This is a genomic window from Niastella sp. sgz303648, from assembly GCF_059587045.1.
Genome location: NZ_JCAPSW010000010.1, coordinates 1 through 230,686, shown reverse-complemented (window position 1 = coordinate 230,686; position 230,686 = coordinate 1). Strand labels below are relative to the sequence as shown.

The following is a 230,686-nucleotide window of genomic DNA, read 5'->3' as shown; positions in this document are numbered from 1 at the left end:
CGGTTCTCCTGTTGGCGCCGAAGTGCTATTCATAAGGCGGCCACTGTCCGTCAATAACAAATTGAATGAAGGGAGTGGTTGGCCTTCCAGCCCGGTCTTAAGGGGTTTGCGGTCATAACATCCACACAAACCCATCAGTAATAGTACTGAAAACACTCTCATATTAATCAACTTTAAATCAGTGAAAATTATGCTTGTTATCAACCCGGCTATTCACTCTTACCTGATCCTTTTTGTATGCGGATAGCCGCCAGCAACAGGAATATAAAGATGCCGTTCAATATAAGGTGTTGCTTCCAGGAAAGTAGCTGAATTACGCCACCACAACTGCAGGGCAATTTATCATCGGAGGCAAGTATAATAATAATATAACCTGTGAACATTGCCATCAGGACAAGAGCTGCATAGAGTCCGAGTAACCTGGATCGAGAGAAAAACAACGCAATGGATACTATAATTTCAGTGATGGGTAATCCCCATGCTATCACTAGTGAATAGGACTTAAGAACAGGTGATAAAGATAGTTGCTCTTTAAAGATAGGGAGATCTATGAGTTTGTTTATACCAGTATAAAGAAACAAAATTACCGTTGAAAGCGTAATTATTTCAACTATGGTGGTCTTTTTCAATAAAGAATATGGAATGAGCTTTAATAAAATATTTTGCCTGGGCATACTTTCAGATAAGGTTGTTCTTTTCATAATAACAAGGATTTAAAACCCGGGAGCATGCTACGTGTATGTTCCCGGTACTAATAAATATAAATATGAAATATTTTTGAGGGCATGGAAAAGTTGGTTAAAAAGCTTACTGTAAACTGCCTCCGCTTGGAAAAGTAAGGCAGACAGCAAGCCACTGTTAAAAACCTTCTATAATAGATCAAGAAAGGCCATTTATAAACTCAATTCTTTTCTTTCAGTGTTGCTACTATGAGCTTCTCCTGGAAAGGAGAGGCCGGCGTAGCTAAACCTTGTCCATTAGCGAAGCGCTAACAGAAAAAAGTTAGTATGACGTTGTCAAACTTTATAATTTGTCCCACTTGCCAAGTTTTATCCTAATAATCCGGGAACCGGCGTGCACGATTATCCGACACTGCTGGCCAACCACCCGAGCGAGAATGTGGCCTTATCAACACGGGTTGCGACCCTCACTATTCAATAAATTTGTCCCGTACTATTATACCTGTTACCGGTTCCGGATTATAAAGTTGTGCCTGTTGGGTTGGGAATAGAGAACTATCTTGTATTTACAGGGTAAGATTGTGCGTTTCGTTGTTTGTATATGCAAGATATAACAGTAAAGTTTTCCAATTGGCAGCAATTGTTTTCCATTTGGCAGTATTATTTATCGTATTTGCACAGATTTCGAAAGTACATTGCCGTACTTGTTAGAGTTTCCCATATATGTGCAACCGAAGTAAACCTGAATGCCCCGTCCTGATATTCAAAAATGAAACAGATAATTGTATCACTACTTCATTGGTTATCCGTGTAATTAATTACAAGCATGGCCAAGAATGAAGTTAATGTGTTCTATAACGTCAGGAAACACCCTTGTCATTTACATTAAGATTTCTCCATTTTAATGGAGACAGCCCGTGCTTTTTTTTGAACGCCTTAGTGAAACTGCTTTTTCTCTTGTAACCTGTGAGCAGAGCAATCAGTTTAATGTCCTTGTCCTTTTCGAGCAAGAGGGATTTTGCTTTTTCCATATTTAGCTGTAACCGGTATTCGTAAACGCCTTGGCCAAAAAGCTGTTTGAATCCATATTTTAGTTTTGTTCTATCAATGCATGCGTCAGCGGCCAGGCTGGCAATTGTGAAATGTTTAGCAGAATCATTAGTGATAAGTTGGTGAATCTCAAGCAGGCTGTTTCGATCTGCTTCCCTTAGCGGTATCAACTTTGCCATAGAAATAAGGTTTAATTATGAAATAAAGTTACCTATTACAGGAGGTATAGTTCCGCAATATTAGTTTTCACAGAGTAGCTACCAGTAAGTTTTATTGGGGAGAGTTGCTTAGATGTAACGAAATTCTGAAATAAAAACAAAGTTTCAAAAAAAAATCGGATTAGAATAAAGGTGGTGGATAGGTGATTTCATGTATTGCTTAATACAAAGTATCTGATAGCATAACACATAAACAAAGTTATTATTTATAACATTAAGAAATATCCCAACTTAAATAACGGTATTTTCGGGGCCACGGAGCTATCTTTTTTTGGAAAACAGGAGTTGATGAGTTTACCAGCTATAAAGGGCAAGGATAAACAAAATGGGTTTAGCAATTATAGCTTTCAAAATATCTTCACCAGTTTGAACAGTTAATAATCATCCATCCTTTTTGGGGATCAATTGTGCATTGTGTTTATTGAAAATTTCTTTTATGGTAGCGTAATAAATTTTATAGGAATATAGCTTATCCATTTGCATGGCCAGTAATCTAAGTGACCATTTTTTATATCCGGAAGGCGGCTTGCTAAAGAAAAGGGTAATCAAACTGGCTTCTACAGACATTTCAGAAAGCTGTTTTAATAAAGGAATTGGATATTTTAGGTCGAAATAGGCTTTGTGAGTGGCCTGTAAACTGCTGTAATTTTTTCCAAAATCGATGAGTTTTTCCGGTAGTACCCCAGAGGTCAAGTGTCGAAACATTTCATTGCATAGTATTTCGGCGTTTATGATTCTTTTTTCAAGATCACCAATCGAGTTAATTATTTGAAGTGGCGCTTTAAACGGAACCAATAAGGCATTTCTTGAGTAAGTAAAATATATATATAGGATGTTCCTGCCTTTTTTGTTGTCATACTCCGTTCGGACCTCTGGTTTGGTAAATTGGATGTTTTCATTTTCCGTATAATAAATCTTGCCATCACTTTTGCACCGCCGGCGCTGTCTTAGTTTTCTTTCTGTTTGATTTTTTACCGGTGATGGAAGGTTCCCTATTTGTGAAGTTGCTTGAGGAACTTTGAGACGTAACGTTTTTTTTATTATTGTTGGTTCTGGCACTGAACTCTGCTTCCTGTCGTTATGTGAGATCATGGGAAGATCGGCCAGGAAACTGATTATGTGCAAAACATCCTCTTTCCCAATACCCAGGTCATTTAATTGACTTACCGGCAGAGAGTATAGCTTGCCAAGACGATAGGTTTTTGACTTGACATTTGATGGGAATTCAACTTCTCTTAAAAATGGGTTGTAATAAAAGAGTTTACGGCGGTAAGTAATCTCGTATTCGTGTTCATTGTTTTTTACAGCGGCCTGAAATGTTATTGTTTTCCGGATCATTGAGAAGAATGGGTGTAATACTGGTTTTCAAGATTGGAGGACATTAGTTTAAAGTTGAATTGATACTCTAGCCGGGAGTGATTAAGCGTAAATTTTATTTAAGCGTATAATGCGCATAGTTTCTAAGACCTTTTTTCAACAATGTTAATTCAAGTTTTTTGGCCTTTGGCCCAATTTCTTTATTTCGATATTGCAGGAAGTAGTTAAATAAATGTTTTTGAAGTTCAGTAAGATCATTATGCAAATTGTTTTCTGCATTATAACGAATTTCACAAAGGCTTATCTCGTTCAGATTCAATTTTTTTGCTACCTCCTGAAAAGTGAAAGGCGAATGAAAGAAGAAGATAATCATTTGTTGCTCTAACGGTAAACCTTCAATCATTTCATTCAAAGAGATATAGGCTTCAAGAATTTTTTCACAAAATTCTTTATTACTCTTATTCATTGTTTCAATCACATATTTCAATTGGTTTATAAATTCCAGCCTGATTTGCCTGAAGTCGGTCAACTCCGAACAGTTTTTTTCTAACCTGTTTTCAATCTCCACAAAAAACGCATCCACTTTTTTTTGTAATTCCTCAGAGGGGTAGGTGCTGACGACCTGATAAAACAAATGCACAATGAATTTTACCGGTATTTTATATAGTTGGATAATTTCTGCTCTTGCTTCTGGCGATCCGGCTTTATAGTTAAGCAATAATTTTTTCTGGTATTGATTTATGTCGTTCATTTAATTAAAAAATTTTGAAAAGATTATTTTGTTGTTGCTGTTAAGACTAAAAAGGAACAATCTTAAAATTTTGTAATGGACGCACCTATTACTAAAATTGATTTTTAGGTACTTTGCAAAACCTTCTTTGCATATTGATCCAATTCTATTAAAAAAGGATCTAACTGCAAGAGTTTCTCTTCTGCTATTTCGACAATTACTCTGTGCTTCAGGAATAAATTGAAAGCGTTTTTAAGGCTCTTTGAGGAGATGTTGTTTCTCAGTTTATGTGTTGCCTTAATCTCCGTACCCACAAATTGTGGATCATCCATAGCCAGTTTTTTTGCAGCTTCTCTAACTGAAAAGGTTGACAGTCTGAAGCGAACACAGACCCGTTCTTCCGACGGCAACAATTCAATTATGGAATATATTGAATTGAATGATTCGATTAAATGCCTGGCTACATTTAGAATACCTTCTTTCGAAACTGTGTTTAGAAAGAAATTTAAATTATAAGAGTATTGGCAGCGGATTTCAGAAAGATTTTGGTAAGAATCAAAATAAATTTTTAGCCGATTCTCTATTTCACTAAAAAAAGACAGACTTATTTCGTTCCACTCGGCCTCCGATTTAGATTTGTCTCTGTGACGGATATAAGAAACAATCAAATCAGCTGGGACTTTGAACAACCTACAAATTTCCTGGTGTGCTTCATCCGATCCTTTTTGATATTCCTCCATTAAATTCTTTTCGTAAGGGTGTATGTTGTTCATGATTAGTGGCCTTTTAAAATATTGCTTACTGAGAATATTGTTTCCATTGCACAACCATAGTTTTTTTTAGTAAGGTTGTTAAAAATTCATATGATTTTCTTCATGCAGCTTAATAATTATGCCAATTAAAATAAGAATAATTAAAATGTAAATAGAACATTTTACTACGATCTGTAATATTATAATTGCTTTATACCCAAATACAATCAGGTTAATGATTTTAAGTCCATATTGGGTTAAACCATGTAAATAACACCTGCCTCAGAATGAAAAGACTAAGATGTTCTGGTGTATTCACAAACTTTTCCGGAAAATTATTTTTCATAGAATCCCAGATTCGAAGCAAATCTGCATCTTCGGAGGGCCGTTCTCTTTTTCGCTTAATTCCACTCGCCGGTTGTATTTTTTAAAGTATCTCGAATATCTCTTGTTTGCTGGTCTTTGCTTTTCCTGGGAATCTCAATAGTGCCATTAAGTATAGGTTTCAGGTGTAATACTATGTTCTTAATTGTAATACCTGTTAGTTTCAGGATATGGTTGAATATATCTTCATAGCTTAAGTACCTGTTATCATGCTGCCAAATACATGTGATCGCTGGAATTTATCTGATTAATTTTAAACACCAGAGGATGGATATTAATTTTTAATGCCTGTAAGAATGGATACTAATCCAGCTTTATTACCTGATGCCATATTTTTAATACCTGATGCCATAACGCCAATAAAGCGATTAGATAAGTATTTTAAATACCTGTTGTCTTATCATATTTTAATGCCTGATTAGCTCCTTTTTTAATAATTATTACATCCATTTGATACTGGTAACGCCTGAATTTTTAATACCTATAGGTTTTATCTGATGGCGGAATTTACCTGCAATAATCAGTGTTTTTTAATACCTGTTTGAAATCCATAATTAATCGTTTTCCATTTTGATACCTGAAAAGACTCAAAACCTTTTAATGCCTGATGAGCTTCCTTTTTAATAGCGTAGCATGCGTTTTAAGCCCGTTGCCCCTCCCAGGTGCTGAAATAGTTTTAATGCCTGTTAGTTGATATTCTACATGCCATTTTTATTTTCTTAAATACCGATTAAAATTTAAATGCCTGTAAAACCATTTTTTTTAATTTCTTTCGGAAAATCTGTCAATAAGGTGTTGATCCCATTTTTAATGCCTATACTTACAGGACGACCAACTACCTGTTGGCTCTATTATCTGATAAGGAGAGAGGACGGAATCTTTTAATGCCTGTTTGCTTCCCAATAATCCTTTCCTACTCTGTAAACGTAAACACAACGCCGTTATATTAACATGTTTTAAATTTAAACACTTTATCGAGCGTTGGCTTTAAACTTTACGACCCTTTATGTTTTTTTAAATTCCTGTTTTGCCTTATCCAGCGAATAGACTAAATTTTGAATACCTGTTTTCTTTTGCCGGATACCTGACTAAAGTATCGGGTCAGCTCCCAAAGCCAATCTTGTATATCACTTTTAATACCTGAATGCATGTACTGCTGTAAACAAATGTTGATGAGAAGTTGCGATGGCGCCCAATTTTAATGCCTGATTAGTTCATTTTAATAATTATTACATCCATTTGATACTGGTAACGTCAGAATTTTTAATGCCTGGTAGATTCAAAAATATTCACTGTTCCCAACGCAGTTCACATGTCTATTTTCAATACCTGATTAGCTTCCTGAAATCATTCCAACATTCAATATTCTTTAAATGCCTGTAATAAGCGAACAATTTTGCCGTCTTCCTGTATTAGTTTTAATACAGACTAAAATTTAATAGCATAACTACAATGCCTTTTTAATACCTACGGATTCTTATATTTTTCGGTAAGACGCCGTCCTCTTTTTAATATGTGGTGAGTTCATCCGATCTTTTTAGCTTTCGTTAGCTACATAACAAAAAGCGTTCGTATTAATACGTGCTCCTTATTGAACATATTATCGGCCTAATCGGTCTTTAAATGCCTAATAATTTCAGATAATCCTTCACAATTTTCCATTTAAATTTCAATGCCTAATGATTTTGAGATAATCGTTGACAAATTCCCACTGCAATTTTAATACCTGATGTTTCCCTAATTACTTACCTAAAAAAGACTTTAACCTACAATTATTTTAACTGCCTATTGGCTTTTTTAAAAGAATGGTGGAAATAATTTCGGTCATTCGATCATGTAGTATTTATCCATTTTTTTAATACCTAATTGATAGAAATGTAGCAGTAACAAAAGTCATTTTAAATATCTGAGTTTTCTTCTTTTACTGTTCATCCTGCACGCCACCTTTTTTAATAGCTATTGCTTTTAAAACCTTCCAATGACCCCCTGAGGATTTTTAATACCTGGTGGATGTTTTCAATTTAGATTCCTGCAACGGGATTGATTGAATTTTAATACATGAACCTATTATCTCAAAATTCATCTTTTAATGCCTGCAGTGCCTTCCTTTACCAGTGGGTTCTTATTACTGGATTCATGTTTTAATGCCTGTTAGTGTTCTGTAAGATTACTACGCATCTGCTTGGGTTGGGTAGTTTTATTTCCTTTCTTGCAACGTTTTCAATACCAGATGGTAGTAATGTTAAATAGTTTCAGCAAGTTCTTTAAATACCTGAAGTTTAAGCATCATCATCATTTTGTTGGCTAAATGGTATTAATTTAAAATGCCTATTAGCATTGTTTCCATTTTTGATAGCGCTATTTGCGGGATTTCTTCTTTAAAAACCAATAGATGACTATTCAAGTCATTTTAATACCTGTAAAAAGTTTTTTGTTTACTTAATATTAATGCCTATAAGCAATCATTTTACGATGTGTTCAAATTATTCCTTGTGTAAATGTGAAAAGCCTGTAGCCTGTATGAATTACTTCAACCTTTGAATGTCTGTTGAACTTTGTAGTATATGCTTATTAAACACTTTTACCTTTTAGTTTTTAATGCATGATATACTTAGATTTAAAAAACTATGTGTCACAAAGTCTTTTTTTAATACATGGGGAGTGTTAAGCTACTTCAACTCGAAAGAATTAAAAAAAAATTTAATTCCTATTAGCTTCCTGCATTGTCATTTACTACTGGTGATGACTTTAAAATACCAGGCACCTTTGTTTACTTTTTTTTGAATTTTTTTTTGCTATACTAAGGTGTCAGATAACAATGTGTTAATATTTCAGCAAGTTCTTTAAATACCAGGAATGTTTCAAATGTCCAATTAGTGCCTTTTGGAGAGAGGATTTTTAATATAAAGCGATTCACCTTTTAATGTCTGCGAAGTCACCTGTCGGTCAAAGAACTATTACACCTATGTCCGTTTTTAATGCCTGTTGGCTTTCTTTATAAGATTCGCCAATATTCGTTGTTATCTTTTTAACGCTTGCTGGACTTTTCTAAAGATCTATCCGAAATGGTGCTGTAAAAATTATTTTAATACCTATTAATAATCAGATACAGACAGATCGTCTGACTACCTCTCCGTGATTACCTTTTAAATACCTAATGTGGTCAAACTTCTCAGTCATTTGGATTTTTAAATACTTATCGGTACCTCCAAAAACTTTGCGAAATTATTTAATACCTATTTCTCTGCAACTAAGAACCACAACATAGCGAAAATTTAATTACCTAAGGCTCAGTGGTGGTGCGGACTGGACACTTTTAATACCTATCGGCTAAATCGTCGAACCTAAATATTTTATTCCAATTAACTTCATGTAAATATATGTCAGTATCGCGATTTCCTATTTTGTCACGATAACAAACAATATTTCCGGGTACTTCATTTTCGTGATTTATAAAACTATAAGGTGATGCTCCCAGATACTCTTTTGGAATTGTATTGGTAAAGTATTGATGTGCCGCATAAACAACCCCAGGTAAGTTGTTATTAGAAAAAGGTATAACCTGCCCTCTTATCTTTTCAGCCTTTTCAATTCTGGGTAATACTTTTTTCTGAATCTTTCCAACCGTTACCAAATCGCCACTACGACCTAATAATAATGGAAATACAGGATCTTCAAAATAAGCAGCCAGTTTTTCATCTACTAAATATAAACGTAAAAAGATATCAAACAATATCTCTCTATCCTGTACATTCATTTTAGTATTATTTGTTAGCTTTCCCGATTTAAACTCCCGCATGTATATCTGTTCCAAATCAGTACCTCTGCCAGCATATTCAAAATAATACCCCAATGTTATTTTATCGAATTCAATATATTTTCCAGCTGCAGCATTTATCAATCCCATTATTGTACTGATAGGAGGTACTTCAAGTGTTAGATGAAGTCCGCTTATAATACGTGAGTAGCGGAAGCTGGCCGTCCAACTGGTAATGTCAATAGAATACACTTCTATATCTGTCATTCAATGATCTTTTCAATATGAGTACAAAATTTATTAATAGCGTCACCGATTGATCCAACAACGACAGGGGGGATGGCAGCATCAGTGTTTTGGAGGTTTGTCAATTCGGTTTTATAATTATCAAAATAACCTTGGCGAACACCAATATAAACGGTCCCTATAAATTGATCTTTATAATCTTGCAACACTTCTATTAAAGCAGGTACATTTAGTTGCAATTTATATTTAGGAAAATTATTTTCGATTTTTTCATTAGCCGCCCCTTTGGGGTCAGTCTCTTCATTTTGGGAATATGAATTACTTTCCGTCATAATATTTCCAAAAGGATGATTGCCGGATTTTGTTATTGCCAGTATAATAAATTTAGGTGTGACATCCGCCATATTATTAGTCTGCATTGCTCCCCCATTTAAGACCTGCAAAGCCCTAATAGTATCGGTAATTCTTTTTACTCTGACTTCTTTTGATAAAGAAGCTAACTTTTGCTGGTTTCCCTTACTGTCGAATACAAATGGGTCAAGAATTTCAGTACATCCATTTTTAATGTAAAGTTCATACTGGCTTTGTGTTATATTTTTATACCCACTTCTATTATATGATGAAAATCTACCAACCCAAAAAGTGTCTAGTGAAAATTGTCCTTTAAATATACCACTGTACTCTTCTTTTACATAAGGCATCGGATCGCCATCATGTCGAGCCATAACGGAAAAGTTTCTCGCAGTAGTTGTCGGTATCACAGAAATTAAGACAGATTTTTTTAAAGGCGCAACGCGGGTAACTGTAGCATTTTGCGTCTTTTCATTCCCTTTACTGTCAGTCTTTACTTCGCCTTCACTGTCAAATACCTTTTCTTTACTTGCTTTCATGTACCCAAAAACATCGTCATCCGGATACTTAAATGGATTTGCATTTGTAAATGAAATTTTTTCATCGGTTAATATTGGTGATAATTCCCAAGCAAAATCAGATTGCAATGTCTTTCTCCACCAGTTTCCAAATGCCTGACCTGAAATATAAATATAGCGCTGGCGCCCTTTATATATACTTTTTGTGGCAGTAGCATTTTCATTATTTGATCGTTGATCCTTTCCGGCATTATTTAAAGCCGCTGCATCAACGTCAACTAAGAACAGACCCTGAATTTTCATTGTTTTTTTATTTGAGTGATTAGGATTGTTTTTCATTGTAAATGCCTAAAACAAGGAAATCTCTAACCTCTTTCCAATAACCAGGCGTAGGATTGTGTGGGAAAAAATGCTCTGCGACATCATATACTGACACCGGGGATTTACCATTTTCATCATTATACCTACTTACCTTTAAAATATATTGCCTTAGCTCGTTTGAGTTAACAGCAGCATTCAAATCATGCAATGCTTTTTGCACATAGTTTTCACCTTTTGATACAATAAAGGATGATAGTTGGATGATCTTTTCTACTGATTCCTTTCGCATTAATTTTAATTTAGTCGCGTACGTTTTTGCAATATCAAGTGGGAAAGTATGTTCTGAACAATAGTTAATAAAAAATGACATTATTGATTTATTATGCAACAAGGAATGTAGTATCAAGTTCCTGAATCTTGCATACTCTTCAAAGGTTATCTCTTCACGGTTTTTTACATATTTCCATTTGTTATCGGTTTCATCAAAAAAATACTTTTTTAGATTGCCAGGATCTACATTGGCGATAATAAACCTTTGCCACTCTTCGGAATAATTCTTTTGACAGTAATTATAAAATGAGAAAACATCATTACCTATTGAATAGCGCATTATTGATGGACTTTGGCCCATATTAGTCCAATGATATAAATGTAGCTCTGTTCTATCAGACATAATTTCCCGGAGGTTATCTATAAATCCGAAAAGAGCGGTAGCCGGATTATTAAAAACGGATTTTAATGTTCCTTTCGCTTCATTATTATTGACTAACTGTATGTTTTTAAAGCAATTTTGTTCAACAAATTGCTTTAAAAGCAAAATGTTGTTTGAATAGAGTATGCAAATTTTATCAGCAAGCCTGTGTACGCCAAACGGTACGAAGAACATGCGAATCAATATTTCTTTACTGAAAAAAAGGCCATTCTGTAACGAGGAATGAAAATTTGCAAACGTACTTGATCCAGTTAAAATGGTGTTATATCTCCCAGCATAGAAAACCTTAGTTTTTCTGCCTGTCAAACAACAAAAACCAACCTTATGAGGTGCGTTGCCTTCTACTAAGGATGTAAAATACTTGATAGTTTCCTCCATTTTTCTCTTGTCATCGAATTGGCCCTGAGTTATAGTTGAGTTTAAAAAGAACTGATGCAGCTTGCCCCCCCACTGATTTATATATATTTCTGCGAGCCATTCGATAATTTCAATAATCATTCTGTTTTTAAATTGTGGTTGCTCGTATAGATAATTGATCACAAAACCACCAACATCTGCGAATGGATCACCAACGAAATGCGTTAAAAGTTCTCTGTCTATATTATCTTTGATCATATTCTTTACAAATTTTTACGCACCCAAAGCCCATTGTTGTTTTCATGCCAACTCCTGACTTTAACGCCAGTTCTACTATTCCCTTTGGAGCTGATATATCTATTAATATATTTTTGTAACCCACATGGGTAGCTTCATTTGATTTGATATATTTTGGTACTGGAGGACCTGACGGCCAATATACTCTTAATAAAGTTTCATTCTCTATATGAAGCATCAGGTAGTCGTCAATTCCATGGTAATGCTTAAACCTATTCAATAACGAAAACAATAACCAATCATGGTAATCTTTGTCATAAGGATTACTGACAATAAATTTTCCGTTAATCTTTCTAATAGCGGCTATTGGTGAAAGAGGCTCCAATGTAACAGAAATGATTTCTTTTTTGGAGTAAAGTATTGGATGCTGCACATTGTTGATTTGTACTACCTGGAAAGTAACCCCATAATTATCACCAGCAATGTCAATCGATTCTTTTGAAATTAGGCCACCTACAAATTTTTCTCCTGTGCCTGGTATTAGAAAGCAAATTCTTAACCGGCCCTCCTTTGATAAAAGCTTTAATGAGTTAGACTCCCTAACATGAAGAATGTCAATTTCAGAAAAGGTAAAATATTTATATCCTTTAGTTTGATTATGCAACTGCTTGGAAAAATCGCTATCATTTCTTTGTATAACGCGGTAGATCATCGATAAGATGGCATAATGATAATTAAGTGGCAAATGTGTACCACTTACAAGGCGAAGAGTTAAATCTAAAACCATTGATGTATTAATTTTGACCAGCCTTAGATTCTATAATTATTTTCTTAAATACTGTTCTGTAATCTCTTAAACAAGACCTTCGATTGCTTGAAAAAGATCTTCAGGGCGGCAGTCTTTCGAAAGAAAGGCATCTTCTCCCTGCTGAGGAAATCAGTTGAAAAACTAATTATCTTAATTGTCCCCCAGAGTTTCTTCAAAGCCGTTGCAGTATCAAACCCATTCATTCCAGGCATATTCACGTCAAGGATACAGACATGAGGTATTATCTTAGAATCATTTAACTGGTCAAGCAAGTTTTGTCCATTACCAGCTTGAATTATGACTTTAAACCCATTTGTTTCTAAAAGATCCTTTAATGATTTGCGCACACCTTCGTGATCGTCAGCTAGTGCAATCTTTATTCTTTTCACCATAACGTCGGTTATATTTATCAAATCAATCCCAACACAACAATTAAACGTTGAACAGCATAATTTGATTTATTGTATATTATACTTATTTCCTAAAACCCAATTTCCAGCCCCTTAAAAACGAGCACAGCAGTTGCGTGTACTGGGGCCAGAAATTTGGGGCTTGTAACTCAAAAAAACATTATGCGCAATAACTATTATTCTAATAATTTTATTTTTCTGAAACCCATACAGAATCACCCTTGCGTCTGCATTTGATGCCATTTGCATCTAATAATTCAAAAATACCGTCTATTGGCAATTTATATGAAGTCGCTCCTTCAAATGAAAATGAGGGTTTAGGTCCGTCATAGAAAACAGAAATCTTATACCACCGTTTGAGTGTACCAAAGACCGTATTTATATCTGCATTGCAAAAACGAAAGTGATCTGAGTTATTCCAACTGGGTAGATTATGAACATTCTCATTTATTTTTCTTACGCCCAGACTTCTTCTGTCAATCTGTAACTGGTCGCCTGGCTTACCTAACGCTTCTTTTATAAGGTGTCCTTTATAATAATTGCTTATCCTTGCTGCCCCACTAATAAGCGATATGACGATAAACTGCTCATCTAAATAATCGCGAACGTGCACTTCAGTTCCAGCTTTTCCTGCAATCCGCAAACTGTCAGCAGTCAACCTTACGAATAAAGAATCTTTGGTTGCAGAGAAAGAACCTTCTCCATAAAAATCAAAACGTTGAAGTTTATGCTGTTTGTAAATTAAGCTGAGTGAAGAGACCGAGTTAACCCAAATTAATTTGTCCTGAATTGGAATTTTATATTGCTCCCCCACATCTGCATTTAAGATATAAGCCGTTTCTTTCGAACTGTTATCCGCTGAATATTCTATCGGGTCTGCCACACTAGAGTCGGCAGTGGGAGGAGCTCCCCAAATTAATTTGCTCGCCTTAACATATAAGTTCTCTGTCTTTAACCAAAATACGTTTGGAGTTTGATAAAAACTGTCTGTTGAAACTTTTGATTTTGGAACCATAGTATTTCCGTTGCCCTGGTCGGAATTAATACAAGCAGTGAATAGAGATAAAGTAGAAAAAAAAATTGCTGGAATAGGTTTTCTTTTCATATCGCTCATTACATTGTTCTTTGGTTATGGAATTTAGATTGTTCTGTCGTTTTAAAATTCTTCGTCCAATAATATGGCCGTAGTTCGACTATGTGACATGTTGCCAGACGTATTCAATTCATACCATTAAGCCTAAATACCAGGTAGATATAAAACCTGCCGTATGCCGTCCATTGTATTTATATAGTGCTCCATCACTACTTTGATCGCTATGAGTAAAAAGCCAGCCATATTGCTATGGCTGGATGGGGACAGGAGATCATTGTAGCAGATAAACAGTAACGTAAGGACTGGTTCAGCGCACCAGTCCTATATATCTATGGGCGGCGTTCTTTCATTAAGTACCAAAAGGCGTTAACCCTTTACTTATTTAACTCTTACTCGGTTATTGCCTGGATTATTGAAAAAGGCAAGCAAGCTAAACGCTTGCCTGCCGGTATGTTGTTCAAGGGTTGATATAAAGAAAAATTTATCATAGGTGATATTTTTAATTGCCTGATCCCCGGAAAGATGAAAGGCCGGGCCAAAAGACTAAAGTCCAAGGTTTGCGGTGCGTACATTCGGGCACACGAATCCATAATACTATCAGCTATAAAAGCTTCACAGAAATTTATTTGACCAACTCAATACAAGCAACGTTCATGTTCCAGGAACATTTTGGGCATCATATTTTACTATTAAAGAGTCAATTTTGGCGAAAAGGTTCTATGGGAAGGAAATATTTTTATAGAGTTGGAGATTGGGGCCGATTCAAGACAGGCTAATACTTTTACGCATACGATTTACTGCGTAGAATTTTTGGCTTTTAACTGTACCAACCGGGATTTTGAGCTGTCCGGCTATTTCTGATAAACCTAAATTTTCAAAATAATACAGTCTGACAATTTTTTTATAACCGGGAGGGAGATTGTCAACTTCCTGAGAAATTTTATTTTGGTTGCAAGAATTTATTTCTTTGATTTCTGGGGTGTTGGTATCCATAGCTATATATAGGTATTCCTCCTGCTCTTTTATCAAACGCTTATTCCTTTCTAAAAATCGGACAGATTCGTTCCGGGTTGTAATAAAAAGGTAGGATTTAAAATCCTTTATTTCTGAAAAATCATATTTGTAACGATCCCACAGGTTCAAGAAGATATCCATTACAATATCTTCAGCGGATTGAGAATCATCTATAATACATTTACTCACAAATACAAGGTTACGATAATAGGTATCGAACAATTGTTCAAAAGTTTTCATGTCACCATTTTCCATGTTCAACAGGTTTAAATAATTAGTGCTAAAAAACGCTAGCCAGATATGTGTATTATCTACATAAAATATTCGCAGGCATATGCTGCCTGGAGCCGTAAATGTAAAAGGGGATCATGCGATTGGTTGGAATCTGCAATGTAATATTAATTTAGCTAATTCATTAATGGTCAAAATGAATGTTGGCGCATGTACATTGGGACACAGATACGGGAAGCAGTAAGAGAAAATGCTTAATACAAATCCAACTTACATTAACTGATTATTTTCGTTTATGTAGTTGGGTAATTTTCAGCTTTTTCGAATTTAACATGTTCACTGACCCATAAATCTGTAATTTATACACGCTTACTGAAAACAAATATTTAAATTTGAGATGTCCTCAGTATTTCATTAGTACCCTACTAATAAAACCTCTTTTGGTATTTAAAACTTTATTCTATGACCAATTCCAATATTGATTATAACACACTAAAAGTAAAGTTTGAACAATTGCTTCGTCTAAGAAAGGATAAGTTACCCTTTGACTTTACGTGTTTATTTCCTCAGATAAACTATGTTGACATCTTCAATGATTTATTAATTAATCTTAAAGGTCATAAAGATGAAAATATAACTCATCTCATCACTCAACAATTGGAAGCGCCCCTCGAATATTGTATCAAAAACATATGCCGAATACTTGATCAATATGCGGTCGTTGACGGGTCAGCCATTTGGAATATTGTCAGTGAAAAACGTTTTATACTGAAAGCTGATCAACGCGCCTATAATAAACAAATTCCTGGCAAAGTTCCAAAAGGAATCACCCTTTCATTTTGGATGGACTATAATAACTGGATACTTGCGTCCATTTTCTGGAAAGGCTTTTTAAAATCAATGAGGCCCGGATACAAAGTCGACTTACCTCCCCATGCAAATGGTCCTATCGAAGTTTTATTAGAAGAAACCTATAAACCTCTATGGAGCATGTGGGCAAGCTACAACTCTGCGGGAAGGCCCTGTCTTGCATTAGCCCAGGAGCGTGATGGCGATTGCATCTATGTAGAACCCTTGAAATCATGGGACCGATACAAAAATTACCTTCAAAAAATTGCTGCCCTCCCTGGTAAGGAATAGCGATTTTCAAGCCTATCCAATTAAATCCCTTAAGGGCTATTTCCTTATGTAATTTCAAAAATTGCAATTGAAAAAACGTTTACTGTGTTTCAGGCTAACGTTTTCATTCTTTCTTTAAGACTCCTCCGTCATCCATCATTAAATTGGCTGAGTTCTTCTATGTATAGAAACAGGCGAGGATTTTCAATTGTCCCGAAATGTTCAAAAAAAATAATACAATCTTAATATGGCGATAAACAGAAAACATAGTAGTATAAATCAGCTACTGACAATAATTTGACAAAAAAATGGCAATAAAGCTGATTTGCATATTCTTATCAATGAATATAGTTTTTAATGATTTGAGGGCGAGCGATTTGAGGTTACGTACAGTTTTTTCGCTCATGCCAAGCATGGTAGCTATTTCCTGGTTGGCGTAGCCATCGTAATACGACAGCTTGAGGATCTTTTTATGCTGTTCGGGTAGTTTTTCTACTTCTTCCCGTATGCGGGTAATAATATCAGCTTCTATTTCAGCATTTCTAATAAATATTTCTTCATTGGCAAGCTCACTGATCTCGTTTTCTTTTTGCGATCTTACTTTAATATGGTTCAGGTAGTTCAGGCAATTGTTACGGGCGGTTATAAAAAGAAAGGCCTGTATATTTCCCCTTGTATTGAATTGTGTATGCATTAACCACAATTTCGAAAAGCAGTTGGCGGTAATGTCAATAGCCTCGTCGGCGCCTACCAAATTTTTGCTAAAGAAGTAAATACGTTGATGCATTTTTTTGTACACCTCGTTAAAAGCGTGTACGTCACCCGCCGAAAATCGGGACATAAAATCATGTTCCTGGTTAACAGATGTTTGTTTTCCCATTTTACAAGTTTAATAAATGTTGCAACAGAGAAAGAAGTTAATCTTCCCTGTTATGGGGACATTACATCTATATCACACCTTATTTGCTTTCAGAATGAAAGCGAATGAATATAAAGACTTTACAAGTTAGCTTTTTATAACCTATTATCAAAATTCAACGATTTTATTAGCAGCAGTCTTAAATGTTAAAAAAACCTCTCCCAATTGCTACCAGGAGAGGCCGCACTAATCAAATACCAATAACCATTAAACCTTATCCTATGATAACAAAACTACAATATAATCTAACACATATGAACATATCTTTCATTAATATGTAATATTTATACTTTTTCAAGCAGATGAATTACTTTTTTAAGGAATTTTCAAACAGGAACAAGTTTCTTTGCTCCATGGCTTCGGAAAAGGACAAGAATAATGTAAAACGTCTAATTGAGAGCGGGCATATAACCACTATAAGAGAAATATTGGATTATTACCCGATCACAGATTTAATTGCTTTCCGTAAGACAAATCACAGCCGATTAAGCAAATACTTTAATAACACCACACTTTTCACTTTTAGTGAAATTCTTGAGTTTGCCAAATACTTTCAAGTAGATGAGAAAACGATGATTACGTTGAACTTCAATCAAATCGTAGAGGACAGGAAGCTAAAAAAGAAAAAGTAAACTATCTGAAATTGCTACCTTGCGCCGGTGGAGAAACACGAATATAAGGACCCTCGGTATACTACTGTTAAACTCCTTTTAAAGGAGAACGCCTTAAAAAACTTCTCAGAAATTTTCATATACCTTCCCTACACCATTATTGCTCGGGATTTACATATCAACAATAACAGGATGAAAAGTATAAAAGGCAGCGAAATATTTAGCCAGGATATTATTAACAGGATGGCTGAGCATATTGGATGCCCCCAAAAGCAGTTGAAAATATTGGCTGAAATAGCATATATAAGAAAGCACGGCAAGAAACCTTAATCATTTCGTTTGCCTTCGAACACCTGCCCGCACTGGTACTTTTACCCAATCCTTTGACCTGGCCCCGGGCACATACAATGAATAAACATCTTTACAAACTATCCCTGCCGCCCCTCGCTCAGTCGCATGGCGAAGTGTCGCGGAACCGAACAATGGAAATTCGTTATGGTATAGAACGATCGATGACGGATGCAGAACGCCTCGTAGAACACTTTTTCTGACATATAGGGGCTTCTTCATGTAGTCGGCGCCATTGCGCCACAACAGATCAAATGCGGCAAACAAAATACAATGGCGTGTCCGACTCAGGCCGCCACCGGCGCAGCCCTCAAATCGCTTATGCCTTCATCGTTCAGGGAAACGATTTCGCCATCGAGCACAACCTCAGATCGCAGCCGCTGAAAGGCCGAAACTATTTGCGGGAATAGACCTGTGTAATCTTTAAGGCTGCGGTTTTTTAAATGGACGTGGTGGCCATTCTTATAAGCGATGAATCTGTAACCTTGTAGCATGAGTTCAAATACCCAGCCCGGTTTGTGTTCGGCTGCTTCGCTGGCAAACATGGGATGTATGTTTTTCGGCATTCTCATTCGATACTTCCTTTGTCGCTTTTCGGATCGAATTCCTTCATCTGCCAAAACATTCCTGTGTGCTGATCAACAAAATCTTTTTCATCTGTAGCGTAATTGTTTTTATTGGTATCGTAGAAGTGTAGCAGGTGAAGATAGGTTTGGCAGAATTCGTCAAAGTCAGATTGCGGCAGCTGCAGATAGTTGATAATAGATCTCTTTTCAAAGTGAATGCCCTGCCGGGATTCTTGTATAACTTGCCACACTTCCATATTGCATTCCCCCCATTCATAATTTAATCAAAATTGCCTGAATAAAAAAATCCCGGATGAATTGCCGGGATCAGGCGCTGACAACTTATACTTTTAAAAAATCAATTTTATCTGTTTCAATTCCTTATAGTTACAATTAAAAATAAAGTTCAGTTTATGCAATTACGCAATACTTTGTTTCCATATCAGTCTGGTTTATTTGAAAATCAGGTCAGGACTGAATTGGGAATACCTCTTCGCATTCGGCATGCAGAAAATTGCTATGCAGTTTTTCTTCTTCTTCTTTTCTATCGGGAGTATGTTTTTACCGGTATAATTCTTCACTTGAATTTCAATTATATGAAATAAGTTTCCAGGAATTAATTGCGATGTAAACCGCTAGGGTAAGAATAATTGGCCCACCATAAATGTTTTTGCCTTTCCGCTAATCTCGACCCTACTGCCAAGGTCTTTGCATGCCAGAAAGCCTTTCCTGGGTGATAATTGGAGGGCCACCAATTCCTTCTTTTCTAATATTGCGGACCAGTATGGTGTCAGACTTGTATGGGCTGATCCTGTTACGTGGTCTTCAAGAATGCCGGATTGAGGGGCGAAAAAACGTGAAACAAAATCGGCTGATTCTCCCTTTGCAGTGACAATTACACCTCTTACTTCTTTATGTTTTTCAATCGCAGATAAGTTGGCATTGATGTTTATGATATCTGCTTCACTAGAGAAAACCAACAGGTAGTCTGTTTTACCCCGGTAAGCCTCTAATGGTGAAGAAGAGAACCACGAATGCATTTCTTCAGTGATCTTGACCGTGGTCAATACATCAACTGGAAAATCGAGGGTTAGATGATCTTTGTTTTTTTTCACTCTTAATTCGCCACTTCGCGAGATAAACTTAATTGTGTCATTTTCAAAACCTTTGTGCTGAAATAAGACGTGAGCTGCGGCTAAAGTTGCGTGACCACAGAGTTCGACTTCCACAGATGGAGTAAACCATCGAATATTATAATGACCATTTTCTGGGACAAAAAAAGCCGTTTCGGCAAGATTCTTTTCGGTCGCAATTTGTTGCATTAGTGCATCATCCGGCCACGTTTCCATAGGGCAGACAGCCGCTGGGTTTCCTGAAAATAGGTTTTTACAAAAAGCGTTTACCTGGAAAATTTCAATTTCCATAATTTTGTTTCTGTTTATTTATGCTAAAGTAGAAAAAGATGCATCATTCTAAATCGAGTATTGAAGTAAACCATCCAAAAAAGCAGGATTTGACAACTGATTTTAATTAATCTATGGGCGCCGGGATCTGATCAAAGGAAAATTGTATCCATATAAATTATCAATTGCCAATGAATTTATACACTCATTTGCCAAAAAGAAAAGATGGCGTTATAAATCTTTCTATCGACAAATCATGTGCTTTGACCTGTGTACTTTCAAACGCCCAAATCAACAACCCATTTCAATATTATAGCCTGAAGGCTGTTGTGAATGGTCAGGCTTTATATAGGTTCAATAAAAAAACCTACCAGGTAAAGGAAAATTATTATCTTTTGAGCAACCCAGAGCAGGATGGTGTCGGCGTTGTAGATTCAAAGAATGATGTTATACAATTTTGCATTCATCTTGCTCCTGGCACTATCTCTGACATTTATGCGACATTAACAAGTAAACCTGATCCGGAAAAGGATGTGACAAATGGAAAAAACTTTCTTCTATTTGAGAATACATATTCAATAAAGGCCAATACATGCCTTTCGAGAAAAATAAATCTTTTAATAGAAAAAATTAGAAGGGGATGTACAATTAATTTAGATGAAGAAGGAATGCTTCAGATAGCCGAAGCAATTGTACTTCAGGAAATAGAAATTCGTTCTGCGTTAAATGGGCTGCACACAGTCAAATATTCCACACGAATTGAAATCATGAAAAGATTGTTGTTAGCAAAAGAATATATGGATAGCTATTTCCTGTCCGATCTGAAGATAGCAGAAATTGCAAGATTTTCGATGATGTCTGAATATTTCTTCTTCCGTAATTTTAAACAAGCTTTTCAAACTACACCATACCAATATATTTTAGATCGAAAAATTCAACTGGCAAAAGAGTTATTGCCCAACCGGAACATGAACCTTGCTGAAATTGCTGTATCCTGTGGATTTCCCGACATTTCTACTTTCAGCAAAGCATTTAAAAGAAAATGTGGTATATCTCCTTCTATGGCCAAATAATAAATTGACCGTCCAAATCAACATTAGTTTTAAAATAACATGCGTCAACTAGTTGTATGTTCTTTCCTTAGCATTGGTTTACTTACCAAAGTAGATGTTTACCCGAGTATTTCAATAAGTGGTTCAAATAGCAAAGAAATTTATTTCAAGATTTATTTAAAGAAATATAATAATTATATTTACATTAAGTTTGTTATGGCTGTATAATTTGGGATACATTTTGTAGTTATAACGTTTGTATTACCTAAATAATTAAATGTTGATTTCGATCAACATTGTTTATATAATTTAACATTCTTTTTGTTTGTGGCATGAAAATGCCACACCTCGGAGGGATAGTCTTATCCCTCCTTTTTTATTTTTTCAAAATCAAATTGCGTAATAACCAGTATTGTAACTTGGTTTTTAATTAAAAATACTTTGTTGAGTGAGCCAAAAGACGCAGCCATCTTGATATATAGAATATTCAAACGAAAAAAATTAGCTCACAATTGATTTCTGTCAACAAATAAATCACCCACTTGCATATAGAAATTATTGTATATACTTTTACCCCAGCTTACTTCTGATAATCCTTCGAAAATCTCCACACCATTTTTCATAACTACTATTATAAAAATATTTCCTTTTTCATTCATCCTTTTGAAGACCGCGTTGATTAGCCTTTTCTAAAAGCATTTAACGAAAAGCAAATCCGTCCAAATCCTCTGCGGGCCAACCCCTTTATTTTTCATCCCAAAAACGAAAAGAAAATGAAAAAGATTTACGCTTTCTTCATGGTGTCTGCTATTGCCCTCACCTCACAAGCACAATTAGTAATCAATGAAAATTTTACCGGTTATGCTACCGGTAACCTCGGTACCAAAGGAGGATGGGTGCAAAGCGGTTCGGGTACCGATGTACAGGTAAGCAATACTAGTCCGCTTCTCATATACAGTCCTACCTACAACAGCGGCGCTGAATATATTTCGGTTGCCCAAACCAATGGAAAAGATCCCTTTAAGCCTTTTTCAACCGTTGCGGGTATTACTACAGGTTCAAACGCTTCTATTTATGTATCGTTTGTTGTAAGAGTGTCTGGTGCTGCAAAAAAGAGCAGTGCCGTATATAGTCTTTCATTGCTCGATACCACTACAGGCACTACCCCGCTGAGATTTTATATTGGAGAAAAAAATGGTAGTTCTACCAAACTGGCTTTTGGAGTTTCGGTAGGGGCTACCAATACTCCAGCTTATACAACTGATTTTTTCGACCCTAATAACACCTACCTTATTGTAATAAGATATGATATAGCAACCGGTGGCACCAGTAACGACGATGCTTACTTATGGGTAAACCCCAGTACTACATCTGAACCATCAACTTCTGCTGCCACTGGCAACTCAGGCGCCCAGGATTTGAATGGAACTGAAGAGGCCTATGGTTCATCGATTGATGCATTGCAGATCTCACAAAGCGGATCAGGATCGCCCATTGCAAGCTATGATGCATTTCGTGTAGCCTGGGGCGCTAATTCAGCCACAGCCTGGAGCAACCTGGCCCCTTCGCAAACAACACTTCCAGTTCAGATCACCAGCTTTAATGCTGCACAGGATGGATTGAATATTAAACTGGTTTGGAATACTGCAGAAGAAAGCGGTATAACAAACTATGTAGTAGAAAAAAGCGCTGATGGAAGAACCTTCAATGCAATTGGTTCAGTAACGGCCGCTAATCAAAAAACCTATAGCTTCACAGATGTTCAATCGGGTTCAGATTACTCATATTACAGATTGAAAATGATGGAATCTGATGGGTCATTCAAATACAGCTACATCGTAAGCCTGAAGAGCAAATTGAGCCTGAATATTTCGCTGTCGCCCAACCCGGTTAAAAACAGACTGCTGATTCAGCATCCGAAAGTAATTAACGAAGGCCATATACAAATCGTAAATGCCAGTGGCCAGTATATAAAAGAAGTTCGAGTGCCTGCCAGCACTGTTATTTCTACGATCGACATGAGCGGATTAGCTAATGGAATGTATCATGTAATTTTCAGAAACGGCTCGGATATGTTCACTAAAACGGTATTAAAACAATAAGCCGTAGCAGCATTTTGAAGTGAATGAAAAAGGGCTGTCTCATTAAACTGAGGCAGCCTTTTACTTTGTACAAGATCAAAAGTACTCTTACATAATATTCAGGCTAAGTGCTTTTCTGTAGGTAACATTGATCAATACTTGACTTGAATCAAAATAGTAACCACATTTTGACTGTTTAAATAAAACGGTATAGATTTACATACATAACAGTTTTTACACTATAAAATTGTTAATCGAAAACTTCTGTTTAGGTTTATTGTTAGATTGGATTTACATCTTTATTTGCATTCTACTAATTCATTTATTAAGAACCAAAACCCTGTGCTATGAGTAGCAAATTTGTACCGACTCGCTTTGGAATTTCTCCTTTTACAGCTTTTTATTATTCAGGTCTATTGTGTAAAGTAACTAACTGTTCTTCCTGATACTTCATTAATATATCTACAGTTGATTATGTAACGCGTTTTCTTCAATTGAATTTGCGATGTGTAATTAGGTTGTCAATATTTGACAATTGACTTAGTTTGTCATAAATGTGCTAATTAGTTGAATGAAATTAACTGATTCTATTTCCTGTTTACAAATGCTTTAAAAATGTTAGTCAAGCACATTTATTCATTCCACTGATCTATGTCTTCAAAAAATAATTGGTTGCAAACACTTTAACAGTTAAGCAAGTGGTGTATCGATTAATTATAATGATTTTGTCCTTAGTTTTTACCAGCTTCCGGGGATTTTCGCAAAATCTTTTGAGTGCCAAGCATGGTAATATCGATACTACTGTTGCTAACAGTATTTTCCCAATTCATCCTGATAGCATTCCAAAGAGGTATATTAAAGATTTTAAAAGAAACTTAGCTAATAAGATTAATTACAATAAAGTTTATGGATTAGATACTTTTTTAAATGTTTTGCCAGCTTCCTTTATTCAACTTAAGGATAAAGTTAAGTCAGATCTCCAGGCACAACAGCGCAAACTCACCGACATGACTAAGGTAAATAACCTGTTGCCTTTGTCGGCCATAAATAAGAATCCTATCGCATTACACCATACCGCCGCTGAATATAACAGAACCGATAATGAAGGCTCGTATATTAATCCTTCAGGCCGCACCTGGTACGGCGACTTTTTGGTAAGCAGCAGTTGGTCAGTCGCCACCATACCCTTCGATGTGCATTTTAACAACCAAACATGGAATGATGTTTCAAACAATAGTTTTAATAACCTCGCGGTTCAATTCAATAAAGAGGACTACCTGCAACAGCTGAAGAAAAATCTGAAAGATAAATTCAATCCCGAAGAATTTTTAGCAACTGATATACGCAACCAGATCGACGGCATGAAACAACAGGCAGAGCAGTCGTTAAAAAAAGACCTCGAAAAAATAAACGAAGGTTTTGGCGATCAGCTGAAAGATAAGATCGGTGAGCTCGGCGACTTAAAAACAATGATGTCGAAAGATGTTCATTCTGTGCGTGAGCAATTGCTGAATAACCAGTATATGCAATCTGTTGCCGACAAAGAAAAGCTGCTGGCCGAACTGCAAAACAAAAAAAATACAGGCCAGCCTGTTAATGAAAATGAACTGCAGCAACTACAACAGGAAGTAGCGAAGGTAAAGGGAGTAAATGCGCTGGTTCAAAAAGTAGAAGAACATAAAAGCCAATGGGAGTCGTCGGGTGTAATGAAAAAGATAAAGCAATTGGACCTGCTTGATAAAAAGCAACTCGATAAAATTGCAAAAGACCCTGCTACTACTGTTAAGCTGGCCAAAGAACATTTACAACTCAACGGTTTGCAAAAGCTTTTTTTGAAGCTCAACACACTTAATATCGGTCAAAATACTTTATCTGAAAGCCGGTTATCGGTGCAGCATTTGCTGAACAAAGGTATCAATACCGAAATCTTTGATAAGAACCGGTTTATGATGCTTGGAATGGGAAAACTAAAAACCTTTAATTCGATACTCGATCAGCCATTTAGCAACAGCGTGCTTTCGAACGATGGTAATGCCAAAATGATCAGTGTGGGAATAGGCAGTAGTTCGGCCGCCAACTCACGCGTTTCGATAATGACCTATAACCAGTCGCTCGGTTCGTTAAATAATTTTGCTTCGCTCAGCGGCTTAACAGCTACCAATAGTTTTCGCAGCACAGTAGTTACCACCATCAGCAACGAAATGCCTGTTGGTGAAAGAGGTAGCATCACTGCTGAGCTATCGCGCTCTGCCACTACATACAACCAAACAGTTGAATCTGACAGCACCTTGCCTGGCAAAACTGCCACACAACGTATGTTGAATTCAAACAATTTATTGAACAGCATGGCCTTTGCCCTGAAGTACGAAGATGAACTGGTTGATCAGGATTTATCGTACGGGGTACATGCGAATATGACCGCACCAGGATATACCAATCCCGGTAATACGTTCTTAACCTCGGGAGGTAAGGAGTTTGGATTGAATGTTAAGAAGTCGTTCTGGAAAAGAAAACTACAGGCATCGGTAAAAAGCGATATGCGCGAATATAACTTCAGCGATGAAGGCGATAAAGTATGGCGGAATTTTTATACGGTGATGGATTTGCGTATGAAATTAAGGAAGGGACAATCTGTTGGCATCCGCTACATGCCCAATAAAATGATCAGGGTACAGGATGGACAAAAGAGCACCGTAACCTCATTGGAAAGACTAAGTGCCGATGGTACGGTGGCGCAAAGGATTGCAGGTATATATTATCGCAACAATGTTACCCTTGCCTGGCAAAAGAATAAGTATGTATTGGGAAGTGATCCGGTGTTGAACACTTCTTTAACCATGTCGAGCTTTCAAAACATAACCCTCAACAGCAAATTGCTTTACCTGAATACGCAGTACGACTATGTTAATAATCATTCGCAGTACGTGTATTTCAATTCCTCTTTTTTAACAGAGGCAGGAATGACTTATCTGTTATTGAAAAAAATCAGTTTATCATCATCGCTTTCATATAACAGCGTAAAAGGATGGTACAGCCAGGTGGGCATTAAACAATCTGTTTCGGGCCATCTGAACGACCGGTTTAATTTCAACGTCTATGTTGATGCCAGAAAGAATTTGAAATTATATCAGCCGTTATTATATGGCTTGTTCCGTACCGATATCAGCATTAATTATTTAATAAAGAAATGAAGTGTTGTAAAAATATAGGAGCATTTTTTATTTCCTGCCTGCTGTTGTTTGCAGCGGAGGCGGTACGGGCACAGGTTGCTGTTAATTTTTCACCGGCGATATATGGCCAATCGCTCGATGGGTTGGCTTATGCACAGATCATTAGCACATTACCCACTGATCTGCATGCAAACCTGACCATCAGGGTACGGCAGGGTCGCATGAATGTAGTTACTGTGAAAACGGGCTCGTTATTAATTCATCCCGGCGCCAATGAAATAAATAAATCGGCATTTGCAACGGCACGCTTTGCGTTTGGCAATAATAATTTTGGATTAACAGCCAGTCAAACCGGAAAGTTTCTGGAAGGCGAGTATGAATATTGTTATGAGGTAGATATTTCTGATGCAAAAGATCCGCGTTTGCCGCCTGTATTCGAAAATTGCTTTGTGCAACAGTTGCAGGCACGCACTCCTTTGCTGTTGATAAATCCTGTTGATGGTGATGAAATATGTAACAGACGGCCGCAATTCATATGGCAGCCTCCTGTTCCACTGCCCGTAGATGCGCGCTTTCGGCTGGTATTAACCGAAATAAAAGACAAGCAGGATATTGTAGAAGCCATCACCTTTAACCCGCCTGTTGTTAACCAGGCAAATATTGCAGGTAATACTTTGTTTTACCCTACCAATGCTCCCGAATTAAAAGAAGGGCAAAAGTATGCATGGCAGGTTGTGGTATATGCTGCGCAGGCTATCCTGGCACGATCAGAGGTTTGGACTTTTACTTATAAATGTCAGGATAAGGGAAGAGAGGTGACAAAGGATAGTTATCGCGAATTAAAAGAAACCGAAGGCGGTGACTTTTACATTGCCGATACCTGGTTGCGCTTTTCGCTCAACAATCCGTATGCTGCCGGAGAGCTCAGTTATTCTATTGCCGCTATGGACGATCCGGGTAAACCTGTTAAAGGGTTACCAAACCTGAAGCTAATGCCGGGACTTAATAAGTATGATATTGATCTGTCGGAGAAAAAAGATTTTAAAACAGGCAAAGAATATATACTAATCGTTCACCTGCCTAATAACAGGAACCTGCGATTACGGTTTATTTATAAAAACGAATAAATGCTTTTAAAGAGGAGTATCGGTTATTTTTTGAGTGCGCTTATTATCAGTTGTACACACCGGTCGCCTCAGCAACGGCTGGCCGATTTTATCAACGACCCTGAAAATAAAATAGTGCAGTCGATAAAAGTTGGCGATGTAAAAGTAATTGCCAAATGGCTGCCTGATCAATATCGCAACAACCATCCCGATCGCTATCGGGAAACAGATAACAATACAGTACCCACATCCATTAATCCGCAAAGCCAAAACCGTTCATCCCATGAAGACTACTGTTATTTTAATGTATGTTTTGAAAAGACAACAGTAGAAAAACGGGCAAACGACAAAGTGTTGTACCTGAATTTTGATATGCAAAACGACTTTAAGTTGGTATGCGCAGGTGATTCATTAAATCCGGTCATATGCCAGAAAATTGAAAATGGTGTATCCGGTAGTTATGAATACATGGTAGCATTTCAAAACGTCGACAGCCGTTTGCAGAAGAGTGATTTTACTCTACTCTACAAGGATAAAATTTTTGGTCTGGGAGATATTGCGTTTGTGTATAGCCAGAAAGATATCCAAAAAATTCCCGGTCTTTAATCCTGAGCTCATCCGATAGCTATCGGATGAGCGAAGTAAATCCTGCGATGGTTTAAAAACTACCGTAACAGGGGTACAGGAAGAGTATTGTCCAAAAGTTAAGCTGAGCGGGCCCCTTGCTTACGTAGCAGAGGCTAACCAAATTATTTTCGATGAAACTAATTGCGAAATACCAGAAACCAATTGCTGCATTTCTGATGCTGGTTATGACCCTTGAACTGATTACACCGGTAACAGTGTATGGATTAACGTCAGGCCCTTCGCAACCCGAAATGCAGGGCTTTGAACCAATGGGCAATTCCGACATGGTTGATCTTTTCTCCGGCGACTTTTCGTATAACATTCCATTACTTGATGTAGGTGGTTACCCGGTGAACCTGGCCTATCATTCCGGCTCGGGCATGGATGACGAAGCCAGTTGGGTTGGAAATGGATGGAGTGTAAATGTAGGATCAGTAAGCCGTCAGCTTCGGGGCTTGCCCGATGATTTTAACGGATCGGAAAAGCTGGAAAGGGAGTTATCTGTTAAGGATCATATTACTAAAGGTGGCAGATTTTCTGCAACGCTTGATTTACTTGGTATTCCTGTATTTAAGGTTAAAAAGAAAAAGAAAAAAAAGAAGCTGAATTTGTCGATTACATTAAGTGCGGGAGTACAGGTAGATAATTACCGGGGTGTTGGCGTTGATATAGGCGCGAATGCTGGGATTTCGCTTGCCGACTACGTAGCTGGTGAATATACTCAATCTAAAAAAGATTCTTCCACAGGTAAAAGCCTTGGCTTGCCTTCCATAGGATTAAGCTTAAGTTCCTTTGACGGCGCGGGCATATCCCTAAATCAAAGTATCCTTCTAAAAAATATTTCAAAGAATGACAAGCAATATGGTTTATCCAAATCCATCGGCTTTGGTTATAATTCAAGGATGGGATTAACCGGTATGACGCTTGGAACCTCTTTTGATGCAAAAAAAGAAGTGACTAGTTTGAAAGGGGTACAAAAAATTGCCACCGACCGGCAATCGGGTGCCAATTCATTTATTTCTTTTAATAGCCCAACCTATACACCAACTATAGACCATGCAAACAGGAATACGTCCTTTACTTTATCGTTCAATGGCGGTGTCGAATTGTCTTTTGCATATCTGGGTTTGGGGATAACAGGATTTTACTCAAAACAACACATCGCTGAATCAATAAAACGGTCACCTGCTTTTGGATACCTCAATAGTGAAAACGGGGTAGATCAATCGGGTGCTTTAATGGATTTTAACCGTGAAAAGGATGTTCCCTATAATAGTGAGATAAAATACCTTCCCATACCTATTCCAACATATGACTTGTTTACTGCTTCCAGTCAGGATGGCGGCGGGCAATACCGGCTATATCGCGGAAGTTCTGGAGTATTTTTTGATCAGCGATCGGTCAGTTCCTGTAATGAATTTACAGCAGGTTTTGAAGCGGGTGCTGGATTATGGTTTGATGCAGGAGCGGATTTGTATTATCAGAACATTCAAACAGTAACTCAAAAATGGAGAAAGCGCAATAATTTTCTTTCAAAAGGCGATTTTCAGAAACAATCCGTATTGACACCGCTTTATGAATCTGCCTATTTTAAACGTATTGGCGAACCTGTACCTTATGATAAAAATTATGTTAGTAAAATAAAAGGCACATTCCCCACCGCTGTAAACCTTCCTAAAAAGATTTCAGATGTGGTTTCGGGTGCCGAAGCTTCTGATCAGTTAAGAACAATCGCCTCTCCGGACGGTGAAAGTACCCCTGTTTTAAAAAGAGATAAGCGCGAGGTGCGCAATACTACATTCAGCTATTTAACGGCAAAAGAAGCATCTAATCACGCCCTTGATAAAACCATCAAAGATTATTACCCGGATTCTTTGGTATTAGATAATTGTAATAGCAATGGAATAAAAAATACGTTTTCCCGTGTGGGCGACTATCGCAAATCAAGCCATTTTTCAGAAATAACGATTACAGGCGACGATGGTAAAAGATCTGTTTATGGTATCCCGGTATACAATACCTACCAGGAAGAAGTTTCATTTAGCATTGGCGAAAACCTTTCTCTCAGGCATAAAGGGTTGATCAATTACTCAAATGGTGTAGATAATTCTACGGGTAACTCAAAGGGCCTGGAACATTATTACAGCAAGGAGAAAACGCCATCTTACGCTACTTCCTACTTGCTTACCGCCGTTTTATCCCCCGACTATGTAGACAGAACAGGTAATGGTGTTACGGATGACGACCTGGGCACGGCTGTAAAGTTTAATTATACAAAGCTGAATAACCTGTATAACTGGCGAACGCCTTTTGCATTTGGGCAGGATACGGCCAACTATAATGAGGGGTTTTTAAGCGATCCCCAGGATGACAGGGCTAGTTATGTATACGGACAAAAGGAAATATGGTATCTGCACTCCATTGAATCCAAAACAATGGTTGCGCAATTTGTCCTGGCCGACAGACAGGATGGTTTGGGAGTACAGGACAGCCGTGGCGCCGTTGATACTTTACATAAATTAAAATATTTAAAAGAGATCAGGCTTTATTCAAAATCTGATCTTAGGATGAATAACAATAATCCGACCTTGACAGTTCCCATTAAAGTAGTTCACTTTGAATATGATTATTCCATTTGCAAAGGGCTGCCTAATAGTATCGGCGGTGGTGGAAAACTAACTCTGAAGAAAGTTTATTTCACATTTGGCGTTAATCAAAAGGGAAAATTAAATCCTTATGAGTTTTCATATGATACATCTTACAATCATTACGATTATCGTCAGTATGATCGCTGGGGTTTATATAAAAATGCCGGCGACAATCCAAACGGCTTAAATAACTCTGAATTTCCTTACACGCTACAAGATACCAGCCTTACCAATAAATATGCTTCTGCATGGCAGTTGAATGAAATAATAACTCCTTCAGGTGAGAATATTCATATCACCTATGAATCTGATGATTATGCCTGGGTACAGGATCGACGGGCTTCTCAAATGTGTATGTTGCAGGGCGTTAATACGCAGGGCGATTCCACAGGTTTTATCAATGCCGATTATATATATGTCACGCTGCCTAAGACTGTTAACAGTCAAAGCGAAATGCTGGAAAGGTACTTTGAGGGTATTGATAACCTTTATTACAAATTTTTAATTGACCTGGATAATTCTGGACACAAGGAATTCGTTCCCGGCTATGCGAAAATTATAGGTACGCCTCAGTTAATCGGCAATAATATTGCGAAAATAAAGATTGAAAAGAAAAGCGGTGTCAATACCATTGCCAAAGCAGGATGGCAATTCCTGCGCATGAACTTACCTAAATATGCTTATCCGGGTTCAGATAATTTTTCCGATGATGGCACCAATTTAAAAAAGGCAATAAAGGCACTGGTTACGGCATTCGGCACCATTAAGGAGTTGATCTATGGTTTTGATAAGCGGGCAAAGAATAGAAACTATAGCGACCATGTTGATCTGTCAAAGTCATGGGTAAGATTGTGTGCACCTACCTGGAAAAAACTGGGTGGCGGCAGCCGGGTAAAGAAAATTGAAGTTTCTGATGAATGGGCGGTAATGTCGGGCGCTACAGGGGCAAAAACGGCCACTTATACACAAATATTTGACTATACTACTACAGATGCCAAGGGACGCACCATATCAAGCGGAGTAGCCAGCTACGAACCTTTGCTTGGTAATGATGAAAACCCGTTCAGGCAACCGGTTCGCTATAAGCAAAACCAGTTCCTGGGCCTTGACAATTACTACTATATCGAAGAACCTTTTGGCGAATCTTTCTTTCCTGCGGCGACTGTTGGGTATAGCAGAGTTACTGTAAAAGCTATTGGTTCAGGGGACGGCGAAACAGTGAACCGCACTGGCGTAACTGTGAATGAGTTTTATACAGCTAAAGAATTTCCTACCAAAGTAAGTATAACAAGCCTGCAGCAACGCAAACCAGGCACAGGTAAATTGTTTAAGTTACTCAGTAATCAATCGGTTGATAATATAGGACTTTCGCAAGGATATTCGATTGAGTTGAATGATATGCATGGAAAGCCCAAATCAATGAAAATATTCAATAAATCGGGGCAGAATATTTCCAGTATTGAATACTCCTATCAAACCGAAAATGAACTGGCCGAAACGAAAACCCTAAATAACAATGTGAAAGTGATAGGCAGTGACGGAATTGTTTCAGATGGCGCCATTGGGATGGATGTTGAAATGTTCAGCGATATGCGTCAGCAAACCACAGATAATTTGGGTGTAAGTGTTAGAGTAAGCGGCGGATCAGGTTCCATTTTTATTATACCATTACCTTTTTTCTTTCCGGGTATTGGAGTAAACTATGATAGAAGATCATATAGGGCCAGTTCTACGGTAAAAATCATTCACCGCTTTGCCATTCAAAACAAGACCCGCAAAATGGATAATGGTTCTTCCATTACCACGGAGAATCTTTTGTGGGATGCTGAAACCGGTAATGTGTTACTGTCCAAAACCCAAAATGAATTTGACGATCCGGTGTACTCCTTTGCTTATCCTGCCCATTGGGTATATGACCGCATGGGACAGGCATATCAAAACCTTGGCTCTATTCTCAGCGGATTTGCAACTAACTCAAATGGTGAAATTACTAATGCTGTTTATAATAGCATTTTGGTGCCGGGTGATGAACTTATCGATGTAAATACATCGGGTAAATACTGGATAATTAATTCGCCTATTTCCGGGACTTATAAAAATAGGTTGATAAACGAATCGGGAATTTTACAACAGGTAAACGGCCTCACTTTAAAATTGCTTCGCTCCGGACGAAGGAATATGGCGAGTACTGCAATAGCCACCATTACATCATTAAATAATCCAATTTCCGGCGACCGGCTCGATATCACCCAGCTAACAAAAATCCTGGATGCCAAAGCCACGGTGTTCAGTGAAGAATGGAGCGTGCCGGTTATTCAAAATTGTGGTCAACCAGTATGTCCTGAAGGCTGTATTATTTCAGGAGACAGCACTTATTGTTACCATGCTTACGCGCATTATCCTCAACCACCGGTAAGCAGTGATTTTGATTCGGTATGTTCGAGAGGTGATAATGTTTATAGTTCCCTCGGTTCTTACATTTACAGTTATGGCCATTATCACACTAATGGTACTTATATTGATACACCTACAGGAATCAGTTATACAAATAACTTCTGGAAAAATTCTCTGATAAACTCGACAGATGGCCCCATGAACCGGTGCGCTGTATGGCGCTGCGGAGCCGATACGCCTGTTTTGCGGTGGGTTGGTTTTACGACCAGATTCAGAGTACCTGCTACGCATCACTACTATATTGGAATAGGCGGCGACAACCAGGTTGAAATAACAGTTGACGGAACGACTATTGTAAGCCAGGATCAGAATGCAATCAAAGCACAAAGCGGCATTTGGGGTGGCAGTATTGATAGAACCTTTAAGATATGGCACATTTTTGAAGTGCCTCTTGATTCCGGCTGGCGAACAATAGAACTGAAAGGCTGGAATAACGCTGATGGGCAGGTGGCAGGGTTTGGTGCAGAAATATATGACAATACCGCCAGTCAATTAATGAATGCAACGAGTGATGACAGCCTCAACGTAGTATTTACCACCCGTGATTTCCGAAACCAGCATTTTGCAACAGGCACGTATACCAATTTCTCCTGTGATCCTGGCTTTACCCTTGATTCAACCGGGGGCGTATATATGTGCCGGGATACACAAATCTGTCAGGTAAACTTTGGTACCAATGCAATTGTCAATCCTTACTACGCAGGTATACTCGGCAATTGGCGGCCTAAATCACATAACGTCTACCAGGTAAGCCGTGAAAACATGATAGGTTCTTCTTCGGTATTTGGAAGCACAAAAATTCGAGCGTCGGGTGCTTATAGTGTATTCAATCCATTCTGGCAATATAACTACAGTAGCATGACCTGGCAAAGTAATCCCGGCAATGATACCCGGTGGATTACTGCCGGTGAGATTACCTGTTTTAATTCGAAAGGGATAGAAGTTGAAAATAAAGATGCACTGAACCGGTACAGTTCCGCACTTTTCGGGTACCTGGAATCTGTACCTATTGCAGTTGCTGCTAATGCGCAATACCGTGAGATCGGGTATGATGGCTTTGAAGATTATGGTTTTAGCCTGGACTGTGGTGGCTACGATACCTGTAATACCGGTCATTTCAATTTCAGAAAATATATTAACGGAAGCTCTATTCAAATTACAAGTGCATACGCTCACAGTGGAAAAAGCAGTTTAAAACTGACTAGCGGCGTTACCCTGAAAAAAACGGTTTATATGGGTACTTCGGGCAGTCTTTATGGTTTTGATAATGGCAGGTATACTTTACAATCCAATGAACTTGCGAAAGGTTTTTCACCAATCCCCGGTAAAAAATATGTGCTAAGCTTTTGGGTAAAAGACGGCAGTCCAAGGGATGCGACTACCACCATGCAGGCGATTATAAATGGAAGTAACCTGGTAAGCAGTGCTACCAAATGGCCTGTTGTTGAAGGTTGGAAACGAGTTGAAGTGCCCTTTGTACTTCCGTCTGCTTCCGCCAGTTTTAGCCTGCAATTGCAACCCTCAAGCGGCACCGTCTATATTGACGATATACGAATACATCCCTTCGATGGTGAAATGAAAACATTTGCTTACGATCCTTCCAGTCAGCGCCTTTGGGCGGAACTCGACGAAAACAATTTTGCTACTTTCTATGAATATGATGATGAAGGAATATTGATAAGGGTGAAAAAGGAAACTGAACGGGGAATTATGACAATCCGGGAAAGCCGGTCATCTTATAGAAAAAGATAAAAACTTTAAGAACCATGAATTTGACCAAACTCGCAAAATCATATAAGTGGCTTTTGGCTATTGTCATACTGGCCCTCATTTATTCCGGGGCCACCACTCAAGTCACCAAATCGAAAGGAGAACAAAACATTGCATCTGAGACAGATTCAACTACACAGGTTAACGACAGTGTGGAGGTGATAGGAACGCCCACCGGCGAAAATCCCTGGGCAGAGGTTGCAAATCTCGTAAAAACATATTATGACAAAACCGGGATGGAATATCGTGGCACAATTAAAGTGATTGATGACAACCAGCCGACCGAAAGGGTGATTGAAGAACATCCTTTCGAATATAGTATACAAAATGGCAACTATTATTACCGGCTCGGCCCTATGGAATTAGTATCTAAAAAGAATTTCCTATTGTCCGTCGATAATGATAATAAAACCGTAAGCTTTTCACAAAATTCGGTTTTTCACAAAGGGCATAAATTATTTGATATACGAAGCTTTAAAAAGCTTTTGGAAAAAGGTGGCGCCCATGCGCTTGTTACTAAAGATGGGGATGAAAAAATATTAACCATCGATCATATTTCCGACCCCGATATTCAAGGCTATAGGATTTATTATTCGCCGCATAATTACCGGGTACATAAAATGCTCATAGGTATGTTACGGTTAAATTCTATAGATGATGAACCCGATGAGGATACTCAGCAAGGAGGTAGCCCTCAAAAGCAAAAAGAAACCCAGGAAGGTGACGATAATTTTGTAACAACTTATTCCTATTATCTGGAAGTGTTATTTTCCCAGGTGCGACAGCTATCCCTCCAGGAAAATGACTTCTGCCCCGAAAAAAAATTTATTACTGCGGTTAGTGATACCGGCATATTATTCACCCCTGCCTATAAAGATTATCAGCTATTAAATACCATTGAACCCTAACGTATGATATTTGCTCAAATAATGAAATATCGCATCCGCTGGTCAAAAGCCTGGTTAATTATAGCAGGATGGCTATTGGTTAACGTTAAGGCACTGGGCCAGGAACCGTATATGAACGAAATTAAAGGTACACAGGTAGTGGCAGGAAGTTCATTTACAGTTTCCGATGAAAAATTCAATAGTTCCTCTTCATGGTCGCTCATTAGCCAAAATATTTCTGTTGACGATATTCTTTCTTTTGAGATCAATTTTGATACAACGGTATATTTTTATAACCAGCCATTTGATTGTAGTGTAAATGCCAAAATATATATCTACGGCAACCAAAGCGATACCAGTCAGATTACAGATTCTGTTACCCATGCCAGTATTTCCTTAAAAGTTATTTACGATACAATTACCGGCAAGCCGTATAAGGGAATAGCTCTGTATAAATTTGCAGGTGCTTATAAATATAAGGTAAGGCTTCTGAGTATATCAGCTCTACAACTTAGCCCGATTCCTGCTATTTTCCGATTAAAGGGGCAAATTATTGTTGATAGAAAATACACTTTTCAGGATAGTAGTACCGACGTTACCCGGTATTCAGTGATCAATACAAATCAACTGAAACTCGAATGGACACCCTCCAGTTATCCTGGCGCTGAACAGTTTGACCTGGAATATACTCACATTGACGGGGCCAGCCAGATTGCAACTTCTATCAGAAACTATCAGGGATCGGGCGGATATACAGTGCCAAATGATTCCCTTGATAAATGGTTTACCAATAACAGTACAAGAATCACGACTCCCAACGCCGGTTATCTTTTGAATATTCCTTATGATAGTGGCTTTGTTATATTCAGGATAAGAGGGGTTCAAATACATTATCCTGATGGCCTGCGATGGGAAGGTAACTGGAACTACCTGGCCCGGCAAATATCAGCAAGTTGTTCAACCTGTCCTTCAGGGGTGGTTTTCTTTGATGCCCATGAACCAAACCTGAACTTGCAATATACAGCCTCTTTTGCTGAAGAGGGAAAAAGAAAAGAGATCATAACTTATTTTGATGCCACCTTGCGCGACCGGCAGTCTGTTACAATCAACAACTCAGACAACAAAAACATAGTTCAGGAAACGATCTATGATGCCCTCGGTCGGCCAGCCGTTTCGGTATTACCTGCTCCTGCAGACGATAGTACCATACATTACTTCCGGGGATTTAATAAGAATGGAAGCGGCGATCCATATAGTTTTTCAGATTTATCTTATGGAAGTGATTGTGCAACAACACCCGATTCAATTACACTTGCTTCCGGAGCAGGAAAGTATTATTCTGGTAATAGTCCATTTTTAAACAGGTACTATTATGCCAAATATATTCCTTCTGCCGAAGGTTACCCCTTTATGGCGAAAGAATATATGGCCGATAACACGGGACGAATTAAAGCCCAAAGCGGAGTGGGTGCAACCTTTCGGTTAAATGCAGGTCACGATACAAAATATTTCTATGGTAAACCGCAACAACCCGAACTGGACAGGTTATTTGGTACAGAAGCCGGCAACGCCAGCCATTACCTGAAAAATATGGTCATAGACCCCAACGGGCAAATAAGCGTGAGTTACATCAATTCATATGGAAAAACAATAGCAACTGCACTTGCCGGATCGGTTCCTGCCAACATGCATTCCCTGCCATCTACCAGCGGCGCCAGTACTACAATGGCCTCGGATCTGTTGCAGCCAGATGATTTTGTAAAAAATCCTGAGAACTATTCCGTTGCTGCAACTGCCACTTTTCTGGCACCTGTTACCGGCACTTACCTGTTAAACTACCGGGTAGACCCTTTGAGGATGGAAAAACTGTATGGCCCCAATAAGGACAGTGTGATTTGCAGTAATTGCTATTATGATCTGGATATCATCGTAAAAGACAATTGCAACAATACGGTTCGCGAGGAAACAAGAGCGGCCGGGACAATTTTTGATACCGCTTGCAGTAATCCACCGGGTGCTTTACAGGATACGATCAGTGTAGCCATCAATGCAGTTGGCGAATACTATGTTACCTACCGGCTGGTAGTTAGTAAGCAGGCGCTTGATTTTTACGACAGCACACATTTGGTAAAGAATTCAGACATCAAAAAGCTGAACTATTTTTTACTGGATGAACTAAAACGCACTGATTTTTATGGTTGCTACAGTAACTGTGAAACCTGTATGGATGCGCTTGGTACCAGGCAAGAATTTTCGCAGCGGTTTAAGGTCTTTTATACTGCAGATTCCGTTTCTTTCTCATCGGATGATTCGCTGTTTGTACTCTCTTTATATGATTCTCTTTATGCCCATTGTGCAGCCATTCAAAGTGAATGTGCAATAAATATATGTGATCAAAAGCTTGATTTGCTAAAGATGGATGTAACGCCCGGGGGGCAGTATGCATTATATGACAGCAGTAATTATACTTTACTCGAATCTTCTATAAACGTTCTGGCAAAACGCAGTCAGATTGCCTGGTATACCGATGCTTTTGGAAACAGGGATTCAGTTCAGCTATTTAATATAAACGGGGAGGATTCCGTAAAACTCGATGTAAAAGACCTAAGCGATTCCCTTTTTATAGTCAACTGGAAAGATGAATGGGCCGATTCGCTGGTGCGGTTACACCCTGAATATTGCCATTACTTGTGGTGTATTTCCAATTCCAACAGTTATGATTTTGACCGGGATATTGAAACGTGGCTGGATGCCGATACTGCTATGGCAAGGGGCTGGTTTAATCCCAATGTATATGATACCATCCTGGCGCATGATCCATTCTTTTTATCGGGCGGTAATGGTTACGGCTTGCGTAATGAGATGAGCGATAGCCTGCGGTTGTTTTCAAGAACTTATGCCCGCACCTCACTGCCAGATAAAAACATCCTGAAATTTATTGATGTTATTCTTTACTGCAAAAACCAGGGCAATGGCTGGGAATCTTGCCTTCCTGATAGTGCCTGCCGCAGCCGCAATCGGGAGTGGTTTTTATATCAGCAGTTGTATCTTAATTTAAAACAAGCGTTTTATGAGAAAGCGCGCCGAACGAGCAGCAACCCCATATTTGCAAATTGTGTGAATTGTTACATTGGGAAAGATGTTTTGGGCTCTGCCGGATTTACCTGTAATAAGCCTCTTTGTGATACGCTTCCCTACACGCCATTTTCAGATAGCACCACCTGTAACTATAGTTGCCCCGCTGGTACCTATACGCCTTATGATAAAAATCATATTTCACTCTTTATTCAATATGGTACCCCTGGTTCTTCCCCGACCGGAGTGCCTTCGGGGTATGGCAATTGCCAATTCTTTAGCAATTATCTTCTAAAAACTGGCGTTAACAGCAGTTGTAAGTTTTTTAATGTTTGGGTGTGTACGTATGATTCAACCTGTGGTGGCATTTGTAATGTAGCTTCTTATCCATCCTCCTGCCCTGACAATGAAAATGCTTCGCTTTACCAGAATAAAATTCGTAGATATCCTGAGTATGTTAATAGCAATGATTTTATAAACGGTGTATTAAGCAGTAATCCACGGCAAAATTCATCAACTAGTTCGCAGAATATTATCAGCGAATGTCATTCCAATTGTGAGGCGCAGGCCGATATCTGGATTAATCAATTGAAACGTTGTACTACTGATACCGCTAAACTGGCTCAGTTGAAGCAGGCGTTAATCGATGTTTGTTCAGCTGCCTGTAGTGCCGATCATCCTTTGGGAGCATCCGGTATTCCTTCCGGCATAACGGCTACTTATCACAGCTTTGAAGAAGCAATTGTAGGCATTCTTGGTTCAGGAGCTGTGAATGATTCTTGCACAGCAGAGCTGTTATCCAATCCCTATCCCTATGATAAACAGCCGGTATATGCACAAAGAACGATCACTGAAACCAATTATGATATTTGCCAGCAGATCAGGAAATATAAAACTGCTTACCAGGCATCTGGATTTGCGGGTTCATTCCATAGCTACCTCGTAAAATACCTCGGGTCGGCTTATGATCTTGATTCTCTTGAACTGGACGATTTACTGAACAGTTGCAGCAACTGCAGTGGCCTTTTAAAAGATGATATAGAATTGCCATTGGCCTTTGAGCCCAATGCGCCGTCTTGTTTGTTATGCGATTCTATTCAGTCTGCCTTAACGGCATTCAACGCCAAATTTCCGGGTATCTCAACTACCAACAATGATTACGAAATACTATTTGCCAATTTCTGTAATCACCGCTTTGGGTATTCGCTCACATATGATGATTATAAAACTTACCTCGATAGTTGTTCGGCTAATTCGCTATACAGTGTAAGTCTTTGTAACCAGCCTTCTACAAAAGAAGCAACGATAGATAATAACGGAGACGATTGCATGGCTGAATTGTTTGCAACGGCGCTTACCAATGCAAACAATCTCTATCTGGCTTATATAGATTCGGTCAGAAGGGATTTCAGGGAAGCTTATATGACACGCTGTTTGAATGTACAGCCTTACCTTACCATGACAGCCACCTTATGGGAATATCACTATACGTTGTATTACTACGACCAAAGTGGCAATCTCGTTAAAACCATACCGCCCGAAGGCGTTGCCTTGTTAAATGACAGTGCTTTGGCCCTGGTAAAACTGTATCGGCTATTGCAAAATGAAGGTTGTTACCAGTATTCAGACAGCATTCATTTCAACAACAATGGTCAAATCAACTGGACAGTAGCAGACTCATTTGAAACAAGACCTTTTACCGCCGAAATGATGCTGAACCTTGATTCTTTTTCTAATCAGGTATTGGCATCTAAAATCCGGGAATACTCATATAGTACAGGGAGCGGGCTGATTTACCGGCAGGCGGGAATGGTAATTAAAGTGGATAGTAATAAACTGGTTGTAAATCTTTATGGCATTGGCGCCGACACGGTTCAACGTAAAGCTATTGCTGTATCTGTTTTGAATGTTCCGGCCATTTTACCATTAAATACATGGACAAATCTGGTCGTGCAGCGTACGGGTGATCCCAATATACCCGTTGCCATTTGGATAAATGGAAATCCGGTCGCCTTACAGTTCACTTCAAACGACATTCCCAGTGCTACTATTTTATCAGGTGATACAGCACTGTTGGTAGGAACTCATAACGCGGCCCATCTTGCGCTGCCGGGAAAATTAAGGGGTACTATAAAGAATTTGCGGATATATAATCGTATACTGCCTGCGTCAGAGATCAGGCAAAATACATATAACCCTTGCCAGTTGCCTGTGAGTAAAAACGGGTTATTGTTCTGGAGCGCTATGAACAACGCTGCCGGTAACCTTGTGAAAGATTTGATCAGTCAGAAGTTTGGTAGCCTTACCGGCTTTACCTGGCAACCATTTGACGGGATTTTCCCGGCCCACCGGTTGCCAACAACGTATGCGTATAATTCGCTTAATGAGGTTTTACAACAATACAGTCCTGATGGTGATACTTCCCAATTCTTTTACGATCGGCTGGGGCGGTTAACAGTTTCGCAAAACAAAGAACAAAAAGACACTGCCTCCTATAGCGGATCGGCCGGAAGGTTCAGCTATACAAAATATGACCTGTTGGGCCGCACTATAGAAGTAGGTGAAAAATCTAGCCCATCTACAAATATTCGTAGCATTAACCTGCTCGATACCACTGCGCTAAATAACTGGCTTGCCTCAGGTACAAATCGGCAGGTAACAAAAACCTTTTATGATGATCCGGTTAATTTAGCCATTCAATCATCCACTACCTCGCGCAAACGGGTAGTTGCAAGTGTTTACCTGGAAAACGCTACGGACACCGGGGGTGATTCAACACTCTATAGTTACGATATAATAGGGAATGTAAGTACGCTTGTGCAACACGTAAAGGCGCTCGTTGCTGTAGATACTACTAATGGGAAAAAAAGACTTGATTATGATTACGACCTGGTAAGCGGTAAAGTAAATATGGTCAGCTACCAGGCCGGTAAAGGTGATCAGTTCTTCTATAAATATTCCTACGATGCCGATAACCGGCTTATCAGGGCGTATAGCAGCAGAGATAAATTGATATGGAATGAAGATGCCAGTTATTTATATTACCTGCACGGCCCGCTGGCGCGTACGGAGCTTGGTCACTTAAAAGTGCAGGGTATTGATTATGCTTATACGTTACAGGGGTGGCTCAAAGGCATTAATGCAGATACGCTGAATTCCAGCCTTGAAATAGGCAGTGATGGCCAGAGCAGTACTGCATTTAGCCGGGTTTCAAAAGATGCCTTTGCCTTTCAGTTGGGGTATTATGACAATGACTATAAAGCAATTGGCGGAACAAATGCACAGGCTTTCAATAAGCATGTATACCAGTTCCCTGGTTCTCTGAATTCCACCGGTAATCAATTGTTTAACGGAAATATCAGTTATACAACCCTTGCCCTGTCAAAAATCAACGATGGCGCAACCACTGGCTATAGTTACGGGTATGACCAGTTGAACCGTATTGTTGAAATGCGGCAGCATACTACAGGCAGTACATGGAGCAATAGCAATATTATTCAGTCATACAGGGAATCCATTGCTTATGATGCTAACGGAAACATCTTAAAGTATCTAAGAAAAGGCTCGGGCAGTTCAGGTTCCCCGCTGGCTATGGATAGTTTAACTTATCAGTATAACCGCGATATCAATAACTTTCTAGTAAATAATAAACTGAATTATATAAAGGATTCAGTCGGTAGCGCTAACTACGCGGTTGACCTTGATAACCAGTCAGCAAATAACTATCGCTATGATAAAATTGGCAACCTGATATCAGATGCTTCTGAGGGTTTGGATACAATCCGATGGACGGTATATGGAAAAATAAACCGCATTAAAAGAGATACCGGCGCGGTGAATAGTATTAATTTCGGATATGATGCGCTTGGCAACCGTACATTCAAGCAGACGGTTAGTGGAGGGACAAACAATAACACGTATTATATTAGAGATGGCCAGGGAAATATTTTATCGGTGTATACGTATTCGTCGGCCAATGCATCTTTGAAATGGACCGAACAGTATTTATATGGTAGCAGCCGGTTGGGTATGTATCAATGGGATACTACAGTGCCCTCATCTCCACCTGTAGTACAGAATAACAACCCAATTTATGATAGTGCGCTATGGGGCAGCAGAACTTATGAATTGACCAATCATTTAGGAAATGTATTGGCGACAATAAATGATAAAAAAGTTGGGTTTAAACTTATATCATCTACCGGAGTTGACTTTTATCTGCCCGAAATATTAGCGCAAAACGATTACTATCCATTTGGAATGTTGATACCAGGACGGCAGTATAGCGCTGGAAATACATATCGGTTTGGGTTTAATGGCAAGGAGAATGATAATGAGGTGGAGGGTTTGGGGAATCAGCAGGATTATGGGATGAGGATTTATGATCCGAGGGTGGGAAGGTTTTTGAGTGATGATCCTTTGACTAAAGACTATCCGTGGTATACGCCTTATCAGTTTGCAGGTAATAAACCTATTTGGGCTACAGATTTAGATGGAATGGAGGAAAGCCCTACAACTTCTAATAATGGAAATCAGTTGGCTCGGGAATCAACTTCATTAAATAGATATCCAACAACACCAATAGTTAAAGCACTAAATACCAGATTACATGGAGGAAACAATGGAAGTATTACCCAAGGTTCGGGGCCAAATTTCTGGGCAAAAGCAAAATTGCAAATAGAATTATTAAAATTACAGCTTAATTCAGGAGAACAAGCTCTTGGAGTTGCTTCAGACGTACTTTATAATACAGCCAATGATGCATATATTACATACACGAATGTTAAAAATGGTCCAGGACTTGCTAAAGATTTAATGGGAGAAGGTGGTTTAGGTTACAAAACGACAATTGGAGCTGGATTAAATACAACCTCTTTAGCTTTTGGAGGTATTCAAGCAGTTGGTGAAAGGGTTTTGATAAATAACAGTGCGAATATGTTAATTGGTGCACAAGGTGATTTGGGTGAGCAGGCATTTGGAAGTAATTTGAATGCCACTTCTACGAATTTCCCTGTTTTTGATAATTTTGCAAATGGTATTGCAACCAGTGCTAAAACAATTGATTTGACAGCAGCCACTTATTTGGATAGGCCTTCGGCGATTACTTCAACACTGAATGGTTATACTAATAAAATATCAGACTTTGTAAGCGCAACAAGAAAAGGTTTTAGGCTTAGTAGTAATATGATAGAAACAAGGGAATTGGGTGTTTTAACGATTGGCAATGCAAACAGCGCACAGAGAGCAGCTCTCAATGCAGCAAGAGTACATGCAGAGTCCTTGGGTGTTCAGTTTACATTGAAAAATAGTAGAGTCCCAAATCAGTTTTCCTTAAATAATGCAGTTTTGATAGCTCCAAAACCATCCCCTAAAGAACAATAATAAATATGCAAAAGGTTTATAATTTAAAAAGTATTGAATTTAATTTAAGAGATGGGAAAGCATATATCCTTTCATCATCCTTAACAACTATGGGACTATGGATGAATACTTTACCCAGTAGTAAGGTTGAATGGCATTCACTGGGTTCCGATGAAAAGTTTAATATTTTAAACCAAGCATTGGAGCGCAGTACGATTAATATTCAGATGCCGGAAAATCCGAAACATCATGCTCAAGCTATATTGGATGATTTAGGGTTTAAAAGTTGGAAGAAATTTTATGAAGGAGGCTATCATTGCACAATTGAATTAGATACAGAGAAAAAGGAATTTCAGATCACGCCAATGATTTACTTAAGGGAAAATACTTCATTGTATGGAATCAAAAAAGGGATCGAAGTGCTTAGTGCAGATGCAACACCAAAAGAAATAATTGAAACAATAGAAAAAGTTTTAAGAAGAATACCAGAACTGACAGAGGGCTATTATGCAAATGAGCAAGGTAATGTATCAAAGTAGTTGGTGGATAAAAAAAGCGATCTTGGATAAATCTCCGCGAATTGGTACAAATTAACTAAAGAAAGCTATTAAAAGTGAAATAAATAGCATCCAAAATTTGTTAAGAAAACAAACGGAAATTAATAAGGCTGCAGCTAAACAAGCTATTGAACGAGGGATAGATTATATGTCTGACCAAAGCAACCAAACTTTACAACCTTCGAACAAATAGAATCCCTAAACCCGGTAATCATTTAAAATATCAAAGATTCCTGTAAACCTGAATAAATATTTGGGATAAGATTTTTATGCCCAAAAAGTTTTAACCCTGATAAACTGCTAGTTAAATGAAAAAGATTTTATTATTTCTTGTTTTCGCTTTCGCGATAACCGAAATGCAAGCCCAGTTTGTTTATAAGATCAAGGCGGATAGTGTATTAATTACAAACGATTCCTGTACTGCCGAATTAAATCTGGAAAACAGTACAAAGAATGTGAAAGGGTTTCTTTATAACAAAGGGAATGGTCGTACTGAGTTTCGGAGAGCGGTAAAGTTGAATGATTCTATGCTTGTCTTTGGCGGGGATACATTTTTAATACGAGGAGTTGGCGGAGCAAATTTTGCTAACACGAATCTTACCCTTACTGATCATAGAATTCATGATGGTGCAAATCGAAATCTAACTCTTAATAATTTCGGTAAAATTGAATTTAAGTCGAATGACATTGGAGCAACAACTAATGGTTTAGTTTCTATAGATTCATCTGGGGAAATAAAACTTCTTTCAAACGGACCAGGTAATTTAAGCCAAAATAACGTGCTAATGGATACAAACGCTATGGAAATTTATCATCAAGCGCCGTCTTTAATTGGCACAGGATCGGCTTATACAGATATATATATGGCCCGGCCAAGTTGGGGTACCGGAATCAGTGCTGAGGTAAAACCATTAAACGGTGGATATATACAGTCTCAATTAAATTTGAGCTATAATGGCTCAGCAAGTTTGTTTAGTCAGGGCAATGGACCGTACAAAACAGCCAGCATTAGTGCTTCTGGAGAGGGTGCTATTATTTTAAGAGCTGATACAGCGGCAGGAATTTTTTCGATGTTTACGCATACTCCTAGCTTTTTTCAGTTTGAAAGAGAAGATTACAGGGTATCTAATCTTTTAGATTTTAGGTTGAAAAGGTTACCTTCCTCTACGGATACAAATACAATTAAGCCACTTGTTATTGATAGTAATGGTAAAGTATATAGGATGATTAATTGGCCAACAGTTTTAGGAGCTGCAAATAACGGTTTATCAGTTAGTGCAGGATATATTCAACTGGGTCAATCAATAGGAGCAACTGGAAATCCTGCTGCCCTCAATAATAATCGGGAGATTCCATTAAATGGGTATAACGTAAATTTTACGGGCACTGGCAAATTAGGAATTGGAACAACAAATCCTTTAGATAAAATTCATGTTGTAGGAACAGCTAGGATAACCGATACGCTAAAGCTAGTAAGCATTTCTTCAAAATCAGACACAACCAGCTTTAAGCCGCTAATTATAGATGGTTCCGGCAATGTTTTTAAAATGAGTAACTGGCCTATAGTTCCCTTGACATTACAACAAGTAACGAGTTACGGAAATACTACTACGAATACAATAAAGCCTTATCCCTCCGCTTTGCCGGTTGGAGCTAGTACCGACAGTATTGTAGTATGGTCTTCTACAGATAGTTTATTAAAAAAGACAGCTCCCCTAAGCAAACTTACCTTGCAGCAAGTAACTACATATGGCAATTCAACAACCAATACAATAAAGCCATATCCAAATGCTTTGCCAGTTGGTAGTAGTAGTGATAGCGTTGTTGTTTGGTCGGCAGCAGATAGTTTATTAAAAAAGACAACTCCCATTAGCAAACTCACCTTACAGCAGGTAACTACCTATGGTAATTCAACGACCAATACAATAAAGCCCTACCCAAATGCTTTGCCAGTTGGTAGTAGCAGTGATAGCGTTGTCGTTTGGTCATCAACAGACAGTTTATTAAAAAAGACAACTCCCATTAACAAACTCACTTTACAGCAGGTAACTACCTATGGTAATTCAACGGCCAATACAATAAAACCATACCCGAGTGCTTTACCAGTTGGAGGTAGTACTGATAGCGTTGTGGTTTGGTCTTCTGCAGATAGTCTATTAAAAAAGGTGGGATCGAAACAAACCTTTGCGCAAACAGCAACTGCTACTATAAGTAATTCTGATGTTGAAACAACACTTATTTCTTCTGGTGCAGGAAGTTTGACAATACCTGCGGCATCCTGGTTTGTAGGTAAAACATTTAGAATTGTATTACATGGAACATATTCAACTTCTAATGCTAACCCTGCTAATCTTACTATTAAAATCAAGTTAGGTTCAACAGTGATAGCTCAAAATTTGATATCCCTAGGTTCGAACAAAAGCAATATATCTTTTGAATTACGTTCTGAACTAACCTGTAGGTCTACCGGTTCCTCCGGCACTGTGTTTACGATGGGGATGATAAATAGTGGTGACAGTTTTGTGAGTAAAATAGATAATGGAACAAGCGCAACTACAGTTAATTTATCAACAAGCCAAACACTTAATATAACCGCCACACTTAGTGATAATCATACAGGGAATTCGGTTTCTGCTTATATGGTTTTGCTAGATGCCATGAATTAATCACTAATGGTGTCCTCAACAAGGCTGGCAATGTCCAACAATGGAAGATAATTCTAATAAAAAAAACCGGTGCCCCTTAGCCTGCCGGGATCAATTCTGTTTTCAAGAGGAAGAGTAAACCACCTTAACAGGTGAGGTCAAATATATAATTCAATTATTATAAAGCATTGAAATACTACGTTTCGTAATTTTTTTGTTCAATCCAGCTAAAAAATAATTCATTCCGTAGTAAGTTGAATGGTTGATTGCAATCAATAAAAATACCAATTATTGGAACTTGCATTTTAGTTCCTATTTTTTGTACTTAAATATACTTATATGAAAAAAACAGTGCAGCAGGATGAGCGCCCCTACTTTCAGTATCTGGAATTTCACAGGAAGCCGGTTTTAGCAACGATAGACCTCGGTATAAATTTAAATATACCTTCAAAGGAAGCAATCTCATTGTTTTCGAGAAGCAATTTGACAGCTTTATAAGGTGGGTCTTCTGAACTTCCTATGATTTCGCAGCTTATTAAGATGGCTATTTAATCTAAGGAAAGAAGAAACATTGATCCCCCTCCAAGAATGAATACCCATGCAATAATTTTAAGGCATCCCTCTCCACCACGTGTAGTAAGAGAATCTTCATAAGAGTTAAATACCTCCATGCCTGTTATAGTCCTTCGATTAAATCTTTTCTTATTGATTGTAAATATGATAATTATACCAAAGATAAACATGATAGCTCCCAGAATTCTCATAGATTGTTTGTCGAGCATATTTAGATAATTTTAGACTAATATATTTTTAAATAATTGCTTGAACCCATAGCTTTCAAAAGTACAATAACGTACCTTTGAGTACCATCAAGTTTTCGATTAATAAATATGGTAAAGACCAAAAGGCCACTTGTTTGTGGCCTTTTTCTTTACCGGGGTTACAGAGTCACCACTATACTTCGCTATATTCCCATTTTAGTGTGACCCATGGGCTATTCGGATGGGTTAGTAACAAATGCATACCAGCGAGCAGTTGTTTAAAAATTTCCTCATCTATTCCTCTCCAAAAGTAACGTGCAAACTGGTAGGATATCGATAACTGTCTCCACGAGTTATAAGTTTTCCGGATCGGCCCAACACTGCTCATAATAAACTCCAGGGCTTCCTCCCTCGAAAAATAACCTGCATCATAACATCCACGTGATAGGTTGATAATTCGGGCAAAATCCCAAATCAGCATGTTGGGTATGGTATCTGTATCAAACAGATTAAATTGTTTAAATACATCTAAACCATGCCGCAAATTTCGTAAACGATGAAGCGCTATCACCTCTTCATTTGTATCTTTAACAATATGTTCCCAAAGAAATTCTTTGGTTTCCTCAATGGAAACTATATTCATTGCCTGCCAAAAGATATCAAATTGTATTCGATGGCCTTCCTTAAATAACCAGGTAATTGTCTCCAACGCCTTGCTCTTACTTCCAATTTCCCAAAAATTTGAAAGTAATCCTAGACATTCGTGTCTTTGAAGACCAGTGGAAAGCTCATTGAGATATTGACCATTCGCAAATGCAACATCTGCACCACAAGCAATGGCCCACTGTTGCTGACGTGTAAGTGTACTTTCAGGATTGAGTAAAATAGTAGCTTGTGACGTTACTTCCATATGACGAAGGAAGTCACCTATCATTTCATCGCTGAAGCCGTGAGCCTTCAGCGATTGAATGTATTTGTCAATATCCTGAAAATTCATGGTATTTGATTATAATATTATAAAGAATGCTTATTGCAAATAGCGGGAGCCAAGTTCACATCGAAACTCAGTTTATCATCTGGTCCGATAATTCTAGAAGGGTACTTAACGCTTACATGTTCTGCAACGACATCATCAAAATTTTTCTCTTTCTTAATTATATAGATCCTGTCCATTCGGGAACCTTCTTCAATTGTTCAACTTCATCAAGGGTGAACATAAAATCAAAAGGTTTAGCACCCCCAGATACTTCAAGTATTACTTCAGAAACTTCCACCCAGTTCCCATTTGAATATAACTTACTGATCATCTTTGAAGAAGAAGGGTCTTTGGTGCCCATAGCACTAATAGTTGAACCACCCCCTTTAACATAATCAAAACAAGTTTATGCTTTTTCATAATTAGGTTTTTTAATGTTTTATCAGGACAAACTTAGGTCCTGCCTTTATCGTAAAATCCCCAAATGCCGAAACGCATATACCTTTTTGAAATCCGTCAGGCTTTCGGGCATATTCGTTAATAAATATGGGGACGGACCACCAACATTCCTATTGATTTATGCCGCTGTTTGTGTTTGTAATTTATTTTTACGTCTTTTTTCAAATGGAATAATTAACTCCACAGTAAGGCCTTGACCTAATTTTGCCGTTTTTTTATCAATTATCTGAAGTTTTGCTGGCCTATGAAACCGCTTCCCTAAAATATTCAATCGTTCCTGGGTGATTATTATCGCCATTGATCGAGTGGTCTTATTAGTTGAGATGTCTTTAAGACCAACTCCATTATCATCGATGGTAACTCGTAATGCATGTGTTTTACAAATAATACAAACAGAAATAAATCCTTTGTAGTCTGATGAAGGAAATCCATGTAAAATAGCATTTTCAACGAAGGGCTGTATTAGCATTGGTGGAATGGAAATATCATATTCTATCGGTTCCCCGAGTACTTCAATTCTATATTCAAAATTTTCAAGGTTCATTTCTTGCAATCTTAAAAAGCTATCCAGGGCTGAAACTTCATCTTTAAGTGACGCATAACTGTATCCTGCATTTTCTAAACTTAGCCGTAATAATCGTGAAAATTGAGTAAGATATTGCGAAGATTTCTCATAAAGTCTATCTCTGATAAAACTTTGCAAAACACTTAAAAGGTTGAAAAGAAAATGAGGCTCCATGCGTGTCCGTAACAATTGCTGGCGTAATTCGATTTCTCTTACTTGCATTTGTAATTTCCGACGCCTCCACATAAGAAAAACAATAATACCGATCAACAGTCCAGAGGTAATCAAAGTAAAAATTATAATACGCTGCTGCCTGTTACTTCTGTTACTAACTTTATTTGCAAATGCAAGTGATTTTATTTCGTCATCTTTAGACTTGACTTTATATTTTGTTTCCAATTCTCTTTCACGCAATAATATGGAAGAATCCACCTCAATGCCATAATAATTATAGGCTGAATCCAAAGAGGCATATGCATCTTCGTTCCTGGATTGTAATTTTAGATTCAAGGCCTTAGCATGCCATATCCTTTTGATAAGTTGCCAATCTCTTGCAGGAACTGCTAATGTTAAAGCTGTATCAAGGTTTTTAATCGCATTTTCATATTTTTTTAAGTGGTGGTAAGTAGCAGCAAGATTAAAATATGATAGAGCATCCATTTGACCCATTTCCTTGTTTATGGCAGTAGCTTTTAATTGATAATACAATCCTTCATTGTACCGTTCTTTATTTGTCAGGAGTATTCCAAGATTCTCGAATTTTACAGCGTTGAAATAAGGACTGGAAAAACTTGTATCATTTTCCATTGCCTTAAAAAACACAATGGCAGAATCGGTTTGTCCTATATCGGCATAATAACGACTAATGTTATTTGCGAACACTGTTTTATGAGTAGGCTGCTTACTGTATTTAAGCCCTTCAAATAAATACAACCGTTGCATAGAAAGATCACCAATCCTGGAATAAATTTCATACAGACGCAGACAAATGAGCGGAAGCCCTAAAGTGTCCACTTTCTTTGCCATGTAATATGCTTCCCGTGCGTATTTCAAAGCAGAATCGTTTAAGTTTTGTTCTTTCAAAACATCTGCTAATTGAATTTGTGCCGCAATAACCTCTCTATTTGAAGTGTCTTGTTCAAGAGCCAGTTTCAAAGCTTTTTTCCCATAATAAGTGGCGCTATCAAAACTTTCCTTCATCGTTTTTTCTACCGTTTTTAAACGAAGCCAAGCGCCTGTTAGACGGTAATTGTCTATTTCTTCAACGGTTCCTCTTAAACTATCCAGCACAACTCCTGCTTTTTCTTGCTGACGATTGTGGAAATATGGATTAACGCGTTGTTTTAATAGCGTTATTAATGAATCTACATTTTCCGAAGAATGATTATAATCATTTTTGGACTGTTTGCAATACGCAAAAATGAAAGCTAACAATAGGAGCCGATACATTGGAAAAGTATTATAATAGATTATTGAAATAGCGATTAACTATATCTCTACGACGCAAGGCAACAGGAATCTCTGTTCCATCTTTTAAAATCAGATAACCGTCTTTTCTATACCGTTCTATATAACTGTTATTGACTATATACGATTGATGGGGTCGTAAAAACTGGCTTGCAGGTAGATTGTCCTCGTATTCTTTCAAGTGGTGTGACGAAACAATTTTTTTACCCCCATTCAAAAAAAAGGTAGTATAACCATCCACACTATGACAATAAAGGATATTATTTAAATCGACGATTTCCCAAAAATCATAGGACCGAAGTACAATCTTTTGCTGATCGTCGTTTTTCTTTAATGACTCGAACGCCAACTTAAGGTCATCAATTGAAAGAGGAGTTGTGTTTAATGCTTTTTTTAGTGCATCTCTTAATTCCCCTGGATCAATTGGTTTCAATAGGTAGTCAATAGCATTCGCTTTTATCGCCTTTATAGCATGTTCAGCATGCGCCGTAAGAAAAATAACCTTTAATGACAAATTGCTAATCTTATCCAGGATATCAAACCCAGTTCCGTCTCCTAAATTAATATCCAATAATAAAATGTCAGGCGTTCTAGATCTAATCATTTTTATAGCCTCCTGAACAGTTCCACAAGACCCCATAACAATAAAGCCCGGTTGCTGACCAACCAACAATTCAAGATCTTTTCGAATTGCCAACTGATCCTCAACGATTAGAACCTCGGTAGGTGAGGGATGATTCATGGTCCGGGGGTTTAATTGATTTAATAGATATTCGCTCCATATGTATCGATTACGTATGGTGGAGGTGTTACCCTTCAAATCTGATTCCGGTAAAACGTTTATTTTTTTCCCTTTTGCGAATCTGGAGTTATATCAGGCAAATATTGACTAGCCTATAAAGAGATGCATATCTTAGGTAAATTGAATAAGCTTTAAATACAATATCCGAAATTAAAAAATGATCCTTTATTAAATATATTGATTTTAAGAAATGTTTAAGAATTTTAAACATATCAATATATATATAATGTGAAACTAATTGCCATAGAATATATACTCCTAAACTTCCTGCTTGAGCTATTGTAAGAAAATTAAAACACCTTACCATCATGACTACGGCAGCTAAAAAGAATTCCCGCCCTTTTGGGAAATCCTGCTGGAAGAATTAACTGAGAAATTGGCCACCATCCAGCAGGAAAAGCCTGTTATTTCGCTCGGCCAGGCATTACAAGCCATGCAGGCTTGCAGGGAATCTATGAACATTCTTCAGGAGTATGTAATACAAAATAGTTTTTCCAGCCAATCCGAAGAAATTACTTTCTTCAAAGTAATTAAACCCAAATTTTATAGCCTTTTAATTTTTTATCACCGACTATACAACATAGACGTAAGCCGGCCTATTGGAAGTGAAGAGGGTATTAAAATCTACCTTCAAAACCAACTTGACCAAATCCTTCGTTTTTTTGAAGAAAACAGATTCTGGTACCAATACCACCGTGCCGGTGAAACTTATCTTGACGAAAAATTGTTTTTGCGAAACAGACAACAACCCCCGCTTTCCTTTCGCATCTATGACATTAACGCACATCCATCATTTTCCACAGGCTTCGAATATATATTTTCACGTATAATAGCTAATGAACTGTTGGTAGGTTACATCCAAAAAAGCCTTCTTTCAGGGCAAGATGACAAACACGGATTAAATTTTATTTCATCACAACCTCAACCTCTTACCTGGACAGATCCAAAAAGTGCTCTTATTGAATTCGCTTATGCAGCCAAAGCAAAGGGCATTTTTAATAACGGCAAAGCTACCCTTAAAGAAATCACCGATTACCTCCAATTTGTATTTAATATACAACTGACAAACCCAACCCGCGACTTCCAGGAAATTCTACGTCGTAAAACCGGTTACACCAACTTTCTTGATAGTCTCCGCGAAAGCTACCTGAAATATATTGATCAACTAGAAAACAAGGATCACAGGTAATCATTTTATTCCTTCTCCAAAATAATTTTCCCGAGCCTCGGGTCACACTCTGATAACCCGCCTTCCAGCATAGCCATATTTGCATAGTAAAGGTTCACAAAACTTATTTTTTAACCATAAAATCTAGCATCATGTTTACTGATATAACTTCTATCTTTCTACTGTTTGTATTAGTTATAGTCGCGGTTTGTGGCATATTTTCATTTAGTAAAAAGAAAATAAGTCCCACTTTATTTAAATCTAAAAACAGCCCCTCGCTGCAATTCAGCCAACCAGCCTCCGGTTATCCTCCTGCCCTAATTGACCGGCCAATCCTTGATCAGGATGAACATGCAACCATTACCAAAGAAAAAGGCTATTCTGAAGATCCTAAAATGGAAATCATCGAGGATGAAGAAACCGCTTTACTGAAAGCTGCTGAAATTATTGTAGAAAAAGTGCAAGATACTGTCAACAGTCTTGCTTCCACCTCTCCAAATGCAAACGATGTATTTACGAGAATCAAATCCATTGTCAGCCAGTACAGGATTTTCGATGGTACCGAATATTTTGACGCGATTAATAGTTTCATTTCCGTAACAGTGGAAAGAGACTGCAATATTAGGTTCACAAAGGATCAACTCCTGCAACTCTGGGTATGATAACTAACGGAAACAAATATCAATAAGTGCCGATAAGCGGCTATTTCATCCCTCATTTACTCAATTAAAATAACGGTTATGTACAGAATAAACCGAAAGGGGAAAGTATGCCCCTCCAGGAAAGCTATTGTGTTTCTGATTTTACTCATGGTTGTAACCACCGTAATCGCCCAGGATGGTGAAGCCGGGATTCAGAAAGCGACGGATATGGTAAAATTATACTTCGCCAAAGCGCAATTATTACTCTACGCGATAGGAGGCGTCGTAGGAATCGTTGGAGCAGTCAAGGTTTATAACAAGTGGTCGCACGGTGACCCAGACACGAACAAAACTGCGGCCGCGTGGTTTGGTGCTTGTATTTTTTTAGTTGTCGTTGCGACAGTTTTAAAAGTCTTCTTTGGATTGCAATAGCCATCCTTTCTCCTTACAGCAGGCTATTCAAAAACTTCATTAATGCATAAACCCTCCGTCACCCGGCAAAAAACGATGTATACACAGCGGGCCGGGTTGACGTGAGGACTAAAATACTACTCTAACATGGCTATAGTATATGAAATAAATAAAGGAGTCAACCGCTCCCTGGAGTTTAAAGGAATCAAAGCGCAATACATTATTTACCTCGCCGTGGGCATGGTAAGTCTGCTTCTTTTGTTTGCCATCCTTTTCATCGCCGGAGTTAACACCTATGCCTGCATGTTCATCATTCTACCCGCAGGAGCCGGCTTATACTTCACCGTACAACACATTAGTCATAAACATGGTGAACATGGCCTTATGAAAAAAGCAGCCCGACGCAATTTACCGGCTTGCGTCCAGTCGAGAACAAGAAAAGTATTCACACAGCTAAATCAACAATCTCATGAGGAAAATAAGAAAACTAGAGGATATACTACCAGTATATAAAGTAGAAAATGATTGTATCGTTTCCAAGCAAGGAGATATCACCGTTGCATTCAGACTTGAACTTCCGGAAATTTTTACCCTTGCCATCAGTGATTTTGAAGCCTTACACCAGGCTTGGATAAAGGCAATCCGTGTATTGCCACTTCATACCGTTGTACATAAGCAAGACTGGTTTACAGAAAGTAATTACCAGGCTGATTTCTCAAATACTGAACAAAGTTTTTTATCACAGGCAAGTGAACGCTTTTTTAATGAGCGTCCTTATCTCACGCACGAATGCTATCTGTTTTTGACCAAAAAGCCTACAGGCCGTAAATTAACCAACTCGCTTTTTTCAAATCTGATTAGGCCAACTCTGGTTCCGCAAACTTCGCTTGACAATAAACTGATCGAAGGGTTCATGGATAAAGTGGGGCAGTTTTGCAAAATTCTTGAAGATTCGGGTTATATTCAATTACACCGCATAACCGATGCGGATCTGGTAAGCACAGATGACAGACCGGGGCTAATCGAAAAATACTGCTACCTCCTTCAACCAGGACAACCACCGGTTATCCGTGACCTGGGCATCGGTGAAGAAATTAAGATAGGTGATCTTCATTGCAGCCTATTCACACTGGCAGATGTAGAAAACCTTCCCTCGCTATGTGGTCCCCGAATTAATTACGATCGATATAGCACCGATAAAACGAAATTCAGCGTGGCCTTTGCGGCGCCACTAAGTCAGCTATTACACTGCAATCATCTTTACAATCAGTATATAGTGATCGATGATGCGCAGATCACACTGAAAAAACTGGAAAGCAAACGGCTTCGTCTCCAATCATTAAGTGCATACTCCCGTGAAAATTCAATTGGGCGTGAAGCTGTCAATAGTTTTTTAAATGAAGCAATCTCCAGCCAACGCTTACCAGTAAAGGCGCATTTTAATATTTTAACATGGACGCCTGATAAAGACCGCTCCAAAGATATCCGCAATACCGTATCCGCTGCACTGGCGCAGATGGATGCGCGTACCAAACTTGAAACAACCGGCGCCGCCCAAATTTTTTGGGCAGGCTTGCCGGGAAATGCTTCTGACCTTCCAGGTAATGAACTCTTTGATACATTTTGCGAACAAGCTACTTGTTTCCTCAACATGGAAACAAACTACCGCAGTTCCTTATCGCCCATCGGTTTACGACTAAGTGAACGAATTAATGGGTTACCCGTGCACGTGGACATTTCGGACGAACCTATATTAAAAGGCGTATGTACCAATCGCAACAAATTTATTTTGGGCCCCAGCGGTAGCGGTAAATCTTTTTTTACCAACCACATGATGCGCAGTTACCTGGAACGTGGTGCTCATTGCGTAATTGTGGATGTTGGCCATAGCTACAAAGGACTCTGCGAACTTGTAAACGGCTATTATTTTACCTATTCAGAAAAAGATCCTATCCGATTTAATCCTTTCTACCTGGGCGATGAAGATCTCGATACTGAACGAAAAGAAAGCATCAAAACACTCTTACTGGCATTATGGAAAAAGGATGATGAAAGTTTCAGCCGCAGTGAATACGTATCGCTTTCTAATGCTTTGCAGGCATATTTTGATTACCTAAAAACAAATACCTCGGTATTCCCCTGTTTCAACACATTCTACGACTATTTGAAAGATACCTTCCTGCTGGAATTACGTAACCAGGGGATCAAAGAAAAAGACTTTGATATTGACAATTTTCTCTATGTCCTCCAGCCGTACTATTGCGGCGGCGAATTCGATTACCTTCTTAACTCAAAGCAAAATCTTGATCTTTTATCTCAACCATTCATTGTCTTTGAGCTTGATAACATAAAGGATCACCCGATATTATTCCCAACCGTCACGATCATCATTATGGAAACCTTTATAACCAAGATGCGAAAGCTCAAAGGCATCCGTAAAATTATCTTAATTGAAGAAGCTTGGAAATCAATCATGCGGCAGGGTATGGCAGAATATATAAAATATCTCTTTAAGACCGTACGCAAACACTTTGGCGAAGCAGCAGTGGTTACCCAGGAAGTAGATGACATTATCAGCTCACCGATTGTAAAAGATGCGATTATAAATAATAGTGATTGCAAAATTTTACTTGATCAAACCAAGTACATAAATAAGTTCCAACATATACAGGAATTGCTTGGCCTCACAGAAAAAGAAAAGACACTGATTCTTTCCATGAACAAGGCCAATGATCCCATGCGAAAATACAAAGAAGTATTCATCAGTTTGGGAAGTCTCCTGAGTAAAGTATACCGAACCGAAGTTTCATTGGAAGAATACCTGTGTTATACAACCGAAGAAAAGGAAAAAATTAAAGTACAGGCTTACGCTGAAAAATATGGCAGTATAAAAAAAGGAATTGCCATGCTTGCAAACCACCTCCGTAATCAAAATGCTGCATAAACCTTTAAAGGTTATTCTATGAATAAAATAAAAAAAGCTTTTATCATCATTGTTCTCTGCTTTGGTTATTTAATCATGCCTACACGAGGTGAAGCGCAAGTAATAGATATTATCAAAGAAGCAATAATAAAAGCTATAAAGGCCATCGATCTTCAGGTGCAACGTCTACAAAATGCTACGATTGAATTGCAAAATGTCCAAAAGCAAATCGAAAATACCCTTTCAAAGTTAAAGCTGCAGGAAATTGCTGATTGGACAGAAAAGCAAAAAGCGATTTACCAGGAGTATTTCGATGAATTGTGGAAAGTAAAGTCTCTTATCGCCTACTACAGTCGTATCACAGGGATCATTAACAAACAAAAACAATTGGTCACCGAGTATAAAAGAGCCTTCGCACTTGTGAAGCAGGATAAGCATTTCTCAGATGAAGAAATTGACTACATCTATTCAGTGTATTCAGGGATTATTGAAAAAAGTATTGCAAGCATTGACCATATTTTCCTGCTTGTTCAATCTTTTACTGTGCAAATGTCGGACGCCGAACGCCTGACACTGCTGAACAGGTCTGCCGATGAAATTGAAACCTATATACGCGACTTGCGAACATTTACCAACCAAAACATACAACTCAGCCTTCAACGTGCCAAAGACCTACAGGATATCAACACCGTAAAAGAACTGTATGGAATAAACGAGTAACCTCCATTCATCAATAAACTAATAAAGCATATCATGAGTGATTTCTTAACAAAACTGGAAAATCACCGCGAGTTATTGCAGGAGCGCGGTTATGATGAAGTCGGACTTGGTTCCCCGGATGAACCTGGTCATTTTATGAAACGACTTGAATACCTTTTTTCCAGCTGCGTCGCAGAATCAAGACTACACAGTAAAACCGAAAAGGATTTTTTTATCGACGCATACGGTTTTTTCAATAACGATATGGACCTGGTGGCATTCACATTCCATTACGTGTTTGATCCGGCGAATAAAGACATTGAACTAAAGAGCTTCATAGCACGCATGGACGGAATAAAACGTCCCTTTTTGCTTGATCGAAATATGTATGATCTCCCAAAAGCCACCCGAGTTCATCAGATTCTCTGCGATGAACGCCAGCTCCGAACAGCAAGAGAAATTATAAATCATGAGCCGAAAAGCAAGAATCAATTAAAAATCTAATCATGACAGACCTTATTAAAAAACTATTTATACTTTTTTGCTGTACCTGGTCTTCGCAGGTTGTAAATGCTCAAGATCAAAAAAAGGAAATGCTTGTTCAAATAGCCAAGCTTCAGGTCTATATCGGGTATCTTATAAAAGGTTATAATATAGTTCAGGATGGATTAAACCTAGTATCCGATATCAAAAACGGCGACTTTCATCTTCACCAGTTTTTTTTCGACCGTCTAAAACAGGTCAATCCAAAAGTGAAACAGTATGGCAAAGTAGCTGATATGATATCTATGCAAATCAGAATGCTAGCTGCCTATAAAGATAATTATAAGCAGTTCAAGCAATCCGGTTCATTTACACCAGAAGAAATTGACTACCTGTTCCAAACTCTCAGTAACCTTCTTGATCTCGCCCTTGCTGATGTCAATGATCTCACCACCGTTCTCACCAATGGAGAATTGGAAATGTCCGATGATGAACGTATCAATCGAATCGACGAATTATGGAATGACATGAGCCTGAAATACCAACACCTTTTTTCTTTTCTCGATGAGATGAAATCACTCTCGCAACAGCGCACCCACGAACTGCGAGACATTCAAACATTAAAAAACATGTATGCACCATGAGACTTATTATAACCATCATATTATTCACTTTTTCACTCTTTTCTTTTAAGTCAGTGAAAGCTCAGTCAGAAGAATTACAGCAATTGATGCTTGATCTTGAAAAGCTAAATCAATTTCGTGCAATTCTAACAAATATGTACAAAGGATACCAGATACTTACCAAAGGTTATAATAACATAAAAAACCTGGCTGAAGGTAATTTCAATCTTCACAAAGTATTTCTTGATGGCTTGCTTCAAGCCAGTCCTACTGTAAAAAAGTATAAACGTGTTGCCGACATTATCTCTTTGCAGCTTGAACTTGTAAAAGAATATAAAGAAGCCTTCAGGCAATTTTCTTCTGCTAATATTTTGAATGCTGACGATCTACAATACCTCCAGGATGTATACCAAAATTTAGTTGACCGCACTTTAAAAAACCTCGACGAGCTTTTAATGATCATCACTTCTGGTCAACTCCGAATGAACGATGCCGAACGACTGAACGCTATTGATCGCATTTATGCCGACATGCAAGATAAGCTTCAATTCTTGCGGTATTTCAATGATAAAACAACCCTGGTCATCGTACAAAAGAAAAAAGGACTACAAGATGTTGACGATTTATCACGCCTATTTGGCATAAAACAATAGTTATGAAAAATAAAGCCTTATATAGAAGCGGTTTTGTGGCATTGCTCATCTGGCTCCTGCCTTCCGCCTCAAAAGCTCAAACATCCGGCAGTGGTGTACAGCGCCTGCACACTGTACTGGAAAATTTGTATAAAGAAATGGTTCCTCTTTGTGCACCATTGATAGACATGGCCCGTGCTATCGCAGGATTTGGCGCCCTGTTTTATATCGCTTATCGTGTATGGAAACATATTGCAAACGCTGAAGCTATTGATTTTTTTCCTTTGCTCCGTCCATTTTGTATTGCACTGGTCATAACTTTTTACCCAACAGTTTTGGGTGTTATGAATGGAATTTTAAAACCAATGACTACTACTACCAGTGAAATGGTAAAGGATTCTAACAAGGGCGTTGAGCGCCTACTCGCAACCCGGGCAAAAAATATTGTTGGTAGTAATGAATGGGAAGGTCTTTTTGGTGGTCTTGGTTATAATGATAATAAAGATTGGTATAAATACCAGCAGCCTGATGCGGATAACCAGCAAAATGAACTAACACCTGGCAGAGCCTTCAAGTTTTCTTTGAGCATTCTATCGAACACCGTTTTTTTCCTTGTAAAAATACTGCTCTCCTATTTTTTGCAAATACTCTACTATGCCGCTGCATTGTGCATTGATGCAATGCGGACATTTCATTTACTTATCCTTGCAATTTTGGGTCCACTTGTTTTATGCCTCGCTGCCTATGACGGTTTCCAACATATCCTTCCGGTCTGGATCGGCAGGTACATAAATATTTATCTATGGCTTCCTATCGCCAACGTAATGGGCACCATGCTTGGGAAAATCCAGCAAGGCATGCTAAAACTCGATATCAACCAAACAAACTCAGGTGATTTAATAGGTTTTGGACCAACGGATATAGCTTATCTGATTTTCCTGGTAGTAGCCATACTCGGATATTTCTCTATTCCCAGCATTGCCAATTATGTCATTCATGCCAGCGGTGCCAACGCACTTATGAGTAAAACAAACCGCATGGTTGCTGCTGGAAAATCTTTAATGATATCAGCTATGACTAGTGGGGCAGGCGGTGGATCGGGTGGAGGTGGCAGTATGAGCCGGGATATCCAAGGCAACGATAAATACATGTACCCAATGGCCGATGCTGCTAACTCCGAACCTTATATGAAAGATAGTTATCAGCAAAACAAACTTTCAGGCAAATCTTAGATCAATTCTAATTCCCATGTTCAAACAACTCAAAAATATCGACTCAGCATTTAAACATATCCGCATTTTCTCTATTGCTTTTCTGTTATCTAATTGTGTGATATGTTGCTATGTGCTTTGTATCCTTTACAAGGATAACCAGGCCAATCGAAACCGGATATATCTTCTGGCCAATGACAAACTTCTAGATGCCATTGCGGTTGACAGGAGTACCAAACTTGGCGTCGAAGTTCGCGATCATGTAAAGATGTTTCATTTCTATTTCTACAGTTTAGAACCAGACGATGCAGTTATAACACGGAATATAACAAAAGCTCTTTACCTGGCCGATTCGAAGGCTAAATCAGAATATGAAAATCTCAAAGAGAAAGGTTATTACTCCGCTATGATTTCTGCCAACACTAGCCAACAAGTTGAAGAACCTGACAGCATAGTGGTAAACATCAATCAATCTCCCTGGTACTTCCGGTATTATGGTAAATTAAAAATTGTGCGGCCTACCACTATTGCTACCCGCTCGTTGATAACCGAAGGTTATCTCCGTGTAACAGATTTTAGTGACAACAACCCCCACGGTTTTCTCATCGAACGTTGGAGTGTAATAGAAAACAAGGATCTCACAATCGAAAAACGATAAGTATGCTAAATCTATTTCGAAAAAGAAAAACTGAAAAGCAATATCCACACTTAGATAAGCCGGCTGCTTTTTTTGCCAGAAACATCATTCGATCGCAGACCAGTATCGCCAGTTGGCTCAGCAAGTATGAACAGCGGATGACCATACCTCAAAAAAAGATTGCCCTGGTACTTTTTTGTATAAGCATGAGTATACTTGCCGGCACTTTGTTATATCGTGCTGTTACCGGTTATAGCTCTGCTTACTGGTTTGACCAGCCTTCTATTGTCATTCCCGAAACACATCCCCTACCGGATTCCGCCGTCCTGAATCAAATGAGTGTACACATGGATACTGTACCCAATGAAATAGATACCATTCACCGTTAAAAAAAATTATATGAAAAATGATAAATTAAAAAAAAGAAAAGGATTAATAGTTGTATCGCTGTTCATTTTAGCTGTCGCATTTGCTTCTGCCCTGATCATACTTCGGCAGATTCCACGGAAATCCGATGATAAAAGTGATTCCCTACAGGCTTTCAATACAAAACTTCCAGATGCAAACTTAAAAGAGTCGGGGCGCAATAAGCTTGAAATATACATGCAGGCAGAAAAAGATTCCGCAAAACTAAAGGAACTTCAACAAAAAGACGCCTCCGGTAAAAAATGGTTCGATCCTACGCCACCCCAAAATGATGACCAGGTTTTTGCTGATGAGTATCCTCCCAGGAATAGTACTATTCAACCTCACACAACAACAAAAAAATTTACTGATCCCAACGAACGCAAGGTTAACGACCGGCTTGAAAAATTATACGCCGCTATCAACACTAACGGTAAGGAACAATTAGTAAATGCAACCAAAAACACCTTGCCGGATATAAATAAATATGATAATAACATTGCACAGTTGGAAGCCCTGCTACAACAGGTACAGCGACCTTCAGGGGATACAAATGCTGAAATGAAGCAAATTGAATCTGTACTAGATAAAGTCCTTGCAATACAACATCCAGAACGATCGAGTAACCGGTTAAATAATAACGATCCCAGCCGCCCTGGTACATTCTATAGTGTATCTACTTCTGAAAATGTTACGTACGACGATTCTGTAATCCACCAGTTGCCCGGTAATTCCTTTTTTGGATTGCAGAACGAATCAGATATATCGCAATCAGAAGACTTGTCAACCATTTCAGCTGTTGTACATCAGGATCAACTTCTACAAAATGCTTCTATTATAAAACTTCGTTTGTTACAAGACATTTTTATCAAAGGCACACGCATACCTGCAGGCACTTTTCTTTTTGGCCAGTGCAGCCTTGGTGATCAGCGGCTGGAAATACGCTTTAATAGTATCGCTTATAATAATATTATTTATCCAATTCAGTTAACCGCTTTCGATACCGATGGTAACGAGGGAATCTACATTCCCGGGGCGATCGGTCGCGATGAAGCTAAAAATGGGGTCGACCGGGCTATTCAGCAAATGCAGCTGGCAACACTTAATCCCAGTATTGGCGCCCAGGCAGCCAGTGCTGGTATCCAAGCCGCTCAAAGTTTTCTTAGTAAAAAAGTCAAACGTGTGCAAGTTACTGTTAAAGCGGGTCACCGGGTTCTGCTTAAATCCCGTCAATCAGACTAATATCTCCTAATAATTAAATAATAAACAATGAAAAATATAATCGCATTATTATTAATATTCAACGTAGCATCTACCTGTACCATTGCTCAAAACATCGCAGCAAACCTCCCTATAACTACTTCAGTTATTCCTTATAAGCTGGAAGTTGGTTATAATACCACAACAGTCGTAATCTTTCCCGTGCCCCTTCTACCGGCAGCAGACCGGGGTAACCGTGAAATAATTATACAGCAGGAAAAACTGATCGATAACGTCCTTAAAATCAAGGCTGCAAAAATCGATTTTAAAGCTACCAATCTGCATGTTTACACAGTAGATGGTAAATTATACGTTTTCAATGTTACCTATACTGAATACCCTGGTTGTACAACGTTTAATCTCAGTAAACTATTACAGGACAGTACAACCTCTGCGCCGTTGCTGGTAGACAGTAAACTGGCCAAAGAATCCCATCTGAATGAAACAGCGCGCAAAGCAAGAGAGTCAAGACAATTTTTTTCCAAAGCCGCCCATGAATATGACATAAGACTACAATTGCGCACTATTCATACAACCAGCAATTGGCTAATATTTGGATTTAGCTTGGCCAATGCATCAAACATTAATTATGATATTGATTTTGTCCGTTTTTATACTCATGACAAAAAGCGGGTTAAACGTTCATCTATACAGGAACAGGAAATCCAGCCACTTTACATCGATCCCCTAACTACAATAGATGGCCAGCAACGCAACCGATTTGTCATCATTGTTCCAAAATTTGCCATTCCCGATAAAAAAGAGTTTCTGATTGAACTGTTTGAAAAAAATGGGGGCCGCCACCTTTCACTAAGAATCAAAAACAAACATTTACTTAAAGCAAAAACCTTGTAACCGGTATGCCAGTCCTGGATCATATCAATAACAACAACGGCCGTCTCAACCGGGTGTTCGATGCGCTACGTTTATATGCCGAACAGGAAGCACAATTCAAAACCTTCCACCCGGTTGGTGGCCATGATCTACATGCTACAGCATTAAAACTGCTGCATTATACTCATATAAAAAATACTTATGGCAAAAAGCCAAATAAGGACGAAAAACAATCCCTTCGATTTGTTCGCTCCGAAATTGCTAAACTAAAAGCCCGTCTGAATCCAACATTCCTAAACCGCATCTTTTATTCCCGTGTCGGCAAATATATCCGCAATTATATTATGGGAAGAAGGGAACTTTTCGCATATCACAGTAACCCCCTTTCGACTATACAGAAAACACTTATACAGGAAAATAACTTGCAATCTCTTAATGAAAGCTTAAAGAAAGCCGGTTTTAATTTCCAGATGGATGGAACCTTGAAAAAGATGATGGACCAGGGTTTTCCGCAATTTCATTTACCTTATGCAGATACCCAAAACAAAAACTCATATTTTGTTTTACATTTCAATAAACTTCCTGGTACCGACCAGTATTATTTTGAAAAGTTCGAAGCAGTAGCCCGGCCTACACTGGACTCACTATTAAACAAGGATACTACCTGTCAACGACATACCTTTTCTCAAGTCGGTAGTGGAGAACGATTTACTGCTTCGGAAGCAGACCGTTTTGTCAATGGGAAATTTGTTTGTAAAACAATACAAGGAAAAGATACCTGGTTATCTTTAAATCCAAGCAATGAACAATTACAATCTGTTTCATTTAACATCGAAAAAGCTCTTGCCAAACTTCCCCTTGCTATTAAAAAAGATTCTGCTCAGTATGATTCATTGTTGCAATCCCTAAAGAATGGCAAATCAAAAGAAGTCAAGCTTCTTATCAATGACATTCCTGTAAAATACACCCTGGAAGCAGCGCCAGATCGTAAAACAATTGATGTTTTGGATCGCAATGGACAATTGGTTGACACCAATAAACTTTTTTCCGGTCAGTCATCTCAGCTCGCCCGACAGATAATAGAAAAGCAAAACCAAATGGAAGAAATTATCGATATGGGACAGGGTCAAGGCTTAAAATACAGGTAAACAATCACTTAAAAATGTGGGGCGCACTGCGCCCCGCATCTTTTAAAGGCTTCACTCATGCAAATTGAAAAAACATTTATTGCTGACATAAAGGCTATTTTAAGCAAGGCGCGCACCCGCGCTTATGCCATTGCAAATTCTGAAATGATCGATGCCTACTGGTTAGTCGGTAAACGCATCTCCCAGCAGGAACTAAAGGGCGCGCGCAAAGCACAGTACGGCACTTTTATTATACGGGAACTATTGGCGGAAGAAATTGATAAGGAACGACAACGTATTTGTTCAAATAAATAATGTTTCATAGATATTGTTTTATTTATTGGAGCCTCATCGTCCTATTCGTTGACCCGGCTGCAGTTTCCCGCCTTCCGCTGCTACTCCTCACACCTGCCCACTGGCCCCTCGCTTCGTTGCGGGGTATCCGCTTCAGTCGGGGCTAGTCCCGGCTTTCAACTTCTGTCCAGCGCTTCTTCGCGGCTAAGGTACCCGGCATCAAAACTACCACGTCTTACGTTGATGATGCGGGCATAATCCCAGATCAACATTTCGGGCTGCGTATCTTTTCCTATTAGCCCATACTGGTGAAAACGCTCCAGGGCATCCCGTTTCAGGGCCACTTCTTCTTCCATTTGATTTTTCACAATATGCACGCAACCGGTTCTTCGTTTAACTTATGATAACTTAGTTTTCAATACATCGGCCACTTCTGCCTCCATTTTGTTCCATGAAGACACCAGTAACAAACGGGTAAGCACATTTCGGAAAAATATTCTTTCCAGGATCATGTTAGGAACAATACCATCTACATCTACTATATTCTTTTTTTCGTTCACAAACACACCTACCCCAATAATGCCTGATTTTTTTATCAATACACATTTTTTGGGAGCTGAGAAGTTGATAGACCAACGATCATGCACCAGTTCACAGGTGTATTTTCCGTCAAGTTTTGCTTTGATGAGGTCGTGCAATTCATTAATTGGGAGAACCGGAGAATTTTTAAGTTGTAATGTCAAAATATTAGGTTTTGCTTATTTACTGTTTCAAAGCTATACTTTACTAATACACGATTCGTTGAAAATTTCCTTGTGGTCGATGTCGATACATCTAATTGACTTAGTTAGGCAGGCAAACCGTGCCCCGAAAACGGCGGCACATCGTTGATTATGACCTTTTCCCACAGCGCAAACTTAGTACTCCGTAAAAAACAGAAAAACAGCCAATCCAAAAGCGACGGCTCTTTTTCAAAATCCGCCATATTGTTATCGAGATTCGTGTGATCTGGGACATCAGTTTGGCAGGAAGCTGCTGGCCTTGGGCAATAAAGATCAACGTCTACAATCATAACAAAAGACCCATTTAAGGAGGCGAGCAGGGTTGCATATCCCTTTCAAAAAAGTCTTACTGTTTAACGATGTAATTAACGATGTAACCATGTGGCTAAAGCGTGGACTCATATTATGCGTCACTGAAATAAATGGAGAATCACATCTTTTAAAAAATGAACAGATACAAAAAGGGCCGGCGAAGGTACCAGCCACCCCCGGATTTTGGCAGGGGAAACACAGCATCCCGGATTGCCCCCGGGCAATCCGGGATGCTGCCAACCCACTTGCCCCTCATTTGCCCCTGCCAAAATTCCGGGGACCCCCGGCTGTTATCGCCGGCCTTTCCTTTTTGCATCTGTTCATTTTTTTAATAAAAGAATGTTCAGAGACAAGGAAAATAAATTATAACAACATTATTCATTTTTTAATTCTCATTCTATGAATGATAACAAACCATTTCAGAGTGATACTCCAAGCACCTTTCAGATAATTTCTGATCACACAATCGCATTGTTAGAAAGAGGTATAATACCCTGGCAGCAACAATGGAACCCATACGGATTACCACGTAACGTTAGCACCAGTTATGTTTACACCGAATGGAATGCCATTTACCTTAACACCATTACACTTTCCAAACAATACAAAACGCCGCTGTTCCTGACCTTTGAACAAGCCACTGCAATGGGTGGTAATATACGGCGAGGAGAAATGGGTTATCCGATCGCTTTATGGAATAAAATTGACAATCAATACAAATCTATTGCCAACCAGTATGAAAAAGACAGAATCTATAATCGTTCCCGCATGATCTGTAATACTTACTGGGTCTTTAACATTGACCAAACGGAAAATATCGCTTTTGATATGCCCCAACGTACCGTGCAAAAAAAATTGTCTGAAAAAATCCACTCCTGCGAAAAACTTCTTGAAGGAATGGCCAATTGCTCACCGATCAGGTATAGTCATAAAAGAGCTGCCTATTCACCAGTGCTAGATTTTATACAAATACCCACTATGGATGAATTTGAAAGTGCCGATCATTACTATAGCCACCTGTTCCATGAACTGGCTTTCAGTACGGGCCATTTTAGCCGCCTCAATCGCAAGGATATAATGGATAATGAAGGCTATGGACACCCCTTTAGTACCAAAGAAAATCTTACAGCAGAATTCACTACCGCTATGCTTTGCGCCCTGACTAATATTATACGTCAACCCACTGATAACATTTTGTGCAATGCCGATAACTGTCTCAAACATATTCATGATGATAAAACGCTTATCTTAAAAGCATCGTCGCAAGCTAAAGCAGCCATAGACTACATATTATGTACCCAACCTACATATCACATTGTGAAATCCGATAACATATCTACAAGTATCGCCACCGCATAGAAACGTTTAAACACTCTATTATTTACTGAGAAAAATATTTCGATATGCTTAATGCAAATCAAACTGGTGACGATCATGTTACCGTAGTTCCCTATTGCCCACATTGCAACTGTCACTACCGTAATCCTGTTATCGTTCACAAACTTTGCTATTGGTTTAACGACAAACTTGACCATTTTGTTACTGAAGAATCTATCGAACAGTTTTTACTCCAAGCAAAATTATTTGGCGCCACCGTCTACCCGGATTTCCCAGAGCTTGGTTGTTTCGCAATCAATAGTGACGATGAGTACAGTCCTTCCGGTAAAACGGGTGTTAGTGAAATCCATTACAAAGGAGAGGTTATTTACTGCCGTAGCTGAACTAGCAAGTCTAATAAGCGACTCATTCTTGAGGTTAATTCTTTCACTCATAAATCAATTGTTATGAACACGCCCCCTCGTATATCCGGGTCAGTAGAACCGGAATATGTACTGGTGCAATGGCCCGAGAGCCAGCTACTCATTGAAGAAGCGTGGTTCGATGAATGTATTTTAATGAATGACGAAAACCATTTGGGAACGATAGGTCCTTCGGCATACTTCGTTCCGGTAGAGCGATATAGCGTATGGCGCCCGAATGATTACTGACACGATCCGGGGAGGAACTCGATATCCTTCAACAAAACCTATCTGCAGATGAATATTCAATCAAATTTATTCTACGAAATCAAGCAGCCTGATTGCGCACGAGAATAAATAATCTATTAAATAATAAAGTCTCACTAAATGACAAACCAACAATATTATCGTGAACTATTCCTTCAATATAGTCACCTTGTCCGGATACTTGAGATTGTCGATGTGATCGAAGAAGTGCTCGCTACACTCGTTGAAAACCACGCACTGGAATCCGAAATACAGCGTAAAGATGCACGCCGTCTTGCCGGCATCATACTTCATGCAGGCTTGCAGGAAATTGCCAACTTATATATGCCTAAAAAACCTGAAGATCTTGCTCAATCTATCTACTTGCAGCAAATCTTAAAGCAAAGCGGTGCGCCTAAAACCAGAAATATAGTATCTCCTGTAGATTCCCTCTAATTCGTCGAGACTCTTTAAGCTCAATTCAAGCCCGTTCACTATACCGAACCTAGGGTTTCTGCATTTTTATTCTTACACAAAAATTTAACGTAATGAAACACTATTATGAAAAACACAAACAAAAACGAATTGATAACGCAAAAAAACAGGTTGAAAAAAATAAAAAACAGTCAGCCGCTTTTTTTAAAAAAGCAGATGACGTGGTATTATAATAATTATATGCAAGAAAAAACACCTGTTACAGATACGGATAAAATGTCCGATCAACAAACCGGTCAACAACAAACCAACCAAAAACCAGGTACAAAATCCTGAACGTACCTGCGTGTAATACCTTAAACTATATACTATGATCACAATTGCAAAAGCCCGTGATCTTGCAGCCATCTGGCATAGCGGTGAATCGTCCGCTCTTTACCAGTTTGCAACACACGCATATTTTCAGCCGGAAAAATCAGTGAAATACCTGTGGGAGATTCTGCAACACCAGCAAAATGAATATTTCCTGCCTTGCCCATACACTTTATCCAGTGAGCAAAAATCCCAGTTGCAGGCACTTAAAAGTTTTTTTGAAAATGAGATCAGGAGCTGTACATACCTGCAGATTGAATACAAAACACACCCGGTATACGGATACCTATATCCTGATGCAGTATCAGGTGCCGACGATTTTGCAAATTTCGAAACTATAAAGGTGCCCGTTTAGCCGTAACTATGAAACGCTGTTCTTATTCAGCAAACAGCAAGGCCGGGGCGGTTGAAACCTTAGCGTCCCGGTTTTATTTACTGACATTCCATGCCACGCATTGATCGAAAACAAAGACTATGAAAAAAAAGGATTTAAAAAGTTCTAAAGGTTTTATTGCCTTTCAGAAAAAGAAAAAGAAACTCACTCTCGCCGAAGCAATGAAATTTAAATACCTGGCTGAGGTACTTAGAACAATTGAAGATCACGAGATTCTTTATGTATACAAGTATGGAAGTACGGCATTCCTGTGTGAAATTAAGCGTCAGCAAAATAAACATCCATTTTTGGTACCCTCCAACTTCATGGATGCCTATCTCGAAAAATTTAACGAAGCCGAAGAAACCCTGTATGAATTCCTGAAAGGGGGCCACGTGTAAGTAATACGAGATAAAATGGGTTTCATTTCCACTTTTCTAAATTGATTAAATTATGAATCCATTATTAAATGCAGCACAGTTATATAAATCTATCGGCTTGTCTGTCGTCCCTGTCAATTTTAATAAAAAAAGTCTTATAAACTGGGAACATTATCAGCATGAAATCATGGCCGATGATGTCTTAATGGAAGTTTTCAACCATCCCGATGTAGATGGAATCGCTATTATTTGCGGTGAAATCAGTGGGAACTTGGAAGTGATCGATGTAGACGGTAAAAATGATCTCACTAATAGGTTGTTTGATAACTTTTATACCGCCATACAAAAATCAAATACTGATCTTGCATCCAGCCTTTGCATTGGCGCTACTCGTAACAAAGGTTATCATTTTTACTACCAGTGCCCGGAAGTAAGTACCTATCAGGTTCTTGCTAGGCGTTCTACAACTGACAAAGAGAAATTGGTTGATCCTCACGACAAAATAAGAATCCTAATTGAAACAAGGTCAAAGGGCCAATATGCCATTGTTCATCCTACATCGGGTTACCATTTTATTCAGCATGATTTGAAACGACTTCCATTGATAGAAGCCGAACATCGACTAATGCTTCTGGATCTAGCGAAGTCATTCAACCTATATGAACGACCGTGCTCAACTATAGCAAAACCGTCGGTGTATTACCATGATAGCGAAAGTCCCTTGAATGACTATGACGCCAGGGGCGATGTTATTGGTTTGCTTCAATATCATGGCTGGAAACTGGTCAGGCATGAGGGTCAAAGAACTTTCTTCAGAAGACCCGGCTTAACCTATCACGACACTTCAGGAGACTTCCATCACGGATTAAACCTTTTTGGCGTGTTTACTACTAGTACAGACTTTGTTCCTGGTGAAGGTTACAGGCCAAGTGCTGTTTATGCCGTTTTAGAATGCAACAAGGATTTTACCGTTGCAGCCAAACGGCTGCTTGCCGAAGGATACGGCGTTCCATACCAAAAAAGACGCTCCGCCTGAATAAAATACCAAACACAATATATGCAAACCTTCGATCTGGAAGAACTTAGAAGATCCGCGCCCAAGATATTTGACCAACCAGTTTACGATGCCTTGTTGGTAGTTGTCACAACACTGTTCGGTAAATCATCCGTCAAGGTCGATAAAAAATATTCCATCATCTACATCCGTGATAAAATACAAATGGAAATCAGCCTCAGTACGAATGAATGTAAGGCATATTTCTACAGTTATATAATACCTAAGGAATATGATTTCCCAAATAAAGCGGATATACGCTATGCCTTTCGAAAGCTGAATTCTACTTTTCGCCTTTTTGCCCTGCCTGAAATGGTTGAATACTTACAACTGAAGGCACAGGAAAACGATTTTATCAGACAAAATGAAGTATAGCAGAATTAACAGCATACGACAGATATTGCTATAACTGCAAGCTGCTAACAACATCATTATAACGATGAGCCTTAAAGCATGTCGCAACAAAATATTGCTGTGTTATACAATTCCAACCGATTCTTTACCACTGTTTCCTTTCACAATTAAAAAAGAATGCTATGCAGGAAAACATCTCCAATCGGAGTTGCATCATTGTAACTCCATTTTCTCAAATGGAAGTAAATATTGTTGCACCCTCACTGAAGATCGACAAATTGTATTTCTGGTATAAGAAAACCTTCGATCATCCGGTCAATGATGAAACCTTGAAATTTTTTCTTTTTTATGCACACTTGTATGGTGCAACGGTATATCCTGACTGCCCAGAGCTGGGATGTATCGCCATAAATGCGCCGGCAGCCCTAAGCAAAGGGGAAGTAGGTGTTAGTCAAATTCACCACAATGGAGAGTTGATTTATACACGATGTCGTTAAATCAAGCATTAGTAATCTTCTTTCACAAGCCATACAAAACATCCACAATGGCAAAAATTTATGTAGTCTGGAGTGGACGAAAAACTGCGTATTTGATAATTGGGATGAATGTAAATCGCAGGTCAACGGTTTCTCTGGCGCCGAATTCAAATCTTTCAAAACTCGCAAGTTGGCTGAGGATGCTTTTGCCAAAGAAGACTCAACTGATGTCAACGGCGAAGTGCTTAATTCAGATGAGCTTCCATGGCATTCCAACTAAATGGTATCACCTCTTTTCAACACTTCAACTTTGTTTCAATATGATTCATCACATATCAGGTATTGACAAATCAAAATTTGATTTTGACTCGCTTCGCATCACTCCCGTAGAAGAAAGCGAAATCAATGAGAGCCTTTCTTCTATTTCCGACGGATTGATATCACACGACGTGTTGGTGGTATTTGATATCAAGTCTTCGGCTAAGCCACACCATGTACTTGTTATTTGGTGCGGGGCCAGGCCAATCGAACATTTAAAATAAGCAATGCCAATTCCTCTGCAAAAAAACAATCACTGGCCTTTGAGAAAACTAAAATAATCCTATTACATAAGATCGAAACAGACTTTGCTTTTAAGAAGTCCATTAGCTATTCAATATCATTCATTTTAAAACATACAATTATGGCTACAAAAGTTAAACAGAAAAAAGCACCATCTGGAAAAGGTAATTTGAAAGTCGTTCATTCTCCAAACAAAAATTCGAATTCCTATCGCAACGGCAGCATTGTAAGAATTCCGCTGGACGATATTGATTTCAGCCCTTTTAACGACAGAGAATATTCGGAAGACGAACTTCAACTTTTCGCAAAAGACATTGATCGAAATGAAGTGCAGGTGCCCATCATGGTTCGACCAAAAGTTGAAGTAAAGGAAGATGGCAATGATAAAAAGAAAGGGTATGAACTGGTTTACGGCGAACGAAGAACCAGGGCATCGAGGATAGCAGGCCGTACGGATATACCTGCCATAATTAGAAAGGGCTTATCTGACGAGGAAGTAATCATTATCCAGGTGCTGGAAAATTTGGACAGGGAAGATCCGCATCCTATGGATATTGCAAAAAGCTTCAATCAACTAAAGAAACGCGGCTATTCCGAAAAAGAAATTGCTGCACGTTTGGGAAGGTCAAAATCATTTGTTATCAGCCGTCTTAAACTAATGCAACTGACCGATGATTGGCAACGCATTTACCGGTTATATAAGATGACAACATTTGAAGCCTTTGAAGTTGCCTCGTTATCCCATGAATCACAGAGCGAACTATTTCAGACACTCTGCAAAAATTGGAGAGATAAACAATTTAAGTTGCAAAATCTTGATTATTATATTTCAAGATTCAAATATGATTTGAAACGGGCGCCCTTCGACATAAAAGACAAAACCCTCCATCCCGAAGCCGGTGCTTGTATTGGTTGTCCACACAACTCCGCAACCTTTCGGACGCTTTTCCCTGATTATTCCAAAGACGGCTCCTGTTCAAAAAAGGATTGCTTTCAATTAAAATGCACTTTGCATCTTTCTAATCAACTCGCAAAAACACTATTGGAAGAAAAGCCGGTTGCTTTGATCGTAGATGGTACGCCTCCCGAGCCAGTTTTGAATATTATCAACAAGATAGAAGACGCTTCGCAACTACAACAATTGGATCAATCCACCATTACCATTCTGGAAGAACCTGAAGAACCCTGCAAGGATGATTATACCCATAACTATGGTGATGATGACGAACCGGATTTCGATGAGGACAGATATAAACGTGCTATTGAAGAATATAATGAAGAGATGGCAGAATACAATCAACAAAAAGAAACCGCAAAGAAAGGATTAGTCATACACGGAGGAACAGTTAAGTCAATCCTGTTTTTACTTGAACGAAAAATTAGTTTCAATCCTAGTAAGAAAGTCACAGCGAAGGAAGTTGCCCTGGCAATTAAAAATGGTACAGTAACAAAAGAATTGCTTATAGGAGAAAAAGCAAGAATTGAAGAAAAAGCCGGGCGTGATGAAGAATTGGATAAGGAAAAAATAATGGAAGCTGTCTACGAGAAATTTGAAGAGAAAGTTTCCAAAGATGAAACAAATTGCACACTAACTGAAGCTGATCAGGCGACAGTTGCTTATTTGATGTTCCTGCAAATGGCATCTTCCTATAAATCCAAGGTTGAGGAAATATTATTTGCTGGCAAAACCAATGAGCAAAAGAAAGACCGTGAAACTTTTTATCAAACCTTCAGTAAGATTGATGCTAAAATGTTAAGTCTGATTGCTCGTAAAGTTATTTTATCAAAAACAGAATGCAAACAGCCTACAAGCCCTCTTTCACAGTTTCTATATAAAATGGCAAAAGAATCTGGTGTTGATGTTGAAGCCATAGAAAAACAACAGCAACAAAAAGCCGAAGAACGTAAGGAAAGGCAAACAGAAAGACTTTCGGATTTGGACCGGAGAATTGCAAAGCTTGATAAAAAAGATGTAGTAACAAAAGAAGAAACCCCAGCCGCTGCTTAATCTCCTCAGCACAACTTCTCAAATTAACACGGACGTATTTGCATTGACTAACCCAATAGTAAACTATTGAGGAAATATTCTATTGTCTTCTGCAAATACGTCCACTTTTTTAATTAATAAAACAAAAGGTATGCGACCAGCTCACTTAACAGAGTATTTACAGTATGCTATTCAAAATCGCTTTTCAACTTTAATTACGGGCGCACCAGGCATTGGTAAAAGTGATATTGTCGAACAAGCCTGTGAATTGACGAATGTTCGATTAATTATTTCGCATCCGGTCATTGCCGATCCAACAGATTTCAAAGGACTTCCTTTCCCCCGCAAAAACGGTAAGGGTGCTGACTTTCTACCCTTCGGTGATTTGGAACAATTAATTGATGCCAAAGAGGAAACTGTATGTTTTCTTGATGATTTGGGACAGGCGCCAACAAGTGTACAGGCAGCCTGCATGCAATTAATATTAGCCAGAAGGATAAATGGGCATAAAGTATCTGATAAAGTAACATTTCTTGCTGCAACCAACCGTAAGAAAGATAAAGCAGGTGTTACCGGCATTATTGAGCCTTTAAAAAGAAGGTTCGTGATACAAGAGTTGGAAGTAGATTGGAAGGACTGGATCAAATGGGCCGCAGCCCATGGAATGCCTGATCAATTAATAGCGTTTATAGGGTTTAAACAGGATGATTTATTATTCAGTGATAATGTTACCACAGACATAACAAATTCACCCTGTCCACGCACCGTTGCTTTTGTCGGAAAACTTCAAAACACCGACTGCCCCGAACATTTATTTAAGGATGCATGCAAAGGCGCAGTAGGTGAAGTGTTTACAACACAGTATATGGAATTTTTAAAGTTGTTCGACGATTTGCCCACCGTTGATTCCATTATTGCAAACCCATCGAGCGCCAAGCTCCCTCCCACATTAGGTTCGCAATATGCCTTTACCGTCTCGTTATCAAAAAGAATGGATGATACCTCGATAACGCCTATTTGCAAATACCTGGAACGGCTACCGGCTGAGTTAAACCTGTCCTGTATGACAATGGCGACTGCAAAGAATGAAAATTTAAAAGAAACAAGCGCCTTTGTTAATTGGGCTTCAAAACATTCCGAAGCGTTAATCTAAAACCTTTCCCATGAATGCAAATGAGCGAATACAAAAAGCAAAATTGGGATTGGTTTTGAATCAACCATTTTATTCATCCCTTTTGTTTGGTTTAGAATATTTAGAAGATGCAAATCGAAAAACATGTTCTACAAACGGTAAGCTAATCGTATACAATCCTGATTTTGTAAATCAGTTAACCATTCCTGAATTAGAGGGAGTGTTAGCACATGAAGTTTTGCACATCACCAATTGCCATCACCTGAGACGAGGAAAAAGAGATAGACGAAAATGGAACGTAGCTACAGATTATGCCATCAATGCACTGTTGCGCAAAGAGAAATTTGTGTTACCCAAAGGCAGCCTTTACCGGAAAGAATTTGATGGTGCAAGCGCGGAAGAAATTTACAGTTTATTAGATGATGAAGACATTCCTCCTGATGATTCTGGTGGCTGTGGAGAAGTGGAAGATTCACCTGCAAAAGATGAGAAGGAACAAAAAGAATTAGAAGCAGACATACAACAAAAAGTTATTCAGGCTGCCTTCATAGCAAAGGCGCAACGCAAATGCCCAGAGTATATCAAACGAATCTTAGAAGAAATTTTGCGCCCAAAGATCAATTGGAAAGATGCACTCGCCCAATTTATTTCAACACTTTCCAAGAATGATTATAGCTGGACGTTTCCAAATGCAAGGTTTTTACATACAGGATTGTATTTGCCTTCACTCAGATCAGAAGAACCTGGTAGGGTAATACTCATTATTGATACGTCCTATAGCACATGTGAATTGATCAAACAATTCGCAGGAGAAGTACATGAGATCCTAAACATCTTTAAAATTTCCCTTACCATCATTTATTGCGATGATCTCGTCAGATCAGTTCAACATATAGAGCCGGATGACGAAATCGAATTACAAGTATTCGGCGGTGGAGGAACCGACTTCATTCCCGGATTCGAATACATCGAAAAAAATGATCTTGATGTAAAAGCGGTTGTATATCTAACAGATGGCTACTGCGATACTTTTCCTCAAAGCCCTTCCTATCCGGTGCTATGGGCCATCTATGGTTATTGTGATTTCAAACCTCCTTTCGGAGAAGTAATTCAAGTAATTGACTAACCAATTTCTTCACCAAAAAAATAACAGAATGAAAAACTTATCAGAAAAAGCGATTCTTTATAATCTTAAAATTTCATTGTGGTCAGCAACAAAAATTGATAAAAAGGTTACCAGAGAAGTGGAGGAAAACCACAATGCAAGAGACGCAGGAAGATTTAATAAAATACTGATTGCAAAAAAAGGGTTGGAAGACGTAAAAAGCATTGCCACAAATGCGCGGGATTTCCATCATAAAAACACGTTGCCATGGGGCGACGATGGAAACAGGCTGCTACCATCGACGAATTTTTTCGAATACATCAACAAGCAACGCACTTTTAAACAGCAATTTGAAAGTGCTGTAGAAGCCTTCATCACATCATATCCGGAATTAAAATCCGATGCACAAATCCGGTTACAGGGCATGTTTAATGAAAACGATTATCCCTCAATCGAAAAACTTAGGAAAAAGTTCAGCATTGTCCTGACCCCTATGCCAATTGCCAAGTTGGATGACTTCAGGATAACAGTTAATCAAAATGAAGTTGACAAACTCAAAGCAGATATTGAGCGGAATGTATATCAACGAATAAATGATGCTACAAGGGATTTATGGATCAGGATTAAAGATGCGGTTTTACACATGTATGAAAGACTGTCTGACCAGGATGCGGTTTTTCATAGCACTCTGGTCACGAATATTAGTGACTTAATTGATCTATTACCTCGATTGAACTTTACCAACGACTATGAAATCAGCAGGACAATCGAAGAAATGAAAAAGCTTATTGTAGCTCCCGATTCTTTAAGGACTAACAAAGCGAAAAGAAGTGAAACCGCATACAAAGCCAAAGAAATACTCAGTAAGATAAATGACTTCATCATGGACGACATAAGTTTTCAGGAAGATATCCATTCGGTAGCAGCTTAATTCCTCTATGATCCGTACCCATCATTCACTCTACAAGAAATGAAAACGAGCAGCCATTGTCTGTCATTCAAAACTCTCTTAGAGCGTATAGAAAAACTCTCTACTGACAATAATAATAAAATCAAAAAATGAAAATGGGAAAAGCAACTACAGTCATGATTAAACTCAATTGGAAACTGCATAAGGTTTTGGGCACCGACTACTACTATACTTTTCACAATGGCAAATTCTGGTGTATCAAAGCAGATTATGTCAAAGAAGGAATGGTGACGGATAATGATTTCATATTTCAGGTCACAATGAACAAAATGGAAGAAAGAACACAGAATAAACTAATAGAAAGACTGTCTTACCTATTTCCTGATTTGACTCTTCATCAAATAAAAAATGCATTGCATTATGACAAAAATGCCAGCATTGAGAACAATTAAGTTCTAAAATATTTTTCCAAATCCAAAATGAAATGTTATGCAAAGTTATTTAGGCTCTACGAGGTTATTATCCTTCACAACAGCTCATGGAGAAACAGTTTTTGGTAAAGAATTTTTGAATATTGGTCCGGTTCCTTACGATGAAGACTGTACCCAGGCTGGCGATGAGTCAAAAGACAGTATTCTGGAGTGTTTGGTTCATATAAGACAATTGGTAAGAGTATACGGTGATCTACCACAAGGCTGCGAATTTTTTGTTATGAGGAATGAACATGAAGCGGGAACATACTACGATGTAAATATTTTTTATGTTGCTTCAAAAGAAGACGAAGAATTCAATGAATCCGAGGACTATGCTTTGAAAGTAGAGGATGGTATTGATTACTGGGATGAGTCTTCATTAAGAGAATTGCGGGAAGGTAATCATCATTTACACGTAGCTAAAGTTATAACCATGAAAAAATCGGCGTGATACTCAATATCCATAAACGCAAGAAACAAGTTAAATAGTTCTGTGTTTAATGGTACAGAACGTCTAATCCGGCAAACGTTAAAATAAATCAAAGAGCATTTCCTCATACTTCAAGATTATACAATAACGTCTATGCTCTTTTGATTTGCAATACTCCCTCAAAGTAATAATCATTCAAACTTATTTATCATGAACACACCACAGGTTACCGGTGTTCAGGGAGATCTTTTTGAAAATTTTCCTAAAGAACATCCTCCTCAAAAAAAGAGAGAAGTAGAAAACTGGGTTTTTAATATGATAGATGCAATTCAAGGCCCCATCCTGACATTCAGCCCTCATTGGAAAGATACTATACCCGAAAGGATATTGAATATTATCCCAATAGCAAGAATGATAGCACTTAAGAAGAGTGAAGAAATGGCAACCTTAGAAGAATGCTGTGCTTACATGTACACCCGCAGTTTGGATGCCCCAATGGATCATGAATGGACAGACATTTTTACTCACATAAGTTGTAAAACACTGGAGCGGTGGTTTAATGAAAGCCGGTGGGAAGCGGTGGGAGCACGGAAGGAATTAAACGATTGGCTTCAATCCAAACTCAATGGATTACGCCGTCTTATCTATGTTAAGCGAAGGGAAATTCTCAAACAGCAAATCAGAAATCAAAAGAAAAATGAGTAAATATATGTAGAGGATGAAAAGCAAATACAGTTACTAATTCAAATTTGTTTTACCCAAAAAACCAAAAGAAATGGAACATTATTTCTTTGCTACTCTTACCGCTGTTTTAGAATTGATTGATGAAGAATTTGATTTGTTGTTTGATGAAGCAGAACATCACTATGATTTTACAGTAAAAGAATCTACAAAAGTCGGAGGCTTTTTATACGGCATTCGAAACCAAAGATCCTTTGCAATGAAATCTGGTAAACGAGATCATGAAGTAGTGTTTACAGAAAGTCAACTGGACTTAATGATGAAAGCACTTGAAATGACCACTTCCACTCCAGGAATAAAATTGCGCAGAAGATTTTTGAATATTGCTAAAGAGTTGCAGCAAAAGACTGTAGAAGTGAATAGCCCTTTAAACAATTTAAAGTTTGTGGGACAATTTATAGGTAAGTAAAATCTCCTTCACAGTTGATCTACTGTCGTTTCCTATTGTTTTCCAAATAAATAAAGGCAATTCTCCAACAAAACTCCTCAAGGTATCTTATTAATAACTCCTTAAAAATGAGATATGGGAAGATTAACCAAACCTGAAATACGGCAACACCAACAGGCGATGAAATATTTGGAACAATTGCATGCAATTAAAAACCTCGACAAAAAGGAAGAGTATGAGTTGTTCATTCTTGAAAAGTTTAATCCTGCGGTTTCAGAAGGAGATAATGTAATCAATGCCGGCATATTTTTTACACCCATCGAACTTGCCAAAGATTTTCGCGTAGAAGCACAAGGTCATAACACAATCATTGATTTGTGTGCTGGTATTGGACATCTTTCTTATTGGCTGCAGGATTGGATTAAATGGCATGATCTTGAACTTGTTTGCGTAGAGATCAATCCTGAATTCGTGAAAGTGGGCAAAATATTAGTGCCAACTGCAACTTGGATATGTGCGGATATACTGGACCCGCAATTCCCATCATTATTTCAAAACAAGAAATTCAATTTAGCGATTTCTAATCCTCCTTTTGGTAAGAACTTATCGATGAAGGAAACGCCACATTTAAATTATAGCGGCGGAAGTTTTGAATTTAAAGCTATTGAAATTGCAAGCAAAATTGCCCGGAACGGCGCCTTCATTATCCCTCAAGGTAGCAGCCCTATCATTCATTATCCCGAACATGGACAATCTACAATAAATGATTCGAAGGAATATGAAAAATTCAATCTTCAAACCGGCATTCATGTAGAAGCCAATTGTGGCATAGATGCTAACGGCCATCACTGGAAAGGAGCATCACCAAAAGTTGAAATAGTCACTTTTGATTTCACATCCGTTTCTATACCTGCTAAAAAAACAAAACGAAAGACATCTCCTCAAAACGTACAACAACAATCACTCTTTTAGGAAAATCTAATCAAATGGAAAAGCACGTACAAATAGAATTGCTTCAAGAGCAATTAGCAGTTGTTCAGAATAAGATTAAAAGGTTAGAAAATGTTAATGATATTACCGATAGAGTTGCAGCTTCCTTTCATTTAGGAATGGTCGGCTCCGGCAGGCACACCCCAAGATTAAACAAAAGAAAGGAGGCGGCATTAGATAGAACCATAGAAAGGGCCAAAATCCTGACAAAATTATATGCACAGGAAAAGGCTTTGCTTACTCAAATTAGAGACATTCAGGAACGTGGCCCGGAAAAAAGAGAAGCCAGTAGAAAACAAAAGTTAGAAGTAAGTGCAGCATATTGGAAAAACTTAAAAGCAGGAGACACCATTGCACTATATACAGGCAATCAAATTACAATTGAAAAGAAAAACAGGAAATCTGTTGTTTCTGAAAATTGTACCTGGACAGCCGCGGAAATAATTGGAAAAGAGGCAGCAAAGCTACTATAACCTGTACCCAACTTTCATTTACTATATTTCATTTAAAAAAATCAGGCGATGAACAAAAATATTGAATTATGTGAACTCAATCATACTCCCTTTATAATATTATCGAGAGATCGAAAAACTTTTGTTGTTGGCAGATCGGACACGAAGGAAGTATTATGTATTGGCTCCTTCAATAAATTCTTTGCGGATGAATTTGATGAAGGCGAATTTGTCTTTCTTCAAATCAACGGTGATGGTACTGCCGAAGAAATCCATCTTCCAAAGAAAATGAATAACCCATCCGATTATATAAGATTCGATAAAGACAAAGTAATTGTTGCTGCTAAAATTGGCAGTTACTGGATCACACCCTCCGGTTTCGATGACTGGGCGAAAAATGTTTTCAAATAAAAGCCTTATAGAAACATATCCCTCAAACGCAAACAGCAATCTCTCTTTTAGAATGTAGGATCATACGATTTTTTAACTATCAAAATAATATTATGGAAACGCCTACCATTTATGTGCGTCAGGAAATGGTATTGCCTGATAATGACCAGTGGCAATTCCGTTTCAATGTCAAAAGTTCAAGTTCTAACCGGCTGTACACAATTGCACAGCATAAAAAGAACCGTCATTGGGGATGCAGTTGCCCCGGCTGGAAACGAAATCGCAGTTGCAAACATCTCCAGTCTTTAGGGATTCCCGGAAAGGAAAAACCTTTTGAAGTGAACCTGATAAAACAATAGCTATGGCAAAGAAAGGATTTCTCGATGGGTATAAAACCTATGATACCTCGAACGGATTTGGAAATCCAAGGAAATGGAGAGAAGCATTTCAACAAAGAATGAGTAAAGAAGAAGCAGAAGAAATACTTGAAAAAGCTTCTGAAACGCCTTACTCCATTCTTGGCATTTCAGAAGGCGCTTCACAAGCAGAGATCAAAAAAGCTTACCGAAGTAAACTTATGGAATGGCACCCGGATCGAAATCAACATCGGGCCGGCGAAGCCGATGAAATGACTAAGAAGATCATCGCAGCTTATGTTAGTCTTACTTCTTGACCCTAAAGAAAAAAGTACTACAGCAAATCAATTTCAAACCTTTAAAAAATAAGTTTATGGCAACAAAAGCAAAACAACTAAAAAAGCAAGCGAATACAGTAAAACTTTATGGCGCTAGGTGCGAATTACAATTTGGCTATTACCAGTCCAATAATACTATTGCGATTCAGGCCGTCCGGAAATCCAATGGTGATTTAATGGGTGATCTTACCATTAATTATGAAGAATACTACCGGGGGCTTAATTATGCGAAAGATCACCAGTTCCCTCTCGTTGTTATAAAAAATTATGACGAGAACAAAGGAATTTATAAAGAATTGATTGAAGCAGGGATCATTCTTGAAGGGCCTTATTTAACAGGTTCGGATGGTACAGTGCAGTTAGCAAAACTAACTGAAGAATGGCAAGCGATTGCAAAAAGGCAATTGGATGAGATAGATGATTAATTCCGGGAATTAGCAATGTGCCTTTCATTTAAGTACACCCTTTTACATTTAATTTATGAATACAAACAGTCATATCCACATTAGTAATGTAGATACAGATGCAATGAACTGCTTTACTGCGTGCTTTGCAGATACTATACTGAAACCTTTGTATGATTTTGCTAATCGCAGAAATTTATTTGGCTATTCTGCCTCCCTGGAAATAGTTGGTGAATGGGCAAAGGAATTCTATGCACAATATTATACCAAACTCAAAGATTGGGATGAGTTCGAGGAGTCTGAAGAAAATAAATACAATGCCATTAGCTGGGATGATTTTGCATCTTTTTGGGTAAATGATCGATTTAAAAAATACAAGTCAGAATTTCCTGAAAGTTATACATCCAATGATAGCTTTGCAAATATCAGTGTACCCAAGATCGTAATTATTGTAAAGAATCAAACTGTTTCTTCCGTCTTTAGCAGCATTCCAGTTTTGTACGCTAAGATTAATTGCGATATAAAGGAAGATTACTTTATAAGAACATGCGAATCGGATAGCGTAGCAGAAGACTTGTACAGCATATTTGAATCAGATGACCCCATTGATGCTGATATTATCCTACAGTTAAAACATCTAGGTTTTTAATACGGTTGCTTAGCCCTATTTATTGCTTCATACTTACGAGCCTTTGTATTTAACCGTGCAAAGGCTTTTTCATTTTATAACCATAAATATTAAAAGCTATGTCTCAACAGGCAACAAGACCGAATTTATTTTCTACAGCTAAAAAAGTAGAAACTACCAAAAGAAATAAAAGTAAAATGCCTTCGCTCAACATTTCTGAGGAATTGGAAAAACACTTAAAGGAATATCAGGAAGCTTCAGAGCAATTGAAAAAAGCAGAAGCAAAAAAGAAAATGGCAGAAGGCTATATCAAAAGCCAGGCTATTGAAATCTTTCTGGCGGAGGTCAAAAGTCAAGGTCGCAATATTGGGTCTTTTAAATTAGGAAACATTACTGTAAGTGTTCAGGATCGTTACACAAAAATGGAAGATACTGTTGCATTAGTTGTGGCTGATAAATTTCCCAATGTTGTTGAAAGAAACACTGAATATTTATTTGATCAGGCCATTCTGAGGAAATATATCGATGCCATTTCAGACGCATTACAAAACGCTGAAGGAATTCCTGATGACGAAAAAGCTTCACTCATTTTGGCAAAGGAAGTTTTCACCGTCAAAAAAGGCACAATAGATACGCTTCCTACATACGGGGACCAAATGGTCGATTTGTTTCATGCTATTGCTCCCATCATTTCTCTTAGGGCAGCGGGAGAATAGGTTTTATCAAATCAAAAACTATACTATATGAGTATATTTTCAGAGTACAATGACTTCAAATACATTTACCCTCCACGTCCGGAATCTGCGATAGCACCTGATCAACTTGATGAAATAGGAGCAGGTTGGATTGCGCAACCAAAGTACAATGGAAGTTGTTCGGTTACATTTATTAACGGTCATCAAGATTCTAAACTTTTTAACCGGACAGGTGAAGAACTGTCACTTCAAAAGTCGCTTAATTATGTAAACCTGAATGATAGCGATAAGTTTATGGTTCTTTGTGGTGAATATCTGAATAAGAACAAAAAAGGAGAGGATGGCAATTTTTTCAACAACAAGTTTATCATTTGGGATATTCTTGTCTGGAGAGGCAGATATTTAATTGGGGAAACACTTGAAGCCCGATTACTCATTTTATTGGAGTTGTTTGGTTGCAGCAGGGCATTGGTTGAATCAAATGGTAAACTGGGTATCTATGAACATTTACTGACTACTAAAGTTGAAAATATATTCCTGGCGCCTTCCTATGAAAGCTATTTTAAATCACTTTACGAATCAATTGTCAAGACAGACCTATATGAAGGATTAGTTTTAAAAAATAAGACAGCCAAACTTCAAATGGGCTTCAAGGAAAAAAACAACGTTGGCTGGCAAGTGAAAGTAAGAAAGGCAACTAAGAATTACAGTTTCTAAAATTCCCTCTCTTTCATTTTCATAGTTCTGCGACTCGTAATACTCATTCGATTTTTCTTCAAATTCTTTTTCACATCAATCAGATTAGTCTTTTAATTATTTAAACATTAAAAATATTGCAATGAAAACAGAAGCACAGACTTCTCTGGGAGACGTCTTGCCTTCCCAATTCCGATTTATATATGATGACGCAGATCAGGGTTGGTTAGAAGTTCCCTATAGTGCTATTGTAGTGCTCAATCTAAAAAAACAGATAAGCACACATTCACATCAATCGGGAACGTTAGCTTACCTGGAAGAAGGTTTGGATGCACCTATTTTCATCAGAGCCTATTTAAAACAAATAGGAAAACCCAACGACCATAAATATTTCAGCGAGTTATGTTCTAATGTATATGATGGACCTGTTTCTAAAATACGAAGTATGTCTCAATACGATAATAGAACTAGAATAACTCAATTAGAAATTTGACGCTTCTTCCTCCACACCCAATTACAAAAAATCTAAAATCAATTTTATGGACACTCAACTAGCACAGCTGATTGCTGCAACAGATCTTCGTTCGAAATACAAAAGAACATTAGCATTAAAGTTACTTCGCCGGTATGCAGTTGTTGAACTTAAAACGGTTAGCAACGCCAAAGAATTCGCTTTGAATTTTGAAAGAAAACCGGTCACAGAAGAAACCGATCAGGCACAATTAGACCGCTTCTATACCTGGTACTATATCAATTATGTTGTAGCGTCAAAAAACGGACTGCTCACAATTGAAACAGCAGTGAACATTTCATTTTTCCAGTTTTTGGATTTGCCTGAATATCCTGATCAAAAAAGACACTACGTATCCTACGCTAAAGAAGAGCTAAACATGAATGAAGAAAGCGCCTTTGAATATGCAACCAAATTGCTAAGCTCACAGGAAACCGGAGCGGATGATAATTTTTGTTTGTGGTTCTACATCAACCACGTTGTGAGAAAGCAAAATTTGTAACAGGCTCCGTTCATTTATAACCGTATCCTTTCTTTTTGAATTCATGCAATCTATTTATTACACTTAACCATCCTTCACATGAAACCTATCAATCCTTTTGAACAATTTAATAGGCAATTTTTCTCTTCATCGTCAACAAAAATTTGCTGGTACGATAACGAAGGAATTTTCAGCTTGGATAAAGATCGAGTGGTCATTCTGCAATTAGAGAATTCAACTACAAAAGATGTATACGATGGATATCGTGTCAAAATTGTAAATGGACAATCAGGTGGAATCACCAATAAATTTTTTAGCTTCCAGTTTCATATCCCAAATTGGAAATCTCCTGATAACAACTATTACCACGCATGGTATGACAATAACAAAATCGATTGGTATATAAATAGACCAGTAGAGACGGCACCATTTGTGAAAACCATTTTTGACTATATAAACCAGTTCAAATAGCGACTATTTAGTTAAAGTCGAAATAAGTTCTTACGTAAATGCAGTTCTCAAAAGGAGCTGCATTTTTTTAAAACTATAATGTATTAGTATGATTACTAAGCTAAAGGCACAATTGATATCTGCGTCCTGGCATAGAGGGCAGTGGTCTGCATTATACCAATTTGCTTCATCCGGCAGCTACTTAATAAAAAATCACCTGAGATATTTACAGGAAATAGAATTCAATCCCTATCCCTTGAAACTTTTAAAAAAAGAAGAAAAGAAACTTAAACAGTTAAAAGGATACTTTATTAAACAAGGTTTAAATAATCATATAAAAACGGTTTGGAAAATACACCCAGACTCTCGTTATAAAATTCCATGCCTGCATAAGGACACATCTGAAACCCTCTCAAAACTAATAACTCCAATTTAGGAGCAGATCCTTCTCATTAGTAATAGAGATATCAACTTTTAAATGTCATCATAAAATGAATAATTGGAAACAAATTGACATTCCTTTTAAAATGAATAACCTGCCAAAGGACAAGAGAGGTTATCCCATTCCTTTCACTATAAAACAAGATGCCAATGGCATACCCGATTTTAGTCAACATAATGTTTATCGGTTAGCCGAAAGCATCATAAATAAACAATGTTCCATTTGCGGTAATCCATTGAAGTCTGATATCTGGTTGCTTGCAGGAGCTAAAATAGCTTTTGACCCAAGAGGTGCATACATTGATCCACCCATGCACAAACAATGTGCAACATACGCTTTAAAAGTCTGTCCCTATTTAGCCCTTCCTTCGTTTTCAAAGCGGTCAGCGAATGAAATTAATGAATCAGATTCGGTTAAAATGTTTCCAGGTAAACCGGTTGTATTTGCTTTAGTGAAAACATTCGATTATCAGCTTTATCTTTTCCCTAATGGAAAGAAGGTTATAATTCCTTCCAGGCCTTTCCTTGATATAGAGTTTTGGAAAGACGGACAGCAAATTACTCCTGAACAGGCAAAGAAGTTAATCAAATAATTCGGTGAATACTACTGGGACCAACTCGCTTCACAAATTCGGAATTGTTAGCAGCACTGATACAAAATGGTACAAAGCAAAAAAGCAGCTCAAAAAGAACTCCAGGAAAGCGAGCATCATTTATATGTTTCTAAAATCGTCGAATTTAAAAAATCAACCTAATTGACCAGGGTTGCATTTCATTCTGATAACCTGTACCCTATTTAAATTTTACGTGTTTGAAGCCCACCTTAAAGATAAACTTTAAAAGAAGGTAATTATGGATAATCAAAAACTCATTCAATATTATCAATATAAAGTAGGAGAAAAAGTTCAAGCAAATATTTCAAAGGATCATGACGGGAATTTTATTGAACGTGGCACCCCGTTTACCATAAGTGCATTTCCACCAAAAGTTAGAATGTTCGATTATAAAGATATCTCACCACGACTTACACAATATCAAAATTTTGTAGTTGGCTATACAGAGGATAGAAAAATTGTCAGGTTGTTAATGACAGAAATAAGTAAGCTAATCTAATCTACCTCGTTTTATCCCACACAGGGCGCAACTTGTTCCGATATGAAAAGCGATTCGGCAGGACTATCGGTTAGGCCTCGATCTAAAGGCTTTTACCCAAACCGGCCACATCAACGATGCCGTTTTCGCGTATCCTGTTATTGCCGCCCAAAGGCGGTGTAATCTTACAGGGCCCCTTATCTATCAGGCTCTCAAGGTACAGTACAAGTTGGTGTCCTTACAGATAAATGTCAACAAATCGCCAAGGATAAATTAAAACTTATGATAAAAAACGCATTACCTAAAAAGCGGTCATGATTTTTTGGCAAGTTCAAATTAACGAAAATAAAGATCAATATCGGGATAGTTCAGGCGTATTGAATTATACCGCAATGCGTGAAAGTGCGGCACAACATTTCGGTGTATTATCGAGATGGTAATACAGATATTGAAGGGAAAATATTTGATTGGGCGAGAATTTGAAACATAAGCAAGCGTATTGCATAACCCCCACAACCTTCTTATTTATTCAATATTTCATTTTTATCATTATGAAACAGCTATATCATTTTCTAATGAATGCTTCGATCATGGAGCTTATCCTTGCTGTATTAATTGTAGCGATCGTAATCAGATTTATTTGGAGCATTTTTTCCGATGAGTAAAACCACCCGCTTTAAAATAAACAATATGAAAATTTACAATTTAGAAGAAGGTACAAAACTAATGTGGGACGCGCCACCTAATGACATGATTGATCCACAAAAGCGCATTGTCTATCCTGCGATTGTAACCGGCGAGAAACGCTCCCATAAAAAATGGGTAAAAATAAAAACAAAGACAAACACTTCATGGATGGGGCCAGATGAATCATACTTTAGAATGCATACCCAAGAGGAACTCGATACCCTCACCTGGCCTTCACTAGACTAAACGCTTCATGATGAATATTCAATTAAATTTATTCTTTGAAGTCAAGCAACCTTTGATTGCCGCATGTGGACTGGGAGTAGATACCGTTGCATACTTTATAGAATTGGAAAACAAAGGCATTAGGCCCGATGCTATTATGTTAGCCGATGTTGGTAGTGAGAAAGATGAAACCTATGCTTATAAACCAATCCTTCAAAATTGGTTAAAAAAGGTGGACTTCCCCCGAAATCATTACTGTCAGGTATCAACCCAAAGATTTAAAGAATTGGCCCCTTATCATACAAGAAATATAGAAATGCCAGTTCGTACTTTATTAGAATTTTTTCTATTTGTAGCCCTACCTAAGCCGTCTTACTTTATTTGAATTATTTAAAACTTATTGCAAACAGAAAAGTTATTATTAGGTAAAATCGCAGGAAATGTGTTGGAACCAATTTCCCTTTTTAACATAGCAAATAATTTGTTAATTTCTTTCGCTGCTGCTTGGGATTTTGAAATTACTTTGCTGATACTAACATCAATGTGTAAATTTATAATATTCTATAACCTTATATCTTAACATCCATGAAACCAATACTTCTTACTTTGGTTGTTATAGCGTTTATCACTAGCTGCTCTAGTAGCCTTACGCGGAAAAAGGCCTTTGATCTTCTAAATGAAAACTACCCAAAAAAATTGTACTATCAAATCTTTACTGCGGACCAAGAGTTCGCAGCCAACGCCAAAAGAGCTGGCTTAATTCAGGACGGTCTTATAACCATAGACACAAATGCAATCTTCCCTAATAGATGCATATTCTTTACTGACAATGCAAAAGACTTATTAGTTCCAACGCCGGAAGATGAAAAGGAGCTTCGAGCTATTCAAAGAGTAAAAGTAGGTGAATGGAAATTAAAAGAAATTACAGGAATAAAGCTTTCCGAAAATAAAGCTGCTGTAGAATATGTCCATGAAATAAGTAATATTACACCATTTGCAAAGCTTTATAAAAGCCCTCCTAAGGTAGGAGAGACAAGAAAAGAAGTGGCTTATTTTATTAAATACGACGACGGCTGGCGCCTCGATAAAACTAATGGACTAGATTTTTTAACTAAATAAGCGCCTGCCACTTTTATTCATCTAACTGGTTCCTATTTACGATTTGCCTGAATTAATTCAATAGCCGTATTATATTTCCATTCTTGGTTTTTAAAATATTCTCTGTTTTCAAAATCCTTATCATAATAACTAAATGACGTCGAAATTTCTTCAAGGTCATTGAGAACCGTTGCCTTATTACAATTCTCTATAAAATCAACCGCATCTGCTATTAACCGATATACAGGAAGGGACCCGTTATATTCTATTTGAACACTGCAAAGAAGACCATAACGACCATGTGTCTTCCCTGCACGATTCGGGAGTATTAGCCCATGATGAACATGCCTGTATGAAATATCAGCCGGGCAAATATCGAAGCTATCATCAAGTTGAGTTTAATCCTATGGATAATACCTTAATCGGGTATTTGATTAAAATCAACCTTTAACAACGGACGAACAGAGGGCTGGTAAAGCCCTCTGTTTTCTTCGCTGTTTATTATTCCAAATGGTTTATTCCTTTACTTACCTTAAAAGAACAATTATGTCGGTAAAAACAAATTGAAAGGGCCACCGTTCACACAAAAACGGGCATCTTGAAGTATACACCTTATGCTTCGGTCCTGACCCCAATGGCCCGGTGCCAGGTGAATTAATTATTGTAATCTATGATGAGGATAGTATTGTTCGCCACCTTGGAGCAGCTTAAAGGCGATTAACCTCGAAAATACTGGGTTCGACGATTTGGCAACGTACAAGAAACAAATAAGGTTTTAGAGAAAAACCAACCTGGAGGAGTCATTCAAGAAACATTAAGTAAATGGCAAGTATGCATTTATGTTGTCCGTGTAACTGACAGTGATATCAAAACCATCAACAAACTATTTCACTTTTAAATAAAATAAATTATGAATAACACGAACAAGGTTAGTGCTACCGCCACTAATAAAAACAAGGTTCAAAAAGTGACTTCTGTAACAAAGAATGCTGATAAGAAACCCAAGCCAGTCCGCGAAAAATCTTTTGTTGATGAGACCACAAATCAATCGCACTGTAATTCACCAAAGAAGCTGAGACAACAGCGCACAAACACGGAGTTTGAATCACAAATGGATAAGGTAAATAGCCTGATCAACGAGGGCAATATTCGTCAGGCATATTCCGCAATACCAAACGAAACAAAATTCCCTGATAAAGCCCCTCAAATTAAAGCGTTAAAATCGGAGTTAATGGACAGAATCTGGAATTTATAGAACAACAACTACGCAGTTCACTGCTTACTTCTTCATTGCAATCAAAGCCGGGCTATAGCCTGGCTTTTTTTGTACACCGGCATAATCACAAGCTGTTAATTTAAACTGTATGGCAGATTACGTAATTGCAGATTTGCATGGAAACCTTAAAGGATTTAAACAATGTCTTGAAAGATGCAATTTCGATTATCAAAGGGATACTCTGGTTCAGTTAGGAGATGTCATAGACGGTGGCAAACAAGTCTATGAATGCATCGAAGAACTTCTGAAAATAAAAAATCTTATAGCGATAAAAGGGAATCATGAAGCATGGTTTTTGGAGTTCTTACTTTCAGGTTATCATCCGGCTCAGTGGACATATGGAGCTCTAATAACTGCTCAATCCTATTCTTTACATGCAGGTAAAAAACTTATTTTTAAAAAGAATGGAAATGGTTATAAAGTTTCTCTTAATCCTTCTGATATTCCGTTGCATCACCAAGCCTTTTTTAAAAATCAATTGCCGTTTTATACTGACCAGGACAATAATCTATTTATTCACGGAGGTTTTAACAGATTCCAGCCTTTTGAGAAACAAAATCCGGCAATCTATTATTGGGACCGTGATTTATGGGAAGATGCACTTGAATGGCAAATACAGAAACATTACCACAGTAATTCAGAACCTTTTGAAATCATCACACCTTTTAAAAATATATTTATCGGACATACAACCACTTTGCATTGGGGACTAAGTACACCATTAAAAGCAGCTAATATTTACAATTTAGATACCGGATCAGGTAAAAACGGACGATTAACTATAATGAATGTTCATACAAAAAAATACTGGCAATCTGATTTGTTTTCTTCCAACGAGTAATACATAAAAAATATCTTCAAAATCTTCTGTTATATATATAGACATTAAGATGAATCCCATTTAAAAACGCATTCAAAAATGGGTAAGTGATGAAGCTGTAGCAATGAATACAAAAAAAAGTAGAATGAACGAAAGCAAAGAGTTTCCGGTTGGCTTAAAGCAGAAAGGGCCAAAAAATAATTTTAAAAAATTACAATTATGACATCCCTTATTTTCAAAAACGAAAAGTTACAAAGCGTATTAAAAATTACAGAACAATCAAAAATATTTATCACAACAAAGAAGCAAGATGCAAATGAAAATAACAGTAATGATGATGGATATTATGAAACTGCTATTCCCACACTTTGGCTAGTAAAAGATGACGGAATTTACCTCATGACTTCTGCCAAATTGAAAGAAGTTCCTAAAGATATAAGCCATGTTTGTTATGCAGAAGGTTTTGAACCTACAGTTCCTGACTGTTGGGAAAAATGTAGAGCAGTCATGGGGGGTGACGATTTTGTAGAGTCTTTCGAATTTAATAATGATCTCAGACAGGGATTAAAGCAAGGAGCTGACATTTTAATAAAAATAGACGAAGAATATTTTGTCGTAAAATTAGTTTTAAGAAAATAACGTAGAGGGAGATAACACGACCAGCCCTGTTCGGCACCTAGTTAAACGTTTCCCAGAGCATTTCTAAGGATTATTCACGAAAACTATATCACATGTCAGTTGAGGAATTCAAAGCAGCATTTTTCCAACACCTGAAGACTCCATTCAATATTGCTGATGTAACAACAATACAGAACATCTGGGGAATAACGGTTATTACATTGAAAGATGGTAACAACTATATCGTTGTCATAGAAAAATCCATGAGATTACAACAGTAATTCATAACACATATTTTCTATATGGTTCTCCAGGACGTGGTAGCGCAACGATCTTGAGGCAGGTGCAAAACCATTGCGTTAGGAAAAAATTTATTACCTACAGCTTTATTCACCCGTTAACACAAATTCAGCGAGATCTTTTTATGCGAAGCAAAGATTGAGTATGGTTTAGCGCTTCATTGAAATTACCTTTGCTCCTTTTGAAGATTCCGTATTTCTTCCAAACGGCCCACCTTCACCATACAGTTTTTCTTTTACCATTTTCATAGTATTGCTAATTACCTTCTTCGTAGGTTTTACATAAGTGTCGATAGATTCAGCCTTCTTTTGACCTATTAGCGTACTTATGGTTTTCGTTTCTACACCGTTTGCATGGGCAACTTCGTTAGAGAAAAAGTAACGGGCTTGATGACAATTGTTTAAGCATGAAATACCTGTTTTCTCGCCAATTATTTTGAGACAGCGGTTATAGTGCTGGTTTGTAGGTACAGGCAGGCATTTATCTCTGCGAAGGCAGCGCGGCTCATTTTTGAATTTTTCCAATATTTCAAGACAAATCGGTAGTAATGGCAATGTCTCAGGAACGGTTGTTTTTTGGCGGCGCTGATCAATCCAGGTCTCACCATCAAAACCAACAACAAGATTTTCTGGTTTCAATGCATATACTTCTGCATATGCTTGACCCGAGAATGACTGGAAAACAAAAACATCTCGTATATGAGATAACTCTTTTTCTTCCAGTTCGAAACTTATTAGGTGTAACATTTCTTCCATTGAGGGCCAGGCCTTGTTATCGGGTTCCTTATAGCTCCAGGAAAATCCCGCAAACACATTGAACATTACCCACCGGTTTGCCACAGCCCTGTCAATAATTTCATTAATAATCTGTACATATTTCCAGACAGTATTGTGTGAATTCTTATTATGAATAATTACGTATTTTGTAAATTCAGAGATAAAGGAATATTCCAACGCAGAAAGAGGAATATTTTCTTTTTTGTACCGATGATTAATAAATTCGAGAATTCTGGATTTTGTCGTTATTATTTTTGAAAAGGTCGCCCGGGCGCGTTCATCTGCTAAAACCAATTCCAAAAAGTGATATAAAAATTCATCGATGGCATTCAAAAGAGTTTTTGACCATTCCTTATCTTCCCAAATTTTCCTTCCACGTTCGCCTAACTTTTCGGTCCTTTTAATTAGTTCAGCTCTTTCAACTTTTAATAGTTCTAACTGAGAAGGGCCTATCGTTCCTTTTCTATTCAGATTTTCGATAGTACGAAGGTGTTTAACACTATCCTTAATTAATTCGTCTAGTGCTATACTAAAAACAGCATTTTCTAATCGTTCAGATCTTTGTTTATGTCCGTTGATCGGTGTTTGATAGGAAGCAAAAACTTCTTTGGGCGTAGCCAGTCCATTTTTGGCGACAACAAGATCAAAATGCCTTTGGACATCAGTTTTCATTTGCCCCAATTTCTTATTGATGGCTTTGTGATCTAGATGGGTTGATAGAACCAATTTATTTTCACTGTCCCAATCATCATAGAGTACCTTGCAGCCGGTTGATATTTCGTCTTCCATGCCATCAATGGTCACCCGACAATAGAGGGGTATAAGCCCGGTTTTTTTATTAGCTTTTTTCTTTTTGCGATAGAATAAAATGGATAGGTTCTGATGCACTTGCATAATTTAATTTTTAAGAGTTTAAAAAATCTCTTTTCAATGCTTCAAAGCAAGCGGTAGGGCTTCGCAGGGGCCTACAATTTAGGCCCCCGGGAAGGCCCCTGAATCAGCCCCCCTTTTTATTTAATTAATTTTAGTTGATTTGATATAGATATTTGCTGGAAGTCAATACTGTAGCCGGTTTGAAAGAAAAATGGCGTTCAATTTGAACTCCATTGGAAGTGGGAGAGTGGTCTCGCCCAGAATCGAACTGGGATATCATGTTCCGGAGACATGCGTACTATCCATTGTACTACGAGACCGCGAATCGTCAATGGGCAACTGCCTTTGCTGATTCAGGGCGGCAAATTTACATTAAAATTGCCAAATACCCGAAACGTTGATATTTAATGTGATATTTAAAAAACAGTTCTAAGTTCCGGCCCCGGGGCTCCGGCAGTTAAGCCGAAAACCAGAGCTGAAAACTTAGAACTTACAACTTAGAACTTAAAACTGAGTTCTACCGGGGCAGGATAATCACCCTGGTGGTCGATCCTATGGTTAGCAAGGCCTGGTTATCACAGGTGCCGTCGCCAAAATTTAATGACCCCGAAATACCATTATAAGTGAACTGATCCACCCCTGATACAATGTTTTTGCAGGTGTTATTTTTAACGATCGGGGTGGTAATGGCTGCTGTAAGACTGTTCCCGGCCGAAGAGGTAGCCGTGCAATTGCCGGTTAATGAAAACACATCATCTAAAAATGTAATGGTTCCAATGCCACCTGTTTGTGTAAGGGTATGGGTGCCGGTATAGCTATACCAGGTGCCATCGGGATACGTAATCTTACCTCCGCTAACCTTAGTCGTAAAGCCCAGTCCGTTGCCATTGCCCGAACTGTTGGTAATGGAATACGTGCCTTCAACCTTGTAATCATTAACATAATAGTTCACAAAAGCTACCGAAATAGTAGTTCCGTTTGTACGGATCTTATTGCTCAGCGTGGCTACGATCTTTCCTTTGCGGGTTATACCATTGGCGCTGGTACATCCCGAACCAAAGTCGATGGTCATGGTTTTGGGCCAGGTGGTGCTGTCGGCGGGCGTTACCGTTACCGTAGCGCAGGTGGTAATTCTTCCGCTTACACTATTGTTTTCGCCTTCCTGCGTTACCACGTCAAAAGCGTCATCATATAAACTTTGCGAGGCGCCGGCAGAGCTCGTCAGTGAAATGGCTGTGGCCTGATCGCCGCTGTTGGTAGAATTGTCTTTTTTGCAGGATAACATGGTAAGCATTGCGGCTACGCCAATACATCCGGCGGTTTTCATAGCGTTGAAATTTTGTTTCATGGTTGTTGTTTTGAAGATTAAAAAAGGTTTATTGTAATTGATTTTTAGTTTGTGTTTGTTACCTGGCCGGCAATTAAACAGCTTACAGACCGGTATAGTATCGCCGGGTTTGATGGCCGGGAATGTAATTTCAACAAACGACCATATTGTTCCGGTAAACTGCATATTAACTTGCATGGCAAGGGTGGTTTTGTAAATTTGAGTATGGAGTTATCACGCCGTACTTTTTTATCTTTTGCCGTTATTACACAGGTTGTGTTTTGGCTGGTAGCTCTTATTCTGGTATTGTATATATCCAATACCAACCTGAAGCCTGAACATGCTTTGCCCCGCGCAGCACTTATATTTATTTGTCACCTCATTAACTTTTATTTTTGTTACAGCATTCTCATTCCCCGCTATTTTGAAAAAGGTCACCGGTTAATGGCTATTGCAGGTCTTGTAGCCCTTATTATTGTACTTACGCCGGTCAGAGGGTTTATCGAAATGCATTTTGCTTCAATCAGTCCCGATGTGCTAACCTCCCGTTTGGGTTCGCGCAGAAGAATAAAAGGGGCCATTTTGTTTTCTGAGATCTTTATTGCTGCTATTGCTTCCCTGCTTCGTTTGGCCGTGAGCAATGAACATAAGCGATCGAAAATGGTAGAGCTGGAAAACCTGCACCTGCAAACCGAGCTTCGTTTTCTGAAGGCGCAAATGAATCCGCATTTTTTGTTCAACACCATCAATAATATTTATTCGCTTACGTTGTTAAAGTCGAATAAAGCATCGGAAGCGTTGATGAAGCTGTCGCAATTGCTGCGGTACCTGTTATACGAAAGCACCGGCAGGGTGACGCTTGAAAAAGAAACGGATGCACTGAATGCCTATGCTGAATTATTTCAGTTGCGGTATGAGCAACCCCTTTCTATAAAAATTATTAATGAAGTTAAACGTCAGGTTGAAGTAGAATCTTTATTGCTGATCCCTTTGCTCGAAAATGCACTGAAGCATTCTGCGATCGGTATTCAGCGGCAGGCAACTGTTTATATGAAGATTAGTATGCCGGATGATAATACATTAACCGTTCATGTGCATAATACCAAAGCCGATCCGCCTGTTGAGCAGGAAACCGGCGGTATTGGTTTGCCTAACGTGCAAAAGCGGTTACAACTGGTATACGCCGGTAAGCATGAACTTAAAATAGATGACAACCCTCAAACATTTTCAATAACCCTTTCTATTGCAATCGCATGAGCTTATCCTGTATTATAGTAGATGACGAATACCTTGCTATTAAGGTGCTGGAAGAATATGCAGGCAGTCTGCAGTCATTGAAAGTAATAAAAACATTTACCGATTCCCGGCAGGCTGTTGCTTTTATTCAGCAGCAACCGGTCGACCTGTTACTGCTGGATATTCAGATGCCTTACCTTACGGGCTTCGACCTGGTAAAAGAACTGCCGGATCAAACTATGGTAATATTTACCACAGCACGCCACGATTATGCCGTGCAGGCTTATGAACTCGATGTGCTGGATTATCTGGTAAAACCCATCTCAAAAGATCGTTTCGAAAAAGCAGTTCAGAAAGCAGTTGAATACCATCAATACCGTAAAGTATGGCATGAGCAAAAAAATGCAACACGAAATTTTTTAATGATTAAATCAGATTACCGTATCATTAAAGTATTGTTCGATGATATTGAATATATCGAAGGATTAAGTGAATATGTAAAGATATATACCCGTGAAAAAGCATTTACTACACTGGCTGCTTTAAAGTCGCTCGAAACCGAATTACCTGCCGGAAAATTCATTCGTATTCATAAGAGCTATATTGTTGCTTTTTCTTCTATTAAACATTTCAACAGCCGATCGGTACAGTTGCATAATGGTAACGATTTGCCTGTTGGCAGAATTTATAAAGAACCGTTTATGCAGAAGATGAAAAGCTAAGTCCGAAAGTCAGCAAAGTCCGGAAGTCCGAAAGAAAGACAAAAATATGACGTGCTTCTTTCCGACTTTCCGTCTTCCGGTCTTTCCGACTACTTTTTGAACTTACTCGGCTTATGCTGTTCCTTCTCAGTAGTTACATTGTGCAGCACTTCGTATTGAAATCCGTTGGGCGTTACTTTCAGTTGCATTACACAACCATAATGAATTTTGAAAGCGCCGAATGAATCAACAAGCGGCGTTTGTGTAATGTGAGCTAAAATGCTTCTGATAACGCCGCCATGGGTAACAATGGCCACGGGTGTTTCCTGAGCTGCAATTTTGTTAAAACAGGCTGTTACGCGGCTATGCATCTGAACATAACTTTCTCCGCCCGGGATGCATACGTTTACAAAATCTTTCATCCACGGATCAATTACTTCTGGTGGAATTGCATCCCAATGCAGCAGTTCCCATTCACCACAATGCAGTTCCATTAATCCTGGTTCGAATGCAATGGTATGTTCAGGAAATAAAAAATCAGCCAGTTTGCGGCAACGTATCAGCGGACTGCTATATACCTGTTTTACCGATTCGGGCAGTGAAGATTGTATCAATGCTGCTTCGGCTTCAAATGAATCTGTTACATCAATATCCGATTGCCCGTAACAAATGCCTTTTTCAATAAGTGGTGTTGTATGTCGAATAAGGTATATCCCCATAAGGCAAATTTAGAGATTTCTGGATTTAGGGATTTTGAGATTTGTTCAGGTGTATCATCAAATGAAATCTCAAAATCTCTAAATCCCGAAATCAGAAATCAAACTACGTATCGCCAGATGATGATAGTTGCCAGATAAAACGTGAGTTCACTTACCTGCTGAATAGCGCCGAGGCAATCGCCGGTATAACCGCCGATCCATTTTTTGAAATATTTGGCCAAATTGAATGCGATCCATATCGTTGGCGCAACAGCCAGCAAAAACTGCCAGCTCATAAATATAAAAGGAATGCCTGCTGCGATGATCGCAACCAACAAGTCTATGGAAGAAGGTTTTCGGCTGGCTATTGGCTTTGATTTACTGCCATCGGGGTCTGTTACATAATCATAAAAACACATCACCAATACCGGCATCAGTCGGCTTACGGCATGTGCAGCAATAATTGTAAATAAAAAGTAACGGTAGTTGTAAAAGATATTTATTGAAGGAAACAACAGGTTAGGCGTGAATTTGGGCAATTCTTTCAGTAATAAAAATTTGCAGGAGAGTATAGCAATCATGCCGATTACACCATACGAACCCAGTCTGCTGTCTTTCATGATCATCAGTATCTTTTCTTTTGTCCACCCGCCCCCAAAGGCATCACATACATCGGCAAATCCATCTTCATGAAAAGCGCCGGTGGTTAGAATGCCTGCAATAATAGAGGCGGCAATGGCAATATCTTCGCTGATGTATTTATTGAAGATCAGAAAGGTTAATGCGCTGATACCGCCAACGATCCAGCCTATCAGAGGAAAATATTTTACCGATCGCTCAAGGTATTCGGGCGAGTGATCGGTAAACCGGGGCACCGGCAACCGGGTGAGGAACATTAAAGCGGTAAAGAATATGCGTATTTCTTTTTTCATCTTAAATCCCTTGATTAATTAAGGTCCGAAAGACCGCAAGTCCGAAAGCAAGACTTATTTGCGGTGAGATTCTTTCGGACTTTACTGACTTCCTGACTATTCTTTATTGCTCACTCCTGCACTTTCAAAGCTGGCCATTTCATTTAAAAAGTTCACCGCACTCTGAATCAACGGCATGGCCAAAGCAGCGCCAGTGCCTTCGCCCAGGCGCATACCCAAATTTAATAATGGTGTTACCCCCAGGTGACGTAAAATTTTTTCGTGACCCGCTTCCTGACTGGTATGCGCAAAAATGCAATGCTCGATGAGGGTCCATCCGGTTACCGAGTTGTTTCCTTTTTCGGCAGCAAACAGTTCATTGGCAATCAGCAGGGCTGCAGTGGCAATAAAGCCATCAACCAATACAATCATTTTTTGATTCACCGCTTCAAGATAAGCGCCGGCCATCATGGCAATTTCAAATCCACCTACACGCGACAGTAATTCAACGGGCATATGGGCGAGTTCTTTCAACGCATGTTTTTCATATACCTGTTCCAGGGTGTTGATCTTTGTTTGTAATTGTTCGTTGTTAAGTCCGGCCCCCCGGCCTGTAAATTCAACAACCGGTAAGCCGGTGATTGCACTCATGATAAGGGTTGCCGATGAAGTGTTACCAATGCCCATTTCGCCAAAGCCAATACAGTTACAGCCTGCTGCAGCTGTTTGTGCAACGATTGCTTTGCCTTTTTCAATAGCCTGCACTGCCTGATCAGGACTCATGGCCGCTTCGTTCAGGTAATTTTTTGTGCCATGCCCGATTTTGACATTAATAACCTGTACCGGATTAGAAGTGAAGTCAAAGTTTACACCGGCATCTACCACCTTTAACGTAAGATTATTTTGACGGCAGAATACATTAATGGCCGCGCCGCCATTCACAAAGTTCAGCACCATTTGAGCTGTTACCTCCTGCGGATAAGCATTTACCAAACCGGTTTTTGCAATACCATGGTCACCGGCAAAAACAATAATGTGCGGCTGCTGAATAACAGGATGTGCAGTTTGCTGAATCAATCCGATCTTTAAGGCCGTTTCCTCAAGCCGGCCCAATGCGCCTAATGGTTTTGTTTTATGGTTGATGATATGCTGCAGTTGTTGCTTTAAGGTGAGTGTACTGGTAGCCGACATATGTTTTGTTTTGTTGAAATCGTCAATGACGAATGGTGAATCGTGAAATAATATTGTGAAAAGAATTTGTCATCGGGTCCTTCCGACTTCCGACGTCAATCTCCCGGTAACAGATCGCAAAAATAAAACCCATATTGTGAAGCCTGGTTCATAGGATTGCAGGTATCCTGTGCCTGTTGGGGAGCCTGGTATTTGCGATAAACTATTTCGCCTTTGCTAAATGGGATCGGATATTTAAAAACAGGACCATCAAATACATAAGAATGGTATTCGCCGTTCTCGCCACATACGTCAACATTCGATGGCAGGTCCCTAACAAATGATTCATCTATAAGTCGACCGCAAAAGCTTTTATCAAGATATTTTTCATTCACACAAACAATAATGGCTTTAAACCCAAGCTGCAAAAATTCCTGCATCAGCTGTGTAGTTGAAATTTTCCATAGGGGAAACACACACTGGATAGAGGCCGTTGCCAGTTTTTCTTCGCGGTAGCGTTTCAGGTCTTCCAGAAATATATCGCCAAACACTGCATAATCATAGCCATTGCTTTTTAGAGCGCTTACCTTTTCCATCATCGCCTGTTCATACTCCTGCATGCCGGGTTGTTCCGGTAATTCAATAGTTTGCAGGGGAAGCCCGATGGATGCAGCCTGTGCCAGTAACAGCGAACGGCGTACCCCATGCATGGATATGCGATCATGGGCGGCATTTACACTGGTAAGTAAACAATCTACTGCATACCGGCTATCCTGCTGAATATAATGCAGGCAAAGCGATGAATCTTTTCCGCCGCTCCAGTTCATGTATGCTTTGCCCCCCGGCCCGCTGAAGGGGGAAGAGAGGTTATTAATAGCTTCATTCGGTATTACGATATTATTGTTCTGCAATTCGTTCATTTACTTTATTAATTTGTGCTGTGCATGGATGTTTCCCATTTCGTCGTTTCGTCCCTATGGGACGTTAATACCTGCTATCATTCTGCTACCAACATTTGATGCCTAACGGCATTATTCATTCACCACTTGCTACTTCCTGGTCGTCCATTGTCTATTGCCCATTGCCTATTGTTTTATTGTCACCGGTATCCCGCTCACCATAAAAACAACTTTATTGGCTTTTTGCGCTATGTATTGATTCATCCAGCCCTGCAGGTCGGTGAATTTGCGGCCGGTTTCAGTATCGGCATGCATGCCCATACCAAGTTCGTTGCTGATAATGATGAAGGTGTTATTAACGGTATCCAAACCGTTTATTTCATCTTTACATTGCTGCAGACTGCTTTCTATATCGTATTTGGTATCGGTAAAAAAATTAGTGAGCCATAAGGTAACACAATCCACTACTACTACTTTATCATTGAGCGATAGCTTGCTGATGTATTTCTCTTCTTCAATGGATGTCCAGCGTTGGTCTCTTTCTGATTGGTGGCGTTGAATACGCTTTTCAAAATCATCGTCCCAGTGCCGGGCTGTGGCAAGGTAAACAGGCGACCCGCTTAACTCCAACGCCAGTTGCTGGGCGTAACGGCTTTTGCCGCTGCGTGCGCCTCCAGTGATGAAAATAATTCCGGGGCTTGCTCCCCCTCCACCGGAGGGGGTTGGGGCGAGGCCTCTATCTTGATCCATTGGAAAAATATTTTTCTTTAAATAAGGTATACCGTTGTTTCAGTTCAAGCAAACAATTGCGGCAGAGGCAATCGGAATAGCGTTCTTCCAAAAATGTTTTTTCTTCGTCAGTAAGCCCAATGCCATAACACTGGCAATGCGAAACATCACCAACCTTGCATTCAAAAGGTGTGTGGCAACGCGGACAGATTTTTTGTTCGTGCTTACACATAGGCGGCAACTGGTTGAAAAAGCGGTTTGAATTTATGTTGCAGGTGTACAGGAACTTTAAAAAGATTGGGGTTAAATAATGCCGCCAGCAATTCAATGCCATCTGTTAATGTGCCGGCGCTCGGTTGGGTAAACAAATCGTAATCGGCCATAAATACCGATTTGTTTTTAACAGCTGTAATATCGTTCCATTCTTTTTTCTGCGTAAGCAAATGAATTTCTTCGGCTGTTCTGTTAATGGTAAATCCGCAGGGAGCGATCACCAGCACTTCAGGATCATATTTCACGATTTTCTCCCACGGTGTAACAATGCTGTCGCCACCGGGGTTCGATAACATGTCGATTCCGCCTGCATAAGCGATCTGATAGGGTATCCAGTGGCCGCAATTGTAAATCGGGGCAATCCACTCCATGATCATTACTCGTTTTGGCGGTGCTTTATGTAATCGCAATCCGTCAATAATATGATCGATCCTTTTTTGTAAGGTAGCGAGATAATGATAAGCCGCTTCTTCATGACCCATTGCGGCTGCAATGGTAACAGCGGTATTAAAAACGTGGTGCAGGGTATTGGGGGTAAGAGCAATCAGTTGTGGTTGCTTGTCGAGTTTGGCCACCGCCGCCGACGTGCAGGCTGTATCTATCTGACATACTTCACATACATCCTGCGTAAAAATGATATCGGGCGCAATTGCTTTTAACAGGTTTTCATCTACATAATACAAACTTTTTCCCTGTGCTTTCGATGCCGAAAAAATTCTATCTATTTCCTCGCTGCTGTAATGATTGCCTTCAAGCACACAACGCACCACTTTTTGTTTTTCGGCCAGGGCGGGTGAGGGGCATTCAAATGTAATACCCTGTAACTGTTGTTGCAGACCCATGTCGTAAATCATTTGTGTGGCAGCGGGTAGAAATGAGCAAACAGTCATGGCGTGTAGAATTAAGAAGTGAAGCAATAAAGCGCAAGGGTCAAGGTACAGGTTACACGATTACCGGTTATTTGTTACCAGTTACTGGTTTCCGGTTTTCCCGGCTCCCGGCAACTGGTAACCGGTAACAGCTTAAAGTGTTGAACTCACTGTCGGATTTAGTGAAACATATTTATGTTGCAGCCATTCGAACAGGCCAAACATAATGGCGCTGTAAATAGCAGTACCGCCTAAGAAACGCCATTCATAAGGAATGGCAGTGATCAAACGTTGAGTGTACAAGGTGAATGAAAATTGATTTTCAGCCAGGCATCCTCCGATATCGCTTACCAGCCAGTGAATGAGCGTGGCAACTACAGTTGCAGTAACAATGTTTTTTATGGTAACCTCTTTTATGATCAGCTTACCTGCAATGGTCATCAGGGCAAAGGCTCCATAAGTCCAGAACCAGCCGGTGTACAACAAGCCGCTCCTGTATGGCGATTGCGATAAAATGGTAAACGACAAAATCACGTCACTGATGAACAAGGTTAGCAATGGAAAAGCGAATGGTTTTACATTACCCCTGAAATACGCACCCCCGAATAACGCCATTGCGCCAATAGGGGTAAATACCGTTAACGGACCCCAGTCGGAAAAGGAAGCCAGCCTCAGGGCGGCAACCACTACAATGAAAAGCAGCAGCACAGCTGTTCGCGGGTTGATTTGTTTTAGTGACATGGTTTATACGTTTTACTATTCTAAGTTAAAGAATTTTACCGCTGTTTAAATGAAGGCAGGAGGCAGTTGAAATAACTACTCCCTGCCTGTTATAATTTACAGGTTTAAGATGATGCCTCCGTTAAACATAAATGGAATTGAATTGTATCCATTTACATCGAAAAATTTACGGTCGGTAACATTCTGTGCATCTGCAAATACTTTTAAAAATTTAACGAATTTATATTCTGCATAAGCATTCACTATAAAGTAATCGCTCAATGCCAAATCTTTAGTCATGTACCCGCCAACATCATATCGTTTGCTTACATATTTGCCTGAAGCACTTACATAAAATTTACTGTTTATCTGATAACCTGCAGTAACGTTCAGGTTATGTTTGGGCCTTCTGAGCAAATAATGATAGGTAGTATCCTTAAATGTTTCACGGCTTTGTATGTCGTCTTTTGAATCAAGGTAGGTGTAATTTACTGTAAGTGTAAGGTGATACACCGGTTTTGCCGTTGCTTCAAATTCAAAACCCTTTACCGTTTGTTTGGCAGCGTTGAAATATTTGTAGTTTATGTAATCGAAGTCGATACCGGTTTTAATACGGCGTTGAAAATAAACCACGCGGCCTGAAACCAATTCATTCTTTGCCTGTGCACCCAGTTCATAGTTGGTTGAAGTTTCTGGTTTCAGATTAGGATCGCCATAAGCTGAAAAGAGTTGATATAATGAGGGTGCTTTAAATGCAGTAGCCACACTTCCGAATACCCTGAAATGGTCGCTGAAATTGTACGAAGGATTGAAAGTATAGGTATAGTTACTGCCGTAGCGTGAATGCACGTTCATACGGCCACCAAGTTCGATATTCAGCTTTTCGTTGGGTGCATTATAAAACAGCGAAGCAAACATCGAAGCCTGGCTATGCGATGTATCGTTGATTTTATCAGGATATGGTCCGAATACGCTTATGGAAAGCGATTGGCTGTTCATGCTGCTGAACCGGTAATCGGCTCCCTGCAGCCAGCTGAAACCTTTACCTAAATTAATATTGGCATATGCTTCAACATATTGAGCCTTGCCATAGTTGTCGTTCGAAAAGTATTTTGTATAAACGGCATCAGTACTATCATTTACAAAATTCCGGGTAACATCTGAGTATTGATAATTACCTGTTATACTTACCCCGTTCCTGCGATAAGTGAAGCCGGCGCCGGTCATCAGACTTTTATTTTTCAATACATAATCCCTGTCATCTTTATAACCTCCGTAATCGAGATCTGTTTTGTTATGGCTATATTGAATAAAGCTTCTTATCGAAAGTTCAGGTGTAGCCTGGTATTGCAAAGAGGCAGCGGCTACATCGCTGTTAAAACCGTCTTTATCGAAGTTTTGATTATGCGTGCTATCGTATGCTGTTGAAAATCCATTTGATTTCACTTTTGAATAACGGGCGCTATAGGTTAGCTTATCGGCTTTGCCAAAAAACTGAACATTACCCCTGAAAGTGCCAAAACTACCGGCGCCGATACTTGCTTTGGCATTTACAGGTTTGGCAATGTTTTGCTTAACAGTTATAATATTGATTACGCCTGCTACTGCATCGCTGCCGTATAATGTAGATTGTGCGCCCCGGCAAACTTCTATCCGTTCTATATCATTCAGCGAAAGAAGGTTCAGATCAAATTCATTGCCTGAAAGAGACGGGTCATAAACCGGAATACCATCCAGTAAGATCAATGTGCGGCCCGATGCAGCGCCCCGCATGTAAACCGACTGATTGGTTCCAATATTGTTTAAGGCGCCATTAATGGTAATGCCAGCCTGCTCGTTTAATAATTGCCCAACGGTGCGACCGCTGCTTTTTTCGATTTGTTCTTTCGAAATAACCGTAATGACTTTACCGGTAGTAGATTGTTTTTGGGCCAGCTTATTGGCTGTTACAATTACTTCATCTAATTGTTTTGAAGAAGAAGATGTAGAGTCCTGTGCAAATGAATCAAGGCTCAGCGCCAGAGAAGATACTGCGAGTAACTTTTTAAACATGGTCATAGTTTAGTTTTGATGTAACTATGAACCTTCGGAAAAATGAAATACGAACAGAAATGAAATGGTCTTCCGCGGTTAAGACGAATTTCATCCCGGCTTTTCACCCGAAAGCTCGTTGATGTAATAATTGCAACTGGCAGGTCTTCTGGCTTGTTCGCAGTTCAATACCTTCCCATCTTTGCTAATTTATTCGACAGTGGTATAAAGATTGAACTGAACAGTTCTTATTTCTGTGTTCTCAGTTCTATGTTCGCTGACTTTGAAACTCAGGAACTAACTTAGAACCTAAAACTTAAAACTTAGAACTGTTAAGGAACTTACAGCTACGGGGATAGCACCGGACTTACACCGGTTTCCCTTTTCATTCTCCCGACACATTACGCCGGCAGAAACCAATCACGCGGCAAAAATAGGGGGGTGGGGGGCTTATTCCAATATATTTTTTTTAAAGCTGCTGTGGAAAAGCGGAGCGGTATATCTAAAGCCATTGCAACACCTTATAATACAAACAATTGATCTTTGAATGCATAAAGATCAATTGTTTGTTATGAAGCCTGTTAATACTTAAACTGAAACGCTACACCTGCATAATAATTAACACCAGCCGCCGCATTGTAGTAACGACCTCCGGCAGCGTTGATATCGTTACCCAAACTATAGGTAACATCAAATAAATTATCTACCCCTGCAAACACATCCATCATTACTTTTTTGCCAAATGAGGTGCGCCAGCCGGTACGGGCGCCCACGAGGTTGTACGATGATGCAACATCTGTATTGGCATCATTCAATGCAACCGGGTCGCTGTAAAACCATGTTATGTTGGTGTACCAGCCGGGCCGCGTAGCGAAATCAATACCGGCCGATACAATATTGGCAGCAACACTAGGCAGCTTGTTACCTGAGAAATCGGTACTTACCACTTTAAAATCTTGGTAACGGAATTTGTTCCAGGTATGACTGATCCAGATACGTGCGCTGGTTAAAAAGCCATTGCCTTTAGGTAACAACTGGTAATAAGCCTGCGATTCAATACCGCGCTGACGGGTGCTTCCTGCATTTATGAAATAGTCTGCTCCGGTGCTGTCGTTCCGTCGTGCGATGGCATTTTTAAGCTGGTAATAAAAAGCATTTACTTCTACGTATAAGCGTTGCTGTAACCAGCTGCTTTTAATGCCTGCTTCATAATTCAAACCATGTTCGGCCTGCAGGCTTGTATTGATGATTGAAGTTGATGGTAAAATTTCTGCAGTGGTGGGTGGCGAAAATCCTCTCGATACACTGGCATATAACAAGGTGCCGGGTAACACCTTTTTTGAAATGGCAATTCTTGGCGCCCATTCACTGTTAAAGGTGGATTTTAAAGTAGCCTTTGGCCGCCCGGTAAGTCGTGTTATAGTTATTGAAGATTTATTGATGCTTACGCCTGCGCTGATGGCCCAGTCGCCGGTAAAACGGATATCGGTTTGTACAAAACCCGAATAAATGTAATTGTTGATATCATCATCTGTTCGTACTGTGTCGGGGTTGCCGGCTACATTGCGAAACGTTTTGGTATTGAAAAAACCGCGCTGGCCTTCGCCGCCGAATGATAGTTGCAGACTGGTTTGTTGTATTTGCTTTTGCCACGTAAACATCGTACGGCCGCCAAAATGCGGTTCGCTTCTTCTTTCATAATTAAGAAATGTTGGATTTTTTATGTTCGAAAAAGCGCCATACACCACCGTGCTGTTTTGAAATTCATCACTAAAGCGGTAAGTATGGTTCAACCCTGCTAAAAATGTTTTCTGGTATATAGCAGCTTTGGCGTCATCTGCACCGGGCGTTGCTCCGGTTGCAGGGCGTGCTGAACGCGGGTTAGCATTATATTGGGCAGCTGTCAAACCACCGGGTGTTTGATAATAAAGATCGCCATACAGTATCGATGCCGCCAGTTGTTGCCTGTCATTTGCTTTGATCTGCGTTTCCCAGGTGGCAATATCGCGCCGCATTTTGGTGTGTTCGCGATAACCATCACTGGCCTGATGCGTATATCCGAATGTATTGTTATGATCATCATTGCCCGTAATTATTTGGGCATTTATATTTTGCATGTTAAACCTTCCGGTAACGTAATGCAGATTTATGCCGGGTGTTATATGCTGTGGCTGGCTGCTGATCAAAATGGCGCCCCCGGTACCTGCCCCGTATAAACTGCTGGCCGGCCCTTTAATTACTTCTATAGAACTAATATTATAATAGCCGAGCTGATTCAGATAAGTATTGCCGCCCGGGTCGGTAAAAGGTATACCATTCCAGTAAACCTTTACATTACGAACCCCAAAAGGCGAGCGCAGGGTACTCCCGCGTATGTTTAACCGGTAACTGCCGGGCGAACGTTCCTCCATATGCACGCCGGGTGTAGCATTTAAAGCAGGTAAAATGCTGGTATTATTAAAACGCTCCAACTGAGCGGGGTTAATAACATTAATTGCTGCCGATACTTCTTTCAGCTGGCGGTTTTGCTCATAGGCTTTTATAACCACCTGCTGCAATACACGGGCCGAGTCGTTGTTTACATTTGTTTGTGCAATAAGACTGCCTGCTAATGATATGCTAAATAAGAAAAGTATGAGTTTTGGTGCCATCAGAAAGAGGGAATTAAACGTAAAGGTAAATGCAAATATTAATTAACTTCCACGAATGAAGTCGACCAAATTGAATTTGTTCGACCTTACCATGATTGTGGTGGGGTTGGTAATAGGCATGGGCATCTTTCGTACGCCGGTAAATGTGGCCCAACAAGCCGGTTCGGCCGATATGTTCTTTGCTGCCTGGATCATGGGAGGCGTAGTGGCTTTATGTGGGGCATTAACATATGCAGAGATCGGTTCGCGATATCCTGTAACGGGTGGATATTATAAAATTTTTTCTTATTGTTACCATCCATCTATGGCATTTGCCATTAACTGCATCATACTGGTGTCGAATGCTGCTTCGCTGGCAGGTGTGGCATTGATCGGGTCCGAATACCTGGCCAATGTATTGTTTAAAGGAAGTAGTGATCTTAATGCTATAAAACTTACGATATCTACAATATCGGTGATTGTTTTTTATGGAGTGAACCTGCTGGGTTTACGAATGAGTGCGCATACCCAAAACGTACTAACGGTACTTAAAATCGTATTGGTGTTATTTCTTATCAGCACTTTGTTTGTGAGTGATTATGCCCCCGCGGTTACAAATGCTTCGACAACCGGAACCGACTTTATGTCCACCATAAAAGCGTTCGGCGCCTGCCTGGTGGCAGTAAGTTTTACGTATGGCGGTTACCAGCAAACGATAAATTTTGGTGGTGAGGTACAAAACGCTTCAAAAATTTTACCAAAAGGAATATTTTTTGGTATAGCTATCATAATGTTGCTGTATCTTACGATTAATTACACCTATTTAAAAGTAATAGGTTTTGATAATTTAAAACAAGCACAATCCATTGCTGCCGTTCTTGCGGGTAAATTATTCGGTGAAAAGGGGTTTACTGTTTTTTCAGTTGTTTTATTCCTGTCTGTGCTTGCTTATGTAAATGTATTACTGATGAGTAACCCCCGGGTAATGTATGCCATGAGTGACGAAGGTGTATTGCCGGCTGTATTTAAAAAAATAAGCGCAAAAAAAAATGTAATGGTGGTATCGTTGAGTGCTTTTACTGCTCTTTGCCTTATTACGTTGTTTTACGGTAAAACTTTTGATAAGATTCTCGATTACACTATATTTTTAGATTGCATCGGGATGGCTACTTCGGCAGGTACTATTTTCATTTTACGAAAAAGGGGTATAGGTCAGGGTAATGAAAACAGGTATCATATGAAGCTATATCCTATGTTGCCGTTAATTTTTATCGCAACGTATTTGTTTGTTGGTGCCAGCATTGCCATTAAAACACCCAAAGCCGCATGGGTAAGCAGCCTGGTGTTTGCCGTGTTCTTTGCTTTATATTATGTGTTACGCTTTTTTAAGAAATCTGCTCAACCAAACTAAAGTCGCATGAACGACCTGTCGTACATTTTGAATGAATTAGGTGAAGATCGTGAACAATATTTCCGTGCCATTTCTCCACCCATTATGCAAACCAGCAACTTTGCCTTTAAAAAGGTAGAGGATCTGCGCAAGGTATTTGAAGACGAATACAGCACCTATTTGTACAGCCGCGGTTTAAATCCTACGGTTGATATTCTGCGTCAGAAACTGGCAGCATTAGACGAAGCTGAAGATTGTTTGGTTTTCAACAGCGGCGCTTCCGCCATTTTTGCTTCGGTATTTTCAAATGTACAATCAGGCGATCACATAGTGTCAGTTCGTAATCCATATACCTGGGCGCAAAAAATGTTCGATAATATATTGCCCCGGTTTAATATAACTACTACTTACATCGATGGAACACATATTGAAAATTTTGAAAGGGCCATTCTTCCCAATACCCGGGTAATATACCTCGAGTCGCCCAATAGCTGGGATTTTGACATTCAGGACCTGAAGGCGGTGGCTGAACTGGCTAAGGCTGAAAATATTATAACAATTTGTGATAACAGTTACTGCACGCCCCTGTACCAAAAACCTATTTCACTGGGCATTGATATGGTGCTGCAATCGGCCACCAAATATATAGGTGGTCACAGCGATGTAGTGGCCGGCGTGTTATCAGGCACCCGAAGCATGATGAAGAAAATCTTCGACAGCGAGTTGCTGAACATGGGTAATGGAATATCCCCCTTCAATGCCTGGCTGCTGATCCGTGGTTTGCGCACCCTGCCCATCAGGCTCGAACGTATTTCAAAAACCACCATTAAAGTAGTTGAGTACCTGAAAAAGCACCCCCGGGTCGAAGAAGTTATTTTCCCCTTCGATATCTCTTTTCCTCAATATAAACTGGCCCATCAGCAGATGACAGGCGCCTGCGGCTTGCTCACTATTGTTATGAAGGCAGAAAAAATGGAAGAAATTGTAACCTTCTGCGAATCTTTGCGACACATATTAATTGCAGTAAGCTGGGGCGGTCATGAAAGCCTGGCCATGCCGCGTTGCGCTTCGGTTTTGCCCGAAAAATTCGATGCAGGCAACCGCGAGCACAGGATGATCAGGTTTTATGTAGGGCTCGAAGAATCCGATTATCTTATTGCGGATATTGAACAGGCATTTGCTTCAAAATAATCCTGAGCGTCCTGAGCGGAGTCGAAGGAGTGGGACAATAATCCTGAGCGAAGTCGAAGGATCGGAACGGTAGGTCCTGAGCGAAGTCGAAGGATCGGAACGGTAATCCTGAGCGAAGTCGAAGGATCGGGCCAATAGTCCTGAGCGGAGTCGAAGGGCCAGTGTATTTTAACCGGTTACCACGTTAGGCGTAGGTTTGGATGCTGACTTGAAAAAACCTGAGGGTTTGAGGTTTGGCTGTTCTGAAGTGCTGAATCAATGGAACAGTTCAAAATAATGTAAACTTCAAAAAAACTCAGGTTTTGTGACCGTTTATCAAAAAGCAAACTGTTCCCCTTACATTACAATTACTTTTGGAATATGAAAAAAAGTAGGGTTTCATTGTTGATTACTATCCTTATCTGTAACCTGTTTTATACGGTTTCTGCACAGGAAAAATGGGATTTGCGCCGTTGCGTTGATTATGCGCTTGCCAATAATTTGTCGGTTCAGCAAACCGATGTACAGGCCCGGCTTACCGATGTGAACGGGCAGCAAACCCGCTGGTCGCAATATCCCAATGCCGATTTCAGTACCAATACCGGTTTGCAATGGGGCCGTTCAATTGACCCTACTACCAACCAGTTTACCAGTAACCAGTTATTATACCAGGGATATAACCTGAATGCCAGCCTTGTTGTTTTTAACTGGCACCGCATTCGTAATAACATCATGGCCGCCGATTTTAGTACCGATGCGGCGAAAACAGATGTAGAAAAAATTAAAAATGATGTAGCCCTGAATGTGGCTACCTATTACTTACAGGTATTGTTATCGCGTCAGCAGGTTGATATTGCCAAAGTACAAATGCAACGTACCCTTAGTCAGTTAGATGTAGCGCGTAAAAAAGTAGCGGCAGGCGCCGTTCCTGAGTTAGACGCGCTGACGCTTGAAGGGCAATACGCATCCGACAGTTCAAATTATATTTCGGCCCAGTCGAATGCCGATCAAAACCTGTTGCAGCTGAAACAGGTTTTGAATATTGATGCCGGTAAGCCATTTGATGTTACCACGCCCCCGGTTGATCAAATTCCGGTAGACCCTATTTTGCAGCTGCAACCCGAAACGGTTTTCCAGATTGCCCTGCAAAATCAGCCGGCGCAAAAAGCAAATGAATTACGCCTTAAATCGCTCGAAGCTTCTTTACGTGCAAGCAGGGCTGCCATGTATCCTACTATTGCTATCGGCGGCTCATTGGCTACTAACTTTTCAAGCCCCAATAAAAACACCAGTCAAACATGGAACGGTGGCTATGATGTTTCTCAGGCTTTTATCAACGTAGCAGGCACACCGTATAATGTAAATACACCACACATCGATATAACGCAATCGAAAAAATCGTTTGGCGATCGCTGGACTGGTTGGGGCACTCAAATGAACAACAACTTCCGGCAAAGCCTCGGCTTCAGCATTTCGGTACCCATTAACAGTAGCGGCAATGCCCGGTTTAATTATCAGCGCTCGAAACTAAACCTTAAAAATGCCGAGCTTACCAAATCGCTGGCCGATCAAACATTAAAGAATGATATTTACAAAGCGTATTTCAGTGCTTCAGCAGCTTTGGAAAAATTTAATGCTGCTAAAACTTCTGTAGCTATCAATCAAAAAACATACGACTTTGCCAAAAAACGATACGACCTCGGACTGCTAAGTACATTTGATTTAATTCTGAGCCAGAACAACCTCAGCCGTGCCCAACTTGATCTTGCCGGTGCGCAGTTCGATTATGTGTTTAAAATGAAAGTGCTGGAGTTTTATAAAGGGCAGGGCATTAAATTATAAACCGGGAAAACCATTTCATTATGAAGAAAAGAAAATTATTATGGATCTTTTTAGGCCTTATTATATTGGTAATACTGCTTGTAGGGCTGAAAAGCGCCGGCGTTCTTGGCAAAGACGAAGGCCTGAAAGTGGCCACTGAAAAAGTTGTTCGCCGCGATATTACCGAAACCGTAAACGCCAGCGGTAAAGTATATCCCGAGATAGAAGTAAAAGTAAGTCCTGATATTTCGGGCGAAATTGTTGAACTGAAGTTGAAAGAAGGCGATAGCGTTAAAAGAGGGCAGGTGCTGGCGAAAATATATGCTGATATTTATTCAACCCAGCGAAACCAGGCCGCTGCAGAAGTAAACAGGCAACAGGCGCTTGTAGATAACAGTAAGGCCCAGCTATCGAGCTTGAAATCGTCGCTTGATCTGGCGAAAAAAACATTTGAGCGGCAGAAGCAGCTGGCGGCAGAAAAAATAATTTCAACAGCTGAATTTGAACAGGCCGAAAATTCATTGCGATCGGCGCAGGCCGGTTACGATGCGGCACTGCAGAGCATTCGCAGTGGCGAAGCCGGCATTGCCAGCTCGCGCGCCAGCCTCGACAGGGCCGACAAAGATTTAAGTCGAACAGCCGTGTTGTCGCCTATGAGCGGAGTGGTTTCGTTACTGAATGTAAAAGCAGGCGAAAGAGTAGTTGGTAACTCCATGATGGCCGGTACCGAAATGATGCGTATAGCCGATATGAACATATTTGAAGTGCAGGTAGATGTAGGCGAAAACGACATTCCGAAAGTAAAGCTGGGCGATTCGGCCCTGGTAGAGGTAGATGCTTACAACAATCGCAAATTTAAAGGCCTTGTTACACAAATTGCCAGCAGCAATACCACAGCCAGTTCATCATCGTCGGGTAGTTCAAATGATGTAACCAATTATAAAGTGCACATCAGGTTGCTGCGCGAATCGTACAGCGATTTGTTTGATCCGGCGCATCCTAAAAATTTCCCCTTCAGGCCCGGTATGAATGCCAGCGCCGACATTCAAACAAGAACAAAAGCCAATGTGTTGTCGGCTGCCATCAATGCCGTTACCACACGCGAAAAAGGCACCGATAAAGTTGTAGGCGACGATAAAGACAAGGATAAGAATAAAGACGACAATTCGCAGGATGCCGATAAATCAAAAACCGCTACCGATCTGGATGAAGTGGTGTTTATTTTACAACCCGATGGCAAAGTGAAAAAAGTAGTTGTAAAAACCGGTATACAGGATATTAACAACATAGAAGTAACTCAGGGCTTAAAAGTGGGCGATGAAGTTGTGGTTGCGCCCTATAATGTCATCAGCAAAACTTTAAAAGACGGTACAAAAGTAAAAGTAGTGCCAAAGGATAAGTTGTTTGAAGTGAAGAAGTAGAAGTCAGAAGTCGGAAGTAGGAAGTCAGAAGAACCCAATATTTTGACCTCCTACTTCAAATTCATTCCTGTTATTACCATCTTTCTTACTTCTTATATCTTACTTCCTGCTTCTTTCCCAATTTGCTGCTCGCCACTTGCAACTCCCATTTCCGGCCTCAGACTTCGGACTTCCGACTTCAATTCTTACTTTTGGGGCAAACAAAAACTACATGCAACTGGGTATCATCGGCAGTGGAAGCTGGGCTACGGCGTTGGCAAAAATCTGTACAGACAATAAGCAAACAATCAATTGGTGTGTTCGGTCAGAAGCCATTGTAAAACATCTGCAACAACGGCATCATAATCCCGGTTATTTAAGCTCGGTATATTTCGATACAGGTTTGCTGAACCTGAGCACCGGCATTGCCGAAACCATTGCCGCCAGCGATTGCATAGTTATTGCCGTGCCTTCGGGATATGTTACCGATACATTGAAAGGCCTTTCTGAAAATGCTTTCGAAGGCAAAAAAGTAATATCGGCTGTTAAAGGCATTTTGCCCGATAATAACCTGCTGCTGAACGATTATCTGAAACAACAATTCAAATTTCCTTTATCGGATTATTTCACTGTAATGGGGCCTTGTCATGCCGAGGAAGTAGCTGCTGAAAAGCTATCCTACTTAACTTTTTCGGGTATTGATGTGCTCATGGCTGAAAAAATTGCCGCCTGTTTTACCACCGAATACCTGAATACGATTGTTAACAGCGACGTATATGGTGTACAGTATGCAGCGGTTTTGAAAAACATTTACGCTTTGGGCGCCGGTATTGCCCACGGCCTTGAATATGGTGATAATTTCTTAAGTGTTTTAATTGCCAACTGTGCCGATGAAATGGCCTGTTTTCTTAAAAAAGTAGGCATTCAGCATATTGAAGTGGGTGTGCATGATGGCGAAGATCCTTTAACACACCGTAAAATACCAAACTATGCCGCTTCGGTATACCTGGGCGATTTGCTGGTAACCTGTTATTCACTGTATAGCCGTAACCGTACTTTTGGGAATATGATTGGCAAGGGTTATTCGGTAAAAGCCACCCGGCTCGAAATGAACATGGTGGCTGAAGGTTATAATGCCAGCAAATGTATTTATATAGTAAATAAAGATATATGTGCCGAAATGCCTATTGCCGAAACCATTTACCGAATTCTTTGGGAAAATATTAAACCGGGAGATGGTTTTAACCTGGTTGAGAAAACGCTGGTCTAATTTGAAAATTTGAAAATGTGCTAATTTGAAAATGTAACAAGCTGGCCTCATTTTAAGAAACCTTTACAACAGTCGGCTTGTTGTATATTAGAAACATTTCTTACATTGAGGTTAACGACAAACTATAAACCACAAACCTCAAACAAAAGAATGCCTTTATCATTCGGACCATATGGTGTTACTGCAATGCTGGTACTGGTGGGCATTGTGATTATAAATGAGGTGATAAAACACGTCAAAAAAGATCATCATTCCGTATAATTATTCTGTAAAGCTTATTGCTGCAACGTATCTGAGCCATGTATGACCCATGTCTGCTCCATATCTGCGCCATAGTGAACCCATATTAACAGTAAAACATCAGTAAGGCAATAGTAAGAGAATAGTAAGGGAATAGTAAGAAGATTTTATTGCGATTGGCAAATGAAGAAATTAAAGCATCGCAAAATAATAAAATCAGCAACATGTGGGATTCGTTTCATACAAATAAAGCCGACGCTATTCCATCGGCAAAAAGTTTGCCCTCTTTGGTTAATTGAAGTATTCCGTTATAATTTTTTAGCTTACCCGTTTCGATAAACTGGTTGCTTACCTGCAGCAGTTTACTGCTTATTGTTTCACCAAACCGGTTAGAAACATATTGCACATCCAGTCCTTCCATAGTTCTGAGCGATGTCATAATGTATTCGTTCAGCCGTTGTGTATCAGTTAGCTCTTCTTTATCAAAAGGTATTATGTTGTTATTGAGCGACTGAATATACAACGCGTTATTCGATATATTCCATTGCCGCGATTCGCCATTGAATGAATGCGCCGAAGGGCCCAGTCCCAGGTAGGCAGCGCCCTGCCAGTATGAACTGTTATGCCGGCTGCGTTTACCCGGCAAGGCAAAGTTCGAAATTTCATAGTGCTCATAGCCCGCCTCCTGCATCCAGTTAGTCAATAATAAAAATTGTCTTGCCTGATCATCGGTATTAACATCGATTGTTTTGTGCTTATTGATCATATGGGCAAGCGCAGTACCGGGTTCTACCGTTAATGCATAACAGGATAAATGCGAAATGCCAAGACTAATGGCCTGATGTACATTATGCTGCCATTTTTCGTCGGGCAAGGTAGGTCCGCCGTAAATAAGGTCGATCGTGATGTTATCGAAATACTTTTTTGCCAATTGCAAATTGTCAATTGCCTGTTGTGCATTGTGCGCCCGGTTCATCCAGCGCAGGTCTTCTTCAAAAAAAGATTGCACTCCAATGCTTAACCGGTTAATGCCGGCCAGTTTCCATTCGCTTAATTTTTCGGCATTAAGGTCGTCGGGATTGGCTTCCAACGTAATTTCAGCCCCGGCATCTACTAAAAAATTTTGACGCAATGCCTGTAAAATGGCCTTTAGCTCGTCGATTGTTAACAGCGATGGGGTGCCGCCGCCAAAATAAATGGTGTTCACCGGTTCGGCGGGCAGATAATTTGTTTGCAGGCCGATTTCCTTCAATAAAGCACCAACAAATTCGTTCTTTAACTTCAATGAAGTGGAAAAGTGGAAGTTACAATAATGACAGGCCTGCCTGCAAAACGGTATATGTAAATAAATGCCTGCCATCGTATTCCGTATTTTTATCGAATATTACAGTTTAAATTAATTGTTCAAAGTCGAGATGGCAAAGATAGTGTCATGTTGTAAGTATTTTGCCACAACTGAAATAACCGGTCAGTTATCACAGGCTTTTGTTACCTGCCAGCCCTTACCTGCGAACTGCGAACCACCCGTCACAAACCGCGAACTGCCAACTGCAAACTGCTTCCGGCTTCAGCCGGCACAAATTTCCAACCGCCAACTACAAACCGCCAACTGCAAACTGCCAACCCGCTTTCGCCTTACGGTATTTGCCATTTTGCTGTTTTTCCCTTTTTTACTTCAGGCCCAGTACAGATTACAGATCAAACCGGTCGATAAAGATTCAGCATTCATCTATAATACCCTGCGCCTGCAAACCAGTTTCAAAAACCAGCTGCTGTGTAAGAACTATGTGGCCGGGTTGCCTGCTTTGCTGCAATCGAAAGGTTATCCGGCTGCTTCGGTTGATACGGCTTCGTTCGATTCAACGGGCGCCATGTGTCATGTATATATAGGTGAGCTATTTCAGTGGGCTCACCTGAATGTTGATTCGGTTGATAAAAAATTGCTCGATGCCATTAACTGGAACACCAAAACACTGAACAAACATGCTGTTAGTTTTCAACAGGTGCAAACTGCGCAGCAAAAAATGCTCGATTACCTCGAAAACAACGGATACCCTTTTGCCAAAATAAAACTCGATAGCATTTCGCTTAACAACCAGCAACCGGCGGCCAATCTGGTGGTAGTTAAAGGTCCGTTGTATAAAATTGATAGCATTCGCAATTACGGCACTGCAAAAATCTCCTCTTCATTTCTGCAGCGCTACCTGAATATTACCAATGGCAGTATTTATAAAAAAGAAAAGCTGCAAACCATCAGCAAAAAGATAAACGATTTGCCTTACCTGCAGGAGCAACAACCCTGGAGTCTTACCATGCTGGGTTCGGGATCGGTTCTGAATGTATACCTTGTTCCCAGGCGAAGCAGTGAAGTAAATGTGCTGGTTGGATTTTTACCATCGAGCACTCAACTGGAAAATAATAAACTACAAATCACCGGTGAGGCAACGGTTAATTTAAAAAATTCACTGGGTAATGGCGAAAGCATTGGTATTAACTGGCAACAGATACAGGTAAAATCGCCCCGCCTTAATTTATCATTTCAGCAACCTTACCTGTTTGGTTCGCCGTTTGGGGTGAATTTCAATTTCAACCTGTTCAAAAAAGATTCGTCGTATGTGAATATCGATATGTTGCTGGGGGCGCAATACGCTTTGTCGGGCAGCCAGAGCGGAAGCGTGTTTATTCAGAATTTTCAAACCAATGTATTAACGGTTGATACCATAAGCATAAAAAGCACCCATACCCTGCCTCAACAGGCCGATATCAGTTCGGTAAACCTGGGTATTAATTACGACTGGTTCAATACCGATTACCGGTTCAATCCACGTAAGGGGAACGAGTTACAGCTCACCCTGATTGCCGGATCGAAAAAGATTAAAAGGAATAATGTTATTGTACAACTGAAAGATGAAAGCGATCCGTCTTTTAATTTTAGCAGTTTATATGATACGGTTCGGTTAAATTCATATCAGTTTCGCATAAAAGGATCAGCAGCGCACTTTTTTAAATTAACCCGCTTCTCTACCCTGAAAATGGCTGCCAATATAGGTTTGTTTCAAAGTCCGGTTATCTTTCGCAATGAATTATTTCAGTTAGGTGGATATAAATTATTGCGTGGTTTTGATGAAGAAAGCATTTTTGCATCGCAATACGGGGTAGGTACGGCAGAATACCGGTACCTGGTGGGCCGCAATTCATTTATGTTTTGTTTTGTTGATATGGGCTGGTCGAAGAATACCGCTACATATGCAAATACTTCAAATAGTTACTGGGGAACAGGAATAGGCATGGCATTTGAAACCAAAGCAGGCATTTTTAATATATCTTATGCAGTGGGCAAGCGAAACGATACAAAGTTCAATATGCGGCAGGCAAAGATTCATATCGGGTATGTTAATTACTTTTAATATGAATCCGCGGCTGAGCGAAGCATCAAATTATTATTAAATAAAATTCTTTTCAGGCAATGACCGCACTACAATATTTTTGCAAACCCAAATGTTCCCTGTGAAGAAACTGTTACTACTTGCTTTTTGTTGTTTATTGATGGCTGTTTCGCTCGCACAAAGCGGTCAGGATACTATTTCTAAGGAACAGCGCGATACTCCCGGTATCAAAAAAGATACAACTCTTCGGGTAGTACCCGACACGGGGTTATCGAATGCAGTGGTGGTGCCTGTCGACAGCACCCAGCTTAACAAAGCGCCTGTTATTCAAAAAAAACCCGATTCAGATATTCCCGAAGCATCGGTCATGAGCGGTCCGCCGGTGCCTGCCACCCGGCCTTCGGTGCAGGGTTTTGAAAAGGCATTGCTCAATCATCCTTATTTTAATTTTTATGGCCAGGGCGTGTTGATCACCGAACTTTTGAAAAAGTCGGGTAACGACGAAAGCATGTTCTATTTTCTGGCTGCGTTGTTGTTCTTCTTCGGTTTTATCAGAATCGTATTCATGAAGTACCTCGATAACCTGAATACACTGTTTTTCAGGGTTACCATGAGGCAGCAGCAGATCCGCGACCAGGTGCTGCAATCGCCATTGCCATCGCTGTTCCTGAATATTCTGTTTGTTATTTCTTTGGGTTTGTTCCTGAGCTTTGTGGCCGACTATTATAATATTGTACCGGGTATGAACCGGTGGCTGTTGCTTTTATACTGTTGCCTGCTGATAACCGCTATATACCTGGGCAAGTTTATTATGCTTAAAATGATCGGCTGGATGTTTAATATCAGGGTGGCGGCCGATACCTATATATTTATTGTATTCCTGGTAAATAAGATGATGGGAATATATTTGTTACCGGTTTTGCTTTTTATGGCCTTTGCCAAAGGACCTTTTTTAACGGTTTTGCTAACTTTGACTTATGTTTTTATAGTTATATTATTTATTTATCGGTTTATAATAGCGTATCGGCCAGTAAGAAATGAGATTAAACTCACAAGATTCCATTTTTTTGTTTACCTTTGCGCCTTCGAAATAGCACCCCTTTTGTTGATTTACAAGGTGTTATTGATTTTTGTGGAAAGAAGTTATTAACTTTGCAAATCCATACGTTAGCTAATTATGGTCAAAAACGGGGCTAAAACGGTAGCAACAGCTGCTCAAACCATTAAAAGAATCCTGATTACGCAACCCAGGCCGGAAACCGATAAATCGCCGTACTTTGAATTGGCACGCAAGTACAGCGTTGAATTGGATTTCTTCCCGTTTATACGCCTTGAAGGGCTTCCTGCCAAAGAGTTCCGCAAACAGAAAATTGAAATTGCCAATTATACAGCAGTTATCTTCACAAGCCGTCATGCTATTGACCATTTCTTTCGCACCTGTGAAGAAATGAAAGTTAACGTTTCGCAGGATACCAAATACTTCTGCATTACCGAAGCTGTAGCTCTGTACCTGCAAAAATTTATCCTGTATCGAAAGCGCAAGGTTTTTTACGGAGCCGATGGAACCAATAAAAGCATGTTTGATGTAATAAACAAACATAAAGAAAACGAGAAGTTCCTGTACCCCTGTTCCGAAAACCAGCAGGATAATGAAATTATAAACTGGCTCAAGGCTAATAATTGCGAGTTCGCCACTCCATTCATGTATCGTACCATCAGTAATGATGTAAAAGAACTGCTCACAAAAACCGAGTACGATATCATTTGCTTTTTTACTCCCAGCGGCGTTAAAAGTTTGTTCGATAACATTCCAACTTACCAGCAAAATGGTACCCGAATAGGGGCCTTCGGAAGTAACACTTCCCGTGCTGTGGAAGATGCCGGTTTAACGATCGATATAAAAGCCCCCGCTCCACAGGCGCCTTCAATGGTAGCTGCTTTGGAACAATACCTTGCGGCACATGCCAAAAAGAAGGCATAAAGGCATCGAGGTAAAAAGGCCTAAAGTCATAAGATACAGGTTTCAGGTTACATGGTAACCCTGAAGCTTGAACTCTGTAACTTGTAACCCTGCCCTACTTTTTCATTTCTCATTTCTCATTCTTTATTTCTCATTTCCAGCTTCGAAGCCTGTAACCCGCACTTAACCGTACTCATTTTTTGACTATAGGTTACGTAAATCATTTTTCCTGTGCCCTTTCTCTTGTAATTTGTGTTTAACTTACCAATATGGCAGGAAATCCCAACAAACTGGCACAGGAAACGAGTCCTTATTTATTACAGCATGCTCACAATCCGGTAAACTGGTATCCATGGGGCGATGAAGCACTGCAAATAGCACAGCAGGAAGATAAGCCAATGCTGGTGAGCATCGGGTATGCCGCCTGTCACTGGTGCCATGTAATGGAAAAGGAAAGCTTTGAAGATGAAGAAACGGCTGCCATCATGAACAAGCATTTTGTAAATATCAAGATCGATCGCGAAGAGCGGCCCGATCTTGACCATATTTATATGGATGCCGTTCAGGCTATGACCGGCAGCGGAGGATGGCCATTGAATGTTTTTTTAACCCCCGATGGCAGGCCTTTTTATGGTGGTACCTATTTTCCACCAAAAGCTATGTATAACCGCGCTTCGTGGAAAGACGTATTGCTGGGCGTAGCCAATGCGTATACTGAAAAGCGGCAGGATATAAACACCCAGGCCGCCAATCTTACCAGTTATATCAACCAGTCTAATTCATTTGGGCAACAGGCCACCGGCCAGATAGATTTTGACGCCATCTTTTCGCGCGCCAATGCCGGTACCATGTTCTCCAATATCATGAATACGGCCGATAAACAGGAAGGTGGTTTTGGCAATGCCCCTAAATTTCCACAAACATTTACAATTGGGTATCTGCTTCGGTATTACCATCTCACCAAAAACCGGCAGGCGCTTGACCAGGCCTGTTTGAGTTTGGATAAAATGATACAGGGAGGCTTATACGATCACCTGGGTGGCGGTTTTGCCAGGTATTCGACCGACGGGGAATGGCTGGTGCCGCATTTTGAAAAAATGCTGTACGATAATGCCCTGCTGGTAATAGTGCTGTGCGAGGCATGGCAGCTAACCCAAAAGCCTTTGTATAAACAGGCGGTTGAACAAACCCTGGCGTTTGTTGAAAGAGAATTGTATTGCTCCCCCTCCACCGGAGGGGGCCGGGGGGAGGCCGGTTTTTATTCGGCCCTTGATGCCGACAGCGAAGGGGAGGAGGGAAAGTTTTACGTATGGAGTTTGGCCGAAGTAAAAGAAGTATTGAAAGAAGATGCAGCCCTTTTTTGTAAATTTTACGACATAACCGAAGACGGCAACTGGGAACATAAAAATATTCTGAATATACGTAAGCCGCTGGCCGACTTTGCGGTGGAAAACAATATCCCCGAAACCACTCTGCAGCAACTGCTTGAACAAAGCCGCCGGCAATTATTGCAACAGCGCAATAAGCGCATACGGCCTCTGCTCGATGATAAAGTATTGCTGGGATGGAATGCCCTGATGAACAGCGCGTACAGCAAAGCGTACAGCACGTTTGGCGATGCCCATTATGCAGCGGTAGCGCACGACAATATGGAGTTTTTGTTGAACCGTTTTAAGGGCGAAGGAGAAAATTTTTTTCACACCTGGAAAAAAGATACAGCAAAATACCCAGCCTTTTTAGACGATTATGCGTATTTAGTTCAGGCGCTGATACAATTGCAGGAGATTTCGGGTAATACCGGATATCTTTATAAGGCCCGGTCATTAACCCAATGGGTGGTTGACCGGTTCAGCGAACATGAAACAGGCTATTTCTTTTTTACCGGCATCGACCAAAAAGATGTAATTGTGCGTAAAAAAGAGGTGTATGATGGCGCAATTCCGTCGGGAAACGCAATAATGGCGTTTAATTTGCATTATGTAGGCGTTATTTTCGACAAATCTGACTGGAAAGAGAGGGCAGTGAAAATGTGCGCCGGTTTACAGCAGGCCATACACAGGCACCCCGGTTCATTTGGCGTTTGGGCATCTATGATGCTCATGATAACCTGGGGAGTTGCCGAAATAGCTGTCATCGGAAAAGATTTTGAAGCCGTTCGAAACGACCTTTTACGAAACTTTCTTCCTTTTCGGGTAATCCAGTCCGCACCCCTTGCTAATAATGATTTACCCTTATTAGCCAATAAACCACCATCCGCTGATACACAGCTTTATTTGTGTAAAAACTACCAGTGTAACACCCCTGTAAGCAAATTGAGCGACCTGATCCGTCTTTTGGAAAATGTGTAAAAAATTAAAAATTAGGGATACAATAATCCAATTTCCGGGATCGTTTAGTTATGAGCTTATATCACGTATTGCAGTTTTAAAAAATAAATCATTTCTTGTGATGAAGTCGGTAAAACATTATTTTTGCCCAATACCCTTTAATATTATGAAAATGAAGAACCTATCCGCCTTAACAGCGCTGGTGGCTTTGATCTCCACCGGATGTGGCAAAGTAGGAAAATCCTCAGGCGTGCCTAATGATGGCCAGTTGCATGGAGTTTCTCCGGCAGCCAGGTATCAGATGACCAAACCCCCCGGAATGGTTTATGTACCGCCAGGAACCTTTCACATGGGTCCCAGTGATGAGGATGTTAACTATGCTTACACAGCCCGCAACAAGCAAATTTCCATTAATGGTTTCTGGATGGACGCAACCGAAATCACAAACAACGAATACCGTCAGTTTGTGCAGTGGGTTCGCGACTCTATCGGCGCCACTTTACTTCAGTACGGTAAAGAAGTAGATGGAACATTTAATGTTGACTGGAAAAAGGCCAAAACCATTAAGTGGGATGATAAGGCTACGATCGAAAAGATCGACCAGCTGATTCTTTCTCCCGAAAACCGCGTTTTCGGTAAAAAAGAAATCGATCCATCAAAACTGATATACCATTCAGAGACTTTTGAGCTGAAAAAGGCTGCTGCCCGTGAAAACGCCGGCAAACCCCGCTCTCAGTTCATAGTTAAAAAGAATGTTCCTGTATATCCCGATACACTGGTTTGGATCCGCGACTTCAGTTATTCATATAACGAGCCGATGACCAAACGGTATTTCGTACACCCTGCCTTCGGTAACTATCCCGTTGTAGGTGTAAACTGGAAACAGGCTACTGCATTCTGCGAATGGAGAACGCATTACCTCAATTCTTACCTCGAATCAAAGAAAAGACCTACTGAGTCAGATTTCAGGTTACCAACAGAAGCTGAGTGGGAATATGCTGCCCGTGGCGGTCGTTCTCAATCAATGTTCCCCTGGGGTAACTATTATCTGAGAAACAGAAAGGGTTGCTTACTGGCCAACTTCAAACCCGGCCGCGGTAACTACCCCGAAGATGGTGCTTTCTATACTGCACGCGCTGATGCTTACTGGCCAAACGACTTTGGTTTGTATTGCATGGCCGGTAACGTATCGGAGTGGACTTCTTCTCTGTACTACGAAGGTGCTTACAACTTCCAACACGATATGAACCCCGATATTCGTTTCGATGCCAACGATGATGATCCTCCGCGCATGAAACGTAAGGTAATCCGTGGCGGTAGCTGGAAAGACGTAGGCTTCTTCCTCCAAACCAGCACCCGTAGCTATGAGTATATGGATACGGCTAAGTCGTACATCGGCTTCCGTTGTGTGATCGATTTACCTGCTATGCAGAAGAAACGTTAAAATTTTGTTTATCGGTAAAATTTTTTAACGGCTATCCCGTTTTATTGGAGATTGATTTAACACAAAATCAAAATAGGTTCTTATTCTCTTAACCCTTTGAAAATCCGTTTTCTAAAAAAATCTAAAAATTTAAGTTATGGCTGGAGTTTCTAAATCTACTGAAAGACTGGTAAACGTAATCGTTTGTATGGGTGCCGCTGTAGTAATCTTCGGGGCCTGGCAAAAAATTACACACCAGGCGCTTGCTGACTTCTTTTTAACGGCAGGACTTATCACCGAAGCAGTTATTTTCGTTGTATATGCATTTTTACCGCCTCCCGGATCAGAAATGCATGCTATTGCAGAAGCATTACCCAAATTAGCCGGTGGCCATTCAGGAAACCCTGCCATTGATAAAATGGACCAGATGTTCCATGATGCCGATATCACTCCTGCCAACCTCGCCCGCTTAAGCGATGGTTTCAAAAAATTAGGTTCTACTGTTACTAATATAGCTGATGTATCTGATGTAGTAAAAACTACCAGCGACTATACAGCAAAAACCAAAGAAGTAACTCAGGCTCTGGATCAAATGAAAACCGTTTACCAGGGCGCTGCTTCTACAGTTTCAAGCTTTAATAATGCTGCCGACAGCACAAAGCAATTCCACGAACAGGTTCAGGTATTGACCAAGAATTTAGGTTCTTTGAATGCCATTTACGAACTGGAGTTGCAGGATACAAACAATCACCTGAAAGCTATGAACACCTTCTACGGCAACCTCGTACAGGCTTCTCAAACCATGCAGGGTAGCGTAGACGATGCTAAAAAAGCACACGATCAAATTGCTAAACTGGCAAACAACCTGAGCCACCTGAATACCATTTATGGTAACATGCTCACTGCCATGCAGGGTCGTTAATCAGGGTGATGATGTAATCATATCCGTATCCTGTTACCCATGTAAATGCGTAATCAAATGAGTGTAACTAAAAATTGTTTAAACTAAGAAAAACCTAAACCATGGCTTTACCCAAAGAGCCGAGGCAGAAGATGATCAATATGATGTACCTGGTGCTTACAGCCCTGCTGGCACTAAACGTATCATCGGAGATCCTGAATGCCTTCGCAACTGTAAATGGCAGTATTACAAAATCGAATGATTTAATTACTGATAAAAACCAGCTGACCTACGCGTCATTTAAGGCCAAATTAAGTGATCCCCAAACTGCGGCACAAGCCGCAACATGGGCGCCTAAAGCCGCTGACGCCCAAAAATTATCTGCAGATCTGTACGGTTATATTGATCAGTTAAAAGCAGATCTTGAAAAAGAAGCAGGCACATACGAGCACGAAGGCAAACAACTAATCAATGCCGATAACCTGGACGCAGCCACCCGCTTGATGGATACCAAAGGAAAAGGCAAAGAATTATATACCAAACTGGGTGACTATAAAAAACAAATGATCGCCCTGTTGGGTAGTGATCCTAAGGCTTCGTTCTATGAAAAATCACTCCCTATCGATCTGAATGTGCCTCAGTCTAAAGTTGGTAATAAATTCAGTAATGATGTAAGTGGCTGGACTCAAAGCTATTTCCACATGACTCCTGCCATCGCCGCTTTAACTATTCTGAGCAAATTCCAGAACGATGTTAAAAATTCTGAAGCCCAGATAGTTGACTATTTTCACTCAAAAATTGGTGAGGTAAAGCTGGTATATAATAAATTCCAGGCTATTGCAACATCAAATACTACATATGCTATGCCCGGAGATCCTGTTGAAATAACAGCCGGAGTAGGTGCATTCAGTGATGCGGCTAAACCAAAAATTACTATTAACGGTCAATCAATGCCTATAACACCCGATGGTACTGCTCTGTTTAAAACAACAGCCAGCGGAACAGGCGAGCACCCAATTAACGTAGTAATTGAGTATAACAAACCCGATGGTTCTGTTGATCGTGTTACCAAAGTCATTAAATATACAGTAGGCGTTCCTTCAGGAGCTTCAGTGTTCCTCGAAAAAATGAACGTAATGTATATCGGGGTAGACAACCCGCTGACTATCTCTGGTGGTAGCGTTGGTAGCGAAAAAGTAAAAGTAAGCTTTGCCGACGGTTCTATTAACAGAGCTGGTGGCGATCGCTACATTGCAAAACCCAGCCGCCCCGGTTTATCTAAAATTATAGTAAATGCAAACGGGAAAAATTTTGAATTCCCCATGCGTTTAAAATATTTACCTCCACCTGCAGCTTTTGTTGGCTCTAAGAAAAGCGGAAACTTATCTTCTGCCGAATTCAAAGCCATGGGTGCTGTAATTGCCAAGCTTGAAGAAACTGATTTCGAAGCTCCTTTCAAAGTGGTAAGTTACAGAGTAGGTGCGGTAGGTGGTCCTATCTCTATCTATGCTGAAGCTACCAACGAAGGCAACCGCTGGAATGGTAATGCTGCTCAGTTGATCAACCGCGCAGGTCCTGGTACAAGAGTATTCTTCGATAATATCATTGTAGTAGGTCCCGAAGGCAAACAAAGAGAAATTCCGGGCATGCAATTTAGCCTGAAGTAATAAATATATTAAAATAGGGAACAAATGAAGAACCGCATCATAAAATTGTGTTTGTTGCTGACTGTAATGGCTTTCACCGCCACAACAGTAGATGCCCAGGTAAAGAAACCTGTCCGCAAAAAGGCTGTACGGACTAATACTGCCAAGAAAAGCACTTCTAAAAGCAGAAATAAACCTACTGCCGCAGTTGTTGCTCCTCCGGTAGATACTGTAAAACCGGCTCCGCCTGAAGCCAAATTAGACATTCCGCCGATTAAAAAATCGCTGCGTAATGATAATGCGATCGAGCGCAACCTGGTTAAAGACCGTATTCCTTTACCCTACGAACACATTCGGGAAGATGATGCCGTTTATATGCAACGGGTATGGAGAGAAATCGACGTTCATGAAAAAATGAACCTGCCCTTCGTTTATAAAGCAGAAGGCGACCTGGGTAACCAGCGCTTCATTTATATTCTGCTGAATTCAATCAAAAACGACAGCATTACTGCATTTTCGCCCGTAGATGACCGGTTCACTACTCCCATGACCTTCCAGGATATCGTAAAAAGTCTGGTGGCAGCGCCACATACCATACAGGTTCCTGACCTGGTAAAAGACCCCGATGGTTCTAAAGGTCTCATGAGAGATACTACAATCGTTGAAGAATTTGATGCTGATAAAATAGAAAGGTTCTGGATTAAAGAAGACTGGGTATTCGATAAAGAATCTTCGCGTATGCAGGTTCGTATTCTGGGAATTGCCCCGCTGAAAACGATCACCGAGTCAGACGGAAGCTTTAGAAGCGTAACCCCCATCTTCTGGGTGTACTATCCCGATCTGAGACCGATCTTTGCAAAACATGAGGTATATAATGGTAAGAACTTCGGCGCCCGCATGAGCTGGGAAGAATTGTTCGAAAGCCGCATGTTTGCCAGCCGTATCATTAAATCAACAGTGAATAACCCGAACGATGAGTTCATTTCACAGTATGTTAAAGATCCTATTCTTGCCCTGCTCGAAGGCGAGAATATGAAAGAAAGGATCTTTAATTATGAGCAGGATCTGTGGTCTTATTAGTAAGGATTATCCACATTAAAGTATAACTAAGAGGGGTATCGTAAAAATACGATACCCCTTTTGTTTGTAACAGATAACCTGTTGGAACACATTATAATTGAAAGTTCATTGTATAAACATTATATCAATAATTTTTTTAAAAATACCCACATTTAGGTATTGTTTTGTGGTATTGATTCACTATTTTTACAATGGTTTTTCATAGGATATTGGATTTTAAAAACGGGGCTGGATGTCTATCCGGGCCCCTTTTTATTTATAGTAAGTTCTACCGCTACACTTCAAAGAAATGTATTAATTACACCCCTATTCAGTGCTAATTTGCCCCGCTTTCATTGGCAGGTGTATCACTCCTGGTAAAGTAATTTTTGATCAATGTTGCTTTGGCATTGCCTACTGAAACTGCTAATTCCTCAAGGCTCATTTCCCTGATGCGTTTCACCGATTTAAACTCTTTCAGTAATTGTTCGGCTGTATTTTTACCAATGCCTTTTATTTGTTCCAGTTCATTTTTAAAAGTTCCCTGGCTGCGTTTCTTACGATGAAATGTTATACCAAAGCGATGCACTTCATCGCGTATGGAACGTATTAATTTCAGGCTGTCGCTGCTGTATGGCAGTTTTACCGATTGCTGATCGCCGGGAAAAAATATTTCTTCTTCATTTTTGGCAAGGCCCACCACCGTCATTTTACCCTGCATGCCCAGTTCGCGTATACCCTCCAGCGCAGCGCCCAGTTGTCCCTTGCCGCCATCAATGATCACCAGTTGGGGCAAAGGTTCATTTTCCATTTGTAATCGCTTATAACGACGCGTAACCACTTCCTTCATGGTGGCAAAGTCGTTTATACCCTGCACTGTTTTTACATTAAAATGCCGGTAATCTTTTTTGCTGGGCACGCCATCTTTAAAACATACCATGGCCGATACAGGATAACTACCCTGGAAATTTGAGTTATCGAAACATTCAATATGAACGGGTACAACCGGTAATTGCAAATCGTGCTGTAACTGTTCCAGCACCTGTTTACGTACCGAATCGTCTTTACCATCCAGCTTCAGCATCTTCTTTTGCCTCATCTCTTCCCTGAAATAATTTACGTTCATATCTGCCATATCGAGCAGCTTCTTTTTATCACCTGCTTTGGGTATGGTAACTACAATTTCAGGCTCGGCATATTCAATATTAAAGGGAACAATGATTTCATGCGATAAACTATTGAAGGTCGATCGCAATTGCGCTATGGCAAACGACAATATTTCATCGTCGGGTTCATCGAGATGTGCTTCCCATTGCGATGTATGCGTTTGCACAATGGTGCCATTTTGCAGCATCAGGTAGGTAATAAACGCTGTATCGCCATCGCGCAGCATCGAAAACACATCTGCATTACCAAGGTGACGGCTTACAATAACCGATTTGGCCTGGTACTGCTCGAGGTGCTCAATTTTTTTGCGCAGTATTTCGGCCTTTTCAAAAGCAAGATTTTCTGCCGCCGCCTTCATGTCTTTTTTAAAATGTTGAATAACGGGACCGAGATTGCCTTTCAGAATATTTTTTAATTGCAGTAATCCTTCGGCATAATCTTCTTCGTTTTGCAGGTTTTCGCAGGGGCCTTTGCAATTACCCAAATGATATTCGAGACAAACTTTAAACTTACCCTTTTTAATATTGGCAGGCGTAAGGTTGAGTTTGCAGGTGCGCAGTTGAATATTGGTTCGTACAAAATCGATCAGCTCGCGAACTTTGGCTACCGAGGTAAACGGTCCCAGGTATTCGGAACCATCATTTATTTTGCGACGGGTAAGAAAAACCCGGGGAAAGTGTTCGTTTTTTATAACTATGTACGGGTACGTTTTATCATCTTTCAGGTTGATGTTAAAACGCGGCTGAAACTGTTTGATCAGCGAGTTCTCCAGCAAAAAAGCATCCTGTTCCGATGGAACAATGGTAAACTCAATGCGTTTGATGCGCTGAACCAGCTCATGTGTCTTATATGAGGTAAATGTTTTGGTAAAGTATGAGCTGACGCGTTTACGCAGGTTTTTAGCCTTGCCTACGTACAATAATTCATCCAGCGAATCGAAATATTTATAAATGCCGGGGTCAACCGGTAAAGTTGGTGCAATATGTGAAAATTCCTGTGACGTCATAATAACTACTCCTCAGCAAAATGTTGCGGGTCCCAGATCACCTTTTCCATAGTAGTAACAGCGGGCCCGCTATTTGGTTGTTGAATGGTAATGGTATAGAAATATTCCTGTATATTCCAGTTCAGTTTTTGGTGAAACGATGTATCGCCCCTGGTAAATTCCTTTTCAATATAAATACGGCTCACTTTATCATCGGCCAGGCTGGGCTTTAAATACACGATCACTTTTCGCAGGGGCCAGTCGGCCTGCTTTGGTGTATACATAAAATTAAGCAGCTCGGTGGTATTATCCATCATGGAGCTTTCAGTCATATGCTGGTTAAACAGCGCCGAGTCGAGCTCGGGAATGATAAACTGGCCGGCCAGTTTATTAAATTCGGGTAATTGAATATAAGCAGAATCCTTTTTCCCGTTTTTGCTTATCCTTTTTAAAATGCCCCCGGCAAATGAATCAACCTTTATTATATCGTTTTTAATAAAATCTGTAATTGGCAAATACGCGTTATTGCCAACAGAATCCTTCGTTTCAGGTGTATTGGGTGCCGGTTGTTTGGGTTTATGTTTACAGGCTATGGCCATTAATAACAGGGCCGGTAAAAATAATTTGATCCGCTTCATTTGGTAAAATTATCGAATTCGCCACGAATTTCAGGGGGCCCGCCGTAGGCGGATCTGTGACATCTCCCATAAAAAACAATAAGCTGCCGTAATAATAACAGCAGCTTATTATTTAAAGGTTAATAACCCGAAAATTAGCGGATAGTTTTGGCTACTCCTATCTTAATACCGTACTCAATCAGATGCTCGCGGATAGGATACTCTTTTATATAACTCGATAATAGCTGATAACGCAGTTGAGGCCCAACCTGCCATTTCAGGTCGCCTGTTTTATAGGAAATAAATGCTTCAGCACTTGAATTTAAGTTCCATTTACGTACCAGCGATGGCTCGGTGGTATATTTATAATCTGCAGTGATCAGATAAGTGTTCCTGTTCAGTAAATAGGTGGGCTGTATTGTTCCGGCAATGCCTACCTGTAATTTTTTACTACCCAGTAAGTTTACTTCCAAACCTAAGGGTACCGACAGCTGATAGTATTGGTTATGTAAATCCTGTACGGCATCGCCGCCAAAGTTGCGGTAACGGGTATAGGTAGTTATTTCGTTGGCTGCAATTCCATAACTGGTGTTCAGGGCAATAATGGCCTGTTCAGAAGTATAGGAGCTGTAAGCCTGAATATCGTACCGGGTATAATTAAACAGTAAACCGGTTTTGAAAGTAAGATTTTTGTTTAAGGCATATAAAATACTCGATCCCACCTCAAATCCGAGCGCCGGTTTATGGTTTACCAGCTTATCGGGATCACCGGCAATGATCGGTTGCAGCGGTAAAGTTTTTACGTCAGACGATGAACCGGCATAATTGCTGCCTTTGAGGGTGCGGTAGTTCATGGTTGGCGTAAAGGCAATTTGCCAGCTGACACGCTTCATTTTAGGCACCTCCAGTTCATACACGGCCATGTTTTGCAGCCAGTTTACACGTTTGGCATCTTCCTGTTCATTGTTCGTATTGCTGCCCAGCTTCTTATTGTCGATTGTTGCGCTATGCTGTAATAATTCCTCAGGCTGAACCTTTACAGTTTCATGGTCGTTACCGGCTATCGCCAATATATTATCTGATGGTTCAAGCTGCCAGGTTTTATTTACACGACCTGTTTCGGGATCGTACACCGGTGCTTCGGTATTGAAGTCGGGTGTGATAACAGGCTGCTCATTGGCGGCCATTGAAACAGACTGGTTAATATCAATAACAGCCGCTTTGTTATCGGGGGTGTTATTGGTATTGTTATTATCAGGGTTAAGCACAAACGTTCTTTGTTTGGCGCTGCTGCCTGTATTGGAGGCTGTTTGTTTATTAGGAGTTCCGAAGGGCACAATAACAGCTTTGGGGCTGGCGGCTGCTTCGGTTGATTTGGAAACGTTAGTAGAAGAGTTATTGCCGGCTATTGGCTTACCGGCCGTTGAAGGAGTGATAAATTCAATAAAGGTATAGTAACCTACGGCCGACAGAAAGAGCGCAAGACTTAACCAATACCATTTTCTGTTGGGGTGTAATGAACGGTGAATTCCCTTCCACACCTTATCAGAGGGATACATTTTATATTGGTCAGCTTTTTCTTTCAGCAGTTCTTCAATATCCTCATTGTAGAAACCTCGCTCCATATCATTATTGTTTGTACGGTATTGTTTTCATAGGATTAATGTATCAGTATGTCCGGTTTTGGTTATCTTCCTGTTGCTACTCCTAACCAGTTGATTTTTTCTTTTGGCCGCATAATGATTTTTTTCTTTACAAGGATGTCTTCCAGCATTTGCTTTGCCCGCGTATATTGTGAGCGGCTGGTGCTTTCTTCAATATCCAGCATGGTAGCAATTTCCTTATGTGAATACCCTTCAATAGCGTACAGGTTAAGTACCGTGCGGTAACCAATAGGTAGTAATCGAATACACTCAACTACCTGTTTGGCCTGAACGATCGAAGGCACTGATTCTTCGCGTACCTGGATGCTGGTTGCATGGATGATGTCGACGCTTTCGTTGAACTTTTTGTTCTTTTTGAGGTGGTTGATACAGGTATGAACTATGATTCGCCGTATCCAACCCTCAAATGCTCCTTTGTTCTGGAAGGTGTGTATCTGTGAAAACACCTTTATAAAACCTTCCTGCAACATGTCTTCAGCATCTTCCCGGTGGTGGGCGAACCTGTAACAGACAGACAGCATTTTGGGACTGTACCTATTGTACAATTCCCGCTGGGCAGTCGTATCATTACGTAAACAGCCTTGTAAAATGGCGTCGTCGGTCATATTAACCGTTTGGTTGCCCTGTAATTTAGACAATTTTTCGAAGTAATTGCTGCTCTGGTTATAAAAAAATTGCCTTTTTTCATAGGGTCCGGGGGCTGCCGCAGAAGCCAAAAGATGCTCTTGTAGCCTGAAAATGATAAATGTGCTATATTGGCGACTTTTACACGAAAACGCGCTGTTTTTAATATAAAAGGGGAACTATGGAAATTATCAGCCCGGTTACGAGGCTTACAAATGTTCAGGTTGCAGACACTATATCGACCCAAATTATAATCGACTTATATAAAAATGATTTTGATGTAGATGTAAGCAGGTTTTTCAGGGGCATAGATACTGTTCAGATATGCCGGTGCGCCGATACCGGTTTTTTGTTTTATTATCCGCTTACCATCAGCGGCGATGAGGGTTTTTATGACGACCTGAAAAGACAAATGCCCATTAAGTTCAACGCACCTTACTATGCCGAAACAAAATGGGAGCACGACATTTGCCGGCAATTTATTTCGCCAAACGACAAGGTATATGAAATCGGGGCTGGCAGCGGCGCTTTTCTTGAAAAGTTAAAAAAGAACAACGTAGCCAATGTTTTCGGATCTGAATTGAATGCCGACTCCATTGCTTCTGCTAAAAAACGGGGTATTGACCTGGAATATAAAACCATTGAGCAAAAAGCAAAAGAAGTAACTGCTGAATACGATGTGGTGTGCGCTTTTCAGGTGCTTGAACATGTGCCCGATGTGGCTTCTTTTTTAACCGGCTGTTTACACATACTAAAGCCCGGCGGCAAATTATTAATAGCTGTGCCTTATAATAATCCCTATATATTCGGCCATGATAAATTCATGTCGCTGAACCTGCCACCCCACCATACCGGTTTATGGAACAAGCCTGCCTTCGAAAATCTTACAAAGTTTTTTCCGGTTACGGTAAACAGGATCATCATCGAAAAATTACCTTCGGGCGGTTACGATTTTAACCGTTTTTTTGAAGTGAATAAAGATGTAGTTTACAAATCCGGTCAGCCGCTGAAAGGTGCTTTTGATTTCTTCTACCATAAATGGTTAAAACTCTTTCATTCGATGTACAGCGGCAAGAATATTATTGCGGTGTTCAATAAACGTTAAGGCCATGCCATGGTGGCGTAGGTTTTGCTGCTTTATCATTACATATCGTATTACCAAATCAACCGCAGGCCTTCGAAAACTGTTTGCTCTTGATTAAACAACTTCATGAAACCGATCGCCCGGTAATACGTGTAATTTTTTCTACAGCAGAACCTTAAAATTTTGTGATCATGGCAAACCATGACGATCTGCATCATGCCGGTACCGCTGCGGTTTCAACGCATCATAAAGGAAACGGGCACGCGGGGCATCATCAATCTTTCTGGACGAAATACGTATTCAGCCAGGACCATAAAATGATCGCACGGCAATTTCTTATAACAGGAATGATATGGGCTATCATCGGAGCAGGGTTTTCAGTGATATTCCGCATTCAACTTGGTTTCCCCGGCGAAAAATTCCCTATGCTCGAAACCATTCTGGGCCGCTGGGCCGAAGGAGGTGTTATCCGGCCAGAATTTTATTATGCCATGATCACCATGCATGGTACTATCATGATCTTTTTTGTGCTTACGGCCGGGTTAAGCGGCACCTTTGCCAATTACCTGATTCCACTGCAATGCGGTGCGCGTGATATGGCCTCACCTTTTTTAAACATGCTTTCGTACTGGTTTTTCTTTGCAGCCAGCATTGTAATGATGTCTTCGCTGTTTATACAAACCGGTCCGGCAAGCGGAGGATGGACGGCCTACCCGCCGCTAAGCGCCCTTGGCGATGCCACACCCGGTTCGCGAAAGGGGATGGATTACTGGATCATCAGTTTGGCCTTGTTTGTGGTGAGCACCCTGCTGGGCGGTATCAATTATATTTCAACCGTATTGAACCTGCGTACAAAAGGAATGACCATGTCGCGGCTGCCCCTCTCTGTTTGGGCCCTGTTTTTCACTGCCACACTTGGCCTGTTATCGTTCCCCGTTTTGTTATCGAGCTTTATACTGTTGTTGTTCGACCGGCATATGGGCACCAGTTTTTATCTTACCGATATATTTTTATCATCAACCGGTAAAGCGTTGCCCAATGAAGGGGGCAATGCCATTCTGTACCAGCATCTGTTTTGGTTTTTAGGCCATCCCGAAGTGTACATTATCATTTTGCCGGCCATGGGCATTGCTTCAGAAGTGATCAGTGTTAACTCGCGCAAGCCTATTTTCGGGTATTTTGCCATGGTGGGTTCTTTGTTTGCCATTGCCATTCTTTCGTTTCTGGTATGGGCGCACCATATGTTTGTAACCGGCATGAACCCGTTCCTGGGATCGGTATTTGTGCTGTTAACGCTATTAATTGCCATTCCGTCGGCGGTAAAAGTATTTAACTGGCTGGCCACGCTGTGGCGCGGTAATATCCGTTTTACGCCCGGCATGTTATTCTCGATTGGCTTTGTTAGTATGTTTATTTCGGGCGGACTTACGGGCATTTGGGTGGGCAATTCAACCATCGACATGCATGTGCACGATACCTATTTTATCATTGCCCATTTTCATCTGGTAATGGGGGTGGCCGCCATGTTTGGCATGTTTGCAGGCATTTATCACTGGTTTCCGAAAATGTATGGCCGGTTTATGAACAATACGCTGGCTTATATTCATTTCTGGTTTACCCTGGCGGGCGCCTATTTTATTTTCTGGCCCATGCACTATATGGGGCTGGCAGGTATGCCGCGGCGTTACCTCGATTACAGCCAGTGGCAATCGTTTAACCAGTTCGGCGACATGAACAGATTGATAACAATAGCCACTATAATTGTGTTTGCCGTGCAGCTGCTGTTTTTGTTCAATTTCTTTTATTCAATATTTAAAGGAAGAGAAGTAACCAATCCGAATCCCTGGCAGGCCAATACGCTTGAATGGACCACACCGCGCATTGCGCCACATGGTAACTGGGAAGGCGAAATACCTGAAGTGTATCGCTGGCCGTATGATTATGATAAAGGCAACAGAAGTTTTATTCCGCAAACAGAGCCGGTAGGAGCAGGGGAACCAGTATATCCGGCCGAACAGCCTGCTCATTAAGTAATATCGAATGATGAATGTCGAATTTCCAACTTCGAAGTTCGACATTCATCATTTAATATTCGATATTTACTTATGAGATCAACACATCGCCAGTCATTTCAGGCGGAATGGGCAGATGCATCACGGTTAAGATAGTAGGTGCAATGTCGCCCAGCTTGCCGGGTTTTACGGTGCCTTTCCATTCTTTATCGATGATAAACAACGGAACCGGGTTTAATGTATGGGCAGTATTGGGCGAGCCGTCTTCATTGATCATATAATCTGCATTACCGTGGTCGGCTGTAAGAAAAACAGTGTAACCATGTTCTAATGCTGCAGTCACCACCCTTTCAACACATTTATCAACTGTTTCCACCGCTTTAATGGCAGCTGAAAAAACACCGGTATGGCCAACCATGTCGGCATTGGCATAATTCAAACAAATAAAGTCGGCAGTTTCATTTTCAATTTCCGGTACAATGGCATCTGTTACTTCAACAGCGCTCATTTCGGGTTTCAGGTCGTAAGTGGCCACTTTGGGTGAAGGGATCATCAGCCGGCGTTCGCCTTCGAATGGTGTTTCGCGGCCACCGCTGAAGAAGAAAGATACGTGCGGATATTTTTCTGTTTCGGCTATCCGTATCTGTTTTTTGCCGTTGTTGGCCAGAATTTCACCTAACGTATTGTTCAGATTATCGTTCTCAAATATTACTTCAACATTTTTAAATGTTTTATCGTAGTCCGTCATAGTAGTATAGTGCAACGATAATTTCTTCATGCCAAATTCGGGCATATCGCTTTGCGAAAGCACCTGTGTAATTTCGCGGCATCGGTCGGTACGGAAATTAAAACAGATAACAACATCACCGTCTTTTATGGTGGCCAGCGGTTTCTGGTCTTCGCCCAGGATTACCGTTGGTTTTATAAATTCGTCAGTAACATTATTGGCGTACGATTGCTCAACAGCGGCCAATGCATCGGTTGCTTTTTCGCCTATACCATTTGCCATAGCGTCGTATGCCAGTTTTACACGCTCCCAGCGTTTATCGCGATCCATGGCATAATAGCGGCCGTTTACGGTGGCAATTTTACCGGTAGTTTCGTTCAGGTGACGCTGTAAGTCGGTTAAAAATCCTAAACCGCTTTTGGGATCGGTATCGCGTCCATCGGTAAAAGCATGAATGTATACTTCTTTTAACCCTTGTTTAGCACATAATGTAACAATGGCTTTCAGATGAGTGATATGCGAATGCACGCCGCCATCGCTCACCAGACCGATCAGGTGCAGCGGTTTGTTGTTTTCTTTGCTGAATTGCAAAGATTTTAACAAAACTTCATTTTTAAACAATGATCCGTCGCGAACAGCAACATTAATTCGTTGAAGTTCCTGATAAACAATACGTCCGGCGCCCAGGTTCAAATGCCCCACTTCACTGTTGCCCATTTGCCCTTCGGGTAATCCCACTACTTCGCCGCACGTAGTTAATGTAGTATTTGGGTATTTATTATATAATGAGCTAACAAATGGGGTTTTAGCGTTTTGAATGGCATCGGCAGATTTTACTTTTCCATGACCCCAGCCATCCATGATGACTAATATAGCTTTAGATGTTTTCATATAACGATGTGATTATGTTTGGTTTGGCAAAAAACGGGTCAAAGGTACTGCAATACGGTGGTAATAGTAATGATTGCAGTATTTTTGGCAGCAATGTTACTTTGGCATATTTTTAGCGAATTTAGCAGGTGAAAAGTAAAAATTTGATTATGAAAAAGTATCTGGGATTCGCGATTGTAGCTATTTCGCTATCCCTGGTATCATTTGCCCCTCTTTATTCTATTGATGATGTAGTAGCTGCCATGCGTACCGGCAATGCCACTCAATTATCGAAGTATTTTGATAACAGAGTGGATCTTTCTTTACCAGGAAAAAGCGATAATTACAGCAAAAGCCAGGCTGAAATGATCTTAAAAGACTTTTTTGCCAACAATACAGTAAAAAACTTCACCGTAAAACATAAAGGAGAGCAAAACGGCTCTCAGTTTTGCATTGGGTTGCTACAAACCAAAAATGGAAACTTCCGCACGAAATTCTTCATGAAACAGAAAGGCGACCAGCAGGTAGTTCAGGAGCTGGGGTTTGAGGTAATTGAATAGTAAGTCATAAGTTGTAAGTCATAAGTAGTAAGTTAGCGGCATGCAGCTGATTCTTTTACCTGCCCTTTTGTAACCTGAAACCTGCACCCTGTAACCTGCATCCTGTAACTTGTAACCTGAAACTTGTTATCTCTGTAACCTGTAACCTGCAACCTGCAACCTGCAACCGGCTCCCCGGTTTAGCACTTATTACTTATAACTTATTACTTACTACTTTTGTAACATGCTCACATTTAACGAACAATTGCATGTATTGATCGAATCGGCGTTGCACGAAGATATTGGCGATGGCGATCACTCTACTCTTTCTTCTATTCCTGCCGATGCCAGGGGTAAAGCCGTATTAAAGATTAAGCAGGATGGTATTGCCGCAGGAATAAAGATTGCCGAAGCAATTTTCAGGTTTAAAGAGCCAACTGTAAACTTCACCGCTTATAAAAAAGATGGCGATATTATGCTTACCGGTGAAAATGCCTTTGAAATTACAGGTACTGTACATACTATTTTACAATGTGAGCGGCTGGTGCTGAATTGTATGCAGCGAATGAGCGGCATTGCCACACTTACCCGCACCTATAGCAACCGGCTGAAAGGATATGCAACACGCCTGCTCGACACCCGCAAAACCACGCCGGGCTTTCGTTTACTCGAAAAGGAAGCCGTTCGTATTGGCGGCGGACACAATCACCGCATGGGTTTGTACGATATGATCATGCTGAAAGATAATCACATTGATTTTTGCGGCGGACTCGAAAAAGCCATTGAACGTGCATACACCTATGTACAACAGGTTAAACCCGGATTAAAAATTGAAGTAGAAACAAGAAGCATCGATGATGTGAAGTGTGTGATGGCCTTTGGTAAAGTTGATCGTATTATGCTCGATAATTTTACACCCGAACAATTATCACAGGCGTTAAAAATAATTGGCGGTGTATATGAAACCGAAGCCAGCGGAGGAATTACCTTAGATAATATTACCGACTTTGCACAAACCGGCGTTGATTACATCAGCGTGGGTGCACTTATTCACCAGGCCACCAGTTTGGATTTGAGTTTGAAAGCTGTGATAATTTGAAAATTTGATGATTTGAAAATTTGAAAATGATGGTTGGCGTTTAATGGTTTGATGGTTAACATTGCGTTTGTAATTGGTGATTTTTTTTGATAGCATGCTGATTGAGGAAACAAGTGAGCTTTGCAACTAAAGAACAACAAACCCCGTCCGACCGGGTCATCCGGGCGGGCACAAACCTCAAACCACAAACCGATTATATGAGTAAAAAGAATAAACCCGATAATAAAGGATATGTGTACAGCACCGATCCTGAATTTAATTTTGAAGAAGAACAGCAGCAGGTGCAAACATTACCGCCCGAACAACAAAAACTGCGCATATGGTTAGATACCAAACAGCGCGCCGGTAAAGCGGTTACACTGATCGTGGGATTTATTGGCATTGCCGAAGACCTTGAAGACCTGGGTAAAAAACTAAAAAATTATTGTGGCACCGGGGGATCGGCCAAAGATGGTGAAATAATTATTCAGGGCGATCAGCGCGAAAAAGTGATGCAGTGGTTGCTGAAGAACGGATATAAGAACAGTAAGAAAGCAGGAGCGTGAATCGGCAATCGTCAATCGGCAATCGGCAATGAGCGCCGCGGCTTAAAGTCTTCGATAAACTATGTTCGACTTTTTCCCACTGATATTTATTGTAATTACTTTGGTTTTGCTGGTGCCTTTTGGTTTTCTGGTAATGTATGCAGTTATTGCATTTAGGCAGTTAATGATCGGTAATAAAGAAGGCAGTGATTTTAAAAAAAGTGGCGCACAAAAAACACTTTTACTGTCAATGTTAGGTATGCTGCTGTTGTTTATTATATGGTTGTATATAATATAAACGAAAAAGTCGTGGCACAGATTTGAAATGTGCCACGACTTTTTTATTGCCAATTGTCTATTAACCATTGCCTATTGGCTATTGTCCCGCCGCCGAGCTATAAGACTTCTTATCTCCCCACATATTCAACAACTCAAGCGAACATATTTTGAAATCACCGCTTAAGCTAACGTACAAACCAATAACATCCTGCTGGTTCAATGGATAATTATCAATGCTTTCGAAACGCACATTGTATTGGTTAACCAGGTTCGTATAAACAGATCCGGTAGGCCATACCTGGGTACCGCGGTTGCTGATATTGATCAGGTTGAACTTCACACCTGCGTGCCGCTGACATTTTTTAGCAATGACATCGGGTTGCTCATCGCTTTCGATAAACATATCAACTCCAACGATCTTTTCATTTTCTACTTCTTTCGAAACCAGCATGGTGTTCATTTCCAGCTTCAAAGGAGTAGGGGTGCCAGGTTTATTGGGCAATAAAGGTTTGGCATTTAATTCGGGTGCTTTACCAAAGTTGCCAATGATAGCGTCGGCAAATTCTGTTGTATTTAAACTGGCTTTGCTTTTATCGCCAAAATCACCGGTATGAACGCCCTGTTCCAGGGTATACAGCAACGCATTTTCAATGATGGCCGCATTTTCCATAAGGCCCAGGTGACGCAGCATGGCTAATCCGCTTAGCAGTAATGCCGTAGGGTTGGCTATATTCTTTCCGGCAATATCGGGTGCCGTGCCGTGAACGGCTTCAAAAATACAGATGTGGTCGCCTATGTTGCCGCTGGGGGCAAATCCCAAACCACCTACCAATCCGGCGCACAGGTCCGATACGATATCGCCCTGCAAATTGGTTAATACCACCACATCGAAGGTATCGGGGCGGGTAACCAGTTTCATACACAGATCGTCGACAATTACATCATCTGCTTTCAGTTCGGGATATTCTTTAGCCACTTCATAAAAACATTGTAAAAACAGCCCGTCAGTCATTTTCATGATGTTGGCCTTGTGACCGCAGGTAATGCGTCGGGCATTTTTTTGGCGGGCCATTTCAAAAGCATATCTGATCACCTGTAAGCTTCCCGGGCGGGTAATAAATCGGCGGCTCAGGGCTACGTCGTGGGTAAGCATGTGCTCAATGCCACCGTAGGTATCTTCGATATTTTCGCGAACTACAGTAATATCAATGGGAATACCGGCTTTTGAAAAAACGGTATCAACGCCGTGCAGGGTTTGGAACACCCTTTTATTGGCATAGGTATTCCAGGTTTTGCGCGCTGTAACGTTTACGCTTTTTACGCCCTTACCTTTTGGGGTTTCCATGGGGCCTTTAAACAGAATGCCCAACTGTTCAATGGTTTTCTGGGATTCGGGTGTCATACCGTTCGAAAAACCTTTATCAAATACCCATTTACCCATGTCAACCATTTCATATTCAAGAGGCACCTGGTTGGCATCAAAAATCTTTAACACTGCGCTCATAATTTCGGGGCCGATGCCGTCGCCTTTAGCCACTGCTATTTTCATTTGTATATATTTTTATTGTTTTTTTGACCAAATGGAATTCACCCTTAAAACTTTCATTACGGCAGGCCTGAATTGCCCGAAAATTTTCGGGGCTCAATTTTATGTGTATAAAATTTTATATTAGTCGAAATCAATAAATCCCCGGCAAAATTAGCCATCCGATACAAACATTTCATAATAAAACCTGAATATTTGCTATGGCTGGCTTTTATTTTTGTTTATCTTTAAATCCCAAACTGTTACTCGATGGTCTCAAAGATTTCCGAAGGCATTGAAATAAGTGTCGAAACGTTCTACCAACCCGATTATTCCAACCCTGTGTCGGGAGAATATATGTTTGCCTACCGGATAACGATCGAGAACCACAATAATTTCCCCGTTAAATTACATCGCAGGCACTGGTATATTATTGACAGCAATGGTAATAACCGTGAAGTTGAAGGAGAGGGTGTAGTAGGCGTTCAACCTACTTTGCAACCCGGCGAACGTTATCAATATGTAAGCGGTTGCAATCTGCGCAGCGAAATGGGAAAAATGCATGGCACTTATTTAATGGAGAACCTCTTTAACAAAACTTCTTTCGAAGTAAATATTCCCGTGTTTGAAATGATAGTGCCGTTTAAGATGAATTAATGAAGGCACAAGGCTCAAGGTACAAGGCACAGGTGGAAGAACCGAAAAGCAAATAACAAAATACAGGAAATAAAAAGCCAAAAATACAATTAACAAAATCCAAATAATTACATAAGCAAAAAGGCACAAGGTTATTCCCTGTGCCTTTTTGCTTTATTACTTGTTTATTTTTTCTTGTTCCTTGTACCCTGAGCCTTGTACCTTAATCCTTATCAGTATGCATCATCTTCTGCAGTCTCTTCGTTAACAGGAAAAGCAACAGCGACGCAGCGCCTGCCATGAACGTGAACAACAGGAAGAAATCGTACATGTTATTCATTTGAAATCCGAGAAACGAAGTTGTTTTACCGTTTTCGGGATACAGGGCGCTTAATACACCGGCCAGTTTATTGGCTGAGGCATTTGCCAGAAACCATACTGCCATTAGCAATGACGCAAACTTAAAGGGAGCCAGTTTATTTACCAGCGATAACCCAATGGGCGATAAACAAAGCTCACCCCAGGTATGCAACGCGTACATACCCGTTAGCCATATCATACTCGCTTTTATACCGGGTTGAACGCCTTTTACACCAAAAGCGATCCACAAATAACCCAGCGATAACAATAAAAGGCCAAAGGCCATTTTGGTTGGTGAAGCTGGTTCGCGTTTACCTAATTTGATCCACAGCCAGGCAAAAAGCGGAGCAAATGATACCACAAACATTGAGTTCAGCGATTGGAACCAGCTGGCCGGCACTACGAAAAAACCAAGATCACGCTGTGTTTGCTCTTCGGCAAAGAAGGTGAGCGAGGCGCCTGCCTGCTCAAAAGCCGACCAGAAAAAGATAACAAAAAACGATACGATGAATATCACACCAATTCGTTCCTTTTCTATTTTGCTTAATGATTTATCTGAAAAAATCAGGAAGGCAATAAATATTACGCTGGCTATTAACAAATAGGTAAGATAGCTGAAGACCTTAGCATCTACATAAAACATACCTATCAATAAAGCCGCAAATAAAATAAGGCCGCCACCAATATAAATGGGGTTTGAAAATTTCTTTGGTGCGTTAGCCGGCACTTCGCCCAGCGGTCTTCCTTCAGGTGATTTAACATATTTCGATTGAAATACTTTTTGAACAATAACACTGATCAACATACCAATACCTGCCACAAAAAACGACCATTTAAAATCGGCCGGGTTGCCGGTATCACCTACCAAACCACAAACAAAAGGACCTAACGCGCCCCCTACATTAATACCCATGTAAAAAATAGTGTAAGCCGCATCAATTCTTCGGTCGCCTTTGGGATATAACTGGCCAACCATCGAAGATATATTGGGCTTAAAAAAGCCATTGCCTGCTATCATAAAACCCAAACCGGTAAAGAAAAGGATCGATGAAATCCCGGGCGCCGATTTATACAGCGATGCGCAGAAAAATAAAATAAACTCGCCTATAGCCATTATTAAACCGCCGGCTATAATGGAACGTTTATTGCCCCAATACCGGTCGGCAACATAGCCGCCTACAAGGGGGGTTAAATAAACCAGACTGGTATAGCTGCCATAGAGGTTCGAAGCGAAAACTTTATCAAATAACAGGGCCTTGGTCATGAACAACACCAAAATGGCACGCATGCCATAATAATTGTATCGTTCCCACATTTCGGTAGCAAATAATACATACAGGCCTTTAGGGTGCCCTTTTTTGGGTACTATCTTTTCAGATAGCACATCGGGGTTAATTGTTGCAGTTTGATCCATACAATCATTCGTTTTTGTTTTTGTTAAGGAAGCAATCGTTTAGCAGCAGTATTTAGCGCGTAAAATAGTGATTAATTCGGTATGGCTGAAAAGAGAATGTCCTATACTTTAGCCAAATTTAGCCTTAAGGAAAATGCTAATTTGATTGTGTTTTACCAACATTATTCGGGTGATGACCAACATGCTTTTTTTAGGGATAAATGTAGGTAATGCAGGATTAAATGCAGCTGGCACTTCTTTATTAAAATCAATGATCTATATCATGTTTTTCGAGGTTGCTGCAGGTGAGGGCAGGTTCACTGATTTTTTTCTTTTTGAAAAAAATGGCGACAGGGTTAAATGCAGCAACCGGATATTCGAAAATTGTGGCTACAGTGTGAGTACCAGCCGGCACATTTATTCGGGTCTGATAAAGGTCTGAACCGGGTTTGAGCCGGGTCAAAGTCGCAAGTTGTTCGCAAATTTGCGAACAAACCCCAAAGCTGTCCCAATGCAATCCCGGGCAAATCCCGAAGAAAGTGCACCTCGCATACTGTCTTTTTAAGATAAGCCCCCTTGTTCATTCGTGTAATTGCCCCCAACACAATTGTCAGGACTGCGGCAAACCTGTATTCCGCCGCAGGCGTAAATCCTTGCATCCGTAGCCCGTTCCACAATTAAACTTTACAAATCCCGCTCTTATACCGAAATTCGCCCGGCAAAAAACTACCTCAGCATTTATCATGAATATTTTACTATTAGGCTCGGGCGGCCGGGAACATGCCCTTTCTTGGAAACTGGAAGAAAGCCCGCTTTGTACCCGGTTATACATTGCCCCCGGTAATGCCGGAACTGCCAAACATGGCGCCAATGTTAATATACCAGTTACTGATTTTGAGGCCATCAAACAATTTGTACTGGAAAAGAATATCACTTTATTAATCGTTGGTCCTGAAGAGCCGCTGGTTAAGGGAATTACCGATTTCTTTAAAAAAGATGAGCAACTGCAGCAGGTAGCGGTAATCGGCCCCTCACAATACGGCGCCCAGCTCGAAGGCAGTAAAGCCTTTGCCAAAAAGTTCATGATACGTAATGGCATTCCCACTGCCGCTTACGGCGAGTTTAATGAACAGAATTACGAAGAAGGCATTCCGTATTTGCAGCAGCATGCCTTACCCATTGTGCTTAAAGCCGATGGTTTGGCAGCCGGTAAAGGGGTGCTTATTTGCCAGAGCCATGTTGAAGCTATTGCCGAATATGAACTGATGCTGCACCACCACAAATTCGGTGAGGCAAGTAAAACAGTGGTGATAGAACAGTTTCTGGATGGTATTGAACTGAGCGTATTTGTGCTCACCGATGGAAAGGATTATGTGCTGCTGCCCGAAGCAAAAGATTACAAACGCATCGGCATGAACGATACCGGTTTAAATACAGGTGGCATGGGAGCTGTAAGCCCCGTTCCGTTTGCCGACGCAGCTTTTATGAAAAAGGTCGAAGAAAAGGTTATTAAGCCTACCGTACAGGGTTTGGAAAAGGAAGCCATCGATTATAAAGGGTTTATCTTTTTTGGATTAATTAAGGTAGGCGATGAGCCATACGTTATTGAATACAATTGCCGCATGGGCGATCCTGAAACCGAAGTGGTGATGCCGCGTCTTAAAAACGACCTGGTTGAACTGTTTCAGGCAACCGTTGATGGCAAACTGAGCGACGTAAAAATTAAAAAAGATAACCGGTTCGCCTGTACCGTTATGGCGGTAAGCGGCGGTTACCCCGGTTCGTACGAAAAAGGCTTTGTGATAAACGGATTAAACGAACCGCTGCCGGCCGACAGCCTTGTTTTTCATGCCGGAACTTCACTGAAAAATGGCGAGGTGGTAACCAGTGGTGGCCGCGTTTTAGCTGTTACCTCATACAGCGATAGCATCAGCACCGCCGTAGCCAAATCGAAGCAGGTTTTAAAACATATTTCGTTCGACGGCATGTATTACCGCCACGATATCGGGTTTGAATTTGAGTAACCAATAGGCAATAGTCAATTAGCAATAGACAATGCATGCCTTGTTTTATTTGCCAATTGCCCGTTGCCAATTGCCAATTGATTAAGCCATGCAAAAACAGGAAGTTCATTACAGCGACTATTTACAACTGGATAATATATTAAATGCCCAGTTTTTAGAGAGCGATAAATCAAAGCAGCATGCGCACGATGAAATGCTGTTCATTGTTATTCATCAGGCATATGAACTGTGGTTTAAACAGCTTTTATATGAAGTTGATTCGGTAGCCGGCATTATGCAAAAACCGGCGCTGAACGACAACTCGCCCGAACTGCAAACGGTTGTACACCGTTTAAACCGGATGGTGACCATTTTAAAAGTACTTGTGCACCAGATAGATATCATGGAAACCATGACGCCGATGGACTTTCTCGATTTCAGGGATATGCTTCGTCCGGCTTCGGGTTTTCAAAGCTGGCAGTTTAAATTGCTCGAAGCAAAGCTGGGCCTCAAATACCAGCAACGCCATGCCCAGGAATACTACATATCGCAGTTGCGCCAGCAGCATATTGATGTGATTAAAAAGGCCGAAAACGAAAAATCTTTTATCGAACTGCTCAATGCCTGGCTCGAACGCATGCCTTTTTTTGAAGAAGTGGAGAACTGGAAGAACTATCATGCCCTTAGTGCCCCCCTTCCACCGGAGGAGGATAGGCCGGGGTTGGGCGTATTCTGGTCTGACTACCGCCATATTTATACCACCAGCCTTGCCGAAGCCGAACAAAGCAACCAGCAGTTTTTTGATGCTGTTTTTGCCGATGCATCGGCTGGCAATGAGCGGCAGTTGTCGCCCCGCGCCTGCCGGGCAGCGTTGTTTATTATGTTGTACAGGGGATACCCCATATTACAATTACCGTTTCAGCTGCTGAATAGCTTACTTGAGATAGATGAACAGCTCAGCACCTGGCGTTACCGGCATATGAGTATGGTGCAACGCATGATCGGCACCCGCATTGGTACCGGCGGCAGCACCGGCCGCGATTACCTGAAAGGCGCTTTAGACAAACACTACATATTTGCTGAAATCGCCCGTTTGACCAGCTTTTTAATTGAAAGAAGAAAACTGCCTGCTCTTAGTGTAGAAATGGAACAACGATTAGGTTTTGTACAATAATTAAGAGTTACAGGTTACAGGTTTCAAGTTGCAAAGGCTTTGTATTCTTATATTGTCTATTGGCTTTGAAAGAAGTCGGGGTGTCGCTAATTTTTTCCTTGTAACCCTGCAACCTGCAACCTGGAACCTGCAACAATCAGTTAAACCTCCCCGTTTTCTCAATCTTCCTGAATGGCTTTGTAAAGAAATCGTCTACGGTCTGGTTGAAAATATCTTTATAAACCACCGGCGTGCTGTGGCCCGAGTTGGGCAATATCCATAAATAGGCTTTGGGAATGTTTTTATAAATGAGCATTGTGTGCTCTTCTTTAATCACATCGTGATCGCCGCCGATCACCAGGGTAGGGCATTGAATGGTTTGTACGGCCGGCAGGGGAATATGCGGTTCATCGAGCAACAGCCGAACCAGCTTCCATTGATTTTTTTGGGTTGGCGTTTTATTGGGATTGTTTTTCAGAAGCGTGTAAAATGGTTTTACCATATCTATAACTTCCTGGTATACAGCCGAAGTATCGGGCCAAAGGTTGGCGCCTGTTACCGCCAGTTTTTTTACTTTTTGCGGATGCCTGATGGCCAGCAGCAAACCATTGATACCCCCGTCGCTCCAGCCAATTACCAGAGCCGAATCGATTTTCATGGCATCCAGTAAAGCGGCATAATCATCGGCCATCATTTCATAACTGAGCGAATCGGTATTGTCTTTTGAATTGCCCTGTGCACGGCTGTCGGCCACAATCACTTTATATTTTGAAGCGAAGTAAGGGATCTGGTTGGTAAAATTATTGATGGAACCGCCATTGCCATGAATGAAGAGCAATGGCTGTCCCTGACCGTATACTTCGGCATACATTTTAAAGCCGCGTATATCGTAATATTTTCCAGCTTCTTTATTATTACCATAGGTAGGTTGCTGTGCAAAAGCTAATGTGTTAATGAGGCATAACAGCAGGATGGATAAATGTTTCATGGTATAAATGGTTTGATCCCTGTTACCTGATTCCTGTTACCTGATACCGGTTACCGGGAACTGGTAACTGGTAACCGGCAACAATCTTATTCTTTTCCTTTCCAAAGATAAACCATCACTGCCACCGTTACTAATGCCGAAAACAGAAACACATAAGCACTTCCTGCTCTACTCCATAATAGCCCGGCGATGATACTTGCCGCCAGGCTGCTGATGCTTTCAAGACTGGTATAATAACCAATGGCGGTGGCGGTATTTTGATCGTGGGCAATGTTCGTGATCCAGGCTTTGGCAATGCCTTCGGTTGCGGCGGCATAAATGCCATACACAAAGAACAGCAGGTAAACTATAAGCGCCGAACTGTTAAAAATAAATCCGCTATACACTACGGCAAACAAAAACAGGCCGAACAGAAACACCTTTTTCTTTCCTGCCCTGTCGGCTATAATGCCCAGGGGATATGAGCTGGCGGCATACACGATATTGTAAAAGATGTAGGCGATGATGGTGGTGTTATCGCTTCCGGTAATTTGTTTTGCTTTCAGTAATAAAAAAACATCCGAACTGTTGCCAATGGCAAACAACACCAAACCGGCTACCAGCCTTTTATAGGCGGGAGATGCAATTTTGCGGTAAGCAAAAAATGAAAAGAAGTTTCCTTTGGCAAGGGTAGCGGCGGGTTGCTTTTTTTCGCGCAGCAAAAAGATCAGCAAAACCGATAACAGGCCGGGAATAAATGCCAGGTAAAAAATGGTGGTATACGAACCGGGATGGTAAAACAAAAATGCCAGCGTAATTACCGGCCCCAGCATGGCGCCTGCCGTATCCATGCTGCGGTGAAAACCAAAAACCCTTGCTTTTGTTTCGCGGGTAGCTTCTTTTGAAAGAAGCGCATCACGGGCTGCAGTACGTATGCCTTTGCCCAGCCGGTCGATAGTGCGGGAAAAAAATATCCACAATTTCAATACCCCAACAGCCATTGGCAACGCCATCATTGGTTTTGAAAGAGCGCTTAAAAAATAACCTGTTTTCACAAACGGCAACCGAAGTCCGGTTTCATCGCTTCGTTTACCAAAATAACCTTTGCTGATGCCGGCTGTAAAGCCCGCCAGGCCTTCGAGTAAACCGATATAAAAAACGCTGAAGCCAATTTGTTGCAGGTACAATGGAATAACAGGATATAGCATTTCACTGGCTACATCTGCCAGCAAACTAACCATTGATAAAATCCACACTGTACGGGTAATAATACGCATTATTGAGACGTGCAATTATACGGCAGCTAAGTGAAGATAATATAAAATCGGGCTTTAATTGCAGGTGATTAACATGTGTAACTTTGCCTTTTCCAAAGCAATATTCTTCAACTTCGCTCTGAACTGTGGAAAACGGTTCACAATACAATCAATAAAACTATTTGAACAAAAAGCAACAATTAACGTTTCGGTATAACGTTAGTAGTTAAGTTGAAGAATAACAATAAACAGCCCTCCGCACCGTATGGAAGCGGAAAACAGCATCAACTGTAAGCGAATTTTGTACCAGAAAAAAAATACCTGATTCTGTAAAGGTTGTGCTTTGTTAATATGGATTATTTGCTTCAATTTTGCATGCATTATATACAATCCAAAATCTGACCTTCTAAATGGGCCTATTCAATTTTTTCACCCAGGAGATTGCCATCGATCTGGGCACAGCCAATACCCTAATCATACATAATGACGAAGTGGTGGTGAATGAACCGAGCATTGTTGCGTTGGACCGTAATAACCCCAAAACGGTTCTTGCAGTAGGGAAACGGGCGTTGATGATGCATGAAAAGACCCATGAAAGCATCCGTACGGTTCGTCCCCTTAAAGACGGTGTAATTGCCGACTTCAATGCGGCCGAATTGATGATTCGGGAAATGATCAAAATGATCTATCCCAAAAAGCCGCTGTTCCCACCCAGCTGGCGGATGATGATCTGCATTCCTTCGAGCATCACCGAAGTAGAAAAAAGAGCTGTACGCGATAGTGCCGAGCAGGCCGGTGCCAAAGAAGTGTATTTGTTGCACGAACCTATGGCAGCTGCCCTGGGTATTGGCATTGATGTAGAAGAGCCTGTGGGCAACATGATCATCGATATAGGCGGTGGTACAACCGGTATTACGGTGATTGCCCTGGCCGGTATTGTATGTGATCAGAGTATTCGTATCGCCGGTGATGAATTTACAGCTGATATTATGGAGGCTCTGCGCCGTTATCATAGTTTGCTCATTGGTGAACGTACCGCTGAGCAAATTAAGATCAACATCGGCGCCGCAATGAAAGATCTCGATAACCCACCCGATGATATTCCGGTTAACGGTCGCGACCTGGTAACAGGTATTCCCAAGCAGATTATGGTGAGCTACCAGGAAATTGCCGAAGCGCTTGATAAAAGCATCTTTAAAATTGAAGAAGCCATTTTAAAGGCGCTTGAAATGACCCCACCCGAGCTTGCTGCTGATATTTACCGGCGCGGCTTATATCTTACCGGCGGCGGCGCCTTGCTGCGCGGGTTAGATAAACGCCTGAGCCAGAAAATTAAACTGCCTGTGCATGTGGCCGACGATCCGCTGAAAAGCGTGGTAAGAGGTACGGGCCTCGCATTGAAGAATTACGATCGTTATCCGTTCGTAATGCGTTAAGGCTTGATTTTCTTTCAATTGTAAAAACTCGTATGGATTACCAGACAGGATTTTGTAATTTCTCAAAATTTTCTGCAGGTGCGTAATATTTTTCTCTTCATCAGGAGGTACTTCAATTTTGTATTCTTCGTGGTGCTGCAGATTGCGGCTCTGTATATCCTTTTTCATTATAATAAGTTCCACGAAGCCGTTTTTTCGGGCTTTGCCAACGAAATAACCGGCAATGTGGGGGGTAAATACAATAATATTACCTATTACTTTCATCTTAAAAGCACCAACGACGCGCTGGCTAAGGAAAATGAAGAGCTGCGCAATAAACTGCTGTCGAACTTCGAAAATCCCGATTCAACCCAAAAAACAGTTCAGGATACCCTTCCTTATGATACCCTGGGCCATTACCGCAAATATTTGTACCGGTCGGCCAAGGTGGTAAATAATACTGTTAGCCTGCCTAACAATACACTCACCATACACAGAGGCGAAAATCAGGGCGTGCATAAAAATATGGGCGTTATCAGCTCAGGCGGAGTAGTTGGCGTTGTAATAAACACCAGCAGTAACTATGCTGTTGTGATGAGCCTGCTGCATCGCCAAAGTAAAATAAGCGCCAGTCTGAAGAAAACCGGTGAAACCGGTAAGGTTCTGTGGGATGGTTCAAGCCCCCTGTATATTACCCTGAAGGATGTGCCCAAAAGCGCCCCCGTTGTCAAAGGCGATTCTGTGGTAACAAGTTCATATGCCTCCCATTTTCCGCCAGGCATATTGATTGGCACTGTAATGGATATAATCGACGACAAAACCAGCAGTTTTTATACCATACGGTTAAAACCTGCCACCAACTTTTTTAATGTGGAGTTTGTAACGGTTGTTGATAACCTTCAGAAAGACGAACAGGCAAAACTCGAAGAAGAAACAAACAAAATAAATCAATGAGTGATTTAGTGAGAAATACGATCCGGTTTGTATTGTTCATACTGGTACAGGTTTATGTATTGTTCCAGATACATCCCCTGCACCGGTTTATAGTACCGTACGTATATTTTCTGTATGTTTTGTGGCTACCCTTCAGCATGTACCGGATGAGCCTGATGTTTGTAAGTTTTATGTTCGGGCTTACCCTTGATTATTTTACCCAAACTCCGGGTTTGCATGCTGCCGCCTGTACGCTTATCGCTTACCTGCGGTCTTTTGTGGTAAATATTCTTATACCACAGGAGGGCGCTGAACAAAACTATAAATCTCCCTCACCGGTTAGTATGGGCTGGGCCCCTTATTCGATATATGTGCTGGTGTTAACCCTTGTACATAACAGCTACCTGGTACTGCTTGAATGGCTTCAATTTGGCTCTTTTCTGTTCTTCCTCGGCAAAGTAGTGGCAACTTCAGGCATCAGTTTAATGCTGATACTGATTACCGAACTGTTATTTTTCCGTAAGGAGAAGTTCAGAACAAATACGGCTTAGCCCTTCGACCCGCCAATAGTCGGGCAGGCGTCGCTCAGGGTAAAAGGGAGGTAAGAAGTGCTATGTAAGAGTGATCAAAAAAATATAACTTCACTAAACAATAAATAAACCGGAATTTCATTGGAAAGGGAGCTACTTTAAAGCATAACAACTTTGAAGTAGTTTTATGAGTAATGTACTAAAGTCCTATGTCTGTATTTAATCAGTCAAGAAGCAACATAATACGCCTGATATTCCTCGGACTCTTCCTCATTATCATAGTTCAGTTATTTAACCTGCAGGTGATTCAGGGAAAATACAAAGAAATGGCTATGATGAATGCGGTATTTGCCAAGGTTAAATATCCCGACCGGGGTATCATTTACGATCGTAAAAACAAGCCGATATTGAACAATACCATCATGTATGACCTGGTGGTTGTTCCCAATGAGGCAAAGAAAACCGATACATTCGGATTGTGCGGAATACTGGGTATCGATACGGCCGAATTCAGGAAAAGAATTAACGAAGCCCGTTTTAAGAACGGCCCTTACCGCCCTTCGATCTTCGAAGACCTGCTGGAACCCGAATTACAGGCCCGGCTCGATGAAAATATCTATAAATTCCCCGGCTTTGCACTGGTTGAACGTCCGGTTCGTGTATATCCTTTTAATGCAGCTGCCCATATTATGGGTTATATCGGCGAAGCCGACAGTACCATCATCAAGCGTTCGGGCGGCTTTTACCATATGGGCGACTATGTGGGCCGCAACGGGTTGGAAGCCTATTACGAAAAAGTGCTGATGGGCCAGCGCGGGGTTGAGTTTTTGCTGAAAGACAATAAGAACCGCCTTGTAGGTAACTACGAAAAAGGCCGGTACGATACACCCGCCATTCGCGGCCGCAACCTGCACACTTATATCGATATCGAATTACAGCAACTGGCCGAAAAATTAATTGCCGGTAAACTGGGCGCCGTTGTAGCGCTTGATCCCAAAACAGGCGGCATATTGGCCATGGCTTCGGGGCCGAATTACAACCCCAATGATCTTACCGGTCCTAATAAACAAAAGAACTATGCCCGCATGACGCTGAATGTATCGGCGCCGCTTTTAAACAGGGCTATCAAGGGACAATATCCTCCGGGCTCAACCTATAAACCTTTGGGTGCGCTCATTGGCCTCGATGAAGGAGTCATAATACCGGCCAGCGGCATTGCCTGCAAAGGGGTGTATTATGGCTGTGCGCATACGGTAAAATGCACCGAGCACTGGCTTGGCCACTCAGCGAATCTGCGTTTATCAATAGCATGGTCCTGTAACTCGTTTTTCTCTGACGTTTTCCGTAAAACGATCGATAATCCTGAATACCATAGTTCCCGTGCTGGGTTGGTAAAATGGACGGAATACATGCATGCCTTTGGTTTAGGTCATCGCATTGGGGTTGACCTGCCCAGTGAAGATGGCGCCAATGTGCCCGATACTACCCAATACGATAAAGAATACCACCGGTCGTGGAATTCATGTACCATGGTTACCATTGGCATTGGCCAGGATAAATTAACCGTAACGCCTTTGCAAATGGCTAACTCTATGGCCATTGTTGCCAATAAAGGATATTACTACGTTCCCCATTTTGTAAAGAATATCGAAAATGAAACTGCTGAAGATACGGTAATGAAAAAATACCGCCAGAAGCACGAAGTGTTAACGCATATTCCTGATGATGTATATGACATAGTGCAGGAAGGTATGCAGGATGTGGTGGAACATGGTACTGCACAGGTGGCGCGCATTCCGGGTATAAATATCTGCGCCAAAACCGGTACTGCCGAAAACAAAACAGTGTTGGATGGAAAGGTGATTCAACTGAAAGATAACTCCATGTTTGTTTGCTTTGCGCCGCGCGAAGACCCAAAGATATGTGTAGCCGTTGTGGTGCAAAACGCTGGTTTTGGTGCTACATGGGCTGCTCCTATCGGATCATTACTGGTAGAAAAATACCTTACCGATTCAATAAGGTCTGAAAGAAAACCTGAAATAGAGCGTATAGCCAATGCGAACATTATGCCTGAATATCTCGACAGGTTACAATTTAAAACCGATTCAATAAGGGCATACAAATGGTTTAACCTTACCGGCGACAGTAATTACATCAGAAAGTACCAGCCAAGGCATTCCGCTAATGGCGGCACTAAAAAACAAAGCCAGCAACCTGCAGCGCCTGTAGCTGTTCGCCCAATTAAGGATGCTATGATTAACAAGAATCTTTATGCCAAAAGCACAAGTACCGATAAAAGAAATCCATGAACAACCAGCGTAATCCTGCCATTTCGAAAGGTGTTGACACAACCCTTATTTGGTTATATTTTGTCCTGGTTGCAATCGGGCTGATGAGTATTTTTTCAGTAACCTACCGCGAAGGTGATGATGTGCTTCGCAGTTTCCTTAGCTTTAAAACCCTTTACAGCAAGCAGCTCATCTTTTTTGCCGCGTCGTTATTACTGGGTTTATTCATACTGCTTACCGATAGTAAGTTTTTCACAGCAACGGCTAATATCTGGTATGCATTCGGTATACTGCTGCTGTTGCTGGTATTTCCATTTCACACAAACGTAAAAGGCACCGAATCTATCATTCGCCTGGGCGGCTTTAACCTGCAGCCGGCCGAATTGGCTAAGTTGTTCGTGTGTTTGGCGCTGGCCAAATACCTGAGCCGGGTTGAAACTGATTTCAGCAAAACCAGTTCGCACCTGATGGCTGCCGGCATTGTAATATTGCCCGCACTGATCACCGTTGCACAAAGTGAAACCGGTTTGGCCCTGGTTTTCCTGGCATTTTTTCTGGTGATGTTCCGCGAAGGGTTACCTGCCGGTTACCTGGTGATTGGTTTTTCACTGGCCGTGCTGGTGGTAGCTACCCTGCTGGTAGAGAAAAACGTGCTCGCCATTGTATTAACCGGAATTGCCCTGGTGGCTATCTATTTGGGATGGCGGTTAACGAGGGCGCGCCGTGAAATGATCATAATAATTTCGTTGTTATGGGTCATCTGTGTAAGCGTTCAGCGTTTTGCGGTTCCGTTTATATTCACCAAAGTATTACAAAGGCACCAGGTTGAACGTATCTTTTCGCTCATTGGTCGCGAAAACCCGTACGCCAATTTAAATACCGTAGAAGGCGATGAACCGGTTGCTCCTAAAAAAGATACTGATTACAACGTACGTCAAAGTAAAATAGCCATTGGTAGTGGTGGCTTTTTAGGTCGTGGTTTTTTAAAGGGTACGCAAACGCGTTTTGAATTTGTACCTGAGCAGGGTACCGACTTTATATTTTGTACCATTGGCGAGGGTTTTGGCTTTTTAGGCAGTTTGGCGGTGTTGGGTATTTACCTGTTCATGTTGTTGCGAATAGTAAATATTGCCGAACGGCAACGAAGTGTGTTCAGCCGTTGTTATGCATATGGTGTAGCTTCTGTTTTCTTCTTTCATATTGCCATTAATATTTGCATGACCATCGGTTTGGCGCCTGTAATTGGTATCCCGTTGCCATTTATAAGCTATGGCGGTACTTCGCTGGTTTCTTTTACCCTGATGCTGTTTATTCTGGTTCGTTTGGATGCCGACAGGCAGATGGTATTACGGTAGATGGTTTTATGGTTTGATTGTTTGATTGTTTTGGTGTCCTTAATTTTACACACTTTATAAAATTCAACAGCCTAACCATCAAACCATAAAACAGTCAAACAATCAAAAAGATGAAAGTGATTCCCCTCAGTGAAGGCACATTTACAATAGATAAAACAAAACTCTTTGTTCCCTTTGATACGTCGAAAGATGATTTGCAGCAACGGCCTGTAGGTAGTTTGCTGGTAGAAATTCAGCCCTTTGTTGTAGTTACTTCAGAAGATGTGTTGCTGCTCGATACAGGGCTGGGATTTGCGAATGAAAATGGAAAACTGCAACTGCATCAGAACCTCATCGATAATGGTATTAATCCCGGCGAAATAACCAAAGTGCTAATGTCGCACCTGCATAAAGATCATGCGGGTGGAGTAGCCGCCGGCTCAGGCATTGAGCGTACGCTCAGCTTTCCGCAGGCGAAATATTATATTCAGAAAAAAGAAATGGAGTATGTATATGAAAAAGGATTTCCTTCATACATACCCGATGAGCTGGATTGTTTAAAAGATGCACCGCAGGTGGTTTGGCTCGATGGCAATGGAGTGATAGATGGCTATATCAAATACGAAATAACCGGCGCGCACAGCAAATACCATCAGGTGTTTTGGATTGTTGATGGCGGCGAAACGGTTTTCTTCGGCGGTGATGACGCTCCGCAGTTACAGCAAATGCGCAGTCGTTTTGTAGCCAAGTACGATTACGACGGAAAGAAAAGCATGGAGCTGCGCCAGCAATGGTGGCAACAAGGGCAGGAGGGCAGGTGGCAGTTTTTGTTTTATCATGATGTGAAGAATCCGACATACGAATTTTAAATGAGAAATGAAAAATGAGAAATGAAGAAGGAAATACAACTTTTGGATTTCGAAGTTGAAGGGTTTTCACTTTTTAATTTCTCATTTCTAATTTGTCATTTTTAATTTAATAAAAAAAGGCCTGCCCTGGAAAGAGCCGGCCATTGCTAACCTATGAAAAACACCTATTTTAAAAACTTCGAATATTGAATATTGAATGCAGAATGATTAAGGAAATGCATTTTCAACTTCGTTATTCAAAATTTATCATTCGTTATTCGATATTTATTATTGCCTGAAAGGTCTGCGGTTGTCCATGCGCTGCATTCTGCGTTCCATCAGTTCTTTCTGCAACACGGTTCCGAATTCCTTTTCGGCTTTAAAGAATTGATTCACCTTTTCTGTAGACAAGGCTTTATTAAACTCACCATTGTACTTCTTGCGTATATCCAATATCTTTTCTTCGGTACCTAATACATTGTTTTGGTTCTGACGGGCTTCCTGCCGCGTTTTTCTGATCTCGCTCATATATTGATTGTATATAGGCCAGAACTTTTGCGCTTCGTCTGTGCTCAGGTTTAATTTTTTGGTGAGGTAGGCGATCTTCAACGCTTCAACGCGCCCCCCGTCACCGGCTTTTTCACCGTCGTCCTGTGCAACGGCAACAACCGCCACACCAACCAACATCCCTATTATGAGTAAAAGTTTTTTCATGACTATAAAGTAAATTAGTTCGTTTGTATATCTTTAGTACTACTGTATTTGTCGAGATACTGCTGCAGATCTTCCTCCGAAACATCGGCCAGCATATCTTTCATATCATTGGCATCAATTTCAGCATTAGCCGTATTGCCGGTAGCTGCTTCAGTTGCTTCAGCTGTTTCGGCAGGAGTTGTTGTTTGGCTTTCGAGGTATTTTTCAAGTACATCATCGCTGAGCTTGTTCAGCTCGGGTTTCACATCGGCAACCACCACCTTGCTTTTATCGGGCGTTATTGTACCACCTTCTTTACCCTTGCCCATGTACATCCAGCCGGCAACCGCAATAACTCCTGCAACCACAGCGGCTGCTGCATACTTAATAACACGGCGGGTAAAGCTTATTGACACCACCTTTGCAGGTTGTTGTGCTTTTGCTGCCTGCAATACCTGATCGGCTAATTGTTCAAAGTAACCGGCAGGTACTTCATAGGCCTGTTTGTTTTTAAGGCTGCTCATCAATGGCGACAGATTTTCGAGTGCGCCATTTACAAAATCAATTGCCTGAGCACCGGCTACTGCATTTTCGCTAAGCTCTTCGAAATAACCGGCCGGCATACTGAATGGTGTACGTTTACCGATCTGGCTAAGTAAAGGCGATAATATTTCCAGCTCTTCGTTTACACTGTCGGTTTGTTCGGCTTTTATTCTGTTGAGAATAGTAGCAGGTAATGAATCGAAATAACCCTGCGGCACTTCGTAAGTAGCCTGCTTTGCCTGCTGTAAAGCAGGCGAAAGAACAGGTTCTTCTTCCTTTGCACGCTGTAACAGTTTATCGGCCAGTGTTTCAAAATAACCCTGCGGAACCTGGTAAAGATTATTGTTTGCCTGTTGTAAAGCGGGCGACAAACTGATTTCTTCAGCTTTTACCCGTTGCAACAGTTTATTGGCCAGTGTTTCAAAATAGTCTTGCGGTACTTCGTAAGAAGCCTGCTTTGCCTGCTGTAAGGCTGGCGAAAGAACAGGTTCTTCTTTTTTTAAACGCTGTAACAGTTTATCGGCCAGCCCTTCAAAGTAACCCTGAGGAACCTGGTAAGGATTTTCAGTTTGTGGCAAAACAGGCGTAACAGTATCGGCCTTAATGCGTTGCAACAGCTCACCGGCCAACCCTTCGAAATACCCGGCGGGTACTGTGTAGGGGTTTTGATGACCGATCTCAGCTACAACCCGGCTGATTTCCCGCACCTCATTCAATATGTAATTCCTGTTTTCCATTGCAACTAATAAGACCTGATTTGTTAATGAAAGTTTAATGATTTACGATATAATCTTCAATTTTTTTTACGGCATGGTGGTAAGAAGCTTTCAGGGCTCCTTCTGATGTTTCCAGCACCTTGCTCATTTCTTCGTAAGGCATTTCGTCGTAATATCGTAAAGAGAATACAACCCGTTGCTTTTCAGGCAATTGCTGAATAGCCAGCTGTAATTTCCATTCCAGTTTATTGGGATCGAAATGTTTATCGGCCTTTACCTTATTCTCCAGTCCGCTTTCCACATCACTGAGCGAAACGGAACTCCGTTTTTTCTGTTGCTCAAGATAGGTAAGGCATTCATTGGTAGCAATGCGGTAAAGCCAGGTGTAAAGCTGGGAATCTTCTCTGAAATTCTCCAATCCGTTCCACACGCGAATAAAAACATTTTGCAATACGTCATTCGCATCCTCGTGCTCTACCACCATACGGCGAATGTGCCAGTATAGTCTTTCCTGGTATTTTCGGATTATGGCCGTATAGGCTTTTTCTTTAGTGGCCGGATCGCGAAATTGTATCAGCAATTCGCTGTCTTGCATGGTCACCGACATAGGTTAGCAGTTTTCTGTGATAAAATATTGGAACATAGCAAATGAATTAAGTTTAAACGTAGCAACAAATATATTATGATAAGATATATGGAGTGATCAAATAAATATATTGAAATTGTAATAATATGTTATTGCGCAGGGGTTGAATTACAAATATTTGAAATATCGCTTGTAATTGTTAGCATTGTACATCCAATTTATTATTAGCATAGTCCTGAACCCGAAAACAGCGCACATGAGTGAATCTATTCAACCCCTGGCTCCCAATAATCCGGCTTCAAAGGGTGCTACCAGAAAGACTTTCCTGAATTTCACATTATTTCTTACCGGTTCGTTATTAGTTATTTATTTGATCGTTGCCAGCCTGTTATCGTTATTTGGCGTTTCGATATGGAGCTGGCTCAACGTGCTTAGATTTATATTGGGTGAGCTTATTATAATTATGGCGGTCGTTTTTTTCTGGATATTCAAAAGTCTTTTTAAAAGCAACTCGCCCAAAAAAAGTAATTGACATTGTAAACCCTATGTTATGAAGTACCCTTCACCTGTTCAATCTGTTACAACAAATAATGCCACTTTGAAAAAAGATGCTGAAAAAGCGTTCATAGAATTTGTACAGCAAATCAATCGAAAGCAATCAAAGGGCTTTATCAGCAACAGTGAAAAAGGCGACCTGTTTTCTTTCGAAACCTATTTACGGGAAGTAGGCGCTTCGACCGAAACTATGCAGGCTTATTGTAATCATGCAAAGGCCATCAATGCCCTGGAAACAACGGCTAAAAAAATGAGGAGCGGAAACTATTGGGCTAATAGTAAGGTGCTGGCAAAAGGGGCGTTATACTTTATGATTGCTTCAATATTTTTTTACGGGTTGGTAGGTGCTTTTTTCCAAACGTTTGATATATCGTTATGGAACTGGAAAGTGTTTTTGCTTTTTGCGTTTACCGGGCCTGCTGTATTGCTGGTGGCAGCTTCGATCAAAATCAATGCAGCACAGCGGAAATTCAATGCAGGGGAAAGTACCATCCGGTTTATCATCAAGTATTTTGATAACGATGAGCTAACGTTTACGAAGGCGAAGAGCCGGTTGTTTGTTGAGTAGCATTCTTCCTTATAATAGTAAAACCTTTTCCAAAGTTCTGAGCGAAGTCGAAGAATAGAACTTTGAAAAAGGTTTTGAACAATATTAAAAAGAAAAATTTAGCTGTACAAGAGCTAATCTACTGAATTAATTGAAAGCAAATCACAACAATATGGTTAAAGCAATGGCTTTATCAGCCTGCTTTTCGTGCCAGTACTTTATGAACACTCTCAACAATGTTCTGTGTATCGAGTCCGTATTTTTTCAATAACTGAGTAGGAGTACCGCTTTCGCCAAAGGTATCGTTGGTGCCGATGTATTCGATGGGAATAGGAAGATTCTTCGCTGCAGTTTGTGCAATGGCATCTCCTAATCCGCCGATGATGTTATGTTCTTCAACAGTAACCGCACAACGGGTTTTGCGAATTGAATTTAATATGGCTTCGGTATCGAGCGGTTTTATGGTATGAATGTTCACCACTTCAACGCTCACGCCTTTGTCTTCGAGAATGCGTCCGGCTTCAATGGCTTTCCATACCATATGGCCGCAGGCAAAGATTGAAACATCTGTACCCTGACTGAAGAACTGGGCTTTACCTATTTCGAATTTTTGATCGGCAGCTGTAAAAATGGGCCATGAGGGGCGGCCAAAACGCAGGTACACGGGACCTACATATTCAGCCACGGCAATGGTAGCTGCTTTGGTTTGATTGTAATCGCAGGGAACGATCACAGTCATGCCCGGTAACATTTTCATCAGGCCAATGTCTTCAAGAATCTGGTGAGTAGCGCCATCTTCGCCCAGTGTTAAACCGGCGTGCGACGCGCAGATCTTTACATTTTTACCAGAATAAGCAATTGACTGACGAATCTGGTCGTATACGCGACCGGTAGAGAAGTTGGCAAAAGTGGTCGTGTAAGGAATTTTTCCTCCAATCGTTAATCCGGCTGCGATACCCATCATATTGGCTTCGGCAATACCGCATTGAACGTAGCGCTCAGGAAACTCCTTCATAAACTGATTGAGTTTCATAGAGCCGGCCAGATCGGCTGTTAATGCTACTACATTCGGATTTTTACGGGCTGCTTCCACAATACCGTCGCCAAAACCGCTACGGGTATCTTTTTGTCCGGTTACCTGTATTTCTTTCAGCATGTTAAATGTTTGGAGGTGCAAAACTAAATAAATATGAAGTCCGAAAGTCAGAAAAGTCAGAAAAGTCCGAAAGACCGAAAGTCCGAAAGAATCACACAGAAATTTGGTTTTTCTTCCGGACTTTCGGTCTTCCCGGCTTTCGGTCTTAATTTAAATCAGCCGGCCGGCTCTGAAAAAAGGTGGAATCGGCTTTGAGGCGCTGTTCCCACTTCCAGGCGGTGGTCATCATATCTTCGAGTGAATATTTTGTTTCCCAGCCCAGTGTATTACGCGCATGATCGTTATTGGCATAAATGGCAATGACATCACCGGACCTGCGGGGTCCAACAACATAATTAAGTTTTAAGTTGCTTATCTTTTCAAAAGCCTGAATGGCTTCCAGTACGGTTACACCATTTCCGGTTCCCAGGTTAAACACTTCACAACGCTGGGTGCTTTTGTCATCCTGCAAATATTGAATGGCAAGGGTATGGGCATGCGCAATATCGCTTACATGAATGAAATCGCGTATACACGAACCATCGCGGGTTGGATAATCAGAGCCATACACCTGCATTACCGGTATTTTGCCAATGGCTGTTTGGGTAATTACAGGTACCAGGTTGGCGGGTTTACCTATAGGCAATTCGCCGATGAGTATAGAAGGATGCGCCCCAACCGGATTAAAATAGCGCAACAATATACATTTGGAGGGGTTGGCTTTTGAAAATTCATTGATGATTTGCTCACCCATTTGTTTGGTATAGCCATAGGGCGACTCGGCCGGTTTGGGTGGCGTTGATTCTGTTACCGGTATTTTATCGGGATTGCCATACACGGTGCAGGATGATGAAAATACAAAGTGGGGAATATTAAATTCTGTAACACATTTCAACAGATTGATAAGCGAAATAAGGTTGTTTTCGAAATACATCAACGGGTGTTCAACCGATTCGCCAACTGCTTTAAAAGCAGCAAAATGAATAATACCTGTTATATCGGTATTTTCCTGAAAAATAGCATAGGTATCATCGAAGTCGCACAGATCAACCTTATAATTTTTTACTTTTTTGCCGGTAATTTTTTCAATACCTTCTAAAATGCGTGGTGTAGATCGTGAATTGTCATCGACCGAAATTACTTCAAAGCCGTTTTCTATCAGGTCAACAATGGTATGAGATCCGATATAACCACATCCGCCTGTAACCAGAATTTTGCTCATTGTATCGTTATTATTTTTTTCGTGAAACGTGAATCGGCAAACGGCAAAAACTCTTTGACTTTTGAATTGCCAATAAAAATCAGCATATTAAAAGTGCCGGTTTTAACTGCCCACTGCCTACTGCCCACTGGCTTCCTTCAGCACATTCATAAGATATTGTCCGTATCCGCTTTTGAGCAGGGGCTGCGCTACGGTGATCAGCTGATCTTTTGTGATAAATCCTTTGCGGTAAGCTATTTCCTCGATACAGGCTATTTTTATTCCCTGCCTTTGTTCAATTACCTGTACAAACTGCGAAGCCTGCATTAACGAATCAAATGTACCTGTATCTAACCAGGCAGTACCCCTGTCGAGTATGGATACTTTCAGTTTTCCCCTGCGAAGATATTCTTTATTTACATCTGTAATTTCATATTCGCCTCTTGGGCTTGGTTTCAGGTCGCGGGCAATGGCTACTACTTCGTTATCGTAAAAATATAAACCGGGCACTGCATAACTGCTTTTGGGTTGTGCCGGCTTTTCTTCGATGCTGGTTACCTTGTTGTTTTTATCAAACTCAACCACGCCATAGCGCTCGGGATCGCTTACATGATACGCGTATACAATACCGCCATCGGGTTCATTATTTTTTTCGAGTTGTGCGCCAAGGCCAACACCATAAAAAATATTATCGCCCAGCACCAGCGCCACATTATCATTGCCAATAAAATCGGCGCCAATAACAAAGGCCTGCGCCAGTCCGTTGGGTACTGCCTGTTCGGCATATGAAAAACGCAGACCCAGCTGTGAGCCGTCGTTTAACAAACGTTTGAATTGCGGAAGATCGTGGGGGGTGGAAATAATAAGTATATCGCGAATACCGGCCAGCATTAAGGTCGACAGCGGATAATAGATCATCGGCTTGTCGTAAATGGGCATTATCTGTTTACTGATAGCATATGTAATAGGGTGCAACCGTGTGCCAGAGCCTCCGGCTAAAATAATTCCTTTCATGAATGCAAATAATTTACAAAATCTAAGCGCTTGAATAAATTATGCCAAAGTAATAAGAAACGATTGGAATACAAAACTGAAGTCTGCAATCGGATGTCTGAAGTCGGAAGTCGGATGTCTGAAGTAAGAAGGGAGAATGTAGTAAATGGCGAGTAGGGAGTGGAATTAGGGAGTAAGAAGTAAGATGTAAGAGATATGTAGTAAGAAGTAAATGGGAAGAAGTTGAAAGCATAAATATTGTCAGGAAGTCAGAAACCAGAGACTCTTCTGATTTCTGACTTCCGACCTCCGACTTCAGCTTAGGGCGAAGGCCTAAACTGAAGTCGGATTTATAAGCTTAAGAATATAATATACTAATGCTGCGAGCAGGCCGCTGATAGGAATGGTGAGTATCCATGCCCATAACAGGTTGATGGAAATTCCCCAGCGAACGGCAGATAAACGTTTAGTCATACCAACGCCCATGATAGAGCCTGCAATCGTGTGCGTGGTGCTTACCGGTATACCCAAACCCTGCGAAACACCATAAAGGGTAATCGCACCGGCTGTTTCGGCAGCTACACCTTCGAGTGGAGTAACCTTGGTTATTTTGGTACCCATTGTTTTTACAATACGCCAGCCCCCCATCATAGTACCACAACCAATACACAAATAGCAGGTGATGGGAATCCATTGAGGCACATGTCCAAAACTTGTTTTTCCATGGGCATCAACTACTTCCTGTATATGTGCCCATTGAGGTATGGGTTGGCCATGTTGTACCATCCAGGCGCCAAATACCACCATGGATGCGGTAATAATACCAATTACTTTTTGCGAGTCGCTGCCACCGTGGCCCAAACTAAATGCTGCGGATGATACCAGCTGCAAACGCCTGAACCATTTGTCGGCATGATAGGGATTGGCCCTTCGGCATAGGTTTACAATAAGCACCGTTATCAAAAAAGCGATACCCATACCGATAAACGGCGCCAGAACAATAAATTTAATGGTATCGAAAATTACTTTCTGGTTAATAACACTAAAACTGTGAGCATGCGCTACGGCTGCTCCTGCAAATCCACCAATGAGGGTATGCGACGAGCTCGAAGGAATACCAAACCACCAGGTGAGCAAATTCCAGCAAATGGCGGCTATTAGTCCGGCGAAGATCACATATAAATTAATGGAATCGGCGTGAACGGTTTTGGCAACGGTGTTGGCTACTTTCAGGTCGAAGATCCAATAGGCTATAAAGTTGAACATTGCAGCCCAAACTACCGCCTGAAAGGGGGTCAGCACTTTGGTCGAAACAACAGTGGCTATGGAGTTAGCAGCGTCGTGAAAGCCATTAATCAAATCAAAAGCCAGTCCGAGTATGATAATAATAACTAATAATGTAAGCATTGCGGCAGCGGTTAGGTATAAAACGTTCCTGTCTGTTACGCGTATTTAATAATAATAGATTCGATAACGTTACCGGCATCTTCACATTTATCGGTTACAATTTCCATTACCTGATAAATTTCACGTTTCTTGATCACTTCCTTGGCATCGGGTTCGGTTTCGAACAGGCGGTCGATACTCAAATCGAAAATATCATCTGCCTGGTTTTCAATGCTGTTCACCTTTACAAGGGCATCGGTGATCTGGCGCATATCGCGCATATCGCGCAACTGCAGTACTGCATTTTTAATTTGTTCGCAACCCTGATCAATGAGATCGGCCATTTTTTGAATGCCCTGATCATTGGGATTTACCTTGTAGAAGTTGATTTTTTTGGCTGATGCGAAAATATAATCACAAATATCGTCCAGGGCCGAGGCCAGGTAGTGAATGTCTTCACGGTCGAAGGGGGTAATGAAATTTCTGCCGAGTTCGGTAAAAATTTTGTGGGTGAAATCGTCATTTACATGCTCCAGGTCTTCGATTTGTGCAATCAGGGCGGCCCTTTTGTCAAAATCGGGTTCGGTAACTACTTCTTTCATCACCTTACCCATTTTAGCCACAGTTTGGGCAACCTGTTCAAACAAGGAATAGAAAATCCTATCCTTCGGCATGAAAATCTTCATTATATTATTTAAGCCCATTTACGCTAAAAATTTGTCGCAAAAATAGAACTAATAGTATAGGATAAAAAAAAGGGTTGATTGGTAATAATTTCTTAACACAGAAATAATATGGCTGCCCTGACTATCGGAAAGTTGTGCAATTGTTTGATAACCAGTCTTTAAACGATTTAATGAATACTGCTTCCCTGTTCCTGTACTGCCCAAATACCCATCTGGTGTATATTATTAAAATATTATGCCCTGCTTATAATCAAATCATTCAACAATCGAACAATCATCTTTAGGTAACAACCGCTTAACAAATACAAATTTTAATTTTAAAGCCTCTTTGTATTGATAGATCCATGACCCGGAATAATAAAATATCAGCATTTTCGATAACCGGCTTAACAGCCTTTTTGCTGCTTTTTATTGGTTCTGTTTGTTTAGGCACTAATTCTATTAAACCAGCCCATTATATTGCTGCTACCAACGTTTTTTTGAAAAACGACCGGCTGGCGTATCGTCCTGTTATAGTTTCTTCCACACCGGCGCATCGCTGGTATTGCAGGTTTGCTGTTTCAAAGAACCGGAAAAGAACCATACTGCAGGACACATCCCTGAATATACAGGCAACAAACACCTGCCTGCCTGATTTTGTTATTGAACAAAAAACGGCATTCTTTCATTCATTCTATTCGTTACTGGTTGTTTATCATTTTTCTTCACGAGGTCCTCCTTCTTTACTCATTTAATTTTTAAACAGCAAAAGGTATTTGAGGTATTAAATCAGAGGCGAAGCCTTTGCCGTTTGCCATTTGCCGTTTCACGTTTACGTTTCACAATTCTTCACTCAATGAAATAAGAATGAGCCATTGTATAAAAGGCTTATGGCTGCTGCTTGTTGTTTTTACAGGCAACCGGTTGTTGGGCCAGTCTGTATTAACCCTGCATCAGGCGCTTGATTCAACCGAAAAAAATTATCCGTCGTTGCACATGCGGCAATCCCTGGTAAAAGGTGCGGAAGCATACAAACAGCAGGTAAGCCATGAGCGTACACCTGTGTTAAAACTAATGGAGCAATTTGATGCCGGAACAAATAACAATATGCCCGGTACCATTTTTACCTATAGTACAGTGCCTTCGGTAGGAGGCGGTACCCGCAATAACAATATTCCCGATGTACAGTATAGTAATGTTTCAATTGCACTGCTCGACTGGGAACTGATGAACTTTGGCTCGTACAAAGCACGTGATGCAGTGGCCGATGCCAATGTGGTAGTTCAGCAAAACGACCTGCAAAGAGAACGCTTTTTATTACAGGGTGCCGTTTTGAACGCCTATAACAACGTACTGAAAAATTATTTTCTGCAGCAATACAGCCGGCGCGCAGTTGAACGCATAGATACTATACGGCAGGCGATCAACGCCTATGTGCAAAATGGCTTACGGCCGGGGGTCGACAGCTCCATTGCCAATGCCGAATTATCAAAAGCGCGCCTGACGCAACTGGAATCGGCAAGGCTGCTGGCACAGTCAAAAAACGATCTTTCGCTGCTAACCGGTATTGATACTTCTTTAATAACACCCGATACAATCAATGCTTTTTTGCCCGGGCAAAATCTGTTGCCCGATGTTAAGGAAGATATGTATCATCCGTTGTTACAGTACTACCAGTCGCAGTACCGTTTAAGCATTGCCAATGAAAATGCGATCAAAAAAAATTTCAATCCTAAAATAAAACTGCTGGCGGCCGGATGGATGCGTGGATCAACGATAGACCCGGCAGGCAATTTTCATAATGATGTAAGCAATGCCATTACACAAAACCGGTACAATTACCTCGCAGGTATTGTTGTAACCTATAACCCATTTGATATACGTAAAAAGCACGATCAGCTGGCGGTGCAGCAATATCAAACACAGGCATCGCAGCAACAGTATAGTCTGCAGCAACAGCAATTGCAAACAGCTATTCAAAGTGCTGATGTAAATGTTGTTGCCGCTATGCAAAAGCTGAATGAAATTCCCCTGCAACTGCAGGCAGCTACCAATGCCTATAACCAGCGGCTGGCACTATACAATGCCGGTTTGGCTAATATCATCGATGTGGTAAATGCTTATTATGTGCTGAACCGCGCCGAAACCGATCTGGTGCTGGCGCAGGATGAATACCGCAAAGCGATTTTTCAAAAAGCATATGCAGGTAACCAGATCGGCCGGCTTATTTCTGTATTAAAATAAAAAACACGCAATATGTCGATAGTGTTTGCTGCCTTAAAAAAGCCAATAGCGGTCATTGTGCTTACCATTGGTATGCTGTTGTTTTCGATATTGGCTGCTATTAATATTCCTGTAGATATTTTTCCTAAACTGAACCTCCCTGTTATTTATGTAATAGAACCTTATGGTGGCATGTCGTCGCAGCAAATGGAAGGATTTTTTGCCACCCGTTTGCAGGACCAGTTTTTATATGTATCGGGTATCAAAAATATTACCAGCCGCAACATTCAGGGACTTACGCTTTTAAAGCTGTCGTTTTACGAAAACACCAATATGGCCGAAGCATCGGCACAGGTGGCATTGCAGGTAAACCGGGCCATGAAGTTTTTTCCGCCAGGCGCTTTACCGCCACAGGTAGTTCGGTTCGATGCATCGTCACTGCCGGTTGGCCAACTGGTATTCAACAGTCCCGATAAAAGTTTGAAAGAAATATACGACCTCGCTGTAACCCGCATACGGCCCATGTTTGCTACCGTGCCCGGCTTATCGGCCCCGCCGCCATTCGGCGCTAACTCACGATCGGTGGTGGTTAGCGTAGATCCCGATAAATTGCGAAGTCACAATTTAACACCCGATCAGGTGGTTGAATCGGTAGCGCGCAATAATGTAATGACGCCTTCGGGCAACCTGCGCATCAACAATACCATGTACCTCACAACAATTAATTCGCTTGAAAAAGAAGTACAGGAGTTTGGCGATATACCCGTTGTTACCGATGGCAGTCATACAGTTTTTGTTCATGATATAGGCCGGGTGTCAGATGCCGCTGATGTAACGGTCGACTATGCGCTGGTGAATGGTAAGCGGTCGGTGTACATACCGGTTGTAAAAACGGCCGAAGCCAGTACCTGGGATGTGGTAAAAAATTTAAAGGCGCGCCTGCCCGAAATGCAAAGCCTGCTGCCCGATGACGTACATATTTCATACGAGTTTGATCAATCGGTGTTTGTGATCAATGCGGTGAAAAGTCTTATTACCGAAGGAGCATTGGGCGCCCTGCTAACGGGCTTAATGGTGCTGTTGTTTTTGCGCGACTGGCGCAGCAGCTTAATAGTGATCGTAACCATCCCTGTTTCGATATTAAGTGCAGTTTTGTTTTTAAGTCTCACGGGGCAAACCATTAATATCATGACGTTGAGCGGTCTTGCGCTCGCCATCGGTATTCTGGTTGATCAGGCAACCGTAACTATTGAAAATATACACCAGCATCTTGAAATGGGCAAAGGAAAACGATTGGCCATATTCGACGCCTGCCGCGAAATTTCTTTTCCGTTATTACTGATATTGCTGTGTATACTGGCGGTGTTTGCTCCTTCTTTTATTATGACCGGTGTTCCCAGGGGTATGTTCCTGCCATTGTCGTTATCAATAGGCTTTGCCATGATCGTATCTTATTTCGCCGCCCAGTCGCTGGTGCCTGTTTTGAGTAACTGGTTACTGAAAGAAGAAAAATTTGCCTACCATCACGGACAACCTCATGCTCATGCCGGTATGGCCTTGAACAAGGGCGAAGTGAAAGAAGTAAAAATGCATCTGGCCAATGAAGTGAATGAACCGGCTAAAAATGATTTTTTCGAACGGTTTAAGATGCGATACTTCCGAACGCTTGAAAAACTGATGAAAACAAAGCGCATAATGGTTGTATCGTACCTGGTAGTAATGATTGCCCTGGCCGGCGCAGCATTTTATTTCATCGGTAAAGATCTGATGCCCGCTGTAAATGCCGGCCAGTTCCAGATGCGCATAAAGGAACCCGATGGAACAAGGCTCGAACGAACAGAGGAGGCATTGCATCAGGTATTGCAGATCATCGATCATACAGTAAATGGTCATGTGGCGATCAGTTCGTCGTATGTTGGATTAATTCCCAGCAGCTATGGCACCAGCAACCTGTATATTTTTAACAGCGGTACACATGAAGCCGTTCTGCAGGTAAACCTCGATGAAAATTATAAAGTGAAACTCGACGAGTTGAAAGATGAATTACGCATAAAGATTTCGGAACAGATGCCCGAGCTAAAGATATCTTTTGAGCCGATTGACCTTACCGAAAAGATCATGAGCCAGGGCGCCAATACACCCATTGAAGTTCGTGTTGCCGGAAAGAACATGCAACAGATCAGCGACTATGCATATCAGCTCGAAGACAAATTAAAAACCATTTCTTTTTTGCGTGATGTACAAATTGCGCAACCATTGAAATACCCGGTGATCAGGATAAATGTCGACAGGCTGCGGGCTGCGCAAATGGGGGTAGATGTTAATCAGATAGCGCGTTCGGTAACAGATGCCACTTCATCGAGCCGCTTTACCGAAAAAAATCAATGGCTCGATCAGAATGCTGCCTATACCTACCAGGTGCAGGTACAGATACCGGAGTATATAATGAACAGCATAAATGATTTGAGAGAAATACCATTGGTAAAAGGCCAGCCCCGGCCGGTTTTGGAAGATGTGGCTACGTTTGGTATCGACAGCATGCCCGGTGAATACGACCGCGTTGGACCACGCCGGTTTGTTACGGTAAGTGCCAATATTTATAAAAAAGATCTGGCAGCTGCTACAACAGCGGTACAAAATGCCATCAACAGCATGGGTGAAGCCCCTAAGGGGTTGAAAGCAGAAATAAAAGGTACCTCGGGATTGCTGACCGAAACATTATCCAGTTTACAAAATGGATTGCTGGCGGCCATTGTGGTTATCTTTTTGTTGCTGGCAGCCAATTATCAATCGTTTAAATTATCGCTTGCGGTTTTGGTAACGGTGCCCGCTGTAATTGTTGGATCGTTATTAATGTTGCTGGCCACCCGTTCAACCTTAAACCTGCAATCGTATATGGGTATGATCATGAGCACCGGGGTATCGGTAGCCAATGCCATATTGATCATTACCAATGCCGAAAAGCTGCGGATAGAATATGCCGATGCCACAAAAGCGGCAGTAGTAAGCGCCTCCATTCGTCTGCGACCTATATTAATGACCAGTTTGGCCATGATTGCCGGCATGATACCCATGGCAACCGGTTTGGGCGAAGCAGGCGATCAAACAGCGCCGTTAGGCAGGGCCGTGATCGGCGGTTTATTGTTTTCAACCCTGGCCGCGTTGCTGATATTGCCCCAGGCTTATGCCATTATTCAGCGAAAAGCAAGTTTGCAATCACCCTCTTTATTACCCGATGAAGAATCAATTGCCAATAAGCAATAGACAATTGGAACCGTGACTAATATTTCGGGATTTTGAGATTTGTTTTGGTGATACCGTATATGGAAATCACAAAATCTCTAAATCCAGAAATCAGAAATTGTTACACTGTATGAAACTTAACTATTTTAAAAATTACACTATGAAATATTTAATATCATCAATAATAGTATGCTGTTTATATGCCTGCGGGCATGAAGAAAAGACCCTGGTTGCGCAAAAGCAACCGGTAAAAGAAAAACGTTATGAACTGGCTGTTGTGCAGCAGGGTTCTTTATCGTCGGGCATATCGCTGCCTGCCCAACTGCTTCCTTACCAGATGGTGCAATTGTATCCCAAAGTAAATGGTTTTGTAAAAGAAGTGCTGGTTGACCGTGGTTCGGTTGTTCGTAAAGGGCAGGTACTGATGCGTTTGGAAGCACCCGAAGTGCAACAGCAATACCTGGCGGCCCGCTCAAAGTATTTGCAGCAGGTATCATTACTACAGGCCAGTAAAGATAAATATGAACGGCTGGTAGCTACCAGTCGCATACCGGGTACTGTATCGGCGCATGATCTGGCTGTTGCTCATTCGAATATGATGGCCGACAGTTCGCTGGCCGATGGGGAACGCTCAACCTGGAAAGCATTGGAAACAATGATGGATTACCTGGTATTGCGCGCGCCGTTTGATGGTGTAATTACCGAACGCAATGTGCACCCGGGCGCCCTTGTTGGTCCAAACCAAAAGGCCGACGATAAGCCATTGCTGGTATTGCAACAGGAAGAGCGGCTGCGACTGGTGATTGATATACCCGAAGAATATACCGGGCAAATCGGTAACCGGCAACCCGTGCAGTTTACCATAAATGCCATTCCCGGTGAAGTTTTTCAGGGAATTGTAAACCGGTCATCCGGGGCATTGAGTAATAAATACAGGGTCGAAACCATAGAAGTAGATGTACTGAATGCCAGCCACCGTTTAAAACCCGGTATGTATGCCGAAGCACATTTACCCGTGCAGGGAAACAGGGCGGCGCTTATTGTACCCAAATCGGCCATTGTAACCTCAACCGAAAAAAAGTATGTGGTAGTGGCCGACAAAAGTCTGGCAAAATGGGTTGATATATCGGAAGGCAACAATCACCACGATTCAACTGAAATATTTGGCAACCTGCATGCGGGAGATAAAGTTGTGTTGCATGCTACCGATGAGTTAAAGCAGGGAACGGTGGTGCAGTAATGGGCTTAAAATTGAAGCAAAGTTTACGAATGCTTTTTTACATTCGTAAAAATTTGTAATTTACAACCACTCCTCCGGGTTATTATTTTCCTGCGCTCTTTTGTAGTGGAAGTTGGTTTAATTAATGTTTTTAATAAACAAAAACTTCACTACTATGCCCAATGTAAAAAGGCAAGTGCCGCTGATGTTGCGGTATTACAAACTGATATGTCCGGCTACCAAAAAATCGATTCCCCGTGGATTGATAAAAAATGATTCTCCTGACAAAATGCCCAACCTTCGGGTAAAGATGCAGTTCATGGCCATATTTTCATTGGCCACTATGAAACGAAGGGCAAAATTACTTGCCTGGAAATACAGGAAGGGTCGACCGATGTATAAGCGACCGGGTAATTTACGAATGGTTATTTATCCAAAAGACCTGGTAAGATATTATGGCCTCGAAATACGGTCAGCGCAACGTCTTCTTGCAAGAACCCGTTTAGCGCTTGGTAAACCATCCCGGTCGCTGGTTACTATTGAGGACTTTTGTTTTGTTCATAAAGAGAAGGAAGCGAAAATATTTGCGTTTATAAATAATGATGATGAAAGTGGAATAAAAGCAGGGCAATTGCCGGGTGTGCAGGTGAAAGAAGATGATGATGAAACTGAAGGGGATGTTTAAGCCTTAAGAACCGTGGCTTTGGCGGGAAGTGATGTTGACAGCACTTTGGGGTTTGGTGCTATTGCATATTGATTTTTAACGTATACATGCTGAGTTGAAAGGATGTCCGTGTGATTTTTGCAGCCTGCATGTTGTGTTGGGGGTATGACCGGTTGTTTTTTTCTGTATACAAATTGTGTTGAGCATATGACCGGGTGATTTTTTCACGCCGCAATTCGTTTTTTACCTTATGCAAGTTGCGTTTAAGGTTCGGCATGTTGTGTTTGAGGCCCGGTCATGTTGTACATAGGCTATAACCGACATGGCGTTATGTTGCAACCTGCCCGGTCGTAACTAAATCCCGCATTGCAAACGTTTCAATTCTCATTGCGAAGACTATAACTTCACTTGTCGACAGGTAAACTCAATTTGTTGCCTTTTCAATTCACCTGGTGAACAGGTAAACCCGGTTTGCAGCCATCCAAACACGATTTGTCAAAGCCTCAATTTGAGTTGCACAAGCTAAAACACCACCTGACTATACATAAATTTTTATTGACGGTATATAAAATCGAATGGTTAACACCTAAACCCGCATTGTGTCCCCATGCCTCTCACCCATATTGTAACCGCTTCAACACCGGATGTATGCTACAAAAATGGTGCTGCGATATAAAAGAAGCTTCAAAGAAACGATGTAGCGCATACGCTAACGTTTTATTCAGGTTATAAGTTATTGAAGGAGCCCATTTAGCAGGTAAAAATCATAATGAATTTGCTGTAATTAGTCCCATCACTTTGCCATTTTCATTTGATATATATCAAATTCGAAAAGAAAAAACGACACTTGCGACACATACGACACTTGCGACACCCCTCATTTGGATTTCACTTTTTTTTGATATTATATTTGTATTGAACAACGGCAACTAATATGTATAAGCGCTTTTGTTGGTTATTGCAAAAAGTTGCGGTAAAGGATCCTCAGCAAAAGAGGCTGTACGTAAAGAAGCAGGTTGTTCGGTTCAATTAGCGCTAATGAACCGGCTCAGTTAGTAGCATGGTATTTCGATTTGTTCACAACAAAAACACTCGTTTATGAAACTCAGAATCAAAACGTCTTACAGACGTTCCAGCGATAGCAAAGTTCTTAAGTTAGGTTATCGCGTATCGGAGAGCTTAAAAAATAATCCGGGCTTTCCCGATCCCAAACCTGCCCAGCCTGTATTGGAAAAGGCTTGTCAGGATTTTCAAACGGCGGTATCTGTAGCCGGCAGAAGCGACAGAACCCTGTCATCAGCTAAAAACGACAAAAAAGCTGCATTGATCAGGTTACTGAGCGAAGAGGCCGATTATGTAACCGTTACCAGTAATGGTGATAAAACCATGTTGCTTAGCAGCGGGTTCGATATCACCGGAGTAAAGAACAACACCGAAGAGCTGTCGCCTATCGAACAATTCATTGTTGAAATAGGCACGCCCGGCGAGGCTACTACCCGCGTTAAAAAGGTAACCGGGGCCAGGTCGTACATACACCAGTATACGCCTGACCCGTTAACACCCGACAGCGTTTGGGTAAGTGAAACAATTACCGAACGCCAGCATACTTTCAGCAACCTGAAATCGGTTGCGAGGTACTGGTTCCGTGTAATTGCCATTGGCCCTAACCGGCAAACGGTGTATTCGCCACCTGTTACAAGGGTTATTCAGTAGCAGGTGTGTTTAGTTACAAAACCGGCGGCTTAAGAGCTGCCGGTTTTTTTATGGTGCAGGTGTTTTAGTAAATATTTTAATAGTAACGTTATCAGGTTTAATGGTTTATGGCAGCTCTTGAAATAAATTTTGAACCGGGAATTAAAAAAAATTTGCCCCCCAATCAATTAATCGTAATATTGCGATTGATATGGGGATTACAAAAACAGAAATATTTACAGAAAAGCAGAACAAACTGGCCCAGATGATGAAGGCGCTGGCCCATCCGGCCCGCATTGCTATTATACAACACCTGATCAAAGCACAGGCTTGTATTTGCGGCGACCTTGTTGAGGAACTGGGACTGGCGCAGGCAACCATTTCGCAGCATTTGAAAGAATTAAAAAATGCCGGACTGATTCAGGGAACCATCGAAGGCACCAGCGTTTGCTATTGCATTGATCCCAAAGTGTGGAATCAATACAAAATGGCCTTCGAAACATTCTTTGTTGCCTATAAAAATGGCAATTCCTGTTGTTAAATTTTTTTGCTTACATCTATCGCAATATTGCAATAATACAATGAATAAAACTATTTTATATGACAACCGATCAACAATTAAAAGATATAGTAAAACAGAAATACAGTGAAATTGCTTTACAGGATAAAGAAACCAATCAATCCTCTTGCTGTGGGTCTGGTTGCTGCTCAACCGAAGTATATAATATCATGAGCGACGACTACAGCAACCTGGAAGGTTACAACCCTGATGCCGATTTAGGGTTGGGTTGTGGCCTGCCAACACAATTTGCAAAAATTAAAAAAGGCGATGTGGTGATTGATCTCGGCAGCGGCGCCGGTAACGATGTCTTTATTGCAAGGCACGAAACAGGTGAAAACGGTAAAGTGATCGGTATTGATTTTACACCTGCCATGATTGAAAAAGCAAGAGCCAATGCCGAAAAACTGGGATATAATAATGTTGAATTTCGCCAGGGCGATATTGAAAAAATGCCCGTAACAGCCAATACGGCCGATGTGATTGTAAGCAATTGTGTATTGAACCTGGTTCCCAACAAAAATGGCGTAATAAAAGAAATCTACAGAGTATTAAAGCCGGGCGGTCATTTTTCTATCTCAGATATTGTGCTCGATGGCGAGCTTCCTGAAACAATTAAACAGGCAGCCGAAATGTATGCCGGCTGTGTGTCGGGCGCCATTCAAAAACAGGAATACCTTGCATTCATCGAAGCGAATGGTTTCAAAAATATCACCATTCAAAAAGATAAAGCCATTGTTATTCCCGACGATATTTTAAGTGAATATTTATCATCACAACAAATCGATGCATTTAAACAATCAGGAACAGGCATCACAAGTATTACCGTATATGCCGAAAAACCAGTGGAGCAAAAAAACTGCTGTGGCCCCGATTGCTGCAATTAATAATAGGATGCTGCTATAAGTGATCAAATCAAAATAACAAAAGCCGGTAAACCCATAACTAATGAGTGCAAACAACTGCGCCCCTGTAAACGAAAGAAAGAAGTTGAGTTTTCTTGACAGGTACCTGACCTTATGGATTTTTCTGGCAATGGCGATAGGAGTGGGGATAGGGTATCTTATTCCGTCTTCGGGTAAACTCATTAATTCATTCTCCAGCGGAACTACCAATATTCCTTTAGCTATTGGGCTTATCCTAATGATGTACCCGCCACTCGCCAAAGTACGTTACGAAAAGATGGGTGAGGTGTTTAGTAACACAAAGGTATTAGGAGCATCACTTTTATTGAACTGGATAATAGGGCCTGTATTAATGTTTGTATTGGCCATTACTTTTTTAAGAGGTTATCCGGAGTATATGATCGGTCTTATTCTCATTGGCCTTGCACGCTGCATAGCAATGGTGATAGTGTGGAACGAACTGGCAGAAGGTAACCGGGAATATGCCGCCGGTCTGGTTGCTTTAAATAGTATTTTTCAGGTGCTTTTGTACAGTGTATATGCCTTTGTTTTTATTACTGTTTTGCCACCTTTATTCGGCTTGAAAGGCCTGGAAGTACATATTACCATCGGACAAATTGCAGAAAGTGTGGCAATATATTTAGGAATACCATTTGCTGCCGGTGTGATAAGCAGATATGCTTTGCTGAAATTGAAAGGGGAGGAGTGGTATCAAAAGAAGTTTATACCATTAATTTCTCCAATAACATTAATTGCGCTGCTTTTTACGATTGTCGTAATGTTTAGTTTGAAAGGCGAATTGATTGTACACATTCCTATGGACGTTGCACGCATTGCTTTTCCATTGGTTATATATTTCGCGATTATGTTTCTCGTTAGTTTCTTTTTAGGAAAATCTTTGGGAGCTGATTATTCTAAAAATGCTTCCATCGCTTTTACCGCCGCCGGAAACAATTTTGAACTGGCCATTGCAGTCGCCATTGGTGTATTTGGTATCAACAGCGGGCAGGCGTTTGCAGGCGTTATCGGGCCGTTGGTAGAAGTACCGGCGTTGATAGCTTTGGTCAATGTAGCATTTTGGTTACGTAAAAAATATTATTCTGAACAACAAATATCTGAAAAAGCAAAACCTGAATTAAAATGAAAACATTTCTCACTTTACTTTGCACACAGGGCGTTCTCTTTCTTTCTTCTTTTAAAACAGGAGATGAAAAAACAGATTCAAAACTCTATTCCTCTATCACGACCTACCTTCAAAATGTAGAAAAAGATTTTGATAAAATTCCCGAAGAAAGGAAAATGCAATTAAAAAAGGTTGGGCTTTTTTTGAAAACCAAACTCAGTTCAGAGAAAGAAGCCAGCCTTGTATTTATCTGCACCCACAATTCGCGCAGAAGCCACATGGGCCAGTTATGGGCAATGGCAGCTGCCGAATATTATGGTATTAAAGGTGTTTCTGCGTATTCGGGAGGCCTTGAAATCACTGCGTTTAACCCCAATGCTATAAAAGCACTTACAAAAGCCGGATTTGTAATCAATAAAAAATCAGAAGATACAAACCCTCATTATGAAGTATCCTATGCCAGCGATGCTTCGCCTGTAATTGCCTTTTCAAAAAAATACATGGATTCGCCCAATCCCACCAGTAATTTTGCGGCAATTATGACCTGTTCACATGCAGATGAAAACTGCCCTATCGTTCAGGGGGCATCTATAAAAATTTCAACGCCTTATGAAGATCCAAAGGTAGCGGATGGAAAACCAAACCAGGATCAGGTATATGATGAGCGTTGCAAACAAATAGCAACAGAGGTGCTTTATTCGTTTTCCCTGCTAAAAACGATGAAATAATAACAAAATGTTTGTTGCTGATTAATCTTACAAATTAATATAAGTTATGACAATAGCATTGTTCTCTGATATTCATGCTAATCTTCCGGCCCTCGAAGCCTTTTTTAAAGATCTCGACGCACGCAAGCCGGATGCAGTTTATTGCCTTGGCGACCTGGTAGGTTATAACATCTGGCCAAATGAAGTAATAAATGAAATAAGAAAACGGAGCATACCAACTATTGCCGGTAATTACGATTTTGGTATTGGCAGGGCAATCAATGATTGTGGTTGTGCCTATAAAACCGATACCGAAAAAGCGAATGGCGCTATTTCCATTTCTTTTACCAATGAAATTGTGAAGGACGAAGAAAGAAAGTATTTAAGAACCTTACCGGCACATATTAAAGTTGAGTTTCAGTTAAACAACGACAAATTAAACCTGCTGCTGGTACATGGAAGTCCTCGTAAAATAAATGAATACCTGTTTGAAGACCGGGAAGAAAAAAGCATGTTGCGAATTATGCAGGATGCAGATGCTGATATTATGTGCTTTGGTCACACACACAAACCTTACCACCGGGTATTAACCATTAGCGAAGATGGAAAGGATCGTTTCCTGCATGCTGTTAATATTGGGTCGGTAGGAAAGCCAAAAGATGGCGATTCAAGAGGCGGCTATGTGTTGTTGCATGTAAACGACAATAGCAATATACATGACAGGGATTCTATAAAAGTTGAGTTTATTCGCTTTGAATATGATGTAGAAAAAGCAGCAAAGGCGGTAGAAGATAGTCCATTGCCCAATGCTTATGCTGAGAGTTTACGCAAAGGGGTTTGAAAAATCATTATGAAAATTGCTCTTTTTTCTGATATACATGCTAACCTGCCGGCATTTTGAGGCAGTATTGCAATCAATAGATCAGCAGAAACCTGATGCTGTTTACTGCCTCGGTGATCTGGTGGGTTATAATGTGTGGCCCAATGAGGTATTGGGTTTGGAAAAATGAAGATGAGGCAAAAGCTATAGATGCCTCGACACCAGCCAATGAAAAATACGAATAAGCATGGAAAGTGCGATTACTCACATTCATAACAATTTCGATAGTTACCTATCTGCATTTATTTGTAGAAAAGTAAATCATCAGGATTGTTGTCATGATATTTTGCAGGACGTTTATCTTAAGGTAATACAGAATATTGATAAGATTGAAAAGGCTGAAAATATTAAATCGTACCTGTCAAAGATAGCCGATAACGCGGTTGTAGATCATTATCGTAAAAAGACAAACGAACAGTATGATGATTTTTCAGCCGATTTTGTATCGCCGGAAGAAACATCTTCAAATGACCCCTCGTTGCGCCTGTCCGATTGCTGCTTACGCCCAATGATCGAATCACTGGAACCTATTTATAGCGAAGCGTTAATATTAACAGAACTGGAAGGATTGACACAAAAGCAATATGCCGAAAAAATTGGGATCTCTTATACAAATGCCAAAACCAGGGTGCAACGTGCAAGAGAAAAACTTAAAACGGTTATTCTTCAATGTTGCCGGTATGAATTTGACAGATATGGCAATATTATTTCATGCTGTAAAGGCAACAATACAGACAGTTGTAATAATTAAAATATTTTCTCAAAAAATCTTCGCTTAAACCTGCGTCTTTTTTTTACTTTCTCCGTCGTCTGAATAAACAAGCATATTATGCGAACATTCAGACGTCAAAAGTCAGGTTTAATTATCTTATTACTATCGGTTTTATCTGTAAAAGGCTTTAGCCAGGCATTTCATGTATTAGAGCCTGGTAATAAGCATTACAAAACACTGTCAGAAATAAGTCCTTCTCCAAATCAGGTAAGGGCTTATATGGATACAATAAACTACCCATGGCAGGAATATAGTAAAGGGGCACTTTCTAATTCTCTGATGCGGACTTATTATTTGAGCCAGGAAGATGAAGCCAGGTTGCCCGGCTTAATAAAATTTCCCGCCAATAGTTCTGATCAAACAAGAGCGGAATTGGATTATCTGCTTTTATTGCAAAGCAAAAGAACAAAGCAGGAAATTGACAGGGCGAACTATATTGCAAATATTGGTAGCTGGCCTGGCATTATTAACCCGACAGATCCCGATTATAAAGAAAACAGGAAACAGCTTTTCTATATTGCCAGTCCGGTGGGGGAATGGTTTAATGATGAAAACTTTCCATCCATTGCACAATTGTTGCTCAACTGCATTCAGGATATCCGGGTTACAGAGTTCAGGTTAAAAAGACATTTTAAGCGGCCGCGCCCATATCATTTGGAACCTCGTTTAAATCCATTAGCAAGAATCAGCTCCCCATCATTCGCCAGCGGGCATACCTTATGGGCTTTTACAGAAGCATATATTTTCAGCGAAATAATACCAGAAAAAAGAGAAGATTTTTTGAAGATGGCGGATGAAGTCAGATGGTCAAGAGAATTAATGGGCATACATTATCCCAGTGATAATGAGGCTTCAAGAATTATTGGATGGTATTTACTCAAATATTGGTATAACAATCCGCAATTTGTAACTGATCTTGAAAAGGCTAAAATTGAATGGATAAATAATAAAGGTAAATTTGGCAATGAATACTCAAATCAAAATAATAAGAGCCGGCAATGAGCAACGGCCGGTAATTGTTGCTCTGCTTCAATCGGAGCAATTACCCGTTGAGGATTTACCGGCTTCATTCAATAACTTTTTTGTGGCAACAGAAAATGACAAAATCATTGGCGTAATTGGTCTGGAGCAGTATGAACTAAACGGCTTGTTGCGGTCAATGGTAGTGGATAAAGAATACCGTAACAGGAATATCGCGTTGCAACTGATACAACAATTAGAAAGCCATGCAATATCATTGGGCATTGATTGTGTGTACCTGCTTACCGAAACAGCAGCGGCGTATTTTGCAGCAAAAGGCTATGAAAAAATAAACAGGAACGATGCGCCAACCGCACTAAGCGCTTCTTCAGAATTCAGCCATGTTTGCCCGGTGAGTGCTATTGTTATGAAAAAGCAGCTTATAAAATGAATATAACCGAAGTGTTCACTTAAATGGATTTATTTTACGTTTTGCAATTCTTTTATCCCGTATTTGTTTTAATGTATTTTCTTTTGGCAGCGGGTAGCCATGCACTTTTGAAACCATCAGGCGCTGGGCGGAATAAATACCCGAATGACCGCTGAAATAATACGCCGTAAAGCAGGCAATGGCAAAATATAATACATGACCGGTACCAAATAATTCAACACCCATTAATGTGCATGCCAGCGGTGTATTAGTAGCGCCGGCAAATACCGCAATAAAGCCCAGCGCCGCAAACAGATCAACCGGGGCGCCCAGCCATATGGCGAGTGCATTTCCTAATGTTGCTCCGATAAAAAACAGCGGAGTTACCTCACCGCCCTTAAATCCCATACCCAGGGTTATGGCCGTAAATATAATTTTCCAAAGCCAGCTCCAGTTGGTTGCCCCACCTGCATGAAAAGCTGATAGTATGCTTACACTGTTGTTATCTTTTCCGTTAACACCCAATCCAATATAATCGGCGCCAATTGTATAGCAAAGAGCAATGATTAACAATCCACCCAATACCGGTATCAGCCATTTAACCGGTATAAACCGGTTGGCGTAATTCTTTATGGTATGCATTAATTCAGCAAACAGATAACTGGCCAGTCCGAATGCAACACCTGCCGCTATTACTTTTACCAATAGTATAAAATCAATGTGAAGTAAGGGTAAATACAAATTGGCTGAACCGGTAAAATCTATATGATAATGGGTATGATGAATGCCCCAGGCAGTGGTTGTTAAATCGGCAAATAGGGCGGCCATTAAACAGGGAATCAATGCATCATACCGGATAATGCCAATAGCCAGTACTTCCAGTGCAAATACCGCCCCTGTGAGCGGTGTGCCAAATACAGCCCCAAAACCAGCCGCCACCCCCGTCATAAGCATTATACGCAGATCCTGCTCACCCAATTTAAACCATTTCGCAAACAGGTTGGCAATGCTGCCGCCCATTTGCACGGCTGTTCCTTCGCGACCTGCCGAACCACCAAATAAATGTGTAATAATGGTAGTGATCAATACTAAAGGAGCCATTCGCGCAGGAACACCGCCACCTGGCTGGTGTATTTCTTCCATGATCAGGTTATTACCGGCATCGGCATTTTTGCCCAGGTATTTATAAAGCAGATAAATAGCAATGCCCGCTACCGGAAGCAGAAACAGTAACCATTCATGTTGCCAATGCAAACGGGTTACTGCTTCGAGCAACCAAAGAAATAAAGCCACCAGGCTGCCAACAGTAAAAGAAACCGGAATAACAAAAAAGGTCCACTTAAATAAGTGAGCTGCAATTGCAAACTGTTCGAAGGAGTTGTAAATTTTTTTCATTGCCTACAAATAGTTAAGCCTGTATAAAATAAAAAATCCAGTCTATTTGTAGGCGCCATCAGTCGCGAAGGTCATCGTGACGGTTCAAATAGGAAGACACCATTTCCTTTGTGGGTGCAAATATATAAAGTATCAGGAACATTTACATGGCACTTATTATTACAATAAAAACCCATCAGTTAACAATAAATTAATAATTCCTTAATATTGTGCGCCAAAAGAAACTGCTATGGAGCGCATTATCTGCCTGAAAAGGTTTTCATTACTGCGAAAATTGATTGTAGTATTTCTCTTCCTGTGCACTACCTGTTCGCTGAAAGCCCAGTTTTTGAACGATATGATAGACACCTCCACGGCGATTGGAAAGGGTATTTTGCAGCTGTATAAAAAATTCGATCGTATTTATTTTACCGGATATATTCAACCCCAGTTTCAGGTAGCTCAGGAAAAGGGCGCCCATAGCTTCAGCGGGGGTGATTTTGCACCGAATTCAAATAACCGTTTCATGCTTCGTCGCGGAAGGATCCGTTTAGATTATGCACGCATGAACGCCAATGGCCAGCTATCTGTTTATTTCGTGTTTCAGTTCGATGGTTCCGAAAGGGGTGTGTTCATTCGCGATTTCTGGGGAAGGATCTTTGAAAACAAATGGCAGAATTTTGCATTTACCATGGGTATGTTTGCCCGCCCATTTGGTTACGAAGTAAACCTCGGTTCTGCCGATCGCGAGTCGCCCGAAAGAGGACGCATGTCGCAAACATTGATGAAGGTAGAACGCGACCTGGGCGCCATGGTTTCTTTTGAACCACGCCGCCCTAATCACCCGTTGCGTTATTTTAAAGTAGATGCCGGTTTTTTTAACGGGCAGGGGTTGAATGCAAGCGCTGAATACGATTCGTATAAAGATTTTATTGCCCGCGCTTCGTTAAAACCATATCCGGTTACGGAAGAACTTTTTTTATCGGCCGGCTTGTCGTACTTCAATGGCGGCCTTTTTCAAAATACACAATATACTTACCAGATGTCGGGTGATGCTAACGGAAAGTTTTTTACGGTAGATAGTTCATTAAACAATATAGGCCGCAAAGCGCCCCGCCGTTACTATGGCGCCGACATTCAATGGAAATGGAAGCATTCGTATGGCAATACCGAAATACGTGCCGAATACTGGCGCGGTACCCAAACGGCATCTGCCGGTACCTCCGAAACACCCGCCGCTTTATTAACCGAACCATATTATGTTCGAAAGTTTGATGGCGCCTTTTTTTACCTGCTTCAGCACATTGTAAACACGCGTCACCAGATAGGCGTCAAATACGACTGGTACGATCCTAATACCAAAGTAAAAGGCGAAGAAATTGGTAAGGCCGGAAATAATATAAATGCTACTAATATAAAATATACCACCCTGAGCCTTGGTTATAATTATAACGTCAATGAAAATGTGCGATTGATGTTTTGGTACGACATTATTAAAAATGAAAAAACTTCTTTAGCAGGATACACCGGCGATATAAAGGATAATATATTTACTACGAGGCTGCAGTTCAGGTTTTAATAGTAAGGTAACATTCGCGTAACATTGGCGTAACATTGCGGTAACATTGACCTGCTTAGACCCATCTTGACCCCGGTCAGTTAATAATTCCTTAACATTCAGGTAATATAGCGATAATACCACACAGATACTTTTGCCGCAAATATTACATTGATGCAACGATTATTACCAAAGCTCTTTTTGTACTGTTTAATGATGATTGCCTGTACAGCATCTTTTGCACAGGAAACTACTGCAACATTAAATGGAGTAGTATTAGACTCAAAAGGAGCGGCTATAGCAGGTGCCTCTGTTATAGTTAAGCACGAACCCACCGGTTTTTCTACCGGAGCCGAAACCAACAGCAAAGGCATGTTCACATTGCCTAACTTAAAACCCGGTGGTCCTTACACCGTAAAAATATCCTATACCGGTTACAAAGACATTACTCTCGAAAATGTAAACCTCGGTTTAGGCAGCAATCCTTCAGGCAATATTACGCTTGAGCAAAAGGATCAAACGCTGACCGAAGTAGTGGTTACTTCGGGCGGCCGCAGAAGCCTTCCATCGGGCTTATCGGTTGGCAGAGCGCAATTAACCACCATGCCCACTTTAGGCAGAAGTTTGTCAGACTTTACCCGCCTTACCCCCCAATCGAATAACAACTCTTTTGCAGGTAGCAATTTCCGTTATAATAACCTTACCGTTGACGGTGCCATTAATAACGACGCCATCGGCTTCAGCAACTCGTTTGGTGGTACAAGTGGCGGTGGCCAGTCGGGCGCTGCAGGTGCAGGTACCCGTACCAACCCGTACAGCCTTGATGTTATTCAGGAAGTACAGGTACAACTGGCTCCATACGATGTAAAGCTGGGTAACTTCACAGGCGGTAGCGTTAACGCCGTTACCAAAAGCGGTACCAACGATTTTCATGGCTCGGTATATGGCTATGGCCGTAACCAGATTTTAATGGGTAAAAGTGTTGACGGTCAAAAGAAAAAGATCGGGTCCGATTTTTACGATTATCAATATGGCGCTACCATCGGTGGCCCCATCATTAAGAATAAACTCTTTTATATTGTAAACTTCGAACAAACACGCCGCCAGGAGCCTACCTTTTATAACGCAGGCGATCCCGGTTCGGCTGTTACCGTTGCCGATGCTACCAGCATTTACAATCAGCTGAAAACAAAATATAACTACGACGCCGGTTCATACCTCGGCGCGTATAAAATATTTACCAGCAGCGATAAATTATTTGCCCGCGTTGATTATAATATCGATCCCCGGAACACGCTCACGGTTCGCGGTATCTTTACAAAAGGCTGGGGCAATAACCTCGAGCGCACCAGCACCAACTTTCAGTTTGGATCAACCGACTTTACCCAATACACTAAAAATGCCAACCTGGTGGCTGAGCTGAAAAGCAGGATCAGCAATTCAGTAAGCAACCAGTTTAATGTTAGTTATATCAATGTGCATGAGTACCGCAACTTCCCCGGCGTATTATCGCCCTTTATGGATATTGGCGGCGGTGCAGTTTGGGCAGGTACATGGCGTGAAGCTTCTATATATAATATGAAGCAAAAAACATTTGAGATCAGCGATAACGTTACTGTTACAAAAGGCATCAACAAATTTACCCTTGGTACACATAACGAGTTCTATGATCTTACATACGGATTCATAAACTCATGGAACGGCCGTTGGGAATATTCAAACGTGACCAACTTTTTAGCCGATAAGCCCAGCCGTATCAGAGGCGCTTACAGCACCGATTCACTAAAACATCCCAACGACCGCGATGCATTGTATAACAATCCCCCAAATCCGTATAAAGTTGCCCTGTGGAGCGTATATGTACAGGATGAAATTTCGGTGAGCCGCAAATTCAAGATCACACCGGGTTTACGTGTTGATTATCCGCACCTCGGAAAAGACATAAAGGCAGATAAAGATTTTGCTACCGCTACCAGCAATACATTGAATACAACGTACAGCAGCACAGCCTTTAATGCATTTACCAATAAATGGCTGGGTACCGCCACGCTGTCGCCCCGCATTGGTTTTAACTGGGATGTGAATGGTAATCAAAAACTGATCGTAAGAGGCGGCGCCGGTGTATTTGTTGGTCGTATGCCCTTTGCCTGGTTGGGATATGCCGAAACATTAAACGGCGGTATATATAATAACATCGACTTTAAACCTTCAGCAAGTAATACAGTTGGTGGCAATACTACCATTCCTTTAGCCATTAACCCGCTGTATTTGAAAGATACCATCAGCGCCCACGCTTTGGCCAGCGCCAATGCTGCCACCACCCGCGAAGTGGATGTAATTGATAATCATTTTAAATTGCCGCGTGTAATACGTACTAATGTAGCTGTTGATTATAAATTCGCAGAAGGGTACAAGCTGACTTTAGATGTGTTGTACACCAAAACCCTGTACGATGTTAAATTTCAGCAGATCAATATCAAAGACCAGGTTGAGTACTATACAAGCGGTCCTACTCAGTCGCCTGTATATGTTGGCGGTAAGTTGAACGGTCAGTATTCGAACGTATACCTGTTAACCAATACAACACAGGGATATCGCTATAACCTTACCGCTCAGTTGAGTAAAATGTATAACCCCATTGGCATAGGTAATGGTTCATTAAATGCGAACTGGAGTGTAGCATATACTTATGGTGTAAGTAAAGACCTGAGCAATGGTATACGTAATTCATTCCAGTCGAATTTTGAAGTAAACCCTGCTGTTGTTCCAAACGATCCCAAGCTGTCGTATTCAAATTTCGATTTGCGTCATCGTATTGTGGCAACACTGGGTGGTACCATGAACTGGAACTCAATAATGGCTACATCGCTTACCTTCTTTTATTCAGGTCAGTCGGGCAGTCCTTATTCTGCAGTATATAACTCAAGCGGTAATCCTTTTGGCAATGCAGCCAACGCAAACCTGGTGTACATTCCCAAAGATCAGAACGACATCCGCCTGGTTGATAAAGGAACCTATACTGCAGCACAGCAATGGCAAGACCTGAACAACCTGATCGAAAACGATAAATACCTGAAAACAAGAAGAGGCCAGTATGCTGAGCGCAATGGTTTACGTACACCCTGGAATCATGAGCTGGATATGAAGCTGATGCATGAGTTCAGACTGAGCAAAACCAACAAGCAACACACCCTGCAGGTAAGCTTTGATGTGTTCAATGTATTGAACATGCTGAACAACGAATGGGGCCACATTACATTCGTAACCAACGTAAACAATTACACAGTAAACATGTTGAACTTTGTAAGTTACTCAGTTGACGCAAGTGGTAACCCAATTGCAGGATCGGGCGTTGCTGTTGGCAAACCTTCATCAGGCTATGTGCCCACATATACCTTTAACAAACCAACCGGCTTAGGCGGCCATTATTACACTGTTGATCCTATCAACAGCCGCTGGCAGGGACAGGTAGGTGTTAAATACAATTTCTAATAATATAGGGTAGAATACAATTCGATAAAAGCCTCCGGCGTACGCCGGAGGCTTTTTATTTCATAACAACCGTACAACAGGCCACTCATTAAGGCTGTATAAATTGCGGTGTTCTGTTGTATTCAATTGCCGGAGCGATATTTACTGAAAACAGGCAAAAGCAGGTTTATTCAGAATGCCTGAATGAAATATTTATAATGAAATAAGGGTTTGCCTGAATAATATATAGCCGGAGTGGGTATTTTTTGGGAAAATTCAAGAAAAAAGCAGAAATCAATAAATTTTATCTTATATTTTACTTTGTAAAAGTATCTTTAACAATAATTCGATTTTTCAGGGAGGCGAAACCTTCTATAAGATAATAAAATATTCACGATTCTCAATAACAGAGAGTAATTCTCTCATGTGACTGACGCCGTTCGATTTCCATCGCGACGGCTTTTTTTTTGTTACCGGTTACCGGGTATCCGGCAACCGGTAACTGGCAACCGGGTCTTAATTAAATATCAATTCAGGATAAGGAATATCAAGCGGGGATTTTAAATCGGTACAGCGGTACATCAGTATATTAATAATAGCTTCGGTTGAGTACCGGTATTGTATAGTTGGAGTGGTTGGATCGCTCACCCAATTATTGAAGGTATCATTGAAATCATCATCCAGTTTATCAAGAACGGTAATGCCGATTTTTTTCAGGGCGGCGGCATTACATTGTTGTTCATACTGCCCCTGAATGGGAATGGCGATCATTTTTTTCTTCAAGTGCAATGCTTCGGCAGGTGTTTCAAATCCTGCTCCGCAAATTATACCATGACAATTGATCAGGCTGCGGTTAAAATCTTTTGAGTTCACCGGGCGAAAGTTGATGTGATCGACCGTATAGGGTTCTTTTGCCTGGCGCGAGAATACTTCGAACCGGTGATCTTTCAACGGCTGCAAGAATTGTAATAACTGCTTATCGCAATAAGAGGGAAGGTATACCGTGATGTAACCTTTATTGCTGGCTTCGGCCTGCAGAATCTCTGTTTTTATTACGGGAGAAAAGATAAAGTCGTCATAATTTTCAAAATGCAAACCGATATAATTGGTAGCGCGGGCATAGTTCTGTAATATCCATTCACCCGCCTTGCTGGGCTTTTCGGGACGCGGGGTTTTATCGGATAAAAAGCTTGCCTGATGGCCAAAATTTACCGATGCTACTTTTTTACGGGCGCAGGCCAGTGAAGTAATGCATTCAAAATCGTTGATCACGAGGTCGTATTTTTCAACAGGTAAATCACGTACTTCTTTCATCACCCGAAAAGGCGATATACGGCTAACAATTTTCCAGTAATCGAGGCTGCCTTCGCAGGTATAAAAAAGACTCAATCCATTACTGCGGTATTTTATGGGTGCATCCAACGAAAGCGTGCTGTTGGCGCCGCTCAAAAAAATGTCAACAGTTCCGAATTTCTGCAAAAAAGGTAATAACTCCATGGCCCGGCTGATGTGTCCATTACCGGTAGCCTGTATAGCATAAAATATTTTCATAAAATTTCTTAATGTTCTGTCAACTAAATAGCTAACGAATTAATATAAAAGCTGATCTCGTCTGTTAACACATTTACTTTTGCCGGAATATCGATGGCCGTAGCAGGAAAATCTTTTTCATTGTATTCAAAAATGTTCCATTCATTGTTCCGGTACTCAAGCGCGGTTAAATGCTCAACCCAGTCGCCCGAATTCAGATAGGTCACTTTGCCTTTTTCATTTTCAATCACTCTTTTTTGCGGCTGGTGTATATGTCCGCAAATCACATAATCGTATTTCTTTTCAATGGCCAGCTCGGCGGCTATCTGTTCAAAATCATCGATCTTGGCCATTTTGTTAACACCCGCCATTACATTTTTTGATATCGATAGCTTTTCACGGCCAAATGCTTTCAGAACAAAGTTCACCAGCCGGTTAAAAAGTATCAGCGCCCCATAACCGTTGCTTCCCAGTTTTGCCAGCACTTTGGCGCCGCCTTTGGTGGTGTTATCGAATACATCGCCATGAAAGATCCAGGTCATTTTATTATCTATCTCCATCACCAGCTTATCGGTTAGCGTAAAGTGGCTCATCTGAAAATCAGAGTAGCGCCTGAGCAACTCGTCGTGGTTACCGGTAATGTAAAATACACGGGTACCTTTGGTGATCAGGTTCAGCACTTCTTTTATAACCGCCATGTGCGTAGCAGGAAAATACCGCTTCGAGAACTGCCAGCCATCTATGATATCGCCGTTGAGGATAAGAATATTAGGCAGGATACTTTTTAGATAAGCAACCAGCTCTTTTGCACGACATCCGTATGTACCAAGGTGTACATCGGATATAACTACCACATCTACTGCACGTTTTTCCATTGAGTTTGGGTTTACCAAAATTCATATTTATATATGACCGTACTGTTATACGAACATTAAGCCGTGGTTAGGTTTGTGTAAAGTAATTGTTAAGTAAAAAGGCAGTGGCAGCAGGCAATGAAAGTCATCTTGTTTGTAAATGATGAGCAAATTCCAAAACCTAAAAAATTGCTCCCGGCAGGCCGGGACAAATTGTCAATTGCCTATTGATTATAACAGGGTGGGTAAACGTAAACATTTGTTCACACTGGCGTAAGAATACGATAACACTGCCGTGTTACCTTAGTACCCGTTTTATTGCTGTGTGTTATACATAAATAACAATCGTAGCAGTTTCTTAATGTTGACCGGCGGAGCTTTTTTAAGTTTCGCCCTTTTTTTTGTTTGATTTACAAATCAGCATTGTTCATTTAACACACAAGCATTGTTAACATCAACTGCGGAGGAAATTATCAGCTCGCAGGTTTGGGAATCCCGGTGCGGTGGTTATTTTTTCAGTAATAGGTACTGGCAATTATTTTTTCGCTGGTGTCTTTTAACCGGAAATATAAAGGTGTAACACAATAAAGCAGTGCCACGGTGTCCTGAGCGAAGTCGAAGGAACAACCGTGGCACTGCTATGGCCTACTCCACAATCAATCTTTGAATATATTTCTCTTTTGATGTTTTGTTAATACAATTCATCATATAAACCCCTTTTCGCACTTCATTGCCAATGTTCAGTTTTGCAACAAGGACATTATTGAAGGTATAGCGTTTGAGTAATTGTCCGTTTAACGAATACACTTCAATTTCCCAATTACTATGTTTGGTGTTGCTTAACAGCAAACTGGCGGTTCCTCTTACCGGATTTGGATATAATACAGGCTGGTTGTTTGCCGGTTCAGTTAGCTTTACTGCATGAACGGCAGAATACCGGGCCATTCCATCATCTACCTGTTTGAGCCTGAAAAGAAGGGTTTTGTTGTTGTCGGCTGATTGTATTTGGTACGAATAGCTATAGGAGCCAGTTTGGGGGGTACCGGTCTTTGCAACAAACTCAGCAACGCTTCTATAAGACCGGCCATCTGTACTTTTTTGTAGTTCATAATTACGATTTGGTTTTTCATTTTGAGTAATCCAATTAATATTTATAACACCGTTGTTTACTTTATTAACGGTAAAAGATGTAATATCTGATGCAAGCACCAGGGAAGGGCAATAAGTATATGTGATTTTAAAATTTACCACGTCCTGGGCTGTTCCATGGTAGCTATATTTTGTATTACCGAGCACAGTAGAATAGGTAGCCGTGTTATAATCAAAATCAACCTGGCCGGTTCCCATAAAATCGGCGGTATTGAAAACCGTATTGGAAGTGCTGTTCTGATTCATCACATATAAGGGTCCCTGCGTTGTGTAATCGGTACCAGAGTAAGGTATGCCATCTGATTGACTCAGAGAGTAATTTCCGTATGTTTTCTGATAAGAATTTGTTAAAGGTGTTAGCAAAGCGGTGCTGCTCACTTCGTCGTCGCGCGAAATCCTTGACCGGTAATTGTTTATAGTAACATTATCATCGTTCTCGAGTTGAAAACTATAAATGAGGGTTACTTTGGAATTGAAATCGACCTGGGTTAAGGTGCCCTGTGCAGGATTAAATTTGGGAAAGCTGAACGTGTAATCGGCATTTCCGGTGCCGTTTACGGCGGTATCGTACGAAATGGTATTTAATTGATTCGAGCATTGAGCATTGGCGCCGTATACTGCCAAAAGCAATAAAAGAATTGCAAAGGACGGTTTCAGGGTTTTCATGGTATCAGATATTGCCGGTAGAAACGGTTCATTACCAGCAATATGCTACCCGCCATGAGGTATTCGATATAAATAAATAATTCTATGTAGCAGAGGTAAGGGTTCAATCCCTCTTCGACTCCAGCGTAAATCCAATGGTAGTGCCTACATCGGGGGTGCTGCGTACGTGAATGCTTTGTCCGTGTGCTTCGATGATGTGCTTGCAAATGGCAAGTCCAAGACCGGTGCCGCCTTTATCGCGGCTGCGGGCGGTGTCGGTGCGGTAAAAGCGTTCAAAGATGCGGGGCAGATGTTCTTCTTCAATACCAATTCCGTCATCGCTTATTTCAACCAGCACATGCTGATCGTCGGTATCATAAATGCTGGCTACAATTTGCCCGTTTTGTTTGCCGTACTTGGTGGCGTTTTCAACCAGGTTGATCAAAACCTGCTTGATCTTTTCTTTATCGGCAAAAACAATGATCGGCGCTTCGCAACCTTTTTTAAAAGTGGTGCGAACATTCTTTTGCTGTGTTTTTATCGAAAGTGAATCGTACACTTCGCGAATGAGGTCCTGAATAACGAAATTTTGTTTGGCCAGCAATTGCTCTCCTCTTTCGAGCTTTGATATTTCATCCAGATCGTTCATCAGGTTTACCAGCCTGTCTACGTTTTTGGCGGTGTTCTCTAAAAATCTTTTGGCGATGGCTTCTTCTTCCATGGCGCCGCCCAGCAGGGTATCAACGTATCCCTGTATGGCAAAAATGGGCGTTTTGAACTCATGTGCCAGGTTTTGCAAAAATTCTTTGCGGTAGGCTTCGTTTTGGCGCAACAATTCTATTTCGCGAATACGGCGTTCGCCCCATTCTTCCACATCGGCCCGTACCTCATCGATACTTTTCTGGGGAAGAATGTACTTGAAATACATTTCTTCTTTTTTGGTGGCCTTTGTTTGGTAAATGAGTTTATAAATGAGCTTTATTTTCCGGTAAATGAACCTTTCAAGAGTAACCGATATCAGCCAGTAGCAACCCACAAATACCATCAGCAGCGAGCCAATACCAACCCGCCAGTTTTTGGTGAGTATAAGAATGCCGATCGCAATGGGAACAGATAATATCCCTGCTGTAAAGGCTGCTAACTGCCGTGGTGAAAGGTTTTTAGTAGAAGGCATAGCTACAATGTGCTAATTTGCTAATGTGCTGATGTGATAATTGAAAAGACTGATCTTTTATAATTAGCAAATTAGCTAATTATCACATTATCACATGGTGAATTTGTATCCTACACCTTTAACAGTGGTAATACAATCGATGCCCAGTTTTTGACGGATTTTGCGAATATGAACGTCGATCGTGCGGTCGCCCACAATTACATCGTTACCCCAGATCTGATTTAATATTTCGTTGCGAAGAAAAACGCGCCCGGGTTTTGAAGCGAGTAAGTATAATAATTCAAATTCTTTTTTCGCCAGAACAACCCCTTTGCCATCTACCTTGGCCTCAAACTTAACAGGATCTATTTCGAGGTTATCTATTTTAATGATTTTCTCTTCGGGTTCTTTATTAATGCGGCGAAAAATGGCATGGATGCGGCTAACCAGTATTTTGGGACTAACCGGTTTGCTGATATAGTCATCGGCCCCGGTTTCGAGCCCCTTTATGTGAGAGCTTTCGTCGTTGAGGGCGGTTAAAAATACAATCACTGTATCTTTAAAAGCAGGTTGCGACCTTAATATTTCACATACTTCAACGCCATTCTTCCGGGGCATCATGATATCGAGGATAATCAGGTCGGGCTGGCTTAGTTTGGCTTTCTGAATGGCATCATCCCCATTGTTGGCCGTAACTACCTCATACCCTTCTTTTGAAAGATTATACCGGATAATTTCTACAATATCAGGCTCGTCGTCTGCAATCAGGATCTTGCCTTTAGAGTTCATTAATAAAATTTTGGCAAACCTACTTGAAATGGGGTTTCCCTGTAAATGATAATATTGAGTTCACAATTTGTTAATATATAACATGGGCCCGAATACCGGGAAAATGGGTAAAGTTGAAACCGGTTTTTGTGTTCCTGCTCAGGTTCTTACTTCATTTTTACTGTGTTAAAACCACTTACTGACATTTTTGTTTAGCATGCTGCAATTTTATTACCTTTCGGTCAAAATTATTGTTTTTTTAATATGGTAGAATGCCCGCCAGACTGTGCAACCAGGGAAATTGAGGTGTTGTTGATCTGTATTTTCGGGCAATTTATGTACTAACGACAAAATGGCGAGAGGTAAGTGTTTATACCGCCGGAGGCGGTACTAAATTGAAATCATCGGCTGTATACAACCCTTTGGTCATATTTTTGCTCTACTCCATACAGATGTGCAGCATATGAGGATACATATACTTTATTTATTAATATGTTTATTGGCAGGGCAATTGATCCAGGCTCAAACGGCTTATTCGATTAAAGTGCCAAACGACCGTGAATTGTGGCATGGAAACATTGATAAACAGCAAAAAAAGATAGCTCAGTTTAATAACCAGGGTAGAATTGCCTTCGATACTACTGTTAGTCTTCATATAATGGATGCGCTCATACGCGGGATCGACGAATTGGAGAACCAGATTGAAGCCGATTCAACCCTCCCGGGCCAGGGAAAGATCAAATACCTGCGCAGTATTGACTTTTTATTACAGGGTTATTTAAATAATATGAACCGGAGAGACTATCCGGCTTCAATAGCTCCTGCACTGGTTAAAGCCTTTAGCCAATGTATGACCCTTGATAAACAGCATAAAAGTTTTTTACCGGTAATTGAGGCTAATGACTATGGAGTGGGTAAAATTTTACTCGATTGCCTCAAATACTCCGAAGATAACCCCGGTATTGCCGGCTCACGCACCGTGCTCATGCGAAAATATTTAAAGCTGCACCCCGAAGAAATAATGAGCGAGCTGGCTAAAAATCCCAATGCTTATTTTGCCGATAGCTTAATAAAGGTGGCCGTTAGTACCGATGTAAAAAAAGTATACGATTATGCACAGGCGAACAATTCACTGGGCGACCGCATACGTCATCACTCCGATTCAATGGTGCAGTTGATAGCCCGCATTGCCACCAGTAAAAGCGGACAATTATATTTTCCTTTTTTAGATAACCTGATGCGGGGCAGCATAACCCTCAGGGCTATCGACAGTGTTAAAGATAACGACCTGGGCTATTTTCGTTTACTGGTAAAAACAAGAATAGAATATGTAAAGCGCAGTCTGCCGCCCATCAGCGATACGGCCAACCAGATGCAATCATTAACCGAAATGATGGCCCGTAAAGCCAAACAATATTTTATTCGCGAAATAAATGCGCTGCATACCGCTCCCGATAACGTACGCTTTCGCCGGCTCGATGGATTAACACCACAGGAATTGTATTACCTCGCTGTATTGGGCGAAGATGAAATTTATACATCCAGCTTTGTGCGCGGTGTTTACCCACGCATTTTTCAACGCATGACCCATCCGCGGGGTGATAGCCTTATAATGAGCGTAAACGGCGATTACTTCAGAAAGTTCATAAAAATGGCCGCCGGTTATAACGAGCTGAACGATTTTTTAGGCACGATGGAAAAGCAAAATGCCGAAACCATGATGAAGGCTTTTGTGATAGGACTCGAAAAACCACGTAAAACAAACGATCTGGAAGATGCGGTTGACGTGGCCGATTCGTACAGCAGCATTATGGACAAAGACCGCGAACTGGCCGCTTTTATTTTGAATGAAGTGAATGTAAGTCATACCAAAAACGTACAGGACAATAATAAAAGAGGTATTGTAATTTATAACCTGTTGCGCATTTTATTTCAGTCGGCCGATACTACCAAAAAAGTCGATCTGTCGGCTTTATTAGGGATACCTACTATTTATTCAAAAGACTATACCGGTTTAACCGACGACAGCGGCCGCGTTATTCAGCAGGTATTTTTTTATGGTGATGAAGATAAAGACGGCCAAACCTCTTACCAGAATTTTATGGGCATGTTCCGCGGCAAACCCGGATGGCGTATTGATGAAAGAAGAGCCGAGTGGACATCTGTTATTTCAACCAAAGGCAAACCCGTATGGATATTTGCCAATAAACCATTGTACGGTGAAGATGACCCCGATGATAAAGCACAGGATAAATTAATTGAATACCTGCACGAACGGAATTTAACGCCTACCGTTGTTATTCACCGCGGACATAGTTACCATTTATCAACCACCATTCATAAACTGCCTCCGAGCGCCCGCATTATTGTACTGGGTTCATGCGGCGGGTACAACAACCTGAACGAAGTATTAACTGTGTGCCCCGATGCACATATCATTTCTTCGAAGCAGGTGGGAACAAAAACAGTAAATGAACCTATTCTTGAAGCCATCAACGCGCGTTTGCTCACCGGCCATAATATCGACTGGATAAGTATGTGGCGCGAGCTGAGCACTAAAAAATTTGCTACCGGCGATGCAAAGGAAAAGTTCGACGATTATATTCCTCCATACAAAAACCTCGGCGCCATTTTCATTAAAGCTTACCGAAAAGCGATGGGAGAAGAATAGTTTATGGTTTATGGTTTGTAGTTTGTAGTTGCCATTGCCCGGCGACCAGCCCTTTTTTTTCAGACATTCCTGAATTCAGAAACAATAAAACGGGAAACACAAATTAACAGCCTGTTAAATTTTCTCCATACCGGCTGAACCGGCAGATAACCATAAACCAAAAACAAGAAACCATAAGCTAATTACTTGTATTTTTGCAAACTCGTTATGGCAGGAAAAAGCACGGGGAAGATCATATTTGATTTTAGTTTACTGAAGCGGGTATTTCAGTATGCAAAGCCCTATAAAAAAAAATTTATCCTTTCGGTAGTAATGGCTATTCTATTGGCTGTCATTTCTCCTGTACGGCCATGGCTCATTCAGATCACCATTAATGATTTTGTTCATAAAGGGGTTGTTGGTTCCCGCGTCGAAAAAATAAAATGGGCCGATATGATCGTGTATATCACCATCATACAAATTGTGTTATTACTGCTCGAAACGGCCTTTCGCTTTTATTTCTCTTTTTTAACAGCCTGGCTGGGCCAAACCGTGGTGAAAGACCTGCGCGTAAATGTATATCGTAAAATACTTGGATTAAATCTTTCTCAATTCGACACCACGCCCATTGGCACATTGACCACCCGCACCATCAACGACATTGAAGCCATCAACGATATTTTTTCAGATGGATTGATACCTATCATTGCCGATCTGTTGTCGATCATTGCCGTGCTGGTGTTTATGTTTGTGGTTGACTGGCGGCTTACTTTAATTAGTTTGGCGTCGTTCCCCATTTTGCTGGTGGCTACTTATTTTTTTAAAGAAAGCGTAAATAAATCGTTCATCCGTGTTCGTAATGCCGTAGCGCATTTGAATGCGTTTGTTCAGGAACACATCACCGGTATGGCCATTGTGCAGGCTTTTGCGGCAGAAGATAAAGAGTTCAATAAATTTAAAACCATAAACAAAGAGCACCGCAACGCCAACATCAATGCCATTTTTGCGTATTCGGTATTTTTTCCGGTGGTGGAAATTGTGCTGGCGGTTGGTACCGGTTTAATGGTTTGGTGGGCCGCTACGCATGCTACCGGTTTTATTAAAGAAAATAATCCCGAAGAAGCCCGCCTGCTCATCGGAAAAATGTTTTCCTTCTTTCTTTGTTTGAACCTGCTGTTCCGTCCGCTGCGGGTTATTGCCGATAAGTTCAATGTGCTGCAAATGGGCATGGTTGCCAGCGATCGCGTATTTAAAGTATTGGATAACGGCGATGTAATAAAAACCGAAGGCACATTTGCACCCGACACAGTAAAAGGTAAAATTGCTTTTGAAAATGTTTCATTTGCCTATGTCGACGACCGTTACGTATTAAAAAATATATCATTCGCTGTACAGCCCGGGGAAACGATTGCCATTGTGGGGCACACAGGCAGCGGTAAAACTTCTATCATTAGTTTACTGAACAGGCTATACCATATTCAGCAGGGGGCCATAAAGATCGATGATGTAAAAATTGAAGATTATAAGCTCGATGCATTGCGCAAAAACATCGGGGTGGTGCTGCAGGATGTATTTCTTTTCTCGGGTTCTGTATTGGATAATATTACCCTGCGCAACCCGGCTATTTCGCGCGAGCAGGTAGTAGCAGCTGCCAAAATGATCGACATGCACGATTTTATTATGCAGTTGCCGGGCGGATATGATTATAATGTAATGGAAAGGGGAGGAAGCCTGTCGCTGGGCCAGCGCCAGTTATTATCATTTATCAGGGCGCTGCTGTATAACCCTTCTATTTTGATATTGGATGAAGCTACCTCGTCTGTTGATACCGAAAGTGAGATCCTTATTCAAAATGCCATCGATAAATTAATTGCCGGCCGCACTTCTATTGTTATTGCCCACCGCCTGTCGACCATTCGCAAAGCCAGCAAAATCATGGTGCTCGACAAAGGCGAGATCAGGGAAATGGGTTCACACGATGAACTGATCGCCCGTCAGGGATTTTATTACAAATTGCACCAGATGCAGTTCGAAAAGCATGTGACGGTGTAAATGGCCTGATTGCCTGATTGTTTGATGGTTTTTGGAACACCGGTTACAACCAGTTCTTCTATTTTGAGCCGGTTTTTGGTTGATTTTGATCAAACTCAATGAAAGTCAAAAGGTTAATGTTAGTTCATTAAATACGCAGGCAAAGATTTTATATCTGAACAAACATATTATAAATAATTCAATACGATATATTTAGCCGTTAAGCTTCGTTTTTTTGTTGTCTTTTGCATATTATACCTGGTATATTGGTTACCGCCAACTTTCATCTCGAAACTACCATTGCCTATTGCCTATTGACCATTGCCAATTGGTAATAAATACTTCGTTTTCACGCTTGTTTTTGGCCATCGCTCCTTATCTTTGCGCAAATTTAAAAACAGGTATGCTGTTCAGAAGCGTCAAATCCTTATTGGTAGCGGTTTTCAGCCTGAATTTATTGTTTGCTCCTTTATTAGTCGTTGCAGAGGATGGCGGTGACCAACCCGGCACCGAAAAGGGAGAACATGCAGAGAAAGTAAATCCTGCCAAAATCATTCTGGAACACGTTTCAGACGGCTATGAATATCACTTCTTTACGATCGGGCACAAACATGTTACTATTCCGCTGCCCATAATATTATATTCTCCCGAAAAAGGCGTTTCATCATTCATGTCATCCGACTTTCATCATGGTGAACATGTAGTTAACGGATACCGTTTGCTCAGTGAAGAGTTCATCAAAGAGAACAAGCTGGATGAAGTAAAAAATAAAAAAGGCAAACCGGTTTTCGAATCTGGTAAAATATATGCCGTTGATGGAAGCGGTATGCCGGTGGCAGATGGCAAATTTTACGATTTTTCATTAACGCGCAATGCTACCCAAATGCTCATTTCAGTGATTTTGCTGATATTGATCATGACCAGGATAGCTAAAAAATATAAACAGGGTCAGGGTGTTACCACAGCTCCCAAAGGCTTTCAAAATGCTGTTGAACCGGTTATCACCTTTGTACGTGATGAAGTAGGCAAAAGCAACCTCGGTCACAGCTACGAAAAGTACATGCCTTTGCTGCTGACTATTTTCTTCTTTATACTTATTAATAATCTGATAGGTTTAATACCGGGTACGGCAAACGTTACCGGAAATATCGCCTTCACGGCTGTATTGGGTGTGATTTCGTTCCTCGTTATCATGTTCAGCTCAAACAAACATTTCTGGGGGCACATTTTTAATCCTCCTGTACCCGGCGGTGTAAAGCCCATTATGATACCGGTAGAAATTCTCGGCATTTTCACCAAGCCCTTCGCATTGATTGTGCGTCTTTTTGCCAACATGATCTCAGGTCACATCATTATTTTAAGTTTTATCTGTTTGATTTTTATTTTCGGCGCCATGAATACAGCGCTGGGCTGGGGCACGTCGCCATTCTTTGTAATACTCGTCGTTTTCATATACCTGATTGAAATTTTAGTGGCATTTATCCAGGCATATATTTTTGCCAACTTAACAGCTGTGTTTATAGGGCAGGCATTTGAAGGTGGGCACGATCATTCAGATGTACCGGGACATGATGATCCGGTAGTAATTTAAAAAGAGTTCTTTTTTAATTATAAAATCAAGTATCATGAATTTGATGACTATTTTGTTAGAGGCGCAACCAGGTTATGGTGCAATTGGTGCTGGTTTTGCCGCTATCGGCGCCGGTATAGGCGTTGGTCAGATCGGTAAAGGTGCCGTTGAGGCCATTGCCCGTCAACCGGAAGCTACCAATGACATTCGTGCAAACATGATCCTCGCTGCGGCCCTCGTTGAGGGTGTTGCCCTGTTGGCAGCTGTAGCAGGTTTATTGGCTGTATTACAAGGGTAATCATGCACGTAAAAAATGTACTGCATTCAAAGCAAAGGGCGGCGAATGCAGTATTTTTCTGACTAAAGCAGTATAACAACACGATAAACTTTTAATTATGTTAACACCGGGTTTAGGCTTAATGGTTTGGAACCTTATAGGTTTTTTGATTCTGTTATTTATTCTGGGAAAATTTGCCTGGAAGCCTATTTTGAAATCGTTGAAAGAGCGGGAAACCGGTATTGCCGATTCACTGGCCACTGCCGAAAGAGTGAAAGCCGAAATGGCCCAGTTGAAAAGTGAAAACGAAGCATTGCTGGCCAAAGCCCGTGAAGAAAGAGCCCAGTTGCTGAAAGAAGCCCGTGATACCAAAGACAAAATTATCGGCGAAGCCAAAGAACAGGCTAAGATTGAAGCCAATAAAATCATTGTTGATGCCAATGCGGCTATTCAGCAACAAAAAATGGCTGCTTTAACCGATGTGAAAAATCAGGTAGGTGCTTTGGTTATCGAAGTAGCCGAAAAAGTATTGCGTCGCGAACTGAACGACAAATCACAACAGGAAAAGTACATTAAACAGCTTTCTGAAGAAGTGAAACTTAATTAGCTAATTAGCTAATGTGATAATGTGCTAATGAAAGCCGCCGTTTTACATTAGCAAATTAGCATATTAGCACATTATAAAATTGAAAAAATGCCCAATCCACGTTTAGCGGCACGCTATGCAAAAAGTTTGATCGATCTGGCGAATGAAAAAAAGCTGGTAGAAATCGTGTATAATGATATGCTGTTTTTGCAGGCGCTTTGCAAAGAAAGCCGTGAATTTTTAGCGCTGCTTCGCAGCCCGGTTGTAAAAGCCGATAAAAAAGTGGCAATTGTAGCAGCAGTAACTAAAGGTAAGATCAGCGAACTCACTAATTCATTTAACCGGTTACTGATTACCAAAGGCCGTGAATCAGGACTGCCTGAAATTTCTGCGGCATTTATCGATCAGTACAAACAACAGAAAGGTATTCATACGATTACGCTTACTACTGCGGTACCTGTAACCGAAGATGTGAAAAACCTGATCATCAGCCAGGTACAAAGCCAAACGAGTATGAATAACATCGATTTAAAAACATCGGTGAACGAAGAGATCATTGGCGGTTTTGTGCTTGAAATTGGCGATCAGCTGGTAGATGCCAGCATTTTATATGATTTGAACAAGCTCAAATCACAATTTTTGAATAACGATTTTATTTATAAGATAAAATAGGTTGATGGTGAATGGCCAATGGTCATTGACTATTGACGATAAACAAACTAAAAACTATAAACGGTAATATATATGGTAGAGATTAAACCCGATGAGATATCTGCGATATTGCGTCAGCAATTGAGCAACTTTAACGCTGCGGCCGATCTGGAGGAAGTGGGTACCGTATTGCAGGTGGGTGATGGTATCGCCCGTGTATACGGATTGAACAATGTGCGTTCAGGTGAACTGGTAGAGTTTGAAAGTGGCGTGCGTGCAATTGCCCTTAACCTTGAAGAAGATAACGTGGGTGTGGTATTGATGGGTGAAAGCGGTGATATTAAAGAAGGTGCTAAAGTACGCCGTACCGGTAAAATCGCCTCAATCAATGTGGGCGAAGGAATGCTGGGCCGCGTGGTAAATACATTGGGTGAACCCATCGACGGTAAAGGTCCTATCAGCGGCGAAAGATATGAAATGCCCCTGGAGCGTAAAGCCCCCGGTGTAATTTTTCGTGAGCCGGTAAAGGAACCGCTGCAAACCGGTTTAAAAGCGATCGACGCTATGATTCCCATCGGCCGCGGACAACGTGAGCTGATCATCGGCGACCGTCAAACCGGAAAAACTGCGATTGCGGTTGATACCATCATCAATCAGAAAGAATTTTATCAGGCCGGTAAACCGGTATATTGTATATATGTTGCCATCGGTCAAAAAGCATCTACCATTGCCGGTGTGATGAAAACGCTCGAAGACAATGGCGCCATGGCTTTCACTACCATCGTAGCGGCTTCGGCTTCTGATCCCGCTCCATTGCAGTTCTACGCTCCGTTTGCCGGTGCTGCCATTGGTGAATTTTTCCGCGATACCGGTCGCCCTGCACTGATCATTTTTGATGACCTTTCAAAACAGGCCGTAGCTTACCGCGAAGTATCGCTGTTGCTGCGTCGTCCACCCGGCCGCGAAGCATATCCTGGTGATGTATTTTACCTGCATAGCCGTTTGCTCGAGCGCGCTGCGAAAGTTATCAGCGATGATAATGTTGCCAAAAACATGAACGATTTACCTGATTCAATCAAACATCTGGTAAAAGGTGGTGGCTCTTTGACCGCATTGCCCATTATCGAAACACAGGCTGGTGACGTTTCGGCTTACATTCCTACCAACGTAATTTCGATTACCGACGGACAGATATTCCTTGAGTCGAACCTGTTCAACGCAGGTATTCGCCCGGCCATTAACGTGGGTATCTCGGTAAGCCGCGTGGGTGGTAATGCGCAGATCAAATCAATGAAAAAAGTGGCTGGTACCCTGAAGCTCGACCAGGCGCTGTACCGCGAAATGGAAGCCTTCTCTAAATTCGGTGGCGACCTCGATGCGGCTACCAAACTGGTATTGGATAAAGGTGCCCGTAACGTTGAAATATTGAAACAAAACCAGTATACTCCTTTCACTGTAGAAAAGCAGGTAGCTATTATTTACCTGGGTACACAGGGTTTGTTGCGTGAAGTTCCGGTAAGAAGGATGAAAGAGTTTGAAGAGCACTTTTTGATGGAAATGGATAACAAGCTGAAAGATGTATTGACTGACTTTAAGAAAGGCAACTTACCTGAAGATGGTGTTAAGAAAATGGTTGACCTGGCCAATACCATAATACCTCAATACAAAGCATAATATAATTTGCAATATGTTTTAAGTCCCGCCAACCGGCGGGACTTTTTTATTACCGCCTCTTCGGCGGAAGATAGTTTTGCACGGAGATCTTGTAATACATAATAATTGTATTTTATCTGTGAACATCTGTGAAATCCGGGGCAAACCGGATTTCGTTGCGCCGGCAACGATATAATCATTCGCGGCTCCCGCTCCGGAGGGATAAATTTTTTTTATAAAAACGTAACATTACTATTGCATAATTAAAATTCAGTTTAGATATTTGTGAGGCAATCTCGAATACAATTTCAAATTCTTGCCCAATCTCCTGTTAGAACCGTACCAGTTTTCCTTCAAAAATTTGTATCATTTTCCCCAATGTTCCGTGAAAATCGCTAATTGATTTTCCAATTCTCCTGTGCAATACCTGTAATTCCGGTCCCTTTAAAAGCGTACCATTATGAACAGTTACCTGTTGAAACATATATATATAGGAGAGTTATCAGTTATCATTAAGCGAAAAGCTGCATCTGTAATCATCCTGTGCATTTGTTTATCTTCTTTTTCTGTTAATAGCCTGGCTGCAACCGGCACTAACAGCCATGTAAACACTAAATCATTTTATTTCAATTGTAATAAGTATAGCGGGCCGGTGGTTTCAACACTTCCGGCGGGCAATAAAAGCTGCTTTATAAGCAGGCAAACAGCAGCCATACCGGCTGCCCGGGGCCTGTAGCTATAAAGCATTTGCGGGCACGGCCCAACCCTGTGGTAAACCGGTTACGTAAAGTATAAAGGAGGGTGATGAAAGAACCGGTAGTGGATGTGTGTGTGAAGAGATAAGCGATTGTGAATCAATCAACTGTTTTACCGAACAATTATAAGTTAAGTATTGTAATAAGTGATATGTATGTTTTAAAGTACCCGTATGTAGCCTTGAACCGAATTGTAAAGAGTTTATTTTAAAGGGTACGATCAACAACACCGTCCCGTTTCTACGGGATGGTTTCTTAAGAAATTTTTTGAACACTTACCATAAAGAGTTTATTTTAAAGGGTACGATCAACAACGCTGTCCCGTTTCTACGGGATGGCTTTTTTAAGAACCCTTCTGCATTAGGATAGACCCCCCGCAATCCCATTTCCTTTTTAAGCCATGGTAGTAATTGAATACATGGTATGAAATAGCAACTTCAAAAATCCAGGTTCCGATTCAATTTCCAATTGCACTATTTACCGGAGTTTATTTATTGAGTTTGTAACAGTGCATCTGTTCAGGATCGCTGCTGCATATATACCGATTGCTGATTGGCAATGGCAAACCGCTTATTGTTAATCGGGTTCACCTCATCTATTGAAAAAATAAAAACATGAACAAGCCTTACCTCAATCCTGCCGGCAGGCGTTTTTTGCATGCCATTACTGCTGTTATTTTAACCCTATTTCACTTAAAACCCATACCCATACACGCACAGGGGCTGGTATTTAAAAATGCAGCGCTTGTTTCGGGCACTGCCGGTAATGATGGTGCCGTTTACCGTTATTCGAATGTGACTACCAATGTTGATGCCCTGGTAACGATCAGCGCGCGATCTTCTTCGCTGGTTACTTTATCAAACCTTGATCTTACCAGCAGCGGATGGGATAAAGCATTTCAGCCTCAGGTTGCTTATTCAAATGATAACACATCGGGCAAAACAGAATGGTGGATGGAATTTGAAATATCTTTTGTTGCACCCAATACAGGAACGCCTGTTACTGTTTCAGATTTTGATTTAACGGCTATTGATATCGATGGCAATGGCAATCGCATCAGAGAATGGGTTTCGTTATACGACCTGAAATCATATACGGTTGAAAGCAATTCTTCGCTTATTGTTACCGACGAAACTGAAGATGTTAACGGCGTGCAAACGGTTACCGGAAAAAGATTTGAAGGACCTAATACCACATATGGTAATATCGATACCAATGCTACCCGCGTAATGGTCACTGCACGGTACGAAAACAAATCACAGCTTCGTATACGCACGGGCGGTACAGCCAATGGCAATAACATCGATGCCGACCGCATGTATTCTTTCTGGTTCAAATCATTTTTATATCAAACTCCTGTACAAAGTACTTTGCCCGTAACCTTAAGTTCGTTTACTGCTAAAAAGGCCGACTCGCGTGTTGTGTTAAACTGGACTACCGAAGTTGAAAAAAATGTAAGTCATTTTGTTGTTGAAAGAAGCTTAAATGGTACCGGCTTTACAGATGCCGGTATTATTTTCACCGACGGTGATGCCGAAACACGAAGAGATTACAGCTTCACCGATGATGTAAAAAATGTTACCGCTGCTATACTTTATTACCGTCTCAAAGTTGTTGATCTGGATGGCTTGTATAAACAATCGGCTGTTCGCATAATACGACTCACCGACAGCAAAGATGCCGCCGTACGCATGATCGTTTATCCCAATCCGGTTATAAATGAAGTGCGCGTTACATTGCCCCTGCTGTGGCAGGATAAACCGGTAACCATTCAGGTGATCAACAGCAATGGTACCGAGGTAAAAAAGATAGCAACCTCCAGAGCTGGTCAAACCGAAACATTTGGCGTAGGCAACCTGCCCGCCGGTGTATACATCGTAAAAGCATCGAATGGGAGAGAAGTGGCTGTTCAACAGTTGGTAAAAGCAAAATAAAGAACAGGAATATCTCTAAAACAAAAAGTCCGAAAGCGGTTTTCACCAGCTTCCGGACTTTTATTTTTTCCGACTTCCGACTTCCGACATCAGACTTCAGACTTCAGTCTTCCGACATCGGGCTTTATTGCTTCAATACTTTCTTTTGAAAAATATGATTATTACCGGCCATGATTTCAAGCACATACATGCCTTTGGCCAGGTTCGCCGGCGCCCGGAGGCTGAGCGAATGATTGCCTGCATTTAATTGCTCTGTTGAAACGATTATTTCCCTTCCCGAAAAATCAATTAACTGGATGCGCACAGTTTCTTTGGTTTTTAACTGCAGCTGCACATTCAGATCTTTATCGAATGGGTTGGGTATCACCTGTACATCCAAACCTTTTACATTCAGCCGTATGATGCCCGAATGGGTAGTGCTGCCACCTTTTTGAATGATCTTTATGCGGTAGTAGCGAATCGTAGAATAAAGGTTGGTTTCATCGGTGAACTCGTAGTTATTTACGTCGCCATTGTCTTTACCGGCTACTTTCCCTATCGTATTAAATGTAATACCGTTCTCTGAGTGCTCTATTTCAAATGAAGCAATATTAGCGTCTTCGTTCAATGACCAATGTAATACCGATTTATCGTCTTTCAGACTGCCTTTAAATTTAAGGTTGCTTAATGGAAGCACTCCATCCGAGAAAAAGCAGGTAGGCGTTTGTCCGGGATTATGAGGATCGCTTGAATTCACAAAAATGATATTGCCATCTGCATCGAGCAGGGTGATCTTCGACTGGTTACAGATTTGCTTATTGGGTTCTGTAACAACAGCAAATTTTACCACCGCCTCGTTGGCAGTACCCGGTTTAAGAATGCCGCCCGACTCGCCGGGTGAGTTTACCAGCCGGCCGCCCGAAACGGCAAAAGGCATTACCCCGCTAACGTCTGCTATTTTTGTACCATTTAAAGTAGTGGTGCCCTTAAGATAACTGGTAGATGGCGGAATATAATCATACAACTTTACACCGGCAGCATTAATATTGCCGGTGTTGATAACGGTAATTGTATACACTACTGTATCGCCGCCTACAATCACAGAACTTCCGTTTATGTTTGCGGCTGTTTTATCGGCCACAATAGCGCTCGACAATACCGGGAAACCGCAACTGGTATAATCACCGCTTTCGAATACGCTGGTGCCTGTGCTCAGGGTGGTTCGGGCCATGGTTCCGAGATTAATTTTGAATACGCTCGAATAGGCCCCGCCGATAAATACATTCCCCGATGCATCAATAGCCATCGATTGTGAGCTGATACCCGAAAGGGTAGGTGTTACCAGGCCGAGATAGGTAGCAACACGGGTATTGGGGTTTATTTTATACATTTTGCTTGAATTAACAATCATGTATAATTTGCCCGAGCCGTCGGCAAACATATCGCCCCCCGATTCGTTCAACACACTATTGGCCGATCCGTTATTGGCGTCATTGATCAGTGTACCCAGCTGGGTAATGGTAGGTACATTGGTTTTAGGGTTTACAGTGAACCTGATCAAATCTTCGCCCTTTGAAGTAAGGGCATAGCCATATCCGTCAGAGCCAAAGGCCATGCGGTTAATGGTGCCATAACTGGTATTGGTTTCGAGCGGGTAGTTAACAAATTCTTTGGCAGTATCTACCAAACTGTTTAAATCAACATAACATAAATTTTGAGGCGCAGTATTGTTATTAACGAAATAAATGCGGTTTTTGGTTTTATCGTAGGCAATCGCAGCCGTATTCGTTAATACTTTATAGGTGGTGATCGCTTTACCGGTAATTGCGTTAACGCAGGGGCCGGTAGCTCCGTTATAAACAATAGCGCCTGTTGAACCATCGGCATTCATTTGCCTGATCACACTGTAGGTGTTGCTTCCTGTTTGGGTGGTTGCAACGCTTTGATAAATTTTCGCACAACTAAGATCGGGATCGATATTCGTAAATACGGTATTGGTAGTTTGAACAATTGATACGCTGTTATAGGTTCCGTCTACTGTTGCAGTATTGGTAATGCTTCCGCCGTTGGCAGTTACAGTAACTGCAAAGGTAACGGTAACAGGTTTGTTGGGAGCAAGTATTCCAGCTCCGTAGGTGGGTGATTTTATAAGGCCGCCGCTGCTGGCAAAAGGCATTTTTCCGCTTGCGTCGGCAACAGATGCGCCATTCAGGGTAGTTGAACCCGCTACATACGACACACCTGCAGGAATATTATCATATAATCTTGTATTGATAAAATTCCCTGTAGAAGTATTGTTTACAATAATGGTATATACCAACTGGTCGCCCTGCGATGCTGATGAACCATCGCCACCTGTAGTAATATTTTCTACAGATTTACTGAGGGTCATCGTTTGCGCGTATACACCTGACTGTTTACAATAAAACAATAAAAATAAGAACAGGAATTTCAGAGGGTAGCTTTTTGTTTTCATAGAGGTCGGATTTTCCACGTGCGAAAATAATTCAATTATATGCAGTTGAATTAATTAATATAATGCTAATGCATTATGCATTCGGTATTATATGTAAACAGATTTATAATATATGCATAAGAGTTAGTTTGATGATATTAAATAAAAAAGTCACGGGCAAAACCCCGTGACCTTTTATTGTATATGTCGGTTTCCGAACTCTCTTACTGTTTCAAAACTTTTTTCTGGAAAATACGGTTATTCCCGGCCATGATTTCAAGTAAATACATGCCTTTGGCCAGGTTTGCCGGCGCCCGAAGGCTGATGGAATTACTTCCTGCGCTTAATTGCTCGGTTGAGGAGCATACTTCCCTGCCCGAAAAATCAACTAACCGTATACGTACTGTTTCTTTGGCTTTTAACTGCAGCTGTATGTTCAGATCCTTGTCGAACGGATTTGGTATCACCTGTATATCCAAACCTTGTACATTCAACCGTATGATGCCTGAATGGGTTGAGCTGCCGCCTTTTTGAATGATCTTTATCCGGTAGTATCGAACCGAAGAATATAAATTGGTTTCATCGGTGAACTCGTAAGTGTTTATCTGGCCATCGAATTTTGCGGCAACTTTGCCGATTGTATTGAAGGAGATGCCGTTTTCGGAATACTCAATTTCGTATGAGGCGATGTTTTCATCTTCACTCAGGGACCATTGTAATACCGATTTATCATCTTTCAGGCTGCCTTTGAATTTTAGATTCGTTAAAGGAAGCACGCCATCTGAATAAAAACAGGTGGGCGTTTGACCCGGGTTATTAGGGTCGCTCGAATTTACGAAGATGATATTTCCGTCGGCATCGAGCAGGGTGATCTTCGACTGGTTACAGATCTGTTTATTGGCCTCGGTAATAACGGCAAATGTTACTTTGGCCTCGTTGGCAACGCCGGGTTTAAGAATACCGCCCGATTCGCCGGGTGAATTTACGAGGGCGCCACCCGATACGGAAAAAGGCATTACACCGCTTACATCTGCTACACTTGCACCATTTAATGTGGTGCTGTTGCGAAGGTAGGTGGTAGCCGGCGGAATATAATCATACAACTTTACACCGGCTGCATTGATATTACCTGTGTTGATAATTGTAATGGTATAAACCACTGTATCGCCACCTACTACTGTTGAACTGCCGTTATAGTTCTTCGCTGTTTTATCGGCCACAATAGCGCTCGATAATACGGGAAAACCACAACTGGTAAAGTCACCGCTGAACAGCAGTCCGCCAGTTGAGCTAACTGCTGTACGCACCATGGTTGCCAGGTTAATTTTATAAATATTATCATATGCCCCACCGATGTATACATTACCGGCAGCATCGATGGCTATTGATTGTGAAGGTTCACTGCTGCTGAATGCCGGAGTAACCAAACCCATGTAAGTGGCAACCCGCGTAGTGGGGTTAATTTTATACATTTTACTCGAGTTAACGATCATATATAATTTACCCGAGCCATCGGCAAACATGTCGCCTCCGGTTTCATTCAATACATTATTGGCCGTGCCGTTATTGGCATCATTCGTAAGTGCGCCCAGCCGTGATATGGTAGGAATGTTGGTGGAAGCATTTACCGAAAATCTGATCAGGTCGAGTGCAGTTGATGTTAAAGCATATCCATATCCGTCTGAACCAAACGCCATACGGTTGATGTTGTAACCGGTGCTTCCGTTTGTTTCCAGTTCATAGGCCGAGGTCGAAGGGTATACCCAGGCCGTATCCGGCGCGTTTAATTTAATATAGCTAAGCGGCGCCTGAACCACATTGTTAACAAAGTAAATGCGGTTCGTGTTTTTATCATACGCTATTGCTGCACTCGATGTTAATCCGGTTCCTGCTGTCATCGCGGCCCGTGTAACTGCATTGTAGGTTTTTCCGCCTACACCGCTATAAATTACAGGGCCTGCTGCTCCGGTAGCATTGTTGCTTACTGTTCTGAGCACACTGTAATTACTGCCTGAGATGGTTGTTTGATAAATGGTAGAGCAGGAAAGATCGGGATCGATGTTCGTAAATACCGTATTGGTTGTTTGAACGATCGACACGCTGTTGTAGGTTCCGTCTACGGTAGCATAGTTCGATATACTTCCTCCGTTAGCGGTTACGCTTACCTGAAAAACGATGGTAACAGCTTTGTTGGGAGCAAGAATGCCCGATCCATAAGTGGGCGAATTGATAAGTCCGCCACTACTGGCAAAAGGCATTTTGCCACTTACATCGGCAACAGAAACACCATTAAGTGTGGTGGAACCTGCTACGTATGCAACACCTGCAGGAATATTATCATATAATCTTGTATTGATAAAATTTGCGGTGGAAGTGCTTCTTACAATAATAGTATATTCCAATATATCGCCCTGGGACGCATTGGAGCCATCGCCGCCTGTAGTAATATCTTCTACAGATTTGCTGAGCACCATTGTTTGTGCGTATACACCTGACTGTATGCACCAAAGCGATAAAAATATGAACAGGACTTTCAAAGGGTGGATTATAAATTTCATAGCACGGTTTTAAACCGGTGAAATGTATTTAATAAAATTCGCTTGTCATAACCAATAAAAGTGTTATGCATTTTAAAGCTGAAAATGACCGATCAACAAATTTTTCTTTTTTAATCATGAGCTTTTTTTGCGCAATAACGCTTTAGTGGAAATTTATTTTTATATGTATTATTTGTTATATAGTATATTCATCTACGTTAAAATAAAAAGAGGCTAAATCGCCCCAAAAGCAAAAAGTCCGAAAGCGGTTTTAGCGCTTTCGGACTTTGATGTATATATAAATATCAGGGTAATGCTATCGTTTCAGCACCTTTTTCTGGAACAGGTGATTATTACCTGCAGAAATTTCCAGCACATACATGCCTTTAACCAAACCTGCAGGCATTCTGAGACTGAGCGAATGGCTTCCTGCACTTAATTGCTCGGCGGAAGTATATACCTCCCTGCCATAAAAATCAATCAGCCTGATGCGTACCTGTTCATTCGATTTTAACTGCAGCTGTACATTTAATTCTTTATCGAACGGATTGGGTATTACCTGTATATCGAGCCCTTTTACATTCAGCCTAACCGTTCCCGAATAGGTAAAGCTTCCTCCCTTTTGAATTATTTTTAAACGGTAGTAGCGTAATGACGAATAAATATTTCTTGTATCGGTGAACTCGTAATTATTGATCAGTCCATTGTCTTTGCCAGCAACATTGCCAGTTGTATTAAACGAAATGCCGTTTTCGGAATATTCTACCTCATACGAAGCAATATTCGGGTCTTCGTTTATCGTCCATTGCAATACCGACATTTCGTTATTTAAACTTCCTTTAAATTTCATGTTATTTAACGGAAGCACGCCATCTGAATAAAAGCAGGTAGGTGTTTGGCCTGGGTTATTGGGGTCGCTTGAGTTAACGAAGATGATATTTCCGTCGGCATCGAGCAGGGTAATTTTCGACTGGTTACAAATTTGTTTGTTGGGATCTGTTATAACCGCAAATTTCACCACTGCCTCGTTGGCTACGCCTGTTTTAATGATACCGCCCTGTTCGCCCGGAGAGTTTACATACCGGCCACCGCTAACAGCATAAGGCATTACACCAGCCACGTCTGCCAGCAGGGTACCATTCAGATACGTTGAATGGGCAAGGTATGTGGTAGATGGGGGAATATAGTCGTACAGTTTCACCCCGGCAGCATTGATATTACCGCTGTTTATTATGGTAATGGTATAAACAACGGTATCGCCACCCACTACGGTTGAGCTGCCGTTTATGTTCGAAGCTGTTTTGTCGGCAGTTATCGAATTTGATAAAACAGGGAAACCGCAACTGGTGTAGTCGGCGCTGTAATACCCGCCTGAACCAATAGATGTTGCGGCCATGGTAGAAAGGTTAATTTTATACACGTTGCCATAAGCCCCTCCGATATACACATTACCTGCTGCGTCGATTGCCATAGATTGGGAAGTACCCGGGAAAGGACTTACCGAGCCCATAAATGTTGCCACAAGGTTAGTAGGATTAATTTTATATAAATGGCTGCTATTGGCAATCAGGTATAATTTACCGGAACCATCGGCAAATATATCTCCGCCCACTTCTGTTGTACCGTCTCTCACATTCATGGAGCCATTGTTAGCATCATTTACCAGTCCGCCAAGACGGGTAATGGTAGGAACATTCGTAGAAGGATCAACCGAAAACCTGATCAGGTCTTCACCATTTGAAGTAAGCGCATATCCATAACCATCAGAACCAAAGGCCATACGGTTAATGGTACCGTAGCTTGAATTTGTTTCCAGTGGATAGCCTACAAAGCGCTTCACGTTACCAGCGGTTATATCATAATAATAAAGATCTGTAGGGGCGGTAACGTTATTAACAAAATATATGCGGTTTTTAGTTTTATCATATGCAATGGCGGCAGAGGATGAGATTGGGCTGTTCCCAATGTAAGCTCCGGTAAGGGCATTATACGTAGCCACATTGCCTCCATCGATCATCTGTGCACTGTTTGCGCCCGTAGATGTATTAATAGTTCTAAAAATCCTGTGGTTACTATTTGTAGAAACTGAACTTGGCGTAATTGCATAAATGGTGTTACAGGTAGCATCGGCAATCAGGTTGGTAAACACCGTGTTGGTCGTTTGAACAATCGATACGCTGCTATAGGTTCCATCTATGGTAGCGTTATTCGAAATGGTTCCTCCATTGGCTGTTACCTTCACCTGAAAAATAATAGTGGCCGGCGAATTGGGTGCAAGAATACCCGCCCCGTAGGTTGGCGAATTAATAAGCCCGCCGCTGCTCGAAAACGGCATTTTGCTACTTACATCTGAAACCGAAACACCATTCAGCGTGGTAGAACCGGTTACATACGATGTTCCCGCCGGAATATTATCATACAGTTTTGTATTGATAAAGTTACTGGTTGATGTGTTCGCAACACTAATGGTATAAGTGAGAATGTCGCCCTGGGATGCACTTGTTCCATCGCCACCTATAGTAGGGTTTTCTACAGATTTGGTTGTGGTCATTGTTTGCGCATATACGCCTGCGTAAATACTGCAAAGCCAAATTGATAATAACAGGGCTTTCAAAGGGTAGAGATTTCTTTTCATAGATCCGGATTTACACACGTGAAAAATATCTAATAAATTTTATTTATCATAACCAATAAAAACGTAATGCATTAACCGCTAACAGTAATTAAAAAACAAATATTAATTTTTAATACGTCACCATTTTTAAATACACATTTGCATTATCGTTAGTTTATGTAATAAAAGAGCTTTATCTGTTTGAACGCCGTCAGGACAGCCCTTTAAACCAGATTTTTAAAGACCGGTTTATAAGCTGTCCCCAATTTGTTTCTTTAATAATTTTAGAAGTAATACCCATTATCCGTTTACCGGAGCATCAACAGGTAAATGAATGAAGTAAAAAACTAATGCAAATGAGTTGAAGTATTGGAAAGTTCCATCATACCATTTTCATAGTTTTCAATACGGATATTACAATTCTGGTTCGAGGTTAGTGCATTTTCACCGGCCATACAACGGAAAAGCCGCACGTAAAATCTACATGTATATATTTAGCACATATAAGTGTTTAATATTAGTATTATTTGTAGTTTAAAATCTACTATACGTCAATGATCAACACATGTTTTCATTTTGACAGGCGTCTCCCGGCAGACGCATAAATGATATATCTTATTAATTATCAATCATATGTGATTATGTTGTAATAAAAGACCTGTTTTAGCAGGAGATGTGGAAAACTTTTAAAAATAATTTGGTTTATAAAATAAACAAGTTTACGTTTGGGGTCAAATTGACACACATGATTCCCCTTTTGCCGCTTCTCATTCTGCTTTTAACCTGTTTGGCCGGTATGGCCCAAACTACTGTTTCGGGTAAGGTAAAAGATGGTAAAGGCCATCCCGTACAAGGCGCCAGTATTACACTAAAAGACACATACGATGGAGCTACTTCCGATTCAACCGGTGTTTACAAATTCAAAACAACCGAAAAGGGCCAGCAAACCCTGCTGGTTACTTCAATAGGATTTAAACTGGTTGAGCAAAAAATTATAGTAACCGGTTCGGCAATAACTGCAGATGTTGTTTTAAAGGAGGAGCCCAACGAATTAACCGCCGTAACAATTACCGCAGGTAGTTTTGAAGCCAGTGATACCAAACGCACCACTGTTTTGAATTCGATTGATATTGTTACTACCGCCAGCGCCAATGCCGATGTAACAGGCGCCATAAAAACTTTACCGGGCGCTCAGCAGGTGGGGGAATCGGAAGGATTGTTTGTTCGCGGTGGCACTGCCCAGGAATCAAAAGTTTTTATCGACGGCACCCTGGTGAATAATTTCTTTTTCAGCAGCGTGCCCGACATTGCACAACGTGGTCGCTTTTCGCCTTTTATTTTCAAAGGAACCGTATTTAGTTCAGGTGGATATTCAGCTTTATACGGGCAGGCGCTTTCCTCAGCGCTTATTCTTGAATCGGTTGACCTGCCCGATCAGTCATCGGCCAGTTTGGGTGTATCAACTGTAGGATTGAACGGCGGCTTTCAGAAATTATCAAAGAAAAAAAATGCCAGCTGGGGCGTTAACTATGGCTATGTAAACCTCGCTGCTTATTTCGCAGTAGTAAGTCAGCGGCCCGACAATTTTAAAATTCCCGAGTTTCATAATGGTGAAGCAAACTTTCGCATCAAAACATCAAAAACAGGGATATTGAAATTTTATGGTTACTTCAATTACAGCCACCTTGGTTTACGACGACCTGATATTGATTCAACTACTTTAAAAAATGCCTTTCGCCTTACCAACTTCAACGTATACGGTAATTTATCGTGGAAAGAAAAGATTGGTAAAAAATGGCATTTGTATGTTGGCGCTTCTTACAGCACCAACACCGATAAAATAGGAAATGAATTGCAGGATCAATCCAACACACCGGTAGTGCTTACCGATGTTCCCTACGATACAAAAAGGTTTAATGTAAAAGCTATTGGCGATCTGGCACAGGTTAAAACGGTTTTTGAAAGGCGTTTATATGGTTTAAGCGCTATCAGGTTCGGCGGCGAATACATGTATTTTACCGATAAGAACAACTATACGAACAGGTATGTAACCGGCGCCGTTACAAAGGCCGATGATCAGTTTAAAGCTGCTTTTGCCGAAGCAGACCTGTATATAACAAATGACCTTGCTGCTAAAATAGGCGGAAGGTTCGAACATTCGTCGCTGTTGGAAAAAACCAATGTGGTACCCCGTGTTTCGCTGGCCTATAAAGTAGGTAATAAATCGCAGGCCTCCCTCGCTTACGGCATTTTTTATCAGAAGCCCGAAAAGGATTATTATCTCAGAGGCTATGCTTATGATAACCTGCTGTATACAAAAGCCACGCATTACATTGCGAATTATCAAAAAGTAAGCAGGGATTATACCTTACGAATTGAAGGCTTTTATAAAAAATACCAGCACCTGGTAAAAACATACGATAACCAGGGCAATGGCACTATCGACAGTATAGGTAATGGCGGTTTTGGCGATGCAAAAGGTATTGAACTGTTCTGGCGCGATCGTAAAACACTGAAGAATGTTGATTACTGGATATCGTATTCGTACCTCGATACCAAAAGAGATTTTTTGAATTATCCCTATGCCATCAGGCCCAGTTTTGCAGCAACGCATACCGCCAGCCTGGTTGTAAAAAAATTTGTTACCAATATTAAAACGCAGTTCAACGGTTCGTACACCTTTGCCACCGGCAGGCCCTATTATAATATCCGTTATAACAACAGTGCAGGCAAATTTCAGATCGCCGATGAGGGTAAAACCATTGCCTATAACAACCTGAGCTTTAGCGTGAATTACTTACCCGATATCGGAAAGAAAACAGCAAAGCGATTTATTGTTTGGGTTTTTTCGGTAAACAATGTATTGGGCAGTGATCAGGTTTTTGGTTATAACTATTCGTATAACGGAATGCGAAAAGATCCCATTTTGCCAACTGCACGGCGATTTTATTTCATCGGATGCTTTATGAGCTTTGGGGTCGACAGAAGCGATGATGCGATCAATAATAATTTATAAAAAATACCATTCACTATTAAAATATATTTATATGCAAAGTACAAAAGACGACAAGTTATGGGCAATTGCTCAACAAAGAGTTGGTTTTAAATACCATCTGGCGTCCTATATTGTTATGAATACTTTTTTCTGGATATTATGGTATTTTAACGGTTGGAGCGATTCAATTAATACATTTCCATGGCCGGTATGGCCCATGGCAACCTGGGGCATTGGGTTGTTGTTTCATTTTTTAGGAGCCTATGTTTTACATAATAAATACAGTGTTGAAAGCGAATATGAAAAACTGGTACAGACCAATAAGCAATAGACAATAGGCAAAGGCAATAAGCAATTGGCAATAGATACCAGGCAATTTACAGTTACAAAAATCAACGTTTCAGGATTCACCATTGACCATTCACCATTCACCAAAAAAAATAACTATCATGAAGATTCCTTTTATTGTATTGATTGCGCTTGCTGTTGTATCCCATAGTTTCGCGCAAAGCGAAAAATTCACAAAGGCAATGACCTCAAATATCAGTTTGTTCGATTCGGCCAAAACAGCCGACGATATGCTGAGCGTATCAGCCGCTTTTGAGCGCATTGGCGATGCCGAAAAAAATCAATGGCTTCCGTATTACTATTCGTCCTTAGCACAGGTGATTTATTCCTTTATGAAAAACGATATGAGTAATAATGATACCTATGCTGCAAAGGCCGAACAGTTGCTGCTGAAAGCCGATGCGCTTCAACCCAATAACTCTGAAATATCGTGCGTAAAATCGATGATTGCCACCTTGCGTATGCTGGTAAATCCGCAGCAACGCTGGCAACAATACGGACCCGTTAGCCAGCAGGAACTGGACAATGCTAAAAAACAGGACCCAACCAATCCAAGACCCTATTACCTGCTGGGACAAAATTTGCGCAATACCCCCGAGCAGTTTGGCGGTGGTTGTAAAACTGCCAAACCTATACTGGAAGAAGCCATGAAAAAGTTCGACGCGTTTAAACCTGCATCGGAGCTTTATCCCAACTGGGGAAAGTCAAGAACCGAACAGGTACTGGCAGGGTGCAAATAATACAAATGGATTCATTAAATCCGGTAGCTTTGTTGCTACCGGATGTTTTATTAATTATCATTGGGTATGGAAAAAGACACAGGCTTTTCGCACACTGATAGCTTAGCCCTTATTGAATCGATGATTAACAAGGCTGCTAACCGTTTTAATGAAGACGGTTTTATGTATTTGTTGTGGGGATGGGTGGTTTTGTTATGTAGCATAACGCAGTTTATTTTATTACGCATACATTTTGAAAAACATTACCTGGTTTGGACCATTACCTGGGCGACCGTCATTTATCAGATCTTTTTTCTGCGTAGAAAAAGACGCAGGGAAACCGTGCGAACCTATACTGATGATATTATTAAATATGTATGGATAACGTTTGTAGTGATCATGTTTTTGATGGGCTTCCTGATAGGCACGATTCAGGGACATGAGTATTACAAAATGATCGATCCTATTTTCCTGGCCGTGTATGGTATGCCTACTTTTCTTTCGGGCATTATTCTTCGGTTCAAGCCACTGATATTGGGCGGAATCTGTTGCTGGCTGTTATCGGTTTTATCTACCGTTATTCCGGGCGATTTTCAATTATTGCTCGTGTCGGCAGCTATGATCGTAGCCTGGATAATACCCGGTTACCTGCTTCGTTTAAAATATAAAAGATTAAATAGCTGAATTCCGGGAAAAGATATTGTTATAAGATGAACTAATGTGTAATGGAGTTTAAAGATTTAGATCCGATATTACATTCCCAGCTTCGGTTGGCGGTTGTTTCGCTTTTAATAAGCGTTAAGGAGGCAGAGTTTACATTTATAAAAGAAAAAACAAATGCCACCGCGGGCAACCTCAGTGTGCAAATAAATAAATTGAAGGAAGCCGGTTATATAGAAGTGGTAAAACAGTTTAAAGACAATTATCCGCAAACCATTTGCAAAATAACTCCGGCCGGTGTAGCCGCCTTTGAGCAATATGTAAAAAATCTGCAGTCGTACCTGGGAGTTAAAATTGATGAAAAGAATTAAAGGAACGATTTCCGGCAGATGCGGGACTTCCGAAAAAAATAATAAAAAAGAAGAAGGGTGAGCCATCCTCCAGCCGGTTGATGACCCACCCTTTGGTTTTGCAGTTAGTTTTGGTTCGATAGTCTCTTTGAAATTCTTAGATAATTATTCTTTAATCAGCTTCACCATCATTCGTTCCTTGCTGTTTACGGTAACATCAAGCATATACATGCCGGGTTGCAGGTGGCTGCTGCCTTCCATAATAAAGCTGGTTGCGCCGGCATCGGCTTTTAATGATTTGTTCATTACAATGTCGCCATCGGCATTCAAAATCTTCATGGCAATATAGCTGCTTTCGTTTAACTGAGCAGTTACCGAAATATCATTCTTCGACGGGCTGGGTGTAACGCTCACCATTTTAACGGCGTGTGTGTTATAAACGCGCACCACCAGTATTCTGCTTACTGCTACATTACCCTCCTGGTTAATTTGTTTAAGCCGGTAATACAGGTCTTTTTTAAAGGCGGTATTGCGGCCAACATCGTCGGTAAACTGATACGATTTCTTTTCAACCGAAATGCCCTGGGCCTTAACAGATCCGGCTGTTATCCATTTATTGCCGTCGATGCTTCTTTCAATATCGAACCTGTTGCTGTTTTGCTCAAAATTGGTAACCCAGCTAAGGCTTACTTCGCCGCCATTGTTATACAACCCTGCAAAATCATTCAGGCTAACCGATTCGCCGGGGAAGTTTAGTTTTACGGTGGCATTTTCTGAGCACAACCTGCCGTAACCATTATCGCATAGTTTGTATGTAAACGAGGTACTGTTGCCCGCAAAGCCGGGATTGGGTGTAAATGTAAAGCTGCCATCGTTGCGTAATAATACCTTGCCATCGGGCGAGTTATTGATCAGGAAAGCGCTCATGTAGTCGTGATCGGCATCAAAATCATTTCCTGTTACCTGGCCGAAAGCAGTGTGATTGGGCAGGCCGTTTATATGATCATTTACAGCAACCGGCGATGTATTGCAACCTTCGGTATAATGCAAAGGAGCGCTTACAGCCAGCTGATCAATGGCTATGCGCGACGTTCCGCCGATGCCCTGGTAATTGAGGTATACTTTATATATACCCGGCAGAATGCCGGTAAATGTTTTGGAATAATTATTGGCTGTTGCGGCAGTAACGTGCGGGTATTCAATACTGTCTAACCGGGTTACCACCATATTGTTCGGATCGGTCAAAAAGATCTTTAACCACCGGCGTGTTCCTTTTTCAACAGGCTGATTGAACTGCCAGGTAAAAGAGATATTGATATTGTCCTTAACATCCAGTACGGGTGTATAAATACCTGAACGCTGGTTGGCGCCGGGGGTGGGTGCCGCTACGAGAAAACCGTTGTTTTCGGAACCCTGGCGGGTAATATCAAAATCGGGGATCATCCAGCAATGGTTTTGTAAATATCCTTTAAGCTGGGAAAGAGCAATACCGCTCCTCGGATCAAAATTTTCGGTAACCTGTCCACTGGCTGTCCCGATTACCAGCGTGCAGATACACGTAACAAATAAAAAACTGCGCTTCATTAATAGTGTGTTTCAGGCGTTATAAAATGAATATGCGCGCAATGAATACTGCTATTCATCAGTGATATTCAGTGGCAAAAAATAATTTTGCTAAAGGAGATCAACTCAACGTTAAAGGGAGGGTATTACGGACACTGTTTACGCAGGTATTGGAAGTTATTATGTAAAAATTCCTACTTTTCGAATTCTCAGCGGCTTATGTAGGTTTTTTGGAAATTACTGCAGGATGGTGATTTGCCTGCGGGCTACGGAATTATCAGAGGATTGGGAGAACCTTACAAAAGTAAACTACAGTTTTGTTTTTTGCAAGCCCGGCGCCGTAAAAATTATTTTGGTTAAATCGGTCTTAATATGTTTGCCGGTAACAGATATTTCAAACCCATAGCATAATTTGATTGCCAGGTCGTTAAGATAAAAGTGAACACGTCAATATGTAGAATGTGAACAATTCGGTTTTTAATTTGTACACTTAATTAATATGTCGGCAGTTATACAGGTTAACCATTTAAGTAAACAATATCGCGAAGTAAAGGCGGTGAACGATATTTCCTTTACCGTGAACAGGGGCGATGTGTATGGATTTCTGGGTCAAAACGGGGCTGGTAAGTCTACTACTATCCGCATGCTGCTTACCCTTATTGAGCCAAGTGCCGGTTCTGTTGAGCTGTTTGGTAAAAATTTATATACACACCGCAAAGAAATTTTACGCGAAATAGGAGCTGTTATTGAAAAGCCCGATCTGTATAAATACCTCACAGCATACGAAAACCTTTCCTTATTTGCCCGCATGAGCGGTGTTCCGGTAAATGAAAAAAAGCTAAAAGACCAGTTGGAACAGGTAGGGCTTAGCGAGCGCGCCCATAGTAAAGTGCGCACTTATTCGCAGGGTATGAAACAACGCCTGGGTATTGCCATAGCCCTCATTCATGATCCGCAGCTGATTATTTTAGATGAACCAACCAATGGCCTCGACCCGCAGGGTATTGCCGACGTACGCAATTTAATATTGCATCTTAGCCGGCATCTGGGTAAAACGGTAGTGGTATCATCGCACCTGTTGTATGAAATTGAGCAGATCGCCAATCGCATGCTTATTATCGATAAAGGACAAAAGATAATTGAGGGATCCGTTGCCGAGTTATCTGATCCTACCCGTACCATTGTTAATATTGAAGTAACCAATCCGCAGCAGGTAATGGCCTGGTTGCAAACCAGTGTATGGAGCAGCTGTATAAAGGAACAACAGAATAATATTATCAGGTTACAAATGAATAAGCAACAGGTGCCGGCATTAACCACCGACCTGGTGCATGCAGGCGCCGGTATTATGGCTATGCAACCGCAAAATTCACTGGAATCGTATTTTCTGGCATTAACAACCGAAAACCGGCATGTGGACACTTTTACAAATTGAGTTATTTAAGATATTCAAAAGGCCACGTACCTATATTGCCTTTGCGGCTATAGCGGCCATTGTGGTGCTTATTCAACTGGCACTTTACCTCGATGGAGATACCTACATCAATTTTATGTTACAAAGTATCGAGCGCTTTAATGTGGAGGGTAACATACTGAACGGATACTTTGTATGTTATTTCATTTTGCAAACACTGCTCATTCATGTTCCTTTACTGATTGCCCTTGTGGGCGGCGATATGATTGCCGGAGAAGCCAATATGGGCACCCTGCGGTTGCTGATCAGCAAACCTATTAGCCGTTCTTCTTTACTGATCAGTAAATTTCTTGCCGCTACGGTTTATACTATATTGCTGTTATTCTGGATGGCCATACTATCGCTGCTGGTTTCGCTGCTGATTTTTGGTTCGGGCGACTTAATGGTATTTCAAAGCCAGGTGATCATTCAAATTCCTGCATCGGATGTGTTTTGGCGTTACCTCGCCGCATTTGGTTTTGCGGCCATTGCCATGACAACCGTGTCGGCCCTTTCGTTTTTTTTATCATTATTCGCCGAAAACTCAATCGGGCCAATCGTAGCAGCCATGAGCATCGTTATTGTATGTACCATTTTAACTACGATGGACCTTCCGCTGTTTTTATCGATAAAGCCTTATTTGTTTACCTCGCATATGCTGGGATGGAAAGGCTTTTTTGATATCAGGGCAACCACCGGTAACAGCGCCGTGCCGGGTAGTATTCAAAACCTGCCGGCCATTATTCGTTCGGCAGTGATTTTAGTTGTGCATATTTTCCTTTTTGTAGGGGCCGCTGTGATTATTTTCAGGAAGAAGGATATATTATCGTAAACGGAAGTCTGAAATCAGAAGAAACCGAAGTCGGAAGTCTGAAGTCGGATGTCCGAATACAGTAATTGAAGGGGGAAAGAAATAGTAAATGGCCAGGCAACTCGGGTTCTTCAGACTTCAGACCCCAGACTTCTTATTCCTGTTTCCCACTTGCTACTTGCCGCCCGCTACTCGCCTCATTCACTCAGGGTAAAATAGAACGTACTGCCCTTACCGGCTTCTGATTCAACCCAAATGGTACCGCCATGCAGCTCAACGATTTTTTTGCAATGCGCCAGCCCAATGCCCGATCCTTCGTATACCGACCGGTTATGCAATCGCTGAAAGATGATGAATATGCGCTGCTGGTATTGTTTTTCGATACCGATGCCGTTATCGCGAAATGAAAATTGCCAATAGCCATTTTCTTTATGGCTTGATATTTCAATTTCAGGCGATACGCCGGGTTTTTGAAATTTGATGGAATTGCTGATCAGGTTCTGGAACAATAATTTTAATTCAGTAGGAAAAGCGTTTACTACCGGCAGCTTGCCTGCAATAATAACAGCTTTGTTTTCTTTTATAACTTTAGCCAGATCGGCCATTACTTCGCCGAATATTACGTTGCAGTCAACCTGCTCAAACTTTTTCTCACGACCTATTCTTGAATAATCGAGCAGGTCTTTGATCAATGTTTTCATACGGTCTGAAGCCTGAATTACATATTCGATATATTTATCAGCATGCTCATCCAGTTTTCCCTGATACTGCTTTCTGATGAGCTCAACAAAGCTCGATGTGGTACGTAGCGGTTCCTGCAGGTCGTGCGATGCTACATAGGCAAACTGCTCCAGTTCTTTGTTCTTGCTTTCGAGTTCGGCGGTGCGTTGCTGTACTTTTTTTTCAAGCGTAATATTGGCCTCGCGTATTTCTTTTTCGAGGCGCTTTTTTTCAGAGATATCACGGATAGCGGCTGTAACCAGCAAACCTTCTTCAGTTTCAAGCGGGCTTAAACTAACCTCAACAGGAAACTCTTCGCCGCTCTTACGACGGCCCATTAATTCAAGCCCCGCGCCCATGGAGCGGGCCCGGGGGTTATCGAAAAACAATTGCCGGTGCCCGGGATGTTTGGTTCTGAAACGATCGGGCAACAACAGCTCAACCTTTTGCCCGATTAAATCGTGTTTACAGTATCCGAATATATTTTCACATTGATTATTTACGAGGTGAATAACGCCTTCTTCCCTAACAATAACAATGGCATCGGGCGCCGACTCGAGCAGGCCCTTGAATTTTTGCTGCGCCTGTTCAATTTCCCTGATACTTCTTTCCAGTTCATCGGCCATATTGTTGAAGTTGTTGGCCAGTATGCCGATCTCATCTTTCGAAAATGCCTTTGCCTTTCGGGTGAAATCTTTTTTGGTAACGGCTTTGGCCGACTGAAGAATTTCGTTCAGCCCTTTTTGAATATTTCGGCTTACAATAATGGCCAGGGTTAACCCGGTTATTTCAACACTAAGGGCAACGGCAAATAATAATTTAAGCACCAGGGTCTCTAACCAGCGCGATCCTTCGCCTAACGTGTATGAGAAGTCGTCTTCGAGTTTGGTAAGCCGGGCGTTTAATGGATCGATGGCCTGTATTATTTCAGTGATTTTTTCGGGCGAGGCATTGGGCGAATGGATCTCTTTATGCAACTGTTCACCTATGGGAATAAACTCAGCTACCAGCGGGTCGGCCTGGGTCCATATTTTTATAGCTTTATTTATATAGCTGATTGAATTGAAACGTGTGAACAGGCTGATCATACCCTGCACATCATCTTTATGATTTCGGCCTTCGATAAAACCCTGCCGGGCGATGTTCATATCGGGTTTTTTCTTACTTAATTCAACCAGGGTTTTATGATCGCCCCTCGGTACATTCATAAATTCTTTAAATTTTTCATAGTCGGCTTCATTGTGGCTGCGGCTATACTTAAGCAACTGGTACATGGCGTCTTTTTGCGCCTTCGACCAAAGTCCTTCGCCGCTTACATACGCACGTACAGACGAAAGGGTATTTATTGAAAAAATAAGTACGCCCAGTTCAATAGCAATCAGGGTTGCCATAATGCCTACGGTAAAGTATAGCTTTTTGGCAATCGAAACATTTCTAAACCACTTGAAAAGCGAAACACCTTTCATCTATAATGTTGTTAATGTGATAATGTGCTGATTTGACAATGTGATAATTAGCTAATATGCTAATTTGATAATGTGCTAATTTGCTAATGAAATAATGGGACGGCCTGCTATCAGTCAGGAAATCCGGGAATAAAAGCATTAGCTAATTAGCACATTAGCATATTCGATTCCGGGTTTTTCATGTTATGGTTGTGGTGCTACTATGGGAGCCGGGTACAGCGAAGGTCTGTTGCTGTGGGTAGGTAAGATAAGCAAAATTTTAAAGATAGAAGAAGCATACAGGATAAGTATCATGGTGATTGGGTATATGAAAAAAGCCCGGTAGAGGCTTACCCTTAAAGATAATCTCTTCCGGACTTTACAGGTTTACCGATTTATTGATTTATGTTAAAAACCATATTTTGTTACACCGGGTACAGGCACCGGGTAATATCCTTCATCGTTCGGAAGCACAGGGGGCGGTGCATTAAAATCATATGCCTGCGGCTGCAGGTTTAAGCCTGAGTTCAATGCTTTATCCCATTCAACAATCTGGCCGGTATAAGTTGCCATACGGCCAAGGATAGCCGTCATAGTGCTTTTGGCGCCGTTTTCGGCATCGGCAAATTTGTATTCACCGGCAGCTATGGCAGCAAACAATTCATCATGTTCGGTTTGATAGGGATTGTTCTCGGTTTTTTTATCAAACTGAAATAATACTTTGCCTTTTAAGTCAACAATATTCGCATCGCCGCATAATATTTTTCCCTTTGTGCCTACCAGCAGCTCATCAACTTTGCTCATGGTGCCGGGAATATGACGGCACTGGCTGTTTAACACTGAACCATCGGGATATTCGAACTCAACATAATGGTGATCGAATATTTCGCCATGCTCTTTTCCCTTGCGTACCTGCCGGCCACCCATACCCTGTGCTTTTACGGGGTAGCCGTCTTTAAACCAGTTCACCACATCGAGGTTATGAATATGCTGTTCGCAAATATGATCGCCGCACAGCCACACAAAATAATACCAGTTGCGCATCTGGTATTCCATTTCGGTTTGTTCGTACTGGCGTTTGCGAACCCATACGCCATCGTTGTTCCACCAGGCCTGGGCCGATGTAATATCGCCGATCAGTTTTTTTCTTTTTAATAATTCGCGGTACGAGTTCTGGTAATGGCGTTGCAAACCCACCACCACATTTAATTTTTTTTGTTTGGCTGTTTCAGCTGCATCGAGCACGCGTTTTATACCGGCAGGATCGGTTGCCACCGGCTTCTCCATAAAAACGTGTTTGTTTTGTTTGATAGCTTCTTCAAAATGAATAGGACGAAAACCCGGCGGAGTTGCCAGTATTACCACATCGGCCAGCGGAATGGCTTTTTGATAAGCATCAAAACCCGCAAACTTTCTTTCTTCGGGCACATCGATACGGTCTTTGATATTTGCACCGCTGCCTGCATCAGGACTTGTTAAACGTTTATAGCTTCTGTCTAAATTATCACGAAAAGCATCGGCCATGGCAACCAGCTTTACGTTTTGTTTGGTAAGCAAGGCCTGCATGGCAGCACCTGTACCACGGCCGCCGCAACCTATCAGGGCCACTTTTATGGTATCGTCGGCGCCGGAAAAAAGGTTGGCTTTTGATAATAAAGGAGCTGTGAGCAATCCACCGGCAAGCAAAGTAGATTGTTTTACAAAATCCCGGCGTGATGTAGCAGGCTTGTTTAAATTTTCGGTACTCATATGCAATAGTTTAGTGTTTTTTAAAAACTGAAGTCTGAAGTCAGAGGTCTGAAGTCAGAGGTCTGAAGTCAGAAGAACCTGATTTGCCTGGCCAATTACTATTTCTTTCCCCCTTCAATTGCTATCTTCGGACATCCGACTTCCGACTTCGGACTTCGGACTTCCGGTTTCAGACTTCCGACGTCGGGCTTATTCATCCGAAGGGAGTGTTAAATACTTTTTATAAAACGCTTCTGCTTCTTCAGGGGTTGGTGCTTTTGCCGGTCGAACAATTCTAAATCCTACAGCCATGGCATCGGTGAGCCACCATTTGCTTTTGGGCATTTGCGGATCGCGCCTGTTCCATGAGGGCTCCGATTTTGCACGGCTGGCGCAACGCAGTGCATCCGGTTTATCCATATAACCACCACCACGAACCGAACGTGGGTAAACAGCGGCGGGCGCTATTATCGGATTCACGGCATTATCGCCTATAGCTGTAAAATAATCATCGCGATACTGGTCGAGCGTCCATTCGCTCACGTTCCCCAACATATCATACAAACCCCAGGCATTTGGCTTCTTTTGTCCGGTTTTTTGATACTTGTTCTTACTGTTATCGGCAAACCATGCATAGTCTTTTAATTGCGTGGCATCATTACCGAAATAGTATGTAGTATTGCTGCCCGCTCTGCACGCGTATTCCCATTCGGCTTCGGTAGGCAACCGGTAAAATTGGCCTGTTTTTTTATACAACCACCGGCAATACATCAGGGCGGTACGTTGCGACATGCTGTTTACCGGAAATCCGCCCTGTTTGCCCATGCCCCAGCTAAGATCAATATATTGCGGAGTAGGCCGGGTAACGGCATCTACCTCTGAATCGCGGCTTGTGTTTTCGTCATTGAAGAACAACAAAAATTCATCATACGTTACTTCCCGTACGCCCATCCAGAATGCATCGAGTGTTACTTTTTTCGCAGGGCCTTCTGCTTTATGAGCTGCATCGGTTGTTGCGTTGCCCATGGTAAAACTGCCTGCCGGTACCGGTACCATATTAAACTTTACTGTACTGCCGGGTATGGTTTGTTCATAAGGTTCAAATGCCGTTTGGTTATTTTGTGCATATGTATAATTGCACAAAAACAACGTGGCAGTTGCAACTGGTATTAAATTCACAAGGCTTTTTGTTTGATGAATGAAGTGGAAATTAAGAAATTATATCATTCAGCCGGTTCCACTCACGGATTAGTTTTCGCAACCGGTTGCTTAAATTATTTAGCAGTGGGTTCCCGTAATTTCATTGTCGTTTCACAATGCGCAATCCCTAAAGCAATCACAGGCGGTTTTGCTTTTTTAATTCATTATTAATCCTGAGCGTAGTCGAAGGATGTGTGGCAAAAGATCCTGAGTCCCGCACCTGCGGGAAAGGATAAGTGGCAAAAAGATCCTGAGCGAAGTCGGGGGATTCAACTAAATTTAATAATAAATAGTGCACTGTATGAAGAGACGAAATTTTCTTCGGCAATCTGCCATGGCCGGCGCCTCACTGGTAACCGCTGCCGGCGTTAGCGCTGCATCTGAAAGTGTATACCGGAAACCAATACACGTATCTGATAAACCTTTCAATTTAAATTATGCTATTCACGACGGCATGTTTAAAAGTAATGCAGGTTCCGATTTTATCGACCAGATAAAATTTGCATATGATCATGGCTTTCGCGCTATAGAAGACAATGGCATGATGGGCCGGTCGGTTGAGCAACAAAAGAAGATCGGCGATACGCTTGAGAAACTTGGTATGACCATGGGTGTTTTTGTAATTACTTCAGATAACTGGCACTGGAAAACTACGCTTACTACCGGCAAACAGGAGTGGACAGATAAGATGCTCAAAGATTGTGAAACGGCTGTTGAAGTGGCCAAACGTTGCCGCGCCAGATGGATGACGGTAGTGCCCGGTAATTACGAAAGAAGCCTGAGTTTCGAATACCAAACGACCAACGTGATAACTGCTTTGCGCAAAGCATGTGCGGTGCTGGAGCCGCATGGCCTGGTAATGGTACTGGAATCGTTAAGCGATAATCCCGATTTGTTCCTGCGCCATTCAGACCAGGGATTTATGATTTGTAAGGCAGTGAACAGCCCCTCGTGCAAAATGCTGTTCGATATGTATCACATGCAGCGTAATGAAGGAGATATCATCAACAACCTCAGCCGTGCGTGGGACGAGATAGGGTATCTGCAAATTGGCGATAATCCCGGCAGAAAAGAACCTGGTACCGGTGAAATGAACTATAAGAATATCTTCAAACATATTCATAGCAAAGGGTACAAGGGCGTATTAGGCATGGAACATGGCAATTCGCAACCCGGTAAAGAAGGGGAGGAGGTGCTGATCAATGCATATCGTGAGTCGGATAGCTTTCTTTAGGATAGTTTGATGGCTTTATGGTTTGATGGTTGAAGTACCCGAAATTTAGAAAGGTTTGCAAGATTCAACAGGCCGGCTATTGAGCATTAAACAATCAGGTAATCTGCTTTTTAGGATGGTTTGGAAGACGAAATGTTAAGACCTGTACAAAATTCAACAGCCCGGCAATCAAACCATCAAACCATTAAACAATCTTCTACTTTTGTAAAATAATTAAGTTATATGAAAGCTATTGTTGTAGCGTGTATGGGGGTGATGCTGCTGTTTACTACACTGAAAAGCAGGGCGCAGGATGCTGATGCGCTGATAAAAAAGGTTAAGGAAAAATTGTCGCTGGTAAACGATTATCAGGCCGAGGGGATAATGAAAACCGATGTGTCGTTTATGAAAGTGCCCGAATCGAAAGTGACCATTTTTTATAAGAGACCCGATAAATTCAAAATCAAAAAACAAAATGGCATTTCGATAGTGCCCAAAGGCGGTGGTGCTATAAACCTCGCGGCTTTATTTGAAGGAACTAATTATACAGCGGTGCCCGCCGGTAAAAGCGATTTAAACGGATCGCCGGTGGCCATTATAAAATTATTGCCGCTCGACGAAAAAAGCGATGTGGTGGTGAGCACGCTGTACATCGATGAAAAAGAAGCGCTGGTTAAAAAAGCAGTGATTACCACCCGCGAAAACGGCACCTACGACATGGAAATGCAATATGGCAAATACACCTCACGCGGCCTGCCCGATAAAATAACTTTTTTGTTTGCTACCAAGGATTATAAACTTCCCAAAGGCCTCGCTTTTGACTATGATGCCGGCGAACAACCACCTAAGGCTAACAATACTGCCGGTAACCAAAAAGGTAAAATTGAAATTTCCTACACCAGTTATGTGATCAATAAAGGCATAGCCAACGAGTTGTTTAAGTAATTAACCTCACCCCGTTCCCTAAGGAGAGGGGTCAGTGGTGAGGGCACTGTGCACTACGTTAAGCAGGTGTGTGGTTTACCTTTCTTTACCACCTTCTTTACACCTTCTAAGTATTT

General features: G+C 40.9%; 201 protein-coding genes, 1 tRNA gene and 2 riboswitches (1 of these 204 cut by a window edge). Of the genes, 133 read left to right on the top strand and 69 right to left on the bottom strand.

Features of this window, described 5'->3' with window-relative positions; all coding sequences use genetic code 11:
- From AC59IL_RS26800 to AC59IL_RS26740, 13 genes are all read right to left on the bottom strand, one after another.
- Positions 1 to 162, bottom strand: the 5' portion of a protein-coding gene (locus AC59IL_RS26800; RefSeq protein WP_496555299.1) for a TlpA family protein disulfide reductase. Its footprint begins 327 nt before the window's first position; only the first 162 of its 489 coding nucleotides appear in the window; the start codon lies at positions 160 to 162; its stop codon lies beyond the left edge, outside the window.
- Between the two features lie 47 nt (positions 163 to 209).
- Positions 210 to 701, bottom strand: coding sequence for a MauE/DoxX family redox-associated membrane protein (locus AC59IL_RS26795; protein ID WP_496555298.1), 492 nt, complete (start codon positions 699 to 701; stop codon positions 210 to 212).
- 839 nt (positions 702 to 1,540) lie between these two features.
- Positions 1,541 to 1,909: a helix-turn-helix domain-containing protein gene (locus tag AC59IL_RS26790; RefSeq protein WP_496555297.1), complete on the bottom strand. Its 369-nt coding sequence runs from the start codon at positions 1,907 to 1,909 to the stop codon at positions 1,541 to 1,543.
- A 420-nt stretch (positions 1,910 to 2,329) separates the two neighbouring features.
- Positions 2,330 to 3,286 carry a hypothetical protein gene (locus tag AC59IL_RS26785; RefSeq protein ID WP_496555296.1) on the bottom strand — a complete coding sequence of 319 codons (957 nt, stop codon included), beginning with the start codon at positions 3,284 to 3,286 and terminating at the stop codon, positions 2,330 to 2,332.
- 94 nt (positions 3,287 to 3,380) lie between these two features.
- Positions 3,381 to 3,983 (bottom strand): hypothetical protein, encoded by a 603-nt coding sequence (locus tag AC59IL_RS26780; protein WP_496555295.1) that lies wholly within the window; start codon positions 3,981 to 3,983, stop codon positions 3,381 to 3,383.
- 137 nt (positions 3,984 to 4,120) lie between these two features.
- Positions 4,121 to 4,768: a hypothetical protein gene (locus AC59IL_RS26775; RefSeq protein ID WP_496555294.1), complete on the bottom strand. Its 648-nt coding sequence runs from the start codon at positions 4,766 to 4,768 to the stop codon at positions 4,121 to 4,123.
- Positions 4,769 to 8,447: 3,679 nt separating this feature from the next.
- Entirely contained in the window at positions 8,448 to 9,155 is a 708-nt protein-coding gene (gene cas5 / locus AC59IL_RS26770) for a CRISPR-associated protein Cas5 (RefSeq protein WP_496555293.1), read from the bottom strand.
- Entirely contained in the window at positions 9,152 to 10,306 is a 1,155-nt protein-coding gene (cas7i, locus tag AC59IL_RS26765) for a type I-B CRISPR-associated protein Cas7/Cst2/DevR (RefSeq protein WP_496555292.1), read from the bottom strand. Before cas7i ends, cas5 begins: the two co-directional genes overlap by 4 nt.
- A gap of 19 nt (positions 10,307 to 10,325) precedes the next feature.
- A complete protein-coding gene (locus AC59IL_RS26760) occupies positions 10,326 to 11,651 on the bottom strand; it encodes a hypothetical protein (protein ID WP_496555291.1) in 1,326 nt (441 codons plus the stop codon).
- Positions 11,638 to 12,417, bottom strand: a complete 780-nt coding sequence (cas6, locus tag AC59IL_RS26755; RefSeq protein ID WP_496555290.1) for a CRISPR-associated endoribonuclease Cas6 — start codon at positions 12,415 to 12,417, stop codon at positions 11,638 to 11,640. The genes AC59IL_RS26760 and cas6 overlap by 14 nt, the downstream gene beginning before the upstream one ends.
- Positions 12,418 to 12,461: 44 nt before the next feature.
- On the bottom strand, positions 12,462 to 12,830 hold the full coding sequence (locus AC59IL_RS26750) for a response regulator (RefSeq protein ID WP_496555289.1): 369 nt from the start codon (positions 12,828 to 12,830) through the stop codon (positions 12,462 to 12,464).
- 208 nt (positions 12,831 to 13,038) lie between these two features.
- Complete coding sequence (locus AC59IL_RS26745) at positions 13,039 to 13,953, bottom strand: DUF4974 domain-containing protein (RefSeq protein WP_496555288.1); 915 nt, start codon at positions 13,951 to 13,953, stop codon at positions 13,039 to 13,041.
- A gap of 750 nt (positions 13,954 to 14,703) precedes the next feature.
- Positions 14,704 to 15,210, bottom strand: a complete 507-nt coding sequence (locus tag AC59IL_RS26740) for an RNA polymerase sigma factor (RefSeq protein WP_496555287.1) — start codon at positions 15,208 to 15,210, stop codon at positions 14,704 to 14,706.
- Between the two features lie 438 nt (positions 15,211 to 15,648).
- Here AC59IL_RS26740 and AC59IL_RS26735 point away from each other — a divergent pair, with 438 nt between their 5' ends.
- Complete coding sequence (locus AC59IL_RS26735) at positions 15,649 to 16,326, top strand: hypothetical protein (RefSeq protein WP_496555286.1); 678 nt, start codon at positions 15,649 to 15,651, stop codon at positions 16,324 to 16,326.
- Between the two features lie 262 nt (positions 16,327 to 16,588).
- Here AC59IL_RS26735 and AC59IL_RS26730 read toward each other — a convergent pair whose 3' ends face one another.
- On the bottom strand, positions 16,589 to 17,185 hold the full coding sequence (locus tag AC59IL_RS26730) for an RNA polymerase sigma factor (RefSeq protein ID WP_496555285.1): 597 nt from the start codon (positions 17,183 to 17,185) through the stop codon (positions 16,589 to 16,591).
- A gap of 698 nt (positions 17,186 to 17,883) precedes the next feature.
- On the opposite strand from AC59IL_RS26730, the gene AC59IL_RS26725 reads away from it, so the two are divergent.
- On the top strand, positions 17,884 to 18,165 hold the full coding sequence (locus AC59IL_RS26725; protein ID WP_496555284.1) for a hypothetical protein: 282 nt from the start codon (positions 17,884 to 17,886) through the stop codon (positions 18,163 to 18,165).
- Here AC59IL_RS26725 and AC59IL_RS26720 read toward each other — a convergent pair whose 3' ends face one another.
- The 4 genes from AC59IL_RS26720 to AC59IL_RS26705 all read right to left on the bottom strand — a co-directional run bounded on the left by AC59IL_RS26720 (position 18,166) and on the right by AC59IL_RS26705 (position 20,173).
- Positions 18,166 to 18,405, bottom strand: coding sequence for a DNA ligase-like domain-containing protein (locus tag AC59IL_RS26720; protein WP_496555283.1), 240 nt, complete (start codon positions 18,403 to 18,405; stop codon positions 18,166 to 18,168).
- A gap of 65 nt (positions 18,406 to 18,470) precedes the next feature.
- Positions 18,471 to 18,728 carry an ATP-dependent DNA ligase gene (locus AC59IL_RS26715; protein ID WP_496555282.1) on the bottom strand — a complete coding sequence of 86 codons (258 nt, stop codon included), beginning with the start codon at positions 18,726 to 18,728 and terminating at the stop codon, positions 18,471 to 18,473.
- A gap of 23 nt (positions 18,729 to 18,751) precedes the next feature.
- Entirely contained in the window at positions 18,752 to 19,006 is a 255-nt protein-coding gene (locus AC59IL_RS26710; protein WP_496555281.1) for a hypothetical protein, read from the bottom strand.
- Between the two features lie 378 nt (positions 19,007 to 19,384).
- On the bottom strand, positions 19,385 to 20,173 hold the full coding sequence (locus AC59IL_RS26705) for a PhzF family phenazine biosynthesis protein (RefSeq protein WP_496555280.1): 789 nt from the start codon (positions 20,171 to 20,173) through the stop codon (positions 19,385 to 19,387).
- 170 nt (positions 20,174 to 20,343) lie between these two features.
- On the opposite strand from AC59IL_RS26705, the gene AC59IL_RS26700 reads away from it, so the two are divergent.
- The 10 genes from AC59IL_RS26700 (at position 20,344) to AC59IL_RS26655 (ending at position 47,606) form a co-directional block, all read left to right on the top strand.
- Positions 20,344 to 21,225 carry a helix-turn-helix transcriptional regulator gene (locus AC59IL_RS26700; protein ID WP_496555279.1) on the top strand — a complete coding sequence of 294 codons (882 nt, stop codon included), beginning with the start codon at positions 20,344 to 20,346 and terminating at the stop codon, positions 21,223 to 21,225.
- 752 nt (positions 21,226 to 21,977) lie between these two features.
- A complete protein-coding gene (locus AC59IL_RS26695; protein WP_496555278.1) occupies positions 21,978 to 23,306 on the top strand; it encodes a T9SS type A sorting domain-containing protein in 1,329 nt (442 codons plus the stop codon).
- Between the two features lie 986 nt (positions 23,307 to 24,292).
- Positions 24,293 to 26,476 (top strand): hypothetical protein, encoded by a 2,184-nt coding sequence (locus tag AC59IL_RS26690; RefSeq protein ID WP_496555277.1) that lies wholly within the window; start codon positions 24,293 to 24,295, stop codon positions 26,474 to 26,476.
- The gene (locus AC59IL_RS26685; RefSeq protein WP_496555276.1) at positions 26,473 to 27,582 is read left to right on the top strand and encodes a hypothetical protein; all 1,110 of its coding nucleotides are present in this window, start codon (positions 26,473 to 26,475) and stop codon (positions 27,580 to 27,582) included. The genes AC59IL_RS26690 and AC59IL_RS26685 overlap by 4 nt, the downstream gene beginning before the upstream one ends.
- On the top strand, positions 27,583 to 28,167 hold the full coding sequence (locus tag AC59IL_RS26680; protein WP_496555275.1) for a hypothetical protein: 585 nt from the start codon (positions 27,583 to 27,585) through the stop codon (positions 28,165 to 28,167). It abuts the gene before it with no gap.
- Between the two features lie 152 nt (positions 28,168 to 28,319).
- Positions 28,320 to 35,042, top strand: a complete 6,723-nt coding sequence (locus AC59IL_RS26675; protein ID WP_496555274.1) for a carbohydrate binding domain-containing protein — start codon at positions 28,320 to 28,322, stop codon at positions 35,040 to 35,042.
- Positions 35,043 to 35,056: 14 nt separating this feature from the next.
- Positions 35,057 to 35,968 carry a hypothetical protein gene (locus AC59IL_RS26670; protein WP_496555273.1) on the top strand — a complete coding sequence of 304 codons (912 nt, stop codon included), beginning with the start codon at positions 35,057 to 35,059 and terminating at the stop codon, positions 35,966 to 35,968.
- Positions 35,969 to 35,989: 21 nt separating this feature from the next.
- Entirely contained in the window at positions 35,990 to 44,404 is an 8,415-nt protein-coding gene (locus AC59IL_RS26665) for an endonuclease toxin domain-containing protein (RefSeq protein WP_496555272.1), read from the top strand.
- A 5-nt stretch (positions 44,405 to 44,409) separates the two neighbouring features.
- The gene (locus AC59IL_RS26660) at positions 44,410 to 44,922 is read left to right on the top strand and encodes a hypothetical protein (RefSeq protein ID WP_496555271.1); all 513 of its coding nucleotides are present in this window, start codon (positions 44,410 to 44,412) and stop codon (positions 44,920 to 44,922) included.
- A gap of 326 nt (positions 44,923 to 45,248) precedes the next feature.
- Positions 45,249 to 47,606, top strand: a complete 2,358-nt coding sequence (locus AC59IL_RS26655; protein WP_496555270.1) for a hypothetical protein — start codon at positions 45,249 to 45,251, stop codon at positions 47,604 to 47,606.
- Positions 47,607 to 48,539: 933 nt separating this feature from the next.
- On the opposite strand, the gene AC59IL_RS26650 is transcribed toward AC59IL_RS26655, so the two are convergent.
- The 4 genes from AC59IL_RS26650 to AC59IL_RS26635 all read right to left on the bottom strand — a co-directional run bounded on the left by AC59IL_RS26650 (position 48,540) and on the right by AC59IL_RS26635 (position 52,555).
- Positions 48,540 to 49,343, bottom strand: a complete 804-nt coding sequence (locus AC59IL_RS26650) for a DUF1266 domain-containing protein (protein ID WP_496555269.1) — start codon at positions 49,341 to 49,343, stop codon at positions 48,540 to 48,542.
- Positions 49,344 to 49,500: 157 nt separating this feature from the next.
- Positions 49,501 to 49,683 carry a hypothetical protein gene (locus AC59IL_RS26645; RefSeq protein ID WP_496555268.1) on the bottom strand — a complete coding sequence of 61 codons (183 nt, stop codon included), beginning with the start codon at positions 49,681 to 49,683 and terminating at the stop codon, positions 49,501 to 49,503.
- A 216-nt stretch (positions 49,684 to 49,899) separates the two neighbouring features.
- A complete protein-coding gene (locus AC59IL_RS26640; protein WP_496555267.1) occupies positions 49,900 to 51,795 on the bottom strand; it encodes a histidine kinase in 1,896 nt (631 codons plus the stop codon).
- Positions 51,796 to 51,805: 10 nt separating this feature from the next.
- Positions 51,806 to 52,555, bottom strand: a complete 750-nt coding sequence (locus tag AC59IL_RS26635) for a LytR/AlgR family response regulator transcription factor (RefSeq protein WP_496555266.1) — start codon at positions 52,553 to 52,555, stop codon at positions 51,806 to 51,808.
- Positions 52,556 to 52,991: 436 nt separating this feature from the next.
- On the opposite strand from AC59IL_RS26635, the gene AC59IL_RS26630 reads away from it, so the two are divergent.
- The 16 genes from AC59IL_RS26630 (at position 52,992) to AC59IL_RS26555 (ending at position 65,984) form a co-directional block, all read left to right on the top strand.
- Positions 52,992 to 53,804 carry an RteC domain-containing protein gene (locus AC59IL_RS26630; RefSeq protein WP_496555265.1) on the top strand — a complete coding sequence of 271 codons (813 nt, stop codon included), beginning with the start codon at positions 52,992 to 52,994 and terminating at the stop codon, positions 53,802 to 53,804.
- Positions 53,805 to 53,935: 131 nt separating this feature from the next.
- Positions 53,936 to 54,445, top strand: coding sequence for a hypothetical protein (locus AC59IL_RS26625; protein ID WP_496555264.1), 510 nt, complete (start codon positions 53,936 to 53,938; stop codon positions 54,443 to 54,445).
- A gap of 78 nt (positions 54,446 to 54,523) precedes the next feature.
- Entirely contained in the window at positions 54,524 to 54,856 is a 333-nt protein-coding gene (locus AC59IL_RS26620) for a DUF4134 domain-containing protein (RefSeq protein ID WP_496555263.1), read from the top strand.
- A 126-nt stretch (positions 54,857 to 54,982) separates the two neighbouring features.
- The gene (locus tag AC59IL_RS26615) at positions 54,983 to 55,348 is read left to right on the top strand and encodes a DUF4133 domain-containing protein (RefSeq protein ID WP_496555262.1); all 366 of its coding nucleotides are present in this window, start codon (positions 54,983 to 54,985) and stop codon (positions 55,346 to 55,348) included.
- Entirely contained in the window at positions 55,305 to 57,779 is a 2,475-nt protein-coding gene (locus AC59IL_RS26610; protein ID WP_496555261.1) for a TraG family conjugative transposon ATPase, read from the top strand. The genes AC59IL_RS26615 and AC59IL_RS26610 overlap by 44 nt, the downstream gene beginning before the upstream one ends.
- A gap of 18 nt (positions 57,780 to 57,797) precedes the next feature.
- Positions 57,798 to 58,478: a conjugal transfer protein TraI gene (locus AC59IL_RS26605; RefSeq protein ID WP_496555260.1), complete on the top strand. Its 681-nt coding sequence runs from the start codon at positions 57,798 to 57,800 to the stop codon at positions 58,476 to 58,478.
- Positions 58,479 to 58,511: 33 nt separating this feature from the next.
- On the top strand, positions 58,512 to 58,961 hold the full coding sequence (locus AC59IL_RS26600; RefSeq protein ID WP_496555259.1) for a hypothetical protein: 450 nt from the start codon (positions 58,512 to 58,514) through the stop codon (positions 58,959 to 58,961).
- Between the two features lie 2 nt (positions 58,962 to 58,963).
- A complete protein-coding gene (locus tag AC59IL_RS26595; RefSeq protein WP_496555258.1) occupies positions 58,964 to 59,584 on the top strand; it encodes a hypothetical protein in 621 nt (206 codons plus the stop codon).
- Complete coding sequence (locus AC59IL_RS26590) at positions 59,581 to 60,216, top strand: TerB family tellurite resistance protein (RefSeq protein WP_496555257.1); 636 nt, start codon at positions 59,581 to 59,583, stop codon at positions 60,214 to 60,216. Before AC59IL_RS26595 ends, AC59IL_RS26590 begins: the two co-directional genes overlap by 4 nt.
- A 2-nt stretch (positions 60,217 to 60,218) precedes the next feature.
- Positions 60,219 to 61,427: a conjugative transposon protein TraJ gene (gene traJ, locus AC59IL_RS26585; protein WP_496555256.1), complete on the top strand. Its 1,209-nt coding sequence runs from the start codon at positions 60,219 to 60,221 to the stop codon at positions 61,425 to 61,427.
- A gap of 16 nt (positions 61,428 to 61,443) precedes the next feature.
- Entirely contained in the window at positions 61,444 to 62,064 is a 621-nt protein-coding gene (traK, locus tag AC59IL_RS26580; protein WP_496555255.1) for a conjugative transposon protein TraK, read from the top strand.
- A 2-nt stretch (positions 62,065 to 62,066) separates the two neighbouring features.
- Positions 62,067 to 62,432, top strand: coding sequence for a hypothetical protein (locus AC59IL_RS26575; protein WP_496555254.1), 366 nt, complete (start codon positions 62,067 to 62,069; stop codon positions 62,430 to 62,432).
- A 10-nt stretch (positions 62,433 to 62,442) separates the two neighbouring features.
- Positions 62,443 to 63,690 (top strand): conjugative transposon protein TraM, encoded by a 1,248-nt coding sequence (traM, locus tag AC59IL_RS26570; RefSeq protein WP_496555253.1) that lies wholly within the window; start codon positions 62,443 to 62,445, stop codon positions 63,688 to 63,690.
- A gap of 27 nt (positions 63,691 to 63,717) precedes the next feature.
- Positions 63,718 to 64,563, top strand: coding sequence for a conjugative transposon protein TraN (traN, locus tag AC59IL_RS26565; protein ID WP_496555252.1), 846 nt, complete (start codon positions 63,718 to 63,720; stop codon positions 64,561 to 64,563).
- A 5-nt stretch (positions 64,564 to 64,568) separates the two neighbouring features.
- Complete coding sequence (locus AC59IL_RS26560; RefSeq protein ID WP_496555251.1) at positions 64,569 to 65,690, top strand: hypothetical protein; 1,122 nt, start codon at positions 64,569 to 64,571, stop codon at positions 65,688 to 65,690.
- A gap of 57 nt (positions 65,691 to 65,747) precedes the next feature.
- Positions 65,748 to 65,984, top strand: a complete 237-nt coding sequence (locus tag AC59IL_RS26555; RefSeq protein WP_496555250.1) for a DUF1016 N-terminal domain-containing protein — start codon at positions 65,748 to 65,750, stop codon at positions 65,982 to 65,984.
- A 155-nt stretch (positions 65,985 to 66,139) separates the two neighbouring features.
- Here AC59IL_RS26555 and AC59IL_RS26550 read toward each other — a convergent pair whose 3' ends face one another.
- The 3 genes from AC59IL_RS26550 to AC59IL_RS26540 all read right to left on the bottom strand — a co-directional run bounded on the left by AC59IL_RS26550 (position 66,140) and on the right by AC59IL_RS26540 (position 67,035).
- Positions 66,140 to 66,331, bottom strand: coding sequence for a DUF1266 domain-containing protein (locus AC59IL_RS26550; RefSeq protein ID WP_496555249.1), 192 nt, complete (start codon positions 66,329 to 66,331; stop codon positions 66,140 to 66,142).
- A 30-nt stretch (positions 66,332 to 66,361) separates the two neighbouring features.
- On the bottom strand, positions 66,362 to 66,706 hold the full coding sequence (locus tag AC59IL_RS26545) for a hypothetical protein (RefSeq protein ID WP_496555248.1): 345 nt from the start codon (positions 66,704 to 66,706) through the stop codon (positions 66,362 to 66,364).
- Between the two features lie 104 nt (positions 66,707 to 66,810).
- Entirely contained in the window at positions 66,811 to 67,035 is a 225-nt protein-coding gene (locus AC59IL_RS26540; RefSeq protein WP_496555247.1) for a hypothetical protein, read from the bottom strand.
- A gap of 421 nt (positions 67,036 to 67,456) precedes the next feature.
- Here AC59IL_RS26540 and AC59IL_RS26535 point away from each other — a divergent pair, with 421 nt between their 5' ends.
- The 40 genes from AC59IL_RS26535 (at position 67,457) to AC59IL_RS26340 (ending at position 93,142) form a co-directional block, all read left to right on the top strand.
- Positions 67,457 to 68,416, top strand: a complete 960-nt coding sequence (locus AC59IL_RS26535) for an ArdC family protein (RefSeq protein WP_496555246.1) — start codon at positions 67,457 to 67,459, stop codon at positions 68,414 to 68,416.
- A gap of 44 nt (positions 68,417 to 68,460) precedes the next feature.
- Positions 68,461 to 68,778 (top strand): hypothetical protein, encoded by a 318-nt coding sequence (locus AC59IL_RS26530; RefSeq protein ID WP_496555245.1) that lies wholly within the window; start codon positions 68,461 to 68,463, stop codon positions 68,776 to 68,778.
- Between the two features lie 63 nt (positions 68,779 to 68,841).
- Positions 68,842 to 69,045 (top strand): hypothetical protein, encoded by a 204-nt coding sequence (locus AC59IL_RS26525; RefSeq protein ID WP_496555244.1) that lies wholly within the window; start codon positions 68,842 to 68,844, stop codon positions 69,043 to 69,045.
- Between the two features lie 138 nt (positions 69,046 to 69,183).
- Positions 69,184 to 69,498 (top strand): hypothetical protein, encoded by a 315-nt coding sequence (locus tag AC59IL_RS26520; RefSeq protein WP_496555243.1) that lies wholly within the window; start codon positions 69,184 to 69,186, stop codon positions 69,496 to 69,498.
- Positions 69,499 to 69,847: 349 nt separating this feature from the next.
- Entirely contained in the window at positions 69,848 to 70,204 is a 357-nt protein-coding gene (locus AC59IL_RS26515) for a hypothetical protein (RefSeq protein WP_496555242.1), read from the top strand.
- Positions 70,205 to 70,323: 119 nt separating this feature from the next.
- On the top strand, positions 70,324 to 70,623 hold the full coding sequence (locus tag AC59IL_RS26510) for a hypothetical protein (RefSeq protein ID WP_496555241.1): 300 nt from the start codon (positions 70,324 to 70,326) through the stop codon (positions 70,621 to 70,623).
- Positions 70,624 to 70,675: 52 nt separating this feature from the next.
- A complete protein-coding gene (locus AC59IL_RS26505) occupies positions 70,676 to 71,638 on the top strand; it encodes a bifunctional DNA primase/polymerase (protein WP_496555240.1) in 963 nt (320 codons plus the stop codon).
- Between the two features lie 21 nt (positions 71,639 to 71,659).
- Complete coding sequence (locus AC59IL_RS26500) at positions 71,660 to 72,031, top strand: hypothetical protein (RefSeq protein ID WP_496555239.1); 372 nt, start codon at positions 71,660 to 71,662, stop codon at positions 72,029 to 72,031.
- Positions 72,032 to 72,192: 161 nt separating this feature from the next.
- Positions 72,193 to 72,507, top strand: a complete 315-nt coding sequence (locus tag AC59IL_RS26495; RefSeq protein WP_496555238.1) for a hypothetical protein — start codon at positions 72,193 to 72,195, stop codon at positions 72,505 to 72,507.
- On the top strand, positions 72,491 to 72,766 hold the full coding sequence (locus AC59IL_RS26490) for a ribonuclease H1 domain-containing protein (protein WP_496555342.1): 276 nt from the start codon (positions 72,491 to 72,493) through the stop codon (positions 72,764 to 72,766). Before AC59IL_RS26495 ends, AC59IL_RS26490 begins: the two co-directional genes overlap by 17 nt.
- 402 nt (positions 72,767 to 73,168) lie before the next feature.
- Positions 73,169 to 75,055: a ParB/RepB/Spo0J family partition protein gene (locus AC59IL_RS26485; RefSeq protein ID WP_496555237.1), complete on the top strand. Its 1,887-nt coding sequence runs from the start codon at positions 73,169 to 73,171 to the stop codon at positions 75,053 to 75,055.
- Positions 75,056 to 75,137: 82 nt separating this feature from the next.
- Entirely contained in the window at positions 75,138 to 76,187 is a 1,050-nt protein-coding gene (locus AC59IL_RS26480) for an AAA family ATPase (protein WP_496555236.1), read from the top strand.
- A 10-nt stretch (positions 76,188 to 76,197) separates the two neighbouring features.
- Positions 76,198 to 77,292 carry a vWA domain-containing protein gene (locus AC59IL_RS26475; RefSeq protein ID WP_496555235.1) on the top strand — a complete coding sequence of 365 codons (1,095 nt, stop codon included), beginning with the start codon at positions 76,198 to 76,200 and terminating at the stop codon, positions 77,290 to 77,292.
- Positions 77,293 to 77,320: 28 nt separating this feature from the next.
- A complete protein-coding gene (locus AC59IL_RS26470; protein ID WP_496555234.1) occupies positions 77,321 to 78,202 on the top strand; it encodes a hypothetical protein in 882 nt (293 codons plus the stop codon).
- Between the two features lie 134 nt (positions 78,203 to 78,336).
- Positions 78,337 to 78,633 (top strand): hypothetical protein, encoded by a 297-nt coding sequence (locus AC59IL_RS26465; protein ID WP_496555233.1) that lies wholly within the window; start codon positions 78,337 to 78,339, stop codon positions 78,631 to 78,633.
- Positions 78,634 to 78,670: 37 nt separating this feature from the next.
- Positions 78,671 to 79,105 carry a hypothetical protein gene (locus AC59IL_RS26460; RefSeq protein WP_496555232.1) on the top strand — a complete coding sequence of 145 codons (435 nt, stop codon included), beginning with the start codon at positions 78,671 to 78,673 and terminating at the stop codon, positions 79,103 to 79,105.
- Between the two features lie 189 nt (positions 79,106 to 79,294).
- Positions 79,295 to 79,789, top strand: a complete 495-nt coding sequence (locus tag AC59IL_RS26455; RefSeq protein WP_496555231.1) for a hypothetical protein — start codon at positions 79,295 to 79,297, stop codon at positions 79,787 to 79,789.
- Between the two features lie 70 nt (positions 79,790 to 79,859).
- Complete coding sequence (locus tag AC59IL_RS26450; protein ID WP_496555230.1) at positions 79,860 to 80,234, top strand: hypothetical protein; 375 nt, start codon at positions 79,860 to 79,862, stop codon at positions 80,232 to 80,234.
- Between the two features lie 114 nt (positions 80,235 to 80,348).
- Complete coding sequence (locus AC59IL_RS26445; protein WP_496555229.1) at positions 80,349 to 81,185, top strand: methyltransferase; 837 nt, start codon at positions 80,349 to 80,351, stop codon at positions 81,183 to 81,185.
- Between the two features lie 14 nt (positions 81,186 to 81,199).
- On the top strand, positions 81,200 to 81,676 hold the full coding sequence (locus AC59IL_RS26440) for a hypothetical protein (protein ID WP_496555228.1): 477 nt from the start codon (positions 81,200 to 81,202) through the stop codon (positions 81,674 to 81,676).
- Positions 81,677 to 81,724: 48 nt separating this feature from the next.
- Positions 81,725 to 82,066 carry a hypothetical protein gene (locus AC59IL_RS26435; protein ID WP_496555227.1) on the top strand — a complete coding sequence of 114 codons (342 nt, stop codon included), beginning with the start codon at positions 81,725 to 81,727 and terminating at the stop codon, positions 82,064 to 82,066.
- A 92-nt stretch (positions 82,067 to 82,158) separates the two neighbouring features.
- Positions 82,159 to 82,404 (top strand): hypothetical protein, encoded by a 246-nt coding sequence (locus AC59IL_RS26430; RefSeq protein ID WP_496555226.1) that lies wholly within the window; start codon positions 82,159 to 82,161, stop codon positions 82,402 to 82,404.
- Positions 82,405 to 82,406: 2 nt separating this feature from the next.
- Entirely contained in the window at positions 82,407 to 82,718 is a 312-nt protein-coding gene (locus tag AC59IL_RS26425) for a J domain-containing protein (RefSeq protein WP_496555225.1), read from the top strand.
- A 56-nt stretch (positions 82,719 to 82,774) separates the two neighbouring features.
- Positions 82,775 to 83,164, top strand: a complete 390-nt coding sequence (locus AC59IL_RS26420; RefSeq protein ID WP_496555224.1) for a hypothetical protein — start codon at positions 82,775 to 82,777, stop codon at positions 83,162 to 83,164.
- A gap of 55 nt (positions 83,165 to 83,219) precedes the next feature.
- Positions 83,220 to 83,792: a hypothetical protein gene (locus AC59IL_RS26415; protein WP_496555223.1), complete on the top strand. Its 573-nt coding sequence runs from the start codon at positions 83,220 to 83,222 to the stop codon at positions 83,790 to 83,792.
- A 98-nt stretch (positions 83,793 to 83,890) separates the two neighbouring features.
- Positions 83,891 to 84,487, top strand: a complete 597-nt coding sequence (locus AC59IL_RS26410) for a hypothetical protein (protein ID WP_496555222.1) — start codon at positions 83,891 to 83,893, stop codon at positions 84,485 to 84,487.
- A 27-nt stretch (positions 84,488 to 84,514) separates the two neighbouring features.
- Complete coding sequence (locus AC59IL_RS26405) at positions 84,515 to 85,183, top strand: DNA ligase-like domain-containing protein (RefSeq protein ID WP_496555221.1); 669 nt, start codon at positions 84,515 to 84,517, stop codon at positions 85,181 to 85,183.
- A gap of 121 nt (positions 85,184 to 85,304) precedes the next feature.
- A complete protein-coding gene (locus AC59IL_RS26400) occupies positions 85,305 to 85,655 on the top strand; it encodes a hypothetical protein (RefSeq protein ID WP_496555220.1) in 351 nt (116 codons plus the stop codon).
- Positions 85,656 to 85,701: 46 nt separating this feature from the next.
- Complete coding sequence (locus AC59IL_RS26395; RefSeq protein ID WP_496555219.1) at positions 85,702 to 86,175, top strand: hypothetical protein; 474 nt, start codon at positions 85,702 to 85,704, stop codon at positions 86,173 to 86,175.
- Positions 86,176 to 86,253: 78 nt separating this feature from the next.
- A complete protein-coding gene (locus tag AC59IL_RS26390; RefSeq protein ID WP_496555218.1) occupies positions 86,254 to 86,625 on the top strand; it encodes a hypothetical protein in 372 nt (123 codons plus the stop codon).
- A gap of 88 nt (positions 86,626 to 86,713) precedes the next feature.
- On the top strand, positions 86,714 to 87,040 hold the full coding sequence (locus AC59IL_RS26385; RefSeq protein WP_496555217.1) for a hypothetical protein: 327 nt from the start codon (positions 86,714 to 86,716) through the stop codon (positions 87,038 to 87,040).
- 55 nt (positions 87,041 to 87,095) lie between these two features.
- Positions 87,096 to 87,638, top strand: a complete 543-nt coding sequence (locus AC59IL_RS26380) for a hypothetical protein (RefSeq protein WP_496555216.1) — start codon at positions 87,096 to 87,098, stop codon at positions 87,636 to 87,638.
- Between the two features lie 259 nt (positions 87,639 to 87,897).
- Entirely contained in the window at positions 87,898 to 88,158 is a 261-nt protein-coding gene (locus AC59IL_RS26375; RefSeq protein WP_496555215.1) for a hypothetical protein, read from the top strand.
- 669 nt (positions 88,159 to 88,827) lie between these two features.
- Positions 88,828 to 89,070 carry a hypothetical protein gene (locus AC59IL_RS26370; RefSeq protein WP_496555214.1) on the top strand — a complete coding sequence of 81 codons (243 nt, stop codon included), beginning with the start codon at positions 88,828 to 88,830 and terminating at the stop codon, positions 89,068 to 89,070.
- A 7-nt stretch (positions 89,071 to 89,077) separates the two neighbouring features.
- Positions 89,078 to 89,434, top strand: coding sequence for a hypothetical protein (locus tag AC59IL_RS26365; RefSeq protein WP_496555213.1), 357 nt, complete (start codon positions 89,078 to 89,080; stop codon positions 89,432 to 89,434).
- 200 nt (positions 89,435 to 89,634) lie between these two features.
- On the top strand, positions 89,635 to 90,168 hold the full coding sequence (locus tag AC59IL_RS26360) for a hypothetical protein (protein WP_496555212.1): 534 nt from the start codon (positions 89,635 to 89,637) through the stop codon (positions 90,166 to 90,168).
- An 889-nt stretch (positions 90,169 to 91,057) separates the two neighbouring features.
- The gene (locus AC59IL_RS26355) at positions 91,058 to 91,402 is read left to right on the top strand and encodes a hypothetical protein (protein ID WP_496555211.1); all 345 of its coding nucleotides are present in this window, start codon (positions 91,058 to 91,060) and stop codon (positions 91,400 to 91,402) included.
- Between the two features lie 109 nt (positions 91,403 to 91,511).
- Entirely contained in the window at positions 91,512 to 92,264 is a 753-nt protein-coding gene (locus AC59IL_RS26350) for a metallophosphoesterase (protein WP_496555210.1), read from the top strand.
- 198 nt (positions 92,265 to 92,462) lie between these two features.
- On the top strand, positions 92,463 to 92,882 hold the full coding sequence (locus AC59IL_RS26345) for a DUF3085 domain-containing protein (RefSeq protein WP_496555209.1): 420 nt from the start codon (positions 92,463 to 92,465) through the stop codon (positions 92,880 to 92,882).
- A gap of 92 nt (positions 92,883 to 92,974) precedes the next feature.
- Complete coding sequence (locus AC59IL_RS26340) at positions 92,975 to 93,142, top strand: hypothetical protein (protein ID WP_496555208.1); 168 nt, start codon at positions 92,975 to 92,977, stop codon at positions 93,140 to 93,142.
- A 168-nt stretch (positions 93,143 to 93,310) separates the two neighbouring features.
- On the opposite strand, the gene AC59IL_RS26335 is transcribed toward AC59IL_RS26340, so the two are convergent.
- The 3 genes from AC59IL_RS26335 to AC59IL_RS26325 all read right to left on the bottom strand — a co-directional run bounded on the left by AC59IL_RS26335 (position 93,311) and on the right by AC59IL_RS26325 (position 96,335).
- Entirely contained in the window at positions 93,311 to 94,831 is a 1,521-nt protein-coding gene (locus AC59IL_RS26335) for a phage integrase SAM-like domain-containing protein (RefSeq protein ID WP_496555207.1), read from the bottom strand.
- Positions 94,832 to 95,058: 227 nt separating this feature from the next.
- Positions 95,059 to 95,130: transfer RNA gene (locus AC59IL_RS26330), tRNA-Arg, on the bottom strand.
- Between the two features lie 197 nt (positions 95,131 to 95,327).
- On the bottom strand, positions 95,328 to 96,335 hold the full coding sequence (locus AC59IL_RS26325) for a hypothetical protein (protein ID WP_496555206.1): 1,008 nt from the start codon (positions 96,333 to 96,335) through the stop codon (positions 95,328 to 95,330).
- 27 nt (positions 96,336 to 96,362) lie between these two features.
- Here AC59IL_RS26325 and AC59IL_RS26320 point away from each other — a divergent pair, with 27 nt between their 5' ends.
- A complete protein-coding gene (locus AC59IL_RS26320; RefSeq protein WP_496555205.1) occupies positions 96,363 to 97,394 on the top strand; it encodes a sensor histidine kinase in 1,032 nt (343 codons plus the stop codon).
- Positions 97,391 to 98,095, top strand: a complete 705-nt coding sequence (locus tag AC59IL_RS26315; RefSeq protein WP_496555204.1) for a LytR/AlgR family response regulator transcription factor — start codon at positions 97,391 to 97,393, stop codon at positions 98,093 to 98,095. Before AC59IL_RS26320 ends, AC59IL_RS26315 begins: the two co-directional genes overlap by 4 nt.
- Before the next feature lie 89 nt (positions 98,096 to 98,184).
- On the opposite strand, the gene cobC is transcribed toward AC59IL_RS26315, so the two are convergent.
- The 10 genes from cobC to AC59IL_RS26265 all read right to left on the bottom strand — a co-directional run bounded on the left by cobC (position 98,185) and on the right by AC59IL_RS26265 (position 109,025).
- Positions 98,185 to 98,793, bottom strand: a complete 609-nt coding sequence (gene cobC / locus AC59IL_RS26310) for an alpha-ribazole phosphatase (RefSeq protein WP_496555203.1) — start codon at positions 98,791 to 98,793, stop codon at positions 98,185 to 98,187.
- Between the two features lie 98 nt (positions 98,794 to 98,891).
- Complete coding sequence (locus tag AC59IL_RS26305) at positions 98,892 to 99,704, bottom strand: adenosylcobinamide-GDP ribazoletransferase (RefSeq protein WP_496555202.1); 813 nt, start codon at positions 99,702 to 99,704, stop codon at positions 98,892 to 98,894.
- A gap of 96 nt (positions 99,705 to 99,800) precedes the next feature.
- Positions 99,801 to 100,874, bottom strand: a complete 1,074-nt coding sequence (gene cobT, locus AC59IL_RS26300; protein ID WP_496555201.1) for a nicotinate-nucleotide--dimethylbenzimidazole phosphoribosyltransferase — start codon at positions 100,872 to 100,874, stop codon at positions 99,801 to 99,803.
- A 95-nt stretch (positions 100,875 to 100,969) separates the two neighbouring features.
- Positions 100,970 to 101,773 (bottom strand): Dph6-related ATP pyrophosphatase, encoded by an 804-nt coding sequence (locus AC59IL_RS26295; RefSeq protein WP_496555200.1) that lies wholly within the window; start codon positions 101,771 to 101,773, stop codon positions 100,970 to 100,972.
- Between the two features lie 165 nt (positions 101,774 to 101,938).
- Positions 101,939 to 102,502, bottom strand: a complete 564-nt coding sequence (locus tag AC59IL_RS26290; RefSeq protein WP_496555199.1) for a bifunctional adenosylcobinamide kinase/adenosylcobinamide-phosphate guanylyltransferase — start codon at positions 102,500 to 102,502, stop codon at positions 101,939 to 101,941.
- Positions 102,489 to 102,713 (bottom strand): cysteine-rich CWC family protein, encoded by a 225-nt coding sequence (locus tag AC59IL_RS26285; protein ID WP_496555198.1) that lies wholly within the window; start codon positions 102,711 to 102,713, stop codon positions 102,489 to 102,491. The genes AC59IL_RS26290 and AC59IL_RS26285 overlap by 14 nt, the downstream gene beginning before the upstream one ends.
- A complete protein-coding gene (locus tag AC59IL_RS26280) occupies positions 102,706 to 103,644 on the bottom strand; it encodes an ABC transporter substrate-binding protein (protein WP_496555197.1) in 939 nt (312 codons plus the stop codon). The genes AC59IL_RS26285 and AC59IL_RS26280 overlap by 8 nt, the downstream gene beginning before the upstream one ends.
- 132 nt (positions 103,645 to 103,776) lie before the next feature.
- Positions 103,777 to 104,364, bottom strand: a complete 588-nt coding sequence (locus AC59IL_RS26275; RefSeq protein WP_496555196.1) for a DUF6580 family putative transport protein — start codon at positions 104,362 to 104,364, stop codon at positions 103,777 to 103,779.
- Positions 104,365 to 104,460: 96 nt separating this feature from the next.
- Positions 104,461 to 106,395, bottom strand: coding sequence for a TonB-dependent receptor plug domain-containing protein (locus AC59IL_RS26270; protein ID WP_496555195.1), 1,935 nt, complete (start codon positions 106,393 to 106,395; stop codon positions 104,461 to 104,463).
- Between the two features lie 121 nt (positions 106,396 to 106,516).
- Positions 106,517 to 106,810: riboswitch (cobalamin riboswitch) on the bottom strand.
- Between the two features lie 145 nt (positions 106,811 to 106,955).
- Positions 106,956 to 109,025, bottom strand: coding sequence for a TonB-dependent receptor family protein (locus tag AC59IL_RS26265; RefSeq protein WP_496555194.1), 2,070 nt, complete (start codon positions 109,023 to 109,025; stop codon positions 106,956 to 106,958).
- A 55-nt stretch (positions 109,026 to 109,080) separates the two neighbouring features.
- On the opposite strand from AC59IL_RS26265, the gene AC59IL_RS26260 reads away from it, so the two are divergent.
- The 5 genes from AC59IL_RS26260 to AC59IL_RS26240 all read left to right on the top strand — a co-directional run bounded on the left by AC59IL_RS26260 (position 109,081) and on the right by AC59IL_RS26240 (position 116,055).
- Positions 109,081 to 110,415 carry an APC family permease gene (locus tag AC59IL_RS26260; protein ID WP_496555193.1) on the top strand — a complete coding sequence of 445 codons (1,335 nt, stop codon included), beginning with the start codon at positions 109,081 to 109,083 and terminating at the stop codon, positions 110,413 to 110,415.
- A gap of 6 nt (positions 110,416 to 110,421) precedes the next feature.
- On the top strand, positions 110,422 to 111,585 hold the full coding sequence (locus AC59IL_RS26255; protein ID WP_496555192.1) for a trans-sulfuration enzyme family protein: 1,164 nt from the start codon (positions 110,422 to 110,424) through the stop codon (positions 111,583 to 111,585).
- A 360-nt stretch (positions 111,586 to 111,945) separates the two neighbouring features.
- Complete coding sequence (locus AC59IL_RS26250) at positions 111,946 to 113,406, top strand: TolC family protein (protein WP_496555191.1); 1,461 nt, start codon at positions 111,946 to 111,948, stop codon at positions 113,404 to 113,406.
- Positions 113,407 to 113,426: 20 nt separating this feature from the next.
- Positions 113,427 to 114,806, top strand: coding sequence for an efflux RND transporter periplasmic adaptor subunit (locus AC59IL_RS26245; RefSeq protein ID WP_496555190.1), 1,380 nt, complete (start codon positions 113,427 to 113,429; stop codon positions 114,804 to 114,806).
- Positions 114,807 to 115,017: 211 nt separating this feature from the next.
- Positions 115,018 to 116,055, top strand: coding sequence for an NAD(P)H-dependent glycerol-3-phosphate dehydrogenase (locus AC59IL_RS26240; RefSeq protein WP_496555189.1), 1,038 nt, complete (start codon positions 115,018 to 115,020; stop codon positions 116,053 to 116,055).
- Between the two features lie 478 nt (positions 116,056 to 116,533).
- Here the strand turns inward: AC59IL_RS26240 and hemW are convergent, their stop codons facing one another.
- Positions 116,534 to 117,655, bottom strand: a complete 1,122-nt coding sequence (hemW, locus tag AC59IL_RS26235; protein WP_496555188.1) for a radical SAM family heme chaperone HemW — start codon at positions 117,653 to 117,655, stop codon at positions 116,534 to 116,536.
- Positions 117,656 to 117,710: 55 nt separating this feature from the next.
- On the opposite strand from hemW, the gene AC59IL_RS26230 reads away from it, so the two are divergent.
- The 8 genes from AC59IL_RS26230 (at position 117,711) to porN (ending at position 129,018) form a co-directional block, all read left to right on the top strand.
- Positions 117,711 to 119,702, top strand: a complete 1,992-nt coding sequence (locus AC59IL_RS26230; protein ID WP_496555187.1) for a BamA/TamA family outer membrane protein — start codon at positions 117,711 to 117,713, stop codon at positions 119,700 to 119,702.
- A gap of 100 nt (positions 119,703 to 119,802) precedes the next feature.
- Positions 119,803 to 120,831 carry a DUF4271 domain-containing protein gene (locus tag AC59IL_RS26225; RefSeq protein ID WP_496555186.1) on the top strand — a complete coding sequence of 343 codons (1,029 nt, stop codon included), beginning with the start codon at positions 119,803 to 119,805 and terminating at the stop codon, positions 120,829 to 120,831.
- A gap of 27 nt (positions 120,832 to 120,858) precedes the next feature.
- Positions 120,859 to 121,662, top strand: coding sequence for a uroporphyrinogen-III synthase (locus tag AC59IL_RS26220; RefSeq protein ID WP_496555185.1), 804 nt, complete (start codon positions 120,859 to 120,861; stop codon positions 121,660 to 121,662).
- Between the two features lie 248 nt (positions 121,663 to 121,910).
- Complete coding sequence (locus tag AC59IL_RS26215) at positions 121,911 to 123,989, top strand: thioredoxin domain-containing protein (protein WP_496555184.1); 2,079 nt, start codon at positions 121,911 to 121,913, stop codon at positions 123,987 to 123,989.
- A gap of 151 nt (positions 123,990 to 124,140) precedes the next feature.
- Positions 124,141 to 125,412 carry a T9SS ring complex lipoprotein PorK/GldK gene (porK, locus tag AC59IL_RS26210; RefSeq protein ID WP_496555183.1) on the top strand — a complete coding sequence of 424 codons (1,272 nt, stop codon included), beginning with the start codon at positions 124,141 to 124,143 and terminating at the stop codon, positions 125,410 to 125,412.
- 136 nt (positions 125,413 to 125,548) lie between these two features.
- Positions 125,549 to 126,313: a type IX secretion system motor protein PorL/GldL gene (porL, locus tag AC59IL_RS26205; RefSeq protein WP_496555182.1), complete on the top strand. Its 765-nt coding sequence runs from the start codon at positions 125,549 to 125,551 to the stop codon at positions 126,311 to 126,313.
- Between the two features lie 101 nt (positions 126,314 to 126,414).
- Positions 126,415 to 127,959, top strand: coding sequence for a type IX secretion system motor protein PorM/GldM (gene porM / locus AC59IL_RS26200; protein ID WP_496555181.1), 1,545 nt, complete (start codon positions 126,415 to 126,417; stop codon positions 127,957 to 127,959).
- A gap of 24 nt (positions 127,960 to 127,983) precedes the next feature.
- Positions 127,984 to 129,018, top strand: a complete 1,035-nt coding sequence (gene porN, locus AC59IL_RS26195) for a type IX secretion system ring subunit PorN/GldN (RefSeq protein WP_496555180.1) — start codon at positions 127,984 to 127,986, stop codon at positions 129,016 to 129,018.
- A gap of 316 nt (positions 129,019 to 129,334) precedes the next feature.
- On the opposite strand, the gene uvrC is transcribed toward porN, so the two are convergent.
- The 4 genes from uvrC to AC59IL_RS26175 form a co-directional block, all read right to left on the bottom strand.
- Positions 129,335 to 131,170, bottom strand: coding sequence for an excinuclease ABC subunit UvrC (uvrC, locus tag AC59IL_RS26190; RefSeq protein ID WP_496555179.1), 1,836 nt, complete (start codon positions 131,168 to 131,170; stop codon positions 129,335 to 129,337).
- A gap of 5 nt (positions 131,171 to 131,175) precedes the next feature.
- Positions 131,176 to 131,787, bottom strand: coding sequence for a hypothetical protein (locus AC59IL_RS26185; protein ID WP_496555178.1), 612 nt, complete (start codon positions 131,785 to 131,787; stop codon positions 131,176 to 131,178).
- 134 nt (positions 131,788 to 131,921) lie between these two features.
- On the bottom strand, positions 131,922 to 133,391 hold the full coding sequence (locus AC59IL_RS26180; RefSeq protein ID WP_496555177.1) for an outer membrane beta-barrel protein: 1,470 nt from the start codon (positions 133,389 to 133,391) through the stop codon (positions 131,922 to 131,924).
- Positions 133,392 to 133,453: 62 nt separating this feature from the next.
- Positions 133,454 to 134,068, bottom strand: a complete 615-nt coding sequence (locus tag AC59IL_RS26175) for an RNA polymerase sigma factor (protein ID WP_496555176.1) — start codon at positions 134,066 to 134,068, stop codon at positions 133,454 to 133,456.
- A gap of 167 nt (positions 134,069 to 134,235) precedes the next feature.
- On the opposite strand from AC59IL_RS26175, the gene AC59IL_RS26170 reads away from it, so the two are divergent.
- A complete protein-coding gene (locus tag AC59IL_RS26170; RefSeq protein WP_496555175.1) occupies positions 134,236 to 135,159 on the top strand; it encodes a class I SAM-dependent methyltransferase in 924 nt (307 codons plus the stop codon).
- 170 nt (positions 135,160 to 135,329) lie between these two features.
- On the top strand, positions 135,330 to 137,168 hold the full coding sequence (locus AC59IL_RS26165; RefSeq protein ID WP_496555174.1) for a cytochrome c oxidase subunit I: 1,839 nt from the start codon (positions 135,330 to 135,332) through the stop codon (positions 137,166 to 137,168).
- A gap of 73 nt (positions 137,169 to 137,241) precedes the next feature.
- Here AC59IL_RS26165 and gpmI read toward each other — a convergent pair whose 3' ends face one another.
- Entirely contained in the window at positions 137,242 to 138,768 is a 1,527-nt protein-coding gene (gpmI, locus tag AC59IL_RS26160; RefSeq protein ID WP_496555173.1) for a 2,3-bisphosphoglycerate-independent phosphoglycerate mutase, read from the bottom strand.
- Positions 138,769 to 138,917: 149 nt separating this feature from the next.
- Here gpmI and AC59IL_RS26155 point away from each other — a divergent pair, with 149 nt between their 5' ends.
- The 3 genes from AC59IL_RS26155 (at position 138,918) to AC59IL_RS26145 (ending at position 140,930) form a co-directional block, all read left to right on the top strand.
- Positions 138,918 to 139,307 carry a DUF4783 domain-containing protein gene (locus AC59IL_RS26155; protein WP_496555172.1) on the top strand — a complete coding sequence of 130 codons (390 nt, stop codon included), beginning with the start codon at positions 138,918 to 138,920 and terminating at the stop codon, positions 139,305 to 139,307.
- Between the two features lie 223 nt (positions 139,308 to 139,530).
- Entirely contained in the window at positions 139,531 to 140,385 is an 855-nt protein-coding gene (gene nadC / locus AC59IL_RS26150) for a carboxylating nicotinate-nucleotide diphosphorylase (RefSeq protein ID WP_496555171.1), read from the top strand.
- Between the two features lie 197 nt (positions 140,386 to 140,582).
- Positions 140,583 to 140,930, top strand: coding sequence for a translation initiation factor (locus tag AC59IL_RS26145; protein ID WP_496555170.1), 348 nt, complete (start codon positions 140,583 to 140,585; stop codon positions 140,928 to 140,930).
- A gap of 355 nt (positions 140,931 to 141,285) precedes the next feature.
- Here AC59IL_RS26145 and AC59IL_RS26140 read toward each other — a convergent pair whose 3' ends face one another.
- Positions 141,286 to 142,737, bottom strand: coding sequence for an NADP-dependent isocitrate dehydrogenase (locus AC59IL_RS26140; RefSeq protein WP_496555169.1), 1,452 nt, complete (start codon positions 142,735 to 142,737; stop codon positions 141,286 to 141,288).
- Between the two features lie 246 nt (positions 142,738 to 142,983).
- Here AC59IL_RS26140 and apaG point away from each other — a divergent pair, with 246 nt between their 5' ends.
- Positions 142,984 to 143,370, top strand: a complete 387-nt coding sequence (gene apaG / locus AC59IL_RS26135; RefSeq protein WP_496555168.1) for a Co2+/Mg2+ efflux facilitator ApaG/CorD — start codon at positions 142,984 to 142,986, stop codon at positions 143,368 to 143,370.
- 202 nt (positions 143,371 to 143,572) lie between these two features.
- On the opposite strand, the gene AC59IL_RS26130 is transcribed toward apaG, so the two are convergent.
- Positions 143,573 to 145,123, bottom strand: coding sequence for a peptide MFS transporter (locus tag AC59IL_RS26130; protein ID WP_496555167.1), 1,551 nt, complete (start codon positions 145,121 to 145,123; stop codon positions 143,573 to 143,575).
- A gap of 722 nt (positions 145,124 to 145,845) precedes the next feature.
- Here AC59IL_RS26130 and purD point away from each other — a divergent pair.
- The gene (gene purD / locus AC59IL_RS26125; RefSeq protein ID WP_496555166.1) at positions 145,846 to 147,126 is read left to right on the top strand and encodes a phosphoribosylamine--glycine ligase; all 1,281 of its coding nucleotides are present in this window, start codon (positions 145,846 to 145,848) and stop codon (positions 147,124 to 147,126) included.
- Positions 147,127 to 147,214: 88 nt separating this feature from the next.
- Positions 147,215 to 148,279, top strand: coding sequence for a tryptophan 2,3-dioxygenase (locus tag AC59IL_RS26120; RefSeq protein ID WP_496555165.1), 1,065 nt, complete (start codon positions 147,215 to 147,217; stop codon positions 148,277 to 148,279).
- 136 nt (positions 148,280 to 148,415) lie between these two features.
- On the opposite strand, the gene AC59IL_RS26115 is transcribed toward AC59IL_RS26120, so the two are convergent.
- The gene (locus AC59IL_RS26115; protein WP_496555164.1) at positions 148,416 to 149,246 is read right to left on the bottom strand and encodes an alpha/beta fold hydrolase; all 831 of its coding nucleotides are present in this window, start codon (positions 149,244 to 149,246) and stop codon (positions 148,416 to 148,418) included.
- An 86-nt stretch (positions 149,247 to 149,332) separates the two neighbouring features.
- Positions 149,333 to 150,502, bottom strand: a complete 1,170-nt coding sequence (locus AC59IL_RS26110; protein WP_496555163.1) for an MFS transporter — start codon at positions 150,500 to 150,502, stop codon at positions 149,333 to 149,335.
- A gap of 389 nt (positions 150,503 to 150,891) precedes the next feature.
- On the opposite strand from AC59IL_RS26110, the gene AC59IL_RS26105 reads away from it, so the two are divergent.
- The 6 genes from AC59IL_RS26105 to AC59IL_RS26080 all read left to right on the top strand — a co-directional run bounded on the left by AC59IL_RS26105 (position 150,892) and on the right by AC59IL_RS26080 (position 157,850).
- Positions 150,892 to 151,917: a rod shape-determining protein gene (locus tag AC59IL_RS26105; protein WP_014223005.1), complete on the top strand. Its 1,026-nt coding sequence runs from the start codon at positions 150,892 to 150,894 to the stop codon at positions 151,915 to 151,917.
- Between the two features lie 78 nt (positions 151,918 to 151,995).
- On the top strand, positions 151,996 to 152,850 hold the full coding sequence (gene mreC, locus AC59IL_RS26100) for a rod shape-determining protein MreC (protein ID WP_496555162.1): 855 nt from the start codon (positions 151,996 to 151,998) through the stop codon (positions 152,848 to 152,850).
- Entirely contained in the window at positions 152,847 to 153,380 is a 534-nt protein-coding gene (locus tag AC59IL_RS26095) for a rod shape-determining protein MreD (RefSeq protein ID WP_496555161.1), read from the top strand. Before mreC ends, AC59IL_RS26095 begins: the two co-directional genes overlap by 4 nt.
- A 188-nt stretch (positions 153,381 to 153,568) precedes the next feature.
- Positions 153,569 to 155,668, top strand: coding sequence for a penicillin-binding protein 2 (gene mrdA, locus AC59IL_RS26090; protein WP_496555160.1), 2,100 nt, complete (start codon positions 153,569 to 153,571; stop codon positions 155,666 to 155,668).
- Positions 155,665 to 157,002: a rod shape-determining protein RodA gene (gene rodA, locus AC59IL_RS26085; RefSeq protein WP_496555159.1), complete on the top strand. Its 1,338-nt coding sequence runs from the start codon at positions 155,665 to 155,667 to the stop codon at positions 157,000 to 157,002. The genes mrdA and rodA overlap by 4 nt, the downstream gene beginning before the upstream one ends.
- A gap of 110 nt (positions 157,003 to 157,112) precedes the next feature.
- Positions 157,113 to 157,850 carry an MBL fold metallo-hydrolase gene (locus AC59IL_RS26080; protein ID WP_496555158.1) on the top strand — a complete coding sequence of 246 codons (738 nt, stop codon included), beginning with the start codon at positions 157,113 to 157,115 and terminating at the stop codon, positions 157,848 to 157,850.
- A 267-nt stretch (positions 157,851 to 158,117) separates the two neighbouring features.
- Here AC59IL_RS26080 and AC59IL_RS26075 read toward each other — a convergent pair whose 3' ends face one another.
- Genes AC59IL_RS26075 through AC59IL_RS26065 form a run of 3 tightly spaced genes read right to left on the bottom strand, consistent with a single transcriptional unit; the run spans position 158,118 to position 160,388 of the window.
- The gene (locus AC59IL_RS26075) at positions 158,118 to 158,543 is read right to left on the bottom strand and encodes a hypothetical protein (RefSeq protein ID WP_496555157.1); all 426 of its coding nucleotides are present in this window, start codon (positions 158,541 to 158,543) and stop codon (positions 158,118 to 158,120) included.
- 14 nt (positions 158,544 to 158,557) lie between these two features.
- Complete coding sequence (locus tag AC59IL_RS26070) at positions 158,558 to 159,802, bottom strand: hypothetical protein (protein ID WP_496555156.1); 1,245 nt, start codon at positions 159,800 to 159,802, stop codon at positions 158,558 to 158,560.
- Between the two features lie 34 nt (positions 159,803 to 159,836).
- On the bottom strand, positions 159,837 to 160,388 hold the full coding sequence (locus AC59IL_RS26065; RefSeq protein WP_496555155.1) for an RNA polymerase sigma factor: 552 nt from the start codon (positions 160,386 to 160,388) through the stop codon (positions 159,837 to 159,839).
- Positions 160,389 to 160,623: 235 nt separating this feature from the next.
- Here AC59IL_RS26065 and AC59IL_RS26060 point away from each other — a divergent pair, with 235 nt between their 5' ends.
- Entirely contained in the window at positions 160,624 to 160,899 is a 276-nt protein-coding gene (locus AC59IL_RS26060) for a hypothetical protein (protein WP_496555154.1), read from the top strand.
- Positions 160,900 to 160,917: 18 nt separating this feature from the next.
- A complete protein-coding gene (locus AC59IL_RS26055) occupies positions 160,918 to 161,490 on the top strand; it encodes a hypothetical protein (protein ID WP_496555153.1) in 573 nt (190 codons plus the stop codon).
- 172 nt (positions 161,491 to 161,662) lie between these two features.
- Here AC59IL_RS26055 and AC59IL_RS26050 read toward each other — a convergent pair whose 3' ends face one another.
- The 5 genes from AC59IL_RS26050 to AC59IL_RS26030 all read right to left on the bottom strand — a co-directional run bounded on the left by AC59IL_RS26050 (position 161,663) and on the right by AC59IL_RS26030 (position 166,870).
- Positions 161,663 to 162,625, bottom strand: a complete 963-nt coding sequence (locus AC59IL_RS26050) for a transketolase family protein (protein ID WP_496555152.1) — start codon at positions 162,623 to 162,625, stop codon at positions 161,663 to 161,665.
- 145 nt (positions 162,626 to 162,770) lie between these two features.
- Positions 162,771 to 163,826: a UDP-glucose 4-epimerase GalE gene (gene galE, locus AC59IL_RS26045; protein ID WP_496555151.1), complete on the bottom strand. Its 1,056-nt coding sequence runs from the start codon at positions 163,824 to 163,826 to the stop codon at positions 162,771 to 162,773.
- A 117-nt stretch (positions 163,827 to 163,943) separates the two neighbouring features.
- The gene (gene rfbA, locus AC59IL_RS26040) at positions 163,944 to 164,819 is read right to left on the bottom strand and encodes a glucose-1-phosphate thymidylyltransferase RfbA (protein ID WP_496555150.1); all 876 of its coding nucleotides are present in this window, start codon (positions 164,817 to 164,819) and stop codon (positions 163,944 to 163,946) included.
- A gap of 312 nt (positions 164,820 to 165,131) precedes the next feature.
- Entirely contained in the window at positions 165,132 to 166,205 is a 1,074-nt protein-coding gene (locus AC59IL_RS26035) for an inorganic phosphate transporter (RefSeq protein ID WP_496555149.1), read from the bottom strand.
- A 35-nt stretch (positions 166,206 to 166,240) separates the two neighbouring features.
- Positions 166,241 to 166,870: a DUF47 domain-containing protein gene (locus AC59IL_RS26030; RefSeq protein ID WP_496555148.1), complete on the bottom strand. Its 630-nt coding sequence runs from the start codon at positions 166,868 to 166,870 to the stop codon at positions 166,241 to 166,243.
- Positions 166,871 to 167,214: 344 nt separating this feature from the next.
- On the opposite strand from AC59IL_RS26030, the gene AC59IL_RS26025 reads away from it, so the two are divergent.
- The 14 genes from AC59IL_RS26025 to arsN2 all read left to right on the top strand — a co-directional run bounded on the left by AC59IL_RS26025 (position 167,215) and on the right by arsN2 (position 182,247).
- Positions 167,215 to 167,604, top strand: a complete 390-nt coding sequence (locus AC59IL_RS26025) for a hypothetical protein (RefSeq protein ID WP_496555147.1) — start codon at positions 167,215 to 167,217, stop codon at positions 167,602 to 167,604.
- A gap of 112 nt (positions 167,605 to 167,716) precedes the next feature.
- Positions 167,717 to 169,093: a TolC family protein gene (locus tag AC59IL_RS26020; protein WP_496555146.1), complete on the top strand. Its 1,377-nt coding sequence runs from the start codon at positions 167,717 to 167,719 to the stop codon at positions 169,091 to 169,093.
- A gap of 12 nt (positions 169,094 to 169,105) precedes the next feature.
- Entirely contained in the window at positions 169,106 to 172,336 is a 3,231-nt protein-coding gene (locus AC59IL_RS26015) for an efflux RND transporter permease subunit (protein WP_496555145.1), read from the top strand.
- 139 nt (positions 172,337 to 172,475) lie between these two features.
- On the top strand, positions 172,476 to 173,555 hold the full coding sequence (locus tag AC59IL_RS26010; RefSeq protein ID WP_496555144.1) for an efflux RND transporter periplasmic adaptor subunit: 1,080 nt from the start codon (positions 172,476 to 172,478) through the stop codon (positions 173,553 to 173,555).
- A 154-nt stretch (positions 173,556 to 173,709) separates the two neighbouring features.
- The gene (locus tag AC59IL_RS26005) at positions 173,710 to 174,219 is read left to right on the top strand and encodes a hypothetical protein (RefSeq protein WP_496555143.1); all 510 of its coding nucleotides are present in this window, start codon (positions 173,710 to 173,712) and stop codon (positions 174,217 to 174,219) included.
- 1,077 nt (positions 174,220 to 175,296) lie between these two features.
- A complete protein-coding gene (locus AC59IL_RS26000; protein WP_496555142.1) occupies positions 175,297 to 175,911 on the top strand; it encodes a hypothetical protein in 615 nt (204 codons plus the stop codon).
- Between the two features lie 190 nt (positions 175,912 to 176,101).
- Positions 176,102 to 176,431 (top strand): ArsR/SmtB family transcription factor, encoded by a 330-nt coding sequence (locus AC59IL_RS25995; protein WP_496555141.1) that lies wholly within the window; start codon positions 176,102 to 176,104, stop codon positions 176,429 to 176,431.
- A 59-nt stretch (positions 176,432 to 176,490) separates the two neighbouring features.
- Complete coding sequence (locus AC59IL_RS25990; protein WP_496555140.1) at positions 176,491 to 177,336, top strand: arsenite methyltransferase; 846 nt, start codon at positions 176,491 to 176,493, stop codon at positions 177,334 to 177,336.
- Positions 177,337 to 177,439: 103 nt separating this feature from the next.
- Positions 177,440 to 178,498 carry an ACR3 family arsenite efflux transporter gene (arsB, locus tag AC59IL_RS25985; RefSeq protein WP_496555139.1) on the top strand — a complete coding sequence of 353 codons (1,059 nt, stop codon included), beginning with the start codon at positions 177,440 to 177,442 and terminating at the stop codon, positions 178,496 to 178,498.
- Positions 178,495 to 179,205, top strand: coding sequence for an arsenate reductase/protein-tyrosine-phosphatase family protein (locus AC59IL_RS25980; protein ID WP_496555138.1), 711 nt, complete (start codon positions 178,495 to 178,497; stop codon positions 179,203 to 179,205). The genes arsB and AC59IL_RS25980 overlap by 4 nt, the downstream gene beginning before the upstream one ends.
- 46 nt (positions 179,206 to 179,251) lie before the next feature.
- The gene (locus tag AC59IL_RS25975) at positions 179,252 to 180,025 is read left to right on the top strand and encodes a metallophosphoesterase family protein (protein WP_496555137.1); all 774 of its coding nucleotides are present in this window, start codon (positions 179,252 to 179,254) and stop codon (positions 180,023 to 180,025) included.
- A 226-nt stretch (positions 180,026 to 180,251) separates the two neighbouring features.
- Positions 180,252 to 180,815, top strand: a complete 564-nt coding sequence (locus AC59IL_RS25970) for a sigma-70 family RNA polymerase sigma factor (protein ID WP_496555136.1) — start codon at positions 180,252 to 180,254, stop codon at positions 180,813 to 180,815.
- Between the two features lie 78 nt (positions 180,816 to 180,893).
- A complete protein-coding gene (locus tag AC59IL_RS25965) occupies positions 180,894 to 181,838 on the top strand; it encodes a phosphatase PAP2 family protein (protein WP_496555135.1) in 945 nt (314 codons plus the stop codon).
- Positions 181,801 to 182,247 (top strand): arsenic resistance N-acetyltransferase ArsN2, encoded by a 447-nt coding sequence (gene arsN2 / locus AC59IL_RS25960; RefSeq protein ID WP_496555134.1) that lies wholly within the window; start codon positions 181,801 to 181,803, stop codon positions 182,245 to 182,247. Before AC59IL_RS25965 ends, arsN2 begins: the two co-directional genes overlap by 38 nt.
- Positions 182,248 to 182,262: 15 nt before the next feature.
- Here the strand turns inward: arsN2 and AC59IL_RS25955 are convergent, their stop codons facing one another.
- Positions 182,263 to 183,621, bottom strand: coding sequence for a voltage-gated chloride channel family protein (locus tag AC59IL_RS25955; protein ID WP_496555133.1), 1,359 nt, complete (start codon positions 183,619 to 183,621; stop codon positions 182,263 to 182,265).
- 42 nt (positions 183,622 to 183,663) lie between these two features.
- Positions 183,664 to 183,737, bottom strand: a riboswitch (Fluoride riboswitch).
- Between the two features lie 113 nt (positions 183,738 to 183,850).
- Here AC59IL_RS25955 and AC59IL_RS25950 point away from each other — a divergent pair.
- Together AC59IL_RS25950 and AC59IL_RS25945 are read left to right on the top strand one after the other, a co-directional pair.
- Positions 183,851 to 185,179 carry a putative porin gene (locus tag AC59IL_RS25950; protein WP_496555132.1) on the top strand — a complete coding sequence of 443 codons (1,329 nt, stop codon included), beginning with the start codon at positions 183,851 to 183,853 and terminating at the stop codon, positions 185,177 to 185,179.
- Between the two features lie 153 nt (positions 185,180 to 185,332).
- Positions 185,333 to 188,650, top strand: coding sequence for a TonB-dependent receptor (locus AC59IL_RS25945; protein WP_496555131.1), 3,318 nt, complete (start codon positions 185,333 to 185,335; stop codon positions 188,648 to 188,650).
- 495 nt (positions 188,651 to 189,145) lie between these two features.
- On the opposite strand, the gene AC59IL_RS25940 is transcribed toward AC59IL_RS25945, so the two are convergent.
- The 5 genes from AC59IL_RS25940 to AC59IL_RS25920 all read right to left on the bottom strand — a co-directional run bounded on the left by AC59IL_RS25940 (position 189,146) and on the right by AC59IL_RS25920 (position 194,749).
- Positions 189,146 to 190,180, bottom strand: coding sequence for a glycosyltransferase family protein (locus AC59IL_RS25940; RefSeq protein WP_496555130.1), 1,035 nt, complete (start codon positions 190,178 to 190,180; stop codon positions 189,146 to 189,148).
- Positions 190,181 to 190,203: 23 nt separating this feature from the next.
- Positions 190,204 to 191,034, bottom strand: coding sequence for a UDP-2,3-diacylglucosamine diphosphatase (locus AC59IL_RS25935; RefSeq protein WP_496555129.1), 831 nt, complete (start codon positions 191,032 to 191,034; stop codon positions 190,204 to 190,206).
- 624 nt (positions 191,035 to 191,658) lie between these two features.
- Positions 191,659 to 192,828, bottom strand: a complete 1,170-nt coding sequence (locus AC59IL_RS25930) for a choice-of-anchor E domain-containing protein (RefSeq protein WP_496555128.1) — start codon at positions 192,826 to 192,828, stop codon at positions 191,659 to 191,661.
- A 103-nt stretch (positions 192,829 to 192,931) separates the two neighbouring features.
- Positions 192,932 to 193,981, bottom strand: a complete 1,050-nt coding sequence (locus AC59IL_RS25925) for a sensor histidine kinase (RefSeq protein WP_496555127.1) — start codon at positions 193,979 to 193,981, stop codon at positions 192,932 to 192,934.
- A gap of 90 nt (positions 193,982 to 194,071) precedes the next feature.
- On the bottom strand, positions 194,072 to 194,749 hold the full coding sequence (locus tag AC59IL_RS25920; protein WP_496555126.1) for a response regulator: 678 nt from the start codon (positions 194,747 to 194,749) through the stop codon (positions 194,072 to 194,074).
- Between the two features lie 442 nt (positions 194,750 to 195,191).
- On the opposite strand from AC59IL_RS25920, the gene AC59IL_RS25915 reads away from it, so the two are divergent.
- The 9 genes from AC59IL_RS25915 to AC59IL_RS25875 all read left to right on the top strand — a co-directional run bounded on the left by AC59IL_RS25915 (position 195,192) and on the right by AC59IL_RS25875 (position 206,835).
- The gene (locus AC59IL_RS25915; RefSeq protein ID WP_496555125.1) at positions 195,192 to 197,399 is read left to right on the top strand and encodes a hypothetical protein; all 2,208 of its coding nucleotides are present in this window, start codon (positions 195,192 to 195,194) and stop codon (positions 197,397 to 197,399) included.
- 207 nt (positions 197,400 to 197,606) lie between these two features.
- Positions 197,607 to 199,430: an ABC transporter ATP-binding protein gene (locus tag AC59IL_RS25910; protein ID WP_496555124.1), complete on the top strand. Its 1,824-nt coding sequence runs from the start codon at positions 197,607 to 197,609 to the stop codon at positions 199,428 to 199,430.
- Positions 199,431 to 199,812: 382 nt separating this feature from the next.
- Complete coding sequence (gene atpB / locus AC59IL_RS25905; RefSeq protein WP_496555123.1) at positions 199,813 to 201,000, top strand: F0F1 ATP synthase subunit A; 1,188 nt, start codon at positions 199,813 to 199,815, stop codon at positions 200,998 to 201,000.
- Positions 201,001 to 201,034: 34 nt separating this feature from the next.
- Complete coding sequence (gene atpE, locus AC59IL_RS25900; RefSeq protein ID WP_496555122.1) at positions 201,035 to 201,277, top strand: ATP synthase F0 subunit C; 243 nt, start codon at positions 201,035 to 201,037, stop codon at positions 201,275 to 201,277.
- A gap of 97 nt (positions 201,278 to 201,374) precedes the next feature.
- Positions 201,375 to 201,863, top strand: a complete 489-nt coding sequence (gene atpF / locus AC59IL_RS25895; protein WP_496555121.1) for a F0F1 ATP synthase subunit B — start codon at positions 201,375 to 201,377, stop codon at positions 201,861 to 201,863.
- 87 nt (positions 201,864 to 201,950) lie between these two features.
- Complete coding sequence (atpH, locus tag AC59IL_RS25890) at positions 201,951 to 202,514, top strand: ATP synthase F1 subunit delta (RefSeq protein ID WP_496555120.1); 564 nt, start codon at positions 201,951 to 201,953, stop codon at positions 202,512 to 202,514.
- Between the two features lie 72 nt (positions 202,515 to 202,586).
- On the top strand, positions 202,587 to 204,167 hold the full coding sequence (gene atpA / locus AC59IL_RS25885; RefSeq protein ID WP_496555119.1) for a F0F1 ATP synthase subunit alpha: 1,581 nt from the start codon (positions 202,587 to 202,589) through the stop codon (positions 204,165 to 204,167).
- Between the two features lie 439 nt (positions 204,168 to 204,606).
- A complete protein-coding gene (locus AC59IL_RS25880; RefSeq protein WP_496555118.1) occupies positions 204,607 to 204,882 on the top strand; it encodes a hypothetical protein in 276 nt (91 codons plus the stop codon).
- A gap of 633 nt (positions 204,883 to 205,515) precedes the next feature.
- On the top strand, positions 205,516 to 206,835 hold the full coding sequence (locus tag AC59IL_RS25875) for a T9SS type A sorting domain-containing protein (protein ID WP_496555117.1): 1,320 nt from the start codon (positions 205,516 to 205,518) through the stop codon (positions 206,833 to 206,835).
- A gap of 124 nt (positions 206,836 to 206,959) precedes the next feature.
- On the opposite strand, the gene AC59IL_RS25870 is transcribed toward AC59IL_RS25875, so the two are convergent.
- The 3 genes from AC59IL_RS25870 to AC59IL_RS25860 form a co-directional block, all read right to left on the bottom strand.
- A complete protein-coding gene (locus tag AC59IL_RS25870; RefSeq protein WP_496555116.1) occupies positions 206,960 to 209,290 on the bottom strand; it encodes a T9SS type A sorting domain-containing protein in 2,331 nt (776 codons plus the stop codon).
- Between the two features lie 203 nt (positions 209,291 to 209,493).
- A complete protein-coding gene (locus AC59IL_RS25865; protein WP_496555115.1) occupies positions 209,494 to 211,827 on the bottom strand; it encodes a T9SS type A sorting domain-containing protein in 2,334 nt (777 codons plus the stop codon).
- A 295-nt stretch (positions 211,828 to 212,122) separates the two neighbouring features.
- On the bottom strand, positions 212,123 to 214,441 hold the full coding sequence (locus AC59IL_RS25860) for a T9SS type A sorting domain-containing protein (protein WP_496555114.1): 2,319 nt from the start codon (positions 214,439 to 214,441) through the stop codon (positions 212,123 to 212,125).
- 724 nt (positions 214,442 to 215,165) lie between these two features.
- Between AC59IL_RS25860 and AC59IL_RS25855 the strand changes: the two genes are divergently transcribed.
- The 5 genes from AC59IL_RS25855 (at position 215,166) to AC59IL_RS25835 (ending at position 219,513) form a co-directional block, all read left to right on the top strand.
- Complete coding sequence (locus AC59IL_RS25855; protein WP_496555113.1) at positions 215,166 to 217,436, top strand: TonB-dependent receptor; 2,271 nt, start codon at positions 215,166 to 215,168, stop codon at positions 217,434 to 217,436.
- Between the two features lie 31 nt (positions 217,437 to 217,467).
- Positions 217,468 to 217,746, top strand: coding sequence for a 2TM domain-containing protein (locus tag AC59IL_RS25850; protein WP_496555112.1), 279 nt, complete (start codon positions 217,468 to 217,470; stop codon positions 217,744 to 217,746).
- 118 nt (positions 217,747 to 217,864) lie between these two features.
- Positions 217,865 to 218,503 carry a tetratricopeptide repeat protein gene (locus AC59IL_RS25845; RefSeq protein WP_496555111.1) on the top strand — a complete coding sequence of 213 codons (639 nt, stop codon included), beginning with the start codon at positions 217,865 to 217,867 and terminating at the stop codon, positions 218,501 to 218,503.
- A gap of 66 nt (positions 218,504 to 218,569) precedes the next feature.
- Entirely contained in the window at positions 218,570 to 219,166 is a 597-nt protein-coding gene (locus AC59IL_RS25840; RefSeq protein WP_496555110.1) for a hypothetical protein, read from the top strand.
- Positions 219,167 to 219,207: 41 nt separating this feature from the next.
- Positions 219,208 to 219,513 (top strand): winged helix-turn-helix domain-containing protein, encoded by a 306-nt coding sequence (locus tag AC59IL_RS25835; RefSeq protein WP_496555109.1) that lies wholly within the window; start codon positions 219,208 to 219,210, stop codon positions 219,511 to 219,513.
- 144 nt (positions 219,514 to 219,657) lie between these two features.
- Here AC59IL_RS25835 and AC59IL_RS25830 read toward each other — a convergent pair whose 3' ends face one another.
- Positions 219,658 to 221,076: an Ig-like domain-containing protein gene (locus tag AC59IL_RS25830; protein ID WP_496555108.1), complete on the bottom strand. Its 1,419-nt coding sequence runs from the start codon at positions 221,074 to 221,076 to the stop codon at positions 219,658 to 219,660.
- Between the two features lie 478 nt (positions 221,077 to 221,554).
- Between AC59IL_RS25830 and AC59IL_RS25825 the strand changes: the two genes are divergently transcribed.
- Together AC59IL_RS25825 and AC59IL_RS25820 are read left to right on the top strand one after the other, a co-directional pair.
- Positions 221,555 to 222,490 carry an ABC transporter ATP-binding protein gene (locus AC59IL_RS25825; protein WP_496555107.1) on the top strand — a complete coding sequence of 312 codons (936 nt, stop codon included), beginning with the start codon at positions 221,555 to 221,557 and terminating at the stop codon, positions 222,488 to 222,490.
- Entirely contained in the window at positions 222,468 to 223,340 is an 873-nt protein-coding gene (locus tag AC59IL_RS25820) for an ABC transporter permease (RefSeq protein WP_496555106.1), read from the top strand. Before AC59IL_RS25825 ends, AC59IL_RS25820 begins: the two co-directional genes overlap by 23 nt.
- A 176-nt stretch (positions 223,341 to 223,516) precedes the next feature.
- Here the strand turns inward: AC59IL_RS25820 and AC59IL_RS25815 are convergent, their stop codons facing one another.
- The 3 genes from AC59IL_RS25815 to AC59IL_RS25805 all read right to left on the bottom strand — a co-directional run bounded on the left by AC59IL_RS25815 (position 223,517) and on the right by AC59IL_RS25805 (position 228,391).
- Entirely contained in the window at positions 223,517 to 225,505 is a 1,989-nt protein-coding gene (locus AC59IL_RS25815; RefSeq protein ID WP_496555105.1) for a sensor histidine kinase, read from the bottom strand.
- 387 nt (positions 225,506 to 225,892) lie between these two features.
- Complete coding sequence (locus tag AC59IL_RS25810; protein WP_496555104.1) at positions 225,893 to 227,233, bottom strand: Gfo/Idh/MocA family protein; 1,341 nt, start codon at positions 227,231 to 227,233, stop codon at positions 225,893 to 225,895.
- A 189-nt stretch (positions 227,234 to 227,422) separates the two neighbouring features.
- Positions 227,423 to 228,391 (bottom strand): formylglycine-generating enzyme family protein, encoded by a 969-nt coding sequence (locus AC59IL_RS25805; RefSeq protein WP_496555103.1) that lies wholly within the window; start codon positions 228,389 to 228,391, stop codon positions 227,423 to 227,425.
- A gap of 322 nt (positions 228,392 to 228,713) precedes the next feature.
- Here AC59IL_RS25805 and AC59IL_RS25800 point away from each other — a divergent pair, with 322 nt between their 5' ends.
- Both AC59IL_RS25800 and AC59IL_RS25795 read left to right on the top strand, forming a co-directional pair.
- Positions 228,714 to 229,646: a hydroxypyruvate isomerase family protein gene (locus AC59IL_RS25800; RefSeq protein WP_496555102.1), complete on the top strand. Its 933-nt coding sequence runs from the start codon at positions 228,714 to 228,716 to the stop codon at positions 229,644 to 229,646.
- A 222-nt stretch (positions 229,647 to 229,868) separates the two neighbouring features.
- The gene (locus AC59IL_RS25795) at positions 229,869 to 230,570 is read left to right on the top strand and encodes a LolA family protein (RefSeq protein WP_496555101.1); all 702 of its coding nucleotides are present in this window, start codon (positions 229,869 to 229,871) and stop codon (positions 230,568 to 230,570) included.
- Positions 230,571 to 230,686: the final 116 nt, after the last annotated feature.

Coding starts and splice junctions, on each gene's coding strand:
- AC59IL_RS26795 (WP_496555298.1), bottom strand. CDS start 701: ATGAAAAGAACAACCTTATCTGAAAGTATGCCCAGGCAAAATATTTTA.
- AC59IL_RS26790 (WP_496555297.1), bottom strand. CDS start 1,909: ATGGCAAAGTTGATACCGCTAAGGGAAGCAGATCGAAACAGCCTGCTT.
- AC59IL_RS26785 (WP_496555296.1), bottom strand. CDS start 3,286: ATGATCCGGAAAACAATAACATTTCAGGCCGCTGTAAAAAACAATGAA.
- AC59IL_RS26775 (WP_496555294.1), bottom strand. CDS start 4,768: ATGAACAACATACACCCTTACGAAAAGAATTTAATGGAGGAATATCAA.
- cas5 (WP_496555293.1), bottom strand. CDS start 9,155: ATGACAGATATAGAAGTGTATTCTATTGACATTACCAGTTGGACGGCC.
- cas7i (WP_496555292.1), bottom strand. CDS start 10,306: ATGAAAATTCAGGGTCTGTTCTTAGTTGACGTTGATGCAGCGGCTTTA.
- AC59IL_RS26760 (WP_496555291.1), bottom strand. CDS start 11,651: ATGATCAAAGATAATATAGACAGAGAACTTTTAACGCATTTCGTTGGT.
- cas6 (WP_496555290.1), bottom strand. CDS start 12,417: ATGGTTTTAGATTTAACTCTTCGCCTTGTAAGTGGTACACATTTGCCA.
- AC59IL_RS26750 (WP_496555289.1), bottom strand. CDS start 12,830: ATGGTGAAAAGAATAAAGATTGCACTAGCTGACGATCACGAAGGTGTG.
- AC59IL_RS26745 (WP_496555288.1), bottom strand. CDS start 13,953: ATGAAAAGAAAACCTATTCCAGCAATTTTTTTTTCTACTTTATCTCTA.
- AC59IL_RS26740 (WP_496555287.1), bottom strand. CDS start 15,210: ATGGAAAATGGTGACATGAAAACTTTTGAACAATTGTTCGATACCTAT.
- AC59IL_RS26735 (WP_496555286.1), top strand. CDS start 15,649: ATGACCAATTCCAATATTGATTATAACACACTAAAAGTAAAGTTTGAA.
- AC59IL_RS26730 (WP_496555285.1), bottom strand. CDS start 17,185: ATGGGAAAACAAACATCTGTTAACCAGGAACATGATTTTATGTCCCGA.
- AC59IL_RS26720 (WP_496555283.1), bottom strand. CDS start 18,405: ATGAAGAAGCCCCTATATGTCAGAAAAAGTGTTCTACGAGGCGTTCTG.
- AC59IL_RS26715 (WP_496555282.1), bottom strand. CDS start 18,728: ATGTTTGCCAGCGAAGCAGCCGAACACAAACCGGGCTGGGTATTTGAA.
- AC59IL_RS26710 (WP_496555281.1), bottom strand. CDS start 19,006: ATGGAAGTGTGGCAAGTTATACAAGAATCCCGGCAGGGCATTCACTTT.
- AC59IL_RS26705 (WP_496555280.1), bottom strand. CDS start 20,173: ATGGAAATTGAAATTTTCCAGGTAAACGCTTTTTGTAAAAACCTATTT.
- AC59IL_RS26700 (WP_496555279.1), top strand. CDS start 20,344: ATGAATTTATACACTCATTTGCCAAAAAGAAAAGATGGCGTTATAAAT.
- AC59IL_RS26695 (WP_496555278.1), top strand. CDS start 21,978: ATGAAAAAGATTTACGCTTTCTTCATGGTGTCTGCTATTGCCCTCACC.
- AC59IL_RS26690 (WP_496555277.1), top strand. CDS start 24,293: ATGACTAAGGTAAATAACCTGTTGCCTTTGTCGGCCATAAATAAGAAT.
- AC59IL_RS26685 (WP_496555276.1), top strand. CDS start 26,473: ATGAAGTGTTGTAAAAATATAGGAGCATTTTTTATTTCCTGCCTGCTG.
- AC59IL_RS26680 (WP_496555275.1), top strand. CDS start 27,583: ATGCTTTTAAAGAGGAGTATCGGTTATTTTTTGAGTGCGCTTATTATC.
- AC59IL_RS26675 (WP_496555274.1), top strand. CDS start 28,320: ATGAAACTAATTGCGAAATACCAGAAACCAATTGCTGCATTTCTGATG.
- AC59IL_RS26670 (WP_496555273.1), top strand. CDS start 35,057: ATGAATTTGACCAAACTCGCAAAATCATATAAGTGGCTTTTGGCTATT.
- AC59IL_RS26665 (WP_496555272.1), top strand. CDS start 35,990: ATGAAATATCGCATCCGCTGGTCAAAAGCCTGGTTAATTATAGCAGGA.
- AC59IL_RS26660 (WP_496555271.1), top strand. CDS start 44,410: ATGCAAAAGGTTTATAATTTAAAAAGTATTGAATTTAATTTAAGAGAT.
- AC59IL_RS26655 (WP_496555270.1), top strand. CDS start 45,249: ATGAAAAAGATTTTATTATTTCTTGTTTTCGCTTTCGCGATAACCGAA.
- AC59IL_RS26650 (WP_496555269.1), bottom strand. CDS start 49,343: ATGAATTTTCAGGATATTGACAAATACATTCAATCGCTGAAGGCTCAC.
- AC59IL_RS26645 (WP_496555268.1), bottom strand. CDS start 49,683: ATGGGCACCAAAGACCCTTCTTCTTCAAAGATGATCAGTAAGTTATAT.
- AC59IL_RS26640 (WP_496555267.1), bottom strand. CDS start 51,795: ATGTATCGGCTCCTATTGTTAGCTTTCATTTTTGCGTATTGCAAACAG.
- AC59IL_RS26635 (WP_496555266.1), bottom strand. CDS start 52,555: ATGAATCATCCCTCACCTACCGAGGTTCTAATCGTTGAGGATCAGTTG.
- AC59IL_RS26625 (WP_496555264.1), top strand. CDS start 53,936: ATGTTTACTGATATAACTTCTATCTTTCTACTGTTTGTATTAGTTATA.
- AC59IL_RS26620 (WP_496555263.1), top strand. CDS start 54,524: ATGTACAGAATAAACCGAAAGGGGAAAGTATGCCCCTCCAGGAAAGCT.
- AC59IL_RS26615 (WP_496555262.1), top strand. CDS start 54,983: ATGGCTATAGTATATGAAATAAATAAAGGAGTCAACCGCTCCCTGGAG.
- AC59IL_RS26610 (WP_496555261.1), top strand. CDS start 55,305: ATGAGGAAAATAAGAAAACTAGAGGATATACTACCAGTATATAAAGTA.
- AC59IL_RS26605 (WP_496555260.1), top strand. CDS start 57,798: ATGAATAAAATAAAAAAAGCTTTTATCATCATTGTTCTCTGCTTTGGT.
- AC59IL_RS26600 (WP_496555259.1), top strand. CDS start 58,512: ATGAGTGATTTCTTAACAAAACTGGAAAATCACCGCGAGTTATTGCAG.
- AC59IL_RS26595 (WP_496555258.1), top strand. CDS start 58,964: ATGACAGACCTTATTAAAAAACTATTTATACTTTTTTGCTGTACCTGG.
- AC59IL_RS26590 (WP_496555257.1), top strand. CDS start 59,581: ATGAGACTTATTATAACCATCATATTATTCACTTTTTCACTCTTTTCT.
- traJ (WP_496555256.1), top strand. CDS start 60,219: ATGAAAAATAAAGCCTTATATAGAAGCGGTTTTGTGGCATTGCTCATC.
- traK (WP_496555255.1), top strand. CDS start 61,444: ATGTTCAAACAACTCAAAAATATCGACTCAGCATTTAAACATATCCGC.
- AC59IL_RS26575 (WP_496555254.1), top strand. CDS start 62,067: ATGCTAAATCTATTTCGAAAAAGAAAAACTGAAAAGCAATATCCACAC.
- traM (WP_496555253.1), top strand. CDS start 62,443: ATGAAAAATGATAAATTAAAAAAAAGAAAAGGATTAATAGTTGTATCG.
- traN (WP_496555252.1), top strand. CDS start 63,718: ATGAAAAATATAATCGCATTATTATTAATATTCAACGTAGCATCTACC.
- AC59IL_RS26560 (WP_496555251.1), top strand. CDS start 64,569: ATGCCAGTCCTGGATCATATCAATAACAACAACGGCCGTCTCAACCGG.
- AC59IL_RS26555 (WP_496555250.1), top strand. CDS start 65,748: ATGCAAATTGAAAAAACATTTATTGCTGACATAAAGGCTATTTTAAGC.
- AC59IL_RS26540 (WP_496555247.1), bottom strand. CDS start 67,035: ATGATTGTAGACGTTGATCTTTATTGCCCAAGGCCAGCAGCTTCCTGC.
- AC59IL_RS26535 (WP_496555246.1), top strand. CDS start 67,457: ATGAATGATAACAAACCATTTCAGAGTGATACTCCAAGCACCTTTCAG.
- AC59IL_RS26530 (WP_496555245.1), top strand. CDS start 68,461: ATGCTTAATGCAAATCAAACTGGTGACGATCATGTTACCGTAGTTCCC.
- AC59IL_RS26525 (WP_496555244.1), top strand. CDS start 68,842: ATGAACACGCCCCCTCGTATATCCGGGTCAGTAGAACCGGAATATGTA.
- AC59IL_RS26520 (WP_496555243.1), top strand. CDS start 69,184: ATGACAAACCAACAATATTATCGTGAACTATTCCTTCAATATAGTCAC.
- AC59IL_RS26515 (WP_496555242.1), top strand. CDS start 69,848: ATGATCACAATTGCAAAAGCCCGTGATCTTGCAGCCATCTGGCATAGC.
- AC59IL_RS26510 (WP_496555241.1), top strand. CDS start 70,324: ATGAAAAAAAAGGATTTAAAAAGTTCTAAAGGTTTTATTGCCTTTCAG.
- AC59IL_RS26505 (WP_496555240.1), top strand. CDS start 70,676: ATGAATCCATTATTAAATGCAGCACAGTTATATAAATCTATCGGCTTG.
- AC59IL_RS26500 (WP_496555239.1), top strand. CDS start 71,660: ATGCAAACCTTCGATCTGGAAGAACTTAGAAGATCCGCGCCCAAGATA.
- AC59IL_RS26495 (WP_496555238.1), top strand. CDS start 72,193: ATGCAGGAAAACATCTCCAATCGGAGTTGCATCATTGTAACTCCATTT.
- AC59IL_RS26485 (WP_496555237.1), top strand. CDS start 73,169: ATGGCTACAAAAGTTAAACAGAAAAAAGCACCATCTGGAAAAGGTAAT.
- AC59IL_RS26475 (WP_496555235.1), top strand. CDS start 76,198: ATGAATGCAAATGAGCGAATACAAAAAGCAAAATTGGGATTGGTTTTG.
- AC59IL_RS26470 (WP_496555234.1), top strand. CDS start 77,321: ATGAAAAACTTATCAGAAAAAGCGATTCTTTATAATCTTAAAATTTCA.
- AC59IL_RS26465 (WP_496555233.1), top strand. CDS start 78,337: ATGGGAAAAGCAACTACAGTCATGATTAAACTCAATTGGAAACTGCAT.
- AC59IL_RS26460 (WP_496555232.1), top strand. CDS start 78,671: ATGCAAAGTTATTTAGGCTCTACGAGGTTATTATCCTTCACAACAGCT.
- AC59IL_RS26455 (WP_496555231.1), top strand. CDS start 79,295: ATGAACACACCACAGGTTACCGGTGTTCAGGGAGATCTTTTTGAAAAT.
- AC59IL_RS26450 (WP_496555230.1), top strand. CDS start 79,860: ATGGAACATTATTTCTTTGCTACTCTTACCGCTGTTTTAGAATTGATT.
- AC59IL_RS26445 (WP_496555229.1), top strand. CDS start 80,349: ATGGGAAGATTAACCAAACCTGAAATACGGCAACACCAACAGGCGATG.
- AC59IL_RS26440 (WP_496555228.1), top strand. CDS start 81,200: ATGGAAAAGCACGTACAAATAGAATTGCTTCAAGAGCAATTAGCAGTT.
- AC59IL_RS26435 (WP_496555227.1), top strand. CDS start 81,725: ATGAACAAAAATATTGAATTATGTGAACTCAATCATACTCCCTTTATA.
- AC59IL_RS26430 (WP_496555226.1), top strand. CDS start 82,159: ATGGAAACGCCTACCATTTATGTGCGTCAGGAAATGGTATTGCCTGAT.
- AC59IL_RS26425 (WP_496555225.1), top strand. CDS start 82,407: ATGGCAAAGAAAGGATTTCTCGATGGGTATAAAACCTATGATACCTCG.
- AC59IL_RS26420 (WP_496555224.1), top strand. CDS start 82,775: ATGGCAACAAAAGCAAAACAACTAAAAAAGCAAGCGAATACAGTAAAA.
- AC59IL_RS26415 (WP_496555223.1), top strand. CDS start 83,220: ATGAATACAAACAGTCATATCCACATTAGTAATGTAGATACAGATGCA.
- AC59IL_RS26410 (WP_496555222.1), top strand. CDS start 83,891: ATGTCTCAACAGGCAACAAGACCGAATTTATTTTCTACAGCTAAAAAA.
- AC59IL_RS26405 (WP_496555221.1), top strand. CDS start 84,515: ATGAGTATATTTTCAGAGTACAATGACTTCAAATACATTTACCCTCCA.
- AC59IL_RS26400 (WP_496555220.1), top strand. CDS start 85,305: ATGAAAACAGAAGCACAGACTTCTCTGGGAGACGTCTTGCCTTCCCAA.
- AC59IL_RS26395 (WP_496555219.1), top strand. CDS start 85,702: ATGGACACTCAACTAGCACAGCTGATTGCTGCAACAGATCTTCGTTCG.
- AC59IL_RS26390 (WP_496555218.1), top strand. CDS start 86,254: ATGAAACCTATCAATCCTTTTGAACAATTTAATAGGCAATTTTTCTCT.
- AC59IL_RS26385 (WP_496555217.1), top strand. CDS start 86,714: ATGATTACTAAGCTAAAGGCACAATTGATATCTGCGTCCTGGCATAGA.
- AC59IL_RS26380 (WP_496555216.1), top strand. CDS start 87,096: ATGAATAATTGGAAACAAATTGACATTCCTTTTAAAATGAATAACCTG.
- AC59IL_RS26375 (WP_496555215.1), top strand. CDS start 87,898: ATGGATAATCAAAAACTCATTCAATATTATCAATATAAAGTAGGAGAA.
- AC59IL_RS26370 (WP_496555214.1), top strand. CDS start 88,828: ATGAAAATTTACAATTTAGAAGAAGGTACAAAACTAATGTGGGACGCG.
- AC59IL_RS26365 (WP_496555213.1), top strand. CDS start 89,078: ATGATGAATATTCAATTAAATTTATTCTTTGAAGTCAAGCAACCTTTG.
- AC59IL_RS26360 (WP_496555212.1), top strand. CDS start 89,635: ATGAAACCAATACTTCTTACTTTGGTTGTTATAGCGTTTATCACTAGC.
- AC59IL_RS26355 (WP_496555211.1), top strand. CDS start 91,058: ATGAATAACACGAACAAGGTTAGTGCTACCGCCACTAATAAAAACAAG.
- AC59IL_RS26350 (WP_496555210.1), top strand. CDS start 91,512: ATGGCAGATTACGTAATTGCAGATTTGCATGGAAACCTTAAAGGATTT.
- AC59IL_RS26345 (WP_496555209.1), top strand. CDS start 92,463: ATGACATCCCTTATTTTCAAAAACGAAAAGTTACAAAGCGTATTAAAA.
- AC59IL_RS26340 (WP_496555208.1), top strand. CDS start 92,975: ATGTCAGTTGAGGAATTCAAAGCAGCATTTTTCCAACACCTGAAGACT.
- AC59IL_RS26335 (WP_496555207.1), bottom strand. CDS start 94,831: ATGCAAGTGCATCAGAACCTATCCATTTTATTCTATCGCAAAAAGAAA.
- AC59IL_RS26325 (WP_496555206.1), bottom strand. CDS start 96,335: ATGCAAGTTAATATGCAGTTTACCGGAACAATATGGTCGTTTGTTGAA.
- AC59IL_RS26320 (WP_496555205.1), top strand. CDS start 96,363: ATGGAGTTATCACGCCGTACTTTTTTATCTTTTGCCGTTATTACACAG.
- AC59IL_RS26315 (WP_496555204.1), top strand. CDS start 97,391: ATGAGCTTATCCTGTATTATAGTAGATGACGAATACCTTGCTATTAAG.
- cobC (WP_496555203.1), bottom strand. CDS start 98,793: ATGGGGATATACCTTATTCGACATACAACACCACTTATTGAAAAAGGC.
- AC59IL_RS26305 (WP_496555202.1), bottom strand. CDS start 99,704: ATGAAAAAAGAAATACGCATATTCTTTACCGCTTTAATGTTCCTCACC.
- cobT (WP_496555201.1), bottom strand. CDS start 100,874: ATGTCGGCTACCAGTACACTCACCTTAAAGCAACAACTGCAGCATATC.
- AC59IL_RS26295 (WP_496555200.1), bottom strand. CDS start 101,773: ATGAACGAATTGCAGAACAATAATATCGTAATACCGAATGAAGCTATT.
- AC59IL_RS26290 (WP_496555199.1), bottom strand. CDS start 102,502: ATGGATCAAGATAGAGGCCTCGCCCCAACCCCCTCCGGTGGAGGGGGA.
- AC59IL_RS26285 (WP_496555198.1), bottom strand. CDS start 102,713: ATGTGTAAGCACGAACAAAAAATCTGTCCGCGTTGCCACACACCTTTT.
- AC59IL_RS26280 (WP_496555197.1), bottom strand. CDS start 103,644: ATGACTGTTTGCTCATTTCTACCCGCTGCCACACAAATGATTTACGAC.
- AC59IL_RS26275 (WP_496555196.1), bottom strand. CDS start 104,364: ATGTCACTAAAACAAATCAACCCGCGAACAGCTGTGCTGCTGCTTTTC.
- AC59IL_RS26270 (WP_496555195.1), bottom strand. CDS start 106,395: ATGTTTAAAAAGTTACTCGCAGTATCTTCTCTGGCGCTGAGCCTTGAT.
- AC59IL_RS26265 (WP_496555194.1), bottom strand. CDS start 109,025: ATGGCACCAAAACTCATACTTTTCTTATTTAGCATATCATTAGCAGGC.
- AC59IL_RS26260 (WP_496555193.1), top strand. CDS start 109,081: ATGAAGTCGACCAAATTGAATTTGTTCGACCTTACCATGATTGTGGTG.
- AC59IL_RS26255 (WP_496555192.1), top strand. CDS start 110,422: ATGAACGACCTGTCGTACATTTTGAATGAATTAGGTGAAGATCGTGAA.
- AC59IL_RS26250 (WP_496555191.1), top strand. CDS start 111,946: ATGAAAAAAAGTAGGGTTTCATTGTTGATTACTATCCTTATCTGTAAC.
- AC59IL_RS26245 (WP_496555190.1), top strand. CDS start 113,427: ATGAAGAAAAGAAAATTATTATGGATCTTTTTAGGCCTTATTATATTG.
- AC59IL_RS26240 (WP_496555189.1), top strand. CDS start 115,018: ATGCAACTGGGTATCATCGGCAGTGGAAGCTGGGCTACGGCGTTGGCA.
- hemW (WP_496555188.1), bottom strand. CDS start 117,655: ATGGCAGGCATTTATTTACATATACCGTTTTGCAGGCAGGCCTGTCAT.
- AC59IL_RS26230 (WP_496555187.1), top strand. CDS start 117,711: ATGGCAAAGATAGTGTCATGTTGTAAGTATTTTGCCACAACTGAAATA.
- AC59IL_RS26220 (WP_496555185.1), top strand. CDS start 120,859: ATGGTCAAAAACGGGGCTAAAACGGTAGCAACAGCTGCTCAAACCATT.
- AC59IL_RS26215 (WP_496555184.1), top strand. CDS start 121,911: ATGGCAGGAAATCCCAACAAACTGGCACAGGAAACGAGTCCTTATTTA.
- porK (WP_496555183.1), top strand. CDS start 124,141: ATGAAGAACCTATCCGCCTTAACAGCGCTGGTGGCTTTGATCTCCACC.
- porL (WP_496555182.1), top strand. CDS start 125,549: ATGGCTGGAGTTTCTAAATCTACTGAAAGACTGGTAAACGTAATCGTT.
- porM (WP_496555181.1), top strand. CDS start 126,415: ATGGCTTTACCCAAAGAGCCGAGGCAGAAGATGATCAATATGATGTAC.
- porN (WP_496555180.1), top strand. CDS start 127,984: ATGAAGAACCGCATCATAAAATTGTGTTTGTTGCTGACTGTAATGGCT.
- uvrC (WP_496555179.1), bottom strand. CDS start 131,170: ATGACGTCACAGGAATTTTCACATATTGCACCAACTTTACCGGTTGAC.
- AC59IL_RS26185 (WP_496555178.1), bottom strand. CDS start 131,787: ATGAAGCGGATCAAATTATTTTTACCGGCCCTGTTATTAATGGCCATA.
- AC59IL_RS26180 (WP_496555177.1), bottom strand. CDS start 133,391: ATGGAGCGAGGTTTCTACAATGAGGATATTGAAGAACTGCTGAAAGAA.
- AC59IL_RS26170 (WP_496555175.1), top strand. CDS start 134,236: ATGGAAATTATCAGCCCGGTTACGAGGCTTACAAATGTTCAGGTTGCA.
- AC59IL_RS26165 (WP_496555174.1), top strand. CDS start 135,330: ATGGCAAACCATGACGATCTGCATCATGCCGGTACCGCTGCGGTTTCA.
- gpmI (WP_496555173.1), bottom strand. CDS start 138,768: ATGAAAACATCTAAAGCTATATTAGTCATCATGGATGGCTGGGGTCAT.
- AC59IL_RS26155 (WP_496555172.1), top strand. CDS start 138,918: ATGAAAAAGTATCTGGGATTCGCGATTGTAGCTATTTCGCTATCCCTG.
- nadC (WP_496555171.1), top strand. CDS start 139,531: ATGCTCACATTTAACGAACAATTGCATGTATTGATCGAATCGGCGTTG.
- AC59IL_RS26145 (WP_496555170.1), top strand. CDS start 140,583: ATGAGTAAAAAGAATAAACCCGATAATAAAGGATATGTGTACAGCACC.
- AC59IL_RS26140 (WP_496555169.1), bottom strand. CDS start 142,737: ATGAAAATAGCAGTGGCTAAAGGCGACGGCATCGGCCCCGAAATTATG.
- apaG (WP_496555168.1), top strand. CDS start 142,984: ATGGTCTCAAAGATTTCCGAAGGCATTGAAATAAGTGTCGAAACGTTC.
- AC59IL_RS26130 (WP_496555167.1), bottom strand. CDS start 145,123: ATGGATCAAACTGCAACAATTAACCCCGATGTGCTATCTGAAAAGATA.
- purD (WP_496555166.1), top strand. CDS start 145,846: ATGAATATTTTACTATTAGGCTCGGGCGGCCGGGAACATGCCCTTTCT.
- AC59IL_RS26120 (WP_496555165.1), top strand. CDS start 147,215: ATGCAAAAACAGGAAGTTCATTACAGCGACTATTTACAACTGGATAAT.
- AC59IL_RS26115 (WP_496555164.1), bottom strand. CDS start 149,246: ATGAAACATTTATCCATCCTGCTGTTATGCCTCATTAACACATTAGCT.
- AC59IL_RS26110 (WP_496555163.1), bottom strand. CDS start 150,502: ATGCGTATTATTACCCGTACAGTGTGGATTTTATCAATGGTTAGTTTG.
- AC59IL_RS26105 (WP_014223005.1), top strand. CDS start 150,892: ATGGGCCTATTCAATTTTTTCACCCAGGAGATTGCCATCGATCTGGGC.
- AC59IL_RS26095 (WP_496555161.1), top strand. CDS start 152,847: ATGAGTGATTTAGTGAGAAATACGATCCGGTTTGTATTGTTCATACTG.
- mrdA (WP_496555160.1), top strand. CDS start 153,569: ATGTCTGTATTTAATCAGTCAAGAAGCAACATAATACGCCTGATATTC.
- rodA (WP_496555159.1), top strand. CDS start 155,665: ATGAACAACCAGCGTAATCCTGCCATTTCGAAAGGTGTTGACACAACC.
- AC59IL_RS26080 (WP_496555158.1), top strand. CDS start 157,113: ATGAAAGTGATTCCCCTCAGTGAAGGCACATTTACAATAGATAAAACA.
- AC59IL_RS26075 (WP_496555157.1), bottom strand. CDS start 158,543: ATGAAAAAACTTTTACTCATAATAGGGATGTTGGTTGGTGTGGCGGTT.
- AC59IL_RS26070 (WP_496555156.1), bottom strand. CDS start 159,802: ATGGAAAACAGGAATTACATATTGAATGAGGTGCGGGAAATCAGCCGG.
- AC59IL_RS26065 (WP_496555155.1), bottom strand. CDS start 160,388: ATGTCGGTGACCATGCAAGACAGCGAATTGCTGATACAATTTCGCGAT.
- AC59IL_RS26060 (WP_496555154.1), top strand. CDS start 160,624: ATGAGTGAATCTATTCAACCCCTGGCTCCCAATAATCCGGCTTCAAAG.
- AC59IL_RS26055 (WP_496555153.1), top strand. CDS start 160,918: ATGAAGTACCCTTCACCTGTTCAATCTGTTACAACAAATAATGCCACT.
- AC59IL_RS26050 (WP_496555152.1), bottom strand. CDS start 162,625: ATGCTGAAAGAAATACAGGTAACCGGACAAAAAGATACCCGTAGCGGT.
- galE (WP_496555151.1), bottom strand. CDS start 163,826: ATGAGCAAAATTCTGGTTACAGGCGGATGTGGTTATATCGGATCTCAT.
- rfbA (WP_496555150.1), bottom strand. CDS start 164,819: ATGAAAGGAATTATTTTAGCCGGAGGCTCTGGCACACGGTTGCACCCT.
- AC59IL_RS26035 (WP_496555149.1), bottom strand. CDS start 166,205: ATGCTTACATTATTAGTTATTATTATCATACTCGGACTGGCTTTTGAT.
- AC59IL_RS26030 (WP_496555148.1), bottom strand. CDS start 166,870: ATGAAGATTTTCATGCCGAAGGATAGGATTTTCTATTCCTTGTTTGAA.
- AC59IL_RS26025 (WP_496555147.1), top strand. CDS start 167,215: ATGACCCGGAATAATAAAATATCAGCATTTTCGATAACCGGCTTAACA.
- AC59IL_RS26020 (WP_496555146.1), top strand. CDS start 167,717: ATGAGCCATTGTATAAAAGGCTTATGGCTGCTGCTTGTTGTTTTTACA.
- AC59IL_RS26015 (WP_496555145.1), top strand. CDS start 169,106: ATGTCGATAGTGTTTGCTGCCTTAAAAAAGCCAATAGCGGTCATTGTG.
- AC59IL_RS26010 (WP_496555144.1), top strand. CDS start 172,476: ATGAAATATTTAATATCATCAATAATAGTATGCTGTTTATATGCCTGC.
- AC59IL_RS26005 (WP_496555143.1), top strand. CDS start 173,710: ATGCCCAATGTAAAAAGGCAAGTGCCGCTGATGTTGCGGTATTACAAA.
- AC59IL_RS26000 (WP_496555142.1), top strand. CDS start 175,297: ATGAAACTCAGAATCAAAACGTCTTACAGACGTTCCAGCGATAGCAAA.
- AC59IL_RS25995 (WP_496555141.1), top strand. CDS start 176,102: ATGGGGATTACAAAAACAGAAATATTTACAGAAAAGCAGAACAAACTG.
- AC59IL_RS25990 (WP_496555140.1), top strand. CDS start 176,491: ATGACAACCGATCAACAATTAAAAGATATAGTAAAACAGAAATACAGT.
- AC59IL_RS25980 (WP_496555138.1), top strand. CDS start 178,495: ATGAAAACATTTCTCACTTTACTTTGCACACAGGGCGTTCTCTTTCTT.
- AC59IL_RS25975 (WP_496555137.1), top strand. CDS start 179,252: ATGACAATAGCATTGTTCTCTGATATTCATGCTAATCTTCCGGCCCTC.
- AC59IL_RS25970 (WP_496555136.1), top strand. CDS start 180,252: ATGGAAAGTGCGATTACTCACATTCATAACAATTTCGATAGTTACCTA.
- AC59IL_RS25965 (WP_496555135.1), top strand. CDS start 180,894: ATGCGAACATTCAGACGTCAAAAGTCAGGTTTAATTATCTTATTACTA.
- arsN2 (WP_496555134.1), top strand. CDS start 181,801: ATGAATACTCAAATCAAAATAATAAGAGCCGGCAATGAGCAACGGCCG.
- AC59IL_RS25955 (WP_496555133.1), bottom strand. CDS start 183,621: ATGAAAAAAATTTACAACTCCTTCGAACAGTTTGCAATTGCAGCTCAC.
- AC59IL_RS25950 (WP_496555132.1), top strand. CDS start 183,851: ATGGAGCGCATTATCTGCCTGAAAAGGTTTTCATTACTGCGAAAATTG.
- AC59IL_RS25945 (WP_496555131.1), top strand. CDS start 185,333: ATGCAACGATTATTACCAAAGCTCTTTTTGTACTGTTTAATGATGATT.
- AC59IL_RS25940 (WP_496555130.1), bottom strand. CDS start 190,180: ATGAAAATATTTTATGCTATACAGGCTACCGGTAATGGACACATCAGC.
- AC59IL_RS25935 (WP_496555129.1), bottom strand. CDS start 191,034: ATGGAAAAACGTGCAGTAGATGTGGTAGTTATATCCGATGTACACCTT.
- AC59IL_RS25930 (WP_496555128.1), bottom strand. CDS start 192,828: ATGAAAACCCTGAAACCGTCCTTTGCAATTCTTTTATTGCTTTTGGCA.
- AC59IL_RS25925 (WP_496555127.1), bottom strand. CDS start 193,981: ATGCCTTCTACTAAAAACCTTTCACCACGGCAGTTAGCAGCCTTTACA.
- AC59IL_RS25920 (WP_496555126.1), bottom strand. CDS start 194,749: ATGAACTCTAAAGGCAAGATCCTGATTGCAGACGACGAGCCTGATATT.
- AC59IL_RS25915 (WP_496555125.1), top strand. CDS start 195,192: ATGAGGATACATATACTTTATTTATTAATATGTTTATTGGCAGGGCAA.
- AC59IL_RS25910 (WP_496555124.1), top strand. CDS start 197,607: ATGGCAGGAAAAAGCACGGGGAAGATCATATTTGATTTTAGTTTACTG.
- atpB (WP_496555123.1), top strand. CDS start 199,813: ATGCTGTTCAGAAGCGTCAAATCCTTATTGGTAGCGGTTTTCAGCCTG.
- atpE (WP_496555122.1), top strand. CDS start 201,035: ATGAATTTGATGACTATTTTGTTAGAGGCGCAACCAGGTTATGGTGCA.
- atpF (WP_496555121.1), top strand. CDS start 201,375: ATGTTAACACCGGGTTTAGGCTTAATGGTTTGGAACCTTATAGGTTTT.
- atpH (WP_496555120.1), top strand. CDS start 201,951: ATGCCCAATCCACGTTTAGCGGCACGCTATGCAAAAAGTTTGATCGAT.
- atpA (WP_496555119.1), top strand. CDS start 202,587: ATGGTAGAGATTAAACCCGATGAGATATCTGCGATATTGCGTCAGCAA.
- AC59IL_RS25880 (WP_496555118.1), top strand. CDS start 204,607: ATGAACAGTTACCTGTTGAAACATATATATATAGGAGAGTTATCAGTT.
- AC59IL_RS25875 (WP_496555117.1), top strand. CDS start 205,516: ATGAACAAGCCTTACCTCAATCCTGCCGGCAGGCGTTTTTTGCATGCC.
- AC59IL_RS25870 (WP_496555116.1), bottom strand. CDS start 209,290: ATGAAAACAAAAAGCTACCCTCTGAAATTCCTGTTCTTATTTTTATTG.
- AC59IL_RS25865 (WP_496555115.1), bottom strand. CDS start 211,827: ATGAAATTTATAATCCACCCTTTGAAAGTCCTGTTCATATTTTTATCG.
- AC59IL_RS25860 (WP_496555114.1), bottom strand. CDS start 214,441: ATGAAAAGAAATCTCTACCCTTTGAAAGCCCTGTTATTATCAATTTGG.
- AC59IL_RS25855 (WP_496555113.1), top strand. CDS start 215,166: ATGATTCCCCTTTTGCCGCTTCTCATTCTGCTTTTAACCTGTTTGGCC.
- AC59IL_RS25850 (WP_496555112.1), top strand. CDS start 217,468: ATGCAAAGTACAAAAGACGACAAGTTATGGGCAATTGCTCAACAAAGA.
- AC59IL_RS25845 (WP_496555111.1), top strand. CDS start 217,865: ATGAAGATTCCTTTTATTGTATTGATTGCGCTTGCTGTTGTATCCCAT.
- AC59IL_RS25840 (WP_496555110.1), top strand. CDS start 218,570: ATGGAAAAAGACACAGGCTTTTCGCACACTGATAGCTTAGCCCTTATT.
- AC59IL_RS25835 (WP_496555109.1), top strand. CDS start 219,208: ATGGAGTTTAAAGATTTAGATCCGATATTACATTCCCAGCTTCGGTTG.
- AC59IL_RS25830 (WP_496555108.1), bottom strand. CDS start 221,076: ATGAAGCGCAGTTTTTTATTTGTTACGTGTATCTGCACGCTGGTAATC.
- AC59IL_RS25825 (WP_496555107.1), top strand. CDS start 221,555: ATGTCGGCAGTTATACAGGTTAACCATTTAAGTAAACAATATCGCGAA.
- AC59IL_RS25820 (WP_496555106.1), top strand. CDS start 222,468: ATGTGGACACTTTTACAAATTGAGTTATTTAAGATATTCAAAAGGCCA.
- AC59IL_RS25815 (WP_496555105.1), bottom strand. CDS start 225,505: ATGAAAGGTGTTTCGCTTTTCAAGTGGTTTAGAAATGTTTCGATTGCC.
- AC59IL_RS25810 (WP_496555104.1), bottom strand. CDS start 227,233: ATGAGTACCGAAAATTTAAACAAGCCTGCTACATCACGCCGGGATTTT.
- AC59IL_RS25800 (WP_496555102.1), top strand. CDS start 228,714: ATGAAGAGACGAAATTTTCTTCGGCAATCTGCCATGGCCGGCGCCTCA.
- AC59IL_RS25795 (WP_496555101.1), top strand. CDS start 229,869: ATGAAAGCTATTGTTGTAGCGTGTATGGGGGTGATGCTGCTGTTTACT.